Annotated in this window: 238 protein-coding genes and 5 tRNA genes (2 of these 243 cut by a window edge); 97 read left to right on the top strand and 146 right to left on the bottom strand. The window is 65.3% G+C overall.

The features are described from left to right. Nucleotides 1–728, top strand: partial view of a DUF2232 domain-containing protein gene (locus AB7F10_RS04475; protein WP_428557478.1) — the 3' portion only. It extends 238 nt beyond the left edge of the window; 728 of the gene's 966 nt are visible here — the last part of the coding sequence; the start codon falls outside the window, past its left edge; the stop codon is at nt 726–728. Nucleotides 729–778: 50 nt separating this feature from the next. After that, complete coding sequence (gene rplI / locus AB7F10_RS04470) at nt 779–1393, top strand: 50S ribosomal protein L9 (protein WP_428557479.1); 615 nt, start codon at nt 779–781, stop codon at nt 1391–1393. A 48-nt stretch (nt 1394–1441) separates the two neighbouring features. On the opposite strand, the gene AB7F10_RS04465 is transcribed toward rplI, so the two are convergent. After that, nucleotides 1442–2107 carry a hypothetical protein gene (locus AB7F10_RS04465; protein WP_428557480.1) on the bottom strand — a complete coding sequence of 222 codons (666 nt, stop codon included), beginning with the start codon at nt 2105–2107 and terminating at the stop codon, nt 1442–1444. 272 nt (nt 2108–2379) lie between these two features. On the opposite strand from AB7F10_RS04465, the gene AB7F10_RS04460 reads away from it, so the two are divergent. Continuing rightward, nucleotides 2380–3630 (top strand): class I SAM-dependent methyltransferase, encoded by a 1251-nt coding sequence (locus AB7F10_RS04460; protein WP_428557481.1) that lies wholly within the window; start codon nt 2380–2382, stop codon nt 3628–3630. Between the two features lie 186 nt (nt 3631–3816). Continuing rightward, on the top strand, nt 3817–5316 hold the full coding sequence (locus AB7F10_RS04455; RefSeq protein ID WP_428557482.1) for a replicative DNA helicase: 1500 nt from the start codon (nt 3817–3819) through the stop codon (nt 5314–5316). 34 nt (nt 5317–5350) lie between these two features. On the opposite strand, the gene AB7F10_RS04450 is transcribed toward AB7F10_RS04455, so the two are convergent. From AB7F10_RS04450 to AB7F10_RS04440, 3 genes are all read right to left on the bottom strand, one after another. Next, nucleotides 5351–5704, bottom strand: coding sequence for a helix-turn-helix domain-containing protein (locus AB7F10_RS04450; RefSeq protein WP_428557483.1), 354 nt, complete (start codon nt 5702–5704; stop codon nt 5351–5353). Between the two features lie 97 nt (nt 5705–5801). After that, the gene (locus tag AB7F10_RS04445) at nt 5802–7229 is read right to left on the bottom strand and encodes a porin (protein ID WP_428557484.1); all 1428 of its coding nucleotides are present in this window, start codon (nt 7227–7229) and stop codon (nt 5802–5804) included. A 357-nt stretch (nt 7230–7586) separates the two neighbouring features. Then, nucleotides 7587–8786 carry a tyrosine-type recombinase/integrase gene (locus tag AB7F10_RS04440; RefSeq protein WP_428557485.1) on the bottom strand — a complete coding sequence of 400 codons (1200 nt, stop codon included), beginning with the start codon at nt 8784–8786 and terminating at the stop codon, nt 7587–7589. 638 nt (nt 8787–9424) lie between these two features. Here AB7F10_RS04440 and alr point away from each other — a divergent pair. The 5 genes from alr (at nt 9425) to AB7F10_RS04415 (ending at nt 15115) form a co-directional block, all read left to right on the top strand. Continuing rightward, nucleotides 9425–10627, top strand: a complete 1203-nt coding sequence (gene alr / locus AB7F10_RS04435; RefSeq protein ID WP_428557486.1) for an alanine racemase — start codon at nt 9425–9427, stop codon at nt 10625–10627. Nucleotides 10628–10630: 3 nt separating this feature from the next. Beyond that, a complete protein-coding gene (gene radA / locus AB7F10_RS04430; RefSeq protein WP_428557487.1) occupies nt 10631–12025 on the top strand; it encodes a DNA repair protein RadA in 1395 nt (464 codons plus the stop codon). Nucleotides 12026–12243: 218 nt separating this feature from the next. Beyond that, complete coding sequence (locus tag AB7F10_RS04425; RefSeq protein ID WP_428557488.1) at nt 12244–12849, top strand: CvpA family protein; 606 nt, start codon at nt 12244–12246, stop codon at nt 12847–12849. A 17-nt stretch (nt 12850–12866) separates the two neighbouring features. After that, nucleotides 12867–14348, top strand: coding sequence for an amidophosphoribosyltransferase (gene purF / locus AB7F10_RS04420; protein WP_428557489.1), 1482 nt, complete (start codon nt 12867–12869; stop codon nt 14346–14348). A 26-nt stretch (nt 14349–14374) separates the two neighbouring features. Further along, nucleotides 14375–15115: an SDR family NAD(P)-dependent oxidoreductase gene (locus AB7F10_RS04415; RefSeq protein ID WP_428557490.1), complete on the top strand. Its 741-nt coding sequence runs from the start codon at nt 14375–14377 to the stop codon at nt 15113–15115. A gap of 6 nt (nt 15116–15121) precedes the next feature. Here the strand turns inward: AB7F10_RS04415 and der are convergent, their stop codons facing one another. The 5 genes from der to AB7F10_RS04390 form a co-directional block, all read right to left on the bottom strand. After that, nucleotides 15122–16495 (bottom strand): ribosome biogenesis GTPase Der, encoded by a 1374-nt coding sequence (der, locus tag AB7F10_RS04410; protein WP_428557491.1) that lies wholly within the window; start codon nt 16493–16495, stop codon nt 15122–15124. A 128-nt stretch (nt 16496–16623) separates the two neighbouring features. After that, a complete protein-coding gene (locus AB7F10_RS04405) occupies nt 16624–17166 on the bottom strand; it encodes a hypothetical protein (RefSeq protein WP_428557492.1) in 543 nt (180 codons plus the stop codon). Between the two features lie 21 nt (nt 17167–17187). After that, nucleotides 17188–17853: a tetratricopeptide repeat protein gene (locus tag AB7F10_RS04400; protein WP_428557493.1), complete on the bottom strand. Its 666-nt coding sequence runs from the start codon at nt 17851–17853 to the stop codon at nt 17188–17190. Between the two features lie 108 nt (nt 17854–17961). Further along, nucleotides 17962–18789, bottom strand: a complete 828-nt coding sequence (panB, locus tag AB7F10_RS04395) for a 3-methyl-2-oxobutanoate hydroxymethyltransferase (RefSeq protein ID WP_428557494.1) — start codon at nt 18787–18789, stop codon at nt 17962–17964. 113 nt (nt 18790–18902) lie between these two features. Next, nucleotides 18903–20522 carry a peptide chain release factor 3 gene (locus AB7F10_RS04390; protein WP_428557495.1) on the bottom strand — a complete coding sequence of 540 codons (1620 nt, stop codon included), beginning with the start codon at nt 20520–20522 and terminating at the stop codon, nt 18903–18905. A 153-nt stretch (nt 20523–20675) separates the two neighbouring features. Here AB7F10_RS04390 and AB7F10_RS04385 point away from each other — a divergent pair, with 153 nt between their 5' ends. Together AB7F10_RS04385 and AB7F10_RS04380 are read left to right on the top strand one after the other, a co-directional pair. Further along, nucleotides 20676–21305: an SRPBCC family protein gene (locus AB7F10_RS04385; RefSeq protein ID WP_428557496.1), complete on the top strand. Its 630-nt coding sequence runs from the start codon at nt 20676–20678 to the stop codon at nt 21303–21305. Between the two features lie 90 nt (nt 21306–21395). Beyond that, nucleotides 21396–22178: a fumarylacetoacetate hydrolase family protein gene (locus AB7F10_RS04380; protein ID WP_428557497.1), complete on the top strand. Its 783-nt coding sequence runs from the start codon at nt 21396–21398 to the stop codon at nt 22176–22178. A 37-nt stretch (nt 22179–22215) separates the two neighbouring features. On the opposite strand, the gene AB7F10_RS04375 is transcribed toward AB7F10_RS04380, so the two are convergent. Together AB7F10_RS04375 and AB7F10_RS04370 are read right to left on the bottom strand one after the other, a co-directional pair. Then, entirely contained in the window at nt 22216–22785 is a 570-nt protein-coding gene (locus tag AB7F10_RS04375; protein WP_428557498.1) for a hypothetical protein, read from the bottom strand. Nucleotides 22786–22864: 79 nt separating this feature from the next. Continuing rightward, the gene (locus tag AB7F10_RS04370; RefSeq protein ID WP_428557499.1) at nt 22865–23359 is read right to left on the bottom strand and encodes a pyridoxamine 5'-phosphate oxidase family protein; all 495 of its coding nucleotides are present in this window, start codon (nt 23357–23359) and stop codon (nt 22865–22867) included. Between the two features lie 683 nt (nt 23360–24042). Between AB7F10_RS04370 and AB7F10_RS04365 the strand changes: the two genes are divergently transcribed. Both AB7F10_RS04365 and AB7F10_RS04360 read left to right on the top strand, forming a co-directional pair. Beyond that, nucleotides 24043–24627, top strand: coding sequence for a hypothetical protein (locus tag AB7F10_RS04365; RefSeq protein WP_428557500.1), 585 nt, complete (start codon nt 24043–24045; stop codon nt 24625–24627). Further along, nucleotides 24624–25211: a hypothetical protein gene (locus tag AB7F10_RS04360; RefSeq protein WP_428557501.1), complete on the top strand. Its 588-nt coding sequence runs from the start codon at nt 24624–24626 to the stop codon at nt 25209–25211. Before AB7F10_RS04365 ends, AB7F10_RS04360 begins: the two co-directional genes overlap by 4 nt. A gap of 50 nt (nt 25212–25261) precedes the next feature. Here the strand turns inward: AB7F10_RS04360 and AB7F10_RS04355 are convergent, their stop codons facing one another. From AB7F10_RS04355 to AB7F10_RS04325, 7 genes are all read right to left on the bottom strand, one after another. Further along, a complete protein-coding gene (locus tag AB7F10_RS04355) occupies nt 25262–26065 on the bottom strand; it encodes a calcium:proton antiporter (protein WP_428587123.1) in 804 nt (267 codons plus the stop codon). A gap of 201 nt (nt 26066–26266) precedes the next feature. Next, on the bottom strand, nt 26267–26686 hold the full coding sequence (locus tag AB7F10_RS04350; protein ID WP_428557502.1) for an FKBP-type peptidyl-prolyl cis-trans isomerase: 420 nt from the start codon (nt 26684–26686) through the stop codon (nt 26267–26269). Between the two features lie 78 nt (nt 26687–26764). After that, entirely contained in the window at nt 26765–28183 is a 1419-nt protein-coding gene (locus AB7F10_RS04345; RefSeq protein ID WP_428557503.1) for an ATP-binding protein, read from the bottom strand. Between the two features lie 27 nt (nt 28184–28210). Continuing rightward, a complete protein-coding gene (locus AB7F10_RS04340) occupies nt 28211–29737 on the bottom strand; it encodes an acyl-CoA carboxylase subunit beta (protein WP_428557504.1) in 1527 nt (508 codons plus the stop codon). Between the two features lie 255 nt (nt 29738–29992). Further along, nucleotides 29993–30262 carry an EscU/YscU/HrcU family type III secretion system export apparatus switch protein gene (locus AB7F10_RS04335; protein ID WP_428557505.1) on the bottom strand — a complete coding sequence of 90 codons (270 nt, stop codon included), beginning with the start codon at nt 30260–30262 and terminating at the stop codon, nt 29993–29995. Beyond that, the gene (locus AB7F10_RS04330) at nt 30259–31320 is read right to left on the bottom strand and encodes a flagellar hook-length control protein FliK (protein ID WP_428557506.1); all 1062 of its coding nucleotides are present in this window, start codon (nt 31318–31320) and stop codon (nt 30259–30261) included. Before AB7F10_RS04330 ends, AB7F10_RS04335 begins: the two co-directional genes overlap by 4 nt. A 92-nt stretch (nt 31321–31412) precedes the next feature. Beyond that, nucleotides 31413–32357 carry a hypothetical protein gene (locus tag AB7F10_RS04325; RefSeq protein WP_428557507.1) on the bottom strand — a complete coding sequence of 315 codons (945 nt, stop codon included), beginning with the start codon at nt 32355–32357 and terminating at the stop codon, nt 31413–31415. A gap of 178 nt (nt 32358–32535) precedes the next feature. Here AB7F10_RS04325 and AB7F10_RS04320 point away from each other — a divergent pair, with 178 nt between their 5' ends. Further along, nucleotides 32536–33060, top strand: a complete 525-nt coding sequence (locus AB7F10_RS04320) for a Dps family protein (protein WP_428557508.1) — start codon at nt 32536–32538, stop codon at nt 33058–33060. A gap of 135 nt (nt 33061–33195) precedes the next feature. Here the strand turns inward: AB7F10_RS04320 and AB7F10_RS04315 are convergent, their stop codons facing one another. Beyond that, nucleotides 33196–33978, bottom strand: coding sequence for an ATP12 family chaperone protein (locus AB7F10_RS04315; protein ID WP_428558383.1), 783 nt, complete (start codon nt 33976–33978; stop codon nt 33196–33198). 126 nt (nt 33979–34104) lie between these two features. Here AB7F10_RS04315 and AB7F10_RS04310 point away from each other — a divergent pair, with 126 nt between their 5' ends. The 4 genes from AB7F10_RS04310 to AB7F10_RS04295 all read left to right on the top strand — a co-directional run bounded on the left by AB7F10_RS04310 (nt 34105) and on the right by AB7F10_RS04295 (nt 40427). Beyond that, nucleotides 34105–35475: a methyl-accepting chemotaxis protein gene (locus AB7F10_RS04310; protein ID WP_428557509.1), complete on the top strand. Its 1371-nt coding sequence runs from the start codon at nt 34105–34107 to the stop codon at nt 35473–35475. 280 nt (nt 35476–35755) lie between these two features. Next, entirely contained in the window at nt 35756–37561 is a 1806-nt protein-coding gene (locus tag AB7F10_RS04305; RefSeq protein WP_428557510.1) for an FAD-dependent oxidoreductase, read from the top strand. Beyond that, nucleotides 37531–39375 (top strand): 2-oxoacid:acceptor oxidoreductase subunit alpha, encoded by a 1845-nt coding sequence (locus AB7F10_RS04300; protein WP_428557511.1) that lies wholly within the window; start codon nt 37531–37533, stop codon nt 39373–39375. Before AB7F10_RS04305 ends, AB7F10_RS04300 begins: the two co-directional genes overlap by 31 nt. Next, nucleotides 39372–40427, top strand: a complete 1056-nt coding sequence (locus AB7F10_RS04295) for a 2-oxoacid:ferredoxin oxidoreductase subunit beta (RefSeq protein ID WP_428557512.1) — start codon at nt 39372–39374, stop codon at nt 40425–40427. Before AB7F10_RS04300 ends, AB7F10_RS04295 begins: the two co-directional genes overlap by 4 nt. A 6-nt stretch (nt 40428–40433) precedes the next feature. On the opposite strand, the gene AB7F10_RS04290 is transcribed toward AB7F10_RS04295, so the two are convergent. Further along, complete coding sequence (locus AB7F10_RS04290; protein ID WP_428557513.1) at nt 40434–40916, bottom strand: hypothetical protein; 483 nt, start codon at nt 40914–40916, stop codon at nt 40434–40436. Between the two features lie 235 nt (nt 40917–41151). On the opposite strand from AB7F10_RS04290, the gene AB7F10_RS04285 reads away from it, so the two are divergent. Together AB7F10_RS04285 and AB7F10_RS04280 are read left to right on the top strand one after the other, a co-directional pair. Continuing rightward, nucleotides 41152–42036: an NAD(P)-dependent oxidoreductase gene (locus AB7F10_RS04285; protein ID WP_428557514.1), complete on the top strand. Its 885-nt coding sequence runs from the start codon at nt 41152–41154 to the stop codon at nt 42034–42036. A gap of 13 nt (nt 42037–42049) precedes the next feature. Continuing rightward, nucleotides 42050–42769 carry an SDR family oxidoreductase gene (locus tag AB7F10_RS04280; RefSeq protein WP_428557515.1) on the top strand — a complete coding sequence of 240 codons (720 nt, stop codon included), beginning with the start codon at nt 42050–42052 and terminating at the stop codon, nt 42767–42769. Nucleotides 42770–42787: 18 nt separating this feature from the next. Here AB7F10_RS04280 and AB7F10_RS04275 read toward each other — a convergent pair whose 3' ends face one another. From AB7F10_RS04275 to AB7F10_RS04265, 3 genes are read right to left on the bottom strand one after another with little or no spacing between them, the layout of a single operon-like run. Continuing rightward, complete coding sequence (locus tag AB7F10_RS04275) at nt 42788–43315, bottom strand: SRPBCC family protein (RefSeq protein WP_428558385.1); 528 nt, start codon at nt 43313–43315, stop codon at nt 42788–42790. 14 nt (nt 43316–43329) lie between these two features. Continuing rightward, nucleotides 43330–43791: an SRPBCC family protein gene (locus AB7F10_RS04270; protein ID WP_428557516.1), complete on the bottom strand. Its 462-nt coding sequence runs from the start codon at nt 43789–43791 to the stop codon at nt 43330–43332. Beyond that, nucleotides 43784–44110 (bottom strand): ArsR/SmtB family transcription factor, encoded by a 327-nt coding sequence (locus AB7F10_RS04265; protein ID WP_428557517.1) that lies wholly within the window; start codon nt 44108–44110, stop codon nt 43784–43786. The genes AB7F10_RS04270 and AB7F10_RS04265 overlap by 8 nt, the downstream gene beginning before the upstream one ends. A gap of 114 nt (nt 44111–44224) precedes the next feature. Between AB7F10_RS04265 and AB7F10_RS04260 the strand changes: the two genes are divergently transcribed. Further along, complete coding sequence (locus tag AB7F10_RS04260; protein ID WP_428557518.1) at nt 44225–45094, top strand: formate/nitrite transporter family protein; 870 nt, start codon at nt 44225–44227, stop codon at nt 45092–45094. A gap of 6 nt (nt 45095–45100) precedes the next feature. On the opposite strand, the gene AB7F10_RS04255 is transcribed toward AB7F10_RS04260, so the two are convergent. From AB7F10_RS04255 to AB7F10_RS04235, 5 genes are all read right to left on the bottom strand, one after another. Next, nucleotides 45101–45502 carry a hypothetical protein gene (locus tag AB7F10_RS04255; protein WP_428557519.1) on the bottom strand — a complete coding sequence of 134 codons (402 nt, stop codon included), beginning with the start codon at nt 45500–45502 and terminating at the stop codon, nt 45101–45103. A gap of 18 nt (nt 45503–45520) precedes the next feature. Further along, nucleotides 45521–46942: an RluA family pseudouridine synthase gene (locus AB7F10_RS04250; protein WP_428557520.1), complete on the bottom strand. Its 1422-nt coding sequence runs from the start codon at nt 46940–46942 to the stop codon at nt 45521–45523. Next, entirely contained in the window at nt 46939–48288 is a 1350-nt protein-coding gene (locus AB7F10_RS04245) for a replication-associated recombination protein A (protein WP_428557521.1), read from the bottom strand. Before AB7F10_RS04245 ends, AB7F10_RS04250 begins: the two co-directional genes overlap by 4 nt. Further along, on the bottom strand, nt 48285–49688 hold the full coding sequence (locus AB7F10_RS04240) for a Do family serine endopeptidase (protein WP_428557522.1): 1404 nt from the start codon (nt 49686–49688) through the stop codon (nt 48285–48287). The genes AB7F10_RS04245 and AB7F10_RS04240 overlap by 4 nt, the downstream gene beginning before the upstream one ends. Nucleotides 49689–49942: 254 nt before the next feature. Continuing rightward, on the bottom strand, nt 49943–50806 hold the full coding sequence (locus tag AB7F10_RS04235; protein WP_428557523.1) for a cytochrome c: 864 nt from the start codon (nt 50804–50806) through the stop codon (nt 49943–49945). A gap of 309 nt (nt 50807–51115) precedes the next feature. Between AB7F10_RS04235 and AB7F10_RS04230 the strand changes: the two genes are divergently transcribed. The 3 genes from AB7F10_RS04230 to AB7F10_RS04220 all read left to right on the top strand — a co-directional run bounded on the left by AB7F10_RS04230 (nt 51116) and on the right by AB7F10_RS04220 (nt 54989). Beyond that, nucleotides 51116–52141: an ABC transporter substrate-binding protein gene (locus tag AB7F10_RS04230; protein ID WP_428557524.1), complete on the top strand. Its 1026-nt coding sequence runs from the start codon at nt 51116–51118 to the stop codon at nt 52139–52141. A 43-nt stretch (nt 52142–52184) separates the two neighbouring features. After that, complete coding sequence (locus AB7F10_RS04225; RefSeq protein WP_428557525.1) at nt 52185–53012, top strand: ABC transporter permease; 828 nt, start codon at nt 52185–52187, stop codon at nt 53010–53012. 99 nt (nt 53013–53111) lie between these two features. Then, nucleotides 53112–54989 (top strand): NAD(P)-binding protein, encoded by a 1878-nt coding sequence (locus tag AB7F10_RS04220; RefSeq protein ID WP_428557526.1) that lies wholly within the window; start codon nt 53112–53114, stop codon nt 54987–54989. Between the two features lie 9 nt (nt 54990–54998). Here AB7F10_RS04220 and AB7F10_RS04215 read toward each other — a convergent pair whose 3' ends face one another. From AB7F10_RS04215 to AB7F10_RS04005, 43 genes are all read right to left on the bottom strand, one after another. Further along, complete coding sequence (locus AB7F10_RS04215; RefSeq protein WP_428557527.1) at nt 54999–55616, bottom strand: ankyrin repeat domain-containing protein; 618 nt, start codon at nt 55614–55616, stop codon at nt 54999–55001. Nucleotides 55617–55687: 71 nt separating this feature from the next. Then, nucleotides 55688–56119: a 50S ribosomal protein L17 gene (rplQ, locus tag AB7F10_RS04210; RefSeq protein ID WP_428557528.1), complete on the bottom strand. Its 432-nt coding sequence runs from the start codon at nt 56117–56119 to the stop codon at nt 55688–55690. 191 nt (nt 56120–56310) lie between these two features. Then, on the bottom strand, nt 56311–57339 hold the full coding sequence (locus AB7F10_RS04205) for a DNA-directed RNA polymerase subunit alpha (RefSeq protein WP_428558386.1): 1029 nt from the start codon (nt 57337–57339) through the stop codon (nt 56311–56313). Between the two features lie 91 nt (nt 57340–57430). Continuing rightward, nucleotides 57431–57820 carry a 30S ribosomal protein S11 gene (rpsK, locus tag AB7F10_RS04200; RefSeq protein WP_428557529.1) on the bottom strand — a complete coding sequence of 130 codons (390 nt, stop codon included), beginning with the start codon at nt 57818–57820 and terminating at the stop codon, nt 57431–57433. Between the two features lie 58 nt (nt 57821–57878). Continuing rightward, a complete protein-coding gene (gene rpsM / locus AB7F10_RS04195; protein ID WP_428557530.1) occupies nt 57879–58253 on the bottom strand; it encodes a 30S ribosomal protein S13 in 375 nt (124 codons plus the stop codon). Nucleotides 58254–58421: 168 nt separating this feature from the next. After that, nucleotides 58422–59303 (bottom strand): adenylate kinase, encoded by an 882-nt coding sequence (locus tag AB7F10_RS04190; RefSeq protein ID WP_428557531.1) that lies wholly within the window; start codon nt 59301–59303, stop codon nt 58422–58424. After that, nucleotides 59300–60631: a preprotein translocase subunit SecY gene (gene secY / locus AB7F10_RS04185; protein WP_428557532.1), complete on the bottom strand. Its 1332-nt coding sequence runs from the start codon at nt 60629–60631 to the stop codon at nt 59300–59302. The genes AB7F10_RS04190 and secY overlap by 4 nt, the downstream gene beginning before the upstream one ends. 52 nt (nt 60632–60683) lie before the next feature. Beyond that, on the bottom strand, nt 60684–61289 hold the full coding sequence (rplO, locus tag AB7F10_RS04180) for a 50S ribosomal protein L15 (protein ID WP_428557533.1): 606 nt from the start codon (nt 61287–61289) through the stop codon (nt 60684–60686). Nucleotides 61290–61298: 9 nt separating this feature from the next. Next, nucleotides 61299–61490: a 50S ribosomal protein L30 gene (rpmD, locus tag AB7F10_RS04175; protein ID WP_428557534.1), complete on the bottom strand. Its 192-nt coding sequence runs from the start codon at nt 61488–61490 to the stop codon at nt 61299–61301. Nucleotides 61491–61495: 5 nt separating this feature from the next. Then, nucleotides 61496–62071, bottom strand: a complete 576-nt coding sequence (gene rpsE, locus AB7F10_RS04170; protein WP_428557535.1) for a 30S ribosomal protein S5 — start codon at nt 62069–62071, stop codon at nt 61496–61498. Between the two features lie 14 nt (nt 62072–62085). Then, on the bottom strand, nt 62086–62448 hold the full coding sequence (gene rplR / locus AB7F10_RS04165) for a 50S ribosomal protein L18 (RefSeq protein WP_428557536.1): 363 nt from the start codon (nt 62446–62448) through the stop codon (nt 62086–62088). A gap of 11 nt (nt 62449–62459) precedes the next feature. Further along, nucleotides 62460–62993 (bottom strand): 50S ribosomal protein L6, encoded by a 534-nt coding sequence (gene rplF / locus AB7F10_RS04160; RefSeq protein WP_428557537.1) that lies wholly within the window; start codon nt 62991–62993, stop codon nt 62460–62462. Beyond that, the gene (gene rpsH / locus AB7F10_RS04155; protein WP_428557538.1) at nt 62993–63391 is read right to left on the bottom strand and encodes a 30S ribosomal protein S8; all 399 of its coding nucleotides are present in this window, start codon (nt 63389–63391) and stop codon (nt 62993–62995) included. Before rpsH ends, rplF begins: the two co-directional genes overlap by 1 nt. Nucleotides 63392–63401: 10 nt before the next feature. Further along, complete coding sequence (gene rpsN, locus AB7F10_RS04150) at nt 63402–63707, bottom strand: 30S ribosomal protein S14 (protein WP_428557539.1); 306 nt, start codon at nt 63705–63707, stop codon at nt 63402–63404. Nucleotides 63708–63747: 40 nt separating this feature from the next. Beyond that, complete coding sequence (gene rplE, locus AB7F10_RS04145) at nt 63748–64410, bottom strand: 50S ribosomal protein L5 (RefSeq protein ID WP_428557540.1); 663 nt, start codon at nt 64408–64410, stop codon at nt 63748–63750. Beyond that, entirely contained in the window at nt 64403–64729 is a 327-nt protein-coding gene (gene rplX / locus AB7F10_RS04140; RefSeq protein ID WP_428557541.1) for a 50S ribosomal protein L24, read from the bottom strand. The genes rplE and rplX overlap by 8 nt, the downstream gene beginning before the upstream one ends. After that, nucleotides 64729–65097, bottom strand: a complete 369-nt coding sequence (gene rplN, locus AB7F10_RS04135; RefSeq protein ID WP_428557542.1) for a 50S ribosomal protein L14 — start codon at nt 65095–65097, stop codon at nt 64729–64731. The genes rplX and rplN overlap by 1 nt, the downstream gene beginning before the upstream one ends. A gap of 40 nt (nt 65098–65137) precedes the next feature. Beyond that, nucleotides 65138–65386 (bottom strand): 30S ribosomal protein S17, encoded by a 249-nt coding sequence (rpsQ, locus tag AB7F10_RS04130; protein WP_428557543.1) that lies wholly within the window; start codon nt 65384–65386, stop codon nt 65138–65140. 11 nt (nt 65387–65397) lie between these two features. Further along, nucleotides 65398–65604, bottom strand: a complete 207-nt coding sequence (rpmC, locus tag AB7F10_RS04125; protein ID WP_428557544.1) for a 50S ribosomal protein L29 — start codon at nt 65602–65604, stop codon at nt 65398–65400. Between the two features lie 5 nt (nt 65605–65609). Further along, nucleotides 65610–66023, bottom strand: a complete 414-nt coding sequence (gene rplP / locus AB7F10_RS04120; RefSeq protein WP_428557545.1) for a 50S ribosomal protein L16 — start codon at nt 66021–66023, stop codon at nt 65610–65612. A 26-nt stretch (nt 66024–66049) separates the two neighbouring features. Next, the gene (gene rpsC / locus AB7F10_RS04115; protein WP_428557546.1) at nt 66050–66751 is read right to left on the bottom strand and encodes a 30S ribosomal protein S3; all 702 of its coding nucleotides are present in this window, start codon (nt 66749–66751) and stop codon (nt 66050–66052) included. Nucleotides 66752–66761: 10 nt separating this feature from the next. Further along, complete coding sequence (gene rplV, locus AB7F10_RS04110; protein ID WP_428557547.1) at nt 66762–67145, bottom strand: 50S ribosomal protein L22; 384 nt, start codon at nt 67143–67145, stop codon at nt 66762–66764. 28 nt (nt 67146–67173) lie between these two features. After that, on the bottom strand, nt 67174–67452 hold the full coding sequence (rpsS, locus tag AB7F10_RS04105) for a 30S ribosomal protein S19 (RefSeq protein ID WP_428557548.1): 279 nt from the start codon (nt 67450–67452) through the stop codon (nt 67174–67176). A gap of 10 nt (nt 67453–67462) precedes the next feature. Further along, nucleotides 67463–68293: a 50S ribosomal protein L2 gene (gene rplB, locus AB7F10_RS04100; protein WP_428557549.1), complete on the bottom strand. Its 831-nt coding sequence runs from the start codon at nt 68291–68293 to the stop codon at nt 67463–67465. A 10-nt stretch (nt 68294–68303) separates the two neighbouring features. Continuing rightward, complete coding sequence (locus AB7F10_RS04095) at nt 68304–68603, bottom strand: 50S ribosomal protein L23 (RefSeq protein WP_428557550.1); 300 nt, start codon at nt 68601–68603, stop codon at nt 68304–68306. Further along, the gene (gene rplD, locus AB7F10_RS04090) at nt 68600–69220 is read right to left on the bottom strand and encodes a 50S ribosomal protein L4 (protein WP_428557551.1); all 621 of its coding nucleotides are present in this window, start codon (nt 69218–69220) and stop codon (nt 68600–68602) included. Before rplD ends, AB7F10_RS04095 begins: the two co-directional genes overlap by 4 nt. A gap of 1 nt (nt 69221) precedes the next feature. Further along, entirely contained in the window at nt 69222–69986 is a 765-nt protein-coding gene (gene rplC / locus AB7F10_RS04085; RefSeq protein ID WP_428557552.1) for a 50S ribosomal protein L3, read from the bottom strand. 16 nt (nt 69987–70002) lie between these two features. Continuing rightward, complete coding sequence (rpsJ, locus tag AB7F10_RS04080; protein WP_326863391.1) at nt 70003–70311, bottom strand: 30S ribosomal protein S10; 309 nt, start codon at nt 70309–70311, stop codon at nt 70003–70005. A gap of 116 nt (nt 70312–70427) precedes the next feature. Then, complete coding sequence (tuf, locus tag AB7F10_RS04075; protein WP_428557553.1) at nt 70428–71618, bottom strand: elongation factor Tu; 1191 nt, start codon at nt 71616–71618, stop codon at nt 70428–70430. A 43-nt stretch (nt 71619–71661) separates the two neighbouring features. Next, nucleotides 71662–73740 (bottom strand): elongation factor G, encoded by a 2079-nt coding sequence (gene fusA, locus AB7F10_RS04070; protein WP_428557554.1) that lies wholly within the window; start codon nt 73738–73740, stop codon nt 71662–71664. A 35-nt stretch (nt 73741–73775) separates the two neighbouring features. After that, nucleotides 73776–74246 carry a 30S ribosomal protein S7 gene (gene rpsG / locus AB7F10_RS04065; protein ID WP_428557555.1) on the bottom strand — a complete coding sequence of 157 codons (471 nt, stop codon included), beginning with the start codon at nt 74244–74246 and terminating at the stop codon, nt 73776–73778. An 11-nt stretch (nt 74247–74257) separates the two neighbouring features. Then, nucleotides 74258–74629, bottom strand: a complete 372-nt coding sequence (gene rpsL, locus AB7F10_RS04060; protein ID WP_428557556.1) for a 30S ribosomal protein S12 — start codon at nt 74627–74629, stop codon at nt 74258–74260. A 508-nt stretch (nt 74630–75137) separates the two neighbouring features. Further along, nucleotides 75138–75920, bottom strand: a complete 783-nt coding sequence (locus tag AB7F10_RS04055) for a hypothetical protein (protein ID WP_428557557.1) — start codon at nt 75918–75920, stop codon at nt 75138–75140. Nucleotides 75921–76085: 165 nt separating this feature from the next. Then, entirely contained in the window at nt 76086–80327 is a 4242-nt protein-coding gene (gene rpoC / locus AB7F10_RS04050) for a DNA-directed RNA polymerase subunit beta' (RefSeq protein WP_428557558.1), read from the bottom strand. A gap of 163 nt (nt 80328–80490) precedes the next feature. Continuing rightward, entirely contained in the window at nt 80491–84612 is a 4122-nt protein-coding gene (gene rpoB, locus AB7F10_RS04045) for a DNA-directed RNA polymerase subunit beta (protein WP_428557559.1), read from the bottom strand. A 325-nt stretch (nt 84613–84937) separates the two neighbouring features. Continuing rightward, on the bottom strand, nt 84938–85315 hold the full coding sequence (gene rplL / locus AB7F10_RS04040) for a 50S ribosomal protein L7/L12 (protein ID WP_428557560.1): 378 nt from the start codon (nt 85313–85315) through the stop codon (nt 84938–84940). A 47-nt stretch (nt 85316–85362) separates the two neighbouring features. Continuing rightward, the gene (rplJ, locus tag AB7F10_RS04035) at nt 85363–85881 is read right to left on the bottom strand and encodes a 50S ribosomal protein L10 (protein ID WP_428557561.1); all 519 of its coding nucleotides are present in this window, start codon (nt 85879–85881) and stop codon (nt 85363–85365) included. 583 nt (nt 85882–86464) lie between these two features. Beyond that, nucleotides 86465–87175, bottom strand: coding sequence for a 50S ribosomal protein L1 (rplA, locus tag AB7F10_RS04030; protein WP_428557562.1), 711 nt, complete (start codon nt 87173–87175; stop codon nt 86465–86467). A gap of 5 nt (nt 87176–87180) precedes the next feature. Next, nucleotides 87181–87609 (bottom strand): 50S ribosomal protein L11, encoded by a 429-nt coding sequence (gene rplK / locus AB7F10_RS04025; RefSeq protein ID WP_428557563.1) that lies wholly within the window; start codon nt 87607–87609, stop codon nt 87181–87183. A gap of 140 nt (nt 87610–87749) precedes the next feature. Continuing rightward, a complete protein-coding gene (nusG, locus tag AB7F10_RS04020; RefSeq protein WP_428557564.1) occupies nt 87750–88304 on the bottom strand; it encodes a transcription termination/antitermination protein NusG in 555 nt (184 codons plus the stop codon). A 31-nt stretch (nt 88305–88335) separates the two neighbouring features. Further along, nucleotides 88336–88533 carry a preprotein translocase subunit SecE gene (secE, locus tag AB7F10_RS04015; RefSeq protein ID WP_428557565.1) on the bottom strand — a complete coding sequence of 66 codons (198 nt, stop codon included), beginning with the start codon at nt 88531–88533 and terminating at the stop codon, nt 88336–88338. A 205-nt stretch (nt 88534–88738) separates the two neighbouring features. Then, nucleotides 88739–88814: transfer RNA gene (locus AB7F10_RS04010), tRNA-Trp, on the bottom strand. Between the two features lie 64 nt (nt 88815–88878). Next, a tRNA-Gly gene (locus AB7F10_RS04005) sits at nt 88879–88952 on the bottom strand. Between the two features lie 267 nt (nt 88953–89219). On the opposite strand from AB7F10_RS04005, the gene AB7F10_RS04000 reads away from it, so the two are divergent. Further along, nucleotides 89220–89304, top strand: a tRNA-Tyr gene (locus tag AB7F10_RS04000). Between the two features lie 22 nt (nt 89305–89326). Beyond that, on the top strand, nt 89327–90166 hold the full coding sequence (rlmB, locus tag AB7F10_RS03995; RefSeq protein WP_428557566.1) for a 23S rRNA (guanosine(2251)-2'-O)-methyltransferase RlmB: 840 nt from the start codon (nt 89327–89329) through the stop codon (nt 90164–90166). A 102-nt stretch (nt 90167–90268) separates the two neighbouring features. Here rlmB and AB7F10_RS03990 read toward each other — a convergent pair whose 3' ends face one another. From AB7F10_RS03990 to AB7F10_RS03955, 8 genes are all read right to left on the bottom strand, one after another. After that, entirely contained in the window at nt 90269–92425 is a 2157-nt protein-coding gene (locus tag AB7F10_RS03990) for a methyl-accepting chemotaxis protein (protein ID WP_428557567.1), read from the bottom strand. Between the two features lie 207 nt (nt 92426–92632). Then, nucleotides 92633–93145, bottom strand: a complete 513-nt coding sequence (locus tag AB7F10_RS03985; protein WP_428557568.1) for a chemotaxis protein CheW — start codon at nt 93143–93145, stop codon at nt 92633–92635. Between the two features lie 578 nt (nt 93146–93723). Further along, nucleotides 93724–95952: a methyl-accepting chemotaxis protein gene (locus tag AB7F10_RS03980; protein WP_428557569.1), complete on the bottom strand. Its 2229-nt coding sequence runs from the start codon at nt 95950–95952 to the stop codon at nt 93724–93726. Between the two features lie 20 nt (nt 95953–95972). Beyond that, nucleotides 95973–96533 carry a chemotaxis protein CheW gene (locus AB7F10_RS03975; protein WP_428557570.1) on the bottom strand — a complete coding sequence of 187 codons (561 nt, stop codon included), beginning with the start codon at nt 96531–96533 and terminating at the stop codon, nt 95973–95975. Between the two features lie 304 nt (nt 96534–96837). Continuing rightward, nucleotides 96838–98910 (bottom strand): methyl-accepting chemotaxis protein, encoded by a 2073-nt coding sequence (locus AB7F10_RS03970; RefSeq protein ID WP_428557571.1) that lies wholly within the window; start codon nt 98908–98910, stop codon nt 96838–96840. A gap of 41 nt (nt 98911–98951) precedes the next feature. Beyond that, nucleotides 98952–99467, bottom strand: coding sequence for a chemotaxis protein CheW (locus AB7F10_RS03965; protein ID WP_428557572.1), 516 nt, complete (start codon nt 99465–99467; stop codon nt 98952–98954). Between the two features lie 261 nt (nt 99468–99728). Further along, the gene (locus tag AB7F10_RS03960; RefSeq protein ID WP_428557573.1) at nt 99729–100367 is read right to left on the bottom strand and encodes a hypothetical protein; all 639 of its coding nucleotides are present in this window, start codon (nt 100365–100367) and stop codon (nt 99729–99731) included. Between the two features lie 20 nt (nt 100368–100387). Beyond that, the gene (locus AB7F10_RS03955; RefSeq protein WP_428557574.1) at nt 100388–100816 is read right to left on the bottom strand and encodes a hypothetical protein; all 429 of its coding nucleotides are present in this window, start codon (nt 100814–100816) and stop codon (nt 100388–100390) included. A 468-nt stretch (nt 100817–101284) separates the two neighbouring features. On the opposite strand from AB7F10_RS03955, the gene AB7F10_RS03950 reads away from it, so the two are divergent. Beyond that, nucleotides 101285–101359: transfer RNA gene (locus AB7F10_RS03950), tRNA-Thr, on the top strand. A 130-nt stretch (nt 101360–101489) separates the two neighbouring features. Then, nucleotides 101490–101693: a cold-shock protein gene (locus tag AB7F10_RS03945; protein ID WP_056910640.1), complete on the top strand. Its 204-nt coding sequence runs from the start codon at nt 101490–101492 to the stop codon at nt 101691–101693. A gap of 129 nt (nt 101694–101822) precedes the next feature. Here the strand turns inward: AB7F10_RS03945 and AB7F10_RS03940 are convergent, their stop codons facing one another. Further along, nucleotides 101823–102272 (bottom strand): hypothetical protein, encoded by a 450-nt coding sequence (locus AB7F10_RS03940; protein WP_428557575.1) that lies wholly within the window; start codon nt 102270–102272, stop codon nt 101823–101825. A gap of 163 nt (nt 102273–102435) precedes the next feature. Between AB7F10_RS03940 and AB7F10_RS03935 the strand changes: the two genes are divergently transcribed. Next, a complete protein-coding gene (locus tag AB7F10_RS03935) occupies nt 102436–103401 on the top strand; it encodes an MBL fold metallo-hydrolase (RefSeq protein ID WP_428557576.1) in 966 nt (321 codons plus the stop codon). Between the two features lie 13 nt (nt 103402–103414). On the opposite strand, the gene AB7F10_RS03930 is transcribed toward AB7F10_RS03935, so the two are convergent. Beyond that, on the bottom strand, nt 103415–103954 hold the full coding sequence (locus tag AB7F10_RS03930) for a hypothetical protein (protein ID WP_428557577.1): 540 nt from the start codon (nt 103952–103954) through the stop codon (nt 103415–103417). A gap of 227 nt (nt 103955–104181) precedes the next feature. Between AB7F10_RS03930 and AB7F10_RS03925 the strand changes: the two genes are divergently transcribed. Continuing rightward, nucleotides 104182–104718, top strand: coding sequence for a tetratricopeptide repeat protein (locus tag AB7F10_RS03925; protein WP_428557578.1), 537 nt, complete (start codon nt 104182–104184; stop codon nt 104716–104718). Nucleotides 104719–104780: 62 nt separating this feature from the next. Here AB7F10_RS03925 and AB7F10_RS03920 read toward each other — a convergent pair whose 3' ends face one another. Next, nucleotides 104781–105839 (bottom strand): class I SAM-dependent methyltransferase, encoded by a 1059-nt coding sequence (locus tag AB7F10_RS03920; protein WP_428557579.1) that lies wholly within the window; start codon nt 105837–105839, stop codon nt 104781–104783. 131 nt (nt 105840–105970) lie between these two features. On the opposite strand from AB7F10_RS03920, the gene AB7F10_RS03915 reads away from it, so the two are divergent. The 4 genes from AB7F10_RS03915 to AB7F10_RS03900 all read left to right on the top strand — a co-directional run bounded on the left by AB7F10_RS03915 (nt 105971) and on the right by AB7F10_RS03900 (nt 109179). Beyond that, complete coding sequence (locus tag AB7F10_RS03915; RefSeq protein ID WP_428557580.1) at nt 105971–107047, top strand: GlxA family transcriptional regulator; 1077 nt, start codon at nt 105971–105973, stop codon at nt 107045–107047. Between the two features lie 128 nt (nt 107048–107175). Further along, a complete protein-coding gene (locus tag AB7F10_RS03910; RefSeq protein WP_428558387.1) occupies nt 107176–107958 on the top strand; it encodes an NAD kinase in 783 nt (260 codons plus the stop codon). Nucleotides 107959–108042: 84 nt separating this feature from the next. Next, the gene (locus AB7F10_RS03905) at nt 108043–108588 is read left to right on the top strand and encodes a response regulator (RefSeq protein ID WP_428557581.1); all 546 of its coding nucleotides are present in this window, start codon (nt 108043–108045) and stop codon (nt 108586–108588) included. 15 nt (nt 108589–108603) lie between these two features. Further along, entirely contained in the window at nt 108604–109179 is a 576-nt protein-coding gene (locus tag AB7F10_RS03900; protein ID WP_428557582.1) for an Hpt domain-containing protein, read from the top strand. A 182-nt stretch (nt 109180–109361) separates the two neighbouring features. On the opposite strand, the gene AB7F10_RS03895 is transcribed toward AB7F10_RS03900, so the two are convergent. Next, a complete protein-coding gene (locus AB7F10_RS03895; RefSeq protein ID WP_428557583.1) occupies nt 109362–110546 on the bottom strand; it encodes a DUF2336 domain-containing protein in 1185 nt (394 codons plus the stop codon). 124 nt (nt 110547–110670) lie between these two features. After that, complete coding sequence (locus AB7F10_RS03890; protein ID WP_428557584.1) at nt 110671–111669, bottom strand: transglycosylase SLT domain-containing protein; 999 nt, start codon at nt 111667–111669, stop codon at nt 110671–110673. Between the two features lie 184 nt (nt 111670–111853). Here AB7F10_RS03890 and AB7F10_RS03885 point away from each other — a divergent pair, with 184 nt between their 5' ends. Genes AB7F10_RS03885 through AB7F10_RS03875 form a run of 3 tightly spaced genes read left to right on the top strand, consistent with a single transcriptional unit; the run spans nt 111854 to nt 113920 of the window. Next, nucleotides 111854–112336 carry a MaoC family dehydratase gene (locus AB7F10_RS03885; protein ID WP_428557585.1) on the top strand — a complete coding sequence of 161 codons (483 nt, stop codon included), beginning with the start codon at nt 111854–111856 and terminating at the stop codon, nt 112334–112336. Between the two features lie 17 nt (nt 112337–112353). Continuing rightward, nucleotides 112354–113016 carry a hypothetical protein gene (locus AB7F10_RS03880; RefSeq protein WP_428557586.1) on the top strand — a complete coding sequence of 221 codons (663 nt, stop codon included), beginning with the start codon at nt 112354–112356 and terminating at the stop codon, nt 113014–113016. A gap of 31 nt (nt 113017–113047) precedes the next feature. Next, nucleotides 113048–113920, top strand: coding sequence for an HpcH/HpaI aldolase/citrate lyase family protein (locus AB7F10_RS03875; protein ID WP_428557587.1), 873 nt, complete (start codon nt 113048–113050; stop codon nt 113918–113920). Here AB7F10_RS03875 and hisI read toward each other — a convergent pair. Next, complete coding sequence (hisI, locus tag AB7F10_RS03870; protein WP_428557588.1) at nt 113917–114378, bottom strand: phosphoribosyl-AMP cyclohydrolase; 462 nt, start codon at nt 114376–114378, stop codon at nt 113917–113919. The two genes, AB7F10_RS03875 and hisI, sit on opposite strands and share 4 nt — an antisense overlap. Before the next feature lie 27 nt (nt 114379–114405). Next, nucleotides 114406–115068, bottom strand: a complete 663-nt coding sequence (gene folE / locus AB7F10_RS03865; RefSeq protein WP_428557589.1) for a GTP cyclohydrolase I FolE — start codon at nt 115066–115068, stop codon at nt 114406–114408. A 247-nt stretch (nt 115069–115315) separates the two neighbouring features. On the opposite strand from folE, the gene AB7F10_RS03860 reads away from it, so the two are divergent. The 4 genes from AB7F10_RS03860 (at nt 115316) to thrS (ending at nt 119269) form a co-directional block, all read left to right on the top strand. Further along, nucleotides 115316–115762 carry an iron-sulfur cluster assembly scaffold protein gene (locus tag AB7F10_RS03860; RefSeq protein WP_428557590.1) on the top strand — a complete coding sequence of 149 codons (447 nt, stop codon included), beginning with the start codon at nt 115316–115318 and terminating at the stop codon, nt 115760–115762. Between the two features lie 8 nt (nt 115763–115770). After that, on the top strand, nt 115771–116085 hold the full coding sequence (gene yidD, locus AB7F10_RS03855; protein ID WP_428557591.1) for a membrane protein insertion efficiency factor YidD: 315 nt from the start codon (nt 115771–115773) through the stop codon (nt 116083–116085). 70 nt (nt 116086–116155) lie between these two features. After that, nucleotides 116156–117082, top strand: a complete 927-nt coding sequence (locus tag AB7F10_RS03850) for a DMT family transporter (protein WP_428557592.1) — start codon at nt 116156–116158, stop codon at nt 117080–117082. A gap of 216 nt (nt 117083–117298) precedes the next feature. Next, a complete protein-coding gene (thrS, locus tag AB7F10_RS03845; protein WP_428557593.1) occupies nt 117299–119269 on the top strand; it encodes a threonine--tRNA ligase in 1971 nt (656 codons plus the stop codon). Nucleotides 119270–119275: 6 nt separating this feature from the next. Here the strand turns inward: thrS and otsA are convergent, their stop codons facing one another. The 3 genes from otsA to AB7F10_RS03830 all read right to left on the bottom strand — a co-directional run bounded on the left by otsA (nt 119276) and on the right by AB7F10_RS03830 (nt 122607). Then, nucleotides 119276–120679, bottom strand: a complete 1404-nt coding sequence (gene otsA / locus AB7F10_RS03840; RefSeq protein ID WP_428557594.1) for an alpha,alpha-trehalose-phosphate synthase (UDP-forming) — start codon at nt 120677–120679, stop codon at nt 119276–119278. Nucleotides 120680–120801: 122 nt separating this feature from the next. Further along, nucleotides 120802–121560, bottom strand: coding sequence for a trehalose-phosphatase (otsB, locus tag AB7F10_RS03835; RefSeq protein ID WP_428557595.1), 759 nt, complete (start codon nt 121558–121560; stop codon nt 120802–120804). Between the two features lie 15 nt (nt 121561–121575). Next, the gene (locus AB7F10_RS03830) at nt 121576–122607 is read right to left on the bottom strand and encodes a hypothetical protein (protein ID WP_428557596.1); all 1032 of its coding nucleotides are present in this window, start codon (nt 122605–122607) and stop codon (nt 121576–121578) included. A 146-nt stretch (nt 122608–122753) separates the two neighbouring features. Here AB7F10_RS03830 and AB7F10_RS03825 point away from each other — a divergent pair, with 146 nt between their 5' ends. The 3 genes from AB7F10_RS03825 to AB7F10_RS03815 all read left to right on the top strand — a co-directional run bounded on the left by AB7F10_RS03825 (nt 122754) and on the right by AB7F10_RS03815 (nt 125142). Continuing rightward, nucleotides 122754–123323 carry a nitroreductase family protein gene (locus AB7F10_RS03825; protein ID WP_428557597.1) on the top strand — a complete coding sequence of 190 codons (570 nt, stop codon included), beginning with the start codon at nt 122754–122756 and terminating at the stop codon, nt 123321–123323. Between the two features lie 3 nt (nt 123324–123326). Beyond that, nucleotides 123327–123929 carry a flavin reductase family protein gene (locus AB7F10_RS03820; protein ID WP_428557598.1) on the top strand — a complete coding sequence of 201 codons (603 nt, stop codon included), beginning with the start codon at nt 123327–123329 and terminating at the stop codon, nt 123927–123929. Between the two features lie 187 nt (nt 123930–124116). After that, entirely contained in the window at nt 124117–125142 is a 1026-nt protein-coding gene (locus AB7F10_RS03815) for a patatin-like phospholipase family protein (protein ID WP_428558388.1), read from the top strand. Between the two features lie 6 nt (nt 125143–125148). Here the strand turns inward: AB7F10_RS03815 and AB7F10_RS03810 are convergent, their stop codons facing one another. Then, complete coding sequence (locus AB7F10_RS03810) at nt 125149–125580, bottom strand: CBS domain-containing protein (protein ID WP_428557599.1); 432 nt, start codon at nt 125578–125580, stop codon at nt 125149–125151. Between the two features lie 175 nt (nt 125581–125755). Beyond that, the gene (locus AB7F10_RS03805; protein ID WP_428557600.1) at nt 125756–126526 is read right to left on the bottom strand and encodes a rhomboid family intramembrane serine protease; all 771 of its coding nucleotides are present in this window, start codon (nt 126524–126526) and stop codon (nt 125756–125758) included. Nucleotides 126527–126933: 407 nt separating this feature from the next. Here AB7F10_RS03805 and AB7F10_RS03800 point away from each other — a divergent pair, with 407 nt between their 5' ends. The 3 genes from AB7F10_RS03800 to AB7F10_RS03790 all read left to right on the top strand — a co-directional run bounded on the left by AB7F10_RS03800 (nt 126934) and on the right by AB7F10_RS03790 (nt 129357). Further along, nucleotides 126934–127551: a PAS domain-containing protein gene (locus AB7F10_RS03800; RefSeq protein WP_428557601.1), complete on the top strand. Its 618-nt coding sequence runs from the start codon at nt 126934–126936 to the stop codon at nt 127549–127551. Between the two features lie 221 nt (nt 127552–127772). Then, nucleotides 127773–128396, top strand: a complete 624-nt coding sequence (locus AB7F10_RS03795) for a PilZ domain-containing protein (RefSeq protein ID WP_428557602.1) — start codon at nt 127773–127775, stop codon at nt 128394–128396. 355 nt (nt 128397–128751) lie between these two features. After that, on the top strand, nt 128752–129357 hold the full coding sequence (locus AB7F10_RS03790; protein WP_428558389.1) for a transglutaminase-like cysteine peptidase: 606 nt from the start codon (nt 128752–128754) through the stop codon (nt 129355–129357). A gap of 130 nt (nt 129358–129487) precedes the next feature. Here the strand turns inward: AB7F10_RS03790 and AB7F10_RS03785 are convergent, their stop codons facing one another. The 3 genes from AB7F10_RS03785 to AB7F10_RS03775 form a co-directional block, all read right to left on the bottom strand. Next, entirely contained in the window at nt 129488–130018 is a 531-nt protein-coding gene (locus AB7F10_RS03785; RefSeq protein ID WP_428557603.1) for a gamma carbonic anhydrase family protein, read from the bottom strand. A 67-nt stretch (nt 130019–130085) separates the two neighbouring features. Then, nucleotides 130086–130721, bottom strand: coding sequence for a glutathione S-transferase family protein (locus AB7F10_RS03780; protein WP_428557604.1), 636 nt, complete (start codon nt 130719–130721; stop codon nt 130086–130088). Between the two features lie 124 nt (nt 130722–130845). Continuing rightward, nucleotides 130846–131172 carry a DUF6949 family protein gene (locus tag AB7F10_RS03775; protein ID WP_428557605.1) on the bottom strand — a complete coding sequence of 109 codons (327 nt, stop codon included), beginning with the start codon at nt 131170–131172 and terminating at the stop codon, nt 130846–130848. 167 nt (nt 131173–131339) lie between these two features. Here AB7F10_RS03775 and AB7F10_RS03770 point away from each other — a divergent pair, with 167 nt between their 5' ends. Next, nucleotides 131340–132041: a hypothetical protein gene (locus AB7F10_RS03770; protein ID WP_428557606.1), complete on the top strand. Its 702-nt coding sequence runs from the start codon at nt 131340–131342 to the stop codon at nt 132039–132041. A gap of 6 nt (nt 132042–132047) precedes the next feature. On the opposite strand, the gene AB7F10_RS03765 is transcribed toward AB7F10_RS03770, so the two are convergent. The 5 genes from AB7F10_RS03765 to AB7F10_RS03745 form a co-directional block, all read right to left on the bottom strand. After that, entirely contained in the window at nt 132048–132458 is a 411-nt protein-coding gene (locus AB7F10_RS03765; protein ID WP_428557607.1) for a DUF3126 family protein, read from the bottom strand. A gap of 128 nt (nt 132459–132586) precedes the next feature. Continuing rightward, nucleotides 132587–133411, bottom strand: a complete 825-nt coding sequence (gene cysE / locus AB7F10_RS03760) for a serine O-acetyltransferase (RefSeq protein ID WP_428557608.1) — start codon at nt 133409–133411, stop codon at nt 132587–132589. A gap of 72 nt (nt 133412–133483) precedes the next feature. After that, complete coding sequence (locus AB7F10_RS03755) at nt 133484–134374, bottom strand: alpha/beta fold hydrolase (RefSeq protein ID WP_428557609.1); 891 nt, start codon at nt 134372–134374, stop codon at nt 133484–133486. 2 nt (nt 134375–134376) lie between these two features. Then, complete coding sequence (locus AB7F10_RS03750) at nt 134377–135129, bottom strand: alpha/beta fold hydrolase (RefSeq protein ID WP_428557610.1); 753 nt, start codon at nt 135127–135129, stop codon at nt 134377–134379. Nucleotides 135130–135139: 10 nt separating this feature from the next. Next, complete coding sequence (locus AB7F10_RS03745; RefSeq protein WP_428557611.1) at nt 135140–136342, bottom strand: hypothetical protein; 1203 nt, start codon at nt 136340–136342, stop codon at nt 135140–135142. Nucleotides 136343–136486: 144 nt separating this feature from the next. On the opposite strand from AB7F10_RS03745, the gene AB7F10_RS03740 reads away from it, so the two are divergent. From AB7F10_RS03740 to AB7F10_RS03715, 6 genes are read left to right on the top strand one after another with little or no spacing between them, the layout of a single operon-like run. Further along, nucleotides 136487–136735 (top strand): zinc-finger domain-containing protein, encoded by a 249-nt coding sequence (locus AB7F10_RS03740; RefSeq protein ID WP_428557612.1) that lies wholly within the window; start codon nt 136487–136489, stop codon nt 136733–136735. A 12-nt stretch (nt 136736–136747) separates the two neighbouring features. Then, entirely contained in the window at nt 136748–137995 is a 1248-nt protein-coding gene (locus AB7F10_RS03735; RefSeq protein WP_428557613.1) for an FAD-dependent monooxygenase, read from the top strand. Between the two features lie 6 nt (nt 137996–138001). Further along, nucleotides 138002–139024 carry a methionine synthase gene (locus tag AB7F10_RS03730; protein ID WP_428557614.1) on the top strand — a complete coding sequence of 341 codons (1023 nt, stop codon included), beginning with the start codon at nt 138002–138004 and terminating at the stop codon, nt 139022–139024. 43 nt (nt 139025–139067) lie between these two features. Further along, nucleotides 139068–139673: a YeeE/YedE thiosulfate transporter family protein gene (locus AB7F10_RS03725; RefSeq protein WP_428557615.1), complete on the top strand. Its 606-nt coding sequence runs from the start codon at nt 139068–139070 to the stop codon at nt 139671–139673. 14 nt (nt 139674–139687) lie between these two features. Next, nucleotides 139688–140308: a YeeE/YedE thiosulfate transporter family protein gene (locus tag AB7F10_RS03720; protein WP_428557616.1), complete on the top strand. Its 621-nt coding sequence runs from the start codon at nt 139688–139690 to the stop codon at nt 140306–140308. Further along, nucleotides 140218–140514: a YgaP family membrane protein gene (locus AB7F10_RS03715; RefSeq protein ID WP_428557617.1), complete on the top strand. Its 297-nt coding sequence runs from the start codon at nt 140218–140220 to the stop codon at nt 140512–140514. Before AB7F10_RS03720 ends, AB7F10_RS03715 begins: the two co-directional genes overlap by 91 nt. Nucleotides 140515–140519: 5 nt before the next feature. Here the strand turns inward: AB7F10_RS03715 and AB7F10_RS03710 are convergent, their stop codons facing one another. Continuing rightward, the gene (locus AB7F10_RS03710; RefSeq protein ID WP_428557618.1) at nt 140520–140819 is read right to left on the bottom strand and encodes a metal-sensitive transcriptional regulator; all 300 of its coding nucleotides are present in this window, start codon (nt 140817–140819) and stop codon (nt 140520–140522) included. A gap of 53 nt (nt 140820–140872) precedes the next feature. Here AB7F10_RS03710 and AB7F10_RS03705 point away from each other — a divergent pair, with 53 nt between their 5' ends. Further along, the gene (locus AB7F10_RS03705; RefSeq protein ID WP_428557619.1) at nt 140873–143215 is read left to right on the top strand and encodes a heavy metal translocating P-type ATPase; all 2343 of its coding nucleotides are present in this window, start codon (nt 140873–140875) and stop codon (nt 143213–143215) included. Between the two features lie 3 nt (nt 143216–143218). Here AB7F10_RS03705 and AB7F10_RS03700 read toward each other — a convergent pair whose 3' ends face one another. Together AB7F10_RS03700 and AB7F10_RS03695 are read right to left on the bottom strand one after the other, a co-directional pair. Next, nucleotides 143219–143509: a hypothetical protein gene (locus AB7F10_RS03700; RefSeq protein WP_428557620.1), complete on the bottom strand. Its 291-nt coding sequence runs from the start codon at nt 143507–143509 to the stop codon at nt 143219–143221. 208 nt (nt 143510–143717) lie between these two features. After that, nucleotides 143718–144221, bottom strand: coding sequence for a ferritin-like domain-containing protein (locus tag AB7F10_RS03695; RefSeq protein WP_428557621.1), 504 nt, complete (start codon nt 144219–144221; stop codon nt 143718–143720). A gap of 302 nt (nt 144222–144523) precedes the next feature. On the opposite strand from AB7F10_RS03695, the gene AB7F10_RS03690 reads away from it, so the two are divergent. Continuing rightward, entirely contained in the window at nt 144524–144709 is a 186-nt protein-coding gene (locus AB7F10_RS03690) for a DUF3008 family protein (protein ID WP_428557622.1), read from the top strand. A 34-nt stretch (nt 144710–144743) separates the two neighbouring features. Continuing rightward, a complete protein-coding gene (locus AB7F10_RS03685; RefSeq protein ID WP_428557623.1) occupies nt 144744–144938 on the top strand; it encodes a hypothetical protein in 195 nt (64 codons plus the stop codon). A gap of 14 nt (nt 144939–144952) precedes the next feature. On the opposite strand, the gene AB7F10_RS03680 is transcribed toward AB7F10_RS03685, so the two are convergent. From AB7F10_RS03680 to AB7F10_RS03665, 4 genes are all read right to left on the bottom strand, one after another. Next, nucleotides 144953–145038 (bottom strand) — tRNA-Leu (locus AB7F10_RS03680). A 55-nt stretch (nt 145039–145093) separates the two neighbouring features. Next, a complete protein-coding gene (locus AB7F10_RS03675; RefSeq protein ID WP_428557624.1) occupies nt 145094–145543 on the bottom strand; it encodes a cupin domain-containing protein in 450 nt (149 codons plus the stop codon). Nucleotides 145544–145616: 73 nt separating this feature from the next. Then, on the bottom strand, nt 145617–146156 hold the full coding sequence (gene gpt, locus AB7F10_RS03670) for a xanthine phosphoribosyltransferase (RefSeq protein ID WP_428557625.1): 540 nt from the start codon (nt 146154–146156) through the stop codon (nt 145617–145619). A 3-nt stretch (nt 146157–146159) separates the two neighbouring features. Continuing rightward, a complete protein-coding gene (locus AB7F10_RS03665; RefSeq protein ID WP_428557626.1) occupies nt 146160–146927 on the bottom strand; it encodes a competence/damage-inducible protein A in 768 nt (255 codons plus the stop codon). A 296-nt stretch (nt 146928–147223) separates the two neighbouring features. On the opposite strand from AB7F10_RS03665, the gene AB7F10_RS03660 reads away from it, so the two are divergent. The 6 genes from AB7F10_RS03660 to AB7F10_RS03635 all read left to right on the top strand — a co-directional run bounded on the left by AB7F10_RS03660 (nt 147224) and on the right by AB7F10_RS03635 (nt 154632). Next, nucleotides 147224–148642, top strand: coding sequence for a circularly permuted type 2 ATP-grasp protein (locus tag AB7F10_RS03660; RefSeq protein ID WP_428557627.1), 1419 nt, complete (start codon nt 147224–147226; stop codon nt 148640–148642). Nucleotides 148643–148648: 6 nt separating this feature from the next. Then, complete coding sequence (locus AB7F10_RS03655) at nt 148649–149590, top strand: alpha-E domain-containing protein (protein ID WP_428557628.1); 942 nt, start codon at nt 148649–148651, stop codon at nt 149588–149590. 59 nt (nt 149591–149649) lie between these two features. Then, nucleotides 149650–150474: a transglutaminase family protein gene (locus tag AB7F10_RS03650; RefSeq protein ID WP_428557629.1), complete on the top strand. Its 825-nt coding sequence runs from the start codon at nt 149650–149652 to the stop codon at nt 150472–150474. Between the two features lie 92 nt (nt 150475–150566). Beyond that, the gene (locus tag AB7F10_RS03645) at nt 150567–151322 is read left to right on the top strand and encodes a peptidase (protein WP_428557630.1); all 756 of its coding nucleotides are present in this window, start codon (nt 150567–150569) and stop codon (nt 151320–151322) included. A gap of 166 nt (nt 151323–151488) precedes the next feature. Continuing rightward, the gene (locus AB7F10_RS03640) at nt 151489–153771 is read left to right on the top strand and encodes an EAL domain-containing protein (protein ID WP_428557631.1); all 2283 of its coding nucleotides are present in this window, start codon (nt 151489–151491) and stop codon (nt 153769–153771) included. A gap of 84 nt (nt 153772–153855) precedes the next feature. Continuing rightward, nucleotides 153856–154632: an SDR family oxidoreductase gene (locus tag AB7F10_RS03635; protein WP_428557632.1), complete on the top strand. Its 777-nt coding sequence runs from the start codon at nt 153856–153858 to the stop codon at nt 154630–154632. A gap of 5 nt (nt 154633–154637) precedes the next feature. Here the strand turns inward: AB7F10_RS03635 and maiA are convergent, their stop codons facing one another. The 4 genes from maiA to AB7F10_RS03615 all read right to left on the bottom strand — a co-directional run bounded on the left by maiA (nt 154638) and on the right by AB7F10_RS03615 (nt 157285). Next, the gene (maiA, locus tag AB7F10_RS03630) at nt 154638–155288 is read right to left on the bottom strand and encodes a maleylacetoacetate isomerase (protein ID WP_428557633.1); all 651 of its coding nucleotides are present in this window, start codon (nt 155286–155288) and stop codon (nt 154638–154640) included. Further along, the gene (locus AB7F10_RS03625) at nt 155285–155659 is read right to left on the bottom strand and encodes a cyclophilin-like fold protein (RefSeq protein WP_428557634.1); all 375 of its coding nucleotides are present in this window, start codon (nt 155657–155659) and stop codon (nt 155285–155287) included. Before AB7F10_RS03625 ends, maiA begins: the two co-directional genes overlap by 4 nt. Nucleotides 155660–155722: 63 nt before the next feature. Further along, nucleotides 155723–156901, bottom strand: coding sequence for an MFS transporter (locus tag AB7F10_RS03620; protein WP_428587103.1), 1179 nt, complete (start codon nt 156899–156901; stop codon nt 155723–155725). A gap of 114 nt (nt 156902–157015) precedes the next feature. Continuing rightward, complete coding sequence (locus AB7F10_RS03615; protein ID WP_428557636.1) at nt 157016–157285, bottom strand: usg protein; 270 nt, start codon at nt 157283–157285, stop codon at nt 157016–157018. A gap of 346 nt (nt 157286–157631) precedes the next feature. Between AB7F10_RS03615 and AB7F10_RS03610 the strand changes: the two genes are divergently transcribed. From AB7F10_RS03610 to AB7F10_RS03595, 4 genes are all read left to right on the top strand, one after another. Further along, the gene (locus tag AB7F10_RS03610) at nt 157632–157946 is read left to right on the top strand and encodes a co-chaperone GroES (protein WP_428557637.1); all 315 of its coding nucleotides are present in this window, start codon (nt 157632–157634) and stop codon (nt 157944–157946) included. Between the two features lie 33 nt (nt 157947–157979). Continuing rightward, entirely contained in the window at nt 157980–159617 is a 1638-nt protein-coding gene (gene groL / locus AB7F10_RS03605; RefSeq protein WP_428557638.1) for a chaperonin GroEL, read from the top strand. A gap of 127 nt (nt 159618–159744) precedes the next feature. Beyond that, entirely contained in the window at nt 159745–160563 is an 819-nt protein-coding gene (locus AB7F10_RS03600; protein WP_428557639.1) for a DUF72 domain-containing protein, read from the top strand. Then, nucleotides 160560–161099 (top strand): DUF488 family protein, encoded by a 540-nt coding sequence (locus AB7F10_RS03595; protein WP_428557640.1) that lies wholly within the window; start codon nt 160560–160562, stop codon nt 161097–161099. Before AB7F10_RS03600 ends, AB7F10_RS03595 begins: the two co-directional genes overlap by 4 nt. 12 nt (nt 161100–161111) lie before the next feature. Here AB7F10_RS03595 and AB7F10_RS03590 read toward each other — a convergent pair whose 3' ends face one another. Beyond that, on the bottom strand, nt 161112–162332 hold the full coding sequence (locus AB7F10_RS03590) for an MFS transporter (protein WP_428557641.1): 1221 nt from the start codon (nt 162330–162332) through the stop codon (nt 161112–161114). 122 nt (nt 162333–162454) lie between these two features. Here AB7F10_RS03590 and AB7F10_RS03585 point away from each other — a divergent pair, with 122 nt between their 5' ends. Beyond that, complete coding sequence (locus AB7F10_RS03585) at nt 162455–163234, top strand: AraC family transcriptional regulator (protein WP_428557642.1); 780 nt, start codon at nt 162455–162457, stop codon at nt 163232–163234. Between the two features lie 121 nt (nt 163235–163355). Then, entirely contained in the window at nt 163356–164096 is a 741-nt protein-coding gene (bcsS, locus tag AB7F10_RS03580) for a cellulose biosynthesis protein BcsS (RefSeq protein WP_428557643.1), read from the top strand. A gap of 11 nt (nt 164097–164107) precedes the next feature. Here bcsS and AB7F10_RS03575 read toward each other — a convergent pair whose 3' ends face one another. The 10 genes from AB7F10_RS03575 to AB7F10_RS03530 all read right to left on the bottom strand — a co-directional run bounded on the left by AB7F10_RS03575 (nt 164108) and on the right by AB7F10_RS03530 (nt 173124). Next, a complete protein-coding gene (locus AB7F10_RS03575) occupies nt 164108–165268 on the bottom strand; it encodes an ABC transporter permease (RefSeq protein WP_428557644.1) in 1161 nt (386 codons plus the stop codon). Beyond that, a complete protein-coding gene (locus tag AB7F10_RS03570) occupies nt 165265–166230 on the bottom strand; it encodes an ATP-binding cassette domain-containing protein (RefSeq protein WP_428558390.1) in 966 nt (321 codons plus the stop codon). The genes AB7F10_RS03575 and AB7F10_RS03570 overlap by 4 nt, the downstream gene beginning before the upstream one ends. Before the next feature lie 2 nt (nt 166231–166232). After that, the gene (locus AB7F10_RS03565; RefSeq protein ID WP_428557645.1) at nt 166233–167012 is read right to left on the bottom strand and encodes an HlyD family secretion protein; all 780 of its coding nucleotides are present in this window, start codon (nt 167010–167012) and stop codon (nt 166233–166235) included. A gap of 7 nt (nt 167013–167019) precedes the next feature. Then, the gene (locus tag AB7F10_RS03560) at nt 167020–167691 is read right to left on the bottom strand and encodes a TetR/AcrR family transcriptional regulator (protein ID WP_428557646.1); all 672 of its coding nucleotides are present in this window, start codon (nt 167689–167691) and stop codon (nt 167020–167022) included. 142 nt (nt 167692–167833) lie between these two features. After that, nucleotides 167834–168235, bottom strand: a complete 402-nt coding sequence (locus AB7F10_RS03555) for a DUF4189 domain-containing protein (protein WP_428557647.1) — start codon at nt 168233–168235, stop codon at nt 167834–167836. Nucleotides 168236–168297: 62 nt separating this feature from the next. Beyond that, a complete protein-coding gene (locus AB7F10_RS03550; protein ID WP_428557648.1) occupies nt 168298–169920 on the bottom strand; it encodes an NTP transferase domain-containing protein in 1623 nt (540 codons plus the stop codon). Further along, entirely contained in the window at nt 169917–170636 is a 720-nt protein-coding gene (locus AB7F10_RS03545; RefSeq protein WP_428557649.1) for an XdhC family protein, read from the bottom strand. The genes AB7F10_RS03550 and AB7F10_RS03545 overlap by 4 nt, the downstream gene beginning before the upstream one ends. A 2-nt stretch (nt 170637–170638) precedes the next feature. Next, the gene (locus AB7F10_RS03540) at nt 170639–170971 is read right to left on the bottom strand and encodes an XdhC family protein (RefSeq protein WP_428557650.1); all 333 of its coding nucleotides are present in this window, start codon (nt 170969–170971) and stop codon (nt 170639–170641) included. A gap of 25 nt (nt 170972–170996) precedes the next feature. Continuing rightward, nucleotides 170997–172199 carry a vWA domain-containing protein gene (locus tag AB7F10_RS03535; RefSeq protein ID WP_428557651.1) on the bottom strand — a complete coding sequence of 401 codons (1203 nt, stop codon included), beginning with the start codon at nt 172197–172199 and terminating at the stop codon, nt 170997–170999. A 4-nt stretch (nt 172200–172203) separates the two neighbouring features. After that, on the bottom strand, nt 172204–173124 hold the full coding sequence (locus AB7F10_RS03530; RefSeq protein WP_428557652.1) for an AAA family ATPase: 921 nt from the start codon (nt 173122–173124) through the stop codon (nt 172204–172206). A 142-nt stretch (nt 173125–173266) separates the two neighbouring features. Between AB7F10_RS03530 and AB7F10_RS03525 the strand changes: the two genes are divergently transcribed. After that, a complete protein-coding gene (locus tag AB7F10_RS03525) occupies nt 173267–173788 on the top strand; it encodes a VOC family protein (protein WP_428557653.1) in 522 nt (173 codons plus the stop codon). A 59-nt stretch (nt 173789–173847) separates the two neighbouring features. Beyond that, a complete protein-coding gene (locus AB7F10_RS03520; protein WP_428557654.1) occupies nt 173848–174900 on the top strand; it encodes a diguanylate cyclase domain-containing protein in 1053 nt (350 codons plus the stop codon). A gap of 154 nt (nt 174901–175054) precedes the next feature. On the opposite strand, the gene AB7F10_RS03515 is transcribed toward AB7F10_RS03520, so the two are convergent. The 5 genes from AB7F10_RS03515 to AB7F10_RS03495 all read right to left on the bottom strand — a co-directional run bounded on the left by AB7F10_RS03515 (nt 175055) and on the right by AB7F10_RS03495 (nt 180043). Then, nucleotides 175055–175849: an FAD binding domain-containing protein gene (locus AB7F10_RS03515; RefSeq protein WP_428557655.1), complete on the bottom strand. Its 795-nt coding sequence runs from the start codon at nt 175847–175849 to the stop codon at nt 175055–175057. 11 nt (nt 175850–175860) lie between these two features. Further along, nucleotides 175861–178224 (bottom strand): xanthine dehydrogenase family protein molybdopterin-binding subunit, encoded by a 2364-nt coding sequence (locus tag AB7F10_RS03510; protein WP_428557656.1) that lies wholly within the window; start codon nt 178222–178224, stop codon nt 175861–175863. 57 nt (nt 178225–178281) lie between these two features. Continuing rightward, nucleotides 178282–178755, bottom strand: a complete 474-nt coding sequence (locus tag AB7F10_RS03505; protein WP_428557657.1) for a (2Fe-2S)-binding protein — start codon at nt 178753–178755, stop codon at nt 178282–178284. A gap of 187 nt (nt 178756–178942) precedes the next feature. Beyond that, complete coding sequence (locus AB7F10_RS03500) at nt 178943–179389, bottom strand: SRPBCC family protein (RefSeq protein ID WP_428557658.1); 447 nt, start codon at nt 179387–179389, stop codon at nt 178943–178945. A gap of 6 nt (nt 179390–179395) precedes the next feature. Further along, the gene (locus AB7F10_RS03495; protein WP_428557659.1) at nt 179396–180043 is read right to left on the bottom strand and encodes a polysaccharide deacetylase family protein; all 648 of its coding nucleotides are present in this window, start codon (nt 180041–180043) and stop codon (nt 179396–179398) included. A gap of 115 nt (nt 180044–180158) precedes the next feature. Here AB7F10_RS03495 and pcaD point away from each other — a divergent pair, with 115 nt between their 5' ends. Both pcaD and AB7F10_RS03485 read left to right on the top strand, forming a co-directional pair. Then, nucleotides 180159–180938: a 3-oxoadipate enol-lactonase gene (gene pcaD, locus AB7F10_RS03490; RefSeq protein WP_428557660.1), complete on the top strand. Its 780-nt coding sequence runs from the start codon at nt 180159–180161 to the stop codon at nt 180936–180938. 5 nt (nt 180939–180943) lie between these two features. Next, complete coding sequence (locus AB7F10_RS03485; protein ID WP_428557661.1) at nt 180944–181327, top strand: carboxymuconolactone decarboxylase family protein; 384 nt, start codon at nt 180944–180946, stop codon at nt 181325–181327. A gap of 71 nt (nt 181328–181398) precedes the next feature. Here the strand turns inward: AB7F10_RS03485 and AB7F10_RS03480 are convergent, their stop codons facing one another. The 3 genes from AB7F10_RS03480 to AB7F10_RS03470 form a co-directional block, all read right to left on the bottom strand. Further along, on the bottom strand, nt 181399–181530 hold the full coding sequence (locus AB7F10_RS03480) for a hypothetical protein (RefSeq protein WP_428557662.1): 132 nt from the start codon (nt 181528–181530) through the stop codon (nt 181399–181401). Nucleotides 181531–181575: 45 nt separating this feature from the next. Further along, on the bottom strand, nt 181576–182193 hold the full coding sequence (locus AB7F10_RS03475; RefSeq protein ID WP_428557663.1) for a hypothetical protein: 618 nt from the start codon (nt 182191–182193) through the stop codon (nt 181576–181578). Between the two features lie 111 nt (nt 182194–182304). After that, the gene (locus tag AB7F10_RS03470) at nt 182305–183114 is read right to left on the bottom strand and encodes a sterol desaturase family protein (protein WP_428557664.1); all 810 of its coding nucleotides are present in this window, start codon (nt 183112–183114) and stop codon (nt 182305–182307) included. Nucleotides 183115–183284: 170 nt separating this feature from the next. Here AB7F10_RS03470 and AB7F10_RS03465 point away from each other — a divergent pair, with 170 nt between their 5' ends. Genes AB7F10_RS03465 through AB7F10_RS03440 form a run of 6 tightly spaced genes read left to right on the top strand, consistent with a single transcriptional unit; the run spans nt 183285 to nt 188787 of the window. Further along, a complete protein-coding gene (locus AB7F10_RS03465; protein ID WP_428557665.1) occupies nt 183285–184202 on the top strand; it encodes an ABC transporter permease subunit in 918 nt (305 codons plus the stop codon). Between the two features lies 1 nt (nt 184203). Further along, nucleotides 184204–185601, top strand: a complete 1398-nt coding sequence (livM, locus tag AB7F10_RS03460) for a high-affinity branched-chain amino acid ABC transporter permease LivM (protein ID WP_428587100.1) — start codon at nt 184204–184206, stop codon at nt 185599–185601. Continuing rightward, nucleotides 185601–186503 (top strand): ABC transporter ATP-binding protein, encoded by a 903-nt coding sequence (locus AB7F10_RS03455; protein WP_428557667.1) that lies wholly within the window; start codon nt 185601–185603, stop codon nt 186501–186503. Before livM ends, AB7F10_RS03455 begins: the two co-directional genes overlap by 1 nt. Beyond that, nucleotides 186500–187222, top strand: coding sequence for an ABC transporter ATP-binding protein (locus AB7F10_RS03450; protein ID WP_428557668.1), 723 nt, complete (start codon nt 186500–186502; stop codon nt 187220–187222). Before AB7F10_RS03455 ends, AB7F10_RS03450 begins: the two co-directional genes overlap by 4 nt. A 2-nt stretch (nt 187223–187224) precedes the next feature. Next, nucleotides 187225–187587 (top strand): DUF6867 family protein, encoded by a 363-nt coding sequence (locus tag AB7F10_RS03445; RefSeq protein WP_428557669.1) that lies wholly within the window; start codon nt 187225–187227, stop codon nt 187585–187587. Between the two features lie 57 nt (nt 187588–187644). Then, complete coding sequence (locus tag AB7F10_RS03440; protein ID WP_428557670.1) at nt 187645–188787, top strand: branched-chain amino acid ABC transporter substrate-binding protein; 1143 nt, start codon at nt 187645–187647, stop codon at nt 188785–188787. A gap of 200 nt (nt 188788–188987) precedes the next feature. Here AB7F10_RS03440 and AB7F10_RS03435 read toward each other — a convergent pair whose 3' ends face one another. Both AB7F10_RS03435 and AB7F10_RS03430 read right to left on the bottom strand, forming a co-directional pair. Continuing rightward, a complete protein-coding gene (locus AB7F10_RS03435; protein ID WP_428557671.1) occupies nt 188988–189632 on the bottom strand; it encodes an FMN-binding negative transcriptional regulator in 645 nt (214 codons plus the stop codon). Nucleotides 189633–189641: 9 nt separating this feature from the next. Next, nucleotides 189642–190376 (bottom strand): cytochrome c biogenesis CcdA family protein, encoded by a 735-nt coding sequence (locus AB7F10_RS03430; RefSeq protein WP_428557672.1) that lies wholly within the window; start codon nt 190374–190376, stop codon nt 189642–189644. Between the two features lie 156 nt (nt 190377–190532). Here AB7F10_RS03430 and AB7F10_RS03425 point away from each other — a divergent pair, with 156 nt between their 5' ends. Beyond that, nucleotides 190533–191519, top strand: a complete 987-nt coding sequence (locus AB7F10_RS03425; protein ID WP_428558391.1) for a P1 family peptidase — start codon at nt 190533–190535, stop codon at nt 191517–191519. Here AB7F10_RS03425 and AB7F10_RS03420 read toward each other — a convergent pair. Continuing rightward, on the bottom strand, nt 191512–192732 hold the full coding sequence (locus tag AB7F10_RS03420; RefSeq protein WP_428587121.1) for an NAD(P)/FAD-dependent oxidoreductase: 1221 nt from the start codon (nt 192730–192732) through the stop codon (nt 191512–191514). The two genes, AB7F10_RS03425 and AB7F10_RS03420, sit on opposite strands and share 8 nt — an antisense overlap. Before the next feature lie 176 nt (nt 192733–192908). Here AB7F10_RS03420 and AB7F10_RS03415 point away from each other — a divergent pair, with 176 nt between their 5' ends. The 3 genes from AB7F10_RS03415 (at nt 192909) to AB7F10_RS03405 (ending at nt 196444) form a co-directional block, all read left to right on the top strand. After that, nucleotides 192909–193862: a Na+-dependent transporter gene (locus AB7F10_RS03415; RefSeq protein ID WP_428557673.1), complete on the top strand. Its 954-nt coding sequence runs from the start codon at nt 192909–192911 to the stop codon at nt 193860–193862. Between the two features lie 89 nt (nt 193863–193951). After that, complete coding sequence (gene rpe, locus AB7F10_RS03410; protein WP_428557674.1) at nt 193952–194626, top strand: ribulose-phosphate 3-epimerase; 675 nt, start codon at nt 193952–193954, stop codon at nt 194624–194626. Nucleotides 194627–194740: 114 nt separating this feature from the next. Next, nucleotides 194741–196444, top strand: coding sequence for a SulP family inorganic anion transporter (locus AB7F10_RS03405; protein ID WP_428557675.1), 1704 nt, complete (start codon nt 194741–194743; stop codon nt 196442–196444). Between the two features lie 4 nt (nt 196445–196448). On the opposite strand, the gene AB7F10_RS03400 is transcribed toward AB7F10_RS03405, so the two are convergent. After that, complete coding sequence (locus AB7F10_RS03400; RefSeq protein ID WP_428557676.1) at nt 196449–197312, bottom strand: SDR family oxidoreductase; 864 nt, start codon at nt 197310–197312, stop codon at nt 196449–196451. Between the two features lie 123 nt (nt 197313–197435). On the opposite strand from AB7F10_RS03400, the gene purB reads away from it, so the two are divergent. Further along, a complete protein-coding gene (gene purB, locus AB7F10_RS03395) occupies nt 197436–198743 on the top strand; it encodes an adenylosuccinate lyase (RefSeq protein ID WP_428557677.1) in 1308 nt (435 codons plus the stop codon). A gap of 122 nt (nt 198744–198865) precedes the next feature. Here the strand turns inward: purB and AB7F10_RS03390 are convergent, their stop codons facing one another. Continuing rightward, nucleotides 198866–199261, bottom strand: a complete 396-nt coding sequence (locus AB7F10_RS03390; RefSeq protein WP_428557678.1) for an SH3 domain-containing protein — start codon at nt 199259–199261, stop codon at nt 198866–198868. A 132-nt stretch (nt 199262–199393) separates the two neighbouring features. Between AB7F10_RS03390 and murI the strand changes: the two genes are divergently transcribed. The 9 genes from murI to AB7F10_RS03345 all read left to right on the top strand — a co-directional run bounded on the left by murI (nt 199394) and on the right by AB7F10_RS03345 (nt 206291). Next, nucleotides 199394–200191 carry a glutamate racemase gene (gene murI / locus AB7F10_RS03385; protein WP_428557679.1) on the top strand — a complete coding sequence of 266 codons (798 nt, stop codon included), beginning with the start codon at nt 199394–199396 and terminating at the stop codon, nt 200189–200191. 73 nt (nt 200192–200264) lie between these two features. Beyond that, nucleotides 200265–200516: a hypothetical protein gene (locus AB7F10_RS03380; protein ID WP_428557680.1), complete on the top strand. Its 252-nt coding sequence runs from the start codon at nt 200265–200267 to the stop codon at nt 200514–200516. 228 nt (nt 200517–200744) lie between these two features. Continuing rightward, a complete protein-coding gene (gene rpsD / locus AB7F10_RS03375; protein WP_428557681.1) occupies nt 200745–201362 on the top strand; it encodes a 30S ribosomal protein S4 in 618 nt (205 codons plus the stop codon). A gap of 259 nt (nt 201363–201621) precedes the next feature. After that, on the top strand, nt 201622–202716 hold the full coding sequence (locus AB7F10_RS03370; RefSeq protein WP_428557682.1) for a TRAP transporter substrate-binding protein: 1095 nt from the start codon (nt 201622–201624) through the stop codon (nt 202714–202716). Between the two features lie 4 nt (nt 202717–202720). Then, the gene (locus AB7F10_RS03365) at nt 202721–203233 is read left to right on the top strand and encodes a TRAP transporter small permease subunit (RefSeq protein WP_428557683.1); all 513 of its coding nucleotides are present in this window, start codon (nt 202721–202723) and stop codon (nt 203231–203233) included. Continuing rightward, complete coding sequence (locus AB7F10_RS03360) at nt 203230–204552, top strand: TRAP transporter large permease (RefSeq protein ID WP_428557684.1); 1323 nt, start codon at nt 203230–203232, stop codon at nt 204550–204552. Before AB7F10_RS03365 ends, AB7F10_RS03360 begins: the two co-directional genes overlap by 4 nt. Before the next feature lie 58 nt (nt 204553–204610). Next, on the top strand, nt 204611–205531 hold the full coding sequence (locus tag AB7F10_RS03355) for an MBL fold metallo-hydrolase (protein WP_428557685.1): 921 nt from the start codon (nt 204611–204613) through the stop codon (nt 205529–205531). Nucleotides 205532–205707: 176 nt separating this feature from the next. Beyond that, nucleotides 205708–205941 (top strand): hypothetical protein, encoded by a 234-nt coding sequence (locus tag AB7F10_RS03350; RefSeq protein ID WP_428557686.1) that lies wholly within the window; start codon nt 205708–205710, stop codon nt 205939–205941. 113 nt (nt 205942–206054) lie between these two features. Then, nucleotides 206055–206291, top strand: coding sequence for a hypothetical protein (locus tag AB7F10_RS03345; RefSeq protein WP_428557687.1), 237 nt, complete (start codon nt 206055–206057; stop codon nt 206289–206291). Between the two features lie 10 nt (nt 206292–206301). Here AB7F10_RS03345 and AB7F10_RS03340 read toward each other — a convergent pair whose 3' ends face one another. From AB7F10_RS03340 to AB7F10_RS03320, 5 genes are all read right to left on the bottom strand, one after another. Beyond that, nucleotides 206302–206577 carry a hypothetical protein gene (locus AB7F10_RS03340; protein ID WP_428557688.1) on the bottom strand — a complete coding sequence of 92 codons (276 nt, stop codon included), beginning with the start codon at nt 206575–206577 and terminating at the stop codon, nt 206302–206304. 7 nt (nt 206578–206584) lie between these two features. Continuing rightward, complete coding sequence (gene grxD, locus AB7F10_RS03335; protein WP_428557689.1) at nt 206585–206917, bottom strand: Grx4 family monothiol glutaredoxin; 333 nt, start codon at nt 206915–206917, stop codon at nt 206585–206587. A 135-nt stretch (nt 206918–207052) separates the two neighbouring features. Next, nucleotides 207053–207472 (bottom strand): RidA family protein, encoded by a 420-nt coding sequence (locus AB7F10_RS03330; protein ID WP_428557690.1) that lies wholly within the window; start codon nt 207470–207472, stop codon nt 207053–207055. After that, nucleotides 207469–208659, bottom strand: a complete 1191-nt coding sequence (locus AB7F10_RS03325) for a low temperature requirement protein A (RefSeq protein WP_428557691.1) — start codon at nt 208657–208659, stop codon at nt 207469–207471. Before AB7F10_RS03325 ends, AB7F10_RS03330 begins: the two co-directional genes overlap by 4 nt. 16 nt (nt 208660–208675) lie before the next feature. Continuing rightward, on the bottom strand, nt 208676–208909 hold the full coding sequence (locus AB7F10_RS03320; protein WP_428557692.1) for a BolA family protein: 234 nt from the start codon (nt 208907–208909) through the stop codon (nt 208676–208678). A 154-nt stretch (nt 208910–209063) separates the two neighbouring features. Between AB7F10_RS03320 and AB7F10_RS03315 the strand changes: the two genes are divergently transcribed. Beyond that, nucleotides 209064–210200 carry a hypothetical protein gene (locus tag AB7F10_RS03315; RefSeq protein ID WP_428557693.1) on the top strand — a complete coding sequence of 379 codons (1137 nt, stop codon included), beginning with the start codon at nt 209064–209066 and terminating at the stop codon, nt 210198–210200. 3 nt (nt 210201–210203) lie between these two features. Here the strand turns inward: AB7F10_RS03315 and purL are convergent, their stop codons facing one another. From purL to purC, 4 genes are all read right to left on the bottom strand, one after another. Then, the gene (gene purL, locus AB7F10_RS03310; RefSeq protein ID WP_428557694.1) at nt 210204–212414 is read right to left on the bottom strand and encodes a phosphoribosylformylglycinamidine synthase subunit PurL; all 2211 of its coding nucleotides are present in this window, start codon (nt 212412–212414) and stop codon (nt 210204–210206) included. Nucleotides 212415–212440: 26 nt separating this feature from the next. Then, nucleotides 212441–213142 (bottom strand): phosphoribosylformylglycinamidine synthase subunit PurQ, encoded by a 702-nt coding sequence (gene purQ / locus AB7F10_RS03305; RefSeq protein ID WP_428557695.1) that lies wholly within the window; start codon nt 213140–213142, stop codon nt 212441–212443. A gap of 13 nt (nt 213143–213155) precedes the next feature. Continuing rightward, on the bottom strand, nt 213156–213398 hold the full coding sequence (gene purS / locus AB7F10_RS03300) for a phosphoribosylformylglycinamidine synthase subunit PurS (protein WP_428557696.1): 243 nt from the start codon (nt 213396–213398) through the stop codon (nt 213156–213158). A 167-nt stretch (nt 213399–213565) separates the two neighbouring features. After that, nucleotides 213566–214363, bottom strand: coding sequence for a phosphoribosylaminoimidazolesuccinocarboxamide synthase (purC, locus tag AB7F10_RS03295; protein ID WP_428557697.1), 798 nt, complete (start codon nt 214361–214363; stop codon nt 213566–213568). A gap of 298 nt (nt 214364–214661) precedes the next feature. On the opposite strand from purC, the gene AB7F10_RS03290 reads away from it, so the two are divergent. Both AB7F10_RS03290 and AB7F10_RS03285 read left to right on the top strand, forming a co-directional pair. Continuing rightward, nucleotides 214662–214982 (top strand): DUF1476 domain-containing protein, encoded by a 321-nt coding sequence (locus AB7F10_RS03290; protein ID WP_428557698.1) that lies wholly within the window; start codon nt 214662–214664, stop codon nt 214980–214982. A 9-nt stretch (nt 214983–214991) separates the two neighbouring features. Beyond that, the gene (locus AB7F10_RS03285; protein WP_428557699.1) at nt 214992–215765 is read left to right on the top strand and encodes an HpcH/HpaI aldolase family protein; all 774 of its coding nucleotides are present in this window, start codon (nt 214992–214994) and stop codon (nt 215763–215765) included. Here AB7F10_RS03285 and AB7F10_RS03280 read toward each other — a convergent pair. Beyond that, nucleotides 215749–216954, bottom strand: a complete 1206-nt coding sequence (locus AB7F10_RS03280) for a TrmJ/YjtD family RNA methyltransferase (protein WP_428557700.1) — start codon at nt 216952–216954, stop codon at nt 215749–215751. The two genes, AB7F10_RS03285 and AB7F10_RS03280, sit on opposite strands and share 17 nt — an antisense overlap. A 6-nt stretch (nt 216955–216960) precedes the next feature. Beyond that, nucleotides 216961–217845 carry an FkbM family methyltransferase gene (locus AB7F10_RS03275; protein WP_428557701.1) on the bottom strand — a complete coding sequence of 295 codons (885 nt, stop codon included), beginning with the start codon at nt 217843–217845 and terminating at the stop codon, nt 216961–216963. A gap of 283 nt (nt 217846–218128) precedes the next feature. On the opposite strand from AB7F10_RS03275, the gene AB7F10_RS03270 reads away from it, so the two are divergent. Beyond that, nucleotides 218129–220351 (top strand): NADP-dependent isocitrate dehydrogenase, encoded by a 2223-nt coding sequence (locus AB7F10_RS03270; RefSeq protein ID WP_428557702.1) that lies wholly within the window; start codon nt 218129–218131, stop codon nt 220349–220351. A 125-nt stretch (nt 220352–220476) separates the two neighbouring features. Here AB7F10_RS03270 and AB7F10_RS03265 read toward each other — a convergent pair whose 3' ends face one another. After that, on the bottom strand, nt 220477–220917 hold the 3' portion of the coding sequence (locus AB7F10_RS03265) for a ferric reductase-like transmembrane domain-containing protein (protein ID WP_428557703.1). 168 nt of this gene lie beyond the right edge of the window; 441 of the gene's 609 nt are visible here — the last part of the coding sequence; the start codon falls outside the window, past its right edge; it ends in the stop codon at nt 220477–220479.

Here is a 220917-nt window from a genome sequence, read left to right as displayed (position 1 = left end):
GCGTTCCTGCGTGGTGGCTCGGCTATCTCGCCATGCTGGCGCGGCCGGGCGCGAATAACGGCAGCCTCGAGTGGTATCCGCCGGGCCGGCTCGTGGTCTGGGCGGCCGTTCTGGCCACGCTGGTCGTAATCATCGCCATCGCCAATCTCGGCACCGATATCGACAGCTTCCGCGCCGGCCTGCGCGCCGCCGTCAACCAGCTCGTCGTCATCGGCTCGGGCAAGCCCGGCGGCGAGCCTGAAAGCCCCAATGTTGCGCGGCTCGTGGATTTCCTGATTGCCGCGATCCCGCCCGGCGCGGCCGTGCTCGCGACGATCACCAATGTCGTCAATCTGTGGCTTGCCGCGCGCGTGGTGAAATTTTCCGGTCAGCTGCGGCGGCCGTGGCCGGATCTGCCGGCGCTGGCATTTCCTCCGACCGTTTCCATCGCGCTCGCCGCGGCTATTGCGTTGAGCTTTGTCGGCGGTCTCGTCGGCATCGTCGCGACCGCGCTGATGGCCGCGTTGCTGATGGCCTATGGGGTGCTCGGCTTCGCCGTCCTGCACACGCTCACGCGCGGAATGTCGGCGCGGCCGCTCCTGCTCGGCGGCATCTACGCCATCGTTCTCGTATTCGGCTGGCCGCTGATCGGACTTTGCCTGCTCGGCATGCTGGAGGCCGCGCTCGGACTGCGCCGCCGCTTCGGCAAGGCGGGCGGTCCTCCGGGCGGCCCGCCCGCGCCGATCTGAGTTTTCGAAATCCACTTCAACCTTTCACAAGACAATCACGGAGAAAGATCATGGAAGTCATCCTGCTGGAACGCATCGGCCGCCTCGGCCAGATCGGCGACGTCGTCAAGGTTCGCGACGGTTATGCTCGCAACTTCCTGCTGCCGCAGGGCAAGGCGCTGCGCGCGACCAAGGACAACAAGAGCAAGTTCGAGTCGATGCGCGCCGAACTGGAGGCGCGTAACCTCGCCGCCAAGGGCGACGCCGACAAGCTGGTGCCGAAGCTCGACGGCAAGTCTCTCGCGGTGCTGCGTCAGGCCTCCGAATCCGGCCAGCTCTACGGCTCGGTGTCGCCGCGCGACGTCGTTGCAGCGCTCGCCGCCGACGGCGTGACCGTCAACCGCTCGCAGGTCGTGATGAATGCGCCGATCAAGGCGATCGGCCAGTACAAAATTCCGATCGCGCTGCACCCGGAAGTCGAGATCACAGTGACGGTCAATGTCGCGCGCAGCGCCGATGAGGCCGAACGCCTCGCCCGCGGCGAAGACATCACGCTTCAGCGCGACGAGACCGATGAGGAAGCGGCCGCCGCCGAAGCCGAGAAGGCCGCGGAAGCGATGTTCGAGGACGGCGCCGGCGAACGCGCCAAGGATGACGACTCGGCGGACAACGCCGAGAAGGCCTGAGCGTCATGACTGGCGGCGACGCGGCGGGACAACCGCCGCGTTGCTCCCCTATTCCTTCTTGTCGGATTTTGCGTCCGCCGGCTTGTCGGCGGACGTTTTTGCCGGCTCGGCCTTGTCGCCGCCGGACGGACCACCGGCCGATTTGGCATTGGCGCCGTGCCCCGCGTCCGGCTTCGTTTCGGCGCGCTCGGCGGGCTTCTCGGTCGGTTTGGTTTCCGCCGGCTGCGTGGCGGCAGGCTTCTCATCCTTGGGCGCAGCGCCGGCCGGCTTTTCAGCCGCTTTGGGCTCGTCCGCTTTCTTGTCGCTCGCAGGCTTTTCGCTGGCGGTTGTGTCGCCTGCCGGCTTGGCCGACTTGGATTCGTCCGCTTTTTTCTTGTCCTCGTCCGTCTTGTGCTTCGCCCGCGCTCGCCGGGTCGGCGCCGGTTTGCCGGCCGGCGCGGCCGCGTCCATCTGCTTGAGATAGGCAGCGAGGATCGCCGCGGTTTCGCGGCTCGCGGTGTAGTGCTCGCGCAGGAAGCCCGAGAGGCCGAACAGTCCGCCGGACTTCGCCAAACCTTGCGGCGACTTGTGGCAGATCGCGCAATCGGAATTGAAGAGCTGGGCGGCCGATTTGCCCGCGTCGAGGTTTTCCTGGGCAAGCGCCGGCGCGGTACCCGCCGCCAGCGCAAAACATGCCCAAAAGACGGCCTTCCGGAAACCGACAACCATCGTCATAGACCCTTGTCCCGAGCCCGGCTCGCCCCAGTCACCGGCCCGCACGCTGCTTGCGGTGTGATAACGCAATTCGCCGCTTTTGCACCCCACTGATCGCACAATTCCGGCATATATTTGAAGCATTGTCCGACCGCGCCGGCAGCATTGCTCTCCCGGCATTGCTCGGCCGTCGGGTTTTTGATTAAATTTCGACGTCCGAACAATGGATTGCGCCGGACTTGGTGCCGGCGTTTCCCGGACGGATTGGAAACGTTGCGTACAGGAGGCGGCCGATGGATCGGTTGCTTCAGGTTCTTTTCAAAGCTTTTATCCGCCGAGGGAATTTCCAGCTCACCACCTCGCGCGGCACGACCTTCACGTTCGGCGACGGCACCGGCACGCCGGTGGCGGTACGATTCACCTCCCGGTCGGCCGAGTGGGCGCTGCTACGCGATCCCGAACTCAAACTCGGCGAAATCTATATGGACGGCGGACTCGTCGTCGAACGCGGCTCCATCGCCGAAGTCCTCGAAATTGCACTCGGACAGGAAAGCGAGGCTCCGCAATGGGGGCGGCTGCAGTTCCTGCTGCGTTTCTTCAAGCGCCGCCTCCAGCAATTCAACTGGCGCAACCGCTCGCGCCGTAACGTCGCGCATCATTACGATCTCGACGGCCGCCTCTATTCGCTGTTCCTCGACGCCGACCGCCAATACAGCTGCGCCTATTTCGAGAGCCTCGACGAGACGCTGGACGACGCACAGCTTGCGAAGAAGCGGCACCTCGCCGCCAAGCTGCTGGTCGCAAAGGACCACAAAATCCTCGATATCGGCTGCGGCTGGGGCGGTCTCGGCCTCTATCTGGCGGAAATGACCGCTGCCAGCGTCACCGGCGTCACGCTGTCTCAGGAGCAATTCGCTATCGCCAACCACCGCGCTGCCGAAAAGCACCTGTCGGAACGCGCCGTCTTCAAACTCGAGGATTACCGCGACGTTCAGGGGCCGTTCGACCGCATTGTCTCGGTGGGGATGTTCGAGCATGTCGGCGTCGGCCACTATGACACTTTCTTCCGCAAATGCGCCGAACTGCTCGACGACAAGGGCGTGATGGTGCTGCACTCGATCGGCCGTTCGGAAGGGCCCGGCATCACCAACCCCTGGATTGCCAAATACATTTTCCCCGGCGGCTATATCCCCGCCCTGTCGGAGGTTTTGCCAGCCATCGAGCGCGCCGGCCTCCTCGTCACCGATATCGAAATCCTGCGCCTGCACTACGCCGAAACGCTCAGGCACTGGCGGCATCGGTTCATTGCGCACCGCGAAGAGGCGGAAAAGCTCTACGATGAGCGTTTCGTGCGAATGTGGGAGTTCTATCTGGCGGCGTCCGAAATGGCGTTCCGCAAGCAGAACATGATGAATTTTCAGATCCAGATGACCAAGCGCCAGGACGTCGTGCCGATGACGCGCGACTACATCCAGCGCAATGAGAGCCGGCTGCGCGCCATCGAAGGCCGCACGCCGCCGCTGCTGCGTCTCGCCGGCGAATAATCGGGACCGCCGCTAACCGCGGCAAAGCGTCAAGCAAAAGCGTATCGCCCGCTCGCCATTTCCAGGGCGGTGCGTAACGACGGTGGGTAATGGGCATAAGCGGCCTGCGGCCGTTGCCCGCCGTCGCAGGCTCACGCTTATTGCGCCACTCTTTCGACGGAAAAATTCAGGCTAAATCCAGCCACCATGTCACCCGCTGATTCGGCACTCCGCAAAACGATCGACGAGCCCACGCCGGCATTCCGGTCCGCCCCGCACAATATCGAGGCGGAACAGGCCCTGCTCGGCGCCGTTCTCGTCAACAACGAGGCGTTCTACCGGGTTTCCGATTTCCTGGAGCCGGAGCATTTCTTTGAGCCGATCCATCAGAAGATCTACCAGATCGCACGCGACCTGATCCGCGCCGGCAAGATCGCGACCCCGGTGACGCTGAAGACCTTCCTCGACGGCGGCATCGACATCGGAGGACTGACGGTCAGCCAATACCTCGCCCGGCTTGCCGCCGAAGCGACCACCATCATCAACGCCGAGGACTACGGGCGTACCATTTACGACCTCGCGCTGCGCCGCGCGCTGATCATCGTCGGCGAGGACATGGTCAACACCGCCTATGAGGCGGCGGTCGACGCGTCCCCCCGCCAGCAGATCGAGGAAGCCGAGCGCAAGCTCTACGACCTCGCGGAATCCGGCCGCTACGACGGCGGCTTCCAGCGCTTCTCCAACGCCCTCACGACAGCCGTCGACATGGCCGCCAAGGCCTATCAGCGCGACGGCAAGCTGTCCGGCATCGCCACCGGCCTCGACGACCTCGACCGCATGATGGGCGGCCTCCAGCCGTCCGACCTGATCATCCTCGCCGGCCGGCCCGGCATGGGCAAATCGGCGCTCGCCAGCAATATCGGCTACAGCATCGCGCGGAGCTGGCGCGGCGAGGTCCGCCCCGACGGCCACACGGTCACGACCAACGGCGGCATCGTCGCCTTCTTCTCGCTCGAAATGTCGGCCGAGCAGCTCGCAACCCGCATCATCGCCGAACAGACTGCAATCCCGTCGAGCCAGATCAGGCGCGGCGCCATCAGCGAGGCCGACTTCGAGAAGATCAAGGACTACTCGATCGAGATGCAGAACCTGCCGTTTTACGTCGACGAGACCGGCGGCCTCTCGATCGCGCAGCTTGCCGCCCGCGCCCGCCGCCTCAAGCGCCAGCGCGGCCTCGATCTGCTCATCATCGACTACCTGCAGCTTCTCCAGGGCTCGACGCGCCGCTCGAGCGAGAACCGGGTGCAGGAAATCACCGAGATCACCACGCGGCTGAAGGCGCTGGCCAAGGAGTTGAACGTCCCAGTGCTCGCGCTGTCGCAGTTATCGCGTCAGGTCGAAAGCCGCGAGGACAAGCGCCCGCAACTGGCGGACCTCCGCGAGTCCGGCTCAATCGAGCAGGACGCCGACGTCGTGCTGTTCGTGTTCCGCGAGGAATATTACCACCAGATGCGCAAGCCGCTGGAATCCAACCGCGAGAAGTTCGCGGAATGGCTGGCGGAAGCGGACAAGGTGCACGGCAAGGCCGAGGTCATCATCGGCAAGCAGCGCCACGGCCCGACCGGCACCGTCGAGATGCAGTTCGACGCAGCGGTGACGCGCTTCGCCACGCTGGCGCGAGCCGACCACATGCCCGATCGCCTCTAGGGGCCGGACAAACGCGCCGCAAAATTCAGGTTGGTTAGTGTTCGCCGCTGCGTTCAGCCGCGCCGGCGGCTTCGGCATGGGTCGTCACGGCAACAGCCACGACCGACATCGTCACGCCGCCGGTGGCGTCGTGCTCGAACGACACGCCGGCGCTGCGCAATAGATTTTCAATGGCAAGCACGGTGACGCGGCGCGGCTCGCAATGGCCCTGTTCGATCCGATGGACCGAACGCTGGGTCATGCCGAGCTGCCTTGCGAGGTCGTGCTGGCTCCAGTTGAGAGCGGCGCGGGCCATGCGAACGCAAGTGGCGAAGGCCGCCGGATCCTGACGATCCGCGATCAGCGAAGGGCTGACGGCGACGTTGCGGACGGTTTCGTACAGGGACATCGTAAAACTCACCGGTCGCTGACGAACAGGCCGGCTTGCGCCGGGAAGAGTCCCCCGGCGGTTTCCCGCCGGGGGTTTAGTTCAGACCGCTATCCGATCAGGGATAGAAGTTGCGGGTCGCGCGGAAGCGGATCGCAACCTGGTCCTGGTCGGCAACCGTGTAGGTGGCAGCCGGCTTGGTGCCATTGCCCGCCAAGGCGATCGTGCCAGTCGGAGTGGATGCCGAGTTCAGCTCGGCGTAGAGCACCTCGAGACCGATCGACAGGTTCTTGGTGGCCGCCCATTCGGTGCGGAGGCCGAGACCCCACGCGCTCCAGTCCATGTCACAGCCCGCGGTCGCAGCAGCACCGGTACCCGAACCAGTGCCGAGACCCAAGCCCGAGCACAGCATCGCATTCGCGGAGTTGTTGTAGTTAACCTCGCGATACGACCCCCACAGCGTGGACTTCAAAGCCGGAGTCCAGAAGTGGGTGTAGGCTGCGTTGAGCGCCCAGGTCGAGGTCAGTTCGACGTTCGAACCGTTCGCACCGGCCAGCGTGCCGCCATAGACCGCATCCGTCTCGAAGCCCCAGCCGAAGGTGGTGCCATCGTACTTCGACATATCGAAGGTCGCAGCGGTGCTGTTCGAGTAACGCGACGCACCCTTGGTGTAGTCGACTTCCACCTGCAGGAAGTCACCCGCACCGAGCATCGGGGCGTTGAGCTTCAGGCCAGCAGCAACCGCGAAGCCGAGCTTGCTGTCGGGACCGCCAGAGGCTTCACCGCCTGCCGAAGGACCATAGTAAGTCGCGTTGACCTGATGCAGAGCACCCATGACCTGAGCCGAACCCCAGGCCTGGTCGACACGCAGGTTGGCGACGATGTCGGGCATGTCATGCCCGCCGTAGCCGCCACCCACGGTGTTCGAAGGCTGGATCACGCCTGTGACCGACACGGTGTTGGCGCCAGTCGGGCCAACGCCAGTGACCGCGCCGACGTTACCGGCGTTGAGAAGCGAACCGGCGTCTGCGCGAATGATCTTCGTCCGACGAGCGACTTCAGCCGACAGCGAGGCCGACATACCGTTGCCGAACTGCGCGGTGTAGCCGAACACGTCCCAGCCACCGTCGCCGGTGTCGGACGAGGCGGTCACGAAGCCGTACTGGTTGCCGCCGATCGAGTAGAAGTCGAAGAACGACGTGGCATGACCGACCGTGAAGCCGGCCCACTGGATGAACCAGCGGTTGGCGTAGTTGGCAACGATGTCATTCGCACCGTTGTTGTTGTTGCTGACGCCGAGCGCGGCATAGCTGCGCAGGGTGCCGTAAGCGGTCTGCTCACGGGCGTCGAACGTGATCGTGCCCTTCACGCGCCACGGCATTTCATTGGTCGAGCGGTTGTTCGTGTTGTTGTTGAAGAACTCGGTCGTGAAGCTGCCGTTGTAGCCCCAGCCGGTTTCGAAGCGAACCCAGCCGCCGACCTTCAGGCAGGTATCCGTGCCCGGGATGTAATAAAAACCCGCGCCGTACAGGCTGCAAATCTTCACGTACTGTCATGCCCTGCCCCACGGCAGCCGCAAAACGCGCTCAAATCGTTCGCTTCACCTCGCCTTGTCGCTCGTCATCGGGCGATTCATTGCCGCCTCGCAACACGAGGCGATAGGCAAGCGATGGGTCGGCGGTCGCGACGAACTGCACGAACGAGCGCGCTAATCTGCGTAACGACAGCGCCGCCTTGCGAATTCATTATCGGGATAGCAAAGGTCGCCGGCGATCGGCGCGCAAACAGGAAATGCGCGCACGCATGCGCACGCGGCACCTCAGCAGATTCGATTGTGCATGAGAAATCGCCGGCCGAAACTTATTTTCGGCCGGACAACAGATCTAAAGACGAACGCAGAGGCCTAGCGCGGCATCGCCTGCGGCGTCTCCTCTTGCGCGACGCTCGCAAACGATGGCGCGACGATTTTGTCGACCACGACGGTCGCCTGCGTCAGCGTATCGCTCGCCAGATGCGCGTAACGTTGCGTCGTTCGCGCATTGGCGTGACCGAGCAGCGCCTGCACGATGTAGAGCGACACCCCGCCATTGACGAGGAAGCTTGCAAAGGAATGCCGCAGGTCGTGCAGACGCACGTCCTCGAGCCCTGCCCTTTGCCGGATCCGATCCCACGGAAACCACAGCGACGGCGACGGCCGCCCCGTCACCGGCGACGGGAAGATGTAGTCGTTGTCGTCAGGGCGCGGCAGCGACCGCAGCAGCGAGATCGCCGCTTCGCTGAGCGAAATCCAGCGGGGCTTGCCCGACTTCGACAAAGGAACGTGCAGCTTGCGCTCGTCCCACAACACATGCTCCCAGCGCGCATGCGTGATTTCGTTGCGGCGGCCGCCGGTCAACAACAGCAACAGGATGGCGTTGGCCGCGGTCGTGTTCTCGTCGGTCGAGATCGCGGACACCAGGCGCTGTGTTTCTTCCCTCGTCAGAAAGCGGTTGCGCTGGACCTCCGAGCCCATTTCGACGCCGGCGGTCGGATTGCTGAGAACGCCCGGCACTTTCCACTTGATCGCGAGGTTGAAGAGATAACGCAGAATAACGACCACACGGTTCGACGTGCCGCCCGCATATCCTTTGTTGCGCATCTGCCCGACCAGCGCGACGACGCGGTCGGTTCCGATTTCATCGAGGCGGAGCTTGCCGAGACCGGGCAATGCATGAATGCGCAGGATTGTCTCGTCGGTCTTCCAGCTTCGCTTGTAGGTCGCGACGAACGGCAGATAGCTGTCGCGCACGAAAACCTCGAGCGTCGGGATCGCACGCAACTCCTGGCGGCGGTCCTGCGGATTGTCACCGAGCAAGGCTTGCGCGAAGACAGAACGCGCCTTCCGCCGCGCCTGTTCCACCGTCAGCATGTCGGCGCGGCCGATCTTGAATTGCCGCTCGCGGCCACGCTCGTCGCGATAGCGCTGATAGAATGTGCGGCGTCCGGAATTGCGGACTTCGACAAGAAAGCCTTTTTGCTTCGAATCGAAGTAATCGATTTTCTTCTGTCCGCACGGACAGTCCGCACTGCGGAGGAATCTGGCTGTTAACTCGACGACGGGCATGATGGTTCACTTTTTCTATTTGTAGATCATTAAAAGTGACGCCCGATAAGCCCATTTCTCAACGCAATCTTCAAATTTACTTCAGCGATATTTCTTTGCGCTGTCAATTTATAGCTTCTGCATAACTTTTTTATGCGGCGTTACATGTGCGGCCTCAAAGTCCCTTTCGATATACTTCGCACCAGCCAGATATTCTTTCCGCGCGCGACCTTCCAAAAATTTTCTTCCAAAAATCGCTGCGACAAAAGCGCCGCGCGCTGCGATCCCGATCGTTGAACGTCGGATCGATCCACATTCGTTTCGGCGCCGGCGCATCGCCACGCGCGCGGGAGAAATCCGAGCACGCGCAATTGTCGTGCGATCTCGTGTTTCATTGTCCCGGTTAGTCGAGCGATGACGCGGCAACGATGTCGTACGTCGCCGCCGCCCCGCCTCTTCAGAAAACGTAGCCGCGGCTCGCATGCCGCCTCGCCATCACGCACGCCGTGCATGCAGGGAGCGCCTGACCTGTGCGCACGCCGCGGGCTCCGACCGCCCGCCGGCGCCCTTCGTCACCCGGCGCGACGCGAAAAAGCGCTTTATTCATCGCCATTTGCCCGCGCATGGACGCTTCCGCCCAAGGCGGCTATGACCGTTGCATGTCTACGTTCGAAACCGAATCGGCGGCCGAGTTGCCCGCCGTCGAGCCCCTGCACCGGCCCGCCGAGGCTTCGCGCACCACCACCGCCGGGCCGCCGGAAGTCGAAGCCGGCGCGGTTCTGACCGTCGATCTCTCCGCCATCGAGGCGAACTGGCGCGCGCTGTCGCGGCGCACGGTGCCGTCGGAATGTTCGGCCGTCATCAAGGGCAACGCCTATGGCTGCGGTCTCGAGCAGGTCGGGCGGGCGCTTTTCCGGGCCGGCTGCAAGACGTTCTTCGTCGCCGATCTGTCGGAGGCGCGCCGGCTGCGGGCAGTCTCCTTTGATCCGGCGATCTATGTACTAAACGGGGTCATGCCGGGAACCGCCGCGGCCTTCGCCGAGATCAACGTGCGGCCGGTGATCGGCAGCCTCGCCGAACTTGCCGAGTGGGATGCCTTCGTCTCGGCCAATGCCTGGCAGGGTGGCGCGGCGTTGCAGGTCGACACCGGCATGAACCGGCTCGGCGTGACGGCGGAGGAAGCGGCCGCCATCGCACCGCGCATCCGTTCGGAAAACCACGGCATCACTTTATTGATGAGCCATCTTGCCTGCGCGCAGTTGCAGGATCATCCGTTGAACGAGCGGCAGATCAAGCTGTTCCGCGAAATCCGGATGCTTTATCGCGGCATCCCCGGCTCGCTTGCCAATTCGTCCGGCATTTTCCTCGGCCAGTCGGCCTATTGCGATCTGGTGCGTCCCGGCGCCGCGCTGTTCGGTGTCAACCCGACGCCGGGCCGCAACAATCCGATGCGCCCGGTCGTCGAATTGCGCGCCAAGGTCGCGCAAATCCGCAGCGTCCAGCGCGGCGAAACCGTCGGCTATGACGCACAATGGACGGCGCGCCGTGCGGGCCGTCTCGCCATCGTGCCGGTCGGGTATGCTGACGGCTATCTGCGCGCAGCAAGCGCCTCCGACACCGTGGCCGGCAGCGAGGCGATCGTCGCCGGCAAGCGCTGCCGCCTCGCCGGCCGCATCTCGATGGACCTCCTGGCCATCGACATCGGCGAGCTTGCCGAAAGCGATGTGCGCCGCGGCGATCTGGTGACATTGATCGGCGACGAGTACACGGTCGACGATCTCGCCGCCACGGCCGGCACCATCGGCTACGAAGTGCTGACCGGCCTGGGCCGCCGCTATCATCGCATCTATCGCGCGGAGTAGAGCGTGGCGAAGCGGGCGCAATCGTTCATCTGTCAGAATTGCGGCGCGGCCCATAACCGCTGGCAGGGCAAATGCGAGGCCTGCGGTGAATGGAATACGTTGGTCGAGGAAGACGCCACCGGTGCCGGCGCCGCCGCGCGCGGACCCGGCCGGCGTCCCGGCAAGGGGCGCGCCTTCAATCTCGAGCCGCTCGCTGGCGAAACCCATGACGCGCCGCGCCTGCCCTCCGGCATTGCCGAGTTCGACCGCGTCACCGGCGGCGGCTTCGTGCGCGGCTCAGTACTGCTGGTCGGCGGCGATCCCGGCATTGGCAAATCGACGCTGCTGATCCAGACAACCGCGGCGCTCGCTCGCGCCGGCCATCGTGTCATCTATATTTCCGGCGAAGAAGCGATCGCGCAGGTGCGGCTGCGCGCGGAGCGCCTTGGCCTCGACGACGCGCCGGTGGAACTCGCCGCCGAAACCTCGGTCGAAGACATCATCGCGACTTTGTCGGAAGGCAAGACGCCGCGGCTCGTCATCATCGACTCCATTCAGACGATGTGGACAGACACGGTCGAATCCGCGCCCGGCACGGTGACGCAGGTGCGCGGCAGCGCGCAATCGTTCATTCGCTTCGCCAAGCGCTCCGGCGCGGCGGTGATCCTCGTCGGGCACGTCACCAAGGACGGCCAGATCGCCGGCCCGCGCGTCGTCGAGCACATGGTCGACGCGGTGCTGTCGTTCGAGGGCGAAGGCGCGCACCAGTTCCGTGTGCTGCGCGCCATGAAGAACCGCTTCGGCCCGACCGACGAGATCGGCGTGTTTGAGATGACCGGCCTCGGCCTGCGCGAAGTGGCCAACCCGTCCGAGTTGTTCCTGTCGGAACGCGATCTCGGCGCGCCCGGCACCGCCGTGTTCGCCGGCATCGAGGGAACCCGTCCGGTGCTGGTCGAAATCCAGGCTCTGGTCGCGCCGACCTCGCTCGGTACCCCGCGCCGCGCGGTGGTCGGCTGGGACCAGAGCCGGCTCTCGATGGTCATCGCGGTGCTGGAGGCCCATTGCGGCGTCCGCCTGTCCGGCCACGACGTCTATCTCAATGTCGCGGGCGGCTATCGCATCCAGGAGCCGGCGGCCGATCTGGCGGCGGCAGCGGCGCTGGTTTCCTCGCTCGCCGACGCCCCCCTGCCGGCCGATGCGGTTTATTTCGGCGAGGTGTCGCTGTCGGGCGCCGTGCGGCCGGTGGCGCAGGCCGCGGCCCGCCTCAAGGAAGCGGCGAAACTCGGCTTCGCCCGCGCCGTGGTGCCGGATTCGGCCCGTACCGAATCGGCGGCCGGCCTGCGGCTGAACGACGTCGGCAGCCTCTCCACGCTGGTCGCGGAGATCGCCGCCAATGGCCGCCGGGCCAAAGCAAGCTAGAGACCCGGCCGTTGCGACGAAAAAGCCTGCCAAATCGCTGTTAGTGATACCGGAATCCGCCTCACAAGGCGGGTGACGGCGGGCGGTGGCCCGGCTATACAGCGCGAGTCCGATCACCCGATTTTGCCGCCCGGAAGCGACCATGACCCGCCGCCGCGCCGTATTTTTCATTGCCGACGGGGCCGTTTTGGCCCTCGCGCGGACCTGAGCCCGAGCCTATGCCCGTCACCCTGCTGGATATCCTGTTGCTGGTCGTGATGCTGGTGTCCGGCCTGCTGGCGATGATCCGCGGCTTCATGCGCGAGATCCTCTCGATCGCTGCCTGGGGCATCGCGGCGCTGGTGACGCTTTATTCCTACGCCAAGCTGCTGCCGACGGTGAAACAGTACATCAACAGCGACATGGCCGCTGCCGGCGTCACCGTCGTCGGCGTGTTCCTCGTCACGCTGCTCGTCGTGTCGATCATCACCGTGCGCATTTCGGACATGATTCTCGACAGTCGAATCGGCGCGCTCGACCGTTCGCTCGGGTTCCTGTTCGGCCTCGGCCGCGGCCTGATCATCGTGGTCGTCGCCTTCGTCTTTTTTGCATGGCTGGTGCCCGACCAGCGTCAACCGGAGTGGATCAAATCGGCCAAATCGAAGGTCGTCCTCCAAAATACGGGACAATGGCTGATGTCGATGTTGCCGGATGACCCCGAAAGCACCATCTTGAAACGGTTGAAGCGTCCGCGTCCTGACGACCCCGAAGCACCGAACACCGACCCGGACCGCAGGTCCAGCCTGGCGCCCGGCGGCGGCGCCAAACTGGCCAAGTTCCAATAGCAAGGCCCAACAGACCGATGACAGAACCGAGGTCTCATTCCGCGATCGAAACTGCCGCCGACCTCGACGGCGACCGGTTGCGGGAGGAATGCGGCGTATTCGGCATTTTCGGCCACCCCGATGCCGCCGCCATCACCGCGCTCGGGCTGCACGCGCTTCAGCATCGCGGTCAGGAAGCCGCCGGCATCGTCTCCTATGACGGCAAGCGGTTCCATTCCGAGCGCCGGCTAGGCCTTGTCGGCGACACCTTCTCCCGCCGCGAGGTGATCGACCGCCTGCCCGGCACCGTCGCGGTCGGCCATGTCCGCTATTCGACCACCGGCGAAACCGTGCTGCGCAACGTGCAGCCGCTGTTCGCCGAGTTGAACGCCGGCGGCTTCGCCATCGGCCACAACGGCAACCTGACCAACGGCATTTCGCTGCGCCGCGACCTCGTGCGCGACGGCGCCATGATGCAGTCGACCACCGACACCGAGGTGATCCTGCATCTCGTCGCCCGCTCGACCCGCAATCGTTTCGTCGACCGCTTCATCGACGGCCTGCGTCAGCTCGAAGGTGCTTACGCCTTTGTCGCCGTCACCAACAAGAAGTTGATCGGCGCCCGTGACCCGCTCGGCATCCGCCCGCTGGTGATCGGCAAGCTCGACGGCTGTCCGATCCTCGCCTCGGAGACCTGTGCACTCGACATTATCGGCGCGCAATATGTCCGCGACGTCGAGAACGGCGAGGTCGTGGTGTTCGACGAAGACGGCATGCATTCGCACAAACCGTTTCCGCCGATGACGGCGCGCCCCTGCATCTTCGAATACATCTACTTCGCGCGCCCCGACTCCATCGTCGGCGGCCGTCACGTCTACAACGTCCGCAAGGCCATGGGCGTCGAGCTTGCCCGCGAAGCGCCGGCCAATGTCGATGTCATCGTTCCGGTTCCGGACTCCGGCGTCCCCGCCGCGATCGGCTTCGCGCAGGCCGCCGGTGTGCCCTACGAGCTCGGCATCATCCGCAATCATTATGTCGGCCGCACCTTCATCCAGCCGACCCAGTCGATCCGCGACCAGGGCGTGCGCATGAAGCATTCGGCCAACCGCGCGGTGGTCGGCGGCAAGCGCATTGTGCTGGTCGACGACTCGATCGTGCGCGGCACCACCTCGCGCAAGATCGTGCGCATGATGCGCGACGCCGGCGCGACCGAGGTGCATTTCCGCATCGCCTCGCCGCCGATCACGCATCCGGACTATTACGGCATCGACACCCCGGAACGCGACAAGCTGTTGGCCGCCACACACGACCTCGAAGCCATGCGGCAGTTCATCGGCGCGGACTCGCTCGCCTTCCTGTCGGTCGACGGCATCTATCGCGCAATGGGCCTGCCGGGCCGCGATCCGGCCAAGCCCGCTTTCACCGACCATTGCTTCACCGGCGACTATCCGACCCCGCTGACCGACCTCGGCGCGCAGACCTCGCCGCGGCAATTGTCGCTGCTCGCCGAAGCGATCTGACCGGCGCGGCTCAGCGCCCATGTGTCATGAGTAAGCCCCTCACCGACCGCATCGCCCTCGTGACCGGCGCCTCGCGCGGCATCGGCTCGCATATCGCGCTGGAACTGGCTCGCGCCGGCGCGCATGTCGTCGCGGTCGCGCGCACCAGCGGCGCGCTCGAGGAACTCGACGACAGGATCAAGGCCGAGGGCGGCAGCGCCACACTGGTGCCACTCGATATGACGGACAGCGACGGCATCGCCCGGCTCGCGCTGGCGCTCAACGAACGTTACCAGCGCCTCGACGTGCTGGTCGGCAACGCCGGCGTGCTCGGGCCACTGTCGCCGATCGATCATGTGGAGCCAAAGAACTGGGACAACGTTTTTGCGGTCAACGTCACGGCCAACTGGCAGTTGATCCGCTGCATGGACGCGCTGCTCAAGCGCGCGCCCGCCGGGCGCGCGGTGTTCGTCACCTCGGCGTTGTCATGGCTGACGAAGCCCTATTGCGGCCCCTATGCCGCATCGAAGGCCGCGCTCAATGCGCTGGTCGCGACCTACGCCGGTGAAACGACTTCGACGAATGTGCGGGTCAATCTCCTCAATCCGGGACCGACCCATACGCGGATGTATGCGAGCGGCTGGCCGGGAGTCGATCCGGCGACGCTGGCGAAGCCGGAAGATGTCGCGAAAGCGGTCGTTCCGCTCTGCCTGCCGGACTTCACCAACACCGGCAAGATCTACGACTTCACGGCAAAGACACTGAAGGCGCTGCAACCGCCGGAATAGCGCGCGTTATTTCTTGCGACCCGCGAACGGATTCGACTTCTCGCGCAGCAGGAGCCGGATCGGCGTGCCCGGCAGATCGAAGTTTTCCCGCAGCCCGTTGACCAGATAGCGCTTGTAGCTGTCCGGCAGCGCGTCGGCCCGCGTGCAGAAGATCACGAAGGTCGGCGGCCGCGTCTTCGGCTGCGTGATGTAATTGAGCTTGAGGCGACGGCCGGACACCGCCGGCGGCGGATGCGCCGACAGCACGCCTTCGAGCCAGCGGTTGAGCGCATTGGTCGAGGTCCGCTTGTTCCACACCGTGTAGGCGTCGATCACCGCCTGCATCATGCGGTCGAGCCCTTCGCCGGTGAGGCCCGATACCGCGACGACCTGCACGCCCTTGACCTGCGAAAACTTCTTCTGCGCTTCCTCGCGCATGCGGCCGATCGCGCCGGCGCGCGTCTCGACCAGATCCCATTTGCTGCCGGCGAGCACCAGCGCCCGGCCTTCCCGCTCGACGAGGTCAGCGATGCGCTGGTCCTGTTCGTCGAACGAGCGCGCGCCGTCGATCAGAATGACCACCACGTCGGCGAAACGAATGGCGTTGAGCGCATCGGCGACCGACAGCTTCTCGAGCTTTTCCTCGATGCGCGAGCGCCGCCGCATGCCGGCCGTGTCGTAGATCTTGAACTTGCGGCCTTCCCATTCGGTATCGACCGCGATGGAGTCGCGGGTGATGCCGGCTTCCGGTCCGGTCAGCAGGCGATCCTCGCCCAGCAGACGATTGATGAGCGTCGACTTGCCGGAATTCGGCCGGCCGACAATGGCGACGCGGATCGGCCGCGCCGCGGCTTCCTGATCGTCATCCTCCTCGTTGTCGTTGTCCTCGTCCTCGAGCCGCGGCTGTTCGGGCGCAACCTCGGCCAGCGCCGAATAGAGATCGCTCATGCCCTCGCCGTGTTCGGCGGAGACCGGCACCGGCTCGCCGAGACCGAGCGAATAGGCTTCATTCCGCCCCACGTCGCCGGCTTTACCCTCGCTCTTGTTGGCAACGACGATCACCGGTTTGCCGGAGCGACGAACGACAGCGGCGAAGGCTTCGTCCGCCGGCGTAAGGCCCGCACGCGCGTCGATCAGGAACATGATGACATCGGCGGAGGCGATCGCGGCGTCGGTCTGCGCGCGCATGCGGCCGGACAGGCTTTCCGGCGCGGCCTGCTCGAGACCCGCGGTATCGACCACGGTGAATTCGAGATCGCCGAGCCGCCCTTCGCCCTCGCGCCGGTCGCGCGTCACGCCGGGCTGGTCGTCGACCAGCGCCAGCCGCTTGCCGACCAGGCGGTTGAACAGGGTCGATTTGCCGACGTTAGGCCGGCCGACAATGGCGACGGTGAAACTCATGGGTCAGATCAATAACAGATCGCGCGCCACACCGGCGGCGAAAACCGATATCGCCTTTTCGGGATGCTTGTTGTTTTGGAAGGCATGATCTTATCCGAAAACCGGTATCCACTTTTCGGGATCATGCCTTAGCGCGAGAACGTCCCGGGCGCCGGCGCGTCCGGCCAGGGCGCCGGTGCCGAATTGGAGGACGATGACGGCCACGGCGCATTGGTGCCGGAAGCCTGAGGCGGCGGCGCCGACGGCCACGGCGCCTGCGTGCCGCTTGCCGGCTGGTTGGCGGTTGACTGAGGTGCAGCCTGCTGCGGCGGCGGTGCCGGCGCACGCACGACCTTCGGCTTCGGTTTCGCCTTTGGTTTCGGCTTCGGCTTCTGTTCGGCCTGCTGCGCGGATTTCGGCTGCTCGGCCGCCGCCGGCGCCGACGCGGTCTGCTGCATCAGCGGATCGCCTTCGGCCGGGTGAGCGCCCTTGACGAGATCGGGCGGAATGCCCTGGCTCACGCCCGGCACGCCTTCCGGAAACACCGGCTTGCGCTCGCCCGGCAGCTTGGGCTTGTCGCTCAATCCGAAGACGTCGAGCTTGTCGACATCGAAACCGTCCGCGCAGGCCGACAGCCCGACGGATGCCACGAGCAGCCCCGCAACCAGCGCGATGTGACGACAGCGAGCCATCAGTTCAATCCAATCCCTTGCTCAACTCTTGCCCCCGTCCTTGCCTTCGGAGGCAAGCAGCGCCGACAACACATCGACGCGCTGACGGGTGCTCGGCGGCGTCGCGGCATCGCCGGTGATCATGTCGATATATTTGCGCGTGGCGGCGGCGTCGCCGCTGCGCCAGGCAGCTATCGCCAGCATCTCGCGCGCCGTATGACGGAACGGCCGATCCGCCGCGGCCGCCGGTTCGAGCCGGCGCGTCATCTCATCGAGCGGCGCCGTGTCGACCAGAAGGATCGCAGCGCGAACGGCAGCGAGATCCCGAACCGTCTGCGTCAGCGAGCCGTCGGCGGCCAGCTTGTCGTATTGCGCGACCGCCGCCTTGGCGTCGGTCTGTGCGAGCTGCGCGGCCTCGCGCAGCCGCGCCAGCAGCCGGTAACCGGCCGGCGCCTCGGCCGCAATCTTGGCGTATGCCGCTTCCGCTTCCTTGTGCTTGTCGGCTTCGGCGAGCGCGACGGCCTGCTCGAAAGCCGCGCCGGCCTCGGCGGCCTTCTTGGCCTCGTACCACTGCCAGCCGCGCCAGCCGGCAACGCCGGCGACGATCAGCACCGCGAGGATGATGATGTAGAGACCGTAGCGGTCCCAGATCCGTTTCAGCCGTTCCCGGCGTACTTCCTCGTCGACTTCCGAAAAAATGTCGGCCACGCCCGGCTCCGAACCCCAATTTCCCTGCAAATGCAGGCAGTCCGGTAACCTAACGGTGTGGCATCCGCAAGGCAAAAAGCCTGCGGCAAAGGGTTAACGGCTGGATTTCTAAGGCTTTTTGGCTTTCATCGGGTAGACGTGCTCAGCCCCCGGAAAGGCCCGCCCCCGCACCTCTGCGGCAAATGCGGCAACCGCCTCGCCGATCGAGGGACCGAGCGTGGTGTAGCGCTTGACGAATTTCGGCACCCGCGGCGACAGGCCCAGCATGTCCTCGAGCACCAGCACCTGCCCGTCGCAGGCGACGCTCGCGCCGATGCCGATAGTCGGCACGCGGATGCTCTCCGAAATCTTGCGCGCAAGCGGCTCGGCCACCGCCTCGATCACGACCGAGAACGCGCCGGCTTCCGCCACCGCCTTGGCATCGTCCTCGATGCGCGCCCAGTCGCTCTCGTCGCGCCCTTGGGCGCGGAACGAGCCGATGGTGTTGATCGACTGCGGCGTCAGACCGATATGCCCCATCACCGGAACGCCGCGTTCGACGAGAAATCGCACGGTCTCGGCGACGCGCACGCCGCCTTCCATCTTGATCGCGCCGCAGCCGGTTTCCTTCAGCACGCGCGCCGCGCTCATGAAGGCCTGCTCTTTCGAGGCCTCGTAGCTGCCGAACGGCATGTCGACGGTGACCAGCGCGCGCCTGGAGCCGCGCATCACGGCGTGGCCCTGCAGGATCATCATGTCGAGCGTCACCGGCACGGTGGTCTCAAGCCCGTGCATCACCATGCCGAGCGAGTCACCGACGAGGATAATGTCGCAATGCTGGTCGACGATGCGCGCGGTGTGCGCGTGATAGCTTGTAAGACAGACGATCGGCTCGCCGCCCTTGCGCGCCTGGATATCGGCCGCCGTGAGACGGCGGATTTCGTCCTGAACCGACATGATACGCAACCTCCCGCCACCTTTACGCGGTGGCGTCCCCGACGGACTGATGCGGGTTTTATCTTGCAGCGCAGCAAATGGGAAGGCCCGTCCGGGCCGGTCTGCCATGCCGCTCAGCCCGTGAGCTTGTCCTTCACATCCTTGATGTCGGTGAACACGATGCCGGGCGCGCGTTCGCCGGTGTAATCGAGGATAAACTGGTTGCGGGCCATGAAAACCCGGTCGCCGTCGAGGTCTTCGGCGCAGCTCGAATAGTTGGCCTGCACGAAGTCCTCAAGCTTCTTGGGATCGTCCGAGGAAATCCAGCGGGCCAGCTGGAATTCCGGCGTCTCGTAATTGATGTCGAGATCGTATTCGGCGGCAAGCCGGGCCTTCAGCACGTCGAGTTGAAGGGGGCCGACCACGCCGACCATCGCCGGTGCGCCGTCGAGCGGGCGGAATACCTGCACGACGCCCTCTTCGGCCATCTGCTGCAACGCCTCGCGCAGCTTCTTGGCCTTCATCGGATCGCCCAGCCGCACGCGGCGCAGGATTTCCGGCGCGAAGTTCGGCACGCCGACGAATTTCAGCGCCTCGCCTTCGGTCAGCGTATCGCCGATGCGCAGCGTGCCGTGATTGGGGATGCCGACCACGTCGCCGGCGAAGGCTTCGTCGGCGACGCTGCGATCCTGCGCGAAGAAGAACTGCGGCGCCGACAGCGTCATCGGTTTCGCGGTGCGCGTCAGCGTCGCGCGCATGCCGCGGTCGAGCTTGCCGGACACCAGCCGCGCGAAGGCGATGCGATCGCGATGGTTCGGGTCCATGTTGGCCTGGATCTTGAACACGAAGGCCGTCATGCGCGCCTCGTGCGGATCGACGGTGCGCTTGTCCGAGCCCTGCGCGCGCGGCGGCGGCGCCCAAGCGCCGAGCGCATCGAGCAGATCGCCGACGCCGAAATTCTTCAGCGCCGATCCGAAAAACACCGGCGTCAGATGGCCCTCGCGAAATGCCGCCATGTCGAACGGCCGGCACAGCTCGCGGGCAAGGCCAAGCTCCTCTTCCACGGCTGCCTTGTCGAGCGCCGGGTGCATCGCCGCGACTTCGTCAAGTGACAATTTCTGCGCCGCGCCGGTCTTCGGCCCCTCGCCTTCGAGGAAGCGGACGCGGCCGGTGGCCAGTTCATAAGTGCCGACGAAATCGCGGCCACGGCCGATCGGCCAGGTCACCGGCGCGGTGTCGAGCGCCAGCGTCTTTTCGATCTCGTCCAGGAGATCGAACGGATCGCGGCTCTCGCGATCCATCTTGTTGATGAAAGTGACGATCGGGATATCGCGCAGCCGGCACACCTCGAACAGCTTGCGGGTGCGCGCCTCGATGCCTTTCGCGGCGTCGATCACCATCACCGCCGAGTCGACCGCGGTGAGCGTGCGGTAGGTGTCCTCCGAGAAGTCCTCGTGGCCCGGCGTGTCGAGCAGGTTGAACACCCGGCCGTCGAACTCGAAGGTCATCACCGAGGTAACGACCGAAATGCCGCGCTCGCGCTCGATCGACATCCAGTCCGACCGGGTGGAGCGGCGGTCCTTCTTGGCCTTGACCTGACCGGCGAGATTGATGGCGCCGCCGAACAGCAGCAGCTTCTCGGTCAGCGTGGTCTTGCCGGCGTCCGGGTGCGAGATGATGGCGAAGGTCCGCCGCCGCTCGACCTGGCGGGCGAGCGGGCTGAGGTTTTCGGCCGTTTTCAAGGGTTCGTGCATTGGCGGTCATGTGGCAGGGAACGCAGGCCGGATCAAGGCCGGAACCGTTCGCCGCTCCCGCACAAAAAGCCCTCGTAAACAGGGCGTTAGGCGCCCCTTCAAAAACGCGCGAGCCCGCCTGCCGCTGTCATGATGCCGTGATAGCGTTTTCACATGACGCCGAAGGTTCCGGATTCGCTTCGTCCGCCCCGCCGCTGGCACGCACTGACGCTGGCGCTCCCCCTGACGCTCCTGATGGCGCTGCCCGCCGCCGCGCAGGCCCCGACGCCCGACGAGGCCGCCGCGCTCGCCGCCGGCGAGCCGGCCGTCAATGTTGCGATGGATTCCGCAATCGACGCCGCCCGTGTGCGGGCCGCGATCGATATCCCCGCTCCGCCGGCGACGGTCTGGTCGGTGATGACCGACTGCGCGCACATGATGCGTTTCGTGCCCGGCCTCGAAAGCTGCCGCGTGGTCGAGGCCGACCCGCAGGGCCGCTGGGACGTGCGCGAGCACAAGATCAACTGGGCCTGGTTCCTGCCGAACATCCGCACCGTGTTCCGCGCCGACTACGACAAGCCGAAGACGATCAAGTTCCGCCGGATCGGCGGCGACCTGAAAATGTCGGAAGGCCAGTGGCGACTGGTGCCCCGCGACGGCGGCACGCGGCTGCTCTACGACGCGCTGGTGGCCGCCGATGTGCCGGTGCCGAACTTCGTCGTGCTGGAGGCGATCCGCACCGACATGGCCAAGGTGCTGCGGCAGTTGCGCGCCGAGTGCGCGGCCGTGAGCCGCGCGCAGTAACGCGGAGCTTGCTTTGATTGTCACCCATACTATGCGAAACGACGCGAGCCGACGCGCAAATGACGTCTCGCGGACGACGGGAGCGACGGAATGACGATCTGGTGCCGGTTCGACGACGACGGCGACGCGCGGTTCGGCCGCATCGACGGCGATACGGTGACGGCCATCGAAGGCGCGCCGTGGGGCACGTACAGCGAAACCGGCAGCCGCCATCCTCTCGCCGCGGTGAAACTGCTGATCCCCTGCGAGCCGCGAACGTTCTACTGCGTCGGCGTCAACTATCCCGACCACATCGTGAAAATGGCAGCGATGCGCGGCACCGAGCCGAAATTCCCCAAGAAGCCCGATGTCGGCTATCGCGCACAAAGCGCGCTGATCGCCCACGGCGAGACTATCGTGAAGCCGCCGGACGCCGGCGAGAAATTTCAGTATGAAGGCGAACTGGTCGCGGTGTTCGGCAAGCGCTGCCGGAACGTGCCGAAGGAACGCGCGCTCGATTATGTGTTCGGCTGGACGATCGGCAACGACGTCAGCGAGCGCGGCTGGCAGGCAAGCGACGGCACGCTGTGGCGCGCCAAGAACGCCGACACCTTCAAGCCGATGGGACCATGGATCGTCACCGGCCTCGACCCGAACGACATGACGACGATCATCCGCCTCAACGGCGCCGAGACCGACCGCTTCGCCACCAACAAGATGGTGTTCGACACCGCGACCTACATCGCCGAGGTGTCGAAATACTGCACCATCGAGCCGGGCGACGTGATGTGGATGGGCACCGACGGCCTGCCGCAGAACATGACGCCCGGCGACACCGTGGAGATCGAGATCACCGGCATCGGCACGCTGCGCAATCCGGTGGTCGCGGGCTGAGGCGGGGCCGATCTCCGCGAACGAAAGGCGCCCTCGCCTATTTCATCCCGGCCGGACAGGCGCGGTCCGCCCGCCGCGTGTCGCAGACGCTGACCTGGCCGATCAGGGCGAGCTGCTCGGCCTCGTTCGCCTCCGCCTCCGGGCGGCGCACTGCCTTCTGCACGACATAGAAACTGTCGCCGCCGGCGACTGCCTTGAACCAGGTGTTCTCGGGCTTGCCGGTCTGCGGATTTTTGACACAGGTGAGCTTCCACATCAGCGCCGGATAGCCGTTTTCCGCCTTGTCCGAGAGCGTCCGCGCGCCGCCGCCGGGACAGGCCTTTTTCCAGCCGGCCTCGATGCGGGTGCGGAACTCCGCCGGCGTCAGCGTGCGCTGGCCGAAGAACACATGCACCGTGACCATCTCGGTCCAGTTCTGCAGGTTCTCACCCTGCGGGATCATTTCGGTCATCGCGATATTGTCGCGCTTGGCGCGATAGCCGACCTTGAACCCTTTCGGCATGGTGACGAGCAGCGTCTCGTTCTGCAGCTGCGCCGATGCGGGGTCCGCGGCGGCGGCGATGCCGGCCGCGATGAGCGTTGCCAGCATCATCCGACCTGCCGTCACATGCATCTCCCTTGTCGCCGACCGAGCAAGGCTAGCGGATTGCCGCCGCCTTGCGAAGGCGCAAAGGGGACATCGCCGCTCAATGCCGCGACAGCGAGACGTCGGCCACCTTGTCCCTGAACTCCTTCTTGGGATCGGCGCCCAGCATCAGCTTGATGCCGGCGACGATGCTGGAGGCATCCTTCCAGATTTCGGCATGATCGGCATCGAAGCGCAGCAGCGCGAGCTTGGGATCGTCCTTGCCCTTCTCGAACCAGGCGGCGACGTAAGGATTCCACAGCCGGTCGATCACCGCACGGTTGTCGTCGATTGTCAGCGTGCCGTGAACGGCGGCGAACAGATTGTGGCCCTTGTCGGCGAATGTGGCGATGGCGCGATGGCCGTCGCCGGTCTTGCGCACGAGATCCGTCTCGGTGGAGGAGAAAAACCAGATCGGGCCGCGCTCACCTTCGACGATCGCGGTCATCGGCCGGGTGTGGCCGTCCTCGACGCCGTCGAGACCGAGCATCATGGTCTGGTCGGATGTCAGCGCCTTCCAGAATTTCGCCTCAAAGTCCTTGCGGTCGTTGGCCATCGCGACCTCCTTGTGCCGTTCGTGTTCGGGGATGCTGAGAACGAAACGAATGGCGCGCGGAAACGTTCCGGATTTTGAAGAGGCGACGGTAGAGATGCGCGGAGGCGCCCGTATTGTTTGAAAGGGCGCCGGGTACGCCCGTCTTCCCGTCTTTGCCCTCGCCTGCCCTTTTGAGGGGCGCATATCGGAAACATCCGACATGCGCGATGCGAGGGAGCGGAGCGCCGGAAGGCGCTACGTCTTGTCAGTCTCCGCGCCGCGTTTGGCGGCACGGGCGCGCCTCATGCGATAGAGGCACGCGCACCTTTCGGCGCTCCTCCACCGTCGCGCAGGCCGGATGGCATGCGCTTCGGCGGATCATTTGCGGCGGTTTGCCGGCTCCGGGCCGCGCTTTTCGTCGCCCGGCATGATGTCCGGGTCGTCCGTCAGCAAGCTCCTCGCAGGCGGGTCGTAGTGCCCGCCGGGCGGAGCCCCGGGCCGTCCGGGGTATCGCGCTTACGTTGAGCGCGACCGCAGACACCGCATCCTCCCCCACTCTCACGACGCCTCATGACAGCGCCCTCGCGTGAGGAGGATGGGTGGAATATAGTCCTATCTCAATCAAAAGATCAAGACTTAATTCGTCGCAACCCACTCTTCCGAGCCGCCCCAAGCGACGCTAACCTAGAGTTGTGGAGGGGCCGATGCTAGCCAAAATAACCACTACCTTCTCCCTCGCAATTGCAAGTGCAGCGGTTGTCTTTGCTTTTCTTGTCGTCGCAGACGGAGACCCGAATACAGCCACTCTCGACGCCGACATTGCGAATACCAGGCGCGAGATTCAAAGCGCGGAGGAAGAAAGCGCCAAGTATTCGGGCGGCCTAATTAAAACGTATATCGATTTGCGGCTTCAAATTTTACATCTCACGGAAGCCATGCTGGCAACGAAGCGAACATCCACACTACGACGAATAACTCTGACTTACGCAGTAGATCGCGAGGCCACACGCCCTAACTCTGACCTCTCAGCCATCAAGGCCGATATTCTTGCTCAACAACGAAAAGTTGCGGAAGCGGGAATTAAAGCAGGGCAATATTCCGGCGGCCTAGTTCAAGGCCTAGCACTAGGCACACTAGAGACGGAGAGGCTTTCACTAGCACTTTTGCAACTTGCGTTTTTCGGAGAGAAGTATGGAATACCCGCACCTTTAAGAAAGCCATCAAAAGCCAACGATGATGGAAAGCAAGAAGGTCCTGGTACTGTCGTTAGCGACAAGGACGCTTTATGAAACACATAATTGCATTTATTGCAGCAATCATGTGCAGCCTTTCTACGGCTAGCGCCGAAGACGGCCCCTTCGGATTAAAATGGGGCTCATCAGTGGAAGAAATCCGGACTTCAGGAGTCGAATTAAAGGACTTCTCATCTTCGGAATTTGGCCGATCCTTCGTCGCAACAAAACTTAACAAAGCTCTCAGTGATCAAGACACGACACTATTATCCTTTGGCTACGACAATAAACTTTGGCGCATCGTTGCCGTGAGCAGGTCGTACGAAAATGACCCATACGGAAATTCTGTTAAATCGCGCTATAAAGAGCTGTCCGATGTATTGTCATCAAAATACGGAAAGGGAAAAACATCCCATCACCTCGGCCGATCAATCTATTCCGAGCCGCAATATTTTCTAGCAGGAATACGGGGCGGAGACTCGAATTGGTTTACTAACTTTGACGCAGGAAGGGTTTTTATTCAGTTGGGGTTATCAGCTTCAGACAGCTCGACGGGCCGATGGAGAATGATCTTCGAACACAAAGATGGACGGCGATCTTTTGAGGACGGAAAGCGAAGTCAGGAAAAAGGCTCACTTTAGCTAAACAGCCCCATACGCGCTTTTATATTAGACGCGCGCTGGTTTGCGTCCTAAGGGCTAAACACCAACACAATAAACCCGGCGAACACCAGCAGGTGAACGCTGCCGAGCACGAAATTGGTCGGCGCGCCGGAGAACGTCATCTTGGCGATGAACAGCGTCAGCACCAGCATCACCACCTCGCCGGGCGCGAGCCCGATCTCAAGCGGAATGCCGAACATCAGGCTCAGAGCCAGCATGGTCGGAATGGTGAGGCCGATGGTGGACAAGGCCGAGCCGAGCGACAGGTTCACCGCGCGCTGCAACTGGTTGCGGCTCGCGGCCTGCAGCGCGGACAGACCTTCCGGCGCGAGCACCAGGAGCGCGATGACGATGCCGCCGAGCGCGGTCGGCAAGCCGGCCTCCTCGATGCCGTAATCGATGATGCGGGCGAGCGGCTTCGACAGCAGCACGACAGGCAAGAGCGTCAGGATCAGCAGCACGGCATGGACGGCGAGCGAATGTTTCGGCCCGCGCACCGCATGGGCCGCGCCCTCCGCGCTGCCCTGCTGCTCGACGAAGAACGAACGATGCCGCACCGTCTGCGCGCCGAGGAAGGCGACGTAAAGCAGCGCGGTCAGGACACCGAACACGATGGCCTGCAGCCGGGTCAGCGAGCCGTTGGCGGTCGAGTGCGTGAAGGTCGGCAGCACCAGCGACAGCACGGCGAGCGAGGAAATCACCGCGAGGAAGGCGAGCGCGCCCTGCAGGTTGTATTGCTGCTGGCGGTGGCGCAGCGCACCGATGACGATGGCCGCGCCGACCATGCCGTTCAGGACGATCATCAGCACCGCATAGACGGTGTCGCGCGGCAGCGTCGGGTTCGGGTTCCAGTGGCCGTTCCTTTGGCCGTGGCACCCGTGGACCGGGCGGTTGCCTTCGTGCGCGCCGCCCGCTCCGGCGGCGCCGATCGTCCCTTGGCCATGCGGAGAATCGCCCCGTGCTGAAAACCTCAGGGGCGCGACCCTAGCACGCCCCGCGCCGCGCCGGACGCCGCCCCGCGCGGGCGGGCAGCGCTAGCGCACCGCCAGCAGCTCGACGTCGAACATCAGTGTCGCGTTCGGCGGGATGACGCCGCCGGCGCCGCGCGCGCCATAGCCGAGCGACGGCGGGATGATCAGCGTGCGCTTGCCCCCGACCTTCATCGAGGCGACGCCCTCGTCCCAGCCCTTGATGACCTGCCCGCCGCCGACCGGAAACGAGAACGGCTGACCGCGGTCGACCGAGCTATCGAACTTCGCGCCCTTCTTGCCGTTCTGCCAGAGCCAGCCGGTGTAATGCACCGTCGCGGTCTTGCCCGCGCCGCTCGCGCCGGTTCCCACTTTCGTGTCGATGTATTGCAGGCCGGAGGGTGTGGTGACGGCCTTGGGTGTTTGGGCAACCGCCGCCCCGGCGAAGGAGATCAGCGAGAGAGCGACAAGCGCGGCACGGAGCATGGGGTTCCTTTCGGGGAGATAAGGGCGGAGGGACGGCTACTCACAGGATGACGTCGGCGGAGTTGGGCAGGAAAATGTCTATTCCGAAGAAGCCTGCTTCGGTAACTTCATTCGATACCTGGTGCCCTTTCCTCTAGTACCAGGAACCTTCTCAATCATCTTTGCCCCCAGCATTCTTTGAAATGCCTTTCTTACCTTACTATCGGAAACTTCATTACAAATTTCACGAGCCTCAGCGTTGTTGATCGGCAAATGTGGCGCACGGCGCAAGTGAGCCATTATCCGATCTTCAAGAGAGGCAAGCCGCTCGTGGCGCAAAATTACGAGAACCGAATTCTCAGTCTGAGTAACTATTGGATCTTGTAGGTCCAATTTACGCATCGCCTCGAACGTCGTATTCATACCTTCACCAACATCTTTGTTGGGCGGATTGGGAAACTTATTCAAAAGTCGGACAATTTTCGGATTTCTCGCGAAGCGCTCTTCGAGAATATTTTTTGGTGTTATGTACGCCGGTAGCTTACCCGGACTAAGCACTTCAATGCGATTGTCGAAAATCCGGATATGAATATCGTCATTAATTGAATAGTCGCGATGGATTACTGCGTTTGTGATAACTTCGTGGATCGCCTCAGTCGGGTAAGATATTTTTTCAAGTCCTTCTTTCCCCATAATTGGGATACTTTCAGTTATTTTCACAGTCTCGCTTACTGACTTTGCAATTAAATCGTATGCACATCCCTCAATCGTCAAGGGCTGAAACTCCAACGTATCCCGCGTTCCTTCCCTATCCGTCGTCTTGTATCGATAAATCTTTATGGCCGATTTCGGCAGAACAATTTGTGGCTCGTCCGAAAACAGCAATTCCGCCGCGACAGTCGGAAGGCCGTTTACTTCGAGACGCTGCTTTTTCAACCAAACGTCCTTGTCAGCGTTCGGAACCATTGCTTCGATAAAGCTGCCATATGTTTTTGACGTTCGAATGTTCTCTACTTCATCACGAACTGTAGAATCCTCATGTGACGATACCCCTTTTGTAAGCTCAAGTTGCTTTAGTTGCTCTTGATTAGTTATGGGCTGATTTGATGCTCCGCGACGGATATAAGCTTTGCCGTCAGTCGCCTTCACAATCTGGGCAGTTTTCGCCATCTCAAGAATTAGAACCAAACCTTTTTCACCTTGCGCCCTATAAAAGGCCGCGTTGATCGGCTCATGCAGCGGAAACACCTCATGTATAAGCTGAAAAATACCATTGGCGGCCTCTTCATTGGCAAAGCCGCTCCAAGTACGAATGTCTTTCTTCTCTTCGATTCCAACTATTAAGACGCCACCGTCTGTATTGCAGAAAGCTGAAATAGATCGAGATAGTTTGGCCGGAGCTATCTCCTTTGCCTTCACGTCAACAAACTGCGTCTCCGCTACATACTTGAGCGATTCAATAAAACTCGGGTGCAATGTTTTTACATTTTCAGTCTCAACCTTTGGTTTTTTAGCCATCTCAAACCCATCGAGAAGTTATATGCCTCACACCGGCAAATTGTCATGCTTGCGCGGCGGCATCTCCACCCGCTTGCCCTTGAGCATGGCGAGCGCCCGCGCGATGCGCCGCCGCGTCGAATGCGGCATGATCACGTCGTCGATATAGCCGCGCTCGGCGGCGACGAAGGGCGAGAGAAACCGGTCCTCGTACTGCTTGGTCTGCTTGGCGATGGTCTGCGCATCGCCGCCGCGGAAGATGATCTCGACCGCCCCCTTCGCCCCCATCACCGCGATCTGCGCGGTCGGCCAGGCATAATTGACGTCGCCGCCGACATGCTTCGACGCCATCACGTCATAGGCGCCGCCGAAGGCCTTGCGGGTGATCACGGTGACGAGCGGCACCGTGCACTGACTGTAGGCGAACAGCAGCTTGGCGCCATGCTTGATCAGGCCGCCATATTCTTGGCTCGTGCCCGGCAGGAAGCCCGGCACATCGACGAAGGTGACGATCGGGATGTTGAAGGCATTGCAGAAGCGCACGAAGCGCGCCGCCTTGCGTGAGGCGTCCGAGTCGAGCACGCCGGCCAGCACCATCGGCTGGTTGGCGACGAAGCCGACGGTGGAACCCGCGATGCGGCCGAAACCGGTGACGATGTTCTTGGCGTAGTTGGCGGACAGCTCGAAGAAATCGCCCTCGTCCACCACCTTCAGGATCAGTTCCTTGATGTCGTAAGGCTTGTTCGGATTGTCCGGGATCAGCGTATCGAGCGAGGCGTCGTCGCGCTCGGCCGGATCGAGCGTCGGCCATTGCGGCGCGCCCGCCGCGTTGTTGGCGGGCAGGAAGTCGACCAGCCGGCGCATCTGCAGGAGACATTCGACGTCGTTTTCGAACGCGCCGTCGGCGACGCCCGACTTCGCGGTGTGGACCGACGCACCGCCAAGCTCCTCGGAGGTGACCACCTCGTTGGTGACGGTCTTCACCACCTCCGGACCGGTGACGAACATGTAGCTCGTGTCGCGCACCATGAAGATGAAGTCGGTCATCGCCGGCGAATAGACGTCGCCGCCCGCGCACGGACCCATGATGACAGAGATTTGGGGAATAACGCCGGAGGCGATGACGTTGCGCTTGAACACCTCGCCATAGCCGCCGAGCGCCGCGACGCCCTCCTGAATGCGAGCGCCGCCGGCGTCGAACAGGCCGACGATCGGCGCGCGCGCCTTCATCGCCATGTCCTGCACCTTCATGATCTTCTGCGCGTGCGTCTCCGACAGCGAGCCGCCGAACACCGTGAAGTCCTTGGAGAACAGGAACACGGTCCGGCCGTTGACGGTGCCCCACCCCGTCACGACGCCGTCGCCGGGGATCTTCGACTTCTCCATGCCGAACTCGGACGAGCGGTGCTCGACGAACATGTCGAACTCCTCGAACGAGCCTTTGTCGAGGAACAGCTCGATGCGCTCGCGGGCGGTCAGTTTGCCGCGCTTGTGCTGCGCCTCGATGCGCTTCTCGCCGCCGCCGAGGCGGGCCTCGCCGCGCCGCTGGTCGAGTTTCTCCAGAATGTCCTTCATCGCGCCTTCAAGCCCCTCGTGTCGTTCGGCCTTGCCGCCCTACCCATAGCACGGCTTAACGCCGGCCGGGCCAGCCCGCCTTAAGTCGGGCGAGAACCGATATTCTGTCATTCCGGGGCGTCAGCGAAGCCCGGAGGGCGAAGGCGGACGAACCCGGAATCCAGCAACATTCGCATCGTCGTGTTTCTGGATTCCGGATCGCTCCTGTCTCGCGGTTGGCACCACGCGACAGGCGCGTCCGGAATTACGGCAGGTTTAGCGGAGTTTTCCCGACGTCCGCAGGATGAAGGTCAGCACCTCCGCGACGGCCTTGTAGAGGCTTTCCGGGATCGGCTCGCCGAGCGGCACCTGCGACAGCGCCACGGCGAGCATCGGGTTGTCGGCAAGCGGCACGTTCGCGGCGCGCGCGGTTTCGACGATGCGGCGCGCGACCTCGCCGTGGCCGACGGCGGTGACGCGCGGAGCTGCCGGCGCGTCGTATTTCAGCGCGACGGCGAGATCGGTCTGTTCGCGCGTGTTGCTCATGTGGCGCGGTCCAGAAACAGGCCGGGCGCGGCATTTGCTGCGGCAGCCGCCGGCTGGCCGACATGGCAGACGAGATCGCCGGGCTCGAGCGCGGCGGCGGTGAGCATGGCTTTCAACTCGCCGAGATTGCCGCGCAGCGCCTGCGCGCTGTCGGCCCGCTCGGCGGTCAGCGAGACATGGGTGCGCGTGCCGATCTGGGCGAGGCGGGCATGCACCGGCCCTGCCGGCGCGACATCGACCGAGAAAGCAAGCCGCCACACCGGCGCCGCCGCATTGTCGTCTTGGCCGTTGCCCTTGCGCGGGGCGTCGCGCTCGATCTGCAATTGCAAGACCGCGGTGCCCTGCGGCGTCAGCAGCGGAATGTCGAAGACGAGGCGCTGCTGCGGCTCACCGTTGCGCATCGCCAGCGCGGCCGGCTCCGGCAGCGAGGCGGCCTGCAGCATCGTGTGTCGCGCGAGCGCGGCTTCGACCGCGGCGCGGACCATTTGCGCGGCGTCGGGCGTCGTCATAGCAGCGGCTTGCGGGATGCTGACCGGCTGCGCGGCCGGCGGCGCGCCACGATACGGCGGCGGCGGCGCGGCCTGCTCGGTCGCGCGCGGCGCGGCATCGCCGAGCCAGGTATTGAGCGCGCTGCGCAGATTGAGCAACGCGGCTTTGAGATCGCCGGCCGGCGATGCGCCCGCGGCAAGCTTCGCTTCGAGATAGAGGCCGGATTGTGCGAGCGCCTTCGCGACGGTCTCCGGCGCGATCGCGCTCGCATTGAGTTGCAAGGCGAGCAACGCCTGCGCGGCCGCCCTCACCTGCGGCGGCACGTCGGCGCGCGCGGACAACAATGCGACTTCGGCAAACAGCGGCGCGAGGCCGTTCTGCCGGGGCGCGGCGGCGGCAAGCGCGTCATGGAGAGCGGCGAGCAGCGGATCGGCCGAGCCTTGCGCGATCTGCGCCGCCTGCCTTGCGGTGGCGGACGCATCGCCGCCCGGCGTCGACACGGCGTTCCCCGTGCCTTCGCCGCGCTGGACCGCAACGCTCGCCGGAACGACAGGCGGAATGGCCGACATATGCCCGCACCCGATTCGCCGCGGGCCTAGTCTATTTCATCGCGGCATGATCTGGTCCGAAAACCGGTTCCCACTTTTCGGGATCATGCCGCCTAATTCGAGCCGTCCGCCATCGCCCGGTTGAAGCGCCAGAGCGCCAAGGCGCAGCCGAGCGTGATCAGGCCGGCGAGCAGCACCGTGAGCGGATCGGCGCCGAGCCGCTCGAACCACTGGGCATAGAAGTGAATGGCGCCGAACACGGCGGCGACGTTGACCACCCAGCGCCGGTTCGCCCGGACGCCCCAGACGCCGATCGCGATCAGCGCCACGGCCCAGCCGACGCCGAATGCCCAGTCCGGGATCACCACCTCCGGCCGGTCGGCGCGCGTCAGGCCGCGCAGCAGCAGCAACCGGTCGCCCCACAGCGAGCCGATCCAGAAGCCGAAATTGACCATCAGCACCGACGTGCGCGACGCCATCAGCGCCAGCCGCTCGTAATCCGCCGGCAGGCGATGCGACAGCCAGAAGGTCGCGAGCGCGAGCGCCGAAAACAGCACGACGGTCATCAGCGGCTCGTAGATCGCGAGCGCATAGGTGGCGTGCCAGTAGCCGGCTTTCGCGCCGAGACAGGCCCCGAGCGCGATGACGCTCGCCGCGATCAGGAGGCCCGACCGCGCGACGATGCCGCCGACGGCGAGCAGCGCGGTGACGATCAGCAGCGCGTGCAGCGCGCCGACATAATAAGTGAGCAGCGCGCCGCAGAAGATCAGCGCGCCGGCCACGGTGCAGATCTGCGCCAGCAGCCACCACTGCTGCGCCCTCGTCAGCGTCAGGCCGAGGCCGAGCGCAAACAGCGCCGCGCCGATCACGAAGGCGGTGGCGATGTTCGGCACCAGCGCGCCAAGCCCCGCGGCAACCGCGACGACGCCGAAGCCGACCAGAATATTGATGCCGAGTGCGCCGGTGTCGTGCGCGGCAAGGCCCTTCAGCCGGTCGGCTTCGGCCGGCGTCAGCTTGCCCTGTTGGACAAGCTTGGAAAGGTCCAAGGTGATTTTCATCGAATGCCCCCGCATTGCGAACCGCCGTCAAATCTAGCACGCTTCGGGCGTAACTCGCTTATGCGGTTTTGGCCTTTCGGCGGTCACACGGCAGGCGCATAATCGCAGCTACAATGGTCCGGTCCGCCGGAGCCCGTTCAAAAGCAGCGACAGATTGAAGAATTCAAGGAGTTCGTCCATGAGCAGTGCCGCCAAGCCCAAAACCCCGCGCCTGTCGACGCCGACCGACCTCGGCGCCAATGCCGTCAAGGATATTTCCGGCGCGGTCAACGCGCTACTGGCCGACGTCTTCGCGCTTTATCTGAAGACCAAGAATTTCCACTGGCACATGAGCGGCCCGCATTTCCGCGACTATCATCTGCTGCTCGACGAACAGGGCGAGCAAATCTTCGCGATGACCGACGTGCTCGCCGAGCGCGTGCGCAAGATCGGCGGCAACACGCTGCGCTCGATCGGCGACATCGCGCGCCAGCAGCGGCTGGCCGACAACGATGCGGAATACGTCGAGCCGCAGGACATGCTGTCGGAATTACGCGAGGACAATCAGCGCCTCGTCGCAGCGATGCGGCAGGTTCACAACGTCTGCAGCGAGCACAACGACGTCGCGACGACGAGCCAGCTCGAGGTCTATATCGACGAGACCGAGCGGCGCGCCTGGTTCCTGTTCGAAGCAAGCCGCCGCGGCAGCCCGTCAGGGCAGTAAACAAGAGATCTGCGCAAATTTATCGAAGCGCAACACTCAGATGTCATGCCCCGCGAAAGCGGGGCATCCAGTAAACTCGTGATGGTGTCGTGTTTACTGGATCGCCCGCCTTCGCGGGCGATGACAGACAGTGCGTTAGACGAGCGCCAACACCTGACACGCCGCGCGGAACTCCGCCTCGCGCCCGGCGCGGCGCGCCAGCGCGATCTCGTCGCGCCCCCACTGCGACATCTGGAAGTCCTCATCGACATACGCCGCCGCCCAGGCGGCCTCCGGCGTCATGCGCCCCGCCGCCAGCATCAGCGCGATCAGCGCCGAACCGGTGAGCGCGGTGACCGACGACACCGCGCCGAGCCGCCACGGATCGGCGGGGATGGCGGCGCGCATCGCCGCGATCGCCTCCGCCGGCTGCGCCACATAGACGATGCCTTCCGCCAGCACGAAGCGCGCGCCGTAGTCATCGCGCGCGAAGGCGAGAACCGGATCCCAGTGCTCGGCCTGGAGCGCGACCAGCCGCTCCGGCGCGTCGGCGCGATAGCAGACGAGATCGGTGCCGAGATAGTCGACGACGCCGGCGGCGACCGCGTCCATCTTGCCGGCGACGCCGTCGACGATGGCGTTGGCGAGCCGGGTCAGCGGCATCGCGGCGGGATCGATGGTCTCGGCCTGGGCCTCCCATTCATCAGCAATCGACCGGGCGATGGCCTGCGTGGGGGCAGCGAGCGGCCGGCGGGCCGGCGTGTGAACCGGCTTGCCGTCGAGCAGCACAGCAAAGCCGCCGTCCGTCCTATCGTCTTTCTTGCCCGCCGACGCCTTTTTATAGAAGCGCTTGCGCAGCACCGGGCGCGCGCCACGGCGGGCCGACTCCATCGGGTCGACCGGCTCGCCTTCGAAAATCTCGTTGAAGATATCGCGCATCGCCAACCGTTAATCCGGATTAATGCCCCGGCGCAATGGACTGTTTGCACACACCCCGACTGAGAAAGAAAATGGAAACGCCTGCCCTCTATGGTGGCAGGCGATTTGATCCGGGGGGATTGCGACATGGCTGTCCGCAGCATGGGGACTGCGGCGGCGGCGGGCTGTTGCCTGACCGCCGGAGCCGCCTATTTCGCCGCCCCGGCCGGCGTCGATCCCATACTCGCGGCCGGCGCGGCCGCCCTGCTCGCCGCCTGCCTTGGCCTTGCCGCCGGCTGGCGCGCCGCCGCCGCCCGCAGCACCCGCCTCGCCGGCGAGGCCGCCGGCCTGCATCGGACCATCGCCGACGCCGAGCGCCGCCACGCGGACGCCCTTGCCGCCCATGAGGCGCGCCACGCCCGCGCGACCGAGCGCGACGCCGCGCGCGAAGCCGCCGAGCGCGAACGCGAGGCCGCGCAGGAGCGCGAGCGCAGCGCGGATGCGCAGATGCGCGAAACGGCCAAGAACAAGCGCATCGCCATCGAGCAGGAGAAAGCGCGCGAAGCGGCCAAACAGGCCGAAGTGCTGCGCAGCCTCGCCGACGGATTGGCGCAACTCTCCGAAGGCAATCTGCTCCACCGCCTCACCGGCGATTTCCCGGCCGAATACGGCGTGCTGAAAGACCGCTTCAACGCCACGATGGACGCGCTGCAGGGCATGATCGCCGGCATCGGCGCGAGCGCCGGCACCATGCGCGCCGGCTCCGGCGAGATTTCCAATTCGGCCGGCGACCTGTCGCTGCGCACCGAACAGCAGGCGGCGCGGCTCGAGGAGACGGCGACCGCGCTGCGCGAGGTGCTCGACACCGTGCGCGCGACCACCGGGCGCACCGAACACGCATCGGGCGTCGTCAACGAGGCGCATGGCGACGCCGACGAATCCGCGAGCGTGATGAAGGCGGCGGTGGCGGCGATGAGCGAGATCGCCGGTTCGGTCCGCGAGATCGCGCAGATCATCGGCCTGATCGACGAGATCGCGTTCCAGACCAACCTGCTCGCGCTCAATGCCGGCGTCGAGGCGGCGCGCGCCGGCGAGGTCGGCCGCGGCTTCGCGGTGGTGGCAAGCGAAGTGCGCTCGCTGGCGCAACGCTCGGCGGACGCCGCCAAGCAGATCAAGTCGCTGATCGCGGCTTCGACCAGGCAGGTCGAGAGCGGCGTCGGCACCATCGGTCAGGCGGGCGACGCCCTCTCCCGCATCGTCGGCCGCGTCGACGACATTCGCGGACTGGTGCGCGACATCGCGGCCGCCGCGCATACACAGGAAGATGTGCTCAAGGACGTGACCGCCGCCGTCAACGAGATGGATCAGGTGACGCAGCAGAACGCGGCGATGGTCGAGGAAACCACCGCCGCGAGCCAGTCACTCGCCCGCGAGGCCGATCAACTCGCCGCGCTGGTGAACCGCTTCCGTATCGCGGAGACGGCCGGCCGGCATGCCGCGCCAGCCAAGGCCGCATAGCGCACGGGATCGCGATACCTCCTGTTGCGGCGCAACAAGTCAGCGCGGCGCGGGACTTTCGCTCATGGCCTTTCGGCTGCCGAAAACCGCGGCGCTGTTAACGACGGCGTGATGCGGCGGGATGGCAGGTGGCAATTACGAATACGACTAAATAAGATGTCTCCCGGAGTCAGGCCCCAGAGCGATGCCCGGCCGGAAGGGAAAGACGGACGCCAGCGCTTTCAAGCGTGACAGCGACACTGTCTTCGCAGGAAAGCGCGCGTCCGACATCAAGAGTGTCATGACGCCGACCGATATTTCCGATCCGAGTTACTTCCATAAAGTCGTCGACTGTCAGTGGGCCTGTCCGGCCCATACGCCCGTCCCCGAATACATTCGCCTGATCGCCGCCGGCCGCTACGCCGACGCCTACATGATCAACTGGAAGTCGAATGTGTTTCCGGGAATTCTCGGGCGCACCTGCGACCGCCCCTGCGAGCCGGCCTGCCGGCGCGGGCGCGTCGAGGACGAGCCGGTCGCGATCTGCCGGTTGAAGCGCGCGGCGGCCGACAACAAGGGCGACATCAAGGACCGTCTGCCCAGACCTGCGCAAAAGAAGAACGGCAAGCGCGTCGCGCTGGTCGGTGGCGGGCCGGCCTCGCTGACCGTGGCGCGCGACCTCGCGCCGCTCGGCTACAGTTGTGTGGTGTTCGATGGTGATCCCCGCTCCGGCGGCATGATGCGCTCGCAGATCCCGAAATTCCGGTTGCCGGACTCGGTGATCGACGAGGAATGCAACTACATCCTCGATCTCGGCGTCGAGTTCCGCGGCGGCGCGCGCGTCGACAGCCTCAAGGCGCTGCTGGCGGAAGGCTGGGACGCCGTGTTCGTCGGCTCCGGCGCACCGCGCGGCCGCGACCTCGACATTCCGGGCCGCGCCGAAGCCGCCAAGAACATCCATATCGGCATCGACTGGCTGTCCTCCGTCTCGTTCGGCCATGTCACCAAGATCGGCAAGCGCGTCGTCGTGCTCGGCGGCGGCAACACCGCGATGGACTGCTGCCGCTCGGCGCGCCGTCTCGGCGGCGAGCAGGTCGACGTGGTGGTGCGCTCCGGCTTCGAGGAGATGAAGGCCTCGCCCTGGGAGAAGGAAGACGCCCAGCACGAGGGCATCCCGATCCACAATTTCCTCGTCCCGAAGGAATTCACCCACGAGGGCGGCAAGCTGACCGGCATCACCTTCGAGAAGGTAAAGGCGGAATACGACGCCAAGGGCCGCCGCAAGCTGGTGCCGGCCGGCGAGCCGGACGTGCATTTCCCCTGCGACGACGTGCTGGTCGCGGTCGGCCAGGAAAACGCCTTCCCCTGGATCGAGCGCGATATCGGCATCGACTTCGACGACAAATGGGACATGCCGAAGGTCGACGACAAGACCATGCAGTCGAGCCTGCCCAAGGTATTTTTCGGCGGCGACGCGGCGTTCGGGCCGAAGAACATCATCTGGGCGGTGGCGCACGGCCACGAGGCGGCGGTGTCGATCGACAAGTTCCTCAACGGTGAGGACGTCCACGACCGCCCCGCCCCGGCGGTCGAGATGATCAGCCAGAAGATGGGTATCCACGAGTGGTCCTATGACAACGACGTGGCGCTCGACGAGCGCTACAAGGTGCCGCTGCGCGACAAGGATCAGGCGCTGAAGGACATCCGCGCCGAGGTCGAACTCGGTTACGACCAGTTGCTCGCCTACAAGGAAACCCAGCGCTGCCTGAACTGCGACGTGCAGACGGTGTTCGCGACGAAGCTCTGCATCGAATGCGACGCCTGCGTCGACATCTGCCCGATGGACTGCATCACCTTCACGATGAACGGCGAGGAAGCGGAGCTGCGCACCCGTCTCACCGCGCCCGCGGCCAACCTCACCCAGGACCTTTACGTGCAGGGCGGCCTGAAGACCGGACGGGCGATGGTGAAGGACGAAGACGTCTGCCTGCATTGCGGGCTATGCGCCGAGCGCTGCCCGACCGGCGCCTGGGACATGCAGAAATTCTTCCTCGACATGACTTACGCGGGACCACAATGCCGGCCACCAGTCCGATCAGCGGCGTAAACGACTTCGTCGTCCGCTTCGCCAACGTCAACGGCTCGGGCTCGGCGAGCGCCAACGAGATGTTCGCCCGCGCCATCCTGCGCATGGGCATTCCGGCCGCGCCGCGCAACATCTTCCCGTCGAACATTCAGGGCCTGCCGACCTGGTACGAGGTGCGCGTCTCGGAGGCCGGCCATCTCGGCGCCCGCGGCGGCACCGACATGATGGTCGCGATGAACCCGCAGACCTTCGACAAGGACATCGCGAGCATCGAGCCGGGCGGATATCTGCTCTACGACTCCACCAAGCCGATGCCGCCCTCGAAATTCCGGCCCGACATCACCGTGATCGGCGTGCCGCTGACCGCGATCTGCAACCGCGAATACAGCGACCCGCGCCAGCGCCAGCTCTTCAAGAACATCATCTATATCGGCGTGCTGACCGTCCTGCTCGACATCGACGTCAAGGTCGTCGAGCAGCTGATCGGCGAGCAGTACAAGGGCAAGGACAAGCTGATCGCGCCGAACATCCATGCCCTGCATATCGGCCGCGACTACGCGACGCTGAACCTCTCCTACCCGCTGCCGATCAAGCTGCGCGCCAGCGACAAGGTCGGCGACCGCATTTTCGTCGAGGGCAATTCGGCCGCGGCGCTGGGCGCGGTCTATGGCGGCGCGACGGTGTGCGCGTGGTATCCGATCACGCCGTCCTCCTCGCTCGCGGACGCCTTCACCCGGCATTGCGCCAAGCTGCGCATCGATCCCGAAACCAAGGAAGCGAAATACGCCATCATCCAGGCCGAGGACGAGCTGGCCTCGATCGGCATGGTGATCGGCGCGGCGTGGAACGGCGCGCGCGCCTTCACGGCAACCTCCGGCCCCGGCATCTCGCTGATGCAGGAGTTCATCGGGCTGGCTTACTTTGCGGAAATCCCGGCGGTGCTGTTCAACGTGCAGCGCGCCGGCCCCTCGACCGGCATGCCGACCCGCACCCAGCAGTGCGACATCATCTCCTGCGCCTACGCCTCGCATGGCGACACCAAGCACGTGCTGCTGTTCCCGGAAGACCCGGCGGAAGCCTTCGACATGGGCGCGCAGGCGTTCGATCTCGCCGACCGGCTGCAGACGCCGGTGTTCGTCATGCTCGATCTCGATATCGGCATGAACCACCACCTCTGCCGCCCCTTCGCGTGGGACGACAAGAGGATTTACGACCGCGGCAAGGTGATGACCGCGGCCGAGCTTGAGGCCGGCAAGGAGTTCGGCCGCTATCTCGACGTCGATGGCGACGGCATCCCCTATCGCACCTATCCGGGCACGCACCCGACCAAGGGCTCGTTCTTCACGCGCGGCACGTCGCGCGACCGTTACGCCAAATACACCGAGGAAGGCGCGCCTTACGTCGACAATATGCAGCGCCTGCTGCGCAAGTTCGACACCGCCAAGGACCTGGTGCCGCGGCCGCTGATCGCCAATGCCGAGAAGCCGACCAAATACGGCGTCATCTATATCGGCTCGACCGCCCCGGCGATGGACGAGGCAATCCACTTGATCGAGGCGCGCGGCCATTCGCTCGACCGCATGCGGGTCCGTGCCTTCCCGTTCCATTCGAGCGTCAACAGCTTCGTCGCCGACCACGATTTCGTGTACGTCGTCGAGCAAAATCGCGACGGGCAGCTGCGCTCGCTGATCGTCAACGAATGCGGCATCGACCCGGTGCGGCTGGTGCCTATCCTGCATTTCGACGGCACGCCGATCACCGCGCGTTTCATCGCCCGTGCGATCGGCGACCATCTCGACCAGCTCAAAGTAAAGCCCGCCAAGGTGGCGTCATGACCTATATCGCCAAGCCGAAATTCCACCATCCCGACCTGCCGAAGAACGCGCTGGGCTACACCCACCGCGACTACGAAGGCGCGGTGTCCACCCTGTGCGCCGGCTGCGGCCACGACTCGATCACCGCCGCAATCATCCAGGCGTGCTTTGAACTCTCCATCGAGCCGCACCGGGTGGCGAAAATCTCAGGCATCGGCTGCTCATCGAAGACGCCGACCTACTTCCTCGGCAATTCGCACGGCTTCAACTCCGTGCACGGCCGCATGCCCTCGGTGCTGACCGGAGCGAACCTCGCCAATCGCGATCTCATCTATCTCGGCGTGTCCGGCGACGGCGACAGCGCGTCTATCGGCCTCGGACAGTTCGCGCACTGCCTGCGGCGCGGCGTCAATATGGTTTACATTGTCGAGAACAACGGCGTGTACGGCCTGACCAAAGGCCAGTTCTCGGCGACCGCCGACCGCGGCTCGAAGTCGAAGCGCGGTATGATCAACACCGACAATTCCATCGATCTCGTCGCGATGGCGTTGCAGCTCGGCGCATCCTTCGTCGCCCGCTCCTTCTCCGGCGACAAGCACCAGCTGGTGCCGATCATCAAGGCGGCGATCGCCCACAAGGGCGCGGCCTTCATCGACATCATCTCGCCCTGCATCGCCTTCAACAACCATGCCGGTTCGACCAAGAGCTTCGATTTCGTGCGCGAGCACAACGAGGCGGTGAACCGGCTCGATTTCATCTCGAGCCGGATGCCGATCGAGGTGAAATACGAGCCGGGCACGGTGGAGATGGTCGAGCAGCACGACGGCTCGCGGATCGCGCTGCGCAAGCTCTCCGCCGATTACGAGGTGCACGACCGCACCGCTGCGCTCGGTTTCCTGCAGCACCACGCCGCCAAGGGCCAGGTCGTCACCGGCCTCCTGTTCGTCGAGAAGGAGTCGGAAGACCTGCACAGCCATCTGCGCACGGTGAAAGCGCCGCTCAATGCGTTGAGCGAGAAAGAGCTGTGCCCCGGCCAGACGGCGCTCGACGCGATCAACGCCGGGCTGCGGTAGTCCGCATCATCGTCTGAAATCCAGCCGTCCGGCCGGAAAGCAGCCGTCGATCCGCGTTGCGTCCACCACGCGCCCGACCCACGGGCGCACGATCGCCGGGTTGGTGAGATTGATGTATTTGCCGACGAGACGCCGTGCGCCCTCGCGCCGCGCCTCGATCAGCCCGTGACGGCGGCCGTTGTCCCAGTCGAACCGCAGATAGACACGGTCGGCCGCGACGCGAAGCTCGGCCCGGCCCTGCTTCCATTGTTCCGGCGTGTCGCCGGGAATGGTCGGGTCCGCGCCGCCATTCCAGCGGCTCGCCCAGACCCCATCGAGCGGATCGAAGGCCGCGGGTGCTGCGCCCCACGGCGCGGCGTTGACGTCAGCCGCATCGCCCGCAAGCGCGGCGGTCGCGGCGAAGTCCATGACGTCGCGGCCCTCCGGTTCCGGCACGTCCATGGTTCCGAACGGATTGCGGATGACGAGATTGGTGCTGACTTGCTGCATGGCGCTGTCCTGCGTTAGGTGACTGTTCGCGTCCTTGCTATCCGCGCGGGACGCCGCTGCCGACCCGATTTCTGGCACGATGACGTTTCGGAATTTCGCTCTCTCCTCCGTCATGGCCGGGCTTGTCCCGGCCATCCACGTCGTTACAAGTGGCTTGAAGACGTGGATGCCCGGCATAAAGCCGGGCATGCCTGATAGTCTGTGGCCGGTTGTTCCTCAATCCGCACGGTGGACGATGAAGGTCGGTTTTATCGGGCTCGGCATCATGGGCGCCCCGGTCGCCATGAACATCCTCAAGGATGGCCATGCGCTGACCGCCTATAACCGCACGCCGGAGAAGGCCCGGCCGTTCAAGGAGGCCGGCGCGACGATCGTCGGCTCGCCGGGTGAGATCGGGGATGTCGATGTGCTGGTCACCTGCGTTTCCGACGGCGTGGCCGAGGAAGCGCTGTTCTTCGAGCAGGGCCTGATCGACCGCCTGCCGAAGACATGCATCCATATGTCGAGCACCACGATCGGCGTCCCGACCACGCGCCGGCTCGTCGAGGCTCACGCCGCGCGCGGCCGCCTGTTCGTGACCGCCCCGGTGCTCGGACGTGCCGTCGACATGGCGGCGGCACGCAAGCTGTTTGTGATCGCGGCGGGGCCGGCCGAGGGCCTCGCGCGGTGCAAGCCGCTGTTCGACGCCATCGGCCAGCGCACGTTCGTGTTCGGCGACGATCCGGTGACGGCGACGGCGGTGAAACTCGCCGTCAATTTCCTGTCGGTCTCGGCCATCGAAGCGATGAGCGAAGCTTTCGCGCTGACCGGGCGCTATGGCGTCAAACCCAACGACTTCTATGAGTTCTTCAGCAATTCGCAGTTCCCCGCCCCGCCCTACAAGGCCTATGGCAAGCTGATCGCGCAGGACAGCTTCACGCCGGCGAATTTCGTGGTGCCGCTCGGCCTGAAAGACGTGCGGCTCGTCATGGAAGCCGCCGAGCTGGTCGACATGCCGATGCCGAGCGCCGGTGTGGTGCGCGACCATCTCGTGCAGGCGCTGGCGCAAGGCTATTCGCAGGAGGACTGGTCGGTGGTCGCCCGCGTCATCAGGAACAATCTGGCGCCGAAGGCAAAGTGACAGGAGATCGGATATGCCCGCACCCAAGTCCCACATCGTCGTGATCGGCGGCACGTCCGCGCTCGGTCTCGACATCGCCAAAGCGGCGCATGCGGCCGGCTGCCAGGTGACGATCGCCGGACGCGGCGCGGAGCGCGCCGCCGGCGTCGCGACGTCCATCGGCGCCGGCGTGACGGGCGTGCATATCGACCTTGAGGACTCCGCCTCGATCGGGCCTGCGCTGCGCGAGGGACCGCCGATCGATCATCTCGTCATCACCGCGATCATGCGGCTTGCGACCACGGTGAAGGATTTCAACGTCAAGGAGGCCGAGCGGCTCGTGCGCGTGAAGCTGGTCGGCTATGTCGAGGCGGTGAGTGCGGCACTGCCGCGGCTGAAACCCACCTCCTCCATCGTGCTGTTCGCCGGCGTGTCGAAAAGCAATCCCTATCCCGGCTCGACCATGATCTCGACCGTCAACGGCGGCGTAGTCGGCATGACCAAGACGATGGCGGTGGAGCTTGCACCGATCCGCGTCAACTGCATCTCGCCCGGCCTCGTGCTCGACTCGCCGATCTGGAAGACCATCCTCGCCAAGGGACCGAACCCCGTGGTGGACGCCATGGCGGCGAAAACGCCGACCAAGCGCCTGGCGATGACGGAGGACGTCATTGCGGGCGTGTTCGCGCTGCTCGACAACAAGGCGATCAACGGCATCGACCTCGAACTCGACGGCGGCATTCAGCTGGTGTGAACGCGCGACGGGCCGAGCCTAGCGGGTCTTGAGCCAAGGCTTCTCCGCGACCGCCTTGGCAACCGCTTCCATGAAGCCCGGCGGCGGCGCCATCTCAAGTTTCGGCGCCTTGCCGGTTTCGAGCAGCGACTTGAGGCCCGACAGGATCGCCGGCCAGCCGGACTGGCCGCCCGCGAGAATGGCGTCCGGCACGTTCCACGAATGCGACTCCGTCATCGTCAGCCGCACCGCCTCGCCGGCCGGCGCGATGTCATAGGTGACGACGCAAACCGGAAGCTCGGCGAACTCCTTCATCCCCTCGACGAGCCAAGTGCAGGAAAAGCGTTGCGGCGGCGACCAGTCCAGCACCTCGCCGGCGATGTGGGTGCGGCCGTCGGGATACAGCAGGCGGAACGCGCCGCCCTGGCGCGGTTCGACATCGACGGAGAAGCCGCCGAAGTATTGCCTGGTGAAAGCCGGGTCGGTCAGCGCCTGCCAGACTTGCTCGGCCGTCGCCGCGACATAGGTGACATAGACGGTCTTTGGCTTGAACTGTGCGATGTCGATCATGGATGGCACTTTCATGCGAACGTGACGTCGCCGGTCTCGAGCAGCGACTTGAGGTTCGAGAGGATCTTCGGCCAGCCACCGGACACCGCCGCGATGAACGGCGCGCCCTTCTCCGCGTCGGCCTCGTGGGTGATGGTGAGCTTCACCGCCTTGCCGCCCATGCCGGGATAATATTCGGCGACCTCGATCTCCATCGTGCAACGGCTAAAGCCGGCGTCTTTCAGCTCGGGCTTGAATTCGTTGCGCCAGCGGATGACCAGCCGGTTCGGCGGATCGGCTTCGAGAATTTCGCCGGTGTCGGCGACGCGGCCGTCCTCGAAGACGAGGCGCCAGGGCGAGCCGGCCTTGAAATCGGATTCAACCGTGATGCCGAACCAGAATTTCCTGACCGTCGCGGGATCGGTCAGCGCGGCCCAGAGCTTTTCGGGCGTGGTGCGGATGTAGGTGACATAAACGAACGACGGCTTACTCATCGTCAACTCCCGACTGTTGCTCCAGCGCCTTCTTCAGATCGGCGAGCGCGTCGAGCCGCGTGCGCTCGAACTGGCCGATCCAGCGGTCCGCGATCTCGTGGATCGGGACCGGGTTCAGGTAGTGCAGCTTCTCCCTGCCCCGCCGCACCGTGGCGACGAGATTGGCCGCCTCCAGGATGGCGAGATGCTTGCTCACCGCCTGCCGCGTCATGGCAAGGCGCGCGCAGAGTTCGCCCAGCGTCTGCCCGTTCTCGGCCCGCAGGCGGTCGAGAAGCTCGCGCCGGCTGGCGTCCGCCAGCGCCCTGAAGACTGCATCCATGACAACAATATGCAACCTTTTGGTTGCCTGTCAAGGGTGCGGCATGACGTTCCGGCTGCAACCGGTTCCGCCCCGAAACCGTTACTCTGACCGAGGCATCAGGGGGCAAATCCAATGGCCAAGAGCACGACAAAGCGCGGCAACGGCGGCAAGGCCAAGGAGCCTTCCGCGGACAACCCCGACAAAGGCTTCACCCGGCAGGAGATCCGCGCGGTCGAGGACAAAACGCATCCGCGCACCATCGTCACCTATGAGGTGGTGCGCCGCGCCGGCCTCGCGGAGATGGAGCGGCCGGCCTGGTCGCTGTGGTGGTCGGGCATCGCCGCGGGCCTCTCGATCAGCTTCTCCCTGCTCGCGCAGGCGGTCCTCACGATGCATTTGCCGGACGAGCCGTGGCGTCCCCTCATCGCGAGCTTCGGCTATTCGGTCGGCTTCCTGATGGTGGTGCTGTCGCGCCAGCAGCTTTTCACCGAAAGCACCATTACCGCCGTGATCCCGGTGACGGCCTCGCCAAGCTGGAACAGCATCGCCCATATGGGCCGGCTGTGGGGCATCGTGCTGGCCGCAAACCTCACCGGCACATTGCTTGCCGCGCTGTTCTGCGCCTACGCCCCGGCGCTGCCCGCCGAAACGCTCGAAGGCATGCGCGAGATCAGCCGCCACGCGGTCGATCACGCATGGTTCGAGTTGGTGTTCCGCGGCATCTCGGCGGGCTTCCTCGTCGCCGCGATGGTGTGGCTGATGCCCGGCGCGGAAGGCAACCAGTTCCACGTCATCACGCTGATGACCTGGCTGATCGCGGTCGGCGAATTTTCCCACATCATCGCCGGCAGCATGGAGGCCTTCCTGCTCGCGGTGAGCGGCGAGCTTGCGGTCATGCCGATGCTGTTCGGCTACATACTGCCGGTGCTGATCGGGAACATGATCGGCGGCACCGTGCTGTTCGCCGTGATCGCCTATGCGCAGGTGATGGAGGAGATTTGAGCTACGCTACTGATTGATGCAGGCGCCGATGTAGCCGGCCGGGCTGTTGATGTCGTTTCCGTAAGCGCCCGACTGATGCGCGCAGCGCGTGGCGCGGTCCTGGAAGCCCTCGCGCGACGACGCGCCCGGCAGGTTCGGCAAGGCACGGCCGGTGCGCGGCGACAGGAGCGGCGGCGGCACGGTTGCCTGCGCGCGGGGGTGCGGCGTTTCCGGCACCACGATCGCCGGCTGACGGTCGAAGCGCGGCGTTTCGTATTTCGGCGCAAGCCAGGGTTCGAATTGCTTCTGCGTGCGAGTGCCCTTCTCCGGCACCATGATGTTGTAAAGCGTGTCGTTCTCCGCGGCGCACACCGCCCTCGCCCCGAACACGAGGCCGGCCAGCAAGAGAATGGCGAAGCGCCGATCCATACTGCTTATATAGGAGGGTTATTCCTCCGGCGCATCCTCGATCGGATCGTAGCGCGAGGTGTCGAAGCCCAAGAGGTTCCACGACTGCTGCATGTGGTCCGGCAGCGGCGCGGAAACGTCGATGACCTTCTTCGGGTCGCGCGGATGCGGCACCACGATGCGGCGGGCCAGCAGGTGCAGCCGGTTCTGGATACCGCCCGGCAGTTCCCAGTTCTCGATGTTGAAGTATTTCGGATCGCCGACGATGGGGTTGCCGACATGCGCCATGTGGACACGCAACTGGTGGGTGCGGCCCGTCACCGGCTTCAGCGACACCCAGGCGAGCTTCTGCGCGGCGGTCTCGACCACGGCGTAGTAGGTGACAGCGTGGCTCGCGTCCTCCTCGCCATGCTTCGCGATGCGCATGTAGGAGTCCTCGACCTCCTGCTCCTTGGCAAGAAAGGTCGAGATGCGGCCCTGCTTGGGCTTCGGCACGCCGGCGACCAGCGCCCAGTAGAGCTTGCGCGTCGAGCGGTGACGGAAGGATTCGCCAAGCGCGGCCGCCGCAAAGCGCGTCTTGGCGATCAGCAGGCAGCCGGCGGTGTCCTTGTCGAGCCGATGCACGAGCCGCGGGCGCTGCGCGTCGCGGGCCGAGCTTTTCAGCGCCTCCAGCATGCCGTCGACATGGCGCGTGGTGCCGGAGCCGCCCTGCACCGCAAGGCCCATCGGCTTGTTCAACACCATCACGTCGTCGTCTTCGTAGAGCGTGATCGCGCGCAGGAAGGCGCGGTCTTTCTGCGCGGCCGGCGCATCCTCGCGCGGCTCCGGCCGCTCGAGCTTCAGCGGCGGAATGCGGATCGCGTGGCCCTTCTCGATGCGCGCCTTCGGCTCGGAACGCTTGCCGTTCACGCGCACTTCGCCCTTGCGGATGATGCGCTGGATGTGACTGAACGACAGGCCGGGAAACCGCGCCTCGAAGAAACGGTCGAGCCGCATATTGTGCTCGTCGGCGGAGACATAGACCGTCTGCACGCCGGTGGCGGCGGCGAGCGCGGGCGACTCCTTGCGCGGCGGCGGCGGCGAACGCTCGGTGTCGAAAGCCGGCTCCAGATCGCGCTCGACCTCGCGGAAGACGCGCTCCTCGCGCTCGTCACGGCGTGGCCGCCGGTCGTTGCGGGCGCCGAACGGCTTGCCCGGCCCTTTGCGCGGACCTTTGTGCGGCCGTCCGGGGCGCGCGCCGCGGCGATCCCCGAAGCGGTCGTCACGCCGTTCCTCGGAACGGCCCTCGGAGCGCCCCCGCCCGCGGCCTTTGGGCGGGCCTTTGCCCGGCCGCTTGCCGCCTTTGCCGCCGAAGCCACTCCCGCGCTGGTCCTTGCCGCCGCGCTGCCGCGAGCCCGCCTCGCCGCGCCCGCCGCCGGGCTGGCGCGGACCGCCGCGGCGTCCACCCTTGCCTTGTCTCATGAATCGCCTCCGCCCCGCTCATGACGGAGCTTTGCCCAATAGTCGAGGCGTTTCTTGATCTCCCGCTCGAAACCGCGCTCCGGCGGGTCGTAGAACTGCCGGCGCGGCAGCGCGTCGGGAAAATAGTTCTGCCCGGAAAAGCCTTCCTCCTGATCGTGGTCGTAGGCATAGCCGCGGCCATAGCCTTCGTCCTTCATCAGACCGGTCGGCGCGTTGAGGATGTGCTTGGGCGGCACCAGCGAGCCTGCTTCCCTGGCGGTACGCATCGCCGCGCCATAGGCTTTATACGCCGCGTTCGATTTCGGCGCGGTCGCGCAATAGAGCACCGCCTCCGCGATGGCGAGTTCGCCTTCCGGCGAGCCCAAAAAGTCGTAGGCATCCTTCGCCGCATTGGCGACGACGAGCGCCTGCGGATCGGCAAGACCGATATCCTCGATCGCCATCCGCACAACGCGGCGCGCGATATAGAGGCCCGGCTCACCGGCGTCGAGCATGCGCGCGAGATAATACAGCGCGGCGTCGGGATCGGAACCGCGCACCGATTTGTGCAGCGCGCTGATGAGATTGTAATGGCCGTCCTGCGACTTGTCGTAGATCGGCGCGCGGCGCTGGACGATCTCCTGCAATTGCGCCGCGTTGAACACTTCGCCCTTGCGGGCGGCCCGCCAGATTTCCTCCGCCAGCGTCAGCGAAGCGCGGCCGTCGCCGTCCGCCATGCGGGCGAGCGCCGTCCTCGCCTCGTCGTCGAGCGGCAGCTTTTTGCCTTCAAGGTCCTCGGCGCGCGCCAGCAGCTTTTCGACCGCGGCGGCATCGAGCGACTTGAACACCAGCACGCGAGCGCGCGACAACAACGGTGCGTTCAGCTCGAACGACGGATTTTCCGTGGTGGCGCCGACGAGGACGATGGTGCCGTCCTCCATCACCGGCAGGAACGAGTCCTGCTGCGCACGATTGAAGCGGTGGATCTCGTCGACGAACAGCAGCGTGCCCTTGCCCATCTCGCGGCGGGCGCGGGCTTCCTCGAACACTTTCTTCAGGTCGGCGACGCCGGTGAAGATCGCGGAAATCTGCGCGAATTCGAGGTCGGTCGCCTGCGCGAGCAGCCGCGCCACCGTGGTCTTGCCGGTGCCGGGCGGACCCCAGAACACCAGCGAGCCGAGCGAGCGTGTTTCCAGCATGCGCGTCAGCGCGCCGTCCGGCCCGAGCAATTGGTCCTGCCCCACGACTTCGGAAAGCTGCGTCGGCCGCAGCTTGTCGGCCAGCGGACGCGGCGCATCGCGCTCGAGACCCGCCGCGGCGAACAGCGACGGTCCGCCACGCGCGCGTGAGCCGGCTTTCGGGCTCATCCCCCGAGCACCAGATTGATGGTCTGGCCGCGCCGCTGCACGCTGATGCGCCAGACCCGCGCGCCGGACTCCGCCGCCTTGGCGAGATCGCGCGTCCTGGCGATTTTTTCGCCGTTGACCTCGACGATGACATCGCCGCGCTGGAAGCCGACGCTGCGCGCGATCGAGCCGTTGTCGACATCGAGAATGGCGACCCCTTCGGCCGTCCCGCCAAGCTGCAATTCGTCGGCCAGCGCCGGCGACAGATTGGCGATCTTGGCGCCGAGGAACGGCGAACGCGAGCGGATGACAAGCTCGTCGCGCGGGTAATCCGGCGCAATGCGCAGCGCGATCCGCGCGGCGATCTCCTTGCCGTTGCGCAGCACGACGAGACCGGCATGGCCGCCGAGCGGCTTGGTCGCGAAGCGGTAATCGAAGGCATTGGGATCGTCGACCGCCTGGCCGTCGATCGACACGATGACGTCGCCGGCTTTGAGGCCCGCGGCATCCGCCGGGCCCTTCGGCACGACGCTCGCGATCAGCGCGCCGGTCGGCCGCTTGAGGCCGAGGCTTTCGGCGAGATCGCCGGTCATGCGCTGCAGCCTCGCGCCGAGCCAGGGCCGCCGCACCGCCTTGCCGCCCGCCTCCGCCGACGTCACCACCACCCGCACCATGTTGGCGGGGATGGCGAAGCCGACGCCCTGCGAGCCGCCGGAGCGCGAGAAGATCGCGGTGTTGATGCCGACCAGCTTGCCGTCGAGACCGACCAGCGCCCCGCCGGAATTGCCGGGATTGATCGCGGCGTCGGTCTGGATGAAAAACTGATAGTCGCTGATGCCGACCTGGGTGCGCGCGACCGCCGAGACGATGCCGTGGGTCACGGTCTGACCGACGCCGAACGGATTGCCGATCGCGAGGACAACGTCACCGACCTGCAGCGCATCCGAATTCGAGAAATCGAGGAACGGAAACTTCTCGTGTGCGCCCGCAATTTTGAGAACCGCGAGGTCGGTGCGGGCATCCTTCAGCACCACGGCGGCGTCGAACTCGCGCTTGTCGGCAAGCGACACCTTGATCTCGTCGGCGCCTTCGATGACGTGATTGTTGGTGACGATGAGGCCGGAGCCCTCGACGATCACGCCGGAGCCGAGCGAGCGCTGGATCTGGTTGCGCGGCGTGTCGGGACCGCCGCCGAAAAAGCGGCGGAAGATCGGATCGTCGAACAGCGGGTTGCGGTTCTGCACGATCTTGGCGGCGTAGACATTGACCACCGCCGGCGCGACGCGCTGGACGACCGGCGCGTAGGACAGCTGCAACTCGCCGGGCGCCGGCACGCGCCGGTGCTGCGCGAGCGCCGGTGAAACTACCGTCGAGACTCCAAGGGCGATACCAGCCAAGACACCAAAAGCGCGAAGAAACATAGGCCCAGAAGCTCACTCTGCTGTCATGCCCGGCCAAAGCCCGGCGAAGACGGGCGTGAACGCCCTTTCGCTGCCGGGCATCCACATAGGCTTCCCCAGAACGCCGTTCTTCGAACGGCTATGCCCGGCCGACGAGTCGGGGAACTGCGGAGATTAGGCCCCCTTTCGGGCGAATTGAAGCCCGGCCGGGCCGGCTTTCTTATGGGTCGCGTTTTCTTCACGCGAACCGGTATCCACTTCGCTTGAAAACGCTCCTACTCCTTCGCCGGCACGGTGCGCAGATAGGCGACCACGGCGTCGAGGTCGTCGGCCGTCATTTTGGCGTAGAGCGGGAAACCCATTGGCGGCTTCAGTTTGCTGCCGTCCTTGCTGATGCCCTGCGTGATCGCCCGCTTGATCTCGGCATCGGTCCAGTTGCCAAGGCCCTTCGCCTTGCTCGACGTGATGTTGCGCGACACCGACTTGCCCCAGGGACCGGGGAATTCCGCCCCGCCGGCGCCGAGCTTGTTGTCGAAGTCACGGCCGCGCGCGCCGAACGGCGTGTGGCACTCCATGCAGTGCGCGATGGTGGCGAGGTAGAAGCCCTTCTTCACCTTGTCGGTGAGGTCGGCTTCCTTGAACGGCTTGTCGCCGCCCGGCGGGATCGGATGGCCCTGCGGCATCTTGTAGACCGGATCAGGCACCTGGTTCTTGACCGGCTTCAGCGTGCGCAGGTATGCGACGACCGCGCTGATGTCGCGCTCGGTCATGATTTCGTAGAAGCCGCTCGGCATCACCATCGCGACCGGCGTGCCGTTCGGCTTCAGGCCCTTGCGCAGTGCCGTCTTGATCTGCGCGTCGGTCCACGACCCGATGCCGGTCTCCTTGTCCGGCGTGATGTTCGGCGCCGTCACCTTGAACGGCGGCTCATCCCACGACAGACCGCCGGAGAAGTCCTTGCCGGCGACCGCGGCCGGCGGCCCCTTCGGCGTGTGACAGTTGCCGCAGGTCAGCAGCGAATTGACCAGATAGTCGCCGCGCGCAACGAGCGCCTTGTCCTGAGCGAACGCCGCCGAATTCAGAATGGCGAAAATTGCGCCGCCAAGCACCACGGCGCGAAGCGCGAAAACCCTGAGCATGATGTCCCCCTCAGCTCACCCGGAATCTGCGCGCGAACATTAGCCCGCTAATGATACCGCCGCCACGCTCCCCGATGTGACCGCACAACGTTATTCCCGAAACCGAAACGGAAATTTTGCAGCGCACGCCAACCCGCCCACTCGAAAGGCCCGGGATAATCTGCCATGATCGCTGCATCCAGCCGGCACGCGGCGTTTGATGCGCCCGCAACAAGACCGGCGGTTGAGGATGAGGAACAAACGGCCGGGCCGGACCGCAGGCGCATAACCGCCGCGGCATCCAGACAACGGCCCAACAGGGAGGATTTCATGACACGTCTTCGCGCAGCGTTTCTTGCGCCGCTTATGGCGCTTGCCGGCTTCGTTGCCGCGCCCGGCATCGCCGCGGCGCAGCAGGAAATCACCGTCGGCCTGCCGACCAGCCCGCCGAACGTCGTGCATATGCCGGTGGTCGTCGCGCAGGACCTCGGCCTCTACAAGAAGTACGGCATCACCGTGAAGACCGTGGCGTTGCCCGGCGGCGTGCATGTGTTCCGCGGCGTGCTCGCCGGCAACATCGATGTCGGCCTTGCACCCGGTTCGGTGTCGGCGGTCGGCAAATCGAAAGGCGCTCCGACCAAGATTCTCTCGGCCAACCTCTACAAGTTCGAAGCCTCGATGGTCGTGCGCGACAACGTGAAGACGATGGCCGATCTCAAGGGCAAGCGCATCGGCATCCAGGAGCCCGGCGGCTTCGCCGACATCATCTCGAAGTCGGTGCTGCGCGCCGCCAAGGTCGATCCGAAGGAAGCCAATTTCGTCTCGATTGCGACCGAGGACGTGCCGGCGCTGGTCGCCAACCAGGTCGATACCGCGATCCTGCATGTCGAGCAGGAAATGCTCGCCAAGAGCAAGGTGCCGACGCTGCACGCGATCGCCCGCATGTGGGAGATCCAGCCGAAGACGGTCTACACCGTCGCGGTCGCCAGCGAAAAGACCATCAAGGACAAGGCCAAGGCCATGCAGGCCTTCGTCACCGCGACGATGGAAGCGACGCGCATCATCTACAACGACAAGGCCAAGGTGCTGCCGATCATGGTCAAGCACACCGGCTATCCCGAAAAGGTCATTTCCGACACCTACGACTTCATGGTGAAGGAGTGCATCTGGGACGCCAATTCCGGCCTCAACAAGGAGCGGTTCGACTTCACCGCCGGTTTGATGACGCGGGTCGGCAATATCGAGAAAGGCAAGACGCCGTCTTACGAGGACATGATCGACGCCTCCTTCGCCAAGAAGGCGATCGCCGATCTCGGCGAGTGGAAGGGCCCGAAGTGCCCGTCGGCTGCCTTCTGATCGCCTAGCCTGCCCGCGCGGACCGCGTCCGAGGAGATCGACAATGAGCGCCGTCAACGACGCCCGGGCCGTGAACACGGCTGCGCCCGCAGCCACCGCCAAGACCGCGCCGCCGCCATTCTGGCAGCGGCGCGCCTTCTTTCGCTACGGCGCGCTGGCGCTGATCCTCGGCGTGTGGGAACTGACCGGGCCGTCGATCGACCCTATCTTCTTCACCTACCCCTCGAAGATCGCCGTCGCCTTCGCAACGCTGACGCTCAACGGCGAATTGCCCTACTTCCTCGGCCAGAGCCTCGAAGTGCTGGTGTTCGGCCTCGGCTTCGCGATCCTGATCGGCATTCCGCTCGCGGTCGCGATGGCGCGGGTACGCCAGCTCGACTGGGCGCTCGACCTGCCGATCAACGCCTTTTACGCCACGCCGATGGTCGCGCTGGTGCCGGTGCTGGTGCTGTGGTTCGGCATCTATCTGAAGGCCAAGATCATCGTCGTGTTCCTGTTCGCGGTGTTCCCGATCATCATCAACACCTATCAGGGCGTGCGCGAGGTCGACCGTAACCTGATCGAGGTGGCGCGCTCGTTCCGCTCCAGCGAGCGGGCGGTGTGGCAGGACGTGCTGTTGCCCTTCGCCTTGCCCTATATCGCCGCCGGCATCCGCCTCGCGATCGGCCGCGGCCTCGTCGGCATGATCATCGCGGAGTTCTACACCACGATTTCCGGCCTCGGCTTCATGGTGACGAAATACGCCAATGTGTTCGAGATGGACAAAACCTTCGTGCCGGTGATCACGCTGATGTTCCTCGGCGTGACGCTGACGAACGGCGCCAAATGGCTGGAGAAGCGCATCGCGCCGTGGCGGCGGGCAGAGGCGTGAGGGTTCGGCAGGCTTGAAGATTCCTCACCGCGACGCCGCCGGCCGACCGCGAATAAAAGGGCGCTGGCGCGCAACGCCGGCGCCCGTTACGCTTGAGACATGATCGACGGGATAGACCGCCGAGACTTCCTCAATGGCGTCGCCCTGACGATGGCGTCGGGGCTCACGCCGGCGCAGCTTCTCGCGCAGACGCCGTCCCCCTATCCTCCCGCCCTCACCGGCCTGCGCGGGCATCATCCGGGCTCATTCGAGGCCGCTCACAAATTGCGCGACGGCGAGGATTTCAAGCTCGACGGCGTGCCGGTGACCGAGCGCTACGACCTGATCGTGGTCGGCGGCGGCATCAGCGGGCTTGCGGCGGCGTGGTTCTACCGCGAGCGCGCCGGAGGCAAGGCGCGCATCCTCATCCTCGACAATCACGACGATTTCGGCGGCCACGCCAAGCGCAACGAGTTCACCGCCGACGGCAACCTGCTGATCGGCTACGGCGGCAGCGAATCCATGCAATCGCCGAAGGCGGAATACAGCGCGGTGGCGAAACGGCTGGTGCGCCGGCTCGGCATCGACGTCGCACGGTTCGACAAGGCGTTCGACCGCCGCTTCTATCCCTCGCTCGGCCTGTCGCGCGCAATGTTCTTCGGCAAGGAGACGTTCGGCCGCGACACGCTTGTCACCGGCGACCCGATGACGATGGTGGCCGACGACCTGACCCCCGATTTGCTCAACGCCAGGCCGCTGCGCGATTTCATCGCCGGCTTTCCGATCTCCGACAAGAGCAAGGCGGAACTGCTCGGCCTCTACGAGCAAAAGACCGATCCGCTGTCCGGCAAGCCGGCGGCCGAGAAGATCGCCGTGCTGAAATCCACCAGCTATCGCGATTACCTGATCAAGATCTGCGGCGTCTCCGAGGAGGTCGCCAACTGCTTCCAGGGCCGCACGCTCGATTTTTTCGCGCTCGGCTGCGACGCGGTGCCGGCCTATGACGCGATGGAGACCGGCTATCCGGGCTTTGCCGGCCTCGGCCTGCCGCACGAGCAGAACGCGGAACTGACCGAGCCCTATATTTATCACTTCCCCGACGGCAACGCCTCGATTGCCCGGCTTCTGGCGCGCGATCTGGTGCCCGGCGTCACGCCGAAGCACAAGGGCAAGTCACCCGGCATGGACGACATCGTGCTGGCGCGGTTCGACTATGCCGCGCTCGACCGCCCCTCGCAGCCGGTGCGCATCCGGCTCAACTCGACCTGCGTCAATGTTCGCAACAGCGGCGGCGGCACGGAGATCGCCTACGTGAAGGACGACAAGCTCGTGCGCGCGGGCGCAAAGCATGTCGTGCTCGCCTGCTTCAACATGATCGTCCCCTACCTGATGCCGGAACTGCCGCAGGAGCAGCGCGACGCGCTCGCGAAGAACGTCAAGGCGCCGCTGGTCTATACCAATGTCGTCACGCGCAACTGGCGTCCCTGGGCGACACTCAAGGTGCACGAGATTTCCGCGCCGATGTCGTTTCACTGCCGGGTCAAGCTCGACTATCCCGTCGATCTCGGCGGCTACCGCCATCCGCGCGACCCCGACAAGCCGATCTGCATCCACATGGTGCATGTGCCGGGCGAACCCCATCAGGGACTGGAAGCGCGCGACCAGTTCCGCATCGGCCGCCAGAAGCTGCTCGACATGAGTTTTGAGGAGATCGAGAAGCATGTGCGCGGCGATCTCGACCGCATGCTTGGCCCCGGCGGCTTCTCGAGCGGGCGTGACATCGCGGCGATTACCGTCAACCGCTGGTCGCACGGCTACGCCTACGCGCAAAACTCGCTGTTCGACAAGGACGACGAATTCGCGGCCACTTCGGCACTGGCACGCCGCAAGGCCGGCAACGTGGCGATCGCAAACTCCGACTCCGAGTGGAGCGCCTATGCCCACAGCGCAATCGACGCAGGCCATCGCGCCGTCGGCGAACTGCTGACGAAGGCCTGACGGGCCGCGCTACTTCGCGCCGGCGTCGCTGAGGATTTTCGCGATTTCCGTGTAGCCGCGCCGCTTGGCATGGCCGAGCGGCGTGACGCCGTCGCGGTCGGCGATGTTCAGGCTCGCCCGCGCCTTGACCAGCATGCGCACAATGTCAGTGTGGACCTTGCCGCCGTCGCCGAGGATCACGGCCTCCAAGAGCGCGGTCCAGCCGAGATTGTTGACGTGATCCTTGTCGATCGCCGTGCGCAGCAGGATCTTCACGGTCTCCGGGTGGCCGTGATGCGCCGCCGGGATCAGCGCCGTGCCGCCGTAGCGGTTCGTGCTCGCGAGGTCCGCCTTGCCAGTGTCGAGAATGGCCTTGAGGATCGCATTGCGCCCCTCCGCGCCGGCATAGAGAAACGCGCTGTCCTGGATATTGTCCTTGATGTTCGGGTTCGCGCCGGCCTCGATCAACACGCGCGCGATGGCCGGCTCGTTGCGATGGGTGGCGATCAGCAGCGAGGTGCGGCCGCGAATGTCGCGGACGTCGACGGTCGCGCCGTCCTTCAGCGCCTTCTTCACGGCGGCAAGATCGCCGTTGATCGCGGCGACGATCAGCGCGCGGTCGGCGGCGGAGTCGGACGCTTGCGGCATCGAAATACCAGCCCACAGCAAAAAGGCGGCGCCGAGCGCCGCCTTTGCGAATGTTGCGATGGAGGCCCGCATCAAGCGGTGGCGGCCTCGTCCGCCTCGACCTTCTTTTCCTGCACCGGGCCGGAGTCGAGACCCTTGGCATCGACGTCGCGGTCGACGAATTCAATCACGGCGAGCGGCGCGTTGTCTCCGTAGCGGAAGCCCGCCTTCATGATGCGGGTGTAGCCGCCGTTGCGGTCCTTGTAGCGCGGGCCGAGCACGTCGAACAGCTTCTTGGCCATCGCGACGTCGCGGATCTGCGAGATCGCCTGGCGGCGGCCGTGCAGGCCGCCCTTCTTGCCGAGCGTGATCAGCTTCTCGATCACCGGGCGAAGATCCTTCGCCTTCGGCAGCGTCGTCATGATCTGCTCGTGCTTGATCAGCGCGGCGCACATGTTGGCGAACATCGCCTTGCGATGCTCCGCCGTGCGGTTGAACTTCCGGTGAACCTTGCCGTGACGCATTGTTACGTTTCCTTCTTCAGTGTCCCGACGGTTCGTCGGAAGTTGCAGGTGGGCTTCCTGCGTTCGCCCGATCTTCCCGCCCTGTCATTCCGGACGCTGCGAAAGCAGCGATCCGGAATCCAGCAACAGGCGCAATATCAGTTTCTGGATTCCGGGTTCGGCGCTCACGCGCCGCCCGGAATGACAGAGACTCAGTAGTGATCCTCGAAGCGCTTGGCGAGCTCTTCGATGTTCTCCGGCGGCCAGCCCGGCACTTCCATGCCGAGGTGGAGGCCCATCTGCGCCAGCACTTCCTTGATCTCGTTGAGCGACTTGCGGCCGAAGTTGGGGGTGCGGAGCATTTCCGCTTCCGACTTCTGCACGAGGTCGCCGATGTAGACGATGTTGTCGTTCTTCAGGCAGTTCGCCGAACGGACCGACAATTCCAGCTCGTCCACTTTCTTGAGGAAGGCCGGGTTGAAGGCGAGGTCCGGGATCGACTCCACGGCCTGTTCCTTGCGCGGCTCCTCGAAGTTCACGAAGACGTTGAGCTGGTCCTGCAGGATGCGCGCGGCATAGGCGAGCGCGTCGTCCGGCGTGACCGCGCCGTTGGTCTCGACGGTCAGCGTGAGCTTGTCATAGTCGAGGATCTGGCCCTCGCGGGTATTCTCGACCTTGTAGGAGACCTTGCGGACCGGCGAATAGAGGCTGTCGACCGGGATCAAGCCGATCGGCGCGTCTTCCGGGCGGTTGCGCTCGGCGGCGACGTAGCCCTTGCCGGTGTTGACGGTGAATTCCATGCGGATTTCGGCGCCCTCGTCGAGGGTGCACAGCACGAGTTCCGGATTGAGCACCACGACGTCGCCGACCGTCTGGATGTCGCCGGCGGTGACGGTGCCGGGACCCTGCTTCTTCACCACCATGCGCTTGGGGCCTTCGCCCTGCATCTTGATGGCGATGTCCTTGATGTTGAGGACGATGTCGGTCACGTCCTCGCGCACGCCGGCGATCGAGGAGAATTCGTGCAGCACGCCGTCGATGTGGACGGACTGCACCGCGGCGCCTTGCAGCGACGACAGCAGCACGCGGCGAAGCGCGTTGCCGAGCGTCACGCCGAAGCCGCGCTCGAGCGGCTCGGCCACCATCGTGGCCGTGCGCGACGCATCGCTGCCCGCCGTGACCTGCAACTTGTTCGGCCTGATCAATTCCTGCCAGTTTTTCTGGATCACGTGTTCACCCATCATATCGCGCGGCCTGCCCCGCGCACCCCACCCGCCGTGTGGGAAGAATGTCGGCGGAGGCGGACCCCTCGGGGCCCGTCGCAATCGAAAATCAGACGCGCCGGCGCTTGCGCGGCCGACAGCCGTTATGCGGAATGGACGTCACGTCGCGGATCGAGGTGATCGTGAAGCCGGCCGACTGCAGCGAGCGCAGCGCCGATTCACGGCCCGAACCCGGACCGGAAACCTCGACTTCGAGCGTGCGCATGCCGTGTTCCTGCGCCTTCTTGGCGGCATCTTCGGCCGCGACCTGCGCGGCATAAGGCGTCGACTTGCGCGAACCCTTGAACCCCATCGTGCCGGCCGACGACCAGGCAATCGTGTTGCCCTGCGCGTCCGAGATGGTGATCATGGTATTGTTGAACGACGCATTCACGTGCGCGACGCCGGACGCGATGTTCTTGCGCTCGCGGCGGCGGACGCGGGTGGCTTCCTTGCCCATTCGTAGTCCTCTCGCGGCCGGAAACCCCAACGGTCCCGGCCATCCCTGTTCCTAAAACTCAGACGGTCTTTTTCTTGCCAGCGATGGTCTTGGCCGGACCCTTGCGCGTGCGGGCGTTGGTGTGGGTGCGCTGGCCGCGGACCGGGAGGCCCTTGCGGTGACGCAGGCCACGGTAGCAGCCGAGATCCATCAGCCGCTTGATGTTCATCGCCACGTCACGGCGCAGATCGCCTTCGACCATGTAGTCGCGGTCGATGATCTCGCGGATCTGCAGCACCTCGGCGTCGGTCAACTGCGACACGCGACGCTCCGGCGGCAGATTCACCTTGGTCATGATGTCCTGGGCATTTTTCTGCCCAATCCCGTGGATGTATTGAAGCGCGATGACCACGCGCTTGTTGGTCGGGATGTTCACACCAGCGATACGAGCCACGGGTAGTCTCTCCTGTTACCGGACGGTCCTGTTAGCGAACCATGCACCGGTGGGCATAAATTCTGTTGTCCCTTGAAGGGCTTAACGCAACGCAGAACACGACACCCTCCCCTGCTTCCGGGGCCCGGCATCGCGTCAGACTCGTTGATAGGCGTGTTATTAGGGCATTCATCGCCGTTTCGTCAACCTCCGGCGGCTGGATGCCTTGCGGGCGCTTTTGCGGCCCGCCTTGCGCCGCTTCACGGCGGATTTGGCGGCCGATTTACGGGCCGGCTTGGCGGTTTTGGCGCGTTTGGCGGCCGAAACCGCCTTTTTCCGTCCCTTTTTGGCACCCTTCCGGGCCGCCTTCTTCGCCGCGGACTTCTTGCCGACCGCCCTGCGGGCGGCAGCGGCCTTGCGGGCCGCCGGACGCTTGCGGGCGGGCTTGCGGCCGGCCGGACGGCGGCGCGAGGACGGCGCGGCAGCCTTGCCGCGGCCGAGGATACGATCGATCGCGGCGGCGACCTCCTCGATCGGCGCCATGCCGTCGACGGTCTTCAGCATGCCCTTGCCGGCATAGTGGCTCGACAGCGGCGCGGTCTGCGCCCGGTAGGCGGCGAGACGATCCTTCAGCACCGCAGGATTATCGTCGGCGCGCAACTTCTCGCCGCGCGCGGTCATCTCCGCGACGCGGCTCTCGATGCGGCGCACGAGGATGTCTTCATTGACCTTCAACTCGACCACGGCATCCAATTCGAGGCCGCGCTCGGCCAGAATCTTTTCCAGCGCTTCGGCCTGCGCCACCGTGCGGGGAAAGCCGTCGAGGATGAAGCCGCGGCGCGCGTCCGGCTCGCCGATGCGGTCTGCGATGATGGCGACGACGACCTCGTCCGGCACCAGCTTGCCGGCCGCCATGAGATCCTTGGCTTGCAAGCCCACGGGCGTCTGCGCGGCGACCGCCGCGCGCAGCATGTCGCCGGTCGACAGCTGCACGATGCCGTGCTTGCGAACCAGTCGTTGTGCCTGCGTGCCCTTTCCGGCCCCCGGCGGCCCGAGCAGTATCAGCCTCATCGTTTGCGGCCTCGCAACTTCGAGCGCTTGATGAGGCCTTCATACTGGTGCGCGAGCAGATAGCCCTGCACCTGCGCGACCGTATCCATCGTCACGCTGACGACGATCAGCAGCGAAGTGCCGCCGAAGTAGAACGGCACCGCCGCGTAGGAAATCAGGATTTCCGGAATGATACAGACGATGGCGAGATAGATCGCACCGACCACCGTGATGCGCGACAGCACATAGTCGATGTATTCGGCGGTGCGCTCGCCCGGCCGGATGCCCGGAATGAAGCCGCCGTGCTTCTTCAGGTTGTCGGCGGTCTCGGTCGGATTGAACACGATCGCCGTGTAGAAGAACGCGAAGAACACGATCAGCGCGATGTAAAGGATCAGGAAGCCCGGCCGGCCGTGGCCGAGGAAGGTCGTCAGCGTGGTGAGCCAGCCCGGCCCCTGCCCCGCATTGAAGTTCGCAACCGTGGTCGGCAGCAGCAGCAGCGACGACGCAAAGATCGGCGGGATGACGCCCGAGGTGTTGAGCTTCAGGGGCAGATGCGAACTCTGCCCTTCGAACATCTGGTTGCCGACCTGGCGCTTGGGATACTGGATCAGCAGGCGGCGCTGGGCGCGCTCCATGAAAACGATGAAGGCGATGACGGCAACCGCCATCAGCATGATGATCAGGATGAGGCCGGTCGACAGCGCGCCCTGACGGCCGAGTTCCAGTGTGCCGGCAATCGCCGACGGCAGCTCCGCGACGATGCCCGCCATGATGATGAGCGAGATGCCGTTGCCGATGCCGCGCGAGGTGATCTGCTCGCCGAGCCACATCAGGAACATGGTGCCGCCGGTCAGCGTGATGACGGTCGAGATGCGGAAGAACATGCCGGGCGCGGACACCACATTGCCGGCGCCTTCGAGGCCGACCGCGATGCCGTAAGCCTGGAACACAGCGAGCACCACGGTGAGATACCGGGTGTACTGGTTCATGACCTTGCGGCCCGCCTCGCCTTCCTTCTTGAGCTGCTCAAGCGTCGGCGACACGGTGGTCAGAAGCTGAATGATAATCGAGGCAGAGATGTAAGGCATGATGTTCAGGGCGAAGATCGCCAGCCGGTGGATGCCGCCACCGGAGAACATGTTGAACATGCCGAGAATGCCGCCGGACTGGGTCCGGAAGATCTGGTCCCAGGCGGACGGATCGACGCCGGGCAGCGGGATATAGGTGCCGAGCCGATAAACGAGCAGCGCACCCAGCGTGAACCAGATGCGCTTCTTGAGTTCGTCGGCCTTGGCGAGCGCCGCGAAATTCAGATTGGATGCCAGTTGTTCCGCTGCCGAGACCATTCACCGCTCCGCTTGGCTTGCGCGCCCCACTGCACGAAGCCTCATATAGGCATCACTCGGCGTCGTCGCCGCCCTTGTCGGCCTTCTTCTTCGCGCCCTTATCGGCACCTTTGCCGGCCTTCTTGTCGCCACCCTTGGTGGCTTCGAGCGCCGCGCGCTTGTTCTTGCCGCGGGGCTCGGCATCCTCTTCCTTGGCGGGCGCCAGGATCTTGACCGAACCACCGGCCTTCTCGACCGCCGCGATCGCTGACTTCGAGGCGCGCCACACGGAGAAGTCGACCTTGGCCTTCAGCTCGCCGCTGCCGAGCAGCTTGACGCCACCCTTCTCGCGGCGAAGCACGCCGGCCTTCACCAGCGCGGCGACGTCGACCGGGTTCTTGGCATCGAGCGTGCCGGCATCGATCGCTTCCTGCACGTCGCGGAGATTGATCTCGTTGAGCTTCACCGCGAACGAGGTGTTGCGGAAGCCGCGCTTCGGCAGGCGGCGATGCAGCGGCATCTGGCCGCCTTCGAAGCCCTTGTTGCGGTAACCGGAGCGCGCGGTCTGGCCCTTGCCGCCGCGGCCGCCGGTCTTGCCGCGGCCCGAACCGATGCCGCGGCCGATGCGGGTGCGCTTGTGGCGCGAGCCGGGATTGTCGGCGATGTTGTCGAGTTTCATGACGTCCTCTTAGCCTTCGACGACCCGCACCAGGTGATGCACCTTGCGGATCATGCCGCGCGTTTCCGGGGTGTCCGGCAGATCACGCGAGCGGCCGATCTTGTTGAGCCCGAGCCCGATCAGCGTCTTGCGCTGCGCACCGTCGCGGCGCAGCGGGCTGCCGACCTGCTCGACTTTGATGGTCTTGGATGCTTTCGCCATAACGCTTACTCGGCCACTTGTTCGGCGTCGCCCTCGCGGCGGCGCGACTGCAGGGTCGACACCTTCAGATTGCGGCGCGCGGCGACCGAGCGCGGCGAATCCTGGTGCTTGAGCGCGTCGAAGGTGGCGCGCACGACGTTGTAGGGATTTGACGAACCGAGCGACTTGGCGACGACGTCCTGCATGCCGAGCGTCTCGAACACGGCGCGCATCGGGCCGCCGGCGATGATGCCGGTGCCGGGAGGCGCCGCGCGCAGGAACACCTTGCCCGCGCCGTGACGGCCGTAAACGTCGTGATGCAGCGTGCGGCCTTCACGCAGCGGCACGCGCGTCAGGCCGCGCTTGGCGGCGTCGGTCGCCTTGCGGATGGCTTCCGGAACCTCGCGCGCCTTGCCGTGGCCGAATCCGACCCGGCCCTTCTGATCGCCGATCACGACCAGCGCGGCGAAGCCGAAACGCCGGCCGCCTTTCACCACCTTGGCGACGCGGTTGATGTGCACGAGCTTGTCGACAAACTCGCTGTCGCGCTCCTGCCGGTCGCGGCCGCCGCGTTCACGATCTCGTCGGGGTTCATGTGCCATGCGTTATGGTCCAATCAGAAGTTAAGTCCGCCCTCGCGGGCGGCGTCGGCCAGCGCCTTGATGCGGCCGTGATAAAGATAAGAGCCGCGGTCGAACACGACTTCCTTGATGCCCTTCTCGACGGCGCGCTGCGCGACCAGCTTGCCGACCGCCTTGGCGGCCTCGATGTTGGCGCCAGTCTTGCCGCCGTCGCGCATGGTCTTTTCCATCGTCGACGCGGCGGCGACAGTCACGCCCTTCACGTCGTCGATCACCTGCGCATAGATGTGCTTGGACGAGCGGTGCACCGACAGGCGAACGCGCCCATGCGCGGCCCGCTTGACGTTGCGGCGAACGCTGTCCTTGCGCCGCGCAGTCCGAATGGCTTCCCTCGACATCTCGGGCTCCGTTACTTCTTCTTGCCTTCCTTGCGGAAGATATATTCGTTTGCGTATTTCACGCCCTTGCCCTTGTAGGGCTCCGGCGCGCGGTATTCGCGGATTTCGGCGGCGACCTGACCGACCTTCTGGCTGTCGATGCCGGTGACGACGATCTCGGTCGGCTTCGGCGTCGCGATCGTGATGCCTTCCGGGATCAGATAGTTCACGTCGTGCGAGTAGCCGAGCTGCAACTGCAGCGTCTTGCCGGCGACCGCGGCACGGTAACCGACGCCGTTGATCTCGAGCTTCTTTTCGAAGCCCTTGGTGACGCCCTGGACCAGATTGGCGACGTTGGCGCGCGAGGTGCCCCACAGCGCACGGGCCTTCTTGGTCTCGTTGCGCGGATCGAGCTTGATCGCGCCCTTGTCCATGACGACGGCGACGTCGTCGGGAACGACGAGCGCCATCGCGCCCTTCGGACCCTTGATCTTGACGGTCTGCCCTTCGACGCTGGCGGTAACGCCAGTCGGGACAGCCACAGCTCGTTTGCCTACGCGTGACATCAGAACACCGTGCAGATGATTTCGCCGCCGACATTGGCGTCGCGCGCCGCGTGATCGGCCATCACGCCCTTCGGCGTCGACAGAATCGAAATGCCGAGGCCGTTATTGATGCGCGGCAGCGCCTTGACGGAGGTGTAGACCCGGCGGCCCGGCTTCGACACCCGCTCGATTTCGCGGATGACCGGAGCGCCATCGAAATACTTCAGCTCGATCTCAAGCTCGAAGCGGCCATTGGTATGCGCAGTCGAGGTATAGCCGCGGATATAGCCTTCGCTCTTGAGCACTTCGAGCACGCGCTCGCGCAGCCGCGAGCCCGGCATGTTGACCTTCGACTTGTTCCGCATCTGCGCATTGCGGATGCGTGTGATCATGTCGCCGATCGGATCGTTCACAGCCATGCGCCCCTCCTCACCAGCTCGACTTCACGAGGCCCGGAATGAGCCCCTTGGAGCCAAGCTCGCGCAGCGCGATACGGCTGAGCTTGTGCTTGCGGTAATAGGCGCGCGGGCGGCCGGACAGTTCGCACCGGTTGCGGACGCGCGTCTTGGACGAGTTGCGCGGCAGCTCGGCGAGCTTCAGACCGGCGGCGAATCGATCTTCCATCGACGCCTTCTTGTCCATCTGGATCGCCTTCAGCTTCGCGCGGCGGCCGGCGAACTGCTTCGCCATCTTGCGCCGCCGGTTGTTCTTCTCGACCGAACTCTTCTTGGCCATTCATCAGCTCCTTAACGGTTCCGCGTATGAGCGCGCTGGCTCACTGCCGGAACGGGAAATTGAACGCATCGAGCAGCGCGCGGGCTTCCTTGTCCGTGCGCGCGGTCGTGCAAACGGTGATGTCGAGACCCCAGACATCGGTGACCTTGTCGAAGTCGATCTCCGGGAAAATGATGTGTTCCTTGATGCCGAGCGAGTAGTTGCCGCGGCCGTCGAAGCTCTTCGGGTTGAGACCGCGGAAGTCGCGCACGCGCGGCAGCGCGATGTTCACCAGGCGGTCGAGGAAGTCGTACATCCGCGCCTTGCGCAGCGTGACCTTGCAGCCGATGGCCTGGCCGTCACGCAGCTTGTAGGTCGCGATCGACTTGCGCGACTTGGTGATGACGACCTTCTGGCCGGCGATCAGCGTCAGGTCGCCGGCGGCGTTGTCGACCTTCTTGCGGTCGGCCACGCCCTCGCCGATGCCCATGTTGAGCACCACCTTGGTAATGACCGGAACCTGCATCGGGTTCGCGTAATTGAATTCCTTGGTCAGCCGGGCGCGGATTTCGCTGTCGAAATGCGTGCGCAGGCGCGCGACATAGGTCGAGCGTTCACGCGGCTTTTTCGGCGAAGACTTCGCCTCGGCCTTGGCGGCCGCAGCGGCCTTCTTTTCGGCCTTGGCTTCCTGCTTCGCCAGCGCGGTTTTGTCGGTCTCAGCCATCGATCTCAACTCCCGAGCGCTTGGACACGCGCACCTTGCGGCGGTCGGCGCCCTCGCCCACAAACTTGAAGCCCACGCGGGTCGCCTTGCCGTCCTTCGGATCGGCGATCGCGAGGTTCGACAGGTGGACCGGGCCTTCCTTGGAAATGATTCCGCCTTCCTGCTGGGCGGTCTGCTTCTGGTGGCGCTTGACCATGTTGACGCCACGCACCAGCGCCTGGGCGGCGGCCGGGCGCACTTCGATCACCTCGCCCGAACGGCCCTTGTCGCGGCCGGCGAGCACGACGACCTTGTCGCCCTTGCGGATCTTCGCGGCCATCACAGCACCTCCGGCGCGAGCGAAATGATCTTCATGTGGTTCTTGGCGCGCAATTCGCGCGGCACCGGCCCGAAGATACGGGTGCCGACCGGCTCGGCCTGCGCGTTGATCAGCACGGCGGCGTTGCGGTCGAAGCGAATGACCGAACCGTCGGCGCGCTTGATGTCCTTGGCGATGCGGACGACGACCGCCTTCATCACCTCGCCCTTCTTCACGCGGCCGCGCGGGATCGCCTCCTTCACCGAGACGACAATCGTGTCGCCGATGGTGGCGTACTTGCGCTTCGAGCCGCCGAGCACCTTGATGCACATGACGCGGCGCGCACCGGAGTTGTCCGCCACATCGAGGTTGGTCTGCATCTGGATCATGATGCCACTCTCGTCTTTCGTGTTCTGTTTCCGCGACCGCTTACTGCGAAGCCCGCTTGTAAAGCTCAATCACTTCCCAGCGCTTGAGCTTCGACAACGGCTTGCGCTCTTCGATGTAGACCGCGTCGCCGACCTTGTATTCGTTCTTCTCATCGTGCGCGTGATACTTCTTGGACCGACGCACGGTCTTCTTCATCGTGGGGTGCGTAAAGCGCCGTTCGACCTGCACGACAACGGTTTTGTCCTGCTTGTCGCTGACGACGACGCCATAGAGCGTACGCTTCGGCATCTTTCGGCCCCTTACTCTTTCGCTTTCGCCGCGGCGCGCTTCTGCGCGGCGATGGTTTTCAGTTGCGCGATGTCGCGCCGCACGGCGCGCACCCGCGAGGTGTTCTCGAGCTGCCCGGTCGCCCGCTGAAAGCGCAGGTTGAACTGCTCCTTCTTGAGCTTGAGCACTTCGTCGTCGATCTGGTCGGACGTCATCGCCCGGATGTCGGCTGCTTTCATCGTCGTTACTCGGCAATGCGTTCGATGAACCGGGTCTTGACCGGGAGCTTCGCGGCGGCGAGCGCCAGCGCTTCCTTGGCCAAGCCGAGCGGAATGCCATCGACCTCGAACAGGATCCTGCCGGGCTTGACGCGGACGACCCAAAGCTCCGGGTTGCCCTTGCCCTTGCCCATGCGCACTTCAATCGGCTTCTTCGACACCGGAACGTCCGGGAACACGCGGATCCAGACGCGGCCGGCGCGCTTCATGTGGCGGGTGAGCGCACGGCGCGCCGCCTCGATCTGGCGGGCGGTGACGCGCTCCGGCTCCAGCGCCTTGAGGCCGAACTGGCCGAACGCCAGGGTGACGCCGGAGGTGGCGACGCCGTGGATGCGGCCCTTGAAGCCCTTGCGGAACTTGGTGCGTTTCGGTTGCAGCATGACTTAAATCCGTTCTGGCTCCCCGCTTACGCCGCGCTGTCGCGGCGCGGACGGCCGGCATCGCTGTCGGAAAGCTTCTTGTCCTGCGCCATCGGGTCGTGCTCGAGGATCTCGCCCTTGAAGATCCAGACCTTGACGCCGCAGGTGCCGTAGGTGGTGAAGGCGGTCGAGACGCCGTAGTCGACATCGGCGCGCAGCGTGTGCAGCGGAACGCGGCCTTCGCGGTACCACTCCATGCGCGCGATTTCGGCGCCGCCGAGACGGCCCGAGCAGTTGATGCGGATGCCCTCGGCGCCGAGACGCATCGCCGACTGCACGGCGCGCTTCATCGCGCGGCGGAAGGCGACGCGGCGCTCGAGCTGCTGCGCGATCGACTCGGCAACGAGCTGGGCGTCGAGCTCCGGCTTGCGGATTTCGATGATGTTGATGACGACGTCGCTGTCGGTCATCTTCGCCACCGTCTTGCGCAGCTTCTCGATGTCGGCGCCCTTCTTGCCGATCACCACGCCCGGACGCGCCGAGTGGATGGTGACGCGGCACTTCTTGTGCGGGCGCTCGATCACGATGCGCGCGACGGCGGCCTGCTTCAGCTCCTTCATCAGCGCGCTGCGGATCTTGATGTCCTCATGCAGCAGCGAGCCGTAATCGTTCTTGCCCGCGTACCAGCGCGAGTCCCAGGTGCGGTTGATGCCGACGCGCAGCCCGACCGGATTGACCTTTTGACCCATCGAGTTCTCCTCAGGCCTTGGCGGCTTCGACCTGACGAACCACGATCGTCAGGTGCGAGAACGGCTTGAAAATACGACCCATGCGGCCGCGACCGCGGGCCGCAAAACGTTTGATGACCAGCGACTTGCCGACATGGGCCTCGGCGACGACGAGATCGTCGACGTCGAGGTCATGGTTGTTTTCGGCGTTCGCGATCGCCGACTCCAGGCACTTGCGCACATCCCTGGCGATGCGCTTGCGCGAAAATTCCAGATCTGCGAGCGCCGTCGCGGCCTTCTTGCCGCGGATCAGCTGCGCGACAAGATTGAGCTTCTGCGGGCTGATCCGGATGTTCCGGGTCACCGCCTTGGCTTCGTTGTCAGCGAGTACGCGCTCGCGCGAGCTCTTGCCCATGATCGTGCTCTCTCAATGTTCCTTGCGGCTACTTCTTGACGGCTTTCTTGTCGCCCGAGTGGCCGTGGAAAATCCGCGTCGGCGCGAACTCTCCGAATTTGTGTCCCACCATCTCCTCGGTCACCAGCACCGGAATGTGCTTCTGGCCGTTGTAGACGCCGAAGTTCAACCCGACGAACTGCGGCAGGATGGTCGAGCGGCGGCTCCAGATCTTGATCACATCGTGGCGGCCGGACGCGCGCGCGGTCTCTGCCTTCTTGAGCAGAAAGCCGTCGACGAAGGGGCCTTTCCAAACCGAACGGGACATATCTCTCGTCCTACTTCTGTTTCTTGCGGTCGTGACGGCTCGACAGGATGAACCGTTTGGTGCGCTTGTTCTTGCGGGTCTTCTTGCCCTTGGTCGGGAAGCCCCAAGGCGTCGTCCACTGAACGCCGCCATTGGTGCGGCCACCGTGCGGGTGGTCGACCGGGTTCATCGAGATACCGCGGTTATGCGGACGACGGCCCTTCCAGCGCTGACGGCCGGCTTTGGCAATCGTCGTGTTCATGTGGTCGGGGTTCGACACCGCGCCGATGGTCGCCATGCAGCGGCCGTTGACGAGGCGCTGTTCCGACGAGTTCAGGCGGATGATGACGTAGTCGCCATCGCGGCCGACGATCTGAACATAGGCGCCGGCGGAGCGCGCGATCTGCCCGCCCTTGCCGATCTTCAGCTCGACGTTATGAACGATGGTGCCGACCGGGATGCTGCTGAGCGGCATCGCGTTGCCCGGCTTGATGTCGCAGCTCTGCCCGGCGACGACGGTGTCGCCGGCCGCGAGACGCTGCGGCGCCAGGATATAGGCCTGCTCGCCGTCCTGATACTTGATCAGCGCGATGAACGCGGTGCGGTTCGGATCGTATTCCAGCCGCTCCACGGTCGCCGGCACGTCGTGCTTGCTGCGGCGGAAGTCGATGGTGCGCAGCGAACGCTTGTGACCGCCGCCGCGGAAGCGGACGGTGGTACGGCCGTTGTTGTTGCGGCCGCCCGACGAGGATTTGCCAACGGTCAGCGCCTTGACCGGCTTGCCCTTGTAGAGGCCCGAACGGTCGACGATCACCAGGTGGCGCTGGCTCGGCGTCGTGGGTTTGAATGTCTTGAGTGCCATCGCCTTGCCTCTACAGACCCGTGGTCACGTCGATGCGGTGACCCTCTTCGAGAGTCACGATCGCGCGCTTGACGTCGGAACGCTGGGCGCGGGTGTTCTTGAACACCTTCATCTTGCCTTTGCGCGTCAGCGTATTGACCGACTTCACTTTGACATCGAACAGCTTCTCGACCGCTTCCTTGATCTGCGGCTTGGTCGCGTTGGGCGCGACCTTGAACATGACCTTGTTCTGCTCGGACGCCACCGTCGACTTTTCGGTGATGACCGGCGACAGGATCACGTCGTAATGGCGAGGATCGCTGGTGCTCATTTGAACCGCGCCTCCAGCGCTTCGACCGCCGCCTTGGTCAGCACGAGCTTCTTGCGGCGGAGAATGTCGTAGACGTTGATGCCCTGAACCGGCAGCACATCGATATTCGGGATGTTGCGCGCGGCCGACTGGAAGCCTGCCTCGAGTTCGGCGCCGTCGACGATCAGCGCGCTCTCGAAACCGAGCTTGTCGAACTGGGCGCGCAGCGCCTTGGTCTTGGCTTCCTTGATGGACGCCTTGTCGATCAGCACCAGGCCGCCCTCTTTCGCCTTCGACGACAGGGCATGCTTGAGCGCGAGCGCGCGCACCTTCTTCGGCAGCTCGGACGCATGGCTGCGCACGATCGGGCCGAAGGCCTTGCCGCCGCCGCGGAACTGCGGCGCGGTCTGGGCGCCGTGACGGGCGCCGCCGGTGCCCTTCTGGCGGTACATCTTCTTGGTGGTCTTGGCGATCTCGCCGCGCATCTTGGTCTTGTGCGTGCCGCGCTGGCGCTTGGCGAGCTGCCAGTTGACGCAACGCTGCAGGATGTCCGAGCGCGGCTCGAGGCCGAAAATCTCGTCCGACAGCTTGACGGAGCCGGCTTCCTTGCCCTCGAGGGTGGTGATCTTCATGTCCATGTTATGCGCCCTCCTTCTCGGCAGGCGCTGCTTCGGCGGGCGCCGCCTCGGCGGGCTTCGCATCCGACTTCGGCGCAGCCTTGCCTTCGTCGGCGAGCTTGAACTTGCCCGGCTTCGGCGCGTCCTTCGGCAGCTTCTTCTTCACCGCGTCGCGGACGCGAATCCAGCCGCCCTTGGCGCCGGGGATCGCACCTTCGACCAGCAGCAGGCCGCGCTCGACGTCGGTCTGCACGACCTTCAGGTTGAGCGTGGTCACGCGCTCGTCGCCGAGGTGACCGGGCATCTTCTTGCCCTTGAAGGTCTTGCCGGGATCCTGACGGCCGCCGGTGCCGCCGATCGAACGGTGCGAGATCGACACACCGTGCGTGGCGCGCAGGCCGCGGAAATTCCAGCGCTTCATGCCGCCGGCGAAGCCCTTGCCGATCGAGGTGCCCGTGACGTCGACGAACTGACCGACGACGAAGTGGTCGGCGGTGATTTCGGCGCCGACCGGGATCACCGCGTCGTCGCTAACGCGGAACTCGGCAAGCTTGCGCTTGGGCTCGATCTTGGCCTTGGCGAAATATTCGCGGTCGGACTTGATCATGTTGTTGGCACGGCGCTCGCCCGAACCGAGCTGCAGCGCGACGTAGCCGTTCTTGTCCTTGGTGCGATGAGCGATCACCTGGCACTGCGCAAGGCGCAGAACGGTGACCGGGACGTGCTCACCGGCTTCGGTGAACACCCGCGTCATCCCGAGCTTCTGTGCGAGCACTCCGCTGCGCATCGTCAGTCCCCTAACCTTACAGCTTGATCTCGACGTCGACGCCGGCGGCGAGGTCGAGCTTCATCAGCGCGTCCACGGTCTGCGGCGTCGGGTCGACGATGTCCAAAAGGCGCTTGTGCGTGCGCATCTCGAACTGTTCGCGGCTCTTCTTGTCGATGTGCGGCGAGCGGTTCACCGTGAACTTCTCGATCCGCGTCGGCAGCGGAATCGGACCGCGGACCTGGGCGCCGGTGCGCTTGGCCGTGTTCACGATCTCGCGCGTCGACGCATCGAGGATGCGGTGATCGAACGCCTTGAGCCGGATCCGGATATTCTGGCCGTTCATCTTTGTTTCTCTCGGTGGTCATGCCCGGCAACAGCGCCCGGCGGCCACGAATGCAAATTCCGTCGATACAGAGCCGGTGGCCGGGCTGTTACACCCGGCCACGGCGTCTTGAAGTCTTACTCGATGATGCTCACGACAACGCCCGAGCCGACGGTGCGGCCGCCTTCGCGGATGGCGAAGCGCAGCTTCTCGTCCATGGCGATCGGAACGATGAGGTGGACCTCGATCGACACGTTGTCGCCCGGCATCACCATTTCCGTGCCCTGCGGCAGGTGCACGATGCCGGTCACGTCGGTCGTGCGGAAATAGAACTGCGGACGATAGTTGGTGAAGAACGGGGTGTGACGGCCGCCCTCTTCCTTCGTCAGGATGTAGGCCTCGGCCTTGAACTTCGTGTGCGGCTTCACCGAGCCAGGCTTGCAGAGCACCTGGCCGCGCTCGACTTCCTCGCGCTTGGTGCCGCGCAGCAGCGCGCCGATGTTGTCGCCCGCTTCGCCCTGGTCGAGCAGCTTGCGGAACATCTCGACGCCGGTGACAGTCGTCTTGACGGTCGGCTTGATGCCGACGATCTCGACTTCCTCGCCGACCTTGATGATGCCGCGCTCGACACGGCCGGTGCAAACGGTGCCGCGGCCCGAGATCGAGAACACGTCTTCGACCGGCATCAGGAACGGCTGATCCTTCGGACGCTCCGGCTGCGGGATGGTCTCGTCGACCGCCTTCATCAGCTCAAGCACGGCTTCCTTGCCGAGCTTCGGGTCCTTGTCTTCGAGGGCGGCGAGCGCCGAACCCTTGATGATCGGGATCTTGTCGCCCGGGAAATTGTACTTCGACAGCAGCTCGCGGACTTCAAGCTCGACCAGCTCGAGCAGTTCCGGATCGTCGACCATGTCGCACTTGTTCAGGAACACGACGATCGCCGGCACGCCGACCTGGCGGGCGAGCAGGATGTGCTCGCGGGTCTGCGGCATCGGGCCGTCGGCAGCCGACACGACGAGGATCGCGCCGTCCATCTGCGCGGCGCCGGTGATCATGTTCTTCACGTAGTCGGCGTGGCCGGGGCAGTCGACGTGCGCGTAGTGGCGGTTCGCGGTCTCGTACTCGACGTGCGCGGTCGAGATGGTGATGCCGCGCGCCTTCTCTTCCGGCGCCTTGTCGATCTGGTCGTAGGCGGTGAAGGTCGCGCCGCCGGTCTCCGCCAGCACCTTGGTGATCGCGGCCGTCAGCGACGTCTTGCCGTGGTCGACGTGACCGATCGTACCGATATTGCAGTGCGGCTTGCTACGGTTGAATTTCTCTTTGGCCATCGGACTCTCCGTTCAGATCCTTATTCGTTAACGACCGGATGCGTTACGCAAACTTCTTCTGCACTTCGGCAGAGACGTTGGCGGGCAGTTCGGCATAGTGATCGAACTGCATGGTGAAGGTAGCGCGCCCCTGAGACATGGAGCGCAGGTTGTTGACGTAACCGAACATGTTCATCAGCGGAACCATGGCGTTGATGACATTGGCGTTGCCGCGCATGTCCTGGCCCTGGATCTGGCCACGCCGCGAGTTGAGGTCGCCGATGACGGAGCCGGTGTAATCCTCCGGCGTCACCACCTCGACCTTCATGATCGGCTCGAGCAGCACCGGCTTGCCCTTCTGCATGGCTTCGCGCAGCGCGGCACGCGCCGCGATTTCGAACGCCAGCGCCGAGGAGTCGACGTCGTGATGCTTGCCGTCGACCAGCGTCACCTTGAGATCGACCACCGGGAAGCCGGCGAGCACGCCCGAACCGAGCACGGACTCAAGGCCCTTCTCGACGCCCGGGATGAATTCCTTCGGCACCGAACCGCCGATGATGTCGTTGACGAACTCGAACGGCGCGCCGGGAACCGTCGGCTCCGCGACAATCTTGACGCGGGCGAACTGGCCGGTACCGCCGGTCTGCTTCTTGTGCGTGTAATCGACCTCGGCGCTCTGCGTGATCTTCTCGCGGAACGCCACCTGCGGCGCGCCGATATTGGCGTCGACCTTGTAGGTGCGCTTGAGGATGTCGACCTTGATGTCGAGGTGCAGTTCGCCCATGCCCTTGAGGATGGTCTGGCCCGACTCCTGGTCGGTCGACACGCGGAACGACGGGTCTTCCGCGGCGAGCTTCGCCAGCGCGACGCCGAGCTTTTCCTGATCGGCCTTCGACTTCGGCTCGATCGCGATCTCGATGACCGGGTCCGGGAATTCCATCTTCTCGAGGATCACCGGCTTGTCCGGATCGCACAGCGTATCGCCGGTGCGGGTTTCTTTCAGGCCGGCCAGCGCGACGATGTCGCCGGCATAGGCTTCCTTGATGTCTTCGCGGTTGTTCGCGTGCATCAGCAGCATGCGGCCGATGCGCTCTTTGCGCTCTTTCGTCGAATTGATGACGCCGGTACCCGACGACAGCACGCCCGAATAGATGCGGCAGAAGGTGATGGTGCCGACGAAAGGATCGTCCATGATCTTGAAGGCGAGCAGCGACATCGGCGCATCGTCCTTCGGCTCGCGGATGATCTCCTCGCCTTCCTTGTTGGGGTCGATGCCCTTGATCGCCGGCACGTCGAGCGGCGACGGCAGATAATCGACGACGGCGTCGAGCAGCGGCTGTACGCCCTTGTTCTTGAAGGCCGAGCCGCACAGCACCGGATAGAAGGCGCCGGTGATGACAGCCTTGCGGAGAAGCTTCTTCAGCGTCGCCTCGTCCGGCTCCTTGCCGTCGAGGAACGCGGTCAGCGCGTCGTCGTCGAGTTCGACGGCGGCTTCGATCATCTTCTCGCGATATTCCTTGGCCTGATCGACCATATCCGCCGGGATGTCGACGTAATCGAACTTGGCGCCCAGCGACTCGTCGTTCCAGATGATGCCCTTCATCGTCACGAGATCGACAAGACCCTTGAAGTTGCTCTCCGCGCCGATCGGCAGCTGGATCGCAACCGGCTTCGCGCCGAGGCGGTCGACGATGTCGGACAGGCACTTGAAGAAATCGGCGCCGGTCTTGTCCATCTTGTTGGCGAAGACGATGCGCGGAACCTTGTACTTGTCGCCCTGGCGCCAGACGGTCTCGGTCTGCGGCTCGACGCCCTGGTTGCCGTCGAGCACGACGACGGCGCCGTCGAGCACGCGCAGCGAACGCTCGACCTCAATGGTGAAGTCGACGTGGCCGGGAGTGTCGATGATGTTCAGGCGCTTGCCGTTCCAGAACGCGGTGGTCGCGGCCGACGTGATGGTGATGCCGCGCTCCTGCTCCTGCTCCATCCAGTCCATCGTCGCGGCGCCTTCGTGCACCTCGCCGATCTTGTGGCTCTTGCCGGTGTAATAGAGAATCCGCTCGGTCGTCGTCGTCTTGCCCGCATCGATGTGGGCCATGATGCCGAAGTTGCGGTAGTTCTCGATTGCATGAGCGCGGGGCATAGCGATTCCTTAGCGTTCGTTTTTTTGACGACGCGTTACCAGCGATAGTGCGAGAAGGCGCGGTTGGCTTCCGCCATCTTGTGCGTGTCTTCGCGCTTCTTGACGGCATTTCCCCGATTGTTCGACGCATCGAGCAGCTCCGCCGAGAGCCGCTCCATCATCGTTTTTTCGTTGCGCTCGCGCGCGGCAGAGATGATCCAGCGCAGACCGAGCGCCTGACGGCGCGAGGTGCGCACTTCGACCGGAACCTGGTAGGTGGCGCCGCCGACACGGCGGGAGCGCACTTCGATGGTCGGCATCACGTTGTCGAGCGCCTGCTGGAAGACGTTGAGCGGGCTCTGCTTGGTCTTGCCCTCGATCATGTCGAAGGCGCCGTAGACGATCGACTCGGCCGCCGACTTCTTGCCGGCATACATGATCGAGTTCATCAGCTTGGTGACCACGACGTTCCCGAACTTCGGATCGGGAAGAATTTCGCGCTTGTCGGCGGAATGGCGGCGGGACATGTCGTGACCCCTTACTTCGGACGCTTCGCGCCGTATTTCGAACGGCGCTGTTTGCGATTCTTGACGCCCTGCGTGTCGAGCACGCCGCGCAGGATGTGATAGCGAACGCCCGGCAGATCCTTCACGCGGCCGCCGCGGATCATCACCACCGAGTGCTCCTGCAGGTTATGCCCCTCACCCGGGATGTAACCGATCACTTCGAAACCGTTGGTCAGACGAACCTTCGCCACCTTGCGCAGCGCCGAGTTCGGCTTCTTCGGCGTCGTCGTATAGACGCGGGTGCAGACGCCACGCTTCTGCGGGGAGTTCTGCAAAGCCGGAGCGGTGTTGCGCGCCTTGAGCGGCTTGCGCGGCTGGGCAATCAACTGGTTGATCGTCGGCATCTTTCGCCTTCGTGACCTTCGTTGCGGGCATCTCGCCCTTGAATTCCACCCGGCCTTCCGGCCCGGCATTTTTCACGCGGGAAATTTTTCCCACGCGCAAAACGGAATTGCGCCATCCGCCGCAGTCCTGCGGGGGCGCTTCTTCCGTTCAAACGTCCACCGGGCGTTCGCCCGCCCTGCGGCCGTCACTTTGACTCTGACAATCGGGTGTCAGCGGCAGCGTCTGAGCGTCTTTCGTCGAGGACAATGCGCCGGTAACTTATTAATATTATTGAGAATATCAGGCCACCGGGCGGCCGTTCCGAACAAGCGACGCTCACCGCCTGCCGAAAAGTGAGGCGTATGTATCGGCGGTTGGGCGGGGTGTCAAGCGCGAAAAGCCCCGAAAATCGCGGGTTTCCGGCAGGTCCCGGCGGCCGGCCCGGCCGCTTCGGGAATCATGGCAAACGGCCGCTAGTCCTCATGGTCAACAATCTAGCTTTCTAAGAAGCTGGAGCGAGCAGCCAGATCAAATGCAACCCAAACGCGCAACTTGGTCGAGGATTTGAGTTCGCGCAAGGTCTAATGTCTGGGCATTTGTCTTAGGTGACAGATTTTCGCGAGCCTTGCGTCCTACGAAATAAGCAATCCGTTCTGCGTTGGCTCCGCTCGGATGAGGCAGCCCTGCGATAACACGCTCACTTACCAAACAACCTTTCCCGACCAAATGCTCCAATGCGGTCGTAGCGACAGGTCCAAGCGGTATCCAAACTGCCGTCGGCAGCGCCACAGTCTCCTCACAAAGACATACCTCAACCAGCTCTCGCAAAATCTGGACAGCAGCTATTGACGGTTGACCGCTGTAATTTTTGCCGTTCACAAAAACTGGATATCGAAGCGCTGAGGTAAAATGCACCAGATCGTTATTTTCCGCCCAAAGCGTACCCGTCGACGCAACACCGATTGATCTATTAAGTCCGACATAGTCGAGCATCTCAATCAAATTTGTTCGCATTGGGCCGGAAAACGACGCATGAGTTTTTGCGAGTCTCAGCACCTCATCGTCAGACTTTCCGCCAAGCAAATGACGGCGCGCTTCGGCCAAAGCATTGCTCGCCTGCTGGGCTCCAGGTGTGATGCCAACAATGGCAATCTTCGCGGAACGCTCGATATGCTCAAATGGAGAATATGAGATTACAACGTTGCCACTTTGATCAATTCGAAGCTTTCCTTGCAGCATCGGATCACTGCGTATCTCGCTTTCATCGGCTGATTTAATTACGGAAGAAAATCTTCTGAAGAACTCCGACATCTTTTTCCTCAACCATATGCAAACTCGATATGAGATTAAAAATTAGTTTCTTAGGATTGCAAATGGCACTTTTTGCCATGGCCCGCCATAAAATCCCATGACGCGATAAGCAAAAAGGCCGCCCCATTTTGGAGCGGCCTTTCCGCATGTCGTTGGACCGGAGCCTTACTCGGCCGGCGGCAGCGCCGGGGTCTCGGCCTCGACGGCCGGCGGCTGCTCGGCCGCGGCCTTCTCGGCCGCCTGGGCCGCGACCTTGGCGGCTTCCTTGGCGCGTTCCTCGAGGATGAGGCTGTCGCGCTTGGTCGCCACCTCGCGGAGTTGGTTCATCATGGCGCCGGTGCCCGCCGGGATCAGGCGGCCGACGATGACGTTCTCCTTGAGACCCTCGAGCGAGTCCGCCTTGCCGTTGACAGCGGCTTCGGTGAGGACGCGCGTGGTCTCCTGGAAGGACGCCGCCGAGATGAACGAGCGGGTCTGCAGCGAGGCCTTGGTGATGCCGAGCAGGACCGGATGCGCCGTCGCCGGCTTCTTGCCCTCCTCGACCGCCTTGGCATTGATCTCATCGAACTCGATGCGATCCATCTGCTCGCCCTGCAGCAACTCGGTCTCGCCGGCGTCGTCGACCTCGATCTTCTGCAGCATCTGGCGAACGATCACCTCGATGTGCTTGTCGTTGATCTGCACGCCCTGCAGCCGGTAGACCTCCTGGATCTCGTTGGTGAGGTAGGACGCAAGTTCCTCCACGCCCTTGATCGCCAGGATGTCGTGCGGCGCCGGATTGCCGTCGACGATGTAGTCGCCCTTCTCGATGACGTCGCCATCCTGAAGATGGATGTGCTTGCCCTTCGGAACGAGGTACTCGCGCGGCTCCTCGCCCTTGTCGGCCGGCTCAATGCTGATGCGGCGCTTGTTCTTGTAGTCCTTGCCGAACCGCACCGTGCCGCCGATCTCGGCGATGACGGCGGACTCCTTCGGACGACGCGCCTCGAACAGCTCCGCCACCCGCGGCAGACCGCCGGTGATGTCGCGCGTCTTGGCGCTTTCCGTCGGGATACGCGCGATGACGTCGCCCGCCTGGATCGTTGAGCCCGGCTCGACCGAGATAATGGCGTCGACCGCGAGCAGATAGCGCGCGTCGCCGCCACGGCTGAGCTTGAGCACCTTGCCGTCCTTCGACTTGATGACGATCGACGGGCGCAGGTCCGCCTGGTTACGGGACGAGCCCGTGCGCCAGTCGATAACCACGCGCTTGCCGATGCCGGTCGACTCGTCGAGCGATTCCGACATCGAGATGCCGTCGACCAGATCCTCGAAGCCGACAATGCCCTCGGCCTCGGTGAGGATCGGACGGGTGTAGGGATCCCACTCGGCGATGCGCTGGCCGCGCTTGATCTTCTCGCCGTCGGCAACCTTCAGCCGCGCGCCGTACGGGACGCGGTGATGCGCCCGCTCGGTGCCGTCCGGATCGAGCACCGAAACCACCATGTTGCGGACCATGACGACGACGTCCTTGTCCGAATTGGTGGCGATGCCCTTGGCCTTGAACTTCACCGTGCCGTCGAAATTCGACTCGATGAAGGACTGCTCGGAGATCTGCGCCGCGCCGCCGATGTGGAACGTGCGCATGGTGAGCTGCGTGCCCGGCTCGCCGATCGACTGGGCGGCGATGACGCCGACCGCCTCGCCGATGTTGACCGGAGTGCCGCGGGCGAGATCGCGCCCGTAGCAGGCGCCGCAGACGCCGTTGGTCAGTTCGCAGGTCAGCACGGAGCGGATCTTCAGCTCCTGCACGCCGGCCTGCACGATCGCGTCGACCTCGGGCTCGCCCAAGAGCGTGCCCTTCTTCATCACGATCTTGTTGCTGTTCGGGTCACGCACGTCTTCGGCCGTGGTGCGGCCGAGGATACGCGTCGCGAGCGAGGCAACGACCGTGCCGGCGTCGATGATGGCGCGGACCTTGATGCCGGCCGATGTGCCGCAATCGAACTGCGTGATGATGCAGTCCTGCGCCACGTCGACCAGGCGGCGGGTCAGATAGCCCGAGTTCGCGGTCTTCAAGGCGGTGTCGGCCAGACCCTTGCGGGCGCCGTGCGTGGAGTTGAAGTACTCCATCACCGACAGGCCTTCCTTGAAGTTCGAGATGATCGGCGTCTCGATGATCGAGCCGTCGGGCTTGGCCATCAGGCCGCGCATGCCGGCAAGCTGACGCATCTGCGCGGGCGAACCGCGCGCGCCGGAATGCGCCATCATGTAGATCGAGTTGATCTGCTCGTCGCGACCGGCCTTGTCCTTCTTGACCGACGAAATCTCCTTCATCATCGCGTCGGCGATGGCCTCGGTGCACTTCGACCAGGCGTCGACCACCTTGTTGTACTTCTCGCCCTGGGTGATGAGGCCGTCGTTGTACTGCTGCTCGAATTCCTTGGCGAGCTCGCGCGTCTTGTCGACGATGCCCCACTTCGTGCCAGGCACCACCATGTCGTCCTTGCCGAACGAGATGCCGGCCTTGAACGCGTGATAGAAGCCGAGCGCCATGATGCGATCGCAGAAAATCACCGTCTCCTTCTGGCCGCAGTGGCGATAGACCGTATCGATCATCCCCGAGATTTCACGCTTGGTCATCAGCTTGTTGACGACGTCGTAGGGGGTCTTGGCGTTCTTCGGCAGCACGTTGCCGAGCATCACGCGGCCGGGCGTGGTCTCATAGACCTTGCGGATCGTCTCGCCCGCCTCGTTGAGACCTTCCCAGCGGTACTTGATCTTGGTGTGCAGCGTCACCGCCTTCTGGTGCAGCGCATGCTCGATCTCCGCCATGTCGGCGAACACCTTGCCCTCGCCCGGCTGACCTTCGCGCATCTGCGTGAGGTAGTAGAGGCCGAGCACGATGTCCTGCGACGGCACGATGATCGGCGAGCCGTTCGCGGGATGCAGGATGTTGTTGGTCGACATCATCAGGACGCGCGCTTCGAGCTGCGCCTCGAGCGACAGCGGAACGTGCACGGCCATCTGGTCGCCGTCGAAGTCGGCGTTGAACGCGGCGCAGACCAGCGGGTGAAGCTGGATCGCCTTGCCCTCGATCAGCACCGGCTCGAAGGCCTGAATGCCGAGACGGTGCAGCGTCGGCGCGCGGTTCAGCAACACCGGATGCTCGCGGATCACCTCGTCGAGGATGTCCCAAACCTCGGGCTTCTCCTTCTCGACGAGCTTCTTCGCCTGCTTCACGGTGGTGGACAGGCCCTTGGCGTCGAGCCGCGAATAGATGAACGGCTTGAACAGCTCGAGCGCCATCTTCTTCGGCAGGCCGCACTGGTGCAGCTTGAGTTCTGGACCGACCACGATCACCGAACGGCCCGAATAATCGACGCGCTTGCCGAGCAGGTTCTGGCGGAACCGGCCCTGCTTGCCCTTGAGCATGTCGGCGAGCGACTTCAGCGGGCGCTTGTTGGCGCCGGTGATGACGCGGCCGCGGCGGCCGTTGTCGAACAGCGCATCGACCGCTTCCTGAAGCATGCGCTTTTCGTTGCGGATGATGATGTCCGGCGCGCGCAGCTCGATCAGCCGCTTCAGGCGGTTGTTGCGGTTGATGACGCGGCGATAGAGGTCGTTGAGGTCCGACGTCGCGAAGCGGCCGCCGTCGAGCGGGACGAGCGGACGCAGATCCGGCGGGATCACCGGAACGACGGTCAGGATCATCCACTCCGGACGGTTGCCGGAGGCGATGAAGGCCTCGATCAGCTTCAGGCGCTTGGCGGCCTTCTTCTTCTTGATGTCGCTGTCGGTCTCCGCGATCTCGTTGCGCAGATCGACCTGCAGCTTCTGCAGGTCGATGCCCTTGAGCATCTCGCGGATCGCTTCCGCGCCGATCGTGGCGGTGAAGCTGTCGCCGCCGTATTCCTCCTGCGCCTTGAGGTATTCCTCCTCGGACAGCAGCTGACGGTCCTTGAGCGGGGTCAGGCCCGGCTCAAGCACGACGTAGTATTCGAAATAGAGGATGCGCTCGAGATCCTTCAGCGTCATGTCGAGCAAGAGACCAATGCGGCTCGGCAGCGACTTCAGGAACCAGATGTGCGCGACGGGCGCGGCCAGCTCGATATGGCCCATGCGCTCGCGCCGCACGCGGGAGAGCGTCACTTCGACCGAACACTTTTCGCAGATGATGCCCTTGTACTTCATCCGCTTGTACTTGCCGCACAGGCACTCGTAGTCCTTGATCGGCCCGAAGATGCGCGCGCAGAACAGGCCGTCGCGCTCGGGCTTGAAGGTGCGGTAGTTGATGGTCTCCGGCTTTTTGATTTCGCCGTAGGACCACGACAGGATCTTTTCCGGGCTCGCGATGGAAATCCGGATCTGGTCGAAGACCTGGGCCGGAACCTGCGGGCTGAAAAGATTGGTGATTTCCTGGTTCATTCGCATTCTCCTTGACCGCCTCGACGGTCGATATTCTCTCCGCTGTCATGCCCCGCGAAGGCGGGGCATCCAGTAATCACCGCCGCTGCGGGTTACTGGATCGTCCGCCTTCGCGGACGATGACACCCAGTGGGAGCGGCGCACCCGTCGCTCCCCTCTCAATTCACTCGGCCGCCTCCGGCGTCGCTTCGCCGGACTTCTGCTGCTTGGAATTGTGCAGGTCGACGTTGAGGCCGAGCGAGCGCATTTCCTTGACCAGCACGTTGAAGCTTTCGGGAATGCCGGCTTCGAACGTATCGTCGCCGCGCACGATGGCCTCGTAGACCTTGGTGCGGCCGGCGACGTCGTCCGACTTCACCGTCAGCATTTCCTGCAGCGTGTAAGCCGCGCCATAGGCCTCGAGCGCCCACACTTCCATTTCGCCGAAGCGCTGGCCGCCGAACTGAGCCTTGCCGCCGAGCGGCTGCTGGGTGACCAGCGAGTACGGGCCGATCGAACGGGCGTGGATCTTGTCGTCCACCAGATGGTGCAGCTTCAGGATGTAGATGTAGCCGACCGTGACCTTGCGATCGAAGGGATCGCCGGTGCGCCCGTCATAGACGGTGGACTGACCGGACGGGTTCATCCCGGCAAGGTTCAACATCTCTTCGATGTCGCTTTCCTTGGCGCCGTCGAACACCGGCGTCGCAATCGGCACGCCGTGGCGTAGATTGCCGCCGAGCTCGACCAGCTCGTCCTCGCTGAGCGACTTGATGGTCTCCTCGTCGCCGTAGACCTTGCGGAGCATGTCCTTCAGAAGCTTCGGATCCTGCTTCGCATTGTAGGCGTCGACCGCTTGCCCGATCTTGAGACCGAGGCCGGCGCAAGCCCAGCCAAGATGCGTCTCGAGAATCTGACCGACGTTCATGCGGCTCGGCACGCCGAGCGGATTGAGCACGACGTCGACCGGTGTGCCGTCTTCCATGAACGGCATGTCTTCCGCCGGCACGATCTTCGACACGACACCCTTGTTGCCGTGACGGCCGGCCATCTTGTCGCCGGGCTGGATCTTGCGCTTCACCGCGACGAAGACCTTGACCATCTTCATCACGCCGGGCGGGAGTTCGTCGCCGCGCTGCAGCTTCTCGACCTTGTCGAGGAAGCGCTGCTCGAGCAGCTTCTTGGACTCGTCGTACTGTTTGCGGATCGCCTCGATCTCCGACATCAGCTTGTCGTTCGGCGAAGCGAACTGCCACCACTGCGAGCGCGGATACTCCTCGAGCACCGCACGGGTGATCTTGGAGTCCTTCTTGAAGCCCTTCGGCCCCGCGACGCCCTGGCGGCCTTCCAGCATTTCAGCCAGACGGCCGTAGACGTTGCGGTCGAGGATCGCCTGCTCGTCGTCGCGGTCCTTGGCCAGGCGTTCGATCTCCTCGCGCTCGATGGCGAGCGCGCGCTCGTCCTTCTCGACGCCGTGACGGTTGAACACGCGCACTTCGACGACCGTGCCCTGCACACCCGGGGGCACGCGGAGCGAGGTATCGCGCACGTCCGAGGCCTTCTCGCCGAAGATGGCGCGCAGAAGCTTTTCTTCCGGCGTCATCGGGCTTTCGCCCTTCGGCGTGATCTTGCCGACGAGAATGTCGCCGGCGTGGACCTCGGCGCCGATATAGACGATGCCCGCTTCGTCGAGGTTCTTGAGCGCTTCTTCCGAGACGTTCGGGATGTCGCGGGTGATTTCTTCCGGACCCAGTTTGGTGTCGCGGGCCATCACCTCGAACTCCTCGATGTGGATCGAGGTGAAGACGTCGTCCTTCACGATGCGTTCGGAGAGAAGGATCGAGTCCTCGAAGTTGTAGCCGTTCCACGGCATGAACGCGACGAGCACGTTGCGGCCGAGCGCGAGCTCGCCGAGGTCGGTCGAGGGACCGTCCGCGATGATGTCGCCCTTGTTGACCCGGTCACCCACCTTCACCAGCGGACGCTGGTTGATGCAGGTGTTCTGGTTCGAGCGCTGGTACTTCATCAGCCGGTAGATATCGACGCCGGGCTTGGTCGGGTCCATTTCTTCCGTGGCGCGGATGACGATACGGGTGGCGTCGACCTGATCGACGATGCCCGAGCGGCGCGCGCCGATGGCGGCGCCCGAGTCACGCGCGACGACGCCTTCCATGCCGGTGCCGACGAACGGCGCCTCGGCGCGAACCAGCGGCACCGCCTGGCGCTGCATGTTCGAGCCCATCAGCGCGCGGTTCGCGTCGTCGTTCTCGAGGAACGGAATCAACGCGGCGGCGACCGAGACGAGCTGCTTCGGCGACACGTCCATGAAGTCGACCTTGTCGGCCGGGACGAGATGCACGTCGCCCGACTGGCGGCAGACGACCAGTTCTTCGGTGAAGCGGCCCTTGGCGTCGATCGTGGCGTTCGCCTGAGCGACGGTGTAGCGGCTCTCCTCCATCGCCGAGAGGTACTGCACCTCGTCGGTGACGCGGCCTTCCTTCACCTTGCGGTACGGCGTCTCGACGAAGCCGTACTTGTTCACCCGCGCATAGGTCGCGAGCGAGTTGATGAGGCCGATGTTCGGGCCTTCCGGCGTCTCGATCGGGCAGATACGGCCGTAATGCGTCGGGTGCACGTCGCGCACCTCGAAGCCGGCGCGCTCGCGCGTCAGACCGCCCGGGCCAAGCGCCGACAGGCGGCGCTTGTGGGTGATCTCGCTGAGCGGATTCGTCTGGTCCATGAACTGCGAGAGCTGCGAGGAGCCGAAGAACTCGCGCACCGCGGCAGCCGCGGGCTTCGCGTTGATCAGATCCTGCGGCATCACGGTGTCGATATCGACCGACGACATGCGCTCCTTGATCGCGCGCTCCATACGCAGGAGGCCGATGCGGTACTGGTTCTCCATCAGCTCGCCGACCGACCGGACGCGGCGGTTGCCGAGATGGTCGATGTCGTCGATGTCGCCCTTGCCGTCACGCAGATCGACCAGCGTGCGGATGACGGAGATGATGTCGTCCTTGCGCAGCACCCGCATGGTGTCGGGCGCGTCGAGGTCGAGGCGCATGTTCATCTTGACGCGGCCGACCGCGGAAAGATCGTAACGCTCCGGATCGAAGAACAGCGAACGGAACATCGCCTCGGCGGTGTCGACCGTCGGCGGCTCGCCCGGACGCATGACGCGGTAGATGTCGAACAGCGCATCCTCGCGCGACATGTTCTTGTCGACCGAGAGCGTGTTGCGGATGTAGGGACCGACATTGACGTGGTCGATGTCGAGCAGCGGCAGTTCCTTGTAGCCGGCCTCGATCAGAACCTTGAGGTTCTTCTCGTCGAGCTCCTGGCCGGCCTCGACGAAGATTTCGCCGGTCTTCGGATTGACGAGATCTTCCGCGATGTAGTGACCGATCAGTTCCTCGTCGGTCATGCGCAGCGCCTTGAGCCCCTTCTCCTGGAGCTGGCGGGCCTGACGAACGGTGAGCTTCTTGCCGGCCTCGACCACCACCTTGCCGGTGTCGGCGTCGACGAGGTCGTTGATCGCCTTGTAGCCCTTGAGGCGGTTGGCGTCGAAGGGAACGCGCCAAGCGTCCTTCACGCGCTTGTAGTTGATGTGCTTGTAGAACGTCGCGAGGATCGTCTCGCCGTCGAGGCCGAGCGCGTACAAGAGCGACGTCACCGGAATCTTGCGGCGGCGGTCGATGCGCGCATAGACGATGTCCTTGGCGTCGAACTCGATGTCGAGCCACGAACCGCGATACGGAATGATGCGGGCGGCGAACAGGAGCTTGCCCGAGGAATGCGTCTTGCCCTTGTCGTGATCGAAGAACACGCCGGGCGAACGGTGCATCTGCGAGACGATGACGCGCTCGGTGCCGTTGACGATGAAGGTGCCGTTGTTGGTCATGAGCGGAATGTCGCCCATGTAGACATCCTGCTCCTTGATGTCCTTGACCGACTTCGCGCCCGTCTCTTCATCGACATCGAACACGATGAGGCGCAGCGTCACCTTGAGCGGCGCAGCGAAGGTCATGCCGCGCTGGCGGCACTCGTCGACGTCGTATTTCGGCGGTTCGAATTCGTACTTCACGAATTCGAGCATCGAAGAGCCGGAGAAGTCCGAAATCGGGAACACCGATTTGAAGACCGCCTGCAGGCCCTCGTCGGGGCGGCCGCCTTCCGGCGGCGTCACCAGCAGAAACTGGTCATAAGATGCCTTCTGAACCTCGATGAGGTTCGGCATCTCCGCGACTTCCTGGATTTTTCCGAAAAACTTCCGAACGCGCTTGCGACCGGTAAACGTCTGCGCCATCGTTCCTCTCTCGATTCGAAGCCTCGATTCCCGCGAGCCTTGGGCCGCAGGATCACCGGGCAACGTGGCGCCTCTCCGCACAGCCACAATCCATCGTGGCCATCAGGACAAGCGTCGCCATGCCCTCATCTCTAGAATTCTGTCGCCGGTAATATCCGGCTCTCTTATGTGATTCGGACGCCGATCCGAACCGCCGCACTCTTCACAATTTCTTGGCCTTCTTGTCCAAAAGGCCCCCGCGGAGCCTTTTCAGGCCAAAACACGGGATATCGGGGCGGAAGCCCCGGGCGCCCAGCGCCCGGGGTTCCCTATATGTAGGTCGCTCTTACTTAAGCTCAACCTTGGCGCCGACCTTCTCGAGAGTGGCCTTGATCTTGTCGGCCTCTTCCTTGTTGGCGCCTTCCTTGACGGTCTTGGGCGCGCCCTCGACCAGGTCCTTGGCCTCCTTGAGGCCGAGGCCGGTGAGCGCACGGACTTCCTTGATGACCTCGATCTTCTTGTCGCCGGCCGAGGCCAGGACAACGGTGAACTCGGTCTTTTCTTCCGCAGCGGCAGCGCCGCCGCCGGCGCCCGGAGCAGCGGCGACAGCCACCGCAGCCGCGGCGGACACGCCCCACTTCTCTTCGAGCATCTTCGCAAGCTCAGCCGCCTCGAGGACGGTGAGGCTCGAGAGGTCGTCGACGATCTTCTGAAGGTCAGCCATTTTACTACCCTTTAAGTCCTATTGGTTCGAACCAGTTGATGTTGGCGTCACGCCGCAGCGTCTTTGGAGGCATAGGCCGAAACCACGCGGGCGACCTTCGCGGCCGGCGCATTGGCAAGCTGCGCGATCTTGGTCGCCGGGGCCTGAACGAGGCCGACGATCTTCGCACGCAGTTCATCAAGCGACGGCAGCGACGCGAGCGACTTGACGCCGTTCGGGTCGAGCGCGGTCTTGCCCATCGCACCGCCAAGGATGACGAACTGTTCGTTCGCCTTGGCGAAGTCGATGGCGACCTTGGGCGCGGCCACCGGGTCGCCCGAATAGGCGAGCACGGTCGGTCCCTTGAGCAGGGACTCAAGAGAAGCCACGTCCGTATCCTTCAGAGCAATTTTGGCGAGACGGTTTTTCGCGACCTTCACCTTGGCCCCGACTGCCCGCATCTGCTGACGCAGCGTCGACATCTGGGCCACGGTGAGACCGCTGTAGTGCGCCACGACGACGACCGCCGAGGATTTGAAAACCCCGTTCAGCTCGTTGATGGCGTCCTGCTTAGCCGCTCGTTCCACTTGCCAAGCTCTTTCGGTTTGGCGGTTCGCCGCTCATTCGCGGGAGCCGCCGGTTTCAACCAGCCATCCCGCATCGCTTCTCGCGAACCGGGGCAGGACGGCGTTTCGCTCAGAGCCTGCCCTCCGAACGGACCTTGCGGCCGCGCGGATCATCGAGGTTCGAACCAATAGGACCCTTGCCGTCTCCGGCATGAGCCAGTCTCGGTCGTCAGCCCCGTCTGTGCTGGCCCCGGTTTTCATGCCCGACCTTGCTGACGCAAGGCGCGGGGATCGGGTTCAAGCCTCGGCTCACGCCTCGGCACCGGCAGTCTCGGACAGGTTGGCCAGTCCGGTTGCCCGGTCCAGCCTCGCATTCCAGCCACAGCAGTCATCAGTCCCTTCCCCTCAGACGAATGATCCAAAAGGGAATTAAGAGCCTGATACACCACCTGTTTTTGGAGCGCGAAAAGACGTGCCGACAAATGGGCCGGCACGCCCTGTAGGGCCTATCTAGCCCTCCCGGCCGGCTTTGCCAAGGATTTTCTCAAGGAAAACCCATTTCCCGAGGAAACCCTGGCAAGGCCGTTAGGCCGGGAATTCAGTGTCAGTTGGCGGCGCCGGTGCCGAACAGCGAGCCGGTATCCACCTTCACGCCCGGCCCCATCGTCGAGGACACCGCGACGCGGTTGATGTAGTGGCCCTTGGCGCCCGGCGGTTTGGCCTTCTGCACGGCATCCGCGAAAGCCTTGATGTTCTCGACCAGCTTGTCTTCCGAGAACGAGGCCTTGCCGACGCCGGCCTGGACGATGCCGGCCTTTTCGGCGCGGAACTCGACCGAGCCGCCCTTGGCGCCCTTGACCGCGCCGGCGACATCCATCGTCACGGTGCCGACCTTCGGGTTCGGCATGATGCCGCGCGGGCCGAGCACCTTACCGAGACGGCCGACCAGCGGCATCATGTCCGGGGTGGCGATGCAGCGATCGAAGTCGATCTGGCCGCCCTGGACCTTCTCGACGAGATCTTCCGCGCCGACGACATCGGCGCCCGCGGCCTTGGCTTCCTCAGCCTTGGCGCCGCGCGCGAACACGCCGACGCGCAGCGTGCGGCCGGAGCCGTTCGGCAGCGTGACGACGCCACGGACCATCTGGTCGGCATGGGTCGGATCGATGCCGAGATTCATCGCGATCTCGATCGTCTCGTCGAACTTGGCCTTGGCGCGCGCCTTGACCATCTTGACGGCCTCTTCGATCGAATAGGCCTTGCTCGCGTCGACGCCTTCGCGGATCGACTTGGTGCGTTTTCCGAGATTTGCCATGACCGTTACTCCACCACCTCGAGGCCCATCGAACGGGCGGAGCCTTCGATCATCTTCATCGCCGCTTCGACGTCGTTGGCGTTCAGATCCTTCATCTTCTGTTCGGCGATCTCGCGGACCTGCTTCCTGGTGACCTTGCCAGCCTTGTCGCGGCCGGGATTCTTCGAACCGCTCTGCAGGTTCGCCGCCTTCTTGAGGAAGTGCGACACCGGCGGCGTCTTCAGTTCGAAGGTGAAGGAACGATCCTGATAGATCGTGATCGTCACCGGGATCGGCGCGTTCTTCTCGAGCTTCTGCGTCTGCGCGTTGAACGCCTTGCAGAACTCCATGATGTTGAGACCCCGCTGGCCCAGCGCCGGGCCGATTGGCGGCGACGGGTTGGCGGCGCCCGCGGGCACCTGCAATTTCAGGAAACCTGTAATCTTCTTTGCCATCTCTCTATCTCCATCGCGAGCCGGATCATCCCGGCCCTGACTTGGTGGTTCGGATCTCGACGGCTGGCGGCCGCCTCACCTTCCACCCTTCATCCCCGCGCCCCGTCATGAGGCGCGAGAAACCCTATAAACCCTACAATTTACAACTTCTCGACCTGGCCGAATTCCAGTTCGACCGGCGTGGCGCGGCCGAAGATCGACACCGCGACCTTCACGCGCGAGCGCGCCTCGTCGACTTCCTCGACGACGCCGTTGAACGAGGCGAACGGGCCGTCGGCCACGCGCACCTGCTCGCCGATGTCGAAGGAGATCGACGGCTTCGGCCGGTCGACGCCCTCCTGCACCTGCTGAAGAATATGCTGGGCCTCGGATTCCGAGATCGGCATCGGCTTCTTGTCGGAGCCGAGAAAGCCGGTGACCTTCGGCGTGTTCTTGATGAGGTGATAGACGTCGTCGGTGAGGTCCATCTTCACCAGCACGTAGCCGGGGAAGAACTTGCGCTCGGTCTCGACCTTGCGGCCGCGGCGCGCCTCGGTGACCTTCTCTTTCGGCACCAGGACTTCGTCGATGAGTTCGGAAAGGCCGCGCTGCTTGGCCTGATCGCGGATCGACTCCGCGACCTTGTTCTCGAAATTCGAATAAGCGTGAACGATATACCAACGCTTCGGTTTGGTGGTGACTGCCGTATCGTTCATGTCCGTCTCTGTATCGTTCCCTTGAAACCCGTCAGCCCGCGACGCCGAGCACGAACGTCACAACGATGCGGATGATCTGATCCGCCAGCAGAAAGAAGATCGACGCAACGGCGACCATCACGAACACCATCGCGGTGGTGATCATGGTCTCCTTGCGGGTCGGCCAAGTGACCTTGGCGGTCTCCTCGCGCACTTCCTGCAGAAACTTGAACGGTGACACTTTCGCCATGACCGATCCAAACCGACTGTCGAACCAAACAGGTTTCGCCGTTCCCAACCTTACCGATTGAGACCGACGATGCGGGCCCTTTTTGGGAGATTAAGACGCCGCGGAAATCCGCCGAGCGGGCCGCGAACGTGGCGCTTAAGTACTGTCCCGCCCGCCTCCCGTCAAGCCGAGAGCGCAGAAAGACAGTTAAATCAGGGCTTTCCGCTGGCAGGAGTGGCAGGACTCGAACCTGCAACCCCCGGTTTTGGAGACCGGTGCTCTAGCCATTGAGCTACACTCCTAAGCGGCCGGCGCTTCTATATCGGCTGCGGCGAGCCACGTCACCATCGGAAATCGCGGGAAGACTGGAGCGGGTGAAGGGAATCGAACCCTCGTCATCAGCTTGGAAGGCTGTTGCTCTACCATTGAGCTACACCCGCGCCGTGATTTCAGGGAATAAGGCCGCCAGCGCCGCTTCGCAACATCGGCCCGATGGCGGCAACAGAAATTCCTGAAATGGAGTTGGAACCGGCCTTGCCTAATCCGTTTCCGGCAGAACAGCCTCAAAGTTCACCTCAAACTCGCCCGAAGGACACTCTCCATCGCGTTGACGTTGACTTGGCCTGCCCGGCTCCCCATAAAGCGCCGCATCCCGTTGGCTTGACGACCAAATGTCCTGTTTCCGGACCGGCGTCACGCGGCGTGAAGGGAGAGTGTCCCGAGCGGCAAAGGGGGCGGACTGTAAATCCGCTGGCTATGCCTTCGTAGGTTCGAGTCCTACCTCTCCCACCATTCTGCTCTGTGCCAGGCATCGATGCCCACAAAACCGCCCCGCAACCGGCCGCACCCCGGCGCAAAGCCCGGCGCAACGCGCGAGCAGACCGAACGCCGCGAGCGCTTCGAACGCGCGCGCCGCGACAGCCTGCGGCCCGATGCCGCCGACGGCCCCACCGTCCTGTATGGCTGGCACACGGTCGCGGCGGCGCTGCAAAACCCGGCGCGCCGGCTGCGCAAGCTGCTGGTCACCGAGAACGCCGCGCACCGGCTCACCGAGGACGGCATCACGCCGGCGATCAAGCCGGAGATCGTGCGGCCCTCGGCGATCGCCGAACGCCTGCTGCCGGACGCCGTCCACCAGGGACTCTATCTCGAAGCCGACGCGCTGCCCTCCCCGGCGATCGAACACCTCGCCGCGTCCGGCGTCGTGCTGGTGCTCGACCAGATCACCGACCCGCACAATGTCGGGGCGATCTTCCGTTCGGCGGCCGCGTTCAACGCCGCCGCGATCGTGACGACGCAGCGCCATAGCCCGGACGCGACCGGCGCGCTGGCGAAGGCGGCATCCGGCGCGCTCGAGCATGTGCCGTTCGTCAACGTGCAGAACCTCGCGCGCGCGATGGAGGAATTGCGCCAGCGCGGCTTCATGCTGGTCGGCCTCGACAGCGACGGCAACAAGGACATTGCCGACCTGACGTTGCGCGCGCCGCTCGCGCTGGTGCTCGGCGCCGAAGGCAAGGGATTGCGGCAGCTCACGCGCGAGACCTGCGACCACGTCGCGCGCATCGAGGTGCCGGGCGCGATCACGAGCCTCAACGTCTCCAACGCCGCCGCCGTCTGCCTTTACATCGCGACCCGCGCCATCGCCCCGCGATAGAGGTTTTCGTCGCAGCCGAAAACAAAACGGCGGGGTGTTGCCCCGCCGTTTCGCCCACAACCGACGCTTCAGCAGCCAAACCGAAGCGCCAGAACTGAAATCTCAGAACTCCTCCCAGTCGGGATCGGTCTTCAATGCGGTCGCGAGGTTCGCCTGCATCCGGCGCGCCGGACTTGCGGGCCGCGCCGACGGCTTCGCCGCGCCCGCCGTCTTCTCCGCCGTCCTGTCGGCGTCGGCGGCCGGCACAAGCGACGGCGCATCGTGTTCGTTCAGACGGAACACCGAGACGCGCTCGTTCATCGCCTTGGCCTGGCTCTCGAGCGTCTTGGCGGTCGCGGCGTTTTCCTCGACCAGCGCCGAGTTCTGCTGCGTCACCTCGTCCATTTGCGTGAGCGCCTTGTTGACCTGCTCGATGCCGCCGGCCTGCTCGGCCGAGGCATTGGCAATGTCGGCGACGCCGTCGGCGACCTTCTTGATCGACTCGACGATGTCCGACAGCGCGGTGCCGGCGCGGTTGACGAGTTCAACACCGTCCTTGACCTGGCCGCCGGAGGAGATGATGAGATCCTTGATGTCTTTCGCGGCCTGCGAGGACCGCTGCGCCAGCGAACGCACCTCGGAGGCCACCACCGCGAAGCCGCGGCCGGCATCGCCGGCGCGGGCGGCTTCGACCGCCGCGTTGAGCGCCAGCAGGTTGGTCTGCCGGGCGATCTCGTCGATCACGCCGATGATGTCGGAGATCTTGCGCGAGGACTCCTCGATCCGCGCCATCGCATCGACCGCCTGCGCCACCACCTGACCGCCACGATCTGCGATCTCGCGGGTGCCGCCCGCCGTCTGGTTGGCGGTCTGCGCGTTCTCGGCGTTCTTCTTCACCGTCGCTGAAATCTCTTCCATCGAGGCGGAGGTTTCTTCCAGCGAGGCCGCCTGCTCCTCGGTGCGCTGCGACAGGTCGGTGGTCGAGGTGGTGATCTCGGCGGCGGCATTGGTGACCTCCCGCGCCGATTTCTTGATCTCGGCGACCGTCTGCGCGAGCTTTTCCGCCGTCGTATTGGCGCTGTCCTTCAGCGCGCCGAAGGTGCCCTGATATTCGGCGGTGATGCGCTTGGTCAGGTCGCCATCGGAGAGCGCGCCAAGCATGGCGACGAGGTCGTCCATCGCAAGGCCCATGGTCTCGCAGAGCTTGTTCATCGACTCCGCGAGATTGCGGATGACGCCCTGCTTGCCCTCGAGCGCGACGCGCTGGCTGAAGTCGCCGGACATTGCCGAGTTGACGATGCCGCCGACCGCGGCGTCGAGTTCGGCCATGACCTTGGCCTCGGCGGCGGCGCGCTCCTCGGCGGCACGCTTGTCGGCCGCCGCCTTCTCTTCCGCCGCGATCCGGTCGCGCTCGGCCTTGTCGGCCATCGCCTTGCGGTCCTGCTCAGCCTTGGCTTCCGCCTCGGCGCGCGCCTTCTCCGCCAGCATGACCTTGATCTCGTTGACGGCGCGGCCGGTCTCGCCGATCTCGTCGGCGCGTTCGGTGCCGGTGATCTCGACCTCCTCGCCCTTGGCCATGCGCTGCAGCAGCGCGACCAGCGCCCGCATCGGCTTGGCGATGCCGAACTGGCCGATCGTGAAGCCCATGATGAGGCCGAAAGCGATGCCGATCGCCGCGGCGATCATCATCAGCCGCGACACGAACTGATATTCGCTGGTCGCGTCATCGGAGACCGCCGACACTTCCTTGTCGAAGCGCGTGGCGAGATCGCTGAGATTGACACGAACCTTGTTGGCGACTTCGGCGCTTTTGTGCGCTTCCCGGCGCAGCCGGTCCATCTGCTCGGTCATCTTGAAATCGGTGACCGCCTCAGCCGCCTGGAACGTGCTGACGACGCCCTTCTGGTAGGCGATCCAGTCGTTCTCGACTTTCGTCAGTTCATCCTTGATGACCTGACGCTTCGCCTTCTTCTTGAACCACTCCAGCCTATCGATGAATTTCTTGCTTTCCTCGTCCACGATCTTTTTCGCGGCGGCGCGCGACTCCGGCCGCGGATCGGTCGAAACCTGGAATTCCGCCCGGTTGACGGCAAGCAGCGCCACTGACAGGCGTTGCGCCATCGTCGATTGCGAAGCGACCAGCTCCATATGGTCGGTCGCATCGCTGAGCGATTTGAGCGAGGAAACACCGAGCCAGGTGATGACGCCGGAAATCGCCGACAGGACCACGACGACGGCAATCAGTTTGGTGAGGATACGGAAGCGCGACAGGAATGCCATGATCTTTCTCGTTGGTTTGAACCGATGCTGGTTCAGAGGATTCGACTAGCCTGACGCGCCCCATGGGCCTTTTGTCGCAACGGCGGCTTTTTCTGCCACTCGCACTCACAGCACTTGCGGTCTTGCGCAATCGCGGATGCGCTTCGCATCGCCGTTGCGCTGGCCGGAATTCGTTCTGACGACACGCCAGGACCCGCGCCTGCCCGATCACGCCGCATTGGCGACCGCCGACGGTACGAGGTTGTTGAGATCGATCAGCGCGATCATGGTGGTGTCGATGGTGACGAGACCGGCAAGGAAGTCGGCGCTCGCGCCCTGCGTGGTGCGCGGCACCGGCTGGATCTGGCTCGTCTCGACCGACACGATGTCGAGCACGCGGTCGCCGATCAATCCAACTTGCCGGCCGCCGATCTGCACGATGATGACGATGTGCAGCGGCGTCGTCTCGGTCAGCCCCTGCCCGAAGCGGCAGCGCAGGTCCACGATCGGAACGATCGCGCCGCGCAGGTTGAGGACGCCGCGCACATAGTCGGGCTGCTTCGGCAGATGCGTGATCTCGGCCCAGCCCCTGATCTCGCGCACCGACATGATGTCGACGCCGTACTGGTCGTCGCCGATGGAGAACGAAACGAACTGGATGCCGGCGGCGGCACGCGCATCGCCGCTCCATTGACCGTTCTCGAGTTGCGACTCGACGTTGTCCTGAGATGAGCCGATCATGATGCTGTCTGGCGTGCAGCCTTCCAAAATCCGGCTATGGCCGGCCCGGCATTGCACCGGAGTGAGATGGAGAAGGACGCAAACGCACGCGACTGACGCAACAGCACGACAACGCATGCAACGTAGTCGCATCGAGTTTCAGATAGTTTAATAAAATCGATTAAGAATATGGATCGATGCGCGCTCACGCGTGCGCGTTCGATGCACGGAATGAACAACATCAATTGCGACTTGCAATGGCTGCGTACCGTGCAACGTCGATGCCTATAGTCAAATGCAATCGATACAGTCGTTCGTCTCCGCAGCGAGACAACGGTTTGCAGCTTATCGGAAGTGCACGGACAGCAGCGACGCAACCTCGCGATAGTCAGATTGAATGATCAGCAATAGGCAGGAGCAATGCTTCGTCGATAGGCGAGTACAATGACTGCGGACTCATCAACTCAAAATTCCGGGCAGCAGAGTCAAAGCAACGCCTGTGTTTCGTGATTCGTTTTTTGCCGGTTCGAATCAGAAAGCAGAACGGCGGAGCGATGCTCCGCCGTTTCGTCGCTGGCGATGGACGGCTGCGCGTGCGCCTAGAACTCTTCCCAGTCCGGATCGGTCTTCAGCGCGGTTGCGAGGTTCGCCTGAATCCGCCGCGCAGGGCTCGCAGGACGCGCTGACGCCGCGGGCATCCTGGCGGCGGGCTTCGCCGCGACAGGCTTGGCAGCGGCGCGGCCGGCCGTGGCGTCGGCATCCGCCGCCGGAACGGTCGGCGGCGCGTCCGCCTCGTCGAGCCGGAACAGCGAGACACGCTGGTTCATCGCCGCGGCCTGCCCTTCCAGCGTCTTGGCGGTGGCCGCGTTCTCCTCGACCAGCGCCGAGTTCTGCTGCGTCACCTCATCCATCTGGGCCAGCGCCTTGTTGACCTGCTCGATGCCGCCGGCCTGCTCGGCCGAGGCATTGGCGATGTCGGCAACCACGTCGGCCACGCTGCGGATCGAGGTCACGATCTCCGAAAGCGCCGCGCCCGCCTTGTTGACCAGTTCGACGCCGTCCTTCACCTGCCCGCCGGAGCTGACGATCAGGTCCTTGATGTCCTTCGCCGCCTGCGAGGAGCGCTGCGCAAGACTGCGCACCTCGGACGCGACCACCGCGAAGCCGCGCCCGGCGTCGCCGGCGCGCGCCGCCTCGACCGCCGCGTTGAGCGCCAGCAGATTGGTCTGCCGGGCGATCTCGTCGATCACGCCGATGATGTCAGAGATTTTCCGCGAGGACTCCTCGATCTTCGCCATCGCGTCGACCGCCTTTGCGACCACCTGGCCGCCGCGATCCGCGACGTCACGGGTGCCGGACGCCGACTGGTTGGCCGCCTGCGCGTTCTCGGCGTTCTTCTTCACGGTCGCCGCGATCTCTTCCATCGAGGCGGAGGTTTCCTCGAGCGAGGCCGCCTGCTCCTCGGTGCGCTGCGACAGATCGGTCGTCGCCGCCGAAATCTCGGACGAGGCGTTCGATACTTCGCGGGCGACCTGTTTGATCTGCGCGATCACGTCTGCGATCGTATCGATCAATCCGTTGACGCCGGCGCACAGCGTCGCGATGTCGCCGGTCTTGCCTTCGAGCGGCACGCGCACCGTCAGGTCGTTGTCCTTGGCGGCGCCGACCGCGGCCTGCACCTGCTCCACCGCCTGCTGCATCGCGCGGCTCGCCATCACCTGCGCGGTGATGTCGGTGGCGTATTTCACGACCTTGAACGGCTTGCCGTTCATATCGAGGATGGGGTTGTAGCTCGCCTGGATCCAGATTTCGTTGCCGGCCTTGCCGATACGCTTGTACTGGCCCGAGTCGTATTCGCCGCGGGCGAGCTTTTCCCAGAACAGCCGGTAATCCGACGACTCGCGGGTCGCGGCATCGACGAAGATGCGATGATGCTGACCGCGCACCTCATCGAGCGTATAGCCGAGCGTCTTCAGAAAATTCTCGTTGGCGATGCGGATACGGCCGTCGAGTTCGAACTCGATCACCGCCATCGCCTTGCCGATGGCGGCGAGCTGCCCCTCGAAGTCCGCGGTCCTGAGTTTGTCGGCGGTGATGTCGGTGGCGAACTTCACGACCTTGAACGGCTTGCCGCTGGCGTCGAGGATCGGGTTGTAGCTCGCCTGAATCCAGATTTCCCGGCCGCCCTTGGCGATGCGGCGGTACTGCCTGGCGTCGAACTCGCCACGGCCGAGCTTGTCCCAGAACGCCTTGTAGGCGGGGCTGGCCTTCTCGGCCGCATCGACGAACATCGAATGATGTCTGCCGACGATTTCCTCGCGCATGTAACCGAGCGCACCGAGGAAATTCTCGTTCGCATCGAGGATGTTGCCGGACAGGTCGAACTCGATCACCGCCTGCGCCTTGCCGATGGCGGCGATCTGCCCGGCGCGATCGGAATTCGTGAGCTGCTGGGCGGTGATATCGGTCGCGAACTTGACGACCTTGACGACGCGGCCCTTGCTGTCGAGCACCGGATTGTAGCTCGCCTCGATCCAGATTTCCCTGCCGCCCTTGCCGAACCGCTTGTACTTGCCGGCGTCGAACTCGCCGCTGCCGAGCCTGTCCCAGAACGCCTTGTAAGCCGGAGTTTCCCGCTCGTTCGCGGCGACGAACATCCGGTGATGTTTGCCGGCGATTTCCTCGAGCGTATAGCCGACCGCGCCGAGAAAATTGGCGTTGGCCTTGACGATGGTGCCATCCGGCATGAATTCAATTACAGCCTGCGATCGGTCGATCGCCGCGAGCACGCCCGCAGCGTCGGTCGAGGACTTTCCAAACAGAAGCATTGCTATCTCCTTGGCGGATGTCAGGCCGCTGCGCCGTGCGCGGCCGGGTGGAGTTGATGGTGGTCGTTGTCCCGCTCATCCGACGCAGGAGTCAGCAGATGCGGCAGGTCGATCAGCGCGATCATGGTGGTGTCTATGGTGACGAGACCGGCAAGGAAGTCAGCGCTCGCGCCTTGCGCGGTGCCCGGCACCGGCTGGATCTGACCGGCCTCGACCGAAACAATGTCGAGCACGCGGTCGCCGATCAATCCAACTTGCCGGCCACCGATCTGGACGATGATGACGATGTGCAGCGGAGTGGTCTCGGTCAGCCCCTGCCCGAACCGGCAGCGCAGGTCGATGATCGGCACGATCGCGCCGCGGAGGTTCAGGACGCCGCGCACATACTCCGGCTGCTTGGGCAGATGGGTGATCTCGGCCCAGCCCCTGATCTCGCGCACCGACATGATGTCGACGCCGTACTGGTCGTCGCCGATCGCGAAGGAGACGAACTGTGTCGGCGGCTCATTGCCGCGCGGACCGGCGCTACCGGGCGCAACGGCGCCGGGCACCGGTGTCGTCTCCGGCCGATGAATGTCCATGATGAAAACAGCCCCGTAAGACTTCGCAGAAAGAAAGCATCTCAAGAACGTCGCGCGCGTTTCGCTTGCGCGGCGCACGCTCGTTTCGCTCGGCGATGTCCGTTGGGGGAGTTTTTCAATCTTGGAGTTTTCCGGCTAAGAGCCGGTTAACTTCAAAGATGCGACGCGGGACAAAGTTATAGAGGCGCGTTGTCGAGATGTGCTGTCGAGACGCACTATCGAACTGCGTTATTGATCCTGCTTAAAAGACAACGGCGGGCTATGCCCGCCGTTTTCACCAGTTTGAATTCTTGGCTGCTCGCGCCTAAAATTCCTTCCAGTCGTCGTCGTGCTTGAACGCCGTTGCAAGGCTCGCTTGCATGCGGCGTGCCGGACTCGCGGCACGTGCAGCGGGAGCCGCCGGCGTCTTCGCCGCGGGCGCCGCGCGCTGCGTAACCCTGCCGGCGTCGGCAGCCGGCGTCATCGACGGCGCTGCAACATCCCCGAGGCGGAACACCGAAACACGCTCGTTCATCGCCCGGGCCTGGGCCTCAAGCGTCTTGGCGGTGGCGGCGTTTTCCTCGACCAGCGCCGAGTTCTGCTGCGTCACCTCGTCCATTTGCGTCAGCGCCTTGTTGACCTGCTCGATGCCGCCGGCCTGCTCGGCCGAGGCATTGGCGATGTCCGCGACACCGTCCGCAACGCTGCGGATCGACGTCACGATCTCATGGAGCGAGGCGCCGGCCTGATTGACCAGATTGACGCCGTCCTTCACCTGACCGCCGGAGCTGACGATCAGGTCCTTGATGTCCTTGGCGGCCTGCGAGGAGCGCTGGGCCAGCGAACGCACTTCCGAAGCCACCACTGCGAAGCCCCGGCCGGCGTCGCCGGCGCGCGCAGCCTCCACGGCCGCATTGAGCGCCAGCAGATTGGTCTGGCGGGCGATCTCGTCGATGACGCCGATGATGTCGGAGATCTTGCGCGAGGACTCCTCGATCTTCGCCATCGCATCGACGGCCTTGGCCACCACCTGGCCGCCGCGATCGGCGACGTCGCGGGTGCCGGAGGCCGACTGATTGGCGGTCTGCGCGTTCTCCGCGTTCTTCTTCACGGTCGCGGCGATCTCTTCCATCGAGGCGGAGGTTTCCTCGAGCGAGGCCGCCTGCTCCTCGGTGCGCTGCGACAGATCGGTCGTCGAGGCGGAGATTTCCGACGAGGCGTTGGTCACCTCACGCACCGCATGCGCGATGGCGGAAATGGTGTCCTGAAGCTTCCCGACCGCCACATTGAAGTCGTCGCGGATCTGCGTGTAGGCGCCGGAGAACCCGTCACCCAGCCGGCAGGTCAGGTCGCCGTCGGCGAGCCGCCGCAGTGCCTCCGCCAGCATCTCGACCATGCGAGTCTGCTCGGCAGCGATGCGGGCCTGCTCGGTCGCGCGCTCCTCGGCGCTGCGAGCCTGCTCGGCCGCCGCCTTCGCCTCGGCTTCCGAAGCCTTGGCCTGCGCCGCGGCGCGCTCGCGAACGACCTCCGCCTCGCGCTCGGCGTTGCGGTGCCGCTCCACCTCGGCCTGCTGGCGCTGTTCGGCGGTTTCGCGCTCGAGCACCTGCTTGGCGGCCGCGGCGTCGCGGAACACCAGCACGGTCTTGGCCATGTCCCCGATCTCGTCGCTCCGGTTTTCGCCCGGCACTGCCGCGTCGTATTGACCTTCGGCGATGACGCGCATCGAACCCTGGAGTTGCTTCAGCGGACGCAGCACGCTGCGCCAGATCAGCACGATGCCGGTCGCGGCGAGCAGCAGCGCGAAGCCGGCAAACGACCAGTAGAACATTTCCGCCATCTGCGTGGCGGAAGCGATCTCCGCATAGATGCGCTTGGTGCGCCGGGCGTAGACCTCGGACAGCTTTTCGAGGTCGCCGTTGAGCGCCTTGCGCACGCTGCGGTTGGCGTCGTTGTCGCCCCACTCGCGGCCGGCCGCCGGGCTGACCTCGACGCCGAGCCGTGCAAGCTCGTTGCGGAACTGGATGAACTGCGCAATGCGCTTGGAGAACGTCTCGAAGGCTTCCGCGTCATCGCCGCGCACGCTCTTGCGCCATTCCTCGACGATGGTGGCGATGGTGCCGTTGAACTTGCGGATGCCGTCGGCGTAGGTCTTCACCTTTTTGGCGTCGGAGGCGGACGACATATAGACGCCGCGCGACTCCATGACGACGGCGTAGATCAGGCCGTTGACGCGCTCGACGCCACGTTGCCCGACGGCGGTGTCGGCAAGTTCCTGGTTCTGAATCATCCGATCGCGCGAAATCTTCGCGGCAATCACGGAAAGGCCGACCGTCAACGCTGCCATGATCGCAAAGATCGTGTACAGCTTGACCGCAATGGAAAGCGCGGGAAGCTTCATCTTCATCTCGATAGCTGGTGGTTGGAGAAATTTCTTAGGGGTCAAGCCGCCGTCCGTTGGGCGTCGCCGCCAGCCTGCGATGGGATCAACTCCCCGAGGCTGATGAGCGCAATCATCGTCTTCTCGATGGTGACGAGACCGGCGAGGAAGTCCGCGCTCGCGCCCTGCGCGGTGCGCGGCACCGGCTGGATCTGACCGGCTTCGACCGAAACGATGTCGAGCACGCGGTCGCCGATCAGGCCGACCTGACGCCCGCCGATCTGGACGATGATGACGATGTGCAGCGGCGTCGTCTCGGTCAGCCCCTGCCCGAACCGGCAGCGCAGGTCGATGATCGGCACGATCGCGCCGCGCAGGTTGAGGACACCGCGCACATACTCCGGCTGCTTGGGCAGATGAGTGATCTCGGCCCAGCCCCTGATCTCGCGCACCGACATGATGTCGACGCCGTATTGATCTTCGCCGATCGCGAAGGAGACGAACTGCGTCACATCGCCAGCGCCCTGCGCGGCGTTCGCATTCCAATCGGAGGACTCAAGCTGGGCGGAAGTGGTCATAGGTTACCGGTCTTCTCGTTGTCGGCGGCCGGTGCCGTGAACGCCAGAAATCGATGGTCCGCGGGGTCCGTCCGGCTCGCTACGGACGCGGGCAAGGTCATTTCCGGATCAAAGCTACTAATGAGATATTTATTTTCATTTAATTAAGGCAGATTAACTAAACGAACCGTTGCGGCCCGTCCCGGCAGGCGGACAAGCAAAAACGGCGGACTTTCGTCCGCCGCTCTCGTCCCACGATCCTTGAATGTCGAGCCCTGCGGGCTAGTCGGCCTTCACCGCCTTGGCGTTGGCGTCCAGCCCCTTGCGGTACAGGCGGATGCTCATGCGGTCCGGTCCGAGAATGGTGACCTCGGCCTCCGCATGAATGACGCGGCCGACCTCGTCGCCGCGGTCGCGCGGCGGCGCCGGCACGTTGACGTCGACCACCTTGTGGCGGCGCACGATCCTCACGGGATCGTCGACATAGCGTTTGCGCTCGATGATCACCGGCTTCTCGCGAACGACCACGACCTTGTCGATCTTCTTGCCGGTCTTGCGGCGCAGCTCCTCGATCAGCGCCGGATCCGTCTTCGACACGGTGCGATGAATCTCATGCGGGCCGGAGCGGGGCGCGTCGTCAGCCTCGGCCCTGCTCGGAACTTTGGCCACCTCGACCTTGCGCCGCGCCTTGCTGCGGCGCGCCGGCGGCGGCGCGTAAGCCTGCGGACGCTGAATGATGTAGGGATACGGACGCGCGGCCTGCTGCGCATAAGGCTGCGGCTGGACGACGACGTAAGGATAGACATACGGCTGGCTGTAACCCTGCGCGTAGTAATACTGCGCAGATGCGGGCTGCGACACGCAAAACGCGGCCATCCCGGCGCAGGCGAACAGAAGATTGGTCTTAAACGTCATCGTCACAGGCCTTGCATCGTTCGGACTTACTTCTCCGCCGGCAGATGATCGAAACGCTCATCGGCAGGCGGCGCGGCGTTCGGGGCCGCAACGGCGCCGACTTCGGACGGCGAAGCGGCAGCGAGCGGCAAACGCTGCGCGAAATCGGCAACCGGCAGTTCGAACACCGAGGAGGTCGACCACTCGCGATAGAAGCTTTGCGCCGGCGCATAACGGCGGCGCGGCGCATTGAGATTTTCGTGCCGGCCGGCGCGCGGAGCATTTCCCGTCACGGGAAAGTAATGGCGGCCCTGCCAGGGCGGCGTCCAATAGGCGCGCACGACGACGCCAGGCTGATAATCGTAGACCACGACCTGTCCGGCGCGCGCGCCGAAGACATAACCGCCGGAACCGAGATCGGTCGCCGACGCCGGCGCAGACAGGGCGATGACGGCGGCCGCAACAGCGATCGACACTCGCATCTCTCTCGTGCTCCGTTTCGTTGATCCGATCCGGTTTTACACGAGCGGTTTGCACAGGCGCGCGCAATCCAAAGGTAACATTAACTGCGGGAGCACCACGACACCGCATCCTGCTGCCGGTGGCGGGACTTAGACGCCGCGATTAAAGTTAACGTCGCAGCGTCAAGCGCGACGCGGAACGCAACGCGGCGCGCTCGCGCACACCGGCTGCGACGACGACACGAAGGCGCGCGAGCAAGGACCGCGGCACGCGCCCGCGGCAGGGCGGCGGCGCGTCGGCGCCGGGCGTAAGTCGGAAACCGCACCGCAAGCCGGGCGCGGCCCCGGCAGCGGCACACCGCCCGCCTCACCGCGCGCCCCAAGCCGGCGCACGCCGCGGCTTCCGGACCGCCGCCGATACATCGCGAACGCCGCATGACTTGTCGCGGGCCGGGCGCGCTGCTAGCTCTCCGGCGGTGGGAAGCCGGGTTAGCTCAGCGGTAGAGCAGCGGTTTTGTAAACCGAAGGTCGGGGGTTCAATCCCCTCACCCGGCACCAGCCCAAAATCGGCCGGCAGACCAACAATATGACCCGCCGATGAAAATGGCGGCGGCGCCCGGATCGGGTCTTCCCGATGGTTACCGTCTGTGTCAGACTGATACCGTTAGTAACTTCGGAGAATACCAGCATGCCGCAGGGCACCGTTAAGTGGTTCAACCCGACGAAGGGCTACGGCTTCATTCAGCCGCAAGAAGGCGGGAAGGATGTGTTCGTCCACATCTCCGCAGTCGAGCGCGCAGGCCTTAGCACACTGAACGAGGGTCAGACCGTTCAGTTCGAGCTCGTCGAGAACCGCGGAAAGACCTCCGCGGAGAACCTTAAGGTCAAGTAGACCTTTACCAGCCCGCGACTTCCAATCGCGACGCCACCAACAGCACCGAGCCGCCGCGCGACAGCACGGCGGGCGGTGATTTCTTTTTGCCCGCAGGCGAAGCCGCGCATCGCCGCCGACGCCGCCTCGTCAACGCTTCAGCTTCTGCAGTTCCGGAAACGGTTCGTAAGCGGCGTCCTTGCACACGTCCTGCACCATTCGCGCCGCCGCCTGCCGCTGCAGATCGCCGCGCATCGGATCGATGAAGCGTTCGAACTTGCCCGCCCTGAAGGTCGCGGCCGTATCGGTCATCCCGGCATAGCTGCCGTCGCTCTTGCGGGCGTTGTAACGGACGCAGACGACGTAGCGGTCACCGGGATCGCCCGGCACCCGCTTGATCTGCGGCTTGGTGATCGCCGCACTGCGTATTCCACCCGGGTTGTTCAGGTAAGAGTGAACGAAGGCGACGACCTCGGCCTTGTAGTTCGCTGGATAGATGTTCTGCTCGTTCCATTGCGCGCGCAGGTCCGCCTGCGAGGGCTCGCCGGAATACGAACAGCCGGCCAGGACCAGCAGCAGAATGACGGGAAAAAACCTCACGACCCACGTTCCATTTTTGCAGCGCCGCGCCCCTCGCCGGAATAAATAACACATCCGCGGGGTTGGCGGGTGTGGCACTTGCCCGCTTGCGCGGCGTAACCTGCGCCTGCCGAACGTCATCCACAAACTTGTGACGCGGTTCCTCCATGACCTCTTACCCGCAATGCCGACTTTGACACGCCGCAGCTTCCTCTCCACGACGGCCGCCGCGCTGGCGATGCCGCCGCTTGCTGCATGGGGCGCGCCGCGCGCGGGGCGCGGAAGCCCCGGCGTCTGCCGCTACCGGGTCGGCGAGTTGGAACTCATCGCCCTCTATGACGGCGTCTGGGAGCAGCCGATCGAAGGCGCGCTGGTGCGCAATGCAAGCCGGGACGACGTCAACAAGGCGCTCACCGACGCCTTTCTGGCGCCCGACGTGCTGCCGATCAATTTCACCGCATTGCTGGTCAGGAACGGCCCTCGCCTCGTGCTGATCGACACCGGCACCGCGGGCCAGCTCACCGACAGCGCCGGCACGCTGCTCGACAATCTCACCGTCGCCGGCATCCGGCCGCAGGATATCGGCACCATCGTCATCTCGCATTTCCATCCCGACCACATCAACGGCATCAAGACCAAGGACGGCGCCAAGGTTTTTCCGAACGCCGAGATTAAGGTGCCGGAGCCGGAATGGACCTTCTGGATGGACGACGCCAACCTGCGCGCGCACGCAAACTCAAAAACGCTGCATCTCTACTTCCTGAACGCGCGGCGCATCTTCGCCGACATCGCCAAAGAGGTGACGCAGTTTACGCCGGGACAGGAGGTTGCGCCGGGCATCGCGTCGATCGCGGCTTACGGGCACACGCCGGGGCACTGCGCCTTCGCGGTCAGTTCGGGCAAGGAGTCGCTTCTGGTCGTCAGCGATGCCGCGCGCCTGCCCGCCCTGTTCGTGCGCCATCCCGAATGGCAACCGAGGTTCGACATGGACGGGGCGCTCGCGGTCGCGACGCGCAAGGCGATGCTCGATCGCGCCGCCGCCGACCGCATGCTGGTGCAAGGCTATCATTTCCCGTTTCCCGGCAACGGGCACATCCTGCGCACGGCGACCGGATTCGACTTCGCGCCGGCGATGTGGCGGCCGCTCTAGCCGCCGTCACGCGTTACATCTTCGACAATTTGCCGACGTCGACCGCCTGCGCGTAGGACATCTTCGCCGCGCCGTCGGCCGAACCGTTGACGGTGATCAGGAACTTGTTGGCGATCACCATGTGAACGTCGCCGTCCTGCGTCTGGATCGCGCGCTGGCTGCCGACGCGCACGATCTTGCCCATCGCCCCGGCGATGCCGGGATTGGCGAGGAAGGTCGCGAACTGCGTGATCATCGCGCTGTCGCCGGTGATCTGCACTTCGACGCTGTCGCCCTTGTCGTTGCTGTAGCTGCGGCTCGCCATCGACGCGCCGAAACCGATCTGCCCCATCGCGGTGGTCTGCACCTTCTCGGCTTTCCAGCCCGGCAGCGCGGCGGGGAGCAGCGCGGCAAAGCCCTCGGCGTTTTTCTGGCCGATCAATTGCGAGGCAAGGTCGAGTGCCTGCTTGGCGCCGGTCAGGTCGCCCGACTGATAGGATTTCCGGGCTTGCTCGATGGAATCGAGAATATCGTCGGCCGCCACCGCAGACGCAGCCGGCAGCAGAATAAGCATCAGCGCCGCCAAGGCGCGGAAATATCGCAACATTTTATCCCCAACCCGGTTCGGCCGGGAATCATCGCCGAACCGTCGAACGATAACGTGAAATGCCGGGGCGGGCGAGCGCGCCGTGCCCCTCACACAGACGTGAAAGCGGCGCTGGACTAATTGCCGCAGTCCTGTGTTTTCATGATCGTATCGACACACACCGGCATTCGCGCCGCTCCAACCCAGAGGCTCCCATGCTTGCCAGGCACGTCCTTTCCCGCACCGGGCTTTACGCCACAGCGCTCGTCGTCGGCCTGTCGTTCGGCCTTCCCCAGGTCCAGGCCGTCGGCACCGACACGCCGGCGCCCTCGACCGACAAGAAGAAGGAAAAAGACAAGAAGAGCATGATCGATCAGCAGCGCGACTACGCGAAGTTCCTCGACGGCTATCGCGCCGCGCGCGACATGATCCTCGCCGGCCGCTACAACGAAGGCATCGCGGCGCTGCATGCGCTGCATCGCGACGATCACCCCGACGTCGCCAACTACATCGGCTACGCCAACCGCAAGCTTGGCAATTACGAGCAGTCGAAGCTCTGGTACGAAGCGGCGCTGAAGGCCGATCCGAACCACGTGCGCACCTGGTCCTATTACGGCATGTGGCAGGCCGAACAGGGCAACCGCCTGAAGGCGGAAGACTTCCTGCAGAAGGTCAAACTGATCTGCGGCAACGAGACCTGCACGGAGTTCCGGCAGCTGCGTGAGGTGATCGACGGCAAGGCGAGCTACTGATCACGCCGATCGTCATTCCCTTAAATGGAACGAGGGCCGGACAAGCCGGCCCTCGTCTCTTTTCAAGCGCGCGCTTCAAGGATGAGGTTGAACGGAGTCTGCATGGCCTTGCGAAATTGCCGAAATCCGGCCCGCTCAAACACACTCGCAAGCTGCGACTGCCCGGCCTGCGCGCCAAGCACATGGGTACCGTCCTCGGAAATCGCATGCGCGCAGCACATGGTCGTAGACGCAGAGTAGTAGATGCGGCCGACCGGATTGATATTGTCCTGCACCCGATCGCCGGCATAAGGCTCGACCAGCATCACCGAGCCGTCTTTCGCCAGCGCCTTGCGCGCATGCGCGGCGGCAATGACGGGCCGCCCCATGTCGTGCAGGCAGTCGAAGAAACAGATCAGGTCGAAGCTCTGCTCCCGATAGCTGCCGGCATCGGCGACCTCGAAGGTCACCCGATCGGCGACGCCCGCTTCTTCTGCGATCCTGCGCGCCGCCTCAACGGACTTCCTGTGACCATCGAAGCCCCAAAAGCGCGAGTTGGGATAAGCCTGCGCCATCAGCACGGTCGAGTGGCCGTGGCCGCAGCCGACGTCGGCGACCTTGGCGCCCTTTTCGAGCTTCGCAGTCACGCCATCGAGCGCCGGCAGCCATTCGCTGACCAGGCTGCCGCGATAGGCGTTGCGATAGAACGCCGCGACGCCGCAATAAAGCCGCTCGTCGTGGTCGCCCCAGTTCACGCCCTTTCCGGTGCGAAACGCCTCGAGAGCCTTGTCCTCGTCGGCCCACATCGAGGCGACGACCTGAAAGGCCGGCGTCAGATAGACCGGGCTATTGTCGTCGGCGAGGACATGGGCCTGCTCGGGCGTCAACTCATAGGTGGCGCTCTTGGCATGATAGACGACGTAGCCGGCAGCCGCCTGTGAGTTGAGCCACTCGCGCACGTAGCGTTCGGCGCAGTCGGAACGCTTCGCGAGTTCCTGCGAACTGACGGGCCCCGCACCTTTCATGGCCTTGTAGAGGCCGAGCTTGTCGCCCAGGCTCGCCATGACGCCGCCATAGCCAACCGACAGTTCGCCGACCATCTGGCCGACAAACGCGTTCAATTTCTCCTGATTGAGCTCCATTACAGTTCTCCATCGTTGCTGGCCGGACCGAGTGTCCCGCCGGATGGCGCAGTCATGACCGTTGCTGGCCGCGATTTTGAGTGGCAGGTTCGCCAAAACCGGTTCATTTGTGCCAGAGCGACGGGCCGATCATGACCGAAACTCAACGCGAACTGCATGTCAGCCTTGTCGCGATACCCGACGCGGTGATCTCGACGCTGAGCGGCATCTATGACGTCATGAATGCCTTCAAACTGCTGTCCAAGGCGCACGATGCCTTCCCTGAGCGTGCGCCGTTCCGCTTCGAGATCGTCGGCGAGCAGAGCGGACCGGTGACACTGGCGAGCGGATTACCGGTAATGGCGGCGCGCGGCGCGCGCGCCGTCGAGGCGACCGACATCGTCATTGTGCCTTCGGTCATCCTCGCCGACGGCGGCTGGGCGAAAGCGCGCTATCCGGAACTCGTCGCCTGGCTCAGGAGAATGCATGAGCGCGGCGCGATGCTGTGCTCCGCCTGCTCGGGCGTATTCCTGCTCGCGGAAACCGGACTGTTCGACGGCGTCGAGTCGACCGTGCACTGGGGCTATGCCGAGCAGTTCCGCAAATCGTTTCCCGCGGTGCCGATTTTTCCCGATCGCGTGCTGGTCGTTGCGGGCGAAGGCCAGCGTCTCGTATCGTCAGGCGCGTCCATGACCTGGCACGATCTCGTACTTTATCTGATTGCCCGTCACGTCGGCACGACCGCGGCACAGGCGGTCGCGCACATGTTCGCGTTGCAGTGGCATCATGACGGTCTTGCGCCCTATATCGTGTTCGAGGGTCCGAAGAACCACGGCGATGCGGTGATCGCAGCGGCGCAAGAATGGCTCATCGGTCATTTCTCGGTCGCTGCGCCGGTCGAGGAGATGATCCGCAATTCGGGTCTCGCCGAGCGCACCTTCAAACGACGCTTCACGCAGGCGACGGGATACACGCCGATCGACTATGCGCAGCGGCTGCGCATCGAGGACGCCAAGCGGCGGCTCGAACGCACCGACGCGCCGGTCGATGAAATCGGCTGGCAGGTCGGCTACGAGGATGCGGCATTTTTCCGCCGGCTGTTCAAGCGCCTGACCGGGCTCTCGCCCAGTCGATACCGGCGTCATTTCCAAGTGCCGGCCTTTGCGCGCGGCGGCGACGCTCAATCAAGCCTTCCGCCTTCGGTTTCGGCTGCGATCCAAGCCAGATAGGCCGGGCCGCCGCGCGGCCGGCCTTCTCCGCCTCGACAATCGAGGGGAAGGTCGTATAGACGAGCACCGCGCGTTCCATCGCCGATCCCTGTATGGTCACACGTCACGTTCCGTCCGAGCCGCAGTTCATGAACAGTCCCGGCCAGCGTTTCAGCACCATCGCCTTCATCGCGTCCGGCACGCCGGAAGCGCGTGAGGCCTACGACCGGCTCAGCCAGCGCTATGGCAACGCCGAACCGGCGAAGGCGGACGTCATCGTCGCACTCGGCGGCGACGGGCTGATGCTGCAAACCCTGCACAAGTTCATGGCGACCGGAAAGCCGATCTACGGCATGCATCGCGGCACCGTCGGTTTCCTGATGAACGAATACGGCCACGACAAATTGGTCGAGCGGCTGAACAGCGCGCGCATCACCGTGATCCATCCGCTGGTGATGCGGGCGACCGACGCAGCGGGTCGCGTACATGAGCATCGCGCCATCAACGAGGTGTCGCTGTTTCGCCAGAGCGCGCAGGCCGCGCATCTGCGCATTCTCGTCGACGGCAAGGAGCGCCTCGCCGAGCTGATTGCCGACGGCGTGCTGGTCGCGACGCCGGCCGGCTCCACCGCCTATAACCTCTCGGTGCAGGGACCGATCATTCCGGTCGGTGCGCCGCTTCTCGCCCTCACCCCGATCAGCCCGTTCCGCCCCCGCCGCTGGCGCGGCGCGCTGCTGCCGGACAAGGCGAAGGTCACCATCGAGGCGCTCGACCCCGGCAAGCGTCCGGTCGCCGCCGTGGCCGACCACGACGAGGTCCGCTCGGTCCATTCGGTCGATATCGGCATGGATCTCGGCGTTTCGATCAACCTGATGTTCGATCCGGGCCACAGCCTTGACGAACGCATCCTTGGCGAACAGTTCGGGTTTTAGCCCCGCTTCCTAACCGAGTGTTAACGGCGCGGCTTTAGCCTCGCCCCCGGGTGCCGGCCTCCGCGTCGGCGTCCTGGAGCGCCAATGGTTCGCATCGATTTCAGCCACCTGCGCATTCTGGTTGTCGACGACAACGCGCATATGCGCCGCATCGTTCGCACGCTGCTGAACGGTTTCGGCGTGCGCGACATCTATGAAGCCGACAACGGCGCGACCGGCCTCGAGGCGTTCAACCAGTTCGTGCCCGACATCATCATCACCGACTGGGCGATGCCCGGCTTCGACGGCATCGAATTGACGCAAATGATCCGGCAACCCGGCGCCAACGCCAATCCTTATGCCGCGGTCATCATGATGACGGGCCACACCGAGAAACATCGCGTGACTGCGGCGCGCGACGCCGGCGTCACCGAGATTCTCGTCAAGCCGGTGTCGGCCAAGGCGCTGTATCAACGCATCGTCAACATCGTCGTCAACCCGCGCGACTTCATCAAGACGCCGACCTTCTTCGGTCCCGACCGGCGGCGCTTCATCAATCCGAACTATACCGGCCCCGAACGCCGCAAGGGCGGCAAGGCGAACACCGTGCGCCAAAGCCCGCTGATCGTCACGGCGCGGCTGTCGGCCTGAGGGAAAGAGTAAAGCATGCGGATGACGGACGACTCCTCATCGGTCGCGGTGTTCGCCGACCACGAAGTCATCAAGCCGCCGAACGATCTGCGCAAGGCGATCTCGACCGCGCCGCCGGCGGAGGACGACGATCCCGTCGCCCGCGCGGAGAAGGCGCTGGCCGACCTGTCGAGCGAGTTTTCGAACTGGATGGATCTCGAATGCGAGCGGCTCGACGCCGCGCGCCACGCGATCAAAAAGTCCGGCTTAACGCCGAAGGCCAAGGACGCCCTGTTCCATGCCGCGCATGACATCAAGGGCGAGGCAGCAACCTTCGGCTATCCGGCGGTGGCGTCAGCGGCCGACAGCCTGTGCCGGCTGGTCGAATACACGCCCGACGTGACGCGACTTCCGGTGACGCTGATCGACCAGCATGTCGACGCCGTGCGCGCCATCATCCGCGAATACGGCCGCTCCGACGCGGCCGACCTCGCGCGCATGCTGACGCAGCGTTTGCGCGAAGTGACCGACGACTTCCTGGCGGTCGAGAACAGCGCGCGCCCCGACGTGCTCGACCTGATCCAGGCGCCGTCGCTGATCCCGCAGCCTTAGCGTCTTCCGAAAAATCATTACCGTCATTCCGGGGCGCGCGCATCAGCGCGTTCACGCGCGTCTTTGACGCGCTATGGCGCGAACCCGGAATCCAGAACCAACGATTGTCTTCTCTGGATTCCGGATCGCCACTTTCGTGGCGTCCGGAATGACAATGGAGGTTTTTCAGAAACCGTTAGACGTCAAGCCACCAGCCGGCCGTGGTCGTCATTGACCGGCATCGGCAGCGGCGCGGCCACCAGATCGTCGCAGAACATGCGCGCTTCCTCGCGCGCGGCCTCGACCGCGAAGCGCCGCAGCAAGGTCAGCAGCGGCTCGATCTCGCCGGTCAGTTCCTGCTCGCAACGCGCCAGCACATGTTCGACCATGCGGCGCTTGAGCCGCGCCACCCCGCCCGGCTCGCCGATCAGCACGTCGCCGCGCAGCGCGGCAAGCGCTTCGCGGAAGGCGGGATAGGCGATATCCGGCAGGCCCGACTTGCGATAGAGCGCGCGGAAGCCCGAAATATTGCGGTCGTGGATGTAGCTCGACACCCGGTCGATCGGGATGCCGGCGAGTTCCGCCATCGCCTCTTCGAACAGCACGATATTGCCGCACAACAGCGCGCGCAGGATAAGGCCGGGCGTGAGATGACCGCTGTCGCGCAGGTGCTGCACCAGCGCGGCGATTTCCTCGTAGCGCGCCTCGGCGGCGAGCGACAACGTCGCGCGCTCGTAGGAATCCTTGGCGGCAAATTGCGCGTGGTCGGGCGTCAGCCAGCGCCGCGCCGCGACATAGCCGGTGAGCGTTTCGGTGAGCTTGGTCAGCAGCGCCTGGCGCGTCGGCGCCGAAATATCGGGGCGCGACAGCAATGTTTCGCGGATCGCCGCGAGATGGCCGAAGCGATCGACGATGCGGTCGATGGAGGCCGGCGTTACGTCGGCATCGGCATTTTCGAGCAGCACCAGGCAGGCCTGCGCGCTGCCGACTTCGGCGATCGCTGCGGCGACCGGACGCGGCAGCAGCGGGCGCGAGGCGATCGCAGCCTGCGTCTCCGCCTCGCCGGTCGCGACGAGATCGACGAGATCGGAATCGAGCAGCAGGGGCGAGCGCGACAGCACCGGCACGGCGACGTCGGCCTGATCGTTGGCGAGCGCGTTGACGACCACCTGCGGCGCCTTCTGGCTCGAGGCGAACACCTCTGCCAGGGCCCTGCGCACCAGCGGCGACGGATCGTCGAGCAGCATGATCAAAGCGCCTTCAGCGGCAGCAAGATCGTCGGGCGACAAATCGGAATGCAGGTAAGCGCGCGCCAGCGCCGATGTGGCGTCGGCCCGATCGCCGGGCCGGGCGTTGCGCACCCACTGCAGGAACTGACGAACTATCATCGACTGACCAAACGCTACGAAACGACACGCCGCAGATACGATGCGGCGACGCTCAGCCTAGCCGCCGAGGCTTAACAAACGGTTCACCATGCTTCTTGATGAGACGTTAACGACGATTTTGCCGCTAACGGCGGAGCTTGGCGGTCGTGGCCGACGTCGCGGTAGCATCGGCGGCGGTCTGCGCCGTGTCGCTGAACAGGTTGAACGAATTGACCGTCTGCACCGGGGCCTGACCGCGCACCGGCGTCCACAGGTCGCGCACCACCGAACCCACCGGCTCATCGCCACGGGAATGGAACATCGCCTGGAACAGCGGCTTGGCTTCCTCGATGACGCGCGGGCGCCGCTGCACATTGGCGTCGGCGAAAGCCTGCGCGACCGCGGCGGTGTCCTGCACCGGAATGGTGGCCGGCGGGCGCAAGCCTTTCTCGACCGGCAGCGAGCCGCGCAGAGTCGCGGGCGGCGGCGGTGCGGCCGCGACATCGACGGCGTTGCCGCCGCTGCCGGCGCGCGCGACCTCATAGCGGTCGGTCAGCATCCGGTAGACGCCGAGCACGGTGCGCGGATTGCCGCCGCGGTCGTAGAAGATCGGGCGGTTGGACCGCGCCGCCGAGGGGAACACCTCGGCCGCCGTCGCATTGGGGCGCTGGATCGCGGTGCCGATCAGGCGCGCCGCGCCGTCGGCGCCGAGGAAATGCGCGATGTAAAGCTCGCCCTCGCTCGGCGCGCGGCCCAGTTCGGCAGCCAGCTGGGCGTGGTTGTTGCGGCTGAAGGCGCCGGCCAGCATGGCGCTGACCTTCGGATCGCTGCGCAGCTTCATGATCTCGTGCTTCATCACCGGATTGGGCACGTCGAAACGGCCGTCCGCTCCCTGCACGATCGAATCCGCGTAGCGCGACAGCCCCAGCGCCCGGCCCGCCGCCTTCATGGTGGCGAACCAGGTCTGGTCGATGAACTGGAACAGCCCCTGCGCCGTCGAGGTCGCGGCGCGGGCGTTCGGATTGAGATTCGATTCGATTTGCGCGGTCGTCAGCAGATAGTCGAAATTCGCGCCCGTGGTATGGGCGGCCTGGCGGATCGCGCCGGCGACGGTCGCAACCTGATTGTTCGACTGGATCTGCATAGGCGCTTTCGCGTTACCGGAAAATGCCCGTCAAAGGACGTCACGGTACGCGAGGGGCAGCCTTGTCAGGCGCCGCCGAGCATGGGCATGTATGGTAAACAGAAGCTTAACGACCGGCCGGACGCGCCCAGAGCGTCGGCAAAACGGGGTTTTCCAAGAGGTTTTCGATGGGCAAGGTGTCCCGATGAGCATGACGGCAGAGCGGCATCCGCGCGGCGGGCTTTACTTCGAGGGATTCGAGGTCGGCAAGACCTATGAGCACACCCTGCGCCGCACGGTGACGCAGATGGACAACATGCTGTTCTCCAACATGACGCTCAATCCCCAGCCTCTACACATCGACCGCGAATTCTGTGAGAAGGAAACCGACTGGGGCCAGCCGCTGATGAACTCGCTGTTCACGCTCGGCCTGATGATCGGCATTCAGGTCTCGGACATGACGGTCGGCACGACAATCGCCAATCTCGGCATGAAGGACGTCAAGTTCCCTAATCCGCTGTTCGAAGGCGACACCGTGCGCTGCACTACCGAGGTGCTGGGAAAGCGCGAGTCGAAGTCGCGGCCGAACGCCGGCATCGTCGAATTCCATCACAAGGCGTTCAAGCAGGACGGCAAGCTCGTCGCCGAATGCACCCGCCAGGCCTTCATCATCAAGAAGCCGGCCTAACGAGACGGACCGCCACCATGCGCCACGCGCTGACGATCGGGACGACACTCTCTCTCATCGCCGTGACGATGGCGCATGCGCAGCCGGCGGGCATCGCGGAAATTCTCCCGATCAAGGCGGGCCAGGCAATCTGCTTTACCGCCGATCTAAAAAAGCCCGTTACGATGGACATCGAGGACTGGTCGCAGAACAAGATCAGCATGGAGCCGGTGCCGGGCGAGAAGCAGAAAGACGGCAAGCCGCTGATGCGGCCGGTTCCGGCACTGCTCAAGGGCCGGCAGGTGACAACGCTCGTGATGCAGGTGACGGCGGCGGATCTCAATCCGAGCGAGCCTTACGACTTCATCCTGCGCGCAACCGTCAAAGGCTGGAAGAAGCCGCTTTACGCCGCCGGCTCATGTGCGCCGACTAAGGACGAAGCCGGCAAATCCGACGCCAATAAACTCAGCTGCATCGTCGAATGTGACGGCGGCAGCATCGGCCTTGCGCGGACCGCGGGCACGTCGTCAGCCGATGCAATTTTCGGTCGTGACGGCGGGCTACGGATGACCGCCGGATGCGGTGACGAGGAGAGCGGCCCGTCCTACCGCCTCAAGGCGGCGGCGGCCGAGCAACTGTTCCGCCTCGCGCCGGTTGCCGCCAAACAGTGCGTGCCACTGCGCCGCTGGATCGAACAATAAACGGACACTGGAAAGACAAGGACAGGATTGAATGCGTTCGCTGCTGTTCGTTCCCGCCGACGGCGGTTCCAAGCTCGACAAGGCGATGGCGAGCGGCGCCGACGGCGTCATCATCGACCTCGAGGATTCGATCACGGCCGAGCGCAAGGAGGCCGCGCGCAGATGCGCATTCGATTTCCTCAAAGCCGTGAGCGGCGAGACGAAGCGGCCGAAATTGCTGGTGCGCATCAACGGCCTCGACACCGGCATGACCGACGCCGACCTCGACGCCATCGTGCCGGCCAAGCCGGACATCGTGGTGTTCCCGAAGGCGGAAGGCGGCGCGACCGTCACCCATATCGATGCGAAGCTCACGGCGCGCGAGGCAATCGCCGGGCTGCCGGACGGCACGATCAAGATTCTCGCGCAGTCGGTCGAGTCCGCCACCGGCATTTTCAACGCCGGCAATTACCGTAATTGCAGCCCGCGGCTGATCGGCATGACCTGGGGGCCTGAAGACCTCTCCGCCGAACTCGGCGCGGAGGCGAACCGCGACCCGCAAGGCTTGCTCACCGAGCCTTATCGCTTCGCCCGCTCGATCTGCCTCTATGCGGCGGCGGCGGCGAAGACCACCGCGATCGAAACCGTCTATGTCGATTTCCGCAATACCGAAGGCCTGCGCCGCGACACCGTGGATGCGCGGCGCGACGGCTTCACCGGCCGCCTCGCCATTCATCCGGCGCAAGTGCCCGTCATCAACGAGGTGTTCACGCCGAACGACGCCGACATCGCCAAGGCGAAAGCGGTGGTCGCGGCCTTCGCTGCGCAGCCGGGCGCCGGCGCGGTCGGCATCGACGGCAAGATGTACGACCGCCCGCACCTCGCGCGCGCCAAGGCGCTGCTCGCGCGGATGGGGCAGAGCTAGGCTTTATCGGGGTACACGGCCTTCGGATCGAACGCCTTGTCGGCGTCGCGGAATTCCAGCGTCACGCTGCCTGCTTTTCCGAGCGGCACCGCACGATAGAAGCACGAACGCCGGCCGGTGTGGCAGGCGCCTTCGCCCGCCTGTTCGACCTTCAGCCACAGCGCGTCCTGGTCGCAGTCGGTGCGCAACTCGACGACGCGCTGGACGTGGCCGGAGATCTCGCCCTTCTTCCAGAGCTTCTTGCGCGAACGGCTGAAGTACCACGCCTCGCCGCTCTCGATGGTCTTCGCCAGCGCTTCGGCGTTCATGTGCGCGACCATCAGCACGTCGCCCGACGACGCGTCGGTGACGACGGCGGTGACCAGACCGTCACTGTCGAATTTCGGCGCGAAGGCGCGGCCCTCCTCGATCTCGGAGATGGAACCGCGCGTCGCGAATAAAGAGGAATTGTCAGCCACAGAAAACCCCGCACATTGAAGCGGGGATCAGCGCTGACCCCCGCGCACCATCGTCATGAAGCGGACCTGTTCCTGCGGATTGTTGTCGAACAGGCCGGAGAACTGCGTCGTTACCGTCAGCGAACCGGGCTTGGTGACGCCGCGGATCGACATGCACATATGCTCCGCTTCCAGCATCACCGCGACACCCTGCGGCTTGAGGATCTCCTCGAGCGCGGTGGCGATCTGCGAGGTCATGTGCTCCTGCGTCTGCAGGCGCTTGGCGTAGACGTCGACCAGACGCGCGAGCTTCGAGAGGCCCACCACCCGCTCCACCGGCTTGTAGGCGATATGCGCCTTGCCGAAGAACGGCATGATGTGGTGCTCGCAATGCGAGTTGAAGGTGATGTCCTTCACCAGCACGAAATCGTTGTAGCTGCCGATCTCGCCGAAGGTCTTGTCGAGCACGTCGAGCGGGCATTCGCGATAGCCCTGGAACATCTCGTCATAGGCGTCGACCACGCGCTTGGGCGTGTCGAGCAGGCCTTCGCGGGCCGGATCGTCGCCCGCAAAAGCGAGCAGCGTGCGCACCGCCTCCTCCGCCTTCTCGCGCGAGGGGCGCGGCACGGCGGGTTCCGGCGCGGCACGGACATGATCGGACAGGCCCTGCTTCGGCCACGGGGTCACGACAGTGGGCTTCTTCGCGTCCATAGACGGGTCTCTCCGTTCGACCGGCGCATGCCATACGCGGCTTCGCCGGATGTGTCACCGGGCGCCCACGTCTGTCAGCCATGCCACCTGCGGCACTGGAGAACCGGACGCTGCATTCCCATTTCCGCGCAAGCCCTTGAGGGGGAACCCCCTTCTCGCCGGGCAAGGCCAATCCCTATATAGTCCAAAGCCGGCGCGGCGCAATGCGCGGAACGTTATCCGGGCCATGAGATCGGGGCCATGAGCGATGCTTAACGACGTCTACAACAAGAAAATCCTCGAATTGGCGGCCAATATCCCCCGTCTTGGCCGCCTGCCGGACCCCGATGCCTCCGCCACCGCCCATTCCAAGCTCTGCGGCTCCACGGTCACCATCGACCTGACGATGGACGGCCCCAAGGTTTCGGATTTCGCCCACGATGTGAAAGCCTGCGCGCTCGGTCAGGCCTCGTCCTCGCTGATGGCGAGCCATGTGGTCGGCGCCAGCGCCGGTGAGTTGCGGGCGCTGCGCGAGACCGTCCGCAAGATGCTGAAGGAAAATGGCCCGCCGCCTGCCGGCAAATGGGCGGACTTCGCGGTGCTCGAGCCGGTGCGCGACTACAAGGCGCGGCACGCCTCCACCATGCTCACCTTCGACGCGGTGGTGAACGCCATCGACCAGATCGAGGCGAAACAGAAACAAGCCGCCGAGTGAGCGTCCCGGTGAACGTTCTGAGCGACCTTCCACGCAAGGCCGGACGCGGCCTCATTCTGTTCTATCGCTACACGCTGCTCGCGCTGATCGGCCCGCGCTGCCGCCATCTGCCCGGCTGCTCGGAATATGCCGAGGAAGCCGTCGGGCGCTTCGGCCTCTGGGCCGGATCGTGGATGGCGCTGGCGCGGATTCTCCGCTGTCATCCGTGGGGCACGCACGGCCTCGACTTTGTGCCGCAGATGCCGCCCGACGGCGCGCGCTGGTATCTGCCCTGGCGCTACGGCCGCTGGCGCGGCACCAATGAGACGCCGCCGCCGGCATAACAGCCCCCACGCAAACCGGGTGGACAAGGCGCGCGCCGCCATAGGTACTGGCGGCATCGATGGGGCAAGCATGACCGACATGACGAAGATGCCGCCGGCCATGCACCCGCAGGACTGGCTGCTGCTGATCCTGCTGTCGGTGCTGTGGGGCGGCACGTTTTTCGTCGTTGGCTTCGCGCTGCGCGAACTGCCGCCGCTGACGCTGGTGTTCGCGCGCGTCGCGCTCGGGGCCGTGTTGATGCTTCCGGTCATGAAACTGTTCGGCATGGCGCTGCCGCGCACGGCGAAGGAATGGATGCCGTTCGTCGGCATCGCGATGTTCAACAACATCATCCCGTATTCGCTGATCTTCGCCGGACAGACTTACATCACCTCCGGCATGGCTTCGGTGCTCAACGCCACGACGCCGTTGTTCACCGTCCTGGTGCTGGCCGCCTTCGGCGACGAACGGTTGAGCCTGCGCCGCGTGATCGGCGTGTCGATGGGCATACTCGGCGTCCTGCTGTTGCGCAGCGCCTCGGCAACCGACAGCACCGACCAGACCATCGGTATTCTGCTCTGCCTCGGCGGCGCGCTCAGTTACGGCATTGCCGGCCTGTGGGCCAGGCGCATGCTCGCCGGCGTTCCGCCGATGACCTCGACGACCTGCCAGTTGATCGTCTCCGGGTTCGTGATGGCGGTCGTCGCCGGCATCGTCGACCGACCGTGGACGCTGCCGATGCCGAGCCCGGCCACCTGGGCCGCGATCGTCGCGCTGGCCGCGCTCTCGACCGCCCTCGCCTATATCGTGTTCTTCCGTATCCTCGAGCGGTCCGGCCCGACCAATGTTGCCTTGGTCACGCTGCTGATCCCGGTGACGGCGATCCTGCTCGGCGTCACGGTGCTCGGCGAGCCGCTGACGGTGCGGGAAATCCTCGGCGCGCTGGTGATCGGAATCTCCCTGCTCGTCATCGACGGCCAGGTGTTCGCCCGGCTGCGCCGCACGCCCGCCGCCTGAGGCGGCAACGCCTCCGATAACTATTGCGATTCGGCGCGCCTCCGGTTATCCCCAAGCCATTCCGCTTACCTGCATGCATGCAGTCAGGCTAAGTGGCTTCCGGCTCGATGCCCGGATGCGCGCACTCTTGAAAAGAGGAACGCGGCCGGACGCAAAACCGGTTCCCACTTTTGCTGGCCGCGTCCCGTTCGCAGGAGTGAGCAACAGGAGAGAACGATGGTCGCCCTGACCTTCCCCGACGGCGCACGCCGTGACTATCCCGCAGGCACAACCGGTCTCGACATCGCGAAGGGCATCTCGCCCTCGCTGGCCAAGCGCACCGTGGCGATGGCGCTCGATGGCGAACTCGCCGACCTTGCCGATCCGATCGAGCGCGATGCCAGGATCGAATTCGTGAACCGCGACGATCCGCGCGCGCTGGAACTGATCCGGCACGACTGCGCGCACGTGCTCGCCGAAGCGGTGCAGACGCTGTGGCCGGGCACGCAGGTGACCATCGGCCCCGTGATCGAAAACGGCTTCTATTACGACTTCTACCGCAACGAGCCGTTCACGCCGGAAGACTTCGCGGCGATCGAAAAGAAGATGAAGGAGATCATAGCCCGCGACAAACCCTTCACCAAGGAGGTGTGGTCGCGCGACGAAACCAAGAAAGTCTTCCGCGACAAGGGCGAGCTGTTCAAGGTCGAGCTGGTGGACGCCATTCCGGCGGACCAGCAGATCAAGATCTACAAGCAGGGCGACTGGTTCGACCTGTGCCGCGGCCCGCACATGACCTCGACCGGCAAGATCGGCAACGCCTTCAAGCTGATGAAGGTCGCGGGCGCCTACTGGCGCGGCGACGCCAAGAACCCGATGCTGACGCGCATCTACGGCACGGCTTTCGCCAAGCAGGAAGAACTCGACGCCTATCTGCACCAGATGGAAGAGGCCGAGAAGCGCGACCACCGCAAGCTCGGCCGAGAGATGGACCTGTTCCACTTCCAGGAGGAAGGCCCCGGCACGGTGTTCTGGCACGCCAATGGCTGGACGATCTTCCAGGAGATCGTCGCCTATATGCGCCGCCGGCTGAAAGGCGACTACAACGAAGTCAACGCGCCGATGATGCTCGACAAGTCGCTGTGGGAGACCTCCGGCCACTGGGGCTGGTTTCGCGAGAACATGTTCCAGGCGACCTCGGCCGGCGACGACACCGAGGACGAGCGCGTCTACGCCATCAAGCCGATGAACTGCCCCGGCCACATCCAGATCTTCAAGCACGGCCTGCGCAGCTATCGCGAGCTGCCGCTGCGTCTCGCCGAGTTCGGCACGGTGCACCGCTACGAACCGTCCGGCGCGCTGCACGGCCTGCTGCGCGTCCGCGCCTTCACGCAGGACGACGCCCATGTGTTCTGCACCGAGGAGCAGATGGCGCAGGAGTGCCTGAAGATCAACGACCTGATCCTGTCGACGTATGACGACTTCGGCTTCCAGGGCGAATTGACCGTGAAGCTCTCGACGCGGCCGGAAAAGCGCGTCGGCTCGGACGCGGCGTGGGACCACGCCGAAGGCGTAATGCATGACGTGCTGAAGCGCATCGCGCAGAGCAACAACCGCATCAAGACCGCGATCAATCCCGGCGAAGGCGCGTTCTACGGGCCGAAGTTCGAATATGTGCTGCGCGACGCGATCGGCCGAGACTGGCAGTGCGGCACCACGCAGGTCGACTTCAATCTGCCGGAGCGCTTCGAGGCGTTCTACATCGCGCCGGACGGTTCGAAAAAGCCGCCGGTGATGATCCACCGCGCGATCTGCGGCTCGATGGAGCGCTTCCTTGGCGTCGTGCTCGAGCACTATGCCGGCCATCTGCCGCTGTGGCTAGCGCCGGTGCAGGCCATCGTCGCCACCATCACCTCGGATGCCGACGATTACGCCGCGGAAGCGACCGCACTCGCCCGCCGCATGGGGCTGCGCGTCAACGGCGATCTGCGCAACGAGAAGATCAACTACAAGGTGCGCGAGCATTCGCTCGCCAAGGTTCCGGCGCTGCTCGTGGTCGGCAAGAAGGAAGCGGCGGAACGCACCGTGTCGATCCGCCGGCTCGGCCAGGAGAAGCAGCAGGTGATGCCGCTCGATTCTGCGCTCACCATGCTGGCCGAGGAAGCCACCGCGCCGGACCTCAAGCGCATGAAGGCGAAGATATCTTAAGCGCCGTCACGTTCCGGCGACGACGCGCACGTCGCCGCGGCTGTTGCGCGCGGGTGCGTTGAGCCGCGACAGGAACTTGCCGGCCCAGCCCTCCGAATCCGAGGCGCAGACCGCCTTGTAGAGCGCGCGGTGCCGGCCCCGCCTTTCGTCGAGCGGCATCGACAGCGCCCGATCGATCGCCGCGGCAAAGCCTTCGGTGTCGTAGGGATTGACCAGCACGGCGTCCCGCAACTCGTGGGCGGCGCCAGCAAAGCGCGACAGCACCAGCACGCCGGGATCGTCGGGATCCTGTGCCGCGACGAATTCCTTGGCGACGAGGTTCATGCCGTCGCGCAGTGGCGTCACCAGCGCGATGCGCGACATCTTCAGGAGGCCGGCAAGCTGTCTCCGGTTGTGCGCGCGGTTGACGTAGCGCAGCGGTGTCCAGGTCACCTCGCCATAGGTGCCGTTGATGCGCGCGACCGACTGGCCGATCTGGCGGCCGATGTCGGCGTAGTTGGCGATATCGGCGCGGCTGCGCGGCGTGATCTGGAGGTAGGTGATTTTCTGCCGCCAGTCCGGAAAGTTTTTCAGGAACATCTCGTAGGCGTCGAACCGCATCGGCAGCCCCTTGGAATAGTCGAGACGATCGACGCCGATGATCATCGAGCGGCCGCCGAGGCTGTCGGTGACCTCCTTGACGAAATCACTCTCCGCGGCCTTCTGCGCGAGTTGGGAAAAATCCGCGACGTCGATGCCGACGGGAAATGCGCCATAAGCGACCTCCCGCCCGTCGACGACGATGGTGCCCGGATGCGAATGAAGCGCCCCGCGTTCGTTTTCGAAATAACTGGCGAAGTTTACGGCGTCGCGTTCGGTCTGGAACCCGACAAGATCGTAATGGGAAAGCTGCGTCAGCAGACGCTCGTGATTGGGCAACGCGGCGATCAGTTCCGGCGGCGGGAATGGAATGTGGAGGAAAAACCCGATCCGGTTCCGACAGCCGAGATCGGACAGCGCCTGCGCGAGCGGAATGAAATGATAATCATGCACCCAGATCACGTCGTCAGGGCGCAGCAGGGGCGCAAGCTGGCGCGCGAAGTACTCGTTGACGCGGAAATAGCCGCTCTGGTCGCGGCGCGTGAATTCGATGAGATCCAGTCGATAGTGCAACACCGGCCACAGCACGCTGTTGGCGAAGCCGTTGTAGAACTCGTCGAAGTCGGCCTGCTCGAGATCGACGGTCGTGTAGGTGACGTTCTTGCGCGTGAGGGTCTGCGCTTCCGCATGGGGGCCAATCTTGCCGCTCCAGCCGAACCACAGGCACTCCATCTGTTCGAGCGCCGAGCGGATCGCAACTTCAAGGCCGCCGGCGCGCGCTTTCCCGTCAGGAATTCCGACGCGATTCGATACGATGACCAATCGAGGCAATGACGTCACTCCGAGCGCGCGAACACCGCGCTACCGCTTGCATCCCCCCTCGATAACGAACGAACCGCGCTCAAAGTTCAACGCGATGCAACCTGATGATAATTCGCCGGATTTCCGGCGATTCAAAGGCGGATGGACAGCTCGGCAAGCGCGGCGCGAACGTCCTGCGGCGCGCGAAATATGGCGGCGACGTTCGGATCGGGGCGGCCGACCGAGAATCCCGTGCCGCCCAGTCCGGGCAGGATGTCAAACACCGAGACATCGGTGACGTCGTCGCCGATGAAAACCGGATGCCGCCCGTGGAACGGCGGCAGCGCCATCAACGCGGCGACACCCCTGCCCTTGTCGACTCCGCTGCGTTTCACCTCGATCATGGCCTTGCCGTCGAGCAGCACGAGGTTGCGACCCGGCGAAGCCGCAATGGCTGCGGCGGCGACATCACGCAGTTCCGCCTCGCGTTCCGGCACGCCACGAAAATGCAGGGCAAGCGAATAGCCCTTGTCTTCGACGATGACGCCGGCGTCGGACGCGGCGGCAACCAGCTTTCGCCGCAACGCGTCCGGCAGCGGCGCGGCGAGCGGCCGGATCGCCTCTCCCGACACGCGCAGCTCCGCGCCATGCGCGCCAACGGCGGACAAGGTGAGTGGCGTGAAGATCCGGTCGAGATCGGCAACCGGCCGGCCGCTCACGAAAGCGCAGGCGCCGCCGGTCGCGGCCGAAATCCGTTGCAGCGTGTCGCGCAAGCCGTCCGGCACATGCACGCGGTCCGGCGCAGGCGCAATATCGAGCAGCGTGCCGTCGACGTCGAGCAGCAATGCCGGCTGCGAGCGCGCCAGCGCCAGAAGCGCCCTTGCCGCACCGTCATCAGTCAAACTTGCCATTGCCCGGGGCCGGAGCTAGCGCGCCAGCACTTCGATGTCGCCATCGACGCCCGGCGTAACCTTGAACTCGCGCTCGAAGACCTTGCCTTCGTTGCGGGCGATGGCGCGGTATTCGCCTTCCGCCAGCACGACGCGCGGGAACGCACCGATCGACTCCTTGATGACGTCGCCGCCCGGCGTCAGCACCGACCACGCGGTATTGGCGAGCGCTTCCCCGCCTTTCACCTCGACGAGTTTCAGCGTCACCACCGCGGCGCGGTGCGTGACGGTGACGTCGGTCAGCTTGCCGGCCTGCACGCGGATGTCGGAGCGCACCGTCGCATTGGCGTCGCCGTAGTTCGAGACGATGTAGTAAGTGCCCTCGGGCACGATCACCGTGTCGCCCGTCAACACACGCTCGGCGATCGGACGGCGGTCGCCGGGCTCGAACTGGCTGCCTTTGTAAACGTCGAATGAAATCTGACCGGCGGGAATGCGTGCATCGCCGACCTTGCCTTCCAGCCGCAAGCCGCCGGCGGGCAATTCGAAAACCTCACGCACGGTTTCCGACGTCAGGCGCACCGGCTTGACCGCATTGGCGAGGCCGAAGCCGACATAAACGACGTAGTTGCCGGCCGGCAGCACCATGACCGGCGCCGCCGCCTTCTCCTCGCGCAGCATCCGGAACGAACCGTCGGCCTCGGCCTTGGCGTTGTAGATGCGCCAGACGAGACCGGCGGTGATCGGCGGCGCTTCCTTGCCGAACCGCGCGGACAGCTGCAACGCGACATGGCCGGCCGGCACCATCGGCGCAGCCTGCGTCGGCGCGGCACCCGGCGGCGCCAGCAGAAGCGGCGCGTCGCCCACGAGACCGCCGCTGCTGCCCGGCGAAAACAGGGTGCTGCCTTGCGAGCCGGTCGACGGCGCAACCAGCGTCGCCGACGGCGCGGTGCTGAACAAGGACGGCCCGCCCGACTGCGCGCGCGCCGGCGCCCCCGCAAGCACGAGCAATGCGGCGACCGCAACGGCGATGCGCAAAAGAGGTTGGAGGTATCGGGCAGCCCGCATGACGATGCTGTTTTCGGCCCGAATCCCGGCGAATTCAAGCCGGACGGCGCGCCCCGCCGGTTTGTCACCCCCGAAACCCTATGGTACTGCGCCAGCGCCATCTGGTCCCGCTCGGGGCCGCTTCAGGCCCGGCTGGGGATTTTGCAATGCCCGACGCTTTAGACCTGCTCAAAACCCGTCGTTCGGTCAAACCGGTCGAGATGATGGGTCCGGGGCCGACTGCCGCCGACATCGACACGATTTTGACCGTCGCAACGCGGGTGCCGGATCACGGCAAGCTCACGCCCTGGCGCTATATCGTGTTCGAGGGTGACGCGCGGCTTGCCGCCGGGGACAAACTCGCCGCGATCTTCCAGAAGGCGCGGCCGGACGCGACGCCCGACCAGGTCGATTTCGAGCACAAGCGCCTCGCCCGCGCGCCGGTGGTGGTCGCCGTCGTTAGCCGCGCCGCGCCTCATGCCAAGATCCCGGAGTGGGAGCAGCAGCTTTCGGCCGGCGCATCGGCGATGAACCTCGTCACCGCCGCGCACGCCCTCGGCTTTGCCGCAAGCTGGCTCACCGAATGGATCGCCTATGACGATGCGGTGCGCGACGCTTTCGGCCTCGGCGCCAACGAGCGCTTTGCCGGGTTCGTCTATATCGGGCGCACCGCCAAAGCGCCGGAAGACCGGCCGCGGCCGAAGCTTTCCGATGTCGTGACTCACTACAAGGCATAAGCAATGTTCTACGACACCCGCGACGGCAGCCGTCCGCTTCGATACGACCCGTTCAAGGCCATCGTCGCGCCGCGGCCGATCGGCTGGGTCACGACCATCAGCGCCAAGGGCGAGGTCAATCTCGCGCCCTACTCGTTCTTCAACGGCATCCTGAGCAAGCCGAACTTCGTGATGTTCGGCAGCGAGGGCTTCAAGGATTCGGTGCGCAACGTCGAGGAGACCGGCGAGTTCGTCTGCAATCTCGCGACCTGGGATCTGCGCGAGGCGATGAACGAAACCGCCGCGCCGCTTGCTTATGGCGAAAACGAGATGGTGCGCGCGGGTCTGGCGCCGGCGCCCTCGAAGCTCGTCAAGCCGCCGCGCGTCGCCGCCGCGCCCTGCGCGCTCGAATGCAAGAAGACGATGATGATTCCGCTGCACGACGTCGACGGCAAGCCGGTCGACGGCTTCGTGGTGTTCGGCCAGGTGGTCGGCGTTCACATCGACGACCGTTTCATCAAGGACGGGCTCCTCGATACCGCCGCGATGAAGCCGATCGCGCGATGCGGCTACCACGACTATGCGGTGGTCGAGCGTACCTTTACGCTGGTGCGTCCGGAATCCTGAACGCTGCAACCAATTGCCCCCGCGCCGCGTTAAGTCTCATTATTAACGGCGCAACGCCTGTAACGTCATTGTTGGGTCACAAATCTCATTCAGCGGTTCTCCCCGCAGCGGTTTTCACCATAGTGTCGCAATTGGCTTGTTCCCCTGACCGCGCAGGCGGATCATCGACACCGGGAGGCTGATCGTGGTGTTCGAGGGTCTGTTTTCACGTCACCGCAACGGCGATCGCACCGTGAATGCGAGCGCCGCATCCGAACGTCCGACACTGGAACGGCCGAGCATCGGCCTTGCGCTCGGCGGCGGCGCGGCGCGCGGCTTCGCCCATATCGGCGTGCTGCGCACGCTGGCCGCGAACGGCATCGTCCCCGACGTCATCGTCGGCACTTCGATCGGCGCGGTCGTCGGTGGCACCTATGCCGCCAACGAGCTGGACGAAATGGAAGCCTGGGCGCGCAAGCTGACCTTCCGCGGCATTCTCGGCCAGCTCGACATCAGCCTGTCCGGCGCCGGCCTCATCAGCGGCCGCAAGCTCGACGCCCAGCTCAAGGCCGCGCTCGGCGAAGGCAAGATCGAAGATCTGCCGATCCGTTTCGCCGCCATCGCCACGGAATTCACCACCGGCCACGAAATCTGGCTGACGCACGGCCGCCTCGTCGACGCGCTGCGCGCGTCCTATGCCCTGCCCGGCATCTTTCCGCCGGTGCGCATCGCCGGACGCTGGCTGGTCGACGGCGCGCTGGTCAATCCGGTTCCGGTGTCGGCGGCGCGCGCGCTCGGGGCGCGGCTCGTCATCGCGGTCGGGCTGAATTCCGATCTGTTCGGACGCGGCACCGTGATCGCCGACTACGGCACCAACGATGTCGATGACGGTATTCCCCCGCCGAGCGAAAGCTCGGGCCTGCGGGGCATTTTCCACGACGGCTTTTCGCTGCGCCATCTGTTCGGCGGCCGTCAGCGCCCCGGCATTCCGACGGTGATGATCGAGGCCTTCAACGTGATGCAGGATCGCATCACGCGCGCACGCCTCGCCGGCGACCCGCCGGATGTTTCCATCATGCCGAAGGTCGGCTCGGTCGGCTGGTTCGACTTTCACCGCGCCAGCCAGTCGATCGAACTCGGCGCCGAAGCCGCCGAAAAGGCGCTGCCATCGATCCAGGAAGCGATCGCCGCGCTGTCGCACCCGGTCGAAGCCAATGGCGGCTCGGCGAAATAGGCCGCGCTACGCCGACTGGATGTAGTCGCGCATCGCCTCGGTCTCGCGCTCCATCGCCTGAAGCCGGTCCTTCACCACGTCGCCGATCGAGACGATGCCGGCGAGCCGGTTCTGATCCAGCACCGGCATGTGGCGGAACTTGCCGCTTGTCATGCGCTCCATGATCGATTCGATCGGCTCGTCGGGCGAGCAGGTCGCGACCGTTCGCGTCATCACCTGCCCGACTGGCTGATCGAGCGCCGCCGCGCCGTGCTCGCCGAGCATGCGCACGATATCGCGCTCCGACAGAACGCCGGATAAACGCCCGCCTGCGCCAAGCACGACAAGCGATCCGATACGCCGCGCGGCGAGAAGTTTTGCGGCGTCGGCCAGCGTCGCGGTCGGCTCGATGCTGACCACCTCGGTGCCTTTGGCAGACAGAATGGCTGTCACAGTCATAGTCGCCTCCCTGACCCGGCTGCGCAGGGAACGGCCCTGCGATTGAGTCCGGGCCTCTGCCTAACGTTCGTGCCGCACGCACGTTCCCGTCAAGCTTGGGTGCACCGCACAAGCTTCACATCGTCTTGCAAATATTTCAGCGCGTCACGTGATGGCCTGCGGTCCCGGCGCGCAATTACGCCGCGCCGCGGTCCGCATAGGTGACCGGATCGGCCGGCGGCTGCTTCGGATCGAACAGATCGAACAGCAGGAGACCTGCAAGGAAGCCGCCGATATGCGCCTCCCACGCGATCGTCTGCCCCTCGCCCGCAAACGGTACGGTGCCGACACCGAACAGGAAATTGACGCCGAACCAGACCAGCAGAAAAGCGAGCACGCGCGGATCTCGCAGCACGCCGGACAACGGCAGCGCCGGCACGCGATAGGCATCGTCATTGCCGGTCGGCCAGAAACCGAGCGGCCCGCCGCGCTGAAATGCAAAGCGCATCGCAACCGCCATCGCGCCGGAGATCGACGCGGACGCGCCGATCATCGGAGACAGCGCCGCGTGATGCGTCATCAGATGCACGAGCGCGCCGGCCGCTGCCGTCACCGCGAAGAAAACCAGAAACCGCACGGCGCCGAAGCGGCGCGCCACCGCGCTGCCGAACGCGAGCAGCCACAGCGCATTGAAGCCGAGATGCATGCTGTCGGCGTGCAGCACCGAATAAGTGACGAAGCTCCAGATCTGCGCGCCGAGTCCGCCCGGTATGGCGCCGCCGACCAGCAGCGAAGGGTCGTAGCGCGCGGGGATGAAGGCAAACAGCAGAACGAATTCGAGGTCTTCCTGGTCGCTCAGAAACAGCCAGCGCGCGACGTGGATCAGCGCGAGAAGCGCCAGAACGCCGAGAATGACCGAAGGAACGTTGAAGACCGGCTCGCGGCGGGCGGGAGGCGTAAGCGACATGACCGGCCCAATTAGGCGGTTCGCGGCGGCAGGCGCAAGGCCCTGCCAGCGCCGCCGGGTCACAATGCGCTGAGCGGAGCGCGGAAAAACGCGGTTCCTCCAGGCAGCCAAAGAAAAAAGGAGAGCTTTCGCTCTCCCTTAAATCAGTCTTGTGGCGCCGGCCTCTGGAGGTCCGCCAGGCCGGCCGCCCGCGTGGATCGGCGGCGACCTTAAACCCCCGGCGTGTCACCGCAAGCGCCCGACGTTTTTAACGCTAATTCGCGGCGACGGCCGCGCCGCGCCACGACAGGCGCTCCACGGCACGCGGCCTGCTCCGTCCGGCACGAGGCGGCGGGAATTGCTGCGGTCTGTCCTGTTTGGAGACAGGCCGCGCCAACAAACGTCCCGCCGCGAAACAGGGTGCCGTCATGAAACATACGTCGAGCCGGGATGTCTTTACGCACTGGAACGAGAGCCGCGGCCGCAATCCGGCGCCGCAGCGCGCCGACATCGATCCGGGCGCCATTCGCCATTCGCTGGGCGATGTCTTCATGCTGTCGGTGGACTTCGGCGGCGAGTTCCGTTTTCGCCTCGCCGGCACGCGGATTTGCGCGCTGTTCCGCCGCGAGCTGAAAAACGAGATCGTCGACGGGCTGTGGAGCGAGGCCAGCCGCGAACAGGTGCGCCGCCTGCTCGGCATCATTGCCAACGACCAGATCGGCGCGGTGGCCGGCGCGACCGGCGTGACGACGGATGGCGAGACCATCGAGCTTGAACTGCTGTTGCTGCCGATGGCGCGGCAGGGCCATGCCCGCATCCGCGCGCTCGGCGTGCTTGCGCCCGTGCAGGTGCCCTACTGGATCGGCGTGAAAACGCTGAAGCAGCTCGAGCTCGGTTCGATCCGCCACCTCGGCGCGGTCGACAAGCGGACCGGCAGCCCGCGTTTCGTCGCCGCGGAAGGCGGCAAGATCCGCAAGGGCTTCGTCGTCCATGACGGCGGCAAGAGCGATCCGGCCAACGACAATCCGCGGGAAAAGGCGAGCTAGGAGCGTTTTCAAGCAAAGTGGACACCGGCCTTCGCCGGCCATAGCCGGCTTCGGCCGGCGACGGCCGGTTCGCGTGAAGAAAACGCGACAAAAGAAAATCTTGGCGCGCGGCCGAATTTCCTCGTCTTCATACGCACTAACCGGCTGTTAACGATAGCTACTTAGTTTCGCCAGATTATTGCGTGCGTCTTTGCGCGCGGTTTTCGATCGGCACACGATTCATGGCGATGCCCGCTGAAAATCCGAAATTCCTGCCGTTCACCGAGGAACGGCGCCGGCATCAGCGCGTCAAAGTGAACCTGCTCGGCCGCTACATGCTGGCCGACCGCAACGATTATCCCTGTCAGGTCGTCGATATGTCGCCGGGCGGCATGGCCGTGCTGGCCCCGGTGTCGGGCAATCCCGGCGAGCGCGTCATCGCCTATATCGACCATCTCGGCCGCCTCGAAGGCACCATCGCCCGCGTCTTCCATAACGGCTTCGCGATGACCATCGCGGCGACCGCGCGCAAGCGCGACAAGCTCGCCGCCCAGCTCACCTGGCTCGCCAACCGCCATATCCTGAACCTGCCGGAAGACCGCCGCCACGGCCGCTTCACGCCGCGGAACCCGGCGGCCCGCCTGATCCTGCCGAACGGCACCAATGTCGCCTGCCGCGTGATCGACCTGTCGGAATCCGGCGCTGCGATCGGCATTTCCGACGACCAGCGACCGCCGGTCGGCGCTGTCGTGACCATCGGCAAGGCGCCGGGCCGCGTGGTGCGCCACATCGAAGGCGGCTTCGCCATCGAGTTCACCCGGCTCCAGCATCCGGACTTCGTGGAAGATAACGTCACCGGCGGGTAAACGCCCGCCGGGCGCTTTCCGCGCCCCAGCGCCCTCTCCATCCGCCGCCGCGGCATCGCCCGGCGGCTTTTTCGTGCGCGCCGCACGGTAAACGCGCGCGCCAAAACGCGCGGTTTGGCGCAGCGGCACGCGTGGTCCGCGCTTAACGTTTAAAATTTTAGCTAAATTGTATTCGATAGATTTTTAGACAAATTATCGGAGAGTTTTACAAGTATTCGAAGCGTGTTTTACTCAGTTTCGTCTCAAATGTACTTGCACGACTTAGCCGCAATTCAAAAGCTATCTGCGATTGTGACCCTCGGACATGGGAAGGGGTCACATAATGAAAACGAATACGCAGGGAATACTGCAAGCGATGTGTATCGGCTTGCTGGCGATGACGGCCGGCGCCACCGCACCGGCGCAAGCCGCGCCGCCGCTTGAGCGCGTGGCTTATCTGCCCGTCGGCGCCACCGCCCGCGCGCCGATCGGCTGGGTCGAGTTCTGTCTCGAGCAGAAGCAGGAGTGCAACACGAGGCCGGCCGAACCGCGCGACGTCGTGCTCTCGCCCAAGGCCTGGGCGGATCTCGTGCAGGTCAACAACTGGGTCAACAGCAACATCAAGCCGATCACCGATCAGGACCACTGGGGCGTGGTCGAACGCTGGAACTATCCCGACGACGGCTACGGCGATTGCGAAGACTACGTGCTGCTCAAGCGCAAGATGCTGATGAAGGCCGGCTGGCCGCGCGGCGCGCTGCTGATCACCGTCGTGCGCGACAAGAATGGCGACGGTCACGCCGTCCTCACGGTCAAGACCGACCGCGGCGAATTCATTCTCGATAACCAGGAAGCGCAAGTGCTGCCCTGGAACGAAACCGGCCTTCGCTTCGTGAAGCGTCAGTCGCAGTCGGACCCGAATGTCTGGGTTGCGCTGGGCGACACGCGGCCGGCACCGACCGTCGCATCGTCGCGGAGGTAACGCTTCAGAGGATCAAGCTTGCGGACCCGGTCTCGTCCCCACCCCTCCCCGTCCCCCGACCGGGTTCGTCGCGGCCGGCCCTTCCCCAGGGGCCGGCCGCACCCCTTTTTGGGGGTGCGGGAGATCACGCTCACCCAATACGCTTCAAACCCTTGGCGTATTGCTTCCAGCGCTTGACGTAGATGTCGGCGCCGCCGCGGATCAGCTCGATCGCCTTGTCATCGAGTTTGCGGATCGCGCGTCCCGGCGAACCGACGATCAGCGAATTGTCCGGGAAGCTCTTGCCTTCCGTGACCAGCGCGCCCGCGCCGACCAACGAGTTGTTGCCGATCTTCGCGCCATTGAGCACGACGGCGCCCATCCCGATCAGCGAGTTGTCGCCGATCGTGCAGCCGTGCAGCACGACCTTGTGGCCGATCACGCAGTTCGAGCCGATGGTGAGCGGAAAGCCGGGATCGGTGTGGAGCACGCAGTTGTCCTGGATCTGCGAACGCTCGCCCAGTTCGATCCATTCATTGTCGCCGCGCAGCACCGCGCCGAACCAGACGCTGGCATCGTGCTTCAATCGCACGCGGCCGATCAGCGCCGCCGTCTCGGCAACCCAGTAACTGCCCTCGTCCGGAAACTCCGGCGCCTGGCCTTCGTACTCGTAAATCGGCATAGCGACTCCCGCTCAGAGGAGCGAGAACTTGGCAGGATTCCCGGAAATTGGAAGAGGCCGGCGGCGCTCAATCGGCGGCGGCGAAATGCGCCATCTGATCCGCATGCGCCTTGCCGAAGGCCGGACGGGCCGTGGCACGCGCGAGGTAATCGCGGCAGGCAGGAGAATTTGCAAGACCGTCGAAGCGGTCGATCGGCCGCAGCACGTCCGCCATCATGATGTCGGCAACCGAAAACGGTCCCGCGAGCCATTCGCGCTTTGCGAGCACGGCCTCCATATGCTTGAGCCGAAGCGTGAGGAAGTCGTCCAGCCACTTCCGCTCCGGCGAGTCGGTGAAACCGAAAAAGTTGAACATGACCCAGGGCATGCTCGCAGCCTCGACGGAGTTGAGCGCCGCAAACAGCCACTCCTTGGTGTCGGAGCGGCCTTGCAAGTCGGCTGGCATCAGCTTCGTGCTGCGCTCGCCGAGATGCAGCAGGATCGCCCCGCTTTCGAAGATCGAGATGTCACCGTCGGTCAGCCACGGCACCTGACCGAACGGCTGATGCGCGAAATGTTCGCCGCCCCGCTCCTTGAACGGCACGCTCGCGACACGATAGGGCAAGCCTGCCTCCTCGAGTGCCCAGCGCACCCGCAGGTCGCGCACCAGACCGCGCGGCGCTTCGGGAACCCAGTCGAAAGTGGTCAGAACCAGATCGCCCATCCGGCATCTCCCTTGTGTCTGCGCCGATTCATAACAGCGTCGAGGCAAGGCCAAAAGATGACTGACGCACGCGCCCTTTCAGGCGCGGCGATCCATCCCCGCAATGTTCGAGATTACGTGCGCGTCAGAGCGCGCCGCTGACACGCAGCGCCGCGACCACGACGGTGCCCGACATCAGGCTCCAGAAGCCGGCAATCAGCGTCGCGGCGAAAACGAATTCGAAACGGCGGCCTTCGTGACGGCGGCCGATCAGCGTGTTGCGCATGATGATGAAGGGCGCGGAGAACAGCAGCACCGGCACCGCCGCGAAGGACGACAGCCGCGGCCCCGCCTGCAGCAACCCGAAGCTCGGCAACTGGCTGGTGACGAGCCGGTAGCCGGACGCGGACAGGCCGGCGAAGGAAAAGCCGATCGCGACCGCGATCAGCGACTGGACGGACTCGAAGGTCATACGGGAGGGCTCACGCGCTACGGACGCCCTTTGATGTCAGAGGGAACCCGGCCCCGCCATCCAATCCTTAAGAAAAGGTAAACGCCGCAACGGACCGGCAGCGCCGCCCGGCATGCAATAATCCCCCCGATTCGGCGGCTTTTCGCCGGATTTGCAGGAGAATTCCCTTGGCCGCTCCACGGCAGCGCAGGCGCGACGGCGGCATTTCCCTGCTCGGCCTTCCGGCGCTGGTGCTGCTCGCCGCGACCGCCGCCGCGACGCTCTACGTCGCCTATGTGCTGTGGCCGCGCTGGCCGGGCGCCCCGGTGACGCTCGACGCCCCCACGCTGCCGATCACCATCGGCGGCGAGGCCTTCAACATCGAGCCGGCCGCCATCCGCCAGGACATCCAGCGCAAGCCCGGCACGCAAACCCGCGTCGACCTCACCTATCGCTGGCCGTCGCTGACGCCGCCCGACCCGACGCAGCGGCCGAGCGTGCAGAACCCGGTCAATCCGAACGAGCGGCTGTTCGTGACCATCGAGGTCACCGACGGTGCGCTGCCGCCGCTGGAACGCGCCAAGACGATCTATCCGCGCTATCTGGCGGAGGCCGCGACGACCGGACCCGACGGCGTCGCGGTGCGCGCGTTCCGCGACGGCACGCCGTATCAGGGCGAGGACTTCGTCTACGATCCCGATGCGCCGGAACACTTCGCAGCGCGCTGCACGCGCTCCGGCGTCGGCAATTCAGGGATGTGTCTCTACGACCGCCGCGTCGGCAGCGCCGACGTCACCGTGCGCTTTCCGCGCGACTGGCTCGCCGACTGGCAGACGGTGGCGCACAACATCGACCGCCTGCTCGCGCGACTGCATCCGCCGGCGCGATGAGCGGCGTCAGACGCCTTCCAAATCGAGGTCGAGGATCGGCAGCTCGAAGATGTAATATTTGCGGCCGCGCTCGTTCTCGATGAACAGCACGCCGAGGAAGTCCTCGCCGATATAGACCTCGAGCGAGTCCGTCTTGCGCGGCCGGCCAACCACGCGCACGTTCTCGTTGCCGAATTTATGCTTCAGGTAGGACGCGAGTTGCACCGGCGTCGCGTCGATGTTCTGGCCGATGTCGATTTCCATGCGGAAATTGTAGGACAGATCGCCGTCCTCGTTGTCGACGGTCATCTCGCCGAGAACGTCGTCGCCGGTGAGGACTTCGGCCGTATCCTTGCCCTTCGGCGCCACGCGCAACCGCGCATTGCCGAACAGCTTTTTCAGATAGGCGTCGAGTTTTCGAACTTCCTGAACGTCCACGCAAAATCTCCCGCTCGGTCGTGGGGTGTCTTGCCACGCGCGGCGCGCAATGAAAAGCGCAGTTTGATGCTTTTTTGTTTATCGCATTTTCTTAACGCGAACCGGTACCCACTTCGCTTGAAAACGCTCTAGGGACCGGAATCGTAGAAAAGCTGGTCCATCGCGCGCGACGGCTCGGGGCAACCGGCTTCGCCGACCACCTTGGCGGGCACGCCCGCCACCGTGACGTTGTTCTGCACCGGCTTGATGACGACCGAGCCTGCGGCAATACGCGCGCAATGACCGATCTCGATATTGCCGAGGATCTTGGCGCCGGCGCCGATCATCACGCCGCGACGGATTTTCGGATGACGATCTTCGTTCGACTTGCCGGTGCCGCCGAGCGTGACGCCGTGCAGGATCGAAACGTCGTCGTCGATCACCGCCGTCTCGCCGACCACGAGGCCGGTCGCGTGATCGAGGAAGATGCCGCGGCCGATCTTCGCCGCAGGATGGATATCGCACTGGAACACCGCCGACGAGCGGCTCTGCAGATAATAGGCGAAGTCGCGGCGGCCCTTGTTCCACAGCCAGTGCGCCAGACGATGCGTCTGGATCGCGTGGAAGCCTTTGTAATAAAGCACCGGCTCGAGATAGCGGTGCGTCGCGGGATCGCGATCGAACACCGCGATGATGTCGGCGCGCAGGTCGAGCCCCATCGAGGGCTGATCCTCGAGCGCACCGGCATAGGCCTGGCGGATCAGGTCGCCGCTCACATCGGCATGCGACAGCCGCTCGGAAATGCGGTGCGTGACCGCCGTTTCCAGCGTGTCATGATGCAGGATGGTCGAATAGATGAAGCTCGCAAGCTCCGGCTCGCGGCGCGCGATGTCTTCGGCCTCGTCTCGCACGCGGCTCCAGACCGGATCGACTGTGTTGAGGCCGCGCGTCGGCCGTGTTTGCTGTCGCGCCATCACTTCACCCTTGGTAATCCGAACTTGGCAATTCGAACGCCGGAACTCTGACAGCACTCTTTTAGCACACAATCAATGCCGGGGAGAGAGCCGCGGGGATGGTAAACGGTTCAGAAAATCGAGAATGGCGCTTGAAAAGCTGTCATTTTGATCGCCGGCAACCATGTGCCGGGCACCGCTCACATCTGCATATTCCGCATGCGGCACCAGTTGCAGGAAGTCGCGGGCGTGCTCGGGCTTGACCAGTTCCGACGAGGCGCCGCGCACCAGCAATGTCGGGATAGCAAGACGGCGCGCCGCCGCCGTCAGTCCTGCCTCGAGCCCGTCGCGATCGCCTCCGTCGGGACCGCGCGACTCGAGGAACCGCGGATCCCAGTGCCAGCGCCAGCGGCCGTCGTCGCCGAGCCGTAGATTCTTGCGCAATCCCTCGTTCGATTTCGGTTTGGGCCGGTGCGGCAGATAGGCGGCCACCGCCTCGGCCGCCTCCTCGACCGAGGTGAACCCTTCGCGCGCATGTTCGCGCATGAAGCCGATCACCTTGTCGACGCCGTTCACGTCGACGCGCGGCGTGATATCGACCAGCGCCAGACCGCCGAGCAGCGGCTCGCCGCGCTCGGCCGCGCCACCCTCGGCCAGCAGCGAAGCGATGCCGCCGAGCGAGGCACCGATCGCGACCGGCCGCTCGCCGTGACGCTGCGCCATCTCGCGCGCCACCGCGGCAACGTCCGATGCGTAGTCCTGAAACTTGTAAGCGCCGCTGCCGATCCACTCGGAATCGCCGTGGCCGCGCTGGTCGACCGCGTAGGCGGTGCGTCCGGCAGCCGCAATCGCTTCGGCCGTCTTGCGCCAGGCATGGCGGGTCTGCCCGCCGCCATGCAGCAGCAAGACGGGCGCGCCGTCGCCGCCGAACTTGTCGGCGGCAAGACGATTGCCGAGCGCTCCGCTGAATGATGTCTCCTGCATCGTCAGGGCCGCTTCTTGAGAAAGTCGAGCACGCCCTGCTTGAACACCTTGTCGCCGACCGCGAGCATGTGGTCGCGATCCGGGATGTCGAGGACGGCTGCGCCGGGAATGAGTTTCGCGAGTTCGGGACCGGAGCCGGCGACATCGTCCTTGGTGCCGACCGCGACCAGCACCGGAACGCGGATCGACGCGGCTTCCTCGCGCGACAGAGTCTGCCGCGAGCCGCGGATGCAGGCGGCAAGCGCCTTCAGATCCGAGCGGGTCGATTCCGCGAAGACGCGGAAGGTGCGTCCGGTCGGATCGGTCACGTCGTCGCGCGACGGCGCAAGCAGCGCGTCGGCGATCGCCGGCGACAGACCGACGCCGTCAACGAGCCGGATGCCGAGGCCGCCCAGCGTCACCGAGCGCACGCGGTTGGGATATTTCAGCGCCGTGAACGCCGCGATCCGCGCGCCCATCGAATAGCCGATCAGATCGGCCTTCGCGATCACCAGATGATCGAGCAGCGCGCGCACGTCCTCCGCCATCAGCGCGGTGTCGTAGTCGGACGGCTCATAGAGCTTGGTCGAGCGGCCGTGGCCGCGGTCGTCGAGCGCGATGACGCGGTAGCCCGCCCGCGTCAGCGCGGTGACCCAGCCGGGATGGACCCAGTTGATTTCCTTGTTGGAGGCGAAGCCGTGGATCAGCACCACCGGCTCGCCGGCCCCTTCGTCGAGAAAGTCGATCTCGACATTGCCGTGACGAAACCTTGCCATGCGGGTTTCTTTAGCCGCGCATCGTCATCGCTGCAAATCGGCGCTGTTGATCGGCGAGCCGCCGGTCCTTGCGGCGGCGGAGCGCATTCGCCGTGACACGCTCGGTGGCCGATTTCAGCGACGAGACGAGGCCGAAAATCGTGAACAGCGCGCCGAATATCCACAAGCCCAGGTCGATCGCCGCAAGCGACAGCGCGATCGCGCCGCGTCCCGCGACCTTGAGGATGGCGCGCGTCTTGCCGCCCTTTTTCTCGGCAAGTTTCGCCAGCCGCGCCATCTCGCGCGGGTTCTCCGCGATCTTCAGGCCGTCCAGCGCGGCCTGCGTGCCGGCCTTGGACTGCACGCGGCCGACATCGCGGGCGAGATGCAACAGGCCGCCGGCGCGCTCGACCTTGACCGCCTCGCGCGCGCCGCGGATCGCCACCATCGGCTCGGTGACCGACGCGCCGGCCAGCGCGGTGCGCAGCCGCGTCCAGTCGACGACGCGGGCGAGCATGCGGCCGACATTGTCGGCCAGTCCGCTGCCGAGCCGGCCCGCCTTGCGCGCCGCCTTGGCGAGCGACACGCCGACGCGGGCGGGCGCGGCAACGCCGCCGGTTGCATAAGTGCCGGCGGTGATGGCGAGGCCGACACCGGCAAGACCGAGCACCAGCGTGTCGACCGGTTCGCCGGCCGCAAGCCGCGCGCCTTCGCGCGCCGCGTCGCGAATGTCGCCGAACACGAAAAGATCGCCCAGCGTCGTACCGGCGAGACCGGCCATGTCCTTCGGCTCGCCGGCGACGAAACCCATCGCGAAGCTCTGCATCGCGCGGCTGGTCGAATTCGCGTCGGCGACCGCGATCTCGACCTTCTTCGTCAGTGCGGGGTCGAGCGCGACCCGCCGCTCGCGCGCCAGTTCGACGAAACTGTTGGCAAGGTCGGCGTCGTCGGCCTCAAGCGCCGCCTCGATTTCGCGGCTGGCGACATCGGCGTTGAAACGGTCGGCGAGCGCCCGCTCGGCGATCTCCGCCGGGTCGTCCTCGATGGCGATCAAGTGCTGGGCCTCGATGCCACGCGGGATCGTCACATAGCCAACGCCGGCGAAGACAAGGCAGGCGAACAGCGCGGGCGTGAGCGGGCTTCTGCGCCGCGCCTGTACGGGCACGGCTGCGCCGGTTCCGTTGATCCGCTGCCATTCGTCCGGCGTGATCATCGCCTGCCCGAATCCTGCCATTGGCCGCGTCAGGAGCGGCTTCATGGGGACCTTGTTCCCGAACCAACTAGGCAATTCGGGGGCCGCCCGCTATGGTGCCGCCACAATCGCGCAAAACTACCGCGCAATGGTTAAACCATCTGAGCAAAACGGGATTTGAGCGTCATGGCGGACCGAATCGTTCCCCATTTTCACAACGATCCGGGCATTCCGGTCATCGAAATCGGCGCCAGGGAATTCATGTGCGTCGGCGCGAAGCCGCCGTTCGATCATCCGCATGTGTTCCTCGACATGGGCGACGACGCCGAAATCATCTGCCCCTATTGCTCGACGCTGTACCGTCACGACCCCAAGCTCGACCCCCGCAACGCCCGCCCGGCGGACTGCGCCCTGCGCGACACAGCAGCCGCCTAACAGGAGGCTGCGTTGGCGTCCGAGCGTCATGTCATCATCGCCGGCGCCGGCATCGGCGGCCTGACCGCGGCGCTCGCGCTCGCGCGCGCGGGCTTGCGCGTCACGGTGCTGGACCAGGCGCCGCGGCTCGAGGATGTCGGCGCCGGCATTCAGCTCTCGCCCAATGCGAGCCGCGTGCTCGCCCAGCTCGGCGTCGCGGAGCGGCTTCGCATTACCGCCATCGAGCCGCAGGCGATCCGCGCAATGTCCGGCGGTTTCGGCCGCGAGATCGTGCGCATTCCGCTCGGCGCGACCGCCGAGCGCCGTTACGGCGCGCCGTACTGGACCGTGCATCGCGGCGACCTGCAGCTCGCGCTGGCCGACGCCGCGCGTGCGACGCAGGACATCACCTTGCAGCTTGCGACCCGCATCGAGGACTTCGCCGTTCACAAGAACGGCGTCACCGTGCAGGGCCGCCGCGCCGGCGAAGTGATCGACGCGCGCGGCATGGCGCTGATCGGCGCCGACGGCATCTGGTCGACCGTGCGCGAGCGGCTGCGCCGCCATGCGCCGCCGGTGTTCCGTCATCGTGTCGCCTGGCGCGCGCTGGTGCCGGCGCCGATGGTCGCCGCGCCCTGGCGCGAGATGATGATCAACCTCTGGCTCGGGCAGGACGCACATCTCGTTCATTACCCGGTCAAGGGCGGCGCGATGGTCAACATCGTCGCCATCGTCAACGACGAATGGAAGGAAGGCGGCTGGAGCGCGACCGGCGACCGCGACGAGATCATGCGGCACTTCGGCCGCTTCTCCTGGTGCGAGGCGGCGCGGCAACTCGTGGCCGTGCCCGACCGCTGGCAGAAGTGGGCGCTGTATGATCGCCCCTCGCCCTATCGCTCCGGCAGTGGGCCGGTGACGCTGTTGGGCGATGCCGCCCACCCGATGTTGCCGTTCCTCGCGCAGGGCGGCGCGATGGCGATCGAAGATGCCGCCGTGCTTGCAGCGGTGTTGTCGGGCGGCGGCGACAATCCCGCGAAAGCTTTGCGCGCATATGAGCGTGCCCGCCGCAAGCGCACCGCGATGGCGCAGAAGGCTGCCCGCAAGCAGGCCCGCATCTATGGGCTGACGGGACCGGAGGCGCTGATCCGGAACATGGTGATGCGCGCAAAAGGTGGCGAAAAACTTCTGGGGCGTTACGATTGGCTCTACGCATGGCGGCCGCCGAAATTCGAGTCGCCCAATAAATATGTCGCCGACATCGGCGATGGGGAAACGGAGTAACGCCCGATGCTGTTCCCGACCACGGTGGCCGGGAGCCTGCCGAAACCGGCATGGCTCGCGGAGACGGACAAACTATGGCCGGCCTGGCGCCTGAAAGGCGCCGACCTCGACACGGCTAAGCTCGACGCCACGCTGCTCGCGGTGAAGATGCAGGAAGACGCCGGCATCGACATCGTCACCGATGGCGAGCAAGCCCGCCAGCATTTCGTTCACGGCTTTCTCGAACAGGTCGAAGGCATCGACTTCGAGCACAAGGTCGAGATGGGCATCCGCGACAATCGCTACAAGGCGATGGTCCCCGTCGTCACCAGCACGCTGAAGCTGAAAGGCCGCGTGCACGCGAAGGAAGCGCAGCACGCCCGCAAGCACACAAAACACAAGCTCAAGATAACGATGCCCGGCCCGATGACGATCGCCGACACGATCGCGGATCGTTTCTACGGCGACAAGATCAAGATGGCGATGGCGGCAGCGGATCTGCTCAATCAGGAGGCCCGCGCGCTCGAGAAGGACGGCGTCGACGCCATCCAGTTCGACGAGCCGGCCTTCAATGTGTTTCTCGGCGAGGTTGCGACCTGGGGGATCGAAGCGCTCAACCGCGCTATCGACGGGCTGACATGCGCCACGGCCGTTCACATCTGCTACGGCTACGGCATCAAGGCCAATGTCGACTGGAAAAACTCGCTTGGGCAGGAATGGCGGCAATACGAAAACATTTTCCCGGCCATCGCCAAGAGCAACATCAAGCAGGTCTCCATCGAGTGCATCAACTCGAAAGTTCCGATGAAGCTGATGGAACTGCTCGAAGGGAAAGACATGCTGGTCGGCGCCATCGACGTCGCCAATGACGCGATCGAGACACCCGAGCAGATCGCCGACGTGATCGGCCAGGCGATGAAGTTCGTGCCGAAGGAACGCATCCTGCCCTGCACCAATTGCGGCATGGCGCCGATGCGCCGCGACATCGCGGAAGCCAAGCTCGTCGCGCTCGGCAAGGGCGCGGCGCTCGCACGCCAGCGTTACGCCTGAAAGCTGTTCCGAACGCCATCGCGAACGCGGCCATGCTGACCTGTTGATTCAGGTCAAGGCGGCGCTTTGGCCGATCTTATATATTCATAAAATAATATGTATTTGCCCCGCTTCTGAAGGGAGCCTTGCCATGTCCCTGACCGAGAAAGCCTGGTCGCCTTACATCGCCGGCGTGGTGATCGGCCTGTTGCAAATTCCAGCCTTCATTCTGATCGAAACGGCGCTGGGCGCATCGTCGTCCTACGTCACCATCGGCGGCCTTCTCGCCTCATGGGCCGATCCGTCCGCCGTGACGATCGACTACATCGCCAAACACATCGCGGCGACCGGCAAGAACTGGTGGCAGGTGGCCCTGGTCGTCGGCATCGGCATCGGCGCCTTCATTTCAATGAAACTGTCGGGCGCGAGGCGGCAACCGATCTCGCCGATCTGGGCGCGCGCGCTCGGTTCGCCATCGCCGGCCCGGCGCTACGCCGTCGCCTTTCTCGCCGGTTTCATCATGCTGGTCGGCGCGCGTATCGCCGACGGCTGCACCAGCGGCCACGGCCTGTCGGGCACCGCGCAGCTCGCGGTCGGCTCGATGGTTGCGGTCGCGGCCATGTTCGCCGGCGGCATCGCCACCGCGATGCTCGTCCTGCGTCGCATCTGATCGGGAGAATCGTCATGTCAGTCACATTCGCGGTCATCGTCGGCGTCCTGATGGGCATCGTGTTCGGCTTTGCGCTGGAGAAGTCCCGCGTGTTCGAACCCGGCGTCATCGTCGGGCAGATGCAGCTGCGCAACTTCATCATGCTCAAGGTCTTCCTCACCGCCGTCGCGACCGGCGCGGTCGTGCTCGCAGCGTTGCATGGCTTCGGCATCGTCAAGCTTTACCCGAAAGCCGCGCTCTACTACGCCGACATCATCGGCGGCCTGCTGCTCGGCGCCGGCATCGCGCTCGCCGGCGCCTGCCCCGGCACGACGCTGGCGCAGATCGGCGCCGGCTATCGCGACGCTATCGCCACGCTGATCGGCGGCATCGCCGGGGCCGTCGCTTATTCCTATGCCGAGCCAATGCTGTCCAGAACCTTCCTCGCCACCGGCGGCGGCAAGATCATCCTCAGCGACCTGTTCGGCATTCCCTACTGGATCGGCGCGCTGCTGCTCGCCGTCGTCATCGTCGCGATCCTCGGCGTGCTTGAGGGGACCCGGCCATGGGACGAGGAGATGGGCAAGGACGTCGACGGCGATCTTGGCCCGGCCGCCGCCGACGCCAAACGCGCCAACGCTTTGCCGGCCAAATAACAGGAGAGCATCGTGACACTCAATGTCGGAACCATCGACCGCATCGCACGGATCGTCATCGGACTGGGCTGATCGCCTTCGCACTCGACTTGATCGCTTCCGGCACCGGCTGGAACTGGGTGGGTTGGATCGGCGTGGTGCCGATCCTCACGGCCTTCATCGGCACCTGCCCGGCCTACAGCCTGTTCGGCTGGTCGACGCGCTGACCGTTCTAGCGTGCGGCGCGACTCATGACGTCCATCAACTCCGCCACCTTGCGGCGCTGATCGGACTTGTCGCCGCTCGCGATCGCATGTTCGACGCAATGCGCGACATGCTCGCGCAGGATCTCTTCCTCGGCCTTGCGCAGCGCCGCCCGCACCGCGGAAATCTGCGTGACGATGTCGATGCAGTAGCGGTCGTCCTCGACCATGCGGGCCAGGCCGCGCACCTGCCCCTCGATGCGGCTGAGCCGTTTCAGCGTCGCCTGCTTGTTGGCGGATGCGCCGGGGGTCTTGATGGCTTTGCTCATGGCGGTTATATACCCCCCTAGGGTATATCGTGCAAGAGCGGAAACGGCATCAGATGAGCACCGGACACGACCACAGCCACCATCAGCACGGCCACCATGCCGATGCAGCCGATCCCGCAAAGACCGCGACCGACCCGGTCTGCGGCATGAAGGTCGATCCGCATAAGACCCCGCATCGTCATACTCATCAGGGGCATCCCTATTATTTCTGCTCAGCCGGCTGCCGCACAAAATTCGCCGCCGATCCGGTGAAGTATCTCGGAGAGCGCGAACCGGAACCGGTCATCGAAGGCGCGATCTACACCTGCCCGATGCACCCGGAGATCAGGCAGAACGGGCCGGGCGCCTGCCCGATCTGCGGCATGGCGCTCGAACCCGAAATCGCCAGTGCCGACAGCGGGCCGAACCCCGAGCTTGCCGACATGACGCGGCGGTTCTGGATCGGCCTTGCGCTTGCGCTGCCGGTCATGGTCATCGAGATGTCCGGCCATTTCGGCGCGCACTGGTTCGCGCCCGCCACGTCGAACCTCATCCAGTTCGCGCTCGCGACACCGGTGACGCTGTGGGCCGGCTGGCCGTTCTTCGTGCGCGGCGGGCAGTCGGTCCTTACGCGCAATCTCAACATGTTCACGCTGATCGCGATGGGCACCGGCGTTGCCTATGTCTACAGCGTCGTCGCGACTTTTGCGCCGCAGATTTTCCCGCACGAGTTCCGCGGTCACGGCGGAAGCGTCGCCGTCTATTTCGAGGCGGCAAGCATGATCACCGTGCTGGTGCTGCTCGGTCAGGTGCTGGAACTGCGCGCCCGCGAAGCAACCTCCGGCGCGATCAAGGCATTGCTCAATCTCGCGCCCGCCACCGCGCAGCGCGTGAAAGACGACGGCAGCGACGAGGAAATTCCGCTCGAGCGGGTCCAGGCCGGCGACCGCTTGCGCGTGCGGCCCGGCGACAAGGTGCCGGTCGACGGCACGCTGATCGAAGGCCGGTCGTCGGTCGACGAGTCGATGGTCACCGGCGAGTCGATGCCCGTCACCAAGTCCGACGGCGCGCATGTCATCGGCGGCACGCTCAACGCCTCCGGCAGCTTCGTGATGCGCGCCGACAAGATCGGCCGCGACACCCTGCTCTCGCAGATCGTGCAGATGGTGGCGAGTGCGCAGCGCAGCCGCGCGCCGATCCAGCGGCTGGCCGATCAGGTCGCCGGCTGGTTCGTGCCGGCGGTGATCACCGCTGCGCTCGCGGCCTTCGCCGCCTGGGCCGTGTTCGGGCCGGAGCCGCGTTTCGCTTACGGTCTCGTGGCCGCCGTCAGCGTGCTCATCATCGCCTGTCCCTGCGCGCTCGGGCTCGCGACGCCGATGTCGATCATGGTCGGCGTCGGCCGCGGCGCGCAGGCCGGCGTGCTGATCCGCAACGCGGAAGCGCTCGAGCGCATGGAGAAGATCGACACGCTGGTGGTCGACAAGACCGGCACGCTGACCGAAGGCAAGCCGAAGCTCACCGGCATCGTGCCGGCGGAAGGCATGACGGACCTCGACGCCTTGCGCCTTGCCGCCAGCCTCGAACGCGGCAGCGAACATCCCCTCGCCGCCGCCATCGTCGCCGCCGCCACCGAACGCAAGCTGACGCTCGCTTCCGTGCGCGGCTTCGACTCGCCGGTCGGCAAGGGCGTGATCGGCATGGTGGAGAGCAAGCGGCTTGCGCTCGGCAATGCCGCGTTCCTCAAGGAACTCGGGATCGACACCGCCGCGCTCGCGGCGGAAGCCGAACGCCGCCGCAATGACGGCGCGACCGTGGTGTTCCTCGCCGCCGATGGCAGGCTCGCCGCTGCGCTCGCCATCGCCGATCCGGTGAAGGAAACGACACCCGCCGCGCTCAAGGCGCTGGCCGATGACGGCATCCATGTCGTGATGCTGACCGGCGACAACCGCACCACAGCCAAGGCCGTGGCGACGGCGCTCGGCATTCAGGAGATCGAGGCCGAGGTGCTGCCCGATCAGAAAAGCGCGGTGGTCGATAAACTGCGCCGCGAGGGCCGCGTCGTCGCGATGGCGGGCGACGGCGTCAATGACGCACCGGCGCTCGCCGCCGCCGATGTCGGCATCGCGATGGGCACCGGCTCCGACGTCGCCATCGAAAGCGCCGGCGTCACGCTGCTCAAGGGCGACCTCACCGGCATCGTGCGCGCGCGGACGCTGTCGGGGGCCGCGATGCGCAACATCCGGCAGAACCTGTTCTTTGCGTTCATCTACAATGCCGCCGGCGTGCCGATCGCGGCCGGCGTGCTCTATCCGGTGTTCGGCCTGCTGCTGTCGCCGGTCGTCGCCGCCGCGGCGATGGCGCTGTCGTCGGTCAGCGTCGTCGGCAATGCGCTGCGGCTGCGGCGCGCCGCGCTGTAAGGGTCAGGATCGCGGGATCGTGACGGTGCGGCGGGACGGAGCGGACGTCGTGCATTTCTTTTCCGCCTGCTCGCGATGGATTTCGTTGAGCTCGCCGCGCGACACCGCAAGGTCGGGCTCGTAAGACATTGCGCTCACCAAAGCGCCGCCCGAACCCTGCTTTGCCTTGGCAATCAGCGCCGTCAGCTCGCGCTGGCGCACTTCCTGCCCCTTCGCCTGCTTGTCGAGTTGAGCGCAGTCGTAGAAGCGGTACTTGCCGCGGCCGACCAGAAAACTTCCGGAATCGCTCGTCATCGGCGATTGCGATGTCGTGCACGCTGCCAGGCCGGCCGCGAGCATGAGTGCCGAAATCAATGACGCCGTCCGTCGCCGTGTCCGCATGAGAATCACCTGCCGCCCTCAATCTGGCGAAACGGCGGCATGGTGACAAGGCCATGGAAAATCAAAACCGTAAACAGCGGAAACCCCGGCCGTTGAGCCGGGGCGTCCGCCGTCGAACAGGTCAGGCCGCGGCGGCGTTGACCTTGCTTTCCGCGAGCTTGGTCAGCTTCTGGTCCGTCGCTTCCTCCTCGCGAAGATTCTCGGTGAGGACGCTGGCGCAGTCGGCGCGGCCGAGCTGCTTGGCCCAGGCGACCAGCGTGCCGTAGCGGGTGATCTCGTAGTGCTCGACGGCCTGCGCCGCCGCGATCAGCGCCGCGTCGAGGGTGCGCTTGTCGGCCACGTCGCCGGCGATGTCGTTCGCCTCTTCCAGAATGCCGTCGATCGCCGGGCAGTTGACCTGCTTCGGCTCGCGGCCGTGCATCTTGAAGACCTGCTCGACGCGCTGGATATGGCCCTTGGTCTGCTGAAGATGCGTTTCGAAGCCGCGCTTGAGTTCCGGATTGGTCGCCTTCTTGACCATGTCGGGCAGCGCCTTCTCGATCTGCTTCTCGGCGTAGTAGATGTCCTGCAGCGTGTGCACGAACAGGTCATCCATTGTCTTGATGTCTTTTGAGAAGAAACCCATTTTCCATTCCTTGTGATTGTGAACGGCGGCTGTGCGCCACATAGCTCACGCTCGCGTAACGGCTTTCCATTGGCCGCGCGGAGCGTGTTCAGGACGAACGCGCGACCTCGTCAACCGTTCCTGAATTTGAAAAAGATTGCCGCAGACCGTCTTCAATGTCGGGAACACGACACGGCAAAACATCACCACGACAGTCCCGCCGCCGTGTCGATGCGCATGACGCGATAACGCCGCGCACGCGATGAATTTGAGCCACATTCCGGATTCAGGATGAAGGTTCTCACCACCGTGAGGAGCAAATCATGCCAGCCAAATCCCAAGCCCGGCAGAAAGCCGCCGGCGCCGCGCTTGCCGCCAAACGCGGCGAACAGAAAGTCAGTGAGCTGAAAGGCGCGTCGAAGTCGATGTACGACTCGATGAGCGAGAACGAACTCGAGGAAATGGCCGAGACGTCCCGCAAGGACAAGCCCGAGAAAACGCATCACTGACGGCAACCCGGTCAGCCGCGAAAAGGAGGCCGACATGAATTCGGCGAGCTATCGCATCGTCGCTTCGAAATCGGGCTATGCCATCGAGCATGACGGCGCCATCGAAGGCTCTTATGTCACGCGGGAAGCCGCATTCGAGGCCGTCGTGGCTCCCGCCTCCAACGCGATCAAGGACGGCCTCGCCGTCGCGATCGAGATTCCGCGGAAAGAAAGCCGTCCCGCAAACTAGCCGCGCGGGATTTCTGGTGCGGACGCTGGGACTCGAACCCAGACGGGGTTACCCCCAAGGGATTTTAAGTCCCTTGCGTCTACCATTCCGCCACGTCCGCATAAGAAAATCCGCCGCCCACGCGCGGGCGGCGGACCACGCGCGGAACCGCAGCGCTACTTGCCTAACACATGATTCCAGACGGCTTCCCAATCCTTGCCGGTGAGATCGGTGACGCGGCCGTCTTTCTCGTAGAACTTGTTCGGCACCTGGAACATCGCGATGAACTCGCCGCCGTTCGGCGCCCAGGCGCTGTGGCGGCTGCCCGCCGGCCGCCAGACGAATTCGCCGGCTTTCACCTCGAGCCCGGCGTCCGGGCCGTCCTTGTCGACCAGCGAGCCGGACAGCACATAGGTCTGCTCGATCAGGACATGCTCGTGGTCCGGCAGCGTGGTGCCGGGCTCCATCCGCATCAGCACGGTGGCAAGTCCGCTCTTGGGATCGAACAGCAGCGTCTTCATGTGGCAGCCGGGAAACCGGCTCTCGGTCCACTGCATCTCCTGCGGTTGCACATGGCGCGAGGCGTGATCGTCGAGGGGCGCTTTCTGGGCCGCGGCGGTGCTCATGGCGTGTCCTCCATTACATGACCGGACTTCAACCGGCCGACCGGCGTCAGTGTGACCCAGCCGCGCCGAACACTCAATCGCCGCCGCCGTGGATCGGCGGCTGGAAAGCCAGCCCGGTGTCCCACGGGAAATAAATCCAGGTGTCCTGCGACACTTCGGTGATGAAGGTATCGACCTGCGGCCGGCCCATCGGCTTCGCATAGACGGTGGCGAAATGCGCCTTGGGCAGTAAATCGCGCACGATCTTGGCGGTTTTGCCGGTATCGACGAGATCGTCGACGATCAGCACGCCCTTGCCGTTGTGCTGCTGCGCGGAAACCTCGGCGGCGATGCCCTTGAGCACCTTCAGCTCGCCCTGATTCTTGTAGTCGTGATAGCTCGCGACGCACACCGTTTCGATCATGCGAACATTCAACTCGCGCGCGATGATCGCCGCGGGCACCAGCCCGCCGCGCGTGATGCAGACGATCGCGGAGAACGGCCCCGCGCTCGCAAGCCGCCAGGCGAGCGCCCGCGAGTCGCGGTGGAACTGGTCCCACGAGACCGGGAAAATCTTGTCCGGCTGGGGAACGGCGACCGTCGCCGCGTTCGGCATTTTGATGTCTTCAGTCATGTTTCAACGGGCCGCCGCGAGCTGTTCCTTGACCGCGCGCAGCATCGCCTCGACCTGCCCGCGCACCTCGGCGAGCTTTCCGGCATCGCGCGCGCGTACAACGATGTTGGTATTGGGTCCGAGCTTGTCGTCGAAGAACGGATAACTGCCGATGCTGACGCCGGGATTGGCGCTGGCGATCTTGCCAAGCTCGGTCCCGACGTCGCCCTCTTTCGCGTCTGCGCGGATCGTTTCCGACAGCATCTTTGCGCCGGTATCGAGCGTCGGCGCCACCTCGTCAAGCATCGCCTGCATGATCGCGGGCACGCCCGCCATCGTGATGACGTTGCCGATGCGAAAGCCCGGCGCCCCCGACACCTTGTTGGCGACCAGCGTGGCGCCGCGCGGGATCATCGCCATGCGCAGCCGCGCCTCGTTCAGTTCGTTGCCCGACGCCGCCGCCCGTTCCGCGATGATTGCGCGCGCCGCCTCGTTGAGATCGAGCGGGACGCCAAACGCCTTGGCGACGCAGGCGGCCGTGATGTCGTCATGCGTCGGCCCGATGCCGCCGGTGGTGAAGACATAGGAGTAGCGGGAGCGCAGCGCGTTCAGCGCCGTCACGATCTCCGCTTCCACATCGGGAACCACCCGCACCTCACGGACGTCGATGCCGATCGTGGTGAGATATTCGGCGATATAGCCGATATTCTTGTCCTTGGTCCGCCCGGACAGGATCTCGTCGCCGATCACCAGGATGGCCGCGGAAACAATGGCTGGGTTGTCGTCACTCATGAACCGGCACTCGATGGGTCGCTCACTTTATCGGCGCGGCCACGGCAGGCAATCGGCCGCACGGCCAAACGACGCGGAATCCGACGGTTTCCACGCCGATTTCCTGCGCAGAGCCCGCTCGAAAATGAGGCAAATACCGCATTGTCGGCTTAAATTCGCGACATCCGATCCTATAATGGGCCGGTCCGTACAGAAATGCATTGGCCCGGCCTTTGCACCGCTTCCCGCAGGAAGGAATCCGAAATCGGGCTCGCCACTCGATTGCAGGGCTTCGCCGCCCACCACCGGGAGATTTAATGCCGCCGGCGTTCAACGAGATGATGGGGCAAGACGGCGCCCCTCGCCCCGCCTACAGTGAGTTGCAGAAGTGGCTCAGTGAGCTGCCGGCCAACGAGCTGGAGCGCCGCCGGACCGAGGCGGAATTCCTGTTCCGCCGGTCCGGCATCACCTTCGCCGTCTATGGCGAAGCCGAGTCGACCGAACGGCTGATCCCCTTCGACGTCGTTCCGCGCATCCTGACGAGATCAGAGTGGGACCTGATCCGGCGCGGCCTCGAACAGCGCATCCGCGCGCTCAATGCCTACATCAAGGACATCTACGGCAAGCGGGAGATCCTGCGCGCCGGCATCGTGCCGGAGGACCTGATCTTCCAGAATCCGGCGTTCCGTCCCGAGATGAACGGCCAGCAGGTTCCGCACGACATCTACGTCCACATCGCCGGCATCGACATCGTGCGCGTCGACAGCGACACCTTCTACGTTCTCGAAGACAATACCCGTACGCCCTCCGGCGTCTCCTACATGCTGGAGAACCGCGAGATCATGATGCGGCTGTTCGGGGAACTGTTTTCCCGCCACCGCGTCGCGCCGGTCGAAAACTATCCGGACGAATTGCTGGCGACGTTGAAGTCCGTCGCGCCGCACACCGCCAATCAGGATCCCACCGTCGTCCTGCTGACGCCGGGAATTTACAACTCCGCCTATTTCGAGCACTCGTTCCTCGCCGACAAGCTCGGCATCGAGCTTGTCGAGGGCCGCGACCTGTTCGTGCGCGACGGCGTGGTGTTCATGCGCACCACGCGAGGCCCACGGCAGGTCGACGTCATCTATCGCCGCATCGACGACGACTTTCTCGATCCGCTCGCGTTTCGCCCCGACAGCGCCCTCGGCGTGCCGGGGCTGATGTCGGCCTATCAGGCCGGCAACGTCACGCTGTCGAACGCGGTCGGCACCGGCGTCGCCGACGACAAGGCGGTCTACAGCTACATGCCGGCGATCCTGCAATTCTATCTCGGCGAGGAGCCGATCCTGAAGAACGTGCCGACCTGGCGCTGCCGCGAGGCGGATCATCTTTCCTATGTGCTCGACAACCTCGAGCAACTGGTCGTCAAGGAGGTTCACGGGTCCGGAGGCTACGGCATGCTGATCGGCCCGACCGCCGACCGCGCGACCATCGCGGCGTTTCGCGCGAAGCTGCGCGCGCATCCGAAAAATTTCATCGCCCAGCCGACACTTGCTTTATCGACCTGCCCGACCAGCGTCGCCGACGGCGTCGCGCCGCGTCACGTCGATCTGCGGCCCTTCGTTCTGACCGGACGCGACGCGATCCGTATCGTGCCCGGCGGCCTCACCCGCGTCGCGCTGCAGGAAGGCTCGCTCGTCGTCAATTCGAGCCAGGGCGGCGGCACAAAAGACACCTGGGTTCTGGACTCGTAAACCTCGATGCTGTCGCGCACCGCCGATAATCTCTACTGGCTCGCCCGCTACATCGAGCGCGCGGACTATCTTGCCCGCGTGCTGCAGGCCGCGCAGCGGCTCAGCGCGATGCCCAGCGCCTATGTCGGCGCCAGCAACGAATGGGAGTCCGCCGTCGCCACCGCCGGCTGCACCAAGGCTTTCTACGAGAACTACGAGGAAGCCAACGAAACCAACGTCACCAACTTCCTGGCCTTCTCGGCGGACAACCCGTCCTCGATCCGCAACTGTTTCGAGACCGCGCGCACCAATGCCCGCGCGGTCAGGATCGCGCTCACCGGCGCGATGTGGGATGCGATCAACGGCGCGTGGCTCGAATTGCAGCGCTACGGCAACGGCGCGACCTCGCGCGAGAACAACGCACATTTTCTGCGCTGGGTGCAGGACGCATCGAGCCTGTTCGACGGCGCCGCCTACCGCACCATGCTGCGCAGCGATTCCTACTGGTTCTCCCGCCTCGGCGTGCATATCGAGCGCGCCGACAACACCGCACGCATCCTCGACGTCAAATATCATCTGCTGCTGCCGGCGGCAGAGCGCGTCGGCGGCGCGCTGGACTATTTCCAGTGGTCGGCGATCCTTCGCAGCGTCAACGCGCAGACCTCCTATCACTGGGTCTATCGCGAGAACATCAAGCCCTGGCTGGTTGCGGATCTCCTGATCCTCAACGAGCAGATGCCGCGCTCGATGGCCGCCTGTTACGCCAATCTGGTGCAGAACCTCGATCGTATTTCGATGGCCTATGGCCGCGCCGGCCCCTCGCAGCGCCGCGCCCGCGCGATCCGGACCCGGTTTCAGAACAGCCGGATGGACGAAATCTTCAGCAGCGGGCTGCACGAATTCATCGAGGATTTCATCGCCGAAAATAACGCGCTCGGCGGAGATATCACCAGGCAATATCTCCTGTGACCGCACCTCGTCCCTTCCCTCGCTTGAATGAAGCGGGTCGATAGGTCAGCGTTTGCGCCATGCGAATCCGGATCGCCCACGCCACGACCTACCGCTACGCATCGCCGCCCGGCAGCGTCACCCAGACGCTGCGGCTGACGCCGCGCAATTTCGACAGCCAGTATGTCGTCGACTGGCGGATCGAGCTGTCGCAGGACTGCCAGCTCACGCCGCATCAGGATGCGTTCGGCAACGTCACCCACACCTTCACCGCCGCCGGCCCTTTCGATGAGCTGCGGGTCAGCGTCGAGGGCATTGTCGACACCCAGGATACGCACGGCGTCGTGACCGGCACGATCGAGCGCTTTCCGGCGAGCCTGTTCCTGCGGCCGACCGCGCTGACCGAACCCGACGCAGCGATCGTCGCGCTGGCGGACGCCAGCCGCGACGCGGGCGGCGGCACCCTCGCCATCCTGCACCGCTTGATGGCGACGCTTTACGCCGAGATCACCTTCGATACCGACCCGACCCATGCCGCGACGACGGCGGCCGAAGCCTATGGGCTGCGCCGCGGCGTCTGTCAGGACATCGCTCATATCTTCATTGCGGCCGCGCGCCATCTCGACGTTCCGGCGCGCTACGTCAGCGGCTATTTCCACCGCGCCGACGGCGTCACCGATCAGGAAGCCGGCCACGCCTGGGCGGAGGCCTTCGTCGAAGGCCTCGGCTGGGTCGCCTTCGACCCGACCAACGGCATCAGTGCGACCGACGCCCATGTGCGCGTCGCCATCGGCCTCGACTATCTCGGCGCCGCGCCGATCCGCGGGATGCATTACGGCGGCGGCGGCGAGACGATGGACGTGGCCGTGGCGGTCGAGCAGGCCCGCCACCAGTTCCAGAACTGACGCCGGGCACAACCCTATCCGCCTGCTTGTTGGTTATGCGCCACCCGCTATAGTCCGGACCGCCCGGCACGCCTGAAGACGACGTAACGCCCATGACCTATTGCTGCGGAATTCTCGTTCGCGACGGCCTCGTCATGATCGCGGACACGCGCACGAATGCCGGCCTCGACAACATCTCGACCTATCGCAAGCTGCATGTTTTCTCCGAGCCGGGCGAACGCATGATCGCGCTTGCCTCGGCGGGCAACCTCTCGCTCTCGCAAACGGTCATCTCGCTGCTGACCGAAGGCATGCAGAACGACGAGACCGGCGAACTTGAAACGCTGATGAACGCGCCGTCCATGTTCAAGGCGGCGCAGCGCGTCGGCAAGGCGGTGCGCAGCGTCCGCGACATGGAATCGGAAGCGTTGCAGGCCGACCAGGTCAGCTACGAGGTTTCGTTTCTGTTCGGCGGGCAGGTCAAGGGCGGCCGCCTCCGGCTTTTCATGATCTATGCCGCCGGCAATTTCATCGAATGCACCATCGACACGCCCTACCTTCAGATCGGCGAACATAAATACGGCAAACCGGTGCTCGACCGGGCGATCGGCTTCGACACCGATCTCTACGACGCGCTGAAGATCGGACTGATCTCGATGGATTCCACGATGCGCTCGAACCTCGGCGTGGGTCTGCCGATCGACATCCTCGTGGTGCGGCGCGACGCCTGCGCCGCCGAGGTCAATTACCGCATCGAGCCCGGCGAGCCTTATTTTCAGGATCTGCGCGAGCGCTGGTCTTCGGCGCTGCGCGAGGCGCACATCGCGATCCCGCGCCCGCCCTATGGCAAGGGCGCGAAGACGCCGTAACGGTTCCTTCACCGTAAATCTTCACCGGCGATTAACAGAACAAACCGAATTGGCTGCAACCCTGACACGCGCGCGGCGTGTTTTCTCGCCGCGCAAGTCAAAATCAAACTTTAGTCACTAGCGTCCACGTCACAGGGCGGGGCGTCACCGCCACAGGCGGGACATCGTGTCAGTCAGGGACGATCGTTTGCATAACGCCACGCGCATTCGCGGGACCGGCGAGCGGCAGGCCAGTCATTGGGATCGCGCGCGTTTCAGCATCGTGGTCCCGATCGGGGTCATCGTTGCCGTCGCGATCGTTTGCATCGTCGTGGCGGTGCTGTCGTCGGCGCAGCGCGCCGACGAGGTCGCCGGCGAGCAGGAGCAACAGCTCTTCGCCAGCGCCCTCCTCGCCAACGGCAAGCGCATTCTGCGGGAAGTCGAGAGCGTCGCCGCCTCCGACAGCGCGGTGCAGAAGATTCGCGTCGAGCAGGATCGCAGCTGGATCCAGCAGCGACTCGGCCATTGGCTGACCGGCTTCTTCGAGCACGACTACGTGTTCGTCTACACCCCCACCGACACCCTGAGCTTCGCGCAGTTCGGCAAGTTCGATTCCGCAAGCGGCTGGTTCGACGCCGCGCGCAGCGATCTTTCGCCGCTCGTCTCCTATCTGCGTCATGGCGAGGAAAGCGCGGATATCGCCAATCACGCCCCGGCGCTGCCGTCCAAAGTGGGCAACGTCGTGCGCCACGCCGTCGTCGTGCAGAATTTCACCGGGCACCCCGCGCTGATCGCGGCGATCGCCGTCGGAGCCGGCAGCAATAGCGAAGCGAAGTGGGTCGAGAACGCCCCGGTCATCGTTTCGATCAGGATCATCGACCGCAACCTGCTCAACGCCATTTCCTCGCAGACCGGCCTGAAGAACCTGCGCTATGTCCGCGACGACGAAACGCTGCCGAACGATGCCGGCTCCTACACGCTGCGCTCGCCGCAGGGCGATCTGGTCGCGCGCTTTGCCTGGACGTCGCGGCAGCCCGGTGCGCAGATCGTCAACAGCGTCGTGCCCTATATCACCGTCGCGCTGGCGGGCTTCGCGCTGCTGGCCGCCTTCGTGCTGCGCTACATGCGCCGCACCGCCGCGGCCATCGCGGCGGGCGAGCGGCGCATGCGCCACCTTGCGATGCACGATCCGCTGTCGGGCCTGCCGAACCGCATGTATTTCTCGGACCGCCTCGACGCCATCATCGAGGACGTCAAAGGCGGGGCGACGCCCGCCGCCGTGCTCTATATCGACCTCGACCACTTCAAGGAAGTCAACGACACGCTCGGCCACCACGTCGGCGACGAGCTGATCCGCAACGTCACCGCCCGCGTGATGCGCGAACTGCGCGGCGAGGACGTGGTCGCCCGCCTCGGCGGCGACGAATTCGCCATCGTCTCCTCGGTCGGCAACGACCCGGATGCAGCCGCGGCGCTGGCGCAGCGATTGATCGCCAAGATCTGCGCACCCTATTCGATCGACAACCAGACCATCGTGATCGGCGCCTCGATCGGTATCGCCATGATCGACCGCCATTGCGCGGGCGCCGCCGATATCATGCGCTTCGCCGACATGGCGCTCTATCGCGCCAAGAACGAAGGCCGCAACCGCGCCTGCATCTACGACATGGTGATGGACGCCGACCTCACCAAGCGCAAGGTGCTGGAGAACGATCTGCGCGACGCCATCGAGAACGACGGCCTGCGGCTGCAGTATCAGCCGGTCGTCAACAACAGCGGCAGCGTCATTCTTGGCGTCGAGGCGCTGTGCCGCTGGACGCATCCGACGCGCGGCGACGTCTCCCCGGCCGAATTCATTCCGGTCGCCGAGCACTCAGGCCTCATCATTCCACTCGGCGAATGGGTGCTGCGCCGCGCCTGTCTCGACGGCCTGGCCTGGCCTGGCCTCACCGTCGCCGTCAACGTTTCGCCGCTGCAGTTCCGCCGCGCCGATTTCGTCGACACCGTGGAGCGCATCCTCGCCGACACCGGCTTCGATGCCGCGCGCCTCGAACTCGAAATCACCGAAAGCACGCTGATCGGCAATGTCGACAGCGCGGACGCGGCGATGCGCCGCCTGAAGGCGCTTGGCGTGCGGCTCGCGCTCGACGATTTCGGCACCGGCTATTCGAGCCTGCAGTACCTGCGGCGCTTCCCCTTCGACAAGCTGAAGATCGACCAGAGCTTCGTGCGCAGCATCGAGCAGACCTCCGACGCGGCGGCGATCGTCCACGCCGTCGTCAGCCTCGGCCGCGGCCTTGGCATGAAGGTCACCGCCGAAGGCGTCGAGACGGCGGACCAGCACCTGTTCCTGCGCGCCGCCGGCGTGCACTTCATGCAGGGCTACCGTTTCGGCCGACCCGACAGCGCCGCCGCCATCACCCAGCGGCTCGACGCCGCCCCGCTGACCGTCAAGGCGCTCGCCGGCTGACGTGCCGTCGCGCCCTGATGGCGCGATGCCGCTTTTATGATATGGCCAGTCCCCAACGACAGTCACAACGGGGGACGACGGCCCATGAGTGCATCCAAGAGCTCATCCGCAAAAATCGCACTGGTCACCGGCGCTGGGACCGGCGTGGGACGCGCCGTGGCGACCGCGCTTGCGAAGGCCGGCTACAGCGTCGCGCTGGCGGGCCGCCGCAAGGAGATGCTCGACAAGGTCGCCGGCGAAGTGAACGCGGCCGGGGCGCAGGCGCTGGCGGTGCCCACCGACGTCACCAGCCGCGACTCCGTGCTGGCGCTGTTCTCGACCGTGAAATCGACCTTCGGCCGGCTCGACGTGCTGTTCAACAATGCCGGCATCGGCGCGCCGCCGGTGCCGCTGGAAGACCTGCCTTACGAGACCTGGCAGAACGTGGTCGCGACCAATCTGACCGGCATGTTCCTGTGCACGCAGGAAGCCATCAAGATCATGAAGGCGCAGAACCCGAAAGGCGGCCGCATCATCAATAACGGCTCGATCTCGGCCCACGCGCCGCGGCCGTTCTCGGTCGCCTATACGGCGACCAAGCACGCCGTCACCGGCCTCACCAAGTCGACCTCGCTCGACTGCCGCCAGCACAGCATTTGCTGCGGACAGGTCGATATCGGCAACGCGGTCTCGCCGCTGACCGACCGCATGGTGCAGGGCGACGGCGTGCTGCAACCGGACGGCAGCAAGAAGATCGAGTCGCGCATGGAGGCCGAACACGTCGGCAATGCGGTCGTCTACATGGCCGGCCTGCCGCTCGATACCAACGTGCTGTTCATGACGGTGATGGCCAACACCATGCCGTTCGTCGGACGCGGCTGAGCCGGCTAAATCTTCGGTGCGTCCGGCTGCCTGAGCGGATGCTCGGCGGCAAAGGCCTCGAGCGCCATGCACGTCTCGTAAATGCGCCCGGCTGTGTTGTAGGCGGACGCCTCGCGCGCGCCGAACAGCTTGCAGCTCGCCAGATGCGCGACGAGGCAGATGTCGGCGACGGTCGGCTCGTTGCCGACGCAGAACCGTCCGGTGCGCGGATCGCGCGCCAGCAATTCCTCGACGGTGTGACTGGCGGCATCGAGCCAGTGACGAACCCATTCGTCGACCGCGTCGTTGCCAAAATCGAACCGCTCCTGAAGATATTTGCGCACGCGGGGCACGATGAACGGATGCGCGTCCATCGCGGTTATCTGCGCCAGCGCGCGGGCATGCGCCCGGCCGCGCGGATCGCTCGGCAGCAGCGGCGGATCGGGATAGGTCTCGTCGAGATATTCAAGGATGGCGAGCGACTGCACGAGCGGCGAACCCTCGCCGTCGATCAGCGTCGGCACGACCGCTTCCGCATTGAGCGCACGATAGGCGGGGTCGAACTGATCGCCCTTCAGCAGATCGAGCGTGATCTTCTCCGGCGTCTGCCCCTTGAGCCGCAGCGCGATCCGCACCCGGAATGCCGCCTGCGAACGCCAATAGGTGTAGAGCTTCATGACAGCGCTTCGACGGCGATCGCCGCGCCCGCCCGCACGGCGCGCAGCGACTTCACGTCACCGAGCGCGCGGGCGAAAATGTTGCACGGGCTTGCCAGCCGGCACTCGTCGCCCTGACTGATCGGCGTGCGGCCGAAGCCGATGGCGATCGCCGGACCCTCCGGCCAATAGGCGATCTCGCCCGACGTCACCACGGCGCGGGCGTCCTTTTCGCGGGCGACCCTCACCGGAACGTCGAAATAGACCTCTTCGCCCCACGTCATCGCCGAGGCCTTCAACGGCAGCGCGGCGGCAATGGCTTTCGCGGTCGGAGTATCGAGCAATTCGGCGTCGAGCGTGACGCCGCCGATGGTCATGCGGATCCGGGCCATGATCGTCCCAACGTTGATTTCAGCAAGCTTGGCACTTTTAACGCCGAGCGCCAACGCGCTGCATCAGGACTGCGCCGGCCGGCGCTGCCAGGTCAGCACCAGCACGGCGACGGCGACAAGCATGAAACAGACCGAGGCATAGCCGGGGCCGGTATAGAGTCCGCGCGCATAAAGCATGCCGCCGACGCCCGAGCCGACCGCCTGTCCGACATACAACATCGACGTATTGAGCGCGATTGACGCGCCGGCCAGCGGCGGCGCGGCGATGGCAAGACGGGCCTGCTGCATGGAGTTCGAGGCGAGGAAGCCGAGGCCGGACACCGCAACGCCGATTCCCATCAGCACCAAAATGCCGGCGCCGACGGCCCACAGCGCCGTGCCGGCGATGGTCAGGCCGAGAAAGATCGCGAAGGTCGTCTGCATGCCGAAACGCGGCACGACGGTCGTTGCCGCAATATTGCCAATCAGCGAGGTGACGCCGAAGATCGCGAAGAACAACGCGGCCGTCGCCGGGCCGGCGCCGGTCAGCTTCTCGATCAGCGGCGCGAGATAGATCGTCAGCGAGAACTGGCCGGAGGCCGACAGCAGCGTGATGAACAGGATCAGCGTCAGCGTCGAACTGCGTGCGATGGTGCCGAAGCTTGACAGCGACAGCGGCTGGCCCTGCAAACCCGCCGGCAGCGCGGCGCGCAGCATCAAGCCAACGACGATGCAGAGCATCGCCAGCAAGACGTAGACCGCGCGCCAGCCGACATGCACGGTGATGAAGGTGATGAGCGGCAGGCCGGCGGCGAGCGCCAGGGACCATCCGAGGAAAACGAAGGCAATCGCGCCCGGCCGCTCCTTGTCCGGCACGATCATCGCAACGGTCGCGGCGGCCTGCGGCGTATAAAGCGCGGCGGCAACGAGCATCGACAGCCGCACGGCAAGGACGGTCGCATAGTTCGGCGCCAGCGCGGTCGCGATCCCGCCCGCCGCGACGATCGCCAGCGTGACGACAAGGAGGGTGCGGCGTTCGATGCGCGACGTCAGCCAGGCGCCGACGGGCGAGCTGATGCACAGCACGCCGGCGCCGTAGGTCACCAGCAGCCCGGCGTCCTGCACGCCGACCGAGAGATCGCCCGCGAGCTGGGCGAGCATGCCGGCCGGCGCGAGGATCGACAGACCGACGGCGATGTTGCCGAGCAGCAGCGCGATGCGGGGAAGCAGGCGAACCAAGACGAGGTGTCCGAAACGGCGCATGCGGTTGCCTGCGCCCGTCAGACGTAGGTCGCGGCGGAGCGCAACGCCACAGCGCGCGGCGTCGAAAGTGTTGATGGTTTCGATGAGCGGCGCTGATGTCGGCGGGAAACGCCGTCAGTGCAGGCGGAATTCGCCGTTCACCGCGCGCAGTTCGGCGGGCTTGATCAGCCGCGCATGCGCGACCTGCACCGAATGCAGGGGCCCTTCGAGCTTCTCCTGCCAGAAGGCCAGGAACTTCGACAGTTCCGGGAACGCCGGGAACAGGTCGTAGTCCTGCCAGACGTAGGACTGCAGCAGCCAGCGATGATCCGGCCGGCGGTAAAGGATGTGGGCCGTGGTGAGGCCGTAGCCGGCCACCTGCTTGGCGAAGTCGCTTGAGACCATCGTCACCTCCAGAGAATCCCGTCCCGAGTGTCGGGGGTCTGGAAACGTCATTTCAAGCCGAAGAGTTCAACAAATTGTTTAAAATCAATGCGTTAGTAGCCGTCATGCCGCCCTGCTAACAGGCCTCGGAATGGCTTAAACCCTTGGCCATTAACCATTTTTGATAATTATTGGCAGTCTCGAAAGATGAGTGCTAAAAAATTTTCGGATGGCTCTTGCGAGCCGAAAACCCGCCACCCACCTGCCGGCGTATGGGGTCCCGCCAGGGAATTCTCGCTTCGCGGATGGGTTTCGCGGCGGGCCACCACCAACCTGCATCCTTGTTCTCAGTTTCTGGAGGATACCCATGAAGTTCCGCCCGCTTCACGACCGCGTCGTCGTCAAGCGCGTCACCGCCGATGAAAAGACGGCCGGTGGCATCATCATTCCCGACACCGCTCAGGAAAAGCCCTCGCAGGGCGAAGTGATCGCCGTCGGCCCGGGCGGCCGCGACGAGAGCGGCAAGCTCATTCCGATCGACCTCAAGGTCGGCGACACCGTGCTGTTCGGCAAATGGTCGGGCACCGAGGTCAAGATCGACGGCCAGGATCTCCTGATCATGAAGGAGTCCGACATCATGGGCGTGATCGAACAGACCGCCAGCAAGAAAAAGGCCGCCTAAGCGCGCCGCCAATCATCCAAAGGACATTCAACAATGGCTGCCAAAGACGTCAAATTCTCCGTTGACGCGCGCGATCGCATGCTGCGCGGCGTCGACATCCTCGCCAATGCGGTGAAGGTCACTCTTGGCCCCAAGGGCCGAAATGTCGTGCTCGACAAGTCGTTCGGCGCTCCGCGCATCACCAAGGACGGTGTGACGGTCGCCAAGGAAATCGAGCTCGAAGACAAGTTCGAGAACATGGGCGCGCAGATGGTGCGCGAAGTCGCCTCGAAGTCTTCGGACTTCGCCGGTGACGGCACCACCACCGCGACCGTGCTCGCGCAGGCGATCGTGAAGGAAGGTTCCAAGGCGGTTGCCGCCGGCATGAACCCGATGGACCTCAAGCGCGGCATCGACATCGCCGTCGAAGCCATCGTCGAGGACCTGAAGAAGAACTCCAAGAAGGTCACCTCGAACGAAGAAATCGCCCAGGTCGGCACCATCTCGGCCAACGGCGACAAGGAAATCGGCGACTACCTCGCCAAGGCCATGCAGAAGGTCGGCAACGAGGGCGTCATCACTGTCGAGGAAGCCAAGTCGCTCGAAACCGAACTCGACGTCGTCGAGGGCATGCAGTTCGACCGCGGCTACATCTCGCCCTACTTCATCACCAACGCCGACAAGATGCGCGTCGAAATGGATGACGCCTATCTGCTGATCTACGAGAAGAAGCTGTCGGGCCTGCAGGAACTGCTGCCGCTGCTCGAAGCGGTGGTGCAGACCGGCAAGCCGCTGCTGATCGTGGCCGAGGACGTCGAGGGCGAGGCGCTTGCCACGCTCGTCGTCAACAAGCTGCGCGGCGGCCTCAAGGTCGCGGCCGTGAAGGCCCCGGGCTTCGGCGACCGCCGCAAGGCCATGCTGCAGGATATCGCGATCCTGACCGGCGGCCAGGCGATCTCGGAAGATCTCGGCATCAAGCTCGAGAACGTGACCGTCAACATGCTGGGTCGCGCCAAGAAAGTGATGATCGACAAGGAAAACACCACGATCGTCAACGGCGCCGGCAAGAAGGCCGACATCGAAGCCCGCGTCGCGCAGATCAAGGCGCAGATCGAGGAGACCACCTCGGACTACGACCGTGAGAAGCTGCAGGAGCGCCTGGCCAAGCTCGCCGGCGGTGTTGCGGTGATCCGCGTCGGCGGCGCCACCGAAGTCGAGGTGAAGGAGCGCAAGGATCGCGTCGACGACGCGATGCACGCGACCCGCGCCGCGGTCGAGGAAGGCATCCTGCCGGGCGGCGGCGTCGCCCTGCTCCGTTCGGTCGAGGCTCTCAAGCGCCTGAAGACCGTCAACGACGACCAGAAGACCGGCGTCGAGATTGTCCGCAAGGCGGTCCAGGCCCCGGCCCGTCAGATCGCCACCAACGCGGGCGAGGACGGCTCGGTCATCGTCGGCAAGGTGCTGGAGAAGGATCAGTACTCCTACGGCTTCGACGCCCAGAACGGCGAATACGGGAACATGATGACCAAGGGTATCATTGACCCGACCAAGGTTGTGCGTGCGGCGATCCAGAACGCGGCTTCGGTCGCGGGTCTCCTCATCACCACCGAGGCGATGGTCGCCGAAGTGCCGAAGAAGAACGCGCCCGCTCCGGCGATGCCGGGCGGCGGCATGGGCGGGATGGACTTCTAAGTCCAGACCGCGACTGCCAAGAATGCGAAGGGGCCGCTCACGCGGCCCCTTTTCTTTGCCGGTCTTGTGAAGCGAAGACTCTGGAAATCGGGTCGCATCCGGCGGAACGCCGCCGTAAGCTGGCGGCATGGCAAAGACAAAAAGCGACAAGAGCGGGACGATCTATTCCGGCATCGGCGGCTGGACCTTCGAGCCCTGGCGCGGCGTGTTCTATCCCAAGGGTCTGCCGCATGCGAAGGAACTCACCTATGCCGCCGAGCGCCTCACCTCGATCGAGGTGAACGGCACGTTCTACTCGACCATGAAGCCGGCGACCTACCGCAAATGGGCGAGCGAGGTGCCGGACGACTTCGTCTTTGCGCTCAAGGGTCCGCGCTATGCCGTCAACCGGCGCGAGCTTGCCGGCGCGGGCGACTCGATCAAGCGCTTCATCGGCTCCGGCATCGACGAGTTGGGTAACAAGCTCGGCCCCCTGCTCTGGCAGTTCGCGCCGACCAAGAAGTTCGATCCGGCCGACTTCGGCAACTTCCTCGAACTGCTGCCCGAGAAAGCCGGCAATCAGACGCTCCGCCATGTCCTCGAAGTCCGCCACGACAGCTTCATGGCGCCCGACTTCATCGCGCTCGCCCGCTCGTTCAGGATGCCGATCGTATTCTCCGAGCACGCGACCTATCCGGCCATCGCCGACCTCACCGGCGACTTCGTCTATGCGCGGCTGCAGAAGGGCGACGAAAAGCTCAAGACCGGTTACGCGCCGAAGGCGCTCGATGCCTGGGCGAAGCGCGCCGAGACCTGGGCCAAGGGCGGCGAGCCGGCCGATCTGCCGAAGGTCGAGAAGAAGAAAGCCGACAAGACGCCGCGCGACGTCTTCATCTACTTCATTCACGAGGCCAAGGTGCGCATGCCGGCCGCGGCCATGGCGCTGATCGAGCGGGTATCGGGATGACGAAGACAGCAAAGAAGGCGACAGCGAAAAAACCGGCGGCCAAGAAAACAAAACCAAAGAAAGCCGCGGCGAAGCGCGGAGGCACGCCGACCCTCTTCACCATCGGCTACGAGCTGGCCAAGCCCGCCGCCATCTTCAAGGAACTCAAAGACGCCAAGGTCGACATTCTCGTCGATACGCGCGCCGTCGCCGCCTCCCGCCGCCCCGGCTTTTCGAAAACCCAGCTTGCCGCCGGGCTCGATGACGAAGGCATCGCCTATGTCCACCTGCAGAAACTCGGCACGCCGGCCGAAGGCCGCCACGCCGCCCGGGCCGGCGACATCGAAACGCTGTGGAAGATCTACGACAAATACGTCAGGAAACCGGAGCCGCAGGAAGCGCTCGACGAGCTGATCGCTCTCATCAAGTCGAAAAAGCGGATCGCACTCCTGTGCTATTGCCGCGATCCGAACGCCTGCCACCGCAGCCGCATCGTCGCGCTGGTGAAGAAGCGCATGACGATCAAGGTCGAGGACTTGATCCCGCCGCTGATGTAGGCTGCGGAACCCCTATTCGGCCGGCTGCGCGGCTGCCGCATGCCGGGCCTCGATGCTGACGATCAGCGACACGAGGCCGAGCGTCGCAAAAAACATCAGCAGCGCGATGATCGCGTTGACGCCCAGCACCAGGCTGAAGCCGCCGCTGTTATGCAGCAGCGAGATCATCGCCACCGACGCGCCCGCGCTGATGAACAGCGTGAAATAGCGCACCGCATAGACGCGGCCGCGCCAGGCATCCGCCGTGTAGCGCGCGAGGATCATGTCGTTGACGGTGACCTGCCCGTAGATCGCCGCAATGGCGACCGCGAGCGCGATCAGCAGCGGCACGCCGGTCGCATAGGTCGCCCACAGATTGCCGGCAAAGCCCAGCGCCGTCACGATGGCGAAGATCGTGTGCGGCGCGATCCATTCGACCAGACGGCCGACCGCAAGCTGCGCGAGCGCGCCGCAGACCAGCACCGCGGTCGCGATCGAGCCGACCACCGACAGCGACACCGTCATGCTCATGCCCTCGTCGACGATCTTGGGCAGCGCGATGGTGAGAATGTTGAAGACGAGGCCGGCGCTGATCGCAATGACGAGGAACAGGCCGAACAGCGCGACGGCGGTTTTCGCCGTCAGCGGCACCGCCGGCTTCGACACACGCTTCTTGATGTTGTGGCGGTCGTCCGGCGTCATCCAGACATAGACGATGCCGGTGGCGATGCAGAGCAGCGCCGGCAGCAGGAACGCCGCGCGCCAGCCGAAATAGGTCGCGAGCGCGGCGCTGACGCCGGCGGCGAGCGAGACGCCGAGATTGCCGCAGACGCCGTTGAAGGCGAGCGAACGCCCCCGCGCGCCGGTCGCCTCGATCAGCATCGCCATGCCGACCGGGTGATAGATCGCCGCGAACATGCCGAGCAGGAACATGCCGGCGCTGAGCCAGAACAGGTTCGGTGCGAACGCCGTCAGCACCATCGACAGGCCGCAGCCGACATAGAACGCCGCCATCATGTTGCGGCGGCTCCAGCGGTCGGCGAGCCAGCCGGCAGGCAGCGAGAACAGGCCGAAGGCGACGAAGGCCGTGGTCGACAGCGCGATCAGCTCGCTATAGGGCCGCTGGTAGATTGCCTCGAGACCGATCACCACCGTCGGATAGATCAGCAGAACGAAGTGGTCGATCGCATGCGCCCAGTTGAGAAAGACAATGGAGCGGCGGTTATCGGCGGCGAGGTGAGCGGCGTCGGTCATTGAAAAATCCGGGCAATGGTGGCCGGCCCGGAATCGGGTGGCCAGCCCACGATATACCCCTTGCCTTTTGGCGATGTTAGGTCGATTTTCGTCTTGTTTGTGCCATCCCGCAGGAGGCCGTCGTGCCGCGCACCCAGCCGGTCTACCGCCGCAACCTCGACGACGCGCCCCGTCCGGTGGCGGTGATGGCGAGTTCGCTCGCCGCCGGCCACGCCATCCCGTTCCACCTGCACCGGCGCGGCCAGTTGCTCTACGCGGTCTCCGGCGTCATGCGGGTTGAGACCGAGCGGGCGGCCTGGATCGTGCCGCCGGCCCGCGCGCTGTGGCTGCCGCCGCAATGGCCGCACAGCGTCGCCATGCGCAGCCATGTCGAGATGCGCACGATCTATATCGACCCCGCGACCTGCGAGACGCTGGCGAAGCAGCCGGTGCTGGCCGAGATTTCCGGCCTGCTGCGCGAACTGATCCTCGCCCTCTTGAAAGAACCGGCGGAGTACGACGAAACCAGCCGCGGCGGAGCGGTGGCGCGGCTGATCCTGGACGAGTTGGCCCGGCTCAGCGAACGGCCGCTCGATGTGCCGATGCCACGCGATCCACGCGCGTTGCGCGTCGCCCGCGCGCTGCTCGACGACTGCCGCATCGACTACGACCTCGACCGCTGGGCGGACGAAGCCGGCGCCAGCCGCCGCACATTGGCGCGGCTGTTCCGAAGCGAGACCGGCCTCGGCTTCGCGGAATGGCGCGCCCGGCTGCGCGCGATCGACGGCCTCGCCCGTCTTTCAGCCGGCGCCTCGGTCGCGGAGACGGCCGCCGCCGTCGGCTATGCCAGCCCGAGCGCCTTTTCGGCGATGATCCATCGCACGCTGGGCGGCCCGCCGCGCCAACTCATCCGCACAGCCTAACGCCCATAGCGAAATCCTATCGTTCATTCCGCGACGTGTTTACACATCGAGAAAAACGCGCTTTGCTTGCATCGAGGCTCGCAAGTTCTCCTGGGTTGCGTTGAGGGACTGGGGAACCTCGATGTTGCTTTTGCGTTGGGCCGGCGTGGCGGCAGCCGCCGTCACGGCGTCGATGATGTTGTGCGGAGTGACAGGCGGTGCTTCCGCGGGAAGCAGCCGGCCCGGCGAGACGCTTTTACTGTTTTCCGGCACCGACCTCTGGCGCAACGGCCTGTTCACGCATGGCGGCCTGCTGTGGTCGCCCGACGGCCTCGCCCGCGAGGGCTTCACGTTCAAAATGGCGGTTGCCGGCGGCGCCTATCGCTACACATCGGGTGCGCTCGGCAACGCGACGGTGCTCGGCCGCGAGTTCAAGGCATCGGTGTTGCCGGGCTGGCGCTTCAAGTTCGACCGCACCGAGATCAAGATCTTCGCCGGCCCGGAAATTCAATCGCATGGCACGAGCCCTCAAGACCCCGGCACAAGTCTGCGCGGCACGCGGGCCGCGTTTCGCATGGCGTTCGAGTTTTGGCACCAGCCGACGCCGTGGACCATGCTTGCGGCCGACATCACGGCCTCCACGATCTCGGATAACGACTACGCCGTGCGCCTCGCCGCCGGCTGGCAGATGATGGAGAACTTCTATGCCGGGCCGGAATTCCAGGTCTGGTCCGACGAGGACTACCGGCAATACCGTCTCGGCCTTCACCTCACCCGCGTCGTCATCAAGACCGAGGAATGGTCGCTTGCCGCCGGCTGGGCGACGGACAGCGACGACCGCGACGGCTTCTACACGCGGATCGGCGTGCTGACGAAGATGTAAAGCTCGCGCCGTCAATCGAGCGTGCGGCGGAAACGGCGCACCGCGATCGTCATCGCCACCAGCATCAGCCCGAACATCGCCAGCGCCTCCATGTGCAGGTCGGCGACCGTCGAGCCCTTGAGCATGATCGCACGCACGATGCGCAGGTAATGCGTCAGCGGCAGCATCTCGCCGAACCATTGCGCCCAGCGCGGCATGCCCGCGAACGGGAACATGAAGCCCGACAGCAGGATGTTCGGCAGGAAAAACATGATCGTCATCTGCATCGCCTGCAGCTGGTTTTGCGCGATGGTCGAGAAGGTGTAGCCGATCGACAGATTGGTCGCGATGAACAACGTACTGAGGCCGGCGAGCGCCAGCAGACTGCCGAGGATCGGCACGCCGAACAGCACGACGCCGAGGCCGATGATCAGCGCCGCCTGCAGGAAGCCGACCAGGATATAAGGAATGATCTTGCCGAGCATGATCTCGACCGGCGTGATCGGCATCGACAGCAGGCTTTCCATCGTGCCGCGCTCGATCTCGCGCGTCACCGACAGCGCGGTGAAGATCAGCATGGTCATGGTCAGGATGGTGCCGACGAGACCCGGCACGATATTCAGCTCCGTCTTGCCCGACGGGTTGTAGCGCGCATGGGTGCGCATTTCGAAGGTCGGCGTGCCGCCGTCCGGAATCGCGCGCTCGTGCTGGAGCGCGGTCTGCACCACCTGCCCCAGCGCCGACAGCGCCGAGCCCGAAGCGACCGGGTCGGTCGCATCCGCGATCACCAGCATCGGCGGCTTCTCGCCGCGCCGCAGCGCGCGCTCGAAACCGGCCGGAATTTCGACCGCAAACAGCACGGAGCCGGACGCCAGTAGCCTGTCCACCTGCCCTTCTGTGTCGGGCAGTTCGGTCACCTTGAAGTATTTGGTGTTGCGCAGCGCCGCGACGATGGCGCGGCTGACGTCGGTGTGCTCCTGGATCAGCACCGCGGTCGGCAGATCGCGCGGCGTGGTGTTGATCGCATAGCCGAACAGCAAGAGTTGCATCAGCGGCACCATCACGATCATGCCGAACGACACGCGGTCGCGCTTGAGCTGGATGAATTCCTTGATCAGCATGGCGCGGGTGCGCAGCCAGAAGCCGGCATTCCGGTCGCGCAGGCCCCGCGCTCTGGGCAACATCTGGCTCATTGGAAATTGTCCTTCGCCTTGCCCATCAGGTCGATGAAGACATCCTCGAGCGAGGGCTCCGAGCGCGTGAAGGCCAGCGCCTTGCGCTCGCGGTAAGGCGCGATCGCCGTTTCCAGCGCGGCCCCGTCGCGGCCCGACACATGCAGGCTGGCGCCGAACGGCGCGACCATGTCGATGCCGGGCAGCTTGGCCAGTTCCTCGCCGAGCGGCGCGAGGTTGTCGCCGTCCGACGCCGTCACCGTGTAGGTGGTCAAGTGCGCCTGCGCGATCACCTCCTCCACCGTGCCGCGCGTCAGCAACTCGCCATAGGCGATGTAAGCGATCTCGTGGCAGCGCTCGGCCTCGTCCATGTAATGCGTCGAGACCAGTACGGTGAGCCCTTCCGCCGCGAGCGCGTGGATCTCGTTCCAGAATTCGCGCCGCGCTTTCGGGTCGACGCCCGCGGTCGGCTCGTCGAGCAGCAGCAGCTGCGGATTCGGCAAGGTGCAGGCGCCGAGCGCGAGCCGCTGCTTCCAGCCGCCGGACAGTTCGCCGGCCAGTTGCTCCTCACGGCCGCCGAGCCTGAGCCGCTTGATCGCGGCGCGCGCCGCCGCGACCGGCTGCGGGATGCCGTAGACGCGCGCGACGAATTCGAGATTCTCGCGCACCGACAGGTCCTGATAGAGGCTGAAGCGCTGCGTCATGTAGCCGACCAGCCGCTTGATCTTGTCGGTCTCGGTCAGGATGTCGTAGCCGAGGCAGGTGCCGGTGCCCTCATCCGGCGTCAGCAGCCCGCACAGCATGCGGATCGTCGTCGTCTTGCCCGAGCCGTTCGGGCCGAGGAAGCCGTAAATCTGACCGCGCTGCACCTGCATCGACAAGTTACGCACCACCGTGCGTCCGTCGAACGATTTGGTCAGGCCGTGGACGTCGATGACAACGTCCTTGCCGTTCGGCTTGTCGGTGCGGCTCGCGACCTCCACGCTCACTTTGGCGCTCCGGCGCTTTGCAGCGCGACGCCGACCGGCTGCCCGACGCGGAAGGCCGACGGCTTGTCGGGCTTGGCTTCCATCAGGAAGACCAGCTTCGCCCGCTCCTCCATGCTGTAGATCACCGGCGGGGTGTATTCGGCGTTTTTCGCGATGAAACTGACCGTCGCGGTCAGATCCTTCTCGCAGCCGTCGCAGGAGACATTCACCTTGTCGCCGATCGCGATGGTCGGCAGCCGTCCTTCCGGCGCGAAGAAGCGGATTTTCATGTTCGAGGGCGGCAGCACGGCGACGACGGCGCGCGTCGCCGGCACGGTTTCACCGATCCGGTAGTAGACCTGATGCACGGTGCCCTCGACCGGGCTCGACTGGCTGCGGCGCTTCAGCCGGGTTTCCGCCCATGAGAGATTGGCTTCCGCCGTACGCAACGCAGCCTGGGAGTCGTCATAGTTCTTTTGCGTTCCGGCCGCGCTCTTGAGCAGGTCGCTCGCGCGCTCGAAAGCCTGCTTGGCATTGGTCACCGCCGCCTCGCGCACGGTGACGTCGGATTTCTGCAGGTCGTCGTCGAGCGAAAACAGCGGATCGCCCTTCGCAACCTTGTCGCCTTCGCGCACGCTCAAGGTCTCGACGCGGCCGGCCTCGTCGGAACTGACATAAATGAAGTCGGCCTCGACCCAGCCTTGCAGGGCCTCGTCACCCTTCTTGCCGCAAGCGCCGAGCGCCAAGGCGCTGGCGAGCGCTGCGGACATACAGAGATTTCGCATCGACGCACTCATGACGTCCTCATGACGGCTTCTTGGGGAACAGCAGATTCATGTGAGCTTTCATCATCGCCTCGACATCGAGCGGCGCGAAGCGCTCGAACAGACCGTTCCAGACGATGGCGACGACGCCGGCGGAGGCGACAATCTGCGGAAAACGCGCGAGATCGCCCGACACCTCGCCGCGCGCGGCGGCGCGTTCGAGCAGCGCCCGCATCGCGGTCATCACCTGCGACAGCACCTCGCGGTAATAGAACTCGGCCAGCTCGGGAAAGCGCGGCCCCTCCGCGATCATCAGCCGGATCACGTCGCGCCGGTGCGTGTTGTAGACCTCGCGCGCGAACATCTCGGCAATCTGCTCGCCCAGCACGTGTATCGGCACGTCCGCCGCGCCCATCGCCGCGATGTTGCCGACGACCGGCGTGAGCATGCCGCGCACCAGTTCCTGAAACAGGTCCTGCTTGTCGCGGAAGTAGAGATAGATGGTGCCCTTGGCGACGCCGGCGCGCCTGGCCACGTCGTCGAGCCGGGTGTCGGCGAAGCCGCGGGCGGAGAACTCCTCGAGCGCGGCGGCAAGGATCGTCTCGCGCTTTCCCGGAACGGCGGCCGGGCCGGCGGCGGAGGGCGCCGCTGCGCTCCGGCTGGCGGACGGTTTCCGCCTACCCCTGCCCGTCGTGCTTGGTTTCTTCGCCACGCTGCGCTCTGTTTGCCAATATGACTGACCAGTCAGTCATATCTAGCACAAGGCGTTCGCCCGGCCAAGAACCAAATTTAAGAGCAAAAGAACGGAGAAAGAGCCGGCGCTTACGGCCGAAAAACCGGCGGCGGTGCCGCCCTTAGCCCTTGGCGTCGCACAGGAAGGTGCGGATCACACAGTCCTTGCCGCCCTGCTTGTAGCAGGACTTCAGCGCCTGGTTCTGCGCGCGGCCGAGCCGCGGTCCGGAGGCCCAGCCGTGCGCGCCGCAGGGATTGGTGCCGTCGACCGCGAAGGCCGAACAGCCGCGCGTGACTTCCGCGACGATCTCGCAGCCCCCGCCCTGACACTGCGACAACGCGCTCTGCCGCGCGGAGGCGAGCGTCGGGAAATCGAACGCCTGCCCGTAGGCGCCGCAGGAGCCGACCGCCAGCGCACCGGCGGCGCGCGCGGTCGCGACCGTCACGACCATGACGGCCGTGGTCGCAATCAGAAGCGCCCCTACGACGAGGGCGCGCAATGCCGGGGTAGCAACGTCGCTCATGTGGCCTCAGCTCCTGCCGCGAAATAAGCGGTGAGTCGCAGGCCCGATCAATGATTCGAATCTCAGGCGCGTTCGATTTCCGCCTTGACCGCCGATAGCGACTCGGGAGTGTCCACGTCCGTCAGCGCGGCCGCCGAATCGACCGGCACTTCCGCGACGGCCTCGCCGTAGCTGCCGATCAGGTAACGCGCCCCGACATCGCCCTGCACATTCATCAGGTCGTTGAAGAAACGGCGCGACCACACCACCGGATTGCCGCGCCTGCCGTCGATCACCGGCACCACGACCAGCGCGCCGCGCTCGGGATCGAACGCGGCAAGCAATTTGTCGATCAGGCCGGCGTCGACTTGCGGCATGTCGCCGAGACAGATGATCGCGCCGTCGGCATTGGCGGGCACCGCGGCGATGCCGGTGCGCAACGAGGTGCCGAGGCCATCGGCGTAATCCGGATTGTGCACGACCGACACATCGAGACCCTTGAGCGCGGCCTCGACTTTCTCGCGCTGATGCCCGGTAACGACGATCACCGGCCGCGCCTTCGAGGCAAGCGCCTGCTCGGCCGCGATACGCACCAGCGGCTTGCCGCCGATATCCGCGATCAGCTTGTTGACCGCGCCCATCCGCGTCGAGCGGCCCGCTGCGAGCACGATCGCCGCGATCGGCTTTGCCGTCTCCGCCTTCTCCTTGTCGCGCGGCTGCGGCCGCGTGACGATTTCCATCAGCAGGCCGCCGACGCCGAGGCCGGTAATGTCCTCGCGCTGCACCGGCAACCCCGCGAGCAAGCGCATCAGGATCCAGTCGAAGCCGTTTTCCTTGGGGCTACGCGCGCAGCCCGGCGCGCCGAGCACGGGCCGGCCTTGCGCCGAGGCCACCAGCATCAGATTGCCGGGATCGACCGGCATGCCGAAATGCTCGAGCGTGCCGCCGACCTGCTCGACCGCTGCGGGAATGACATCGCGGCGATCCGCGATGGCAGAGGCGCCGAACACCAGCACGAGCTCCGCTCCGGCTTTCAGCATGTCGTCGATCGCCGCCGCCAGCGCCGCCTGCTCGTGCGGCACACGCTTCTCGGCAATGATGGTCGCACCGGCCGGCGCGAGACGCTCGGCCGTCACCTTCAATGTCTTGTCGATCACTTTCGGCGCGAGCCCCGGCAGCAGCGTCGAGACAACGCCGACCTTCCCGATCTTGTACGGCGCGACGCGCACCAGCGGCGTCGTTGTCTTCGTCGCGGCGAGCGCCGCGTCGCGGCCCTTCTCGCTTACCGCGAAGGGAATGATCTTCACCGTGGCGATCATCTCGCCTTCGACCACCGGCTTGAACGCCGGCAGCGTCGCGAAGGTCACCGCCTCGTCGACGCGGTTGAGCCGGTCGATCGCGTCCTTGTCGACCACCAGCACGCCGGCCGCGTCAGCAAACAAATTGCAGCGCCCGGTAAAGGCGCGGTCGAGCCGCACGCCGTCGCCCGCAACCGCCTGCGCGATTTCCGCCGCGGCGACGTCTTCCGGCACGTCGCCGTCCTCGAGCCGCGCCACCACGATCTCGGCGACGTCCGCCGCCTTCAGCGCCGCGACCTCCTTGGGTCCGATCTTGGTGCCTTTCTTCAGCACGAGATCGCCCTTGCGGATCGAATGCACCGCGGTCGCGCCGAGCGCGTCCTCAGGCGGCAGCGGGCCGAACTTCATGCCGCCACTCCGGTCTTGCGCGCGCCGGCGCCCTCGCCGCTGTCCTTGCGCAGCCGCAGCGTGATCTCGCCCATGATGGCGACCGCGATCTCGGCCGGCGACACCGCGCCGATATCGAGTCCGATCGGCGCATGGATGCGCCCGATCACCTCATCGGACAGGCCCTGCCCCTTGAGCCGCTCGACACGGCGGCCATGCGTCTTTTTCGAGCCGAGCGCGCCGATGTAGAAGCACTCGCGCTGCAGCGCGTGGAGTAATGCCGGATCGTCGATCTTGGGATCGTGCGTGAGCGCGACGAAGGCCGTGTAACGGTCGACATTCAGGGGCGGCAGCGCCGTGTCGGGCCATTCCGCCAGCACCTTCACCTCCGGAAACCGCTCCGGTGTCGCGAAGGCGGTTCGCGGATCGACGATGGTGACGTCATAGCCGAGCAAGGACGCCACCGGCGCCAGCGTCTGGCTGATATGCACCGCGCCGGTGATGACGAGCCGCGGCGACGGCACATGCACCGTGAGGAACACCTTGCCCTGCGGCGTTTCTTCCATGCCGCTCTTGCCGCTGCGCAGATGTTTTTCCAGCAGCTCACGCAATGGGTCTTTCGCCACGTCGGCGGCCTTCACCAGCCGCTGCTCGCCGCTGTCGGTGTTGGTGACGACCACCACGGCGCGGCGGGCGCCGCGTTCCTCGTTCAGCGTCTTGATGAGATCGAGCCGCACGATCAGTCCACCTTCTCGACATAGACGCGGATGGTGCCGCCGCAGGACAGCCCAGCCTTCCACGCCGTCTCGTCGGCGACGCCGAATTCGAGCGTCCTCGGCTTGCCGCTGCCGATCACGTCGAGCGCCTCGGTGATGACCGCGCCCTCGACGCAGCCGCCGGACACCGACCCCAGGAAATTACCGTCCTCGTCGATCACCAGATTGGAGCCGACCGGGCGCGGCGCGGAGCCCCAGGTTTCGACCACGGTTGCAAGCGCCACGCCGCGGCCGGCCTTGCGCCAGTCCTCGGCGGCTTTAAGGATGTCTTCGTCGCGTGACACGGTCGTCGTCATGGTTCGCCTCCGTCGGGCAGAATTGTCAGGCTACTTTGGAGAGCCAGAGTTTCGGATCGTGCGCGGCGTCCGCCTCGCCGGACAGCGCGCGCACCAGTTCCGTCATCGATTCTAGATTGTGAATGGGCCGCAGTTCGTCAACATGCGGGAGGATTGTGCGCACCCCTCGGGCACGCGCCTCGAACCCCTCGAAACGTAGCAGAGGATTGAGCCAAATCAAACGGCGGCAGGATTTGTGCAGCCGCTCGATCTCGAAAGCCAGCGTGTCGTCGCCGTCGCGCTCCAGCCCGTCGGTGATGAGCAGAACCACCGCCCCTTGCGTCAGAACCCGCCGCGCCCAGTGCTTGTTGAAGGCGTGGAGCGAGGACGCGATGCGGGTGCCGCCCGACCAGTCGGTGACGTGCGCCGAACACGCCATCAGCGCCTCGTCGGGATCGCGCTCGCGCAAGGCCCGCGTCACGTTGGTCAGCCGCGTGCCGAACAGCAGCGTCGTCACCCGCTTCCTCGCATCCGTCACCGCATGAAGGAAATGCAGGAACAGCCGCGTGTACTGGCTCATCGAGCCGGAAATATCCAAGAGCGCGACGATCGGCGGCTCCTTCTCGCGCTTGCCGAGATACTTCAGGTCGATCACCGCGCCGCCCGCCTTCATGCTGGCGCGCAGCGTGCGGCGCAGATCGATCATCTGGCCGCGCCGGTGCGGCGCGAGCCGCCGTGTCTTGACGCGATCGAGCGGCAGCCTGAGTTTCGCGATGGCGTCGCGGGCGGCGGCGATCTCCGCCGCGCTCATCTGGGCGAAATCCTTCTTCTGCAGCACTTCCCGGTCGGACACCGTAAGCCGCATGTCGACCTCGACCTCCGTTTCGTCGCGGTCCTTCGCGTTCATGCCGGCATAGAGCGCTTCCTGGATACGCTGCGCGCCCGGTGGCGGCGGCTGCGGCGCCGACGGCAATGTTTCCGGCAACATCGCCGCCAGCAGCTTGTCGAGATAGCCGCGACGGCGGAAGAAGATCTTGAACGCCTGGTCGAACAGGATCGAATGTTCGCGCCGCTTCACGAACACCGCATGCAGCGTCCAGTAGAAATCGTCGCGGGTCGAGATGCCGGCGGCCTGCACGGCGTTGAGTGCATCGAGCACCGCGCCCGGCCCGACCGGCAGCCCGGCAACGCGCAGCGCGCGCGCGAAGTAGAGGATGTTGTCGGCGAGCGTGCCGGGCTGTTCGCTCATCGCCTTACTCCGCCGCCCGCTGCTCCGACTTCACCTCGTCCAAGAGCTGCTTGACCCTGGTGCCGTCGATGCGCGCGATGTCGTCCTGATACTTCAACAGCACGCCGAGCGTGTCGGACACCGTCGCCGGGTCGAGCGCCACCGCGTTCAACTCCGTCAGCGCGCCGGCCCAGTCGAGCGTCTCGGCGACGCCGGGCGATTTGAACAGGTCTTCCTTGCGCAAGGCCTGCACGAAGGCGACCACCTGCTCCGACAGTTTCTTCGGCACGCCCGGAACCTTGGCGCGCAGGATCGCAAGTTCGCGCGTCGCGCTTGGATAGCCGACCCAGTGATAGAGGCAGCGGCGCTTCAGCGCGTCATGCACCTCGCGGGTCCGGTTCGAGGTGATGACGACGATCGGCGGATGCGCCGCCTTCACAGTGCCGAGTTCCGGGATCGTCACCTGATAGTCGGACAGCACTTCGAGCAGGAACGCCTCGAAAGCCTCGTCGGTGCGGTCGAGCTCGTCGATCAGCAGCACCGGCGCGCCGGCGGCGTCCGGCTCCAGCGCCTGCAGCAGCGGCCGCTTGATCAGGAAGCGCTCGGAAAACACGTCGTGCTCGATGCGGCTGCGGTCACCCTCGCCCTCCGCCTCGGCCAGCCGGATGGCGATCATCTGCGCGCCGTAGTTCCACTCGTAGACAGCGGAGGAGATATCGAGGCCCTCGTAGCACTGCAGACGAATGAGCTTGCGCCCCAGCGTCGCGGCCAGCACCTTGGCGATCTCGGTCTTGCCGACGCCCGCCTCGCCCTCGAGGAAGATCGGCCGCTCCATCTTCATGGCGAGATAAAGCACCGTCGCGAGCGACCGGTCGGCGATATAGTCGGCCTTGCCGAGCAGCGAGAGCGTGGCGTCGATGCTGCCGGGCAGCGGTGTCGTCGGCATTCGTCTAGAGCCTTTTTCTACGCGAACCGGTACCCTTTTTGACACTTTAACCGGTTCAGGGAGCCCCATACATATAGGCCTTGCAGGTCGGCCGCGCCAATTTTGCATTTCAAACGAAGGTCTTAACCGAAAGGGTCCAGCCATGCCGAACACCCAGGTTCTCGAAGGGCAAGCCGCCGGAATGCCGACCATCGATGCCGGCGTGCGGATCGGTCACGTCCACCTGAAGGTCGCGGACCTCGACCGGGCGCTCGCCTTCTATGTCGGCGTGCTGGGCTTCACCGAGACCTATCGCCGCGCCGGCGCGGCCTTCATCTCGGCCGGCGGCTACCACCACCACATCGGCCTCAACACCTGGGAAAGCAAGGGCGGCTCGCCGCCCGCGCCCGGCACCACCGGCCTTTACCACACCGCGATCCTCTACCCGACCCGCAAGCTCCTGGCGGACGCGCTGCAGCGCCTGATCGCGGCGCGCATCCCGCTCGAAGGCGCGAGCGACCACGGCGTCTCCGAGGCGATCTATCTGCGCGATCCCGACGACAACGGCGTCGAGCTGTACTGGGACCGCCCAAAGGACCAGTGGCCGCAGAAGGGCGACGGCTCGCTTGAGATGTTCACCCGCCCGCTCGACCTGCACGACCTGCTGAAGGAACTCGAGCGATAACCTCGGGAATAATCTGTTAATCCGCACGTCCTAAGCTCCGACCGTATCGGAGGACTCGGATGCCGAAAGCGCGCGGATTACATCGGGCTGGCGCGCCTGACGTTGCCGGCATCGATCCCTACTCCCACGAATCCACGGCCGAAGCCGTTGCCCGCCTGACTGAGCTGGTCGAGGCGCAGGCTCGTGTCATCCGCGACTATGAAGCAACAGAAGCCCGTAGCCGCGAAACCTTCGAGCGCGCGACGGCCGCCGCGCGTCTCGGCATGTGGGAATGCGACCTGACCACCGAAACCCTGCAATGGTCGGGCGGCACCTACGACATGTTCGGCATCGAACGCGCGTCGCCACTGGTGCGCAAGCAGACCCTGCCCCGCTATTCCGTCCGCTCGCTCGAGGCGCTGGAAAAAATCCGGAGCGAGTCGCTCGCGCAACGCAAAGGCTTCAACCTCGACGCCGACATCGTCACGGCGCGCGGCATTCAACGCTGGATCAGGATCACCGCGGTCGTCGACTGCGCCGGCAACCGCCCGGTCCGCCTGTTCGGCATGAAGCAGGACATCACCGAAGAGAAAGCCAGGTGGGACCGGCTGCGCTATCTTGCCGAAGTCGACGAGCTGACCGGCCTCACCAACCGCAGCCTGTTCCAGTCGAAGCTGGCGGAGATGTGCGAGACAGCCGATCCCGGCGGCGCTCTCTTGCTGATCGACCTCGACGGCTTCAAGGACGTCAATGACTCGCTCGGTCACGCGGCCGGCGACGAATGCCTGTCCGAAGTGGCGCGCCGGCTCTCGCGCGCCTGTCCGGACGGGCTGACGGTCGCCCGCATCGGCGGCGACGAGTTCGCGGTGCTGCTTGGTCCCGCGTCCGACAAGCCTCATGTCTCGGCGATCGCCGCCCATATCGTCAAAACGATGAGCCGTCCTGTGACATCGCGCTGCCAACGCTTCACCATCGGCGCTTCGGTCGGCATCGCGTGGATCGGCGGTTGTGCGCCGGGGGAGATTTTCCAGCGCGCCGACGCCGCGCTCTATGCCGCCAAGTCCGCTGGAAAAAACGCGTTCCGCTGGTTCGATTCGGGCCACGCACGCGCAAAGGCAACGCGAGCCTGCTAGGGCGCAGACCGCAAATATCGTCGTCGTCCCCGCGAAGGCGGGAACCCATAGTCACTATCGCCTGTCGTAATCGCTGAATCGGAGGCTATGGGTTCCGGCCCTCCCAAGCTGGGCGGCCGGGACGACAGACGAGAGAACGCAGCCGTCGCGAAGCTTAAGCCTTCGCCAGCGCCCGCTTCGCCATCACCGCGACGAGATGCGCGCGGTATTCGGCGCCGGCGTGAATGTCGCTCGACATGCCGTTTGCCGGCACGGTCAGCCCTTCGATCGACTTCGCCGCGAAGCGCTTCTTCAGCGCCTCTTCGAACGACTTGACGCGGAACACGCCGTTCGCACCCGCGCCCGTCACCGCGACGCGGATGTCCGAGCCGCGCTTTGACACGAACACGCCGACCAGCGCAAAGCCCGAAGCAGGGTGGCGGAACTTCTCGTAGGCCGCCTTCTTCGCCACCGGGAACGACACCTTGGTGATGATCTCGTCCGGCTCCAGCGCGGTCGAGAACATGCCGGTGAAATAGTCGTCCGCCGCGATGCGGCGCTTGTTGGTGATGATCGTCGCGCCGAGGCCGAGACAGGCCGCCGGATAATCGGCGTTCGGATCGTTGTTGGCGAGCGAGCCGCCGATGGTGCCGCGGTGACGCACCGCCGGATCGCCGATGCTGCCGGCGAGCGCGGCGAGCGCCGGGATCGCTTCCTTCACCACCGGAGAATTCGCGACTTCGAAATGCGTCGCCATCGCGCCGATGGTCACCGAGCGGCCCTTGTGCTCGATGGCGTTCAGCCCCTCGACCTTGGAGAGATCGATCAGCGCCGAAGGCTGCGCGAGCCGCTGCTTCATCACCGGCAGCAGCGAGTGCCCGCCGGCGAGGATCTTGCCCTCGGGGTTCTTGCCGAGCAGGTTCGCGGCCTGCCGCACGGTGCCGGGACGATGGAAGGTGAAGTTGTACATGGGTCTCTCCGTTAAGCCGCTTTGCTGCCGCGCGAACGCTGCAGCGCCGACCAGACCGCGCTCGCGGTGGCCGGCATGGGAATGTCTTCGGAACCGACGGCGTCGGTGATCGCATTGATGACGGCGGCCGGCGCGGCGATCGCGCCCGCCTCGCCGCAGCCCTTGATGCCGAGCGGGTTGGACGGCGCCTTGGTCTCCGTCAGCCCGACATGGAACGACGGCAGGTTGGCGGCGCGCGGCATGGTGTAGTCCATGAACGAGCCGCTCAGGAGCTGGCCGTCGTTCGAGTAGACCGCGCCTTCGAGCAGCGCCTGGCCGACGCCCTGCGCGATGCCGCCATGCACCTGACCCTCGACGATCATCGGATTGATGACGGTGCCGAAGTCGTCCACCGCGGTCCAGTTCACCACCTCGGTCGCGCCGGTGTCGGTGTCGATCTCGACCTCGCAGATGTGGCAGCCGGCCGGGAACGTGAAGTTGGTCGGGTCGTAGAATGCGCCTTCCTTCAGGCCCGGCTCCAGATCGGCGCCGGCGAATTTGTGCGCGATATAGGCGTTGAGCGCGACGTCGCCGAAGGCGGCCGACTTGTCGGTCCCCGCGACGGTGAACTTGCCGTCCTTGAACTCGATGTCCGTCTCGGAGGCTTCGAGCATATAGGCCGCAACCTTCTTCGCCTTGGCTTCGATCTTGTCGAGCGCCTTGACGATGGCCGACATGCCGACCGCGCCTGAGCGCGAGCCGTAAGTGCCCATGCCGAACTGCACCTTGTCGGTGTCGCCGTGCACGATGGAAACGTTCTCGAACGGAATGCCGAGCCGCTCCGACACGAGCTGCGCGAAGGTCGTCTCGTGGCCCTGCCCGTGCGCGTGGGTGCCGGTCAGCACCTCGACGCTTCCGGTCGGGTTGACGCGCACTTCCGCGGACTCCCACAGGCCGACGCCGCAGCCGAGCGAGCCGACCGCCTGCGAGGGCGCGATGCCGCAGGCCTCGATATAGGTCGAGTAACCGATGCCGCGCAGCTTGCCGTGGCGGGCCGATTCACGCTTGCGCTTGTTGAAGCCTTTGACGTCCGCGATCTCCATCGCCTTCTTCAGCGAGGCGAGATAGTCGCCGGCGTCATAAGCCATGATGACCGGCGTCTGGTGCGGGAACGACTTGATGAAGTTGCGCTTGCGCAGATCGGCCGGGTCCATGCCCATCTGGCGCGCGCCGACCTCGACCAGCCGTTCGACCACGAAGGTCGCCTCGGGGCGTCCCGCGCCGCGATAGGCGTCGACCGGCACGGTGTTGGTGTAGACCGCGTCGACCTCGCAATAGATGTTCGGGATCGCGTACTGGCCCGACAGCAGCGTGGCGTAGAGATAGGTCGGCACCGACGACGAGAAGGTCGACATATAGGCGCCGAGATTGGCGATGGTCTTGGCCCGCAGCGCGGTGATCCTGCCTTCCGCGTCGAACGCCATTTCGGCGTGGGTGACGTGGTCGCGGCCATGCGCGTCGGTGACGAAGCTCTCCGAACGGTCGGCGGTCCATTTCACCGGGCGGCGCACCTTGCGCGCGGCCCAGAGGCAGACGACCTCCTCCGGATAGATGAAGATCTTGGAGCCGAAGCCGCCGCCGACATCCGGCGCAATGACGCGCAGCTTGTGCTCCGGCGCCATGCCGACGAAGGCGGCGATGACGAGCCGCGCGACGTGCGGGTTCTGCGAGGTGTTCCACAGCGTCAGGCTGTCGTTGCCCGCGTCGTATTCGGCGAGCGAGGCGCGCGGCTCGATGGCGTTCGGGATGACGCGATTGTTGACGAGATCGATCTTGGTGACGTGCTTGGCCGCCTTGAACGCGGCTTCGGTCGCGTTCGCATCGCCGAGATGCCACTGATAGATCGTGTTGCTGGCGATCTCGTCGTGAATCTGCGGCGCGCCCTTGGCCTGCGCTTTCGCCGGATCGGTAACCGACGGCAGCACCTCGTAATCGACCTTCACCTTGTCGGCGGCGTCGCGCCCCTGCGCCTGCGTCTCCGCGATCACGACCGCGACCGCGTCGCCGACGTGATTGACACTGCCCGCGGCGATGGCCGGATGCGCCGCCATCTTCATCGGCGAGCCGTCCTTGGAATGGATCATCCAGCCGCAGATCAGGTTGCCGATCTTGTCGCCGGCGAGTTCGGCGCCGGTCAGCACCGCGACGACGCCCGGCATCTTGATCGCCTCGGAGGCGTCGATCGTCTTGATCTTCGCGCGCGCGTGGGGCGAGCGGACGAACACCGCGCGGGTTTCACCCGGCCGCGTCACGTCGTCGGTGTACTGGCCCTTGCCCGTGATGAAACGGATGTCTTCCTTGCGGCGAACCGCCGCGCCGATTCCGGTCGCAGACATGACAACCTCCCTCTCCGCGCTTCTGGCAGCTTCCTCCCGAAGTCTTTTCAGCGACGGCTATTTCGCCATCGCCTTGGCGCCCGCCGCCACCGCTTTCACGATGTTGTGGTAGCCGGTGCAGCGGCAAATGTTGCCGTCGAGCTCCTCGCGGATCGTGTGATCGTCGAGCTCGTTGCCCTTGCGGCGCACGATGTCGACCGCGGTCATGATCATGCCGGGCGTGCAATAGCCACACTGCAGCGCATGGTTCTCGCGGAACGCCTCCTGCATCGGATGCAGCGGGGCGCCGTTCGGCGCGAGCCCTTCGATGGTGGTGACCTGCGCGCCTTCGGCCTGCAGCGCGAGCGTGGTGCAGGACTTCACGGCGACGCCGTTCATGTGAACGACGCAGGCCCCGCACTGCGAGGTGTCGCAGCCGACATGGGTGCCGGTCAGGCGAAGGTTTTCACGGAGAAACTGAACGAGCAGCGTGCGGGGTTCGACGTCGCCGGACACGGTTTTCCCGTTCACGGTCATGGACACAGCCGGCATGGGCATCTCCCAAAATGCGGGTCAAACGGCCTCTTTTTCCGGTTCCACCGGAAGAGCCCGGCCGACCCGGCCGAAATTCGAAGGTTTTTTTCCAGTTTGGAACACCCCTAAGTCTGAACCCGCACAAAAGGGGGGTCAAGGGGCGTCCAGGGAATGACTGGGGCAGAAGGCGCGCGCAGCCGGCCCCTCAGCCGGCGAACTCGTTGGCGAACTTCCGGAAAAAGTCGTCCGCGACCTTCTTTGCCGCACCGTTGACCAGCCGCTGGCCGAGCTGGGCGAGCTTGCCGCCGATCTGGGCCTCGACATTGTAGGTGAGCAGCGTGCCGCCGTCCTTGTCGACCAGCGCCACCGTCGCCCCGCCCTTGGCGAAGCCGGCGATGCCGCCGTCGCCCTCGCCGACGATCCTGTAGCCGTTCGGCGGATCGAGGTCGGTCAGGTTCACCTTGCCTTTGAAGCGGGCCTTCACCGGGCCGATCTTCTGCGTTGCGACCGCTTGGAACTCGGTGTCCGACACCTTGTTCAGTTCCTCGCAGCCGGGGATGCAGCGCTTGAGCACCTCGGCGTCGTTGAGAGCGGCCCAGACTTTCTCGCGGCTCGCGGCCAGCTGATACTCGCCCGTCATCGTCATCGCCATCGTCGTCTACTCCCTGCTCGACACCAGCCCGGCCATCGTTCCGGTGATTATCCCGTCCACCATCGGGGTGCAATCCGGTGGAAAGTCCTGCCGCAGCCGGCCACCGGCCTCGCCGATCATATCGAGAAAACGGTCGAGATGGCGCATCGCGCCCGACGGCACGTCATGCAGCACCATCAGCGTCCAGGCTTGCGCGCGCACATGGTCCATCGCGCGCCCGATCCAGCCCTCCGCGTCGTCCCAGTCGCGCGGGATCGAATTCCACAACACGCATGTATAGCCGCCATGCGCTAGGTAGTCGGCGTTGCCGGCGGTCAGGAGATGCGGCCCGAGCTTGCCGCCGCCGCCCTGCGGACGGAAATAGCGATGCGCGTGCGCAAGCCCGCCGAGCGTGGCTTGCGTGCGGCCGATTTCACTGTCGGAGAGATCGCCGCCGCGCGCGCCGAGCGGTCCCGAATGCGTCCAGGTGTGATTGCCGATCCAGTGGCCTTCCGCATGCGCGCGTTCGGCGAGCGCGCGGCGTCCCGGCATCGCGAGCTTTTCGCCGATCACGAAAAACGTCGTCTTGATGCCGCGCCGCGCCAGCACGTCGAGCACCTGCTGCGTCGTTTCCGGCTCCGGCCCGTTGTCGAATGTCAGCGTCAGATCGAACATAACGGCAAGCTTGCAGCCGATTTCCGCGTCTCCCGCAAGGCCTCAGGGTTGGCGGCAGCTATGCGGCCACATAAAGTGCGGCCAACTCAAAACGCGCCTTGCAGGGGAAATGCCGATGCCGAAAATCGATGCCGATGGCTGTCCGATCAATGTCGAGGTCACCGGGCCGGACAATGCCCCGGCGCTGATGCTGTCGAACTCGCTCGGCACCAACCTGCATATGTGGGACGACCAAGTGCCGGCGTGGTCGCAGCATTTCCGTGTCGTGCGTTACGACAGGCGCGGCCACGGCCAGTCCGGCTCGCCGCCCGGCCCCTATTCGATGGAACGTTTCGGCCGCGACGTGCTTGCGATCCTCGACGCGCTGAAGATCGACAAGACGCATTGGTGCGGCCTATCGATGGGCGGCATGGTCGGGCAATGGCTCGGCGCCCATGCGCGCGACCGCATCGGCAAGCTCATTCTGTCGAACACGCAGTACAACTATGCCGACAAGAGCGGCTGGATCGACCGTATCAAATTCGTCCGCGAGAAAGGTCTCGCCCAGCTCGTCGGCCCGAACATGGAGCGCTGGTTCACCAAAGGCTTCCGCGAGGCGAATCCGCAGGCGATGGCGCGCATGACGGAGATGTTTCTCGGCAGCAATCCGGATGGCTACATCGCCTGCTGCGAGGCGATCCGCGACATGAACTTCACCGCCTCCAACCCGACCATCACCGCGCCGACGCTGGTGATCGTCGGCACGCACGATCCCGCGACGCCGCCGGTGGCCGGCGAGCAGATCGCAAAGGCCATTCCGGGGGCGAAGCTCGCCGCGATCGACGCCTCCCACATTTCCAACATCGAGCAGCCGGCGGTTTATACGAAAACGGTGCTCGACTTCCTGCGGAGCTGACGCCGATGGACGACAAGGAACGCTTCGACAAGGGCACCGCGCGCCGCCGTCAGGTGCTCGGCAATGAATGGGTCGACCGCTCGACCAGGAACAAGACCGCCTTCAACGCGGAATTCCTCGACCTGATTTCCCGCTACGCCTGGGGCGAGATCTGGACGCGGCCGCATTTCGACGACCGCACCCGCCGCGTCCTCGTGATCGGCACCATGATTGCGCTCGACAAGTGGGAGGAGTTCCGCATGCATGTGCGCGCGGCGCTGGTCGAAGGCGGCTTCACGAGCGACGACATCAAGGAAATCATCATGCAGCAGGCGATCTATTGCGGCGTGCCGGCTGCCAATCACGCCTTCAAGGAAGCGGCGGGCGTCATCGCCGAAGTGAACAAGTAAGAAGTGAACAAATAAAAAAACAAGGCGGGCACCCCGCCCGCCTTGTCGTCCCCTTCCGGCATCCCGCGCGATCAGAAGTTGAACGCGCGCGACACCGCCACAAGCTTCTCATTCACAAACTTGGCGTACTGGTCGGCGATCACCCAGGCGACGCCGCAGCGCATGCCCCAGAAAATCACCAGCGCCATCAGCCGGTCCACCATGACGAGCGCTCCTTCGTCCGCGCGGCGCGCAAGCGCCGCTGTTCGTCAGGCGTGGAGACGCGAGCCCGGCCTCGCGGGCAGCGTCTTCGGCACGTAATCCCGCGCGTCGAACGTCGCGAGATCGATGGGCTTCACGGGCTTCGCGCCCGCCGAGGCCGGCTCGAAGGTCATCAGGTTGAAATTCTTGAGGCTCTTCGGGGAAACGGTCTTCGCGACCGCCCGGCCGCTGCCGGCAAGCGCGGCGGCGACGCCCGCGAGCGCGAGGTCGACCGCGTAATCACGCAGCATGTCGGGATTGTGCTGGACGATCATCGGCAGCAGCGCCACCGCGCAGATCGGCACCGCCAGCACGAAACCGGCCTGCGCCACCTCGAGATTGGGCGAACCGCGGAACAGGCTGCGCAGGCGATCGACGACGTGCAGCGCGCAGACCACAGCGACGGTGCCCTTCAGCGCGCCAAACACGGCGCCGAGCTTGATGAGACCGGCCGGCGCGAGACCGAGATAACGGCCGAGCGCGAACACGACCTGCGAGGCAAGTGCGTCGTCGAGGCCGAAGGTCGGCGACGTGAACACCCGCCAGGCATCCATGCCCCAGGTGAAGGCGAAATAGGCGGCGACAGCGAGCACCATCGTCGCGGAGATTCCGGAAATGCGCTTCATGAGCGTTCCTCCTGCAAAGTCATGTGCCGGAGTAAGCGCTTCAAATGCGAAGTTCAAAGCAAACCGAAACTTTACCTTACCCGTTAAGCGCGTTGGCCCCCGCGTTCATCATTAACGGGCGGGGTCGCGTGCGTTGCGGAACGGCTGCGTCAGCAACGAGATCACGCCGCGCTCGCGCGGATCGCGGAATTCCGTGAGTCCGATGACGACACCCTCCTCGCCCGCCTTCGGCGCGGCGCGATAGGTGCGGAACAGCCGGTCCCACCACGGCAGATTGAAGCCGAAATTGCTGTCGGTCTCCTCGCGCTCGACCGAATGATGCACCTGATGCATCTGCGGCGTGACGATCAGCCAGCGCGCCAGCGGTTCGAGCCGCGCCGGCAGCGCGACATTGCTGTGGTTGAACATCGAACTCGCATTGAGCACGACCTCGAACGCCACGACGGCGACAGCCGGCACGCCGAGCGCCACGACCGCCGCGATCTTGATCGCCATCGACAGCAAGATTTCGATCGGATGGAACCGGTTGCCGGTCGTCACGTCGACATCGACGTCGGCGTGATGCATGCGATGCACCCGCCACAGCACCGGCACCGCGTGAAACACGCGGTGCTGGAGATAAATGATCAGATCGAGCGCGAGAAACCCGGCCACGAATTGAACCCAGACCGGCAGCGGCAGGTTGTGCAACAGGCCCCAGCCGCGCTCGGCGGCGACCAGCGCGACACCGACGGCCGCTGTCGGCACCAGAAGGCGGACTGCGACAATATCGATCAGGAAAATTCCGAAATTGCCCGGCCAGCGCGCCCGCCGCCCGGCCACCATTCTGCGGCGCGGCGCGGTCGCCTCCCACAGCGCCATGATGGCAAAGACCGTCACCGCGCAGGCAATCCGGATCGTCAGTTCCGCAGTCGGCGACATCGCGCATTCCCGTGGCGGCACTCCGCCACCCACAACAGCAAATTGCGATGATTTGACAAGAGGGAACGCCGTGGGGGAACGCGCCCCTCGCGTTGCCGCGCGGAAATCCGCCTGTTAAGACTGGCATCGGGAGCCGCCGGCCGGGGCGGCGTGGGGATGACACCCGAGCCATGGAAGTCTTTCTTCAGCAGCTGATCAACGGCATCACCGTCGGCTCGATCTACGGGCTGATCGCCATTGGCTACACCATGGTGTTCGGCATCATCGGCATGGTGAACTTCGCCCACGGCGACGTCTTCATGGTGTCGGCCTTCATCGCGGTGGTCGCCTTCCTGTTCCTCACCGCCTGGCTCGGCATCGGCTCCATCGCCGTCATCCTGTTTCTGGTGCTGCTGATCGCCATGGTGTTCACCTCGGTGGTGAACTGGGTGATCGAGCGCCTCGCCTATCGCCCGCTGCGCGGCTCGTTCCGCCTCGCCCCGCTGATTTCCGCGATCGGCATGTCGATCTTCCTGTCGAACTTCGTGCAGGTGACGCAAGGCCCGCGCAACAAGTCACTGCCGCCGCTGGTGCGCGGCGATTTCGTGCTGCTGCACGGCGACACCTTCCCGGTCACTCTGTCCTACAAGCAGATCATCATCTGGGGCGTCACCGCGGTGCTGCTCATGGCGTTCTGGTATCTGGTGGCTCGCACGTCGCTCGGCCGCGCCCAGCGCGCCTGCGAGCAGGATCAGAAGATGGCGGCGCTGGTCGGCGTCAACGTCGACCGCACCATCTCGATCACCTTCGTCATCGCCGCGGCGCTCGCAGCGGTCGCCGGCACCATGTACATGGTGCAATACGGCGTCGTGAACTTCGCCGACGGCTTCACACCCGGCGTCAAGGCGTTCACCGCCGCCGTGCTCGGCGGCATCGGCTCGCTGCCGGGCGCCGTGGTCGGCGGCCTGCTGATCGGCATCATCGAAACCATGTGGTCGGCTTATTTCTCGATCGACTACAAGGATGTCGCCTCGTTCTCGGTGCTGGCGATCGTGCTGATCTTCCTGCCGCAAGGCCTGTTCGGCCGCCCGGACGTCGAAAAGGTCTGACATGACCGCGCAAGGCGACGGCATTGGCGAGCCGATAGCGGGGCGGGCCGCACCTGTCGACGTCGTCCATGCGCTAAGGCAGGCCGGCGTCACCACCGCACTCGCCTTCGCGCTGTTTCTGCCGCTGATCGGTTTCCAGACCGTCCAGAACATCCGCAACGAACTCGTCCTCGAGACGCGCTGGTCGCTGCTGTTCTGGATGGTGGCGATCGCGGGCCTCTCGCGCCTCGTCTACGATCTCGTCATCGCGCCGTGGCGCGCCCGCCGCCGCGCGGCCGCGCGGCCGCGCGCCAGCACCACCGCGGCCGGCGTCTGGCGCCGCCGCCTGATGCCCTTCGCGATCGGCTTCCTGCTGGTCTATCCGGTCGTCGCGATCTACGGCGCGGGCTGGACCGGCGCGACCAAATGGATCGACAATTTCGGCATCCAGATCCTGATCTACGTCATGCTCGGCTGGGGCCTCAACATCGTGGTCGGCCTCGCCGGCCTGCTCGACCTCGGCTACGTCGCCTTTTACGCGGTCGGCGCCTATTCCTACGCGCTGCTCGCCAAGAATTTCGGCTTCTCGTTCTGGATTCTGCTGCCGCTCGCCGGCATCCTGTCCTCGTTCTGGGGCATCATCCTCGGCTTTCCGGTGCTGCGGCTGCGCGGCGACTATCTCGCCATCGTCACGCTCGCCTTCGGCGAGATCATCCGCATGGTGCTGGTCAACTGGGTCGATCTCACCAACGGCTACGCCGGCATCAGCTCGATCCCGCGCCCGACCTTTTTCGGCATCCCCTTCACCGCCAACGACGACGGCTTCGCCGCGCTGTTCGGCCTCGAGTTCACGCCGGTCTACCGCACGCTGTTTCTCTATTATGTGATCCTCGGGCTTGCGCTGCTCACCGCCTTCGTCACCGTGCGGCTGCGCCGTCTGCCGGTCGGCCGCGCGTGGGAAGCGTTGCGCGAAGACGAGATCGCCTGCCGCTCGCTCGGCATCAACACCACCAACACCAAGCTCACCGCCTTCTCGATCGGCGCGATGTTCGGCGGCTTCGCCGGCTCGTTCTTCGCCGCGCGGCAGGGCTTCATCTCGCCGGAGTCCTTCACGTTCCTGGAGTCCGCCACCATCGTCGCCATCGTCGTGCTCGGCGGCATGGGCAGCCAGATCGGCGTCGCCATCGCCGCGATCGTCATGGTCGGCGGCGTCGAGATCATGCGTGAGCTCGACTTCCTCAAATACGTGTTCGGGCAGGACTTCGACCCGACGCAGTACCGCATGCTGATTTTCGGCCTTGCGATGGTGCTGGTGATGATCTGGCGGCCGCGCGGGCTGATCTCGACGCGCGAGCCGTCGGTGTTCCTGAAAGAGCGCAAGGCGATCGCGAGCGATCTCGTCGGCCAGGGACACGGCTGATGACGGCCGCCCCCATTCTGCGTATCGAGCATCTGACCATGCGCTTCGGCGGGCTGGTCGCCGTTCACGACCTGTCGTTCGACGTACGCGGCGGCGAGATCACCGCGCTGATCGGTCCCAACGGCGCCGGCAAGACCACCGTCTTCAACTGCATCACCGGCTTCTACAAGCCGACCGCCGGACGCATGGCGCTCGTCCACGGCGATCCATCGTCCTGGAGCGATCTCGATGCGCTGACCGAAAGCGGCGCGCGCTGGACGTCCTATGGCGACGGCGCGGTCTATCTGCTGGAACGCATGCCGGACTATCTGGTGACGCATAAGGCGCGCGTCGCCCGCACCTTCCAGAACATCCGGCTGTTCGCCGGCATGACGGTGCTGGAAAACCTGCTGGTCGCCCAGCACAACCCGCTGATGCTCGCTTCGGGCTTCTCGTTCGCCGGGATCTTCGGCATTCCCTCCTACACGGTCGCCGAACAAGCGGCCATCGAAAAGGCCAAGGCCTGGCTCGAGCGCATTAGCCTGATCGATCGCGCCGACGACCCGGCCGGCGATCTGCCCTATGGCGCGCAGCGCCGCCTCGAAATCGCGCGCGCGATGTGCACCGACCCGGTGCTGCTCTGCCTCGACGAGCCGGCGGCCGGGCTTAATCCGCGCGAGAGCGCCGAGCTGAACGACTTGCTGCTCACGATCCGCAACGAGGATCGCACCTCGATCCTGCTGATCGAGCACGACATGAGCGTGGTGATGGGGATTTCCGACCACATCGTCGTGCTCGACTATGGCGTCAAGATTTCCGACGGCACGCCGGAGTATGTGCGCAACGACCAGAAGGTGATCGCGGCCTATCTCGGCGTCGAGGACAAGGACGTCGCCAAGGCCGAAGCGGAGGCCGGCATATGACCGCCCTCCTCACCGTGCGCGGCGTCAAGACCTTCTACGGCCGGGTGATGGCGCTGAAGGGCGTCGATATCGACGTCGAGGATGGCGAGATCGTCACGCTGATCGGCGCCAACGGCGCCGGCAAGTCGACCTTGATGATGACCATTTGCGGCAATCCCCGCGCGCGCGAAGGCACGATCGCCTTCGCCGGCCACGACATCACGCAATTGCCGACCCACGAGATCGCGCGGCTCAAGCTCGCGCAGTCGCCGGAGGGCCGCCGCATCTTCTCGCGCATGACGGTGCTGGAAAATCTGCAGATGGGCGCGACCACGTCGGACCCTGCGCATTTCAGCCAGGACCTCGAGCGCGTGCTCACACTGTTTCCGCGGCTGAAGGAGCGCATCGCGCAGCGCGGCGGCACGCTGTCGGGTGGCGAGCAGCAGATGCTGGCGATCGCCCGGGCGCTGATGGGCCGCCCGCGTCTCCTGTTGCTCGATGAGCCCTCGCTCGGCCTCGCGCCGCTGATCGTGCGGCAGATCTTCGACGCCATCCGCATGCTCAACCGGGAGGAAAAGCTGACCGTCTTCCTCGTCGAGCAGAACGCCTTCCACGCGCTCAAGCTCGCCCACCGCGGCTACGTCATGGTCAACGGGCAGATCACGCTGTCGGGGTCGGGAGCGGACCTGCTGGCGCGGCCGGAGATCCAGGCTGCCTATCTCGAAGGCGGGAGGCACTGAGGATGGACATCAACCTCGCCCACGTTCTCTATGAAGAGAATTCCTTCGGTGTGTTCGTGCTGGTCACGCTCGCGCTCGGCGGCGGCGGCGCCTGGCTGACCGGCCGGGCCATTGCCGGCACCTGGCGGCCGGCCTGGCAGGTCGCCGTTTACATGCTCGTGCTGGCGGCGGCGGTTCGCTTCATCCATTTCTCGTTGTTCGACGGCACCCTCTTGTCGCCGCATTACTATCTGGTCGATCTCGCGTTCTGCCTCGCGATCGGCTTCGCCGGCTTCCGCGTCATGCGGGTTAACCAGATGGTGCGGCAATATCACTGGCTTAACAGCCCCGCCGGCCGCTTCCGCTGGCGCCGAAACGGCGCCTAAGATACCATTGCGCCAATTCGCCTTGTGATTTCCGGGTCAACCGACAGGAGTTGTGGGATGAAAAAACTGACGACGCTCGGCCTTGCGCTGGGCATCAGCGTAGCGCTCGGCGGCACCGCCATGGCGCAGGTCAAGATGGGCGTTCTGGGTCCGATCACCGGCCCGAACGCCGCGTTCGGCGCGCAGCTCAAGAACGGCGCGGAACAGGCCGTCGCCGACATCAACGCGGCCGGCGGCATCATGGGCAAGAAGATCGAACTGCAGATCGGCGACGACGTCTCCGATCCCAAGCAGGGCGTGTCGGTCGCCAACAAATTCGCCGGTGACGGCGTGAAGTTCGTGGTCGGCGCCTTCAACTCCGGCGTCACCATGCCGTCCTCGGAATCCTTCCAGGAAAACGGCATCCTGCAGATCACCCCGGCCTCGACCAACCCGCAGGTCACCGAGCGCGGCATGTGGAACATCTTCCGCACCTGCGGCCGTGACGACCAGCAGGGATCGGTCGCCGCCGCCTACATCCTCAAGCATTTCAAGGGCAAGAAGGTCGCCGTCGTCCACGACAAGACGACCTACGGCAAAGGCCTCGCCGACGAGACCAAGAAGGCGATGAACAAGGGCGGCCTGAAGGAAGTTCTGTATGAAGGCGTCAACACCGGCGAGAAGGACTTCTCCGCGCTGGTGACCAAGATCAAGCAGGCCGGCGCCGACCTCGTTTACTGGGGCGGTCTGCACACCGAAGGCGGCGCGATCGTGCGCCAGATGCGCGACCAGGGCGTCAAGGCGCCGCTGATGGGCGCCGACGGCATCACCTCCGACGAGTTCGCCGCCATCGGCGGTCCGGGCGTCGAAGGCACGCTGATGACCTACGGCCCCGACCCGCGCAAGAACCCGCAGGCCAAGGCGGTCGTCGAGAAGTTCCGCGCCAAGAAGTTCGAGCCGGAAGCCTACACGCTCTACAGCTATGCGAGCGTGCAGGTCATCGCGCAGGCGGCCACCGCCGCGAAGTCGCTCGACCCCAAGAAGGTCGCGGAGAAGATCCACTCCGGCATGAAGTTCAAGACCGTGCTGGGCGACCTCTCCTATGACAAGAAGGGTGACATCACCAAGCTCGACTACGTGATGTACATCTGGAAGAAGAACCCGCAGGGCAAGATCACCTACTTCGAGTGCCCGAACAACGACTGCTCGAAGCAGATGTAATCGCCGCGCAGCGGTTGAATCGGAAAGCCCGCCTCACCGGCGGGCTTTTCATTTTGGGGGAGACGCAAGGCGCGACCCAACAACCGCTCACCCCCGCGAAAGCGGGGGTCCACGACTCAAACGATGCGTCCATTTTGTAAAGATGGATTCCCGCTTGCGCGGGAATGAGCGAAGTGGGGATACGGTTCGGAGAGTCAGTTCTACGACCGCTCGCGGTTGCGCTCCTTGATCAGCGCCGCAAGCTCCACGGCCTCCGCGTCCGGCTCCGTGCCGAGTCCTTCGATCACGCCGGCGCGGTCGGCGGCTGTGCGGTTCTGGCTCATCTTCCATTTGCCTTCGAGCCGCACGATCGGAATTTCGAGACCGACGATGCCGCGCAACTGACCTTCGACGAACGGCGCCGGCGCATCCGACACCGCCCACGGCGCTTGCCGCGGCCGCTCCTGCTGCGCGGTCAGTTCCGCGACATGGCCTGCGAGCCAGTCGCGGTCGTCTTTCACGATGAGCGGCCCATAGACATGAACGGCGGCGTAGTTCCAGGTCGGCACCACCTTGCCGCTCTCGCGCTTGGTCGCATACCACGACGGCGTGATGTAGCGGTCGAGCCCCGAGAAGATCACCAGCGCGCCGTGCGTCGCATCGAAATCCTTCCACAGCGGATTGCCGCGCGCGACGTGACAGCGCAGCGTTCCGCGTTCACCGGCGCTCGCATCGAGCACGAAGGGCAGCGGATTGGCGGTCAGCCCGGTCGAAGCGAGCGTCACCAGGAAGCCGAATGGACGCGCGCGGATCAGCTCGTGCTGAACGGCAAGGTCGTCTTCGCGGAACAGCGGCGGCTGGTACATGTCACCAGTTTAGCCGATCTTGCCGAGTGCCGGGAATAGTTCGAGCAGCCAGAAGCTTACTTCGCTGATGGTCCCGGTGAGAAAGGCAATGCCGGTGAGCACCAGAAGCGCGCCCATCGCCTGCTCGACACGGTGCAGGTGCCGCTTGAACCGCGCAAGAAATGCCGCGAACGGCTCGACGGCGAAGGCCGCGATCAGGAACGGAATGCCAAGTCCCGCCGAATAGACCGCGAGCAGCAGCGCGCCCTCCCCGACGGTGCGGTCCGACGCCGCGACCGCCAGAATGGTCGCGAGGATCGGCCCGATGCAGGGCGTCCAGCCGAAGGCGAAGGCAAGCCCCATCAGGTAGGCGCCCCACAGCCCGACGGGCTTCGCCGTTTCCACCCGCATCTGGCGGTTGAGCCAGGCGATCGGCGTGATGCCGAGGAAGTGCAGGCCCATCACGATAATGATGATGCCCGCGATGGTCGCGAGCGGCCCGGACCAGGCGCGGATCAGCCCGCCGATGGCGCTGGCGCTGGCGCCCAGCGCGATGAACACCGTCGAGAAGCCGAGCACGAACAGCAGCGCGGCGATCACCGTGTCGCGCCGGGCGCGCGGCCCCGCTTCGCCCGCAGCGAGGCGTTCGAGCGAGGTGCCGGCGAGATAAACGAGATAAGGCGGCACCAGCGGCAGCACGCAAGGGGACAGGAAGCTGACGATGCCCGCCAGAAGGGCGGCGTAGATCGAGACGTCGGAGGCCATGGCCCGCTACATGCGCCGCGCAGCGCGGGAGCGCAAGCGCCTCGCGAAGCCTTCGCCGGAACGTGATGGGACGTGATAGGGTTTTCCGGCGCGTGATCCCGAAAAGTGGGCACCGGTTTTCGGACAAGATCACGCGCAAAAAGGATCGCGATGGCCCTGCTCAATCATATCGTCGACGTTGCCGGCGTGCGGGTCGGCCATGCGGGCGACGCGCGGCTCGCCTCCGGCGTCACCGTGGTCCTGTTCGACCGCCCGGCGACGGCCGGCGTCGACATCCGCGGCGGCGGCCCCGGCACCCGCGAGACCGATCTGCTCGATCCCGCCCGCACCGTGGACGCCATCGACGCGCTGGTGCTCTCCGGCGGCTCCGCCTTCGGCCTCGACGCCGCCTCCGGCGCGCAGGCCGCGCTGCGCGAGCAGGGCCGCGGCTTCGCGGTGCGCGATGCGCGCGTGCCGATCGTGCCCGGCGCGATCCTGTTCGATCTGTTGAACGGCGGCGACAAGAATTGGGGCCGCTACCCGCCCTACCGCGAGCTTGGCTACGACGCCACGAAAGCGGCCGGTCACGACACCGCGCTCGGCTCGGTCGGCGCCGGTCTCGGCGCCACCACGGTCAATCTCAAGGGCGGCATCGGCTCGGCGTCGGCGCGCACCTCCGGCGGCATCACGGTCGGCGCCATCGTCGCAGTCAACGCGGTCGGCAGCGTGACGGTCGGCAACGGACCGCATTTCTGGGCCGGTCCGTTCGAGCATGGCCGGGAATTCGGCGGCTGCGGCTTCCCCGCGCAAATGCCGCCCGAGGCGCAGCTGCCGCGCATGAAGGGCGGCGCGATGGAAAACACCACGCTCGCCATCGTTGCCACCGACGCCGCGCTCTCGAAGGCGCGCTGCCAGCGCCTCGCCGTGATGGCGCAGGACGGCATGGCGCGCGCGATCTTTCCGGTTCACACGCCTTACGACGGCGACGTGGTGTTCGCGGCGGCAACCGGCACGAAGCCGCTCACCGATCCGCCGTTCGAGATGGCGGAACTCGGCGCGCTGGCCGCCTCCGTGCTCGCGCGCGCGATCGCACGCGGCGTCTACGAAGCAAAGGCGCTGCCGTTTCGCGGCGCGCAGCCGGCGTGGAAAGACAGGTTCAGCTAAAGCGTTCCGGGCGATACGGCGACGGATCGACGAACGGCGCATCGCCCTGCATCATGTCGGCGATCAGCCGCCCCGTCACGGGCCCGAGCGTCAGCCCCCAATGCGCGTGGCCGACCGCGAGCCACAGGCCCGCCTGCCCCGGCGCGCGCCCGATCGCCGCGCGCGAGTCCGGCAGGCACGGCCGCGCGCCGAGCCATGTCTTGTCGTCGGCGCGTTCGCCGAGCGGAAACAGCTCCCGCGCCTTTGGCATGATGCGGTCGAACTGCACCGGCGAAGGCGCCGCGTCCCGCGCGGCAAACTCGACGCCGGTGGTCATGCGGATGCCGTGTTCCATCGGCGTGATGACGTAGCCCGCATCGGCGTCGAGCACCGGCCGCCCGAGCGAGGCATTACCTTCCGCCTTGAAATGCCGGTGATAGCCGCGCTTGACCGCGAACGGCAGACGAATGCCGAACTGCGCGAGAAATTCGCCGGCCCACGGCCCGAGCGCCACCACGGCATGGTCGCCGTCGAGCGCGCCCTCGTCCGTCTCGACGCGCCATCGCGCGCCGTTGCGGTGAAGCGTGCGCGCGTCACCGTTGAGCACGATGCCGCCGAGCGCGACGAACCGCGCGAGATAGGCTTTGGTCACCCCGAGCGGATTGCTGATGCTCGCCGCCTGCGGCCAGAACACCGCGCGTTCGAACACCGGGTTCAGCGACGGCTCGAGCGCGCGCGCCGCCGCGACATCGAGCACATCAAGCGGCAGGCCGAATTCCCGCGCCACCTCGAACTCGCGCGCGAGCCCGCGCACGGTTTTCTCGTTGCGATAGAGCTTGAGCCAGCCGGTCTTGCGCAGGTAACGCGAGGCGCCGGCTTCCGCGAGCAGCGTCTCGTGCTCGGCAATCGACTGCGCAAGAAACGGACGGTTGAGGCGCGCGGTCTCGACCAGCCGCTCCGGCTGCGAGGCGGCGCGGAACGCGAGCAGCCACGGCGCGACCTTCGGCAGAAAACTCAGGTGATAGTTCGCCTCCGGCGCCCGCTTGAGCGCGATGCGCATGAGCGACCCGAAGTCGGACGGAAACGCCGGCGGGAAAACCGTGTTGGCTTCGATGATGCCGGCATTGCCATAGGAGGTCTCCTCGCCCGGCTTGCCGCGATCGACCAGCGCCACCGCCATGCCGCGCCGCGCCAGCTGCAGCGCCACCGAAACGCCGACAATGCCGGCGCCCAGAACGATTGCATCGACCCGTGCTATTCCCTGCCGTTCCTTCCGTGCCCGGCGTTGCAGTGCCGAGCCATGCCGATCTGCAGCCGGACGATGCGCCGACCCGCGCCCCTTTATATGGTACGAAACCGCCAACGGGCCATGATTCCGCCGCAGCCCACATCTCCGGAGATCACAGGCGTATGCCGATTTTGGAAGGCGTCAGGGCCGCGCTCGCCTGGATCGGCCGTCAGGGCACGCGCGCGCTGGCGGTGTCGATTTTCCTTGGCGTCGCGGTGCCGCCGCTCGCGGACTATGTGAAGCCGCATCTCTCCGAAACAGTGTTTGTGTTGTTGCTTTTCTCGTATCTGCGAACCGACCCGGCGGCGTTTCGTCGCTACCTGCGCGCGCCGGCGCTCGCCATCGCCGCGGCGCTCTGGATCATGGTCGCACTGCCGCTGCTGATCGGCTCCGCCTATGCCGCGACCGGCCTGCGCGACAGCTGGCCCGAACTGTTCACGATCCTCATCTTGCATATCGCGATCTCGCCGATCACTTCGGCCGCAGCCTTCACGGCGCTGATCGGCCTCGACGTCGCCTTCGCGCTGCTCACCCTGATCCTCGCCAACGCGGTGACGCCGGTCACCACGGTCGGCATCAGCTACCTGTTCCTCGGCACCGCGATGATCTCGCCGATCGAACTCGGGCTGAAGCTTGCTTTCTTTTTCATCGCCAGCGGCACGGCGGCCTGGGTCATCCGCCGCGTCGCCGGGCAGCCATGGATCGAAAAGCAGAAGGAGCCGCTCGACGGGCTCAACGTCATCGCCGTCTTCATCTTCGCCATCGCCGCGATGGGCAGCGTGGTGCCGCAGTTCATGGCCGATCCGTGGTTCGCGCTGGCGCTGACGGCTTACGCCTTCGTCCTCACCGCCGTGCTGATCGGGTTGACGCTGCTGGTGTTCTGGCGGGCCGGCATCGAGCTTGGCCTGGTGGTCGGCTTCCTCGCCGGCTGCCGCAACCTCGGCCTGGTGATGGCCGCGATCGGCACCGCGCTGCCGCCTGTCGCCTGGTTCTATTTCGCCGTGGTGCAATTCCCGATCTACATATTTCCGGCCCTGCTGCGGCCGTTGGCGCGCCGGATGGCGAAAAACCGTTAACAGCGCGCGCCCGCTGCGGCCGCCCGCATTGCCCGTGCCGTCGCCGCGTGATAGGCGAAACCTATCCGCAGATCGTTTCGAGGCCGCACATGCGCCCGCTCATCATCGCGCCGTCGATCCTGTCGGCCGACTTCGCCCGCCTTGGCGATGAGGTGCGCGCGGTCGAGGCCGCCGGCGCCGACTGGATCCACGTCGACGTGATGGACGGCCACTTCGTGCCGAACATCACCATCGGCCCGGACGTCGTGAAGGCGCTGCGGCCCGTCACCAAAAAGACGCTCGACGTCCACCTGATGATCGCGCCCTGCGATCCCTATCTCGAAGCCTTCGCCAAGGCCGGCTCCGACATCATCACCGTGCATGTCGAGGCGGGTCCGCACATCCACCGCTCGCTGCAGGCGATCCGCGCGCTCGGCAAGAAGGCCGGCGTCGTGATGAACCCCGGCACGCCGGTGTCGAGCGTCGAGCACGTCATCGATCTCGTCGATCTCATTCTCGTGATGTCGGTCAATCCCGGCTTCGGCGGCCAGGCCTTCATTCCCGGCGCCATCGAGAAAATCCGCGACCTGCGCGCGATGGCCGGCGGACGCCCCATCGACATCGAGGTCGACGGCGGCATCAATCCGCTGACCGCCCAGCAGGTCGTCGCCGCCGGCGCCAATGTGCTGGTCGCCGGCAACGCCGTCTTCAAGGGCGGCGACTACAAGGGCAACATCGCCGCGATCCGCAACGCCGCGGCACAGGCGCGCGGCGAAGCCGCCTGACGGTTCGGAGCGACGCCATCCGGAAGGCATTTCCCACGTCACACTGATTGCGACGGCGACCGCCGACATCCTGCCGACGATCCCGCCGCCTTACCTCAAGGCAGCCGGACACCGATGACGACACAGACCGTTCCCGCCCCCGCGAGCACCGCGCCCAGTTTCGCGGATCTGTTCACGCCGAAGCTCGTCACCATCCTGCGCGAAGGCTACGGCCTCGCCAACCTTCGCGCCGACGCGATCTCCGGCCTCACCGTAGCCATCGTCGCGCTGCCCTTGTCGATGGCGATTGCGATCGCCTCCGGCGCGACGCCGGCGCAAGGCTTGCATACGGCAATCGTCGGCGGCTTCATCGTGTCGGCGCTCGGCGGCAGCCGCTTCCAGATCGGCGGGCCGGCCGGCGCCTTCATCGTGCTGGTTGCCGAGACGGTCGCGGTGCACGGCATGGCCGGGCTGCTGCTCGCCACGCTGATGTCCGGTGTCATTCTCACGATCATCGGCTTCCTGCGGCTCGGCACCTACATCAAGTTCATTCCGTATCCCGTCACGGTCGGCTTCACCGCCGGCATCGCGGTCATCATCTTCGCGAGCCAGATCAAGGAACTGCTCGGCCTGACGCTCGCGCACGAGCCCGGCCCTCTGCTCGACAAGGTGCCGGCGCTGTGGGCCAACCTGCACACCACCGATCCTGCAACCATCGCCATTGCCGCAGCGACCATCGCCATCATCGCCGGCCTGAAAACGGTCCGCCCGCACTGGCCGGGCCTCATCATCGCCGTCGCCGCGACGACGCTGGCCGCCTTCGCGCTCGGCCTGCCGGTCGCCACCATCGGCAGCAAGTTCGGCGGCATTCCGAACACGCTGCCGCTGCCGGCCCTGCCGGACGTCACGCTTGCCGGCATGCAGGCGGTGCTGCCGAACGCGATTGCCTTCGCGCTGCTCGGCTCGATCGAATCGCTGCTGTCCGCCGTGGTCGCCGACGGCATGACCGGCCGCCGCCACCGCTCGAATTGCGAACTGGTCGCGCAAGGGGTCGCCAACATCGCCTCCGCGCTGTTCGGCGGCATCTGCGTCACCGGCACCATCGCCCGCACCGCGACCAATGTGCGCGCCGGCGCGCATGGGCCGATCTCCGGCATGCTGCATTCGGTGTTCCTGCTGCTGTTCGTGCTGGTCGCCGCGCCGCTCGCAAGCTTCATCCCGCTCGCGAGCCTTGCCGGCGTGCTGGCCGTCATCGCCTGGAACATGATCGAGAAGCCGGCCATCGCCATGCTGCTGCGCGCCTCGCGCGGCGACGCCGCGGTGCTGTGCGCGACCTTCTTCCTCACGATCTTCCGCGACCTCACCGAAGCCATCGTGGTCGGCTTCGCGCTCGGCTCGGTGCTGTTCATTCACCGCATGTCGAAGACGACGGCTATCGAAACGCAGACGCCGTTCGTGTCGGAAGACCGCGCCGACGACGCCGGCGCGCGCACGCCCTATGACAATGTCGCCGAGCAGAACCCCGACATCGTCGTCTACCGTATTTCCGGCGCGTTCTTCTTCGGCGCTGCGGCGGCGATCGGCTCGGTGCTCGACCAGATCGCCGACACCCACCGCGCGCTGATCGTCGATTTCTCCGCGGTGCCCTTCATCGACTCCACCGCCGCCAACACCATCGAGAGCCTCGCCCACAAGGCCGGGCGCAAGGGCGTCGCGGTCTATCTCACCGGCGCGAGCGCCGGCGTGCGGCACGACCTGCTCGTTCACGGCCTCAAGCCGCCGCTGGTGCACTACGCCGCACATATCGACGAAGCGGTGACGGCCGCGCGCGCGTCCTAGACGTTCAGAGATCGAAACCGGCGATGTCGGCGCTGACCTGCCACAGCCGTTCGGCAATGGCGTCGTCCTGCGCCTCGGCGGTCGGCTGCTTCCGCTTGCGCTCAAAGAAATACTCGCCGGTGACACCCGCGACCTCGGGCGAGGACGCGAGATAGATCATCGTGTCAGCGCCCTTCTCTTCCGACAGCGCCATGAATGTCTTGCCGAACCGGATCGTCAGCGCCGACCACCAGCCGGACTGGTCGCCGAACCGCGTCGCGACGAAGCCGGGATGAAAGCTGTTGGCGGTGACGCCGGTGCCGGCGAGCCGCCGCGCCAGCGCCCGCGTGAACAGGATGTTGCAGAGCTTGCTGGTGCCGTAGACCGTGAAGCCGCGATAGTGCCGCGCCGATTGCAGGTCGTCGAAATCGACATGGCCACGCCGGTGCGCGCCCGACGCCGTGTTGACGATGCGTGCGCCCGGCGTCGCCGCGAGCCGATCGCGCAGGCCCGCCGCCATCAAAAAATAGGACATGTGGTTGAGCGCGAAGGTGCGCTCCAGCCCCTCGCCTGTCACCTGCCGGCTCGCGAAGATCGCGCCCGCGTTGTTCATGAGCACATCGATGCGCGGCTCGGCCGCTGCGATCTCGGCGGCGACGCGCCGCGTCTCCGCCATCAGGCATAGGTCGGCATAATGCGCGGTGTGCCCGCCGTCCGGCGCGACGGCTTTCAGCGCCGCGAGCGTCTGCCGGGCGCGCTCCCGGTCGCGCGCCACCAGCACGATACGCGCGCCGCGTTTCGCCAGGGCTTCGGCGGTGACGCGGCCGAGGCCGGAGGTGCCGCCGGTAATGACGACAACCTTGCCCTTCATCTCGCTCGACTGGCTCAATCGTGCCTCCCGCGCGGGCTATTCACCGGCAAAACGCGCCGCAGGGTTTGCCGGTTCCGAGGTTCATGATACCCCATTCGCGTTCCGCGACATGTGGCCCGCGAGACCGACGAGAGAGACGCCGTGATCCCCCGCTATTCCCGCCCGGAAATGACTGCGATCTGGTCGCCGGAGACCAAGTTCCGCATCTGGTTCGAGATCGAGGCGCATGCCGCCGACGCCATGGCGGAGCTCGGCGTCATCCCGAAGGACGCCGCGAAAACGGTCTGGGAAAAGGGCAAGAACGCCACGTTCGACATCGCCCGCATCGACGCCATCGAGGCCGAGGTCAAGCACGACGTCATCGCCTTCCTGACCCACCTTTCCGAGATCGTCGGGCCGGAGGCGCGCTACGTCCATGCCGGCATGACCTCGTCGGACGTGCTCGACACCTGCCTCAATGTGCAGCTCGCCCGCGCCGCCGATATTCTCCTGAAAGATCTCGACGCGCTCTTGGCCGCTCTCAAGCGCCGCGCGCTCGAGCACAAGATGACGCCGACCATCGGCCGCTCGCACGGCATCCATGCCGAGCCGACCACCTTCGGCCTCAAGCTCGCGCAGGCCTACGCGGAATTTTCCCGCGCCAAGGACCGCCTGATCGCCGCGCGCAAGGATGTCGCGACCTGCGCGATCTCCGGCGCGGTCGGCACCTTCGCGCAGGTCGATCCGCGCGTCGAGGAACACGTCGCCAAGGCGATGGGTCTTTCCGTCGAGCCGGTGTCGACGCAGGTGATCCCGCGCGACCGCCACGCGATGTTCTTTGCCGTGCTCGGCGTCATCGCCTCCTCGGCCGAACGCCTGGCGACCGAAATCCGTCATCTGCAGCGCACCGAAGTTCTGGAGGCGGAGGAATTCTTCTCGGAGAAGCAGAAAGGCTCCTCCGCGATGCCGCACAAGCGCAACCCGGTGCTGTCGGAAAACGTCACCGGCCTCGCCCGCGTGGTGCGCGCCTATGCGCTGCCGGCGATGGAGAACGTCGCGCTCTGGCACGAGCGTGACATCTCGCACTCCTCGGTCGAGCGCATGATCGGGCCCGATGCGACGGTGACCCTCGACTTCGCGCTCCATCGCCTCGCCGGCATCATCGACAAGCTGATCGTCTATCCGGCGACCATGCAGAAGAACCTCGACCGTCTCGGCGGCCTCGTGCACTCGCAGAGAGTCATGCTCGCGCTGACGCAAAAGGGCGTTGCGCGCGAGGACGCCTATCGCCTCGTGCAGCGCAACGCCATGAAGGTGTGGAACGGCGAAGCGAGCGACTTCCAGGCTCTGCTGAAAGCCGATCCCGACGTGACGGCCAAGCTTTCGGCCAAGGAGATCGAGGAGAAGTTCGATCTCGGCTATCACCTAAAGCACGTCGACACGGTGTTCAGGCGCGTGTTCGGCGCCTAAGAACATCGTCATTCCGGGGCGCGAGCCATAGCGAGCGAACCCGGAATCCAGCAACAAACGACGACGCCCTTATCTGGATTCCGGGTCCGGCCTTGCAGGCCGTCCCGGAATGACAGTCTCGGTCAATGCCAGCGGCGATGATGGTGACGCCAGTGCCTGTGCCCCCAGTGCCGGTGATGGCCCCAGCGATGATAGGGCCGCCCGAAGCCGAACCCGAAGCTGACCACCGGCGGCGGCGCGACATAGACCGGCGGCGCGGCCGCGTAGGAGCCGCCTCCGCCGAGATAGCTGGCGCTCGCATAACCGATCGTGCCGCCATAGGCGACGCGGCACCACGAGCCGCCGCAACTGAGCACGCGCGCATAGGCGCCGGCGGGCATCACGTCGATCACGCGATAGCCGGTGCCCGGACCGCTGCGCAGATTGAGGTCGTTCTCGACCACCGCGGCACTGGCAAGTCCCGCGCTGGCGACGGCAAAGGCCCCGGCCACGGTGAAGGTCTTGAAAATCCTGAGCATCGAAACAACTCCGTCCACACGTCGCCCATCGCGTTAATGCACGGCAAAGAGGGCCGGTTCCGGGCGGAAATGCGACCCATTGTCACCCGCACAGCGGCGTGATTGAACAGCGCATCGGACCACGACTCGTTCATGACGCCTGCGCCCCGCATTCTGGTGTTCGATTCCGGCCTCGGCGGCCTCACCGTCTTTCGCGAGATCGCGGCGGCGCGGCCCGACGCGCAGCTTCTCTACGTCGCAGACGACGCTTTCTTCCCGTATGGCGATCACAGCGAGACGGCGCTGGTCGCGCGCGTCGTGCCGCTGATGGGGGAACTGATCGCCGCGCATTGCCCGGACTTCGTCGTCATCGCCTGCAACACCGCTTCGGTGCAGGCGCTCGCCGCGCTGCGGGCGCAATACACGGTTCCTTTCGTCGGCACCGTTCCGGCGATCAAGCCGGCCTGCGCGCAATCGGCAAGCAAGCGCATCGCGGTGCTCGGCACCAGGGCGACCGTCGCGCGCGAATACACCCGCGGGCTGATCCGCGAATTCGCGCAGGGCTGCGCGGTGGATCTCGTCGGCTCGGCGGACCTCGCGCGCCTCGCCGAGCAGGAGCTTGGCGGCATGCCGGCGGCCGATGCCGAGATCGCCGCCGAGATCGCGCCCTGCTTCGTCGACAGGGACGGCCGGCGCACCGACGCGATCGTGCTCGCCTGCACGCATTTTCCCCTGCTGCTGCCGCGCCTCACGAAGCTCGCGCCGTGGCCGGTCGCCTGGATCGATCCGGCCCCGGCCATCGCGCGCCGCGTCGTCGATCTCGCCGGCCCCGCGGCGGGCGTGCCGAGCGGCCGGCCGGCGCCGTTCATCGCGACGTCCGGCAAGGTCCCCGCAGCCCCGCTCGCCGCCGCGCTCGCCCGTTTCGGCCTCGCGGCGACGGTCGCCGCCTGACCCCCGTGGCCTCAATCCCGCCCATCCGGTAAAATAGGCTAGCGCCTCGCGAGATTTGCGCCTGAGTGTTCCGATGAGACCGTTCTGGACCGCCGTGATCGCCGCCGCGCTTGCCGCGCCGCCGCTCGTCCTACCGTCCGCCCCGGCGGCGGCTCAAGCCGAAGTTCTCGCGGTTCCGATGGCTGCCAAGAAGATGGCCGACCAGAAGAAGGCCGCCGAGCGGAAAAAGAAGTCCGAGGCCATCGACGAGGCCTACCGGGCGACCACCGCCACCCAGCCCGAGCAGAAGCCGAAAAACACCGATCCCTGGTCCAATATGCGCTGACCGGGTCTAATTCGGCTGGCTTTTCGGGGTTTCGGGCCGGAATTGACAGTGCAGGCTCGCCGCCCTAAAACCCACGCGCTTGCGGGGGCTTGTCCCCCGCATAGTGTTTCGCGACCCGCGGTCATCGCCTTGCGCTTTCGAGGCACGACCTGTCGGCGCCGGACCTGTCCGGCGCAAAGGAGGGCGCGGTTCCTCAACTTATCGTTTCAACTCGTCTATGAGGACGCGATGACCAAGCGCGCTGAATCCAAGTACAAAATCGATCGCCGGATGGGCGAGAACATCTGGGGCCGCCCGAAGAGCCCCGTGAACCGCCGCGAATACGGCCCCGGCCAGCACGGCCAGCGCCGCAAGAGCAAGCTCTCCGACTTCGGCGTTCAGCTCAAGGCCAAGCAGAAGCTGCGCGGCTATTACGGCAACATCTCCGAAAAGCAGTTCCGCGGCATCTTCGCCGAGGCCCGCCGCATGAAGGGCGACTCGGGCGCCAACATGATCGGCCTGCTCGAGCGCCGCCTCGACGCGATCGTGTTCCGCGCCAAGTTCGTGCCGACCGTGTTCGCCGCCCGCCAGTTCGTCAACCATGGCCACGTCAAGGTGAACGGCAAGCGCGTCAACATCGCGAGCTATCGCGTGAAGGTTGGCGACGTCGTCGAGGTCAAGGAAAAGTCGAAGCAGCTCGCGCTGGTGATGGAAGCCCGCGCGCTCTCCGAACGCGACGTGCCGGACTACATCGAGGTCGACGACGGCAAGCTGACCGCCAAGCTCGCGCGCGTGCCGGTCCTCACCGATGTCCCCTACGCGGTCCAAATGGAACCGCACCTGGTCGTCGAATATTACTCGCGCTGATCCGCAGCGCAGCATCGCCGATACGAACCGCCCCGCCCTCGCGCGGGGCGGTTTTGTTTTGCACTGCACACTGACGGCGGCAGTTGATGGCGAGATGGGCAACCGCACATCGATTGGGCAGCCCCCGCACATCTTTGCTACAAAGGGCGGCCGCGAAGCCGGCTGCAACGGCATGGCAATGCCGGCACGAATGGCACGTCACTTGCTCCACTCACCCGGAACCGAGTTTCCGGAAATTGCCGAATGGGGAGTGCAGACCATGAAGACAATGAAACGACGTGATTTTACTCGCCTCGCGCTGGCCGGCGCGGCCGGCACGATCGCCGCACCGGCGGTCGTCAAGGCCCAGACCACATTCAATTGGAAGATGACGAGCTTCTACGGTCCCAACGCCTATTTCTATTCGACCGGTCCGGGCAGCGCCAAAGATCTCGCCAAGCGCATCGAGGAGATGTCGGGCGGACGCATCAAGATCCAGTTCTACGGCGCGGGCGAACTGATCCCCGCCAATGCCGGCTTCGACGCGGTGTCGTCCGGCACCGTGGAAATGAACTACGCCAATTCCTATTTCTGGACCGGCAAGAGCTTCGCCGCGCAGTACTTCACTGCGGTGCCGTTCGGGCTCAACTTCGTCGGCTTCAACGGCTGGCTCTATGACGGCGGCGGCCTCGAGCTGTGGCGCGAGGTCTATGACAGGTTCAATCTGGTGCCGTTCGCCTGCGGCAACACCGGCGTGCAGATGACCGGCTGGTTCCGCAAGCCGATCGAGAAACCGGAAGACCTCAAGGGCCTCAAGATGCGCATCCCCGGCCTCGCCGGCCGCGTCTACAAGGAGCTTGGCGTCGACGCTCTGCTGCTCACGCCGGGCGACATCTTCCCCTCGCTCGAACGCGGCGTGATCGACGCCGCCGAATTCGTCGGTCCCTATCTCGACCGCCAGCTCGGCCTGCACAAGGTCGCGAAGTACTACTACACAACCGGCTGGCACGAGATGGCGACGACCAGCGAGCTCACCATCAACAAGGCCGCCTGGGCGAAGCTGCCGCCGGACCTCAAGGCCATCGTCGAGAACGCCTGCATGGCCTGCAATGCGCGCGGCGAAGCCTGGCTGCAGAAGGTCAATGCCGAGGCGATGGACGACCTCATCAAGAACCAGGGCGTGCACGCCGGACCGCTTCCGGACGCAGTCGTCGAGGCTCTGCGCAAGGCGAACGACAAGATCCTCGCCGAAGCCGTCGCCAAGGATCCGATGACCAAGAAGGTCCACGATTCCTACATGGCCTACATGGCCACCTACAAGCAGTGGGCGAAGTACAGCGAGAAGCCGTACTACGACCGCATTCTCGGAATCTGACGCGATGACGGCCGGGCAAGTTGCCGGCGGGATCGATCGGTTTATCGATCTCGTCGGCCGCATCTTTTCGTGGCTGGCGCTGGGCGTGGCGCTGGTGATGGGCACCAACGTCCTGCTGCGCTACGGCTTCTCGATCAGCGAGATCTGGGCGCAGGAGCTGGAGTGGTACATCCTGGTGCCGCTGACGCTGGTCGGCATGTCCTATGCGCTGCGCCACGGCGAGCATGTCCGGGTCGACGTGCTGTTTGCGCAGTTCCCGCCCCGCACCAAGCATCTGGTCGATGTCGTGTCGGCGGTCATCGCGATGCTGTTCTCGTTGTTCGTCGTCTGGCTGTCGTTCGGCTTCGTCGAGCAATCCTGGGTGATCCGCGAAGGCTCGCCCAATCCCGGCGGCATCGGCGCGCTCTACATCATGAAGGCGATGATTCCGGTCGGCTTCGCACTGCTGTTCCTGCAATCGCTGGCGCAGGCGATCCATTCCACGCTCGCCTTCAACGCCGCCGGGAGCGACGCATGACGCTGGAAATCCTCGCCACCCTGATGCTGGTGGCGTTCTTCGTCCTGCTGCTCGTCGGTATTCCGGTCGGCCTGACGCTTGCGACCACCGGCGTCGTGTTCGGCTATCTCGGCTTCGGCCTCACGCTGTTCAACCTGCTGCCGCACCGCATCTTCGGCGTGGTGACGAACTACACGCTGCTCGCCATCCCGCTGTTCGTCTTCATGGGCGTGATGCTGGAAAAATCCCGGCTCGCCGAGGAGTTGATGGACGTCATCGGCCTCGCCTCGGGCCGGCTGCGCGGCGGGCTCGGCATCGGCATCGTGCTGGTCGGCGTGCTGATGGGCGCGACCACCGGCATCGTCGGCGCGACGGTGGTGACGCTCGGCCTCCTGACGCTGCCCGGCATGCTCAAGCGCGGCTACGACAAGGGGCTGGCCTGCGGCATCATCTGCGCCTCCGGCACACTCGGCCAGATCATCCCGCCAAGCCTGATCCTGATCCTGCTCGCCGACATCACCAACCAGTCGGTCGGCACGCTGTTCGCCGCCGCGATGGTGCCCGGCCTGCTGCTGTCGGCGATCTACATCCTCTATCTGCTGATCCTCGGCATGGTGAAGCCCGAGATGGTACCCGCCCTGCCGCCCGAGGAGCGCGCGGCGATCTCGACCGCGCAGCTCGCCGGCAAGGTCGTGCGCGTGGTCGCCCCGCCGATCGGCCTCGTCATCGCCGTGCTCGGCTCGATCGTCGCGGGCATCGCCGCGCCGTCGGAAGCCGCCGCGATGGGCGCGCTCGGCTCCATCGTCGTCGCCGCCATCGGCCGCCGGCTCACCCTCAACGTCCTGCGCGAGACCTGCCGGGCCACCACCCGCATCTCCGCGATGGTGCTGTTCATTTTGATCTGCGCGCAGGCCTTCTCGCTCGCCTTCCGCGGGCTGCACGGCGAGGCGCTGGTGCAGGACGCCTTCCGCCTGCTGCCCGGCGGCATCGACGCGGCGATCTGGTTCCTGATGCTGCTGATCTTCGTGCTCGGCTTCTTCATCGAGTGGATCGAGATTTCCTACATCGCGGTGCCGCTGTTCCTGCCGATCTTCATCCACGCCAATGTCGACCTCGTGTGGCTGGCGACGCTGATCTGCGTCAACCTGCAAACCTCGTTCCTGACGCCGCCGTTCGGCTGGTCTCTGTTCTTCCTGCGCGGCGTCGCGCCGCCGGAGGTGACGACCAACGACATCTATCGCGGCATTATCCCCTTTGTCGGCATGCAGGTGCTGGCGCTGATCCTGGTCTTCGCCTTCCCGGGTCTTGCGACCTGGCTGCCGAAGGCGATCGGCTGGTAAGCGGCGGCACTCGTCAGACCTATAGAAAAATCCGAATATTTGAAGCAGACTGGCGGCCATGACGATCGACCGCCGGACCCTGCTCACCTCTTCCGCCGCCGCCCTCGCGGCGGCGCAGCTCCCCGCGCCGCTTTACGCCGCGACGCCGCCACACTGCTTCACGCACGGCGCCTTCGAGATCATCGTGGTGAGCGACGGCCATCTGGTGCTGCCGACGAGTTTCCTCGGCGCCGGCGGACCGCCGGCCGAGCGCGCGGCGATTCTGAAAGCCGCCGGGCAGACCGGCGAGCAATATCAGTCGCCGACCAACATCACGCTGATCCGCTCGGGCTCCGATCTGATCCTGATCGACATGGGCTCCGGCGACCGCTTCATGCCGACCGCCGGCAAACTGTGGGACAACCTGAAAGCCGCCGGCATCGATAAATCGTCGATCACCAAGGTCGTGTTCACCCACGGCCATCCCGATCATCTGTGGGGCGCGGTCGACGAGCTCGACGATCCGATGTTGCCGAACGCGAAGATTTACGTCGCCGCCGAGGAATGGGATTTCTGGCACGGCGACAACGCGGCGCGCGGCCTGCCGGCCGAACGCGCCGGCTTCGTCACCGGCGCGCGCCGCAACTACGCCGCGATCAAGGACCGCGTGACGATGGTGAAGGCGGGCGACGACATCGTCACCGGCCTGCGCGTGGTCGCAACGCAAGGACATACGCAGGGCCACATCTCGCTCGAGGTTGCCGGCGGCGACGGGCTTTTGATCGGCGGCGATGCGCTGACGCATCCGCTGATTTCCTTCGCCCATCCGGACTGGAAAACGGTGACCGACCACGAGCCGGACCGCGCGGTCGCGACGCGCAAGACGCTGCTCGATCGCCTTGCCACCGACCGCATGGCGCTGATCGGCTTTCATTTGCCCTTCCCCGGCCGGGGCCGCGTCGAGCGCAAGGACGGCGCCTGGCGCTTCGTCGCCGCCTGAGACCGGAACGATTTCAGAGTCTTCCCGCAGCGCCGCGACGATAGTGCATTGCGATTCTGTTGCATCGCAAACGTAAAACCGGTGCGGCGCGCAACGGCTCGCTCTCCAACCCGGCTTCAAAGCGCGGTATTTTTCGTTTCGCTCCTGATTCGGAGCGCTTTCGAGGAGACTCCGCAATGAAAGCCATCGATACCATCAAAGGCTGGGTGGGCGCGTTGACCGAGTTGGGTTTGATGTTGCTGGCGTTGGCGATTGTTCTTGCTCTCCTTGTCGGGTCGAACTTGCCGTTCTTCGGAACGGTGACGACAAACATCATGACGCTGGTGAAGGACATGGGCGCGAACGGGCTCGTCGGCCTGATCACGCTCGGCTTCGTCATCTGGCTGTTTTCCAACCGGAAGCTGGCCTGACGATTTCAACGCGTGGCCTTTCCGACAATTCGGGCCGCGCGTTCCGCGACTCTCAGACGTGATCTTCGGTGGGGAGCGCCGCTCCCCACCGTCTCTCTCAAGGGAGCTGCGTCATGTGGACATTCGTCACGACCGCCAAGCGTGTGTTGTGGGAATTTGTCGAACTGGGTTTTCTCGTCGTGCTGGCCCTGTTGCTCGTGCACATGCTGCTTGGCGCCGGCGCCGGCGCCTATGTCGTCTCGGTCGCCGACAACGTGGCGAAATTCGCCTCGACCGCGAGTTCCGGCCTGCTCGGCGTCGTGATCGTGCTGGCGATCGTCTTCCTCGCGCTGCGGCGCAGGATCGCGTGACCCACCGGATCTAAAGCACCGGGACGAGCAGGACCAGGAAGCCGACGGCGACGGGAGCAAGCGCTGCGATCAGCGCCGGGCCGCTTCTGCCCTTGCGGCTCAGCAGCAGCGCCGCAATCGGCAATGCAATGCAGGCGACGACCGCTCCGGTATAAAGCACGGTCGTGAGCGCGTCGGCGGTGCCCGCATTCGGCCCGCCGGCGAAGATGAAGCCCGACACCCCAATGAGAAGCGCCGCGATTGCCAGATCGGCAACCGCGGCGATCACGATCAGGACTTTCGTCAAACGCGGCTCAGGCGTTCTGGCCGGCGGCGACGCCCTTGTCCTTCAGCGTCTGCTGCAACTCACCGGCCTGGAACATTTCGCGGATGATATCGCAGCCGCCGACGAATTCGCCCTTGATGTAGAGCTGCGGGATGGTCGGCCAGTTGGAGTATTCCTTGATGCCCTGCCGCAGGTCGGCCGACTCCAGAACGTTCAGGCCCTTATAGGCGACGCCGAGATGGTCGAGGATCTGCACGACCTGGCCGGAAAATCCGCACTGCGGAAACTGCGGCGTGCCCTTCATGAACAGGACGACGTCGTTGCTCTTCACTTCGTTGTCGATGAATTGCTTGATGCTCATAGGTCTGGTCCTGGAAGTCCCGATTTGCCGCGCCGGATGCGGCGCGAAGCATGTTGCGAATATATGTAGCGCAAATCCGTCCGCCACCCCAAGGGGCCGGCACGCTCCCGACAGCCTTTTCGGGAGGATTTTATTTTACCGCCTAAAGGGCGCGTAAAATGTGCCTTCCACCTCGAAAATGTCGTCCTGATTGAGGCTCGCCACTGCGACGATGGTACGCGGCGGGTAAGGTCCGCCGGCCCACAATTCCTCCTGCACCTTGTTGGCGAGCGGCCGCAGCCGGCCCATGTCGGTGACAAAGACGGTGAGCCGGACGCAGTCCGTGAGCCGCGCGCCCTCGGAGGCCGCAACGGCCTCCATGTTGCGGAACGCCTGCCGCACCCGCGCCTCGTCGTCCTCGACCAGCCGGTTCGTCGCCGGGTCGATGCCGCGCATCCCGGCGACAAAAACGAAATCGCCGGCGCGCGCGCCGACGCTCCACGGCCCGGTCGGCGTAATCGCGCCCGCCGGCGCAAGCAGCGTCACTTTGTCTTCGGTGTTGCCCTCGCCGCTCATGTCGCCTCATCGGCGCCGAGCGACAGCCGCTCCCAGGTCGAGACCATGACGAGGATGAGCGCGGCGAGCGCCGCAAGCGCAATCTGCGAAATCGCAAGGCCGAGCATCGGCGCCGCGAACAGCAGCAGAAACAGCGCCAGTCCGACGAGATGCGAGGGCTGAAACCAGCCGCGCAGCGCCCATTTGAAGCCGATATTGCCGGCGAGGAACAGCGCCGGCCCGCCGACGATCGCCCAGGCATGCGCGGTATCGGCAATGTCGAGCGGATGCGCGAGCACGAAATCGTCGGACACCGCCGCGAGCACGACGCCGCCGACGATCGGCAGATGCATATAAGTGTAGCCGAGCCGCGCCAGCGCGCCGGGATCGTCCAGCGTCGACAATTGCCGCGCGCCCAGCTCCGCGCCCTTGTCGAAATAGATCCACCACATCGCGATGCTGCCGACGAAGCAGACCAGAAAGGCCGCAACCGAGATCGGCGTCATCGTTTCCTTCGCAAAGGTCGCGCCGGTGACGAGGATCGACTCGCCGAGCGCGATGATGACGAACAGGCCGTAGCGTTCGGCCATGTGGCCGCCTTCGACGTTCCAGTCGTGCAGGCTCGACGCGCCGATGCCCGGCGTCCAGAACCGCACCAGCGGCCCGACGATCTCGATGCCGAGCGCGACGATCCACAACACGACGCGCGTCTCGCCGTGCGCCAGCGCGCCGGAAATCCAGAACACCCCGGAGAACACCAGCCAGATCAAAATGCGGCGGAAATTCTGCCGCACGCCGCCGCTCGCGGCCGGCACAATCAGGCAGACCACCGCGGCGCGGCCGATCTGCATGCCGGCATAGGCGAGACCGAACACCAGCCCGCGATGCGCGAAGGCTTCCGGGATCGAGGCCGACATCAGCAGTCCGGCCAGCATCATCGCGAACAGCGTGAGACGGACCGCGAAGTGATCCGGGTTGAGCCAGTTCACGGCCCAGGAGGTGTAGACCCAGACCCACCACACCGCGAGCAGCAGAAACAGCGCCTGCGCCGCGCCGGCGGCCGAGTAGTGCTCGACCAGCGAGTGCGACACCTGCGTGATCGCAAACACGAAGACGAGGTCGTAGAACAGCTCGACGAAGGTGACGCGGTGATGCTGGTTGGCGACCTTGGCGCGGAAGGCACCGCGCGGGCGCTGCTCGGTGCTCATGCGGCGCGCTCCGCCGTCAGTCCGGCGTTCCGGTCTGCAGCGCAAGCGCGTGCAGCACGCCGCCCATCTGGCCCTTGAGCGCGTTGTAGACGATCTGGTGCTGCTGCACCCGCGACTTGCCCTTGAAGGACGACGAGATCACGGTCGCGGCGTAGTGGTCGCCGTCGCCGGCGAGATCGCGGATCGTCACCTGCGCGTCCGGCAGCGCGTCCTTGATCAGCCGCTCGATCTCGTTGGCGTCCATCGGCATGTCGGTCGGGCCTCTCCGAAATCGGCGGGGATAATGGGCCATTTGCGCCCAATTTGTTTCAGATGACAATACGGCTGAGGCCGTTAGCATGCGGCGACGGAGGCGCTGTTCACAGGAACCGCGCGCCTTTTCACGACATTTTGGGGGGATTGCGATGTTGACCAGTCATTTCCGAACCGCCGCGACCGGCGCGCTCTTGTGTCTGATCGCCGCAGGTTTTTCCACGATCTGGTCGCAAGACGCGCAGGCGCAACTGTCGAGCGCCCAGCAGAGCGCGCTCAAGTCGAACTGCCGCGGCGACTTTATGTCGAATTGTTCGGGTGTCAGCCCCGGCGGCAAGGACGCGCTGACCTGCCTGCAGAAGAATGTCGACAAGCTGTCGGCGGGCTGTCAGGCGGCGGTGAAATCGACCCTGCCGCCTCCGGCCGTCGCCGCGCCCGCTCCGGCAGCGGCGCCCGCTCCGGCTGCGCCGCCCCCGCCGAAGGCCGTGAGCGCGCCGCCTCCCGCCGCGCCTGCGCCGCCCCCGCCGCCGAAGGCTGCCGCCGCGCCGCCCCCGCAGGCCGCGCCGAGCGCTCAGCAGCAGGCGGCAATCAAGCAGTATTGCCGCTCTGACTTCATGAGCAATTGCCCGGGTGTGTCGCCCGGCCCGGACGCGCTGCAATGTCTCCAGCGTAACGCCGCCAAGCTGTCGTCGGGCTGCCGCACCGCGATCGGCGCGTCCGCGCCTGCGCCCAAGGCGGTCGCCGCGCCGAAGCCCGCCGCACCGCCGGCCGCGGCGGCCCCCGCTCAACCGAGCGCGCAGCAGCAGGCGGCGATCAAGCAATATTGCCGCTCGGATTTCATGAGCAAATGCCCGGGCGTATCGCCCGGCCCCGGTGCGCTGCAATGTCTCCAGCGTAACGCCGCGACGCTGTCGCCGAACTGCAAGTCCGCGGTCGCCTCGCTCGGCGGCGCACCCGCTGCCGCCGGCGCACCGGCCGCGGCCGGCGTTGCCGCGCAGCCGACGCCACAGCAGATCAGCGCACTGAAGTTCTCCTGCCGTGGCGACGTGCGCTCGCTCTGCCGCGGCGTGCCGCAGGGGCCGGAAATTCTCGGCTGCCTGCAAAGCAACGAGGCGCGGCTCACGTCGAACTGCAAGGCTGCGGTCGCCGACATCGTCCAGTCGATGCCCGAGGGCGCGACGCCGGCGGCCGCTGCTGCCGCGGCGCCGGCAGCAGCCGCCCCGGCAGCGGCAGCGGGTCCGCGCGGCGGGCCGCTACGCCGCGCGATCCGCCGTCGTCTGGCGGAGTAAGAGTTAGCTGATCACGCCGGCCATGTAGTCCGGCAGCCAGCGCTCGAACCGGTCGCGCAGCGCCGCGACCGGGATCGCGCGTTCGCCCGCAATCGCCAGCGCGTCGCCGCCGGTGACGCCGATCCGCGCGCACAGCACGCTCGCGTCCTGCGCGCGTGCGATCACGGCGTCGGCCTTGCCGGCCGGCACGGTGACGAGATAGCGCGCCTGATCCTCGCCGAACCAGTGCGCATGCGCCGGCACGTCGCCCGGCGCAGCATCGAGCTTGGCGCCGATCTTGCCGGCCATCGCCATCTCGGCGAGCGCGACAGCCAGCCCGCCGTCGGAGAGGTCGTGTACCGCGGTCGCGGTGCCGTCGAGGATGAGCGAACGCACGAAATCGCCGTTCTCGCGCTCCTCGGTGAGATCGACCGGCGGCGGCGCGCCCTCTTCGCGGCCACAGATGTCGCGCAGATAGACCGACTGGCCGAGCCAGCCCTGCGTCTCGCCGACCAGCAGGATCGTCTCGCCGTCCTTCTTGAAGGCGAGCGACGCGGATTTCTGGAAATCCGCCAGCAACCCAACGCCGCCGATCGACGGCGTCGGCAGGATCGCGCGGCCATTCGTTTCATTGTAGAGCGAGACATTGCCGGACACGACCGGGAACGCCAGCGCCGTGCAGGCTTCCGCGATGCCGCGGATGCAGCCGACGAACTGGCCCATGATCTCCGGACGCTCGGGATTGCCGAAATTCAGGTTGTCGGTGACGGCGAGCGGCCGCGCGCCGACCGCCGTGAGATTGCGCCAGCATTCCGCAACCGCCTGCTTGCCACCCTCAAACGGATCGGCCTCGCAGTAACGCGGCGTCACGTCGGTCGTCAGCGCAAGACCCTTCGGCCCGTCCTCGACGCGCACCACGGCGGCGTCGCCGCCCGGCCGCTGCACGGTGTTGCCCTGAATGATGTGGTCGTACTGCTCCCACACCCAGCGCCGCGAGCAGAGATCCGGCGCGCCGATCAGCGTCTCCAGCGCATCGGCCACGCTCATCGGCGGCGCGACGCTCCCCGCATCGATCGGCTTTTCCTTCGGCATCTCGACGAAGGGCCGCTTGTATTCCGGCGCCTGGTCGCCAAGCTCCTTGATCGGCAGGTCGGCCATCACGTCGCCGCCATGCTTGACGATGAAGCGCATCGACGGCGTCGTCTCGCCGACCACCGCGAAGTCGAGGCCCCATTTGCGGAAGATCGCCTCGGCCTCTTTCTCTTTCTCGGGCTTCAGCACCATGAGCATGCGCTCCTGGCTTTCCGAGAGCATCATCTCATAGGCGCTCATGCCCTCTTCGCGGGTCGGCACCTTGTCGAGATCGAGCGTCACGCCGAGGTCGCCCTTGGCGCCCATCTCGACGGCCGAACAGGTCAGCCCCGCCGCGCCCATGTCCTGAATGGCGATCACGCAGCCCTTCTGCATGATCTCGAGACAGGCCTCGAGCAGCAGCTTTTCGGAGAACGGATCGCCGACCTGCACGGTCGGGCGCTTCTCCTCGGAGTCCTCGCCGAATTCGGCGGACGCCATGGTCGCGCCGTGAATGCCGTCGCGTCCGGTCTTGGAACCGAGATAGACGATCGGCATGCCGACGCCGGACGCCGCCGCGTAGAAAATCTCGTCCTTCTTGACGAGCCCCACCGCCATCGCGTTGACGAGGCAGTTGCCGTCATAACGCGTGTGGAAGCGCACCGAGCCGCCGACGGTCGGCACGCCAAACGAGTTGCCATAACCGCCGATGCCGGCGACGACGCCCGACACGACATGCCGGGTGCGCGGGTGCTTCGGATCGCCGAAGCTCAAGGCGTTCAGGCAGGCGATCGGCCGCGCGCCCATCGTGAAGACGTCGCGCAGGATGCCGCCGACGCCGGTCGCCGCGCCCTGATAGGGCTCGATGTAGCTCGGGTGGTTGTGGCTCTCCATCTTGAAGGCCACCGCGAGACCGTCGCCGATGTCGATGACGCCGGCGTTCTCGCCCGGTCCCTGGATCACCCACTCCGCCTTGGTCGGCAGCTTGCGCAGGTGAACCTTGGAGGACTTGTACGAGCAGTGCTCGTTCCACATCGCCGAGAAGATCCCGAGTTCGGTCACCGACGGCGCGCGGCCGATCAGATCGAGGATGCGCTGATACTCGTCCGGCTTGAGGCCGTGCTCGGCGACGAGCTCAGGCGTGATGGCGGGTTCGTTGCTCATCGGACGTTACACGCGCGCGCGGACCATCATGCCGCCTTGTCGAGAAACGAGGAGAGGCCCGCGAACAATCCACGCCCGTCGGTCGAGCCGATCACGCTTTCGACGTGGTTCTCCGGATGCGGCATCATGCCGAGCACATTGCCCTTCTCATTCAGGATGCCGGCGATGGCGTTGGTCGAGCCGTTGGCGTTGGCGGCATCGTCGCGCGCGCCGCTCTCCGTGACGTAACGGAACGCAACGCGCCCCTCGCCTTCCAGCCGTGCGATGGTATCGGCGTCCGCGATATAGTTGCCCTCGCCATGCGCGGTCGGCACGCGGATCACCTGGCCCGCATTGTAACCGCGGGTGAACGGCGTGTCGGAGCGCTCGACCTTCAGGAACACGTCCTTGCAGATGAATTTCAGTTTGGCGTTGCGCGCCAGCACGCCGGGCAGCAAGCCCGCCTCGCACGCGATCTGGAAGCCGTTGCACACCGCGAGCACCAGCCCGCCCTTCGCAGCGAAGTCGCGCACCGCGTCCATCACCGGCGCGCGCGCCGCGATCGCGCCGCAGCGCAGATAGTCGCCGTAGGAGAAGCCGCCGGGAATGACGACGAGATCGGTGCCGGCCGGCAGCGCGGTTTCCGCGTGCCATACCATTGCCGGCGCCTGCCCGGAAACGAGCTTCAGCGTGCGCGCCATGTCGCGCTCGCGATTGATGCCCGGAAAGACGAGGACGGCGGCTTTCATCGCGTGGTCCCCATTACCCCAGCACCTCGACCCGGTAATTCTCGATCACGGTGTTGGCGAGCAGCTTGTCCGCGGCCTGTTTCAGGAGCGCCTCGGCCTTGGCGCGGTCCGCGCTCTCGACCTCGATGTCGAACACCTTGCCCTGGCGCACGCTGGCGACGCCGGCCAGCCCGAGCGACTTCAGCGCGCCTTCGATCGCCTTGCCTTGCGGGTCGAGGACGCCGGTTTTCAACGTAACGGTGACGCGGGCTTTCATCGCTCTCGGCCTTTTGGCGCGACTTATCGCAGGAATCGCGGGGGTGGAAGCCTCCAAATGGGCTTTCCCGACCTAAACTAGAGACGCGAACGCCCGGTACAAGACCGGGCGCTGCCAATTCACATGATTGAGCGGGCAAAGTTCCCGCTTTTCGGGATCGGGCCGGCCTAGCCCTTCACCAGCACGGGGCCGGAGCCGCGCGGCGGCTCGCCCTCGTTCATGATGCCGAGGCGCTTGGCGACTTCGGTATAGGCCTCGACCAGCCCGCCGAGATCGCGGCGGAAACGGTCCTTGTCGAGCTTGTCGCTGGTCTTGATGTCCCACAGCCGGCACGAGTCGGGCGAGATTTCGTCCGCCACCACCACGCGCATCAGGTCGTTTTCCCAGAGCCGGCCGGTTTCCATCTTGAAATCGACCAGACGGATGCCGACGCCGAGGAACAGGCCGGACAGGAAGTCGTTGACGCGGATGGCGAGCGCCATGATGTCGTCGATTTCCTGCGGGGTCGCCCAGCCGAACGCCGTGATGTGCTCTTCCGACACCATCGGGTCGTTCAGCTTGTCGTTCTTGTAATAGAACTCGATGATCGAGCGCGGCAGCTGGGTGCCTTCCTCGATGCCGAGGCGGGTGGCCAGCGAGCCGGCGGCGACGTTGCGCACCACCACCTCGAGCGGGATGATCTCGACCTCGCGGATCAACTGCTCGCGCATGTTGAGCCGGCGGATGAAGTGGGTCGGCACGCCGATATTGTTGAGGTGCTGGAACACGTATTCGGAAATACGGTTGTTCAGCACGCCCTTGCCTTCGATGATCTCGTGCTTCTTGGCGTTGAAGGCGGTGGCGTCGTCCTTGAAATGCTGAATCAGCGTTCCGGGCTCCGGGCCTTCATAAAGGACCTTGGCCTTGCCTTCGTAAATACGGCGGCGGCGGCTCATCGGGATATACCGTGGTTTCTGAGGATCCATCGAAGTGCCGTGATTCCGTTTCGAATAAGAGTGAAATCGGCGGCGACGAGACCGGGACCGCCTGCGAGGCGCCGAACAAATGCGCCGAACGTCCCGGCCACGTGGGCAACCTAGCGGATCGTTTCGGGCAGCACAATCGCGCTTGGCCGGGCTTGTCCACCTCCAATTTGCGACAGGGTGCGACCGCCATGTTGTTGCCTTGACGCTATGGGGACGATATGCAAGGCGGCAAAATACAATAGACGCGGGGCATTTTTTCGCGACGCCGCCGCCGCGACGTCATCCGAAGGGAACCTGTATGACCACGTTCGACAAGCGCGAGGAAGGCTTCGAGAAGAAGTTCGCGCACGATGAGGAATTGCGCTTCAAGGCGACCGCCCGCCGCAACAAGCTGCTCGGCCAGTGGGCCGCGGAAAAGCTCGGCCTCGCCGGCGCGGACGCCGACGCCTATGCCAAGGAGGTCGTGATGGCCGACTTCGAGGAAGCCGGCGAAGACGACGTTTTTCGTAAAGTCCGCAAGGATTTTGACGACAAGAAGGTCGCCGTCAGCGACCAGGACATCCGCGTCGCCATGAACGACCTGATGGCTCAGGCGATCCAGCAGATCCAGAACAGCTGAGCCGCGCCGATGGCCCTCCCCGGCTTTTCGCTCGCTCGCCGGCTCCGCGCCGGCGAAGCCGTCCACACCGGCTGGTGCAGCCTCGGTGCGCCGGTCGCCGCCGAAGCGCTGGCGCGGGACGGCTTCACCGCCGTCACCATCGACATGCAGCACGGCCTCTGGGACGACGCCGGCGCGCAGGCCGCCATCGCCGCCACCCGCCAGGGCGGCGCCTCGCCGGTCGTGCGCGTGCCGCTCGAAGAATTCGGCACCGCATCGCGCATGCTCGACTGGGGCGCGGAAGCCATCATCATGCCGATGATCAACACGGCCGATGACGCGCGCCGCTTCGTCGCTGCGGCGAAATACCAGCCGGTCGGTGAGCGCAGCTGGGCGCCGCAGCGCGCCATGATGCTCGCCGGCATTGCCGACCAGACGGATTATCTGCGCGAGGCCAACGACAACACCCTGACGCTGGCGATGATCGAGACGCCGCAGGCGATCAAAAATGTCGATGCCATCGCCGCCGTGCCCGGCATCGACATGCTGTTCATCGGTCCTTACGACCTGTCGGTCGCGCTGTCGAAGGGCGCGGCGCTCGATCCGCTTTCGAAAGACGTCGAAGCGGCCATCGACACCATCGTCGCCGCAGCGAAGAAAGCCGGCAAGCTGACCGGCCTCTATTGCGCCAATGCCGAACGCTCCAAGGCCGTTCTCTCGCGGGGGATTTCATTTACCGCGGTCGGCAACGATCTCGGCTTCCTGCGCGCGACCGCCGCCGCGCAGCTCAAGGCGTTGAAGTAAGCACCGCCGCGAGCTGATCGAGCGTCCTCGCCGGATCGCGCTCCGCCACCGCGGCGCTGATCGTCACCACCCTGTAGTCGTGGTCTTCGAGCCAGAGATGCTTGTCGGCGCGCGCGAGCGCCGCCTCGTTGCTCTCGTCGGCCGGCAGCAGTTCGATCACGCACTTCTCACGGAACGACACGAAGTCGACGATGTGCGGGCCGATCGGCGTCTGCCGCTTGAAGCCGCGCCCGGCAAAGCGCCGGTCGTTCACCAGCGCCTGCCACAGCGTGCGCTCGGCCTCGGTCGGGTTGCGCCGCAAGAGCTTCGCGAGGCCGCGCACCGGGTTTTCATCGTCCGGCCCGCGGCCGCCGCGGCCTTCGGCCAGCAGCGTGCGCAACAGTTCGGCCTGCTCGCCGTCGAGCACGCCGCCGCGCGCCGGGCCTTTGCGCCCTTCCGCCAGCGCGAGCACGATGCCGTGCAACGTGCGCAGATCCTGCTCGGTCGGCGTCATGCGGTTGAAGATGTTGAGCAGGTTCGTCTGCATCGTGCCGCGCTTCTCGTGCGGCCGGAAGAATTCGATGCGGTCGAGCTCGCGTTCGAGATCGGCAAAGAACGCCGCGAGCTGCTGCTTGGGCGCGGGGCGCGACCGCTCCTGCGTGGTGAACGGCAGTTCGCCACCGCCCGCCAGCTTGAACCACTCATAGGCGACGATCAGCACCGCCTGTCCCAGATTGAGCGAGGCAAAAGCTGGATTGACCGGCAGCGTCACAATGGCGTCGGCCTTGGCCACCTCGCCGTTTTCGAGGCCGTTGCGCTCACGGCCGAACAGGACCGCGACCGTTTCGCCGCCCGCGACCTTCGGCGCGAGCTGGCGCGCCGCCTCGTCGGGACCGATCACGGGCTTCGCCTGGTCGTGATTGCGCGCGGTCGTCGCGAGCACGAAGGTGCAATCGGCGATCGCCTCGTCGAGCGTCTCGCAGATCATTGCGCCGTCGAGGATGCGGTCGGCGCCGGCCGCCATCACCCTCGCCCGCTCGTTCGGCCAGCCCTGCAGCGGCTTGACGATCCGCAGCGTCGGCAGGCCGAAATTCGCCATCGCCCGCGCGCAGGCGCCGATGTTCTCGCCGAGCTGCGGCTCGACCAGCACCACCACGGGCGCGGGCGTCTCGATCCAGCGTTTGGTCTTGTCGGTGCCGGCTCCGGGCATGATGCGTCAGTAAATGAGAATGTCGGTGAAGCGGTCGATGCCGGCGAGCGCAGCGATCTCGCGCGGCGCGCTGCCGGGCGAATTCAGCGCCTGGCAATGCGTGTAATGCGCGGTCAGCCGCGCGATGAAGGCCTCGCGCTGCTCGCTCGTGTAGCGCTGCGGCGCGAACTCGATCAGCAGCGGAATGCGCTGCGCGAGCCAGTCGCCAAGCCCGGCGACGACTTGCGGCTCGAAGCCCTCGACGTCGATCAGCATCAACGTCACGTCGCCAGGCTTGACCCCCAGTTCGCCGAGCGCCGCGTCGGCGCGCTCGATCGGCACGCTCACCACCTCGCGGCCGTCGACCGAGGGCCACAGCGACAGCGAATGCGCGCCCTTGTTGCGCGGATGCAGCCGCAATTCGCCGCGCCCCGCCGCCTCGCCGAGCGCGGTGCGGCGGATGGTGACGCGGTCGCCAAAACCGTTGAGCGCCACGTTACGTTCGAGCAGCGCGGCGTTGCCCGGCTCCGGCTCGAAGGCGATGGCGCGCGCGAAATGACCGCCGCGCAGGCCCGCGACGACCTGCACGCCGATATTGGCGCCAATGTTGACGAAGGTGCCGCCGGCGCGGAACCGGCCGGCGCGCGCGAGCAGCCCGGTCACGGTGTCGAACAGGCCGGCGTCCCAGCCGCCCTTCAGCAGCAGGTCGCGGCCGACCGACTGATCGGCGGGATCGACGAAGAAGCGGCCCTGTGGCACCTCGCAGTAGAGCAGGTGTCCGCGCTCGGACAGCTGCGCCAGCACCACGTCGCGCACCGCCGGCTTGCGCAGCACGGCGCGCTCGATGACGCGGCGTTTCAGCCCGCGCCGCCACCGGCTGTAGCGCGCTTTCAGATCGGTGAAATGAGTCACAGCGGCCTGTCCCACGCCCCGCGTTCCGCGAGCGGAGCACGGCGGGATTATCATAGCCGAATCAAGGGGAAAAGAGCGTGTCGGCGGCCGCCTTGCGCCGTTTTGGGCGCTTCCGTCAGCGCCCCGCAGGTGCTATAGCGCCGCCGGCTCAAGGTTTCCCGCCCGCGCATCACAAGTCCGCGCCGAGAACGATTTGAGGGCCCGAGGGAGACGCCTCCACCGCGCCCGTCAACGGTCCGTTTCCGGTCGGCCCAACAAACGCGGCGACCAGAGGTGTGAAGCAATGTCGAATCTCGAAATCATGTGGACGAAGGTCGATGAAGCCCCCGCGCTTGCGACCTATTCCCTGCTGCCGATCGTCGAAGCCTTCGTCGGCGCGGCGGGGGTGTCCGTGACGCTGAAGGATATCTCTCTGGCGGGCCGCATCATCGCCACCTTCCCCGAGAAGCTCGACCCGAAGCAGCGCATCAACGACGAGTTGACCGAACTCGGCAACCTGACGCTGAAGCCCGACGCCAACATCATGAAGCTGCCGAACATTTCGGCGTCGATTCCGCAGCTCAAGGCCGCGATCAAGGAGCTGCAGGACAAGGGCTACGCCGTTCCCGATTACCCGGATAACCCCGCGACCGACGCCGAGAAGGACATCAAGGCGCGCTATGCCAAGGTGTTCGGCAGCGTCGTCAATCCGGTGCTGCGCGAGGGCAATTCCGACCGCCGCGCGGCGAGCGCCGTCAAGCAGTATGCCCGCAACAACCCGCACAAGATGGGCGCCTGGAGCAAGGACTCCAAATCGCATGTCGCCGCTATGCCGGGCGGCGATTACTACGGCTCGGAAGTCTCGACCACGGTCGCCGCCGCGACCAACGCCCGCATCGAGCTGGTCGAGGCCGGCGGCAAGACGACGGTGCTGAAGGCCAAGACGCCGATCCAGGCCGGCGAGATCATCGACGCCGCGGTGATGAGCGCCAAGGCGCTGCGCAAATTCTTTGGCGAGCAGATCGCGGAAGCCAAGAAGGAAGGCGTGCTGTTCTCGCTGCACGTCAAGGCGACCATGATGAAGATCGCCGATCCGATCATCTTCGGCCATGCCGTCTCGGTGTTCTTCTCCGACGTGATCGAGAAGCACGCCGCCACGCTCAAGAAGCTCGGCGTCAATTTGAACAACGGCTTCGGCGACCTGCTGGCCAAGATCGAGACGCTGCCCGACGCCGAGAAGAACGCGATCAAGGCCGACATCGAAGCCGAATACAAAAAGCGTCCCGGCCTCGCGATGGTGAATTCCGACAAGGGCATCACCAACCTGCATGTGCCGAGCGACGTGATCGTCGACGCCTCGATGCCGGCGATGATCCGCGAGTCCGGCCGCATGTGGGGCGCCGACGGCAAGCTGCACGACGTGATCGCAGCGATCCCGGACCGCTCCTACGCCACGCTCTATCAGGCGGTGATCGAGGACTGTAAGGCGCATGGCGCGTTCGATCCCAAGACGATGGGCTCGGTCCCGAATGTCGGCCTGATGGCGCAGAAGGCCGAGGAATACGGCTCGCACGACAAGACCTTCGAAGTGCCGGCGAGCGGTACCGTCCGCGTCGTCGCGGAGGACGGCAAGGTGCTGCTGGAGCGCGCCGTCGAGGCCGGCGACATCTTCCGCATGTGCGAATTGCGCGACGCGCCGGTGCAGGACTGGGTCAAGCTCGCGGTGCGCCGCGCGCGGATTACCAACACGCCCGCGGTGTTCTGGCTCGACAAGAACCGCGCGCATGACGCGCAGGTGATCGCCAAGGTCGAGAAATACCTGAAGGACCACGACACCAAGGGTCTCGACATCCGCATTCTCGCGCCGGTCGAGGCGATGAAATTTTCGCTGGAGCGCATCCGCAAGGGACAGGACACGATCTCCGTCACCGGCAACGTGCTGCGCGACTACCTGACCGACCTGTTCCCGATCATGGAACTCGGCACCTCGGCCAAGATGCTGTCGATCGTGCCGCTTTTGGCGGGCGGCGGCCTGTTCGAGACCGGCGCCGGCGGCTCGGCGCCCAAGCACGTTCAGCAGTTCCAGGAAGAAGGCTATCTGCGCTGGGATTCGCTCGGCGAATTCCTCGCACTCGGCGCGTCACTGGAGCATCTCGCGCAGACCTCCAATAACGCCAAGGCGCAGGTGCTGGCCGACACGCTCGACACCGCCATCAGCAAGATCCTCGAATTCAACCGCTCCCCGGCCCGCAAGGTCGGCGAACTCGACAATCGCGGCAGCCATTTCTACCTCGCGCTCTACTGGGCGCAGGCGCTGGCCGAACAGACCAAGGACAAGGACCTGCAGGCGCGCTTCAAGCCGCTGGCCGAAACGCTCGCGAAGAACGAAGCCAAGATCAACGGCGAGCTGATCGCCGCGCAGGGCAAGCCGGCCGATACCGGCGGCTATTACCTGCCCGACGACAAGAAGGCATCGGCCGCGATGCGGCCGAGCGCCACGCTGAACGCCGCGCTCGCGGCGCTCTGAGGCACCGCCCGCTCATTCCCGCGAAAGCGGGCATTCAGTCTGTAGCTCTGGATTCCCGCTTTCGCGGGAATGAGCGGAGTTTTCTTCAAGCCCATCGACCAAACCGCGGCTGCAGGGCGACAACATCATCGCGCGCGCGGCGTCACGCGCCGTCTCCGCATCAGGACGCCGGCCATCACCGTCATGGCCGCCGCGACGACCAGCGCGCAAAGGATCAGTTTAGACACCGTTTCCATCGCGCCCTCGACCAGCGCGGCATGGACCACAACGCCGGCGACGATGATCGCCGCGAGCGTCATATGGACGATCCGCCACGCGCGCGGTCCCAGTTTTCTGCGCAGCACGGCCAGCACCGCGACGGCGAAGATCGCCCACATCGCGACCACGCCGAAGGGAGAGAACGGCGTCGGCGACGTGAAGGACAGCGCGTCGATCATGTCCGGAGGGCTGGTGTACCAAAGCCCTCCGACATGGATCACCACCGCCGCGACCAACGTGGCGCCGATCCAGTGATGAACGCGCCGCCCGCGAAAGGTTGACAGACCCGGCAAATATCCGGCGATCAA

It is taken from the genome of Pseudolabrys sp. (assembly GCF_050250095.1).
GTDB lineage: Bacteria > Pseudomonadota > Alphaproteobacteria > Rhizobiales > Xanthobacteraceae > Pseudolabrys.
This window is presented reverse-complemented; position numbering and strand designations above follow the sequence as displayed.

Coding starts and splice junctions, on each gene's coding strand:
- rplI (WP_428557479.1), top strand. CDS start 779: ATGGAAGTCATCCTGCTGGAACGCATCGGCCGCCTCGGCCAGATCGGC.
- AB7F10_RS04465 (WP_428557480.1), bottom strand. CDS start 2,107: ATGACGATGGTTGTCGGTTTCCGGAAGGCCGTCTTTTGGGCATGTTTT.
- AB7F10_RS04460 (WP_428557481.1), top strand. CDS start 2,380: ATGGATCGGTTGCTTCAGGTTCTTTTCAAAGCTTTTATCCGCCGAGGG.
- AB7F10_RS04455 (WP_428557482.1), top strand. CDS start 3,817: ATGTCACCCGCTGATTCGGCACTCCGCAAAACGATCGACGAGCCCACG.
- AB7F10_RS04450 (WP_428557483.1), bottom strand. CDS start 5,704: ATGTCCCTGTACGAAACCGTCCGCAACGTCGCCGTCAGCCCTTCGCTG.
- AB7F10_RS04440 (WP_428557485.1), bottom strand. CDS start 8,786: ATGCCCGTCGTCGAGTTAACAGCCAGATTCCTCCGCAGTGCGGACTGT.
- alr (WP_428557486.1), top strand. CDS start 9,425: ATGTCTACGTTCGAAACCGAATCGGCGGCCGAGTTGCCCGCCGTCGAG.
- AB7F10_RS04425 (WP_428557488.1), top strand. CDS start 12,244: ATGCCCGTCACCCTGCTGGATATCCTGTTGCTGGTCGTGATGCTGGTG.
- purF (WP_428557489.1), top strand. CDS start 12,867: ATGACAGAACCGAGGTCTCATTCCGCGATCGAAACTGCCGCCGACCTC.
- AB7F10_RS04415 (WP_428557490.1), top strand. CDS start 14,375: ATGAGTAAGCCCCTCACCGACCGCATCGCCCTCGTGACCGGCGCCTCG.
- der (WP_428557491.1), bottom strand. CDS start 16,495: ATGAGTTTCACCGTCGCCATTGTCGGCCGGCCTAACGTCGGCAAATCG.
- AB7F10_RS04405 (WP_428557492.1), bottom strand. CDS start 17,166: ATGGCTCGCTGTCGTCACATCGCGCTGGTTGCGGGGCTGCTCGTGGCA.
- panB (WP_428557494.1), bottom strand. CDS start 18,789: ATGTCGGTTCAGGACGAAATCCGCCGTCTCACGGCGGCCGATATCCAG.
- AB7F10_RS04390 (WP_428557495.1), bottom strand. CDS start 20,522: ATGCACGAACCCTTGAAAACGGCCGAAAACCTCAGCCCGCTCGCCCGC.
- AB7F10_RS04385 (WP_428557496.1), top strand. CDS start 20,676: ATGACGCCGAAGGTTCCGGATTCGCTTCGTCCGCCCCGCCGCTGGCAC.
- AB7F10_RS04380 (WP_428557497.1), top strand. CDS start 21,396: ATGACGATCTGGTGCCGGTTCGACGACGACGGCGACGCGCGGTTCGGC.
- AB7F10_RS04370 (WP_428557499.1), bottom strand. CDS start 23,359: ATGGCCAACGACCGCAAGGACTTTGAGGCGAAATTCTGGAAGGCGCTG.
- AB7F10_RS04365 (WP_428557500.1), top strand. CDS start 24,043: ATGCTAGCCAAAATAACCACTACCTTCTCCCTCGCAATTGCAAGTGCA.
- AB7F10_RS04360 (WP_428557501.1), top strand. CDS start 24,624: ATGAAACACATAATTGCATTTATTGCAGCAATCATGTGCAGCCTTTCT.
- AB7F10_RS04350 (WP_428557502.1), bottom strand. CDS start 26,686: ATGCTCCGTGCCGCGCTTGTCGCTCTCTCGCTGATCTCCTTCGCCGGG.
- AB7F10_RS04345 (WP_428557503.1), bottom strand. CDS start 28,183: ATGGCTAAAAAACCAAAGGTTGAGACTGAAAATGTAAAAACATTGCAC.
- AB7F10_RS04340 (WP_428557504.1), bottom strand. CDS start 29,737: ATGAAGGACATTCTGGAGAAACTCGACCAGCGGCGCGGCGAGGCCCGC.
- AB7F10_RS04335 (WP_428557505.1), bottom strand. CDS start 30,262: ATGAGCAACACGCGCGAACAGACCGATCTCGCCGTCGCGCTGAAATAC.
- AB7F10_RS04330 (WP_428557506.1), bottom strand. CDS start 31,320: ATGTCGGCCATTCCGCCTGTCGTTCCGGCGAGCGTTGCGGTCCAGCGC.
- AB7F10_RS04325 (WP_428557507.1), bottom strand. CDS start 32,357: ATGAAAATCACCTTGGACCTTTCCAAGCTTGTCCAACAGGGCAAGCTG.
- AB7F10_RS04320 (WP_428557508.1), top strand. CDS start 32,536: ATGAGCAGTGCCGCCAAGCCCAAAACCCCGCGCCTGTCGACGCCGACC.
- AB7F10_RS04315 (WP_428558383.1), bottom strand. CDS start 33,978: ATGCGCGATATCTTCAACGAGATTTTCGAAGGCGAGCCGGTCGACCCG.
- AB7F10_RS04310 (WP_428557509.1), top strand. CDS start 34,105: ATGGCTGTCCGCAGCATGGGGACTGCGGCGGCGGCGGGCTGTTGCCTG.
- AB7F10_RS04305 (WP_428557510.1), top strand. CDS start 35,756: ATGACGCCGACCGATATTTCCGATCCGAGTTACTTCCATAAAGTCGTC.
- AB7F10_RS04300 (WP_428557511.1), top strand. CDS start 37,531: ATGCCGGCCACCAGTCCGATCAGCGGCGTAAACGACTTCGTCGTCCGC.
- AB7F10_RS04295 (WP_428557512.1), top strand. CDS start 39,372: ATGACCTATATCGCCAAGCCGAAATTCCACCATCCCGACCTGCCGAAG.
- AB7F10_RS04290 (WP_428557513.1), bottom strand. CDS start 40,916: ATGCAGCAAGTCAGCACCAATCTCGTCATCCGCAATCCGTTCGGAACC.
- AB7F10_RS04285 (WP_428557514.1), top strand. CDS start 41,152: ATGAAGGTCGGTTTTATCGGGCTCGGCATCATGGGCGCCCCGGTCGCC.
- AB7F10_RS04280 (WP_428557515.1), top strand. CDS start 42,050: ATGCCCGCACCCAAGTCCCACATCGTCGTGATCGGCGGCACGTCCGCG.
- AB7F10_RS04270 (WP_428557516.1), bottom strand. CDS start 43,791: ATGAGTAAGCCGTCGTTCGTTTATGTCACCTACATCCGCACCACGCCC.
- AB7F10_RS04265 (WP_428557517.1), bottom strand. CDS start 44,110: ATGGATGCAGTCTTCAGGGCGCTGGCGGACGCCAGCCGGCGCGAGCTT.
- AB7F10_RS04260 (WP_428557518.1), top strand. CDS start 44,225: ATGGCCAAGAGCACGACAAAGCGCGGCAACGGCGGCAAGGCCAAGGAG.
- AB7F10_RS04255 (WP_428557519.1), bottom strand. CDS start 45,502: ATGGATCGGCGCTTCGCCATTCTCTTGCTGGCCGGCCTCGTGTTCGGG.
- AB7F10_RS04250 (WP_428557520.1), bottom strand. CDS start 46,942: ATGAGACAAGGCAAGGGTGGACGCCGCGGCGGTCCGCGCCAGCCCGGC.
- AB7F10_RS04245 (WP_428557521.1), bottom strand. CDS start 48,288: ATGAGCCCGAAAGCCGGCTCACGCGCGCGTGGCGGACCGTCGCTGTTC.
- AB7F10_RS04240 (WP_428557522.1), bottom strand. CDS start 49,688: ATGTTTCTTCGCGCTTTTGGTGTCTTGGCTGGTATCGCCCTTGGAGTC.
- AB7F10_RS04235 (WP_428557523.1), bottom strand. CDS start 50,806: ATGCTCAGGGTTTTCGCGCTTCGCGCCGTGGTGCTTGGCGGCGCAATT.
- AB7F10_RS04230 (WP_428557524.1), top strand. CDS start 51,116: ATGACACGTCTTCGCGCAGCGTTTCTTGCGCCGCTTATGGCGCTTGCC.
- AB7F10_RS04225 (WP_428557525.1), top strand. CDS start 52,185: ATGAGCGCCGTCAACGACGCCCGGGCCGTGAACACGGCTGCGCCCGCA.
- AB7F10_RS04220 (WP_428557526.1), top strand. CDS start 53,112: ATGATCGACGGGATAGACCGCCGAGACTTCCTCAATGGCGTCGCCCTG.
- AB7F10_RS04215 (WP_428557527.1), bottom strand. CDS start 55,616: ATGCCGCAAGCGTCCGACTCCGCCGCCGACCGCGCGCTGATCGTCGCC.
- rplQ (WP_428557528.1), bottom strand. CDS start 56,119: ATGCGTCACGGCAAGGTTCACCGGAAGTTCAACCGCACGGCGGAGCAT.
- AB7F10_RS04205 (WP_428558386.1), bottom strand. CDS start 57,339: ATGGGTGAACACGTGATCCAGAAAAACTGGCAGGAATTGATCAGGCCG.
- rpsK (WP_428557529.1), bottom strand. CDS start 57,820: ATGGGCAAGGAAGCCACCCGCGTCCGCCGCCGCGAGCGCAAGAACATC.
- AB7F10_RS04190 (WP_428557531.1), bottom strand. CDS start 59,303: ATGAGGCTGATACTGCTCGGGCCGCCGGGGGCCGGAAAGGGCACGCAG.
- secY (WP_428557532.1), bottom strand. CDS start 60,631: ATGGTCTCGGCAGCGGAACAACTGGCATCCAATCTGAATTTCGCGGCG.
- rplO (WP_428557533.1), bottom strand. CDS start 61,289: ATGAAACTCGACAACATCGCCGACAATCCCGGCTCGCGCCACAAGCGC.
- rpmD (WP_428557534.1), bottom strand. CDS start 61,490: ATGGCGAAAGCATCCAAGACCATCAAAGTCGAGCAGGTCGGCAGCCCG.
- rpsE (WP_428557535.1), bottom strand. CDS start 62,071: ATGGCACATGAACCCCGACGAGATCGTGAACGCGGCGGCCGCGACCGG.
- rplR (WP_428557536.1), bottom strand. CDS start 62,448: ATGTCGAGGGAAGCCATTCGGACTGCGCGGCGCAAGGACAGCGTTCGC.
- rplF (WP_428557537.1), bottom strand. CDS start 62,993: ATGTCACGCGTAGGCAAACGAGCTGTGGCTGTCCCGACTGGCGTTACC.
- rpsH (WP_428557538.1), bottom strand. CDS start 63,391: ATGGCTGTGAACGATCCGATCGGCGACATGATCACACGCATCCGCAAT.
- rpsN (WP_428557539.1), bottom strand. CDS start 63,707: ATGGCCAAGAAGAGTTCGGTCGAGAAGAACAACCGGCGGCGCAAGATG.
- rplE (WP_428557540.1), bottom strand. CDS start 64,410: ATGGCTGAGACCGACAAAACCGCGCTGGCGAAGCAGGAAGCCAAGGCC.
- rplX (WP_428557541.1), bottom strand. CDS start 64,729: ATGGCCGCGAAGATCCGCAAGGGCGACAAGGTCGTCGTGCTCGCCGGC.
- rplN (WP_428557542.1), bottom strand. CDS start 65,097: ATGATCCAGATGCAGACCAACCTCGATGTGGCGGACAACTCCGGTGCG.
- rpsQ (WP_428557543.1), bottom strand. CDS start 65,386: ATGCCGAAGCGTACGCTCTATGGCGTCGTCGTCAGCGACAAGCAGGAC.
- rpmC (WP_428557544.1), bottom strand. CDS start 65,604: ATGAAAGCAGCCGACATCCGGGCGATGACGTCCGACCAGATCGACGAC.
- rplP (WP_428557545.1), bottom strand. CDS start 66,023: ATGCTGCAACCGAAACGCACCAAGTTCCGCAAGGGCTTCAAGGGCCGC.
- rpsC (WP_428557546.1), bottom strand. CDS start 66,751: ATGGGTCAAAAGGTCAATCCGGTCGGGCTGCGCGTCGGCATCAACCGC.
- rplV (WP_428557547.1), bottom strand. CDS start 67,145: ATGGGCAAGAGCTCGCGCGAGCGCGTACTCGCTGACAACGAAGCCAAG.
- rpsS (WP_428557548.1), bottom strand. CDS start 67,452: ATGTCCCGTTCGGTTTGGAAAGGCCCCTTCGTCGACGGCTTTCTGCTC.
- rplB (WP_428557549.1), bottom strand. CDS start 68,293: ATGGCACTCAAGACATTCAAACCCACGACGCCGAGCCAGCGCCACCTG.
- AB7F10_RS04095 (WP_428557550.1), bottom strand. CDS start 68,603: ATGAGCACCAGCGATCCTCGCCATTACGACGTGATCCTGTCGCCGGTC.
- rplD (WP_428557551.1), bottom strand. CDS start 69,220: ATGGACATGAAGATCACCACCCTCGAGGGCAAGGAAGCCGGCTCCGTC.
- rplC (WP_428557552.1), bottom strand. CDS start 69,986: ATGCGCAGCGGAGTGCTCGCACAGAAGCTCGGGATGACGCGGGTGTTC.
- rpsJ (WP_326863391.1), bottom strand. CDS start 70,311: ATGAACGGCCAGAATATCCGGATCCGGCTCAAGGCGTTCGATCACCGC.
- tuf (WP_428557553.1), bottom strand. CDS start 71,618: ATGGCCAAAGAGAAATTCAACCGTAGCAAGCCGCACTGCAATATCGGT.
- fusA (WP_428557554.1), bottom strand. CDS start 73,740: ATGCCCCGCGCTCATGCAATCGAGAACTACCGCAACTTCGGCATCATG.
- rpsG (WP_428557555.1), bottom strand. CDS start 74,246: ATGTCCCGCCGCCATTCCGCCGACAAGCGCGAAATTCTTCCCGATCCG.
- rpsL (WP_428557556.1), bottom strand. CDS start 74,629: ATGCCGACGATCAACCAGTTGATTGCCCAGCCGCGCAAGCCGCTCAAG.
- AB7F10_RS04055 (WP_428557557.1), bottom strand. CDS start 75,920: ATGTCGGAGTTCTTCAGAAGATTTTCTTCCGTAATTAAATCAGCCGAT.
- rpoC (WP_428557558.1), bottom strand. CDS start 80,327: ATGAACCAGGAAATCACCAATCTTTTCAGCCCGCAGGTTCCGGCCCAG.
- rpoB (WP_428557559.1), bottom strand. CDS start 84,612: ATGGCGCAGACGTTTACCGGTCGCAAGCGCGTTCGGAAGTTTTTCGGA.
- rplL (WP_428557560.1), bottom strand. CDS start 85,315: ATGGCTGACCTTCAGAAGATCGTCGACGACCTCTCGAGCCTCACCGTC.
- rplA (WP_428557562.1), bottom strand. CDS start 87,175: ATGGCAAATCTCGGAAAACGCACCAAGTCGATCCGCGAAGGCGTCGAC.
- rplK (WP_428557563.1), bottom strand. CDS start 87,609: ATGGCAAAGAAGATTACAGGTTTCCTGAAATTGCAGGTGCCCGCGGGC.
- nusG (WP_428557564.1), bottom strand. CDS start 88,304: ATGAACGATACGGCAGTCACCACCAAACCGAAGCGTTGGTATATCGTT.
- secE (WP_428557565.1), bottom strand. CDS start 88,533: ATGGCGAAAGTGTCACCGTTCAAGTTTCTGCAGGAAGTGCGCGAGGAG.
- rlmB (WP_428557566.1), top strand. CDS start 89,327: ATGCCCACAAAACCGCCCCGCAACCGGCCGCACCCCGGCGCAAAGCCC.
- AB7F10_RS03990 (WP_428557567.1), bottom strand. CDS start 92,425: ATGGCATTCCTGTCGCGCTTCCGTATCCTCACCAAACTGATTGCCGTC.
- AB7F10_RS03985 (WP_428557568.1), bottom strand. CDS start 93,145: ATGATCGGCTCATCTCAGGACAACGTCGAGTCGCAACTCGAGAACGGT.
- AB7F10_RS03980 (WP_428557569.1), bottom strand. CDS start 95,952: ATGCTTCTGTTTGGAAAGTCCTCGACCGACGCTGCGGGCGTGCTCGCG.
- AB7F10_RS03975 (WP_428557570.1), bottom strand. CDS start 96,533: ATGGACATTCATCGGCCGGAGACGACACCGGTGCCCGGCGCCGTTGCG.
- AB7F10_RS03970 (WP_428557571.1), bottom strand. CDS start 98,910: ATGAAGCTTCCCGCGCTTTCCATTGCGGTCAAGCTGTACACGATCTTT.
- AB7F10_RS03965 (WP_428557572.1), bottom strand. CDS start 99,467: ATGACCACTTCCGCCCAGCTTGAGTCCTCCGATTGGAATGCGAACGCC.
- AB7F10_RS03945 (WP_056910640.1), top strand. CDS start 101,490: ATGCCGCAGGGCACCGTTAAGTGGTTCAACCCGACGAAGGGCTACGGC.
- AB7F10_RS03935 (WP_428557576.1), top strand. CDS start 102,436: ATGCCGACTTTGACACGCCGCAGCTTCCTCTCCACGACGGCCGCCGCG.
- AB7F10_RS03930 (WP_428557577.1), bottom strand. CDS start 103,954: ATGCTTATTCTGCTGCCGGCTGCGTCTGCGGTGGCGGCCGACGATATT.
- AB7F10_RS03925 (WP_428557578.1), top strand. CDS start 104,182: ATGCTTGCCAGGCACGTCCTTTCCCGCACCGGGCTTTACGCCACAGCG.
- AB7F10_RS03920 (WP_428557579.1), bottom strand. CDS start 105,839: ATGGAGCTCAATCAGGAGAAATTGAACGCGTTTGTCGGCCAGATGGTC.
- AB7F10_RS03915 (WP_428557580.1), top strand. CDS start 105,971: ATGACCGAAACTCAACGCGAACTGCATGTCAGCCTTGTCGCGATACCC.
- AB7F10_RS03910 (WP_428558387.1), top strand. CDS start 107,176: ATGAACAGTCCCGGCCAGCGTTTCAGCACCATCGCCTTCATCGCGTCC.
- AB7F10_RS03905 (WP_428557581.1), top strand. CDS start 108,043: ATGGTTCGCATCGATTTCAGCCACCTGCGCATTCTGGTTGTCGACGAC.
- AB7F10_RS03900 (WP_428557582.1), top strand. CDS start 108,604: ATGCGGATGACGGACGACTCCTCATCGGTCGCGGTGTTCGCCGACCAC.
- AB7F10_RS03895 (WP_428557583.1), bottom strand. CDS start 110,546: ATGATAGTTCGTCAGTTCCTGCAGTGGGTGCGCAACGCCCGGCCCGGC.
- AB7F10_RS03890 (WP_428557584.1), bottom strand. CDS start 111,669: ATGCAGATCCAGTCGAACAATCAGGTTGCGACCGTCGCCGGCGCGATC.
- AB7F10_RS03885 (WP_428557585.1), top strand. CDS start 111,854: ATGAGCATGACGGCAGAGCGGCATCCGCGCGGCGGGCTTTACTTCGAG.
- AB7F10_RS03880 (WP_428557586.1), top strand. CDS start 112,354: ATGCGCCACGCGCTGACGATCGGGACGACACTCTCTCTCATCGCCGTG.
- AB7F10_RS03875 (WP_428557587.1), top strand. CDS start 113,048: ATGCGTTCGCTGCTGTTCGTTCCCGCCGACGGCGGTTCCAAGCTCGAC.
- folE (WP_428557589.1), bottom strand. CDS start 115,068: ATGGACGCGAAGAAGCCCACTGTCGTGACCCCGTGGCCGAAGCAGGGC.
- AB7F10_RS03860 (WP_428557590.1), top strand. CDS start 115,316: ATGCTTAACGACGTCTACAACAAGAAAATCCTCGAATTGGCGGCCAAT.
- AB7F10_RS03850 (WP_428557592.1), top strand. CDS start 116,156: ATGACCGACATGACGAAGATGCCGCCGGCCATGCACCCGCAGGACTGG.
- thrS (WP_428557593.1), top strand. CDS start 117,299: ATGGTCGCCCTGACCTTCCCCGACGGCGCACGCCGTGACTATCCCGCA.
- otsB (WP_428557595.1), bottom strand. CDS start 121,560: ATGGCAAGTTTGACTGATGACGGTGCGGCAAGGGCGCTTCTGGCGCTG.
- AB7F10_RS03830 (WP_428557596.1), bottom strand. CDS start 122,607: ATGCGGGCTGCCCGATACCTCCAACCTCTTTTGCGCATCGCCGTTGCG.
- AB7F10_RS03825 (WP_428557597.1), top strand. CDS start 122,754: ATGCCCGACGCTTTAGACCTGCTCAAAACCCGTCGTTCGGTCAAACCG.
- AB7F10_RS03820 (WP_428557598.1), top strand. CDS start 123,327: ATGTTCTACGACACCCGCGACGGCAGCCGTCCGCTTCGATACGACCCG.
- AB7F10_RS03810 (WP_428557599.1), bottom strand. CDS start 125,580: ATGACTGTGACAGCCATTCTGTCTGCCAAAGGCACCGAGGTGGTCAGC.
- AB7F10_RS03805 (WP_428557600.1), bottom strand. CDS start 126,526: ATGTCGCTTACGCCTCCCGCCCGCCGCGAGCCGGTCTTCAACGTTCCT.
- AB7F10_RS03800 (WP_428557601.1), top strand. CDS start 126,934: ATGAAACATACGTCGAGCCGGGATGTCTTTACGCACTGGAACGAGAGC.
- AB7F10_RS03795 (WP_428557602.1), top strand. CDS start 127,773: ATGGCGATGCCCGCTGAAAATCCGAAATTCCTGCCGTTCACCGAGGAA.
- AB7F10_RS03790 (WP_428558389.1), top strand. CDS start 128,752: ATGTGTATCGGCTTGCTGGCGATGACGGCCGGCGCCACCGCACCGGCG.
- AB7F10_RS03785 (WP_428557603.1), bottom strand. CDS start 130,018: ATGCCGATTTACGAGTACGAAGGCCAGGCGCCGGAGTTTCCGGACGAG.
- AB7F10_RS03780 (WP_428557604.1), bottom strand. CDS start 130,721: ATGGGCGATCTGGTTCTGACCACTTTCGACTGGGTTCCCGAAGCGCCG.
- AB7F10_RS03775 (WP_428557605.1), bottom strand. CDS start 131,172: ATGACCTTCGAGTCCGTCCAGTCGCTGATCGCGGTCGCGATCGGCTTT.
- cysE (WP_428557608.1), bottom strand. CDS start 133,411: ATGGCGCGACAGCAAACACGGCCGACGCGCGGCCTCAACACAGTCGAT.
- AB7F10_RS03755 (WP_428557609.1), bottom strand. CDS start 134,374: ATGCAGGAGACATCATTCAGCGGAGCGCTCGGCAATCGTCTTGCCGCC.
- AB7F10_RS03750 (WP_428557610.1), bottom strand. CDS start 135,129: ATGGCAAGGTTTCGTCACGGCAATGTCGAGATCGACTTTCTCGACGAA.
- AB7F10_RS03745 (WP_428557611.1), bottom strand. CDS start 136,342: ATGGCAGGATTCGGGCAGGCGATGATCACGCCGGACGAATGGCAGCGG.
- AB7F10_RS03740 (WP_428557612.1), top strand. CDS start 136,487: ATGGCGGACCGAATCGTTCCCCATTTTCACAACGATCCGGGCATTCCG.
- AB7F10_RS03730 (WP_428557614.1), top strand. CDS start 138,002: ATGCTGTTCCCGACCACGGTGGCCGGGAGCCTGCCGAAACCGGCATGG.
- AB7F10_RS03720 (WP_428557616.1), top strand. CDS start 139,688: ATGTCAGTCACATTCGCGGTCATCGTCGGCGTCCTGATGGGCATCGTG.
- AB7F10_RS03715 (WP_428557617.1), top strand. CDS start 140,218: ATGGGACGAGGAGATGGGCAAGGACGTCGACGGCGATCTTGGCCCGGC.
- AB7F10_RS03710 (WP_428557618.1), bottom strand. CDS start 140,819: ATGAGCAAAGCCATCAAGACCCCCGGCGCATCCGCCAACAAGCAGGCG.
- AB7F10_RS03705 (WP_428557619.1), top strand. CDS start 140,873: ATGAGCACCGGACACGACCACAGCCACCATCAGCACGGCCACCATGCC.
- AB7F10_RS03700 (WP_428557620.1), bottom strand. CDS start 143,509: ATGACGAGCGATTCCGGAAGTTTTCTGGTCGGCCGCGGCAAGTACCGC.
- AB7F10_RS03695 (WP_428557621.1), bottom strand. CDS start 144,221: ATGGGTTTCTTCTCAAAAGACATCAAGACAATGGATGACCTGTTCGTG.
- AB7F10_RS03690 (WP_428557622.1), top strand. CDS start 144,524: ATGCCAGCCAAATCCCAAGCCCGGCAGAAAGCCGCCGGCGCCGCGCTT.
- AB7F10_RS03685 (WP_428557623.1), top strand. CDS start 144,744: ATGAATTCGGCGAGCTATCGCATCGTCGCTTCGAAATCGGGCTATGCC.
- AB7F10_RS03675 (WP_428557624.1), bottom strand. CDS start 145,543: ATGAGCACCGCCGCGGCCCAGAAAGCGCCCCTCGACGATCACGCCTCG.
- gpt (WP_428557625.1), bottom strand. CDS start 146,156: ATGACTGAAGACATCAAAATGCCGAACGCGGCGACGGTCGCCGTTCCC.
- AB7F10_RS03665 (WP_428557626.1), bottom strand. CDS start 146,927: ATGAGTGACGACAACCCAGCCATTGTTTCCGCGGCCATCCTGGTGATC.
- AB7F10_RS03660 (WP_428557627.1), top strand. CDS start 147,224: ATGCCGCCGGCGTTCAACGAGATGATGGGGCAAGACGGCGCCCCTCGC.
- AB7F10_RS03655 (WP_428557628.1), top strand. CDS start 148,649: ATGCTGTCGCGCACCGCCGATAATCTCTACTGGCTCGCCCGCTACATC.
- AB7F10_RS03650 (WP_428557629.1), top strand. CDS start 149,650: ATGCGAATCCGGATCGCCCACGCCACGACCTACCGCTACGCATCGCCG.
- AB7F10_RS03645 (WP_428557630.1), top strand. CDS start 150,567: ATGACCTATTGCTGCGGAATTCTCGTTCGCGACGGCCTCGTCATGATC.
- AB7F10_RS03635 (WP_428557632.1), top strand. CDS start 153,856: ATGAGTGCATCCAAGAGCTCATCCGCAAAAATCGCACTGGTCACCGGC.
- maiA (WP_428557633.1), bottom strand. CDS start 155,288: ATGAAGCTCTACACCTATTGGCGTTCGCAGGCGGCATTCCGGGTGCGG.
- AB7F10_RS03625 (WP_428557634.1), bottom strand. CDS start 155,659: ATGGCCCGGATCCGCATGACCATCGGCGGCGTCACGCTCGACGCCGAA.
- AB7F10_RS03620 (WP_428587103.1), bottom strand. CDS start 156,901: ATGCGCCGTTTCGGACACCTCGTCTTGGTTCGCCTGCTTCCCCGCATC.
- AB7F10_RS03615 (WP_428557636.1), bottom strand. CDS start 157,285: ATGGTCTCAAGCGACTTCGCCAAGCAGGTGGCCGGCTACGGCCTCACC.
- AB7F10_RS03610 (WP_428557637.1), top strand. CDS start 157,632: ATGAAGTTCCGCCCGCTTCACGACCGCGTCGTCGTCAAGCGCGTCACC.
- groL (WP_428557638.1), top strand. CDS start 157,980: ATGGCTGCCAAAGACGTCAAATTCTCCGTTGACGCGCGCGATCGCATG.
- AB7F10_RS03600 (WP_428557639.1), top strand. CDS start 159,745: ATGGCAAAGACAAAAAGCGACAAGAGCGGGACGATCTATTCCGGCATC.
- AB7F10_RS03595 (WP_428557640.1), top strand. CDS start 160,560: ATGACGAAGACAGCAAAGAAGGCGACAGCGAAAAAACCGGCGGCCAAG.
- AB7F10_RS03590 (WP_428557641.1), bottom strand. CDS start 162,332: ATGACCGACGCCGCTCACCTCGCCGCCGATAACCGCCGCTCCATTGTC.
- bcsS (WP_428557643.1), top strand. CDS start 163,356: ATGTTGCTTTTGCGTTGGGCCGGCGTGGCGGCAGCCGCCGTCACGGCG.
- AB7F10_RS03575 (WP_428557644.1), bottom strand. CDS start 165,268: ATGAGCCAGATGTTGCCCAGAGCGCGGGGCCTGCGCGACCGGAATGCC.
- AB7F10_RS03565 (WP_428557645.1), bottom strand. CDS start 167,012: ATGAGTGCGTCGATGCGAAATCTCTGTATGTCCGCAGCGCTCGCCAGC.
- AB7F10_RS03555 (WP_428557647.1), bottom strand. CDS start 168,235: ATGAGCGACGTTGCTACCCCGGCATTGCGCGCCCTCGTCGTAGGGGCG.
- AB7F10_RS03550 (WP_428557648.1), bottom strand. CDS start 169,920: ATGAAGTTCGGCCCGCTGCCGCCTGAGGACGCGCTCGGCGCGACCGCG.
- AB7F10_RS03540 (WP_428557650.1), bottom strand. CDS start 170,971: ATGACGACGACCGTGTCACGCGACGAAGACATCCTTAAAGCCGCCGAG.
- AB7F10_RS03535 (WP_428557651.1), bottom strand. CDS start 172,199: ATGAGCGAACAGCCCGGCACGCTCGCCGACAACATCCTCTACTTCGCG.
- AB7F10_RS03530 (WP_428557652.1), bottom strand. CDS start 173,124: ATGCCGACGACACCGCTGCCCGGCAGCATCGACGCCACGCTCTCGCTG.
- AB7F10_RS03525 (WP_428557653.1), top strand. CDS start 173,267: ATGCCGAACACCCAGGTTCTCGAAGGGCAAGCCGCCGGAATGCCGACC.
- AB7F10_RS03520 (WP_428557654.1), top strand. CDS start 173,848: ATGCCGAAAGCGCGCGGATTACATCGGGCTGGCGCGCCTGACGTTGCC.
- AB7F10_RS03515 (WP_428557655.1), bottom strand. CDS start 175,849: ATGTACAACTTCACCTTCCATCGTCCCGGCACCGTGCGGCAGGCCGCG.
- AB7F10_RS03510 (WP_428557656.1), bottom strand. CDS start 178,224: ATGTCTGCGACCGGAATCGGCGCGGCGGTTCGCCGCAAGGAAGACATC.
- AB7F10_RS03505 (WP_428557657.1), bottom strand. CDS start 178,755: ATGCCGGCTGTGTCCATGACCGTGAACGGGAAAACCGTGTCCGGCGAC.
- AB7F10_RS03500 (WP_428557658.1), bottom strand. CDS start 179,389: ATGGCGATGACGATGACGGGCGAGTATCAGCTGGCCGCGAGCCGCGAG.
- AB7F10_RS03495 (WP_428557659.1), bottom strand. CDS start 180,043: ATGTTCGATCTGACGCTGACATTCGACAACGGGCCGGAGCCGGAAACG.
- pcaD (WP_428557660.1), top strand. CDS start 180,159: ATGCCGAAAATCGATGCCGATGGCTGTCCGATCAATGTCGAGGTCACC.
- AB7F10_RS03485 (WP_428557661.1), top strand. CDS start 180,944: ATGGACGACAAGGAACGCTTCGACAAGGGCACCGCGCGCCGCCGTCAG.
- AB7F10_RS03480 (WP_428557662.1), bottom strand. CDS start 181,530: ATGGTGGACCGGCTGATGGCGCTGGTGATTTTCTGGGGCATGCGCTGC.
- AB7F10_RS03475 (WP_428557663.1), bottom strand. CDS start 182,193: ATGAAGCGCATTTCCGGAATCTCCGCGACGATGGTGCTCGCTGTCGCC.
- AB7F10_RS03470 (WP_428557664.1), bottom strand. CDS start 183,114: ATGTCGCCGACTGCGGAACTGACGATCCGGATTGCCTGCGCGGTGACG.
- AB7F10_RS03465 (WP_428557665.1), top strand. CDS start 183,285: ATGGAAGTCTTTCTTCAGCAGCTGATCAACGGCATCACCGTCGGCTCG.
- livM (WP_428587100.1), top strand. CDS start 184,204: ATGACCGCGCAAGGCGACGGCATTGGCGAGCCGATAGCGGGGCGGGCC.
- AB7F10_RS03455 (WP_428557667.1), top strand. CDS start 185,601: ATGACGGCCGCCCCCATTCTGCGTATCGAGCATCTGACCATGCGCTTC.
- AB7F10_RS03450 (WP_428557668.1), top strand. CDS start 186,500: ATGACCGCCCTCCTCACCGTGCGCGGCGTCAAGACCTTCTACGGCCGG.
- AB7F10_RS03445 (WP_428557669.1), top strand. CDS start 187,225: ATGGACATCAACCTCGCCCACGTTCTCTATGAAGAGAATTCCTTCGGT.
- AB7F10_RS03440 (WP_428557670.1), top strand. CDS start 187,645: ATGAAAAAACTGACGACGCTCGGCCTTGCGCTGGGCATCAGCGTAGCG.
- AB7F10_RS03435 (WP_428557671.1), bottom strand. CDS start 189,632: ATGTACCAGCCGCCGCTGTTCCGCGAAGACGACCTTGCCGTTCAGCAC.
- AB7F10_RS03430 (WP_428557672.1), bottom strand. CDS start 190,376: ATGGCCTCCGACGTCTCGATCTACGCCGCCCTTCTGGCGGGCATCGTC.
- AB7F10_RS03415 (WP_428557673.1), top strand. CDS start 192,909: ATGCCGATTTTGGAAGGCGTCAGGGCCGCGCTCGCCTGGATCGGCCGT.
- rpe (WP_428557674.1), top strand. CDS start 193,952: ATGCGCCCGCTCATCATCGCGCCGTCGATCCTGTCGGCCGACTTCGCC.
- AB7F10_RS03405 (WP_428557675.1), top strand. CDS start 194,741: ATGACGACACAGACCGTTCCCGCCCCCGCGAGCACCGCGCCCAGTTTC.
- AB7F10_RS03390 (WP_428557678.1), bottom strand. CDS start 199,261: ATGCTCAGGATTTTCAAGACCTTCACCGTGGCCGGGGCCTTTGCCGTC.
- murI (WP_428557679.1), top strand. CDS start 199,394: ATGACGCCTGCGCCCCGCATTCTGGTGTTCGATTCCGGCCTCGGCGGC.
- AB7F10_RS03380 (WP_428557680.1), top strand. CDS start 200,265: ATGAGACCGTTCTGGACCGCCGTGATCGCCGCCGCGCTTGCCGCGCCG.
- rpsD (WP_428557681.1), top strand. CDS start 200,745: ATGACCAAGCGCGCTGAATCCAAGTACAAAATCGATCGCCGGATGGGC.
- AB7F10_RS03370 (WP_428557682.1), top strand. CDS start 201,622: ATGAAGACAATGAAACGACGTGATTTTACTCGCCTCGCGCTGGCCGGC.
- AB7F10_RS03365 (WP_428557683.1), top strand. CDS start 202,721: ATGACGGCCGGGCAAGTTGCCGGCGGGATCGATCGGTTTATCGATCTC.
- AB7F10_RS03360 (WP_428557684.1), top strand. CDS start 203,230: ATGACGCTGGAAATCCTCGCCACCCTGATGCTGGTGGCGTTCTTCGTC.
- AB7F10_RS03355 (WP_428557685.1), top strand. CDS start 204,611: ATGACGATCGACCGCCGGACCCTGCTCACCTCTTCCGCCGCCGCCCTC.
- AB7F10_RS03350 (WP_428557686.1), top strand. CDS start 205,708: ATGAAAGCCATCGATACCATCAAAGGCTGGGTGGGCGCGTTGACCGAG.
- AB7F10_RS03345 (WP_428557687.1), top strand. CDS start 206,055: ATGTGGACATTCGTCACGACCGCCAAGCGTGTGTTGTGGGAATTTGTC.
- grxD (WP_428557689.1), bottom strand. CDS start 206,917: ATGAGCATCAAGCAATTCATCGACAACGAAGTGAAGAGCAACGACGTC.
- AB7F10_RS03330 (WP_428557690.1), bottom strand. CDS start 207,472: ATGAGCGGCGAGGGCAACACCGAAGACAAAGTGACGCTGCTTGCGCCG.
- AB7F10_RS03325 (WP_428557691.1), bottom strand. CDS start 208,659: ATGAGCACCGAGCAGCGCCCGCGCGGTGCCTTCCGCGCCAAGGTCGCC.
- AB7F10_RS03320 (WP_428557692.1), bottom strand. CDS start 208,909: ATGCCGATGGACGCCAACGAGATCGAGCGGCTGATCAAGGACGCGCTG.
- AB7F10_RS03315 (WP_428557693.1), top strand. CDS start 209,064: ATGTTGACCAGTCATTTCCGAACCGCCGCGACCGGCGCGCTCTTGTGT.
- purL (WP_428557694.1), bottom strand. CDS start 212,414: ATGAGCAACGAACCCGCCATCACGCCTGAGCTCGTCGCCGAGCACGGC.
- purQ (WP_428557695.1), bottom strand. CDS start 213,142: ATGAAAGCCGCCGTCCTCGTCTTTCCGGGCATCAATCGCGAGCGCGAC.
- purS (WP_428557696.1), bottom strand. CDS start 213,398: ATGAAAGCCCGCGTCACCGTTACGTTGAAAACCGGCGTCCTCGACCCG.
- purC (WP_428557697.1), bottom strand. CDS start 214,363: ATGGATCCTCAGAAACCACGGTATATCCCGATGAGCCGCCGCCGCCGT.
- AB7F10_RS03290 (WP_428557698.1), top strand. CDS start 214,662: ATGACCACGTTCGACAAGCGCGAGGAAGGCTTCGAGAAGAAGTTCGCG.
- AB7F10_RS03285 (WP_428557699.1), top strand. CDS start 214,992: ATGGCCCTCCCCGGCTTTTCGCTCGCTCGCCGGCTCCGCGCCGGCGAA.
- AB7F10_RS03280 (WP_428557700.1), bottom strand. CDS start 216,954: ATGCCCGGAGCCGGCACCGACAAGACCAAACGCTGGATCGAGACGCCC.
- AB7F10_RS03270 (WP_428557702.1), top strand. CDS start 218,129: ATGTCGAATCTCGAAATCATGTGGACGAAGGTCGATGAAGCCCCCGCG.